Annotated in this window: 194 protein-coding genes, 5 tRNA genes, 5 pseudogenes and 3 riboswitches (1 of these 207 only partly in view); of the genes and pseudogenes, 111 read left to right on the top strand and 93 right to left on the bottom strand. The window is 68.6% G+C overall.

The window, feature by feature from the left end:
• Positions 1-101: 101 nt before the first annotated feature.
• From ACYVKL_RS33110 to ACYVKL_RS33080, 7 genes are all read right to left on the bottom strand, one after another.
• Complete coding sequence (locus ACYVKL_RS33110) at positions 102-776, bottom strand: DUF8185 domain-containing protein (RefSeq protein WP_379167236.1); 675 nt, start codon at positions 774-776, stop codon at positions 102-104.
• A 13-nt stretch (positions 777-789) separates the two neighbouring features.
• Positions 790-1245 (bottom strand): acyl-CoA thioesterase, encoded by a 456-nt coding sequence (locus ACYVKL_RS33105; protein ID WP_428847626.1) that lies wholly within the window; start codon positions 1243-1245, stop codon positions 790-792.
• 14 nt (positions 1246-1259) lie between these two features.
• Positions 1260-6176 (bottom strand): NAD-glutamate dehydrogenase, encoded by a 4917-nt coding sequence (locus ACYVKL_RS33100; RefSeq protein ID WP_379167240.1) that lies wholly within the window; start codon positions 6174-6176, stop codon positions 1260-1262.
• Between the two features lie 457 nt (positions 6177-6633).
• Positions 6634-8310, bottom strand: a complete 1677-nt coding sequence (ettA, locus tag ACYVKL_RS33095) for an energy-dependent translational throttle protein EttA (RefSeq protein ID WP_379167242.1) — start codon at positions 8308-8310, stop codon at positions 6634-6636.
• A gap of 10 nt (positions 8311-8320) precedes the next feature.
• Positions 8321-8770, bottom strand: a complete 450-nt coding sequence (locus ACYVKL_RS33090) for a single-stranded DNA-binding protein (protein ID WP_213557410.1) — start codon at positions 8768-8770, stop codon at positions 8321-8323.
• 155 nt (positions 8771-8925) lie between these two features.
• A complete protein-coding gene (locus tag ACYVKL_RS33085) occupies positions 8926-9870 on the bottom strand; it encodes a threonine/serine dehydratase (protein ID WP_379167244.1) in 945 nt (314 codons plus the stop codon).
• Between the two features lie 11 nt (positions 9871-9881).
• On the bottom strand, positions 9882-11921 hold the full coding sequence (locus ACYVKL_RS33080; protein ID WP_379167246.1) for a bifunctional copper resistance protein CopD/cytochrome c oxidase assembly protein: 2040 nt from the start codon (positions 11919-11921) through the stop codon (positions 9882-9884).
• A gap of 202 nt (positions 11922-12123) precedes the next feature.
• Here ACYVKL_RS33080 and ACYVKL_RS33075 point away from each other — a divergent pair.
• A tRNA-Arg gene (locus ACYVKL_RS33075) sits at positions 12124-12197 on the top strand.
• Positions 12198-12333: 136 nt separating this feature from the next.
• Here the strand turns inward: ACYVKL_RS33075 and ACYVKL_RS33070 are convergent.
• Positions 12334-12861 (bottom strand): hypothetical protein, encoded by a 528-nt coding sequence (locus ACYVKL_RS33070; protein ID WP_379167247.1) that lies wholly within the window; start codon positions 12859-12861, stop codon positions 12334-12336.
• Positions 12862-13124: 263 nt separating this feature from the next.
• Here ACYVKL_RS33070 and ACYVKL_RS33065 point away from each other — a divergent pair, with 263 nt between their 5' ends.
• Positions 13125-13445, top strand: a complete 321-nt coding sequence (locus ACYVKL_RS33065; RefSeq protein WP_460773760.1) for a hypothetical protein — start codon at positions 13125-13127, stop codon at positions 13443-13445.
• Between the two features lie 38 nt (positions 13446-13483).
• Here the strand turns inward: ACYVKL_RS33065 and ACYVKL_RS33060 are convergent, their stop codons facing one another.
• Genes ACYVKL_RS33060 through ACYVKL_RS33045 form a run of 4 tightly spaced genes read right to left on the bottom strand, consistent with a single transcriptional unit; the run spans position 13484 to position 18500 of the window.
• Positions 13484-14734 carry an HAD family hydrolase gene (locus ACYVKL_RS33060; protein WP_379167252.1) on the bottom strand — a complete coding sequence of 417 codons (1251 nt, stop codon included), beginning with the start codon at positions 14732-14734 and terminating at the stop codon, positions 13484-13486.
• A 37-nt stretch (positions 14735-14771) separates the two neighbouring features.
• The gene (locus ACYVKL_RS33055; RefSeq protein WP_379167254.1) at positions 14772-16289 is read right to left on the bottom strand and encodes an APC family permease; all 1518 of its coding nucleotides are present in this window, start codon (positions 16287-16289) and stop codon (positions 14772-14774) included.
• 16 nt (positions 16290-16305) lie between these two features.
• The gene (gene eutC, locus ACYVKL_RS33050; protein ID WP_379167257.1) at positions 16306-17094 is read right to left on the bottom strand and encodes an ethanolamine ammonia-lyase subunit EutC; all 789 of its coding nucleotides are present in this window, start codon (positions 17092-17094) and stop codon (positions 16306-16308) included.
• On the bottom strand, positions 17091-18500 hold the full coding sequence (locus ACYVKL_RS33045; protein WP_379167259.1) for an ethanolamine ammonia-lyase subunit EutB: 1410 nt from the start codon (positions 18498-18500) through the stop codon (positions 17091-17093). Before ACYVKL_RS33045 ends, eutC begins: the two co-directional genes overlap by 4 nt.
• Before the next feature lie 249 nt (positions 18501-18749).
• Between ACYVKL_RS33045 and ACYVKL_RS33040 the strand changes: the two genes are divergently transcribed.
• Positions 18750-20207: an APC family permease gene (locus ACYVKL_RS33040; protein WP_379167261.1), complete on the top strand. Its 1458-nt coding sequence runs from the start codon at positions 18750-18752 to the stop codon at positions 20205-20207.
• 3 nt (positions 20208-20210) lie between these two features.
• Positions 20211-20933, top strand: coding sequence for an IclR family transcriptional regulator (locus tag ACYVKL_RS33035; protein ID WP_357192878.1), 723 nt, complete (start codon positions 20211-20213; stop codon positions 20931-20933).
• Between the two features lie 12 nt (positions 20934-20945).
• Here ACYVKL_RS33035 and ACYVKL_RS33030 read toward each other — a convergent pair whose 3' ends face one another.
• Complete coding sequence (locus tag ACYVKL_RS33030) at positions 20946-21146, bottom strand: hypothetical protein (RefSeq protein ID WP_379167263.1); 201 nt, start codon at positions 21144-21146, stop codon at positions 20946-20948.
• A 220-nt stretch (positions 21147-21366) separates the two neighbouring features.
• Positions 21367-22008 (bottom strand): winged helix-turn-helix transcriptional regulator, encoded by a 642-nt coding sequence (locus tag ACYVKL_RS33025; protein ID WP_379167265.1) that lies wholly within the window; start codon positions 22006-22008, stop codon positions 21367-21369.
• Positions 22009-22120: 112 nt separating this feature from the next.
• Here ACYVKL_RS33025 and ACYVKL_RS33020 point away from each other — a divergent pair, with 112 nt between their 5' ends.
• Together ACYVKL_RS33020 and ACYVKL_RS33015 are read left to right on the top strand one after the other, a co-directional pair.
• Positions 22121-22597 carry a thioesterase family protein gene (locus ACYVKL_RS33020; RefSeq protein ID WP_379167267.1) on the top strand — a complete coding sequence of 159 codons (477 nt, stop codon included), beginning with the start codon at positions 22121-22123 and terminating at the stop codon, positions 22595-22597.
• A gap of 86 nt (positions 22598-22683) precedes the next feature.
• Positions 22684-23607 carry a D-alanyl-D-alanine carboxypeptidase family protein gene (locus ACYVKL_RS33015; RefSeq protein ID WP_379167269.1) on the top strand — a complete coding sequence of 308 codons (924 nt, stop codon included), beginning with the start codon at positions 22684-22686 and terminating at the stop codon, positions 23605-23607.
• Between the two features lie 79 nt (positions 23608-23686).
• Here ACYVKL_RS33015 and ACYVKL_RS33010 read toward each other — a convergent pair whose 3' ends face one another.
• The 3 genes from ACYVKL_RS33010 to ACYVKL_RS33000 form a co-directional block, all read right to left on the bottom strand.
• A complete protein-coding gene (locus tag ACYVKL_RS33010) occupies positions 23687-24898 on the bottom strand; it encodes a glycoside hydrolase family 43 protein (RefSeq protein WP_379167271.1) in 1212 nt (403 codons plus the stop codon).
• 104 nt (positions 24899-25002) lie between these two features.
• Complete coding sequence (locus tag ACYVKL_RS33005) at positions 25003-25272, bottom strand: hypothetical protein (protein ID WP_379167273.1); 270 nt, start codon at positions 25270-25272, stop codon at positions 25003-25005.
• Complete coding sequence (locus ACYVKL_RS33000; protein WP_379167275.1) at positions 25269-26444, bottom strand: hypothetical protein; 1176 nt, start codon at positions 26442-26444, stop codon at positions 25269-25271. Before ACYVKL_RS33000 ends, ACYVKL_RS33005 begins: the two co-directional genes overlap by 4 nt.
• A gap of 271 nt (positions 26445-26715) precedes the next feature.
• Between ACYVKL_RS33000 and ACYVKL_RS32995 the strand changes: the two genes are divergently transcribed.
• Positions 26716-27075 carry a hypothetical protein gene (locus tag ACYVKL_RS32995; RefSeq protein WP_379167277.1) on the top strand — a complete coding sequence of 120 codons (360 nt, stop codon included), beginning with the start codon at positions 26716-26718 and terminating at the stop codon, positions 27073-27075.
• A gap of 41 nt (positions 27076-27116) precedes the next feature.
• Here ACYVKL_RS32995 and ACYVKL_RS32990 read toward each other — a convergent pair whose 3' ends face one another.
• Positions 27117-27803 (bottom strand): DUF8020 domain-containing protein, encoded by a 687-nt coding sequence (locus ACYVKL_RS32990; RefSeq protein ID WP_379167278.1) that lies wholly within the window; start codon positions 27801-27803, stop codon positions 27117-27119.
• Between the two features lie 307 nt (positions 27804-28110).
• A riboswitch (M-box (ykoK) riboswitch) is annotated at positions 28111-28290 on the top strand.
• A 340-nt stretch (positions 28291-28630) separates the two neighbouring features.
• Here ACYVKL_RS32990 and ACYVKL_RS32985 point away from each other — a divergent pair.
• Positions 28631-30406, top strand: coding sequence for an NRAMP family divalent metal transporter (locus tag ACYVKL_RS32985; RefSeq protein WP_379167279.1), 1776 nt, complete (start codon positions 28631-28633; stop codon positions 30404-30406).
• Between the two features lie 79 nt (positions 30407-30485).
• Here ACYVKL_RS32985 and ACYVKL_RS32980 read toward each other — a convergent pair whose 3' ends face one another.
• The 3 genes from ACYVKL_RS32980 to ACYVKL_RS32970 form a co-directional block, all read right to left on the bottom strand.
• Positions 30486-30761, bottom strand: coding sequence for a hypothetical protein (locus ACYVKL_RS32980; protein WP_379167281.1), 276 nt, complete (start codon positions 30759-30761; stop codon positions 30486-30488).
• 226 nt (positions 30762-30987) lie between these two features.
• Positions 30988-31896 (bottom strand): LysR family transcriptional regulator, encoded by a 909-nt coding sequence (locus ACYVKL_RS32975; RefSeq protein WP_379167282.1) that lies wholly within the window; start codon positions 31894-31896, stop codon positions 30988-30990.
• Between the two features lie 126 nt (positions 31897-32022).
• Complete coding sequence (locus ACYVKL_RS32970; protein ID WP_379167284.1) at positions 32023-32685, bottom strand: inositol oxygenase family protein; 663 nt, start codon at positions 32683-32685, stop codon at positions 32023-32025.
• Positions 32686-32893: 208 nt separating this feature from the next.
• Here ACYVKL_RS32970 and ACYVKL_RS32965 point away from each other — a divergent pair, with 208 nt between their 5' ends.
• Positions 32894-33664: a glucose 1-dehydrogenase gene (locus ACYVKL_RS32965; RefSeq protein WP_379167286.1), complete on the top strand. Its 771-nt coding sequence runs from the start codon at positions 32894-32896 to the stop codon at positions 33662-33664.
• A gap of 10 nt (positions 33665-33674) precedes the next feature.
• Here the strand turns inward: ACYVKL_RS32965 and ACYVKL_RS32960 are convergent, their stop codons facing one another.
• From ACYVKL_RS32960 to ectB, 6 genes are all read right to left on the bottom strand, one after another.
• On the bottom strand, positions 33675-35327 hold the full coding sequence (locus ACYVKL_RS32960) for a bifunctional metallophosphatase/5'-nucleotidase (protein ID WP_379167287.1): 1653 nt from the start codon (positions 35325-35327) through the stop codon (positions 33675-33677).
• Positions 35328-35475: 148 nt separating this feature from the next.
• Positions 35476-36621: an LLM class flavin-dependent oxidoreductase gene (locus ACYVKL_RS32955; RefSeq protein WP_379167290.1), complete on the bottom strand. Its 1146-nt coding sequence runs from the start codon at positions 36619-36621 to the stop codon at positions 35476-35478.
• 10 nt (positions 36622-36631) lie between these two features.
• Entirely contained in the window at positions 36632-37627 is a 996-nt protein-coding gene (locus ACYVKL_RS32950) for an ABC transporter substrate-binding protein (protein WP_379167292.1), read from the bottom strand.
• On the bottom strand, positions 37624-38448 hold the full coding sequence (locus tag ACYVKL_RS32945; RefSeq protein WP_379167294.1) for an ABC transporter ATP-binding protein: 825 nt from the start codon (positions 38446-38448) through the stop codon (positions 37624-37626). The genes ACYVKL_RS32950 and ACYVKL_RS32945 overlap by 4 nt, the downstream gene beginning before the upstream one ends.
• Positions 38421-39233 (bottom strand): ABC transporter permease, encoded by an 813-nt coding sequence (locus ACYVKL_RS32940; protein ID WP_379167296.1) that lies wholly within the window; start codon positions 39231-39233, stop codon positions 38421-38423. Before ACYVKL_RS32940 ends, ACYVKL_RS32945 begins: the two co-directional genes overlap by 28 nt.
• A gap of 244 nt (positions 39234-39477) precedes the next feature.
• Positions 39478-40740: a diaminobutyrate--2-oxoglutarate transaminase gene (ectB, locus tag ACYVKL_RS32935; RefSeq protein ID WP_379167298.1), complete on the bottom strand. Its 1263-nt coding sequence runs from the start codon at positions 40738-40740 to the stop codon at positions 39478-39480.
• A gap of 193 nt (positions 40741-40933) precedes the next feature.
• Between ectB and ACYVKL_RS32930 the strand changes: the two genes are divergently transcribed.
• The 3 genes from ACYVKL_RS32930 to ACYVKL_RS32920 are packed head-to-tail and all read left to right on the top strand — an operon-like array spanning position 40934 to position 43528.
• Positions 40934-41737 carry an ABC transporter permease gene (locus tag ACYVKL_RS32930; RefSeq protein WP_379167300.1) on the top strand — a complete coding sequence of 268 codons (804 nt, stop codon included), beginning with the start codon at positions 40934-40936 and terminating at the stop codon, positions 41735-41737.
• Positions 41730-42545: an ABC transporter permease gene (locus ACYVKL_RS32925; protein ID WP_379167302.1), complete on the top strand. Its 816-nt coding sequence runs from the start codon at positions 41730-41732 to the stop codon at positions 42543-42545. The genes ACYVKL_RS32930 and ACYVKL_RS32925 overlap by 8 nt, the downstream gene beginning before the upstream one ends.
• Positions 42542-43528, top strand: coding sequence for an ABC transporter ATP-binding protein (locus tag ACYVKL_RS32920; RefSeq protein ID WP_379167304.1), 987 nt, complete (start codon positions 42542-42544; stop codon positions 43526-43528). Before ACYVKL_RS32925 ends, ACYVKL_RS32920 begins: the two co-directional genes overlap by 4 nt.
• On the opposite strand, the gene ACYVKL_RS32915 is transcribed toward ACYVKL_RS32920, so the two are convergent.
• Positions 43492-44130 (bottom strand): DUF4389 domain-containing protein, encoded by a 639-nt coding sequence (locus ACYVKL_RS32915; protein ID WP_379167306.1) that lies wholly within the window; start codon positions 44128-44130, stop codon positions 43492-43494. The two genes, ACYVKL_RS32920 and ACYVKL_RS32915, sit on opposite strands and share 37 nt — an antisense overlap.
• A 297-nt stretch (positions 44131-44427) precedes the next feature.
• Between ACYVKL_RS32915 and ACYVKL_RS32910 the strand changes: the two genes are divergently transcribed.
• Genes ACYVKL_RS32910 through ACYVKL_RS32895 form a run of 4 tightly spaced genes read left to right on the top strand, consistent with a single transcriptional unit; the run spans position 44428 to position 48857 of the window.
• A complete protein-coding gene (locus ACYVKL_RS32910) occupies positions 44428-47400 on the top strand; it encodes a sensor histidine kinase (RefSeq protein WP_460773742.1) in 2973 nt (990 codons plus the stop codon).
• Between the two features lie 11 nt (positions 47401-47411).
• Positions 47412-47840 carry a roadblock/LC7 domain-containing protein gene (locus tag ACYVKL_RS32905; protein ID WP_213557432.1) on the top strand — a complete coding sequence of 143 codons (429 nt, stop codon included), beginning with the start codon at positions 47412-47414 and terminating at the stop codon, positions 47838-47840.
• Positions 47837-48274, top strand: a complete 438-nt coding sequence (locus ACYVKL_RS32900) for a DUF742 domain-containing protein (RefSeq protein ID WP_379167311.1) — start codon at positions 47837-47839, stop codon at positions 48272-48274. The genes ACYVKL_RS32905 and ACYVKL_RS32900 overlap by 4 nt, the downstream gene beginning before the upstream one ends.
• 22 nt (positions 48275-48296) lie before the next feature.
• Positions 48297-48857 carry a GTP-binding protein gene (locus tag ACYVKL_RS32895; RefSeq protein ID WP_449876718.1) on the top strand — a complete coding sequence of 187 codons (561 nt, stop codon included), beginning with the start codon at positions 48297-48299 and terminating at the stop codon, positions 48855-48857.
• A gap of 352 nt (positions 48858-49209) precedes the next feature.
• Here ACYVKL_RS32895 and ACYVKL_RS32890 read toward each other — a convergent pair whose 3' ends face one another.
• The gene (locus tag ACYVKL_RS32890) at positions 49210-49488 is read right to left on the bottom strand and encodes a hypothetical protein (RefSeq protein ID WP_379167313.1); all 279 of its coding nucleotides are present in this window, start codon (positions 49486-49488) and stop codon (positions 49210-49212) included.
• 505 nt (positions 49489-49993) lie between these two features.
• Between ACYVKL_RS32890 and ACYVKL_RS32885 the strand changes: the two genes are divergently transcribed.
• Positions 49994-50590: a DUF4254 domain-containing protein gene (locus ACYVKL_RS32885; RefSeq protein ID WP_379167316.1), complete on the top strand. Its 597-nt coding sequence runs from the start codon at positions 49994-49996 to the stop codon at positions 50588-50590.
• A gap of 196 nt (positions 50591-50786) precedes the next feature.
• Here the strand turns inward: ACYVKL_RS32885 and ACYVKL_RS32880 are convergent.
• The 3 genes and pseudogenes from ACYVKL_RS32880 to ACYVKL_RS32870 form a co-directional block, all read right to left on the bottom strand.
• Positions 50787-51014: pseudogene (locus ACYVKL_RS32880) on the bottom strand (hypothetical protein); the annotation flags it as partial.
• Positions 51015-52163 carry a fatty acid desaturase family protein gene (locus ACYVKL_RS32875; protein ID WP_379167320.1) on the bottom strand — a complete coding sequence of 383 codons (1149 nt, stop codon included), beginning with the start codon at positions 52161-52163 and terminating at the stop codon, positions 51015-51017.
• A 12-nt stretch (positions 52164-52175) separates the two neighbouring features.
• A complete protein-coding gene (locus ACYVKL_RS32870) occupies positions 52176-53240 on the bottom strand; it encodes a ferredoxin reductase (RefSeq protein ID WP_379167321.1) in 1065 nt (354 codons plus the stop codon).
• 223 nt (positions 53241-53463) lie between these two features.
• Here ACYVKL_RS32870 and ACYVKL_RS32865 point away from each other — a divergent pair, with 223 nt between their 5' ends.
• Positions 53464-54072: a TetR family transcriptional regulator gene (locus ACYVKL_RS32865; protein WP_379167323.1), complete on the top strand. Its 609-nt coding sequence runs from the start codon at positions 53464-53466 to the stop codon at positions 54070-54072.
• 21 nt (positions 54073-54093) lie between these two features.
• Here the strand turns inward: ACYVKL_RS32865 and ACYVKL_RS32860 are convergent, their stop codons facing one another.
• Entirely contained in the window at positions 54094-55428 is a 1335-nt protein-coding gene (locus ACYVKL_RS32860; protein WP_357192816.1) for an MFS transporter, read from the bottom strand.
• Positions 55429-55492: 64 nt separating this feature from the next.
• Positions 55493-56455, bottom strand: a complete 963-nt coding sequence (locus ACYVKL_RS32855; RefSeq protein WP_379167325.1) for a helix-turn-helix transcriptional regulator — start codon at positions 56453-56455, stop codon at positions 55493-55495.
• Positions 56456-56557: 102 nt separating this feature from the next.
• Here ACYVKL_RS32855 and ACYVKL_RS32850 point away from each other — a divergent pair, with 102 nt between their 5' ends.
• The 5 genes from ACYVKL_RS32850 (at position 56558) to ACYVKL_RS32830 (ending at position 60551) form a co-directional block, all read left to right on the top strand.
• On the top strand, positions 56558-58006 hold the full coding sequence (locus tag ACYVKL_RS32850; protein WP_379167327.1) for an MFS transporter: 1449 nt from the start codon (positions 56558-56560) through the stop codon (positions 58004-58006).
• An 85-nt stretch (positions 58007-58091) separates the two neighbouring features.
• A complete protein-coding gene (locus tag ACYVKL_RS32845) occupies positions 58092-58931 on the top strand; it encodes an SH3-like domain-containing protein (protein ID WP_379167329.1) in 840 nt (279 codons plus the stop codon).
• Positions 58928-59641, top strand: a complete 714-nt coding sequence (gene scnC, locus ACYVKL_RS32840) for a thiocyanate hydrolase subunit gamma (protein ID WP_379167331.1) — start codon at positions 58928-58930, stop codon at positions 59639-59641. The genes ACYVKL_RS32845 and scnC overlap by 4 nt, the downstream gene beginning before the upstream one ends.
• Before the next feature lie 76 nt (positions 59642-59717).
• Positions 59718-59999: a thiocyanate hydrolase gene (locus ACYVKL_RS32835; RefSeq protein WP_379167931.1), complete on the top strand. Its 282-nt coding sequence runs from the start codon at positions 59718-59720 to the stop codon at positions 59997-59999.
• 114 nt (positions 60000-60113) lie between these two features.
• A complete protein-coding gene (locus ACYVKL_RS32830) occupies positions 60114-60551 on the top strand; it encodes a flavodoxin family protein (RefSeq protein ID WP_379167333.1) in 438 nt (145 codons plus the stop codon).
• Here the strand turns inward: ACYVKL_RS32830 and ACYVKL_RS32825 are convergent.
• Positions 60544-61491, bottom strand: a complete 948-nt coding sequence (locus ACYVKL_RS32825) for a hypothetical protein (protein WP_379167335.1) — start codon at positions 61489-61491, stop codon at positions 60544-60546. The two genes, ACYVKL_RS32830 and ACYVKL_RS32825, sit on opposite strands and share 8 nt — an antisense overlap.
• Before the next feature lie 171 nt (positions 61492-61662).
• On the opposite strand from ACYVKL_RS32825, the gene ACYVKL_RS32820 reads away from it, so the two are divergent.
• The 7 genes from ACYVKL_RS32820 (at position 61663) to lysA (ending at position 68339) form a co-directional block, all read left to right on the top strand.
• The gene (locus ACYVKL_RS32820; RefSeq protein ID WP_213557449.1) at positions 61663-62241 is read left to right on the top strand and encodes a PadR family transcriptional regulator; all 579 of its coding nucleotides are present in this window, start codon (positions 61663-61665) and stop codon (positions 62239-62241) included.
• Complete coding sequence (locus tag ACYVKL_RS32815; RefSeq protein WP_379167337.1) at positions 62238-64265, top strand: oxidoreductase; 2028 nt, start codon at positions 62238-62240, stop codon at positions 64263-64265. Before ACYVKL_RS32820 ends, ACYVKL_RS32815 begins: the two co-directional genes overlap by 4 nt.
• Entirely contained in the window at positions 64265-64861 is a 597-nt protein-coding gene (locus ACYVKL_RS32810) for a VOC family protein (protein ID WP_379167339.1), read from the top strand. Before ACYVKL_RS32815 ends, ACYVKL_RS32810 begins: the two co-directional genes overlap by 1 nt.
• Before the next feature lie 136 nt (positions 64862-64997).
• On the top strand, positions 64998-65429 hold the full coding sequence (locus ACYVKL_RS32805; protein WP_379167341.1) for a DUF4189 domain-containing protein: 432 nt from the start codon (positions 64998-65000) through the stop codon (positions 65427-65429).
• A 130-nt stretch (positions 65430-65559) separates the two neighbouring features.
• Positions 65560-65991 (top strand): DUF4189 domain-containing protein, encoded by a 432-nt coding sequence (locus tag ACYVKL_RS32800; RefSeq protein ID WP_379167342.1) that lies wholly within the window; start codon positions 65560-65562, stop codon positions 65989-65991.
• Positions 65992-66064: 73 nt separating this feature from the next.
• Positions 66065-66859 (top strand): mycolate reductase, encoded by a 795-nt coding sequence (gene cmrA, locus ACYVKL_RS32795; protein WP_213557453.1) that lies wholly within the window; start codon positions 66065-66067, stop codon positions 66857-66859.
• Positions 66860-66992: 133 nt separating this feature from the next.
• Positions 66993-68339 carry a diaminopimelate decarboxylase gene (gene lysA / locus ACYVKL_RS32790; RefSeq protein ID WP_379167345.1) on the top strand — a complete coding sequence of 449 codons (1347 nt, stop codon included), beginning with the start codon at positions 66993-66995 and terminating at the stop codon, positions 68337-68339.
• Positions 68340-68342: 3 nt separating this feature from the next.
• On the opposite strand, the gene ACYVKL_RS32785 is transcribed toward lysA, so the two are convergent.
• Positions 68343-70082, bottom strand: coding sequence for a helicase HerA-like domain-containing protein (locus tag ACYVKL_RS32785; RefSeq protein WP_379167347.1), 1740 nt, complete (start codon positions 70080-70082; stop codon positions 68343-68345).
• Between the two features lie 224 nt (positions 70083-70306).
• Between ACYVKL_RS32785 and orn the strand changes: the two genes are divergently transcribed.
• From orn to ACYVKL_RS32765, 4 genes and pseudogenes are all read left to right on the top strand, one after another.
• Complete coding sequence (orn, locus tag ACYVKL_RS32780; RefSeq protein WP_213557455.1) at positions 70307-70933, top strand: oligoribonuclease; 627 nt, start codon at positions 70307-70309, stop codon at positions 70931-70933.
• Positions 70934-70998: 65 nt separating this feature from the next.
• A tRNA-His gene (locus ACYVKL_RS32775) sits at positions 70999-71071 on the top strand.
• A gap of 91 nt (positions 71072-71162) precedes the next feature.
• Positions 71163-71954, top strand: coding sequence for an IclR family transcriptional regulator (locus ACYVKL_RS32770; protein WP_357192785.1), 792 nt, complete (start codon positions 71163-71165; stop codon positions 71952-71954).
• A 95-nt stretch (positions 71955-72049) separates the two neighbouring features.
• A pseudogene (locus tag ACYVKL_RS32765) lies at positions 72050-75382 on the top strand (NAD-glutamate dehydrogenase); the annotation flags it as partial.
• 19 nt (positions 75383-75401) lie between these two features.
• Here the strand turns inward: ACYVKL_RS32765 and hutC are convergent.
• Positions 75402-76157: a histidine utilization repressor gene (gene hutC / locus ACYVKL_RS32760; protein ID WP_379167933.1), complete on the bottom strand. Its 756-nt coding sequence runs from the start codon at positions 76155-76157 to the stop codon at positions 75402-75404.
• A gap of 197 nt (positions 76158-76354) precedes the next feature.
• Here hutC and hutU point away from each other — a divergent pair, with 197 nt between their 5' ends.
• From hutU to ACYVKL_RS32720, 8 genes are all read left to right on the top strand, one after another.
• On the top strand, positions 76355-78025 hold the full coding sequence (gene hutU, locus ACYVKL_RS32755; RefSeq protein ID WP_379167349.1) for a urocanate hydratase: 1671 nt from the start codon (positions 76355-76357) through the stop codon (positions 78023-78025).
• Between the two features lie 6 nt (positions 78026-78031).
• The gene (gene hutI, locus ACYVKL_RS32750; protein WP_379167351.1) at positions 78032-79219 is read left to right on the top strand and encodes an imidazolonepropionase; all 1188 of its coding nucleotides are present in this window, start codon (positions 78032-78034) and stop codon (positions 79217-79219) included.
• Positions 79216-80175 carry a formimidoylglutamase gene (hutG, locus tag ACYVKL_RS32745; protein ID WP_379167353.1) on the top strand — a complete coding sequence of 320 codons (960 nt, stop codon included), beginning with the start codon at positions 79216-79218 and terminating at the stop codon, positions 80173-80175. The genes hutI and hutG overlap by 4 nt, the downstream gene beginning before the upstream one ends.
• Before the next feature lie 117 nt (positions 80176-80292).
• Positions 80293-81720, top strand: a complete 1428-nt coding sequence (locus tag ACYVKL_RS32740; RefSeq protein WP_379167356.1) for an amino acid permease — start codon at positions 80293-80295, stop codon at positions 81718-81720.
• Between the two features lie 39 nt (positions 81721-81759).
• Positions 81760-83340 carry a histidine ammonia-lyase gene (gene hutH, locus ACYVKL_RS32735; protein WP_379167358.1) on the top strand — a complete coding sequence of 527 codons (1581 nt, stop codon included), beginning with the start codon at positions 81760-81762 and terminating at the stop codon, positions 83338-83340.
• 223 nt (positions 83341-83563) lie between these two features.
• Positions 83564-84565, top strand: a complete 1002-nt coding sequence (locus ACYVKL_RS32730) for an SGNH/GDSL hydrolase family protein (protein ID WP_379167361.1) — start codon at positions 83564-83566, stop codon at positions 84563-84565.
• Positions 84566-84623: 58 nt separating this feature from the next.
• The gene (locus ACYVKL_RS32725; protein ID WP_379167362.1) at positions 84624-86183 is read left to right on the top strand and encodes an ArnT family glycosyltransferase; all 1560 of its coding nucleotides are present in this window, start codon (positions 84624-84626) and stop codon (positions 86181-86183) included.
• Between the two features lie 46 nt (positions 86184-86229).
• Positions 86230-87234, top strand: coding sequence for an SGNH/GDSL hydrolase family protein (locus ACYVKL_RS32720; protein WP_379167364.1), 1005 nt, complete (start codon positions 86230-86232; stop codon positions 87232-87234).
• A 9-nt stretch (positions 87235-87243) separates the two neighbouring features.
• Here the strand turns inward: ACYVKL_RS32720 and ACYVKL_RS32715 are convergent, their stop codons facing one another.
• From ACYVKL_RS32715 to prpD, 3 genes are read right to left on the bottom strand one after another with little or no spacing between them, the layout of a single operon-like run.
• Positions 87244-88371, bottom strand: a complete 1128-nt coding sequence (locus ACYVKL_RS32715) for a bifunctional 2-methylcitrate synthase/citrate synthase (protein ID WP_379167366.1) — start codon at positions 88369-88371, stop codon at positions 87244-87246.
• Complete coding sequence (gene prpB / locus ACYVKL_RS32710; RefSeq protein ID WP_379167368.1) at positions 88371-89285, bottom strand: methylisocitrate lyase; 915 nt, start codon at positions 89283-89285, stop codon at positions 88371-88373. The genes ACYVKL_RS32715 and prpB overlap by 1 nt, the downstream gene beginning before the upstream one ends.
• Complete coding sequence (gene prpD, locus ACYVKL_RS32705) at positions 89282-90787, bottom strand: 2-methylcitrate dehydratase PrpD (protein ID WP_379167369.1); 1506 nt, start codon at positions 90785-90787, stop codon at positions 89282-89284. The genes prpB and prpD overlap by 4 nt, the downstream gene beginning before the upstream one ends.
• Positions 90788-90905: 118 nt before the next feature.
• Between prpD and ACYVKL_RS32700 the strand changes: the two genes are divergently transcribed.
• Positions 90906-92324, top strand: coding sequence for a short-chain fatty acyl-CoA regulator family protein (locus ACYVKL_RS32700; protein ID WP_357192761.1), 1419 nt, complete (start codon positions 90906-90908; stop codon positions 92322-92324).
• Positions 92325-92369: 45 nt separating this feature from the next.
• Here the strand turns inward: ACYVKL_RS32700 and metE are convergent, their stop codons facing one another.
• Complete coding sequence (metE, locus tag ACYVKL_RS32695; protein ID WP_379167371.1) at positions 92370-94634, bottom strand: 5-methyltetrahydropteroyltriglutamate--homocysteine S-methyltransferase; 2265 nt, start codon at positions 94632-94634, stop codon at positions 92370-92372.
• 135 nt (positions 94635-94769) lie between these two features.
• A riboswitch (cobalamin riboswitch) is annotated at positions 94770-94979 on the bottom strand.
• Between the two features lie 145 nt (positions 94980-95124).
• Positions 95125-95277, top strand: a riboswitch (cobalamin riboswitch).
• A 40-nt stretch (positions 95278-95317) separates the two neighbouring features.
• Here metE and ACYVKL_RS32690 point away from each other — a divergent pair.
• From ACYVKL_RS32690 to ACYVKL_RS32680, 3 genes are read left to right on the top strand one after another with little or no spacing between them, the layout of a single operon-like run.
• Positions 95318-95533: a CbtB domain-containing protein gene (locus tag ACYVKL_RS32690; protein ID WP_213557471.1), complete on the top strand. Its 216-nt coding sequence runs from the start codon at positions 95318-95320 to the stop codon at positions 95531-95533.
• A 22-nt stretch (positions 95534-95555) separates the two neighbouring features.
• Positions 95556-96398 carry a CbtA family protein gene (locus tag ACYVKL_RS32685; protein ID WP_379167373.1) on the top strand — a complete coding sequence of 281 codons (843 nt, stop codon included), beginning with the start codon at positions 95556-95558 and terminating at the stop codon, positions 96396-96398.
• Positions 96395-96964: a histidine phosphatase family protein gene (locus tag ACYVKL_RS32680; RefSeq protein WP_379167375.1), complete on the top strand. Its 570-nt coding sequence runs from the start codon at positions 96395-96397 to the stop codon at positions 96962-96964. The genes ACYVKL_RS32685 and ACYVKL_RS32680 overlap by 4 nt, the downstream gene beginning before the upstream one ends.
• Positions 96965-96970: 6 nt before the next feature.
• On the opposite strand, the gene ACYVKL_RS32675 is transcribed toward ACYVKL_RS32680, so the two are convergent.
• Positions 96971-97591 carry an LppP/LprE family lipoprotein gene (locus ACYVKL_RS32675; protein WP_379167377.1) on the bottom strand — a complete coding sequence of 207 codons (621 nt, stop codon included), beginning with the start codon at positions 97589-97591 and terminating at the stop codon, positions 96971-96973.
• A gap of 85 nt (positions 97592-97676) precedes the next feature.
• Here ACYVKL_RS32675 and ACYVKL_RS32670 point away from each other — a divergent pair, with 85 nt between their 5' ends.
• The 4 genes from ACYVKL_RS32670 (at position 97677) to ACYVKL_RS32655 (ending at position 104633) form a co-directional block, all read left to right on the top strand.
• On the top strand, positions 97677-98162 hold the full coding sequence (locus ACYVKL_RS32670) for an Lrp/AsnC family transcriptional regulator (RefSeq protein ID WP_213557475.1): 486 nt from the start codon (positions 97677-97679) through the stop codon (positions 98160-98162).
• A 170-nt stretch (positions 98163-98332) separates the two neighbouring features.
• The gene (locus ACYVKL_RS32665; RefSeq protein WP_379167379.1) at positions 98333-101827 is read left to right on the top strand and encodes an indolepyruvate ferredoxin oxidoreductase family protein; all 3495 of its coding nucleotides are present in this window, start codon (positions 98333-98335) and stop codon (positions 101825-101827) included.
• A gap of 192 nt (positions 101828-102019) precedes the next feature.
• The gene (locus ACYVKL_RS32660; RefSeq protein ID WP_379167935.1) at positions 102020-103090 is read left to right on the top strand and encodes a Glu/Leu/Phe/Val dehydrogenase dimerization domain-containing protein; all 1071 of its coding nucleotides are present in this window, start codon (positions 102020-102022) and stop codon (positions 103088-103090) included.
• Between the two features lie 52 nt (positions 103091-103142).
• Entirely contained in the window at positions 103143-104633 is a 1491-nt protein-coding gene (locus ACYVKL_RS32655; protein WP_379167937.1) for an amino acid permease, read from the top strand.
• 101 nt (positions 104634-104734) lie between these two features.
• Here ACYVKL_RS32655 and ACYVKL_RS32650 read toward each other — a convergent pair whose 3' ends face one another.
• The 3 genes from ACYVKL_RS32650 to ACYVKL_RS32640 all read right to left on the bottom strand — a co-directional run bounded on the left by ACYVKL_RS32650 (position 104735) and on the right by ACYVKL_RS32640 (position 107599).
• Positions 104735-105451 carry an alpha/beta fold hydrolase gene (locus tag ACYVKL_RS32650; protein WP_379167382.1) on the bottom strand — a complete coding sequence of 239 codons (717 nt, stop codon included), beginning with the start codon at positions 105449-105451 and terminating at the stop codon, positions 104735-104737.
• 72 nt (positions 105452-105523) lie between these two features.
• On the bottom strand, positions 105524-106486 hold the full coding sequence (locus ACYVKL_RS32645; protein ID WP_379167384.1) for an alpha/beta hydrolase: 963 nt from the start codon (positions 106484-106486) through the stop codon (positions 105524-105526).
• A 90-nt stretch (positions 106487-106576) separates the two neighbouring features.
• Positions 106577-107599, bottom strand: coding sequence for a GlxA family transcriptional regulator (locus ACYVKL_RS32640; protein WP_379167386.1), 1023 nt, complete (start codon positions 107597-107599; stop codon positions 106577-106579).
• A gap of 81 nt (positions 107600-107680) precedes the next feature.
• Between ACYVKL_RS32640 and ACYVKL_RS32635 the strand changes: the two genes are divergently transcribed.
• The gene (locus ACYVKL_RS32635; RefSeq protein WP_379167388.1) at positions 107681-108295 is read left to right on the top strand and encodes a TetR/AcrR family transcriptional regulator; all 615 of its coding nucleotides are present in this window, start codon (positions 107681-107683) and stop codon (positions 108293-108295) included.
• Positions 108296-108380: 85 nt separating this feature from the next.
• Here ACYVKL_RS32635 and ACYVKL_RS32630 read toward each other — a convergent pair.
• A pseudogene (locus tag ACYVKL_RS32630) lies at positions 108381-108614 on the bottom strand (indolepyruvate ferredoxin oxidoreductase subunit alpha); the annotation flags it as partial.
• A 111-nt stretch (positions 108615-108725) separates the two neighbouring features.
• Between ACYVKL_RS32630 and ACYVKL_RS32625 the strand changes: the two are divergent.
• A complete protein-coding gene (locus tag ACYVKL_RS32625; RefSeq protein WP_379167391.1) occupies positions 108726-109655 on the top strand; it encodes a LysR family transcriptional regulator in 930 nt (309 codons plus the stop codon).
• Positions 109656-109841: 186 nt separating this feature from the next.
• Here ACYVKL_RS32625 and ACYVKL_RS32620 read toward each other — a convergent pair whose 3' ends face one another.
• A complete protein-coding gene (locus ACYVKL_RS32620; protein WP_213557483.1) occupies positions 109842-110027 on the bottom strand; it encodes a YegP family protein in 186 nt (61 codons plus the stop codon).
• A 148-nt stretch (positions 110028-110175) separates the two neighbouring features.
• Between ACYVKL_RS32620 and ACYVKL_RS32615 the strand changes: the two genes are divergently transcribed.
• Positions 110176-111036, top strand: a complete 861-nt coding sequence (locus tag ACYVKL_RS32615) for a thioesterase family protein (protein ID WP_379167394.1) — start codon at positions 110176-110178, stop codon at positions 111034-111036.
• Between the two features lie 22 nt (positions 111037-111058).
• A complete protein-coding gene (locus tag ACYVKL_RS32610) occupies positions 111059-112012 on the top strand; it encodes a LysR substrate-binding domain-containing protein (RefSeq protein ID WP_379167396.1) in 954 nt (317 codons plus the stop codon).
• On the opposite strand, the gene ACYVKL_RS32605 is transcribed toward ACYVKL_RS32610, so the two are convergent.
• A complete protein-coding gene (locus ACYVKL_RS32605) occupies positions 111961-112866 on the bottom strand; it encodes a serine hydrolase (protein ID WP_379167399.1) in 906 nt (301 codons plus the stop codon). The genes ACYVKL_RS32610 and ACYVKL_RS32605 overlap by 52 nt on opposite strands.
• Positions 112867-113021: 155 nt before the next feature.
• On the opposite strand from ACYVKL_RS32605, the gene ACYVKL_RS32600 reads away from it, so the two are divergent.
• Both ACYVKL_RS32600 and bla read left to right on the top strand, forming a co-directional pair.
• Positions 113022-114800 carry a penicillin-binding transpeptidase domain-containing protein gene (locus tag ACYVKL_RS32600; RefSeq protein ID WP_379167401.1) on the top strand — a complete coding sequence of 593 codons (1779 nt, stop codon included), beginning with the start codon at positions 113022-113024 and terminating at the stop codon, positions 114798-114800.
• A gap of 37 nt (positions 114801-114837) precedes the next feature.
• Entirely contained in the window at positions 114838-115743 is a 906-nt protein-coding gene (gene bla, locus ACYVKL_RS32595) for a class A beta-lactamase (protein ID WP_460773715.1), read from the top strand.
• Positions 115744-115921: 178 nt separating this feature from the next.
• Here bla and ACYVKL_RS32590 read toward each other — a convergent pair whose 3' ends face one another.
• Positions 115922-116356, bottom strand: a complete 435-nt coding sequence (locus ACYVKL_RS32590) for a helix-turn-helix domain-containing protein (RefSeq protein WP_379167403.1) — start codon at positions 116354-116356, stop codon at positions 115922-115924.
• Positions 116357-116441: 85 nt separating this feature from the next.
• Between ACYVKL_RS32590 and ACYVKL_RS32585 the strand changes: the two genes are divergently transcribed.
• Entirely contained in the window at positions 116442-117284 is an 843-nt protein-coding gene (locus ACYVKL_RS32585) for a class I SAM-dependent methyltransferase (RefSeq protein WP_379167405.1), read from the top strand.
• Here the strand turns inward: ACYVKL_RS32585 and ACYVKL_RS32580 are convergent.
• The gene (locus ACYVKL_RS32580) at positions 117277-118005 is read right to left on the bottom strand and encodes a hypothetical protein (RefSeq protein ID WP_379167407.1); all 729 of its coding nucleotides are present in this window, start codon (positions 118003-118005) and stop codon (positions 117277-117279) included. The two genes, ACYVKL_RS32585 and ACYVKL_RS32580, sit on opposite strands and share 8 nt — an antisense overlap.
• Positions 118006-118085: 80 nt before the next feature.
• On the opposite strand from ACYVKL_RS32580, the gene ACYVKL_RS32575 reads away from it, so the two are divergent.
• Positions 118086-118733 (top strand): cyclase family protein, encoded by a 648-nt coding sequence (locus tag ACYVKL_RS32575; protein WP_379167409.1) that lies wholly within the window; start codon positions 118086-118088, stop codon positions 118731-118733.
• 115 nt (positions 118734-118848) lie between these two features.
• Positions 118849-119295 (top strand): hypothetical protein, encoded by a 447-nt coding sequence (locus ACYVKL_RS32570; RefSeq protein ID WP_357192720.1) that lies wholly within the window; start codon positions 118849-118851, stop codon positions 119293-119295.
• Positions 119296-119369: 74 nt separating this feature from the next.
• On the opposite strand, the gene ACYVKL_RS32565 is transcribed toward ACYVKL_RS32570, so the two are convergent.
• Positions 119370-120578, bottom strand: coding sequence for a L,D-transpeptidase (locus ACYVKL_RS32565; protein ID WP_379167412.1), 1209 nt, complete (start codon positions 120576-120578; stop codon positions 119370-119372).
• 217 nt (positions 120579-120795) lie between these two features.
• On the opposite strand from ACYVKL_RS32565, the gene ACYVKL_RS32560 reads away from it, so the two are divergent.
• A tRNA-Lys gene (locus tag ACYVKL_RS32560) sits at positions 120796-120868 on the top strand.
• A 46-nt stretch (positions 120869-120914) separates the two neighbouring features.
• Here the strand turns inward: ACYVKL_RS32560 and ACYVKL_RS32555 are convergent.
• Positions 120915-121208, bottom strand: a complete 294-nt coding sequence (locus tag ACYVKL_RS32555) for a hypothetical protein (protein ID WP_379167414.1) — start codon at positions 121206-121208, stop codon at positions 120915-120917.
• A 169-nt stretch (positions 121209-121377) separates the two neighbouring features.
• Between ACYVKL_RS32555 and ACYVKL_RS32550 the strand changes: the two genes are divergently transcribed.
• Complete coding sequence (locus ACYVKL_RS32550; protein ID WP_379167416.1) at positions 121378-126852, top strand: ATP-binding protein; 5475 nt, start codon at positions 121378-121380, stop codon at positions 126850-126852.
• A 66-nt stretch (positions 126853-126918) separates the two neighbouring features.
• Here the strand turns inward: ACYVKL_RS32550 and ACYVKL_RS32545 are convergent, their stop codons facing one another.
• Positions 126919-128076, bottom strand: a complete 1158-nt coding sequence (locus ACYVKL_RS32545; protein WP_379167418.1) for a YncE family protein — start codon at positions 128074-128076, stop codon at positions 126919-126921.
• Between the two features lie 60 nt (positions 128077-128136).
• On the opposite strand from ACYVKL_RS32545, the gene ACYVKL_RS32540 reads away from it, so the two are divergent.
• The 3 genes from ACYVKL_RS32540 to ACYVKL_RS32530 all read left to right on the top strand — a co-directional run bounded on the left by ACYVKL_RS32540 (position 128137) and on the right by ACYVKL_RS32530 (position 129855).
• A tRNA-Lys gene (locus ACYVKL_RS32540) sits at positions 128137-128212 on the top strand.
• Positions 128213-128467: 255 nt separating this feature from the next.
• Positions 128468-128668, top strand: coding sequence for a helix-turn-helix domain-containing protein (locus ACYVKL_RS32535; RefSeq protein ID WP_379167420.1), 201 nt, complete (start codon positions 128468-128470; stop codon positions 128666-128668).
• Positions 128665-129855 (top strand): type II toxin-antitoxin system HipA family toxin, encoded by a 1191-nt coding sequence (locus tag ACYVKL_RS32530; RefSeq protein WP_379167422.1) that lies wholly within the window; start codon positions 128665-128667, stop codon positions 129853-129855. Before ACYVKL_RS32535 ends, ACYVKL_RS32530 begins: the two co-directional genes overlap by 4 nt.
• 122 nt (positions 129856-129977) lie before the next feature.
• Here ACYVKL_RS32530 and ACYVKL_RS32525 read toward each other — a convergent pair whose 3' ends face one another.
• Positions 129978-131504 carry an FAD-dependent monooxygenase gene (locus tag ACYVKL_RS32525; RefSeq protein ID WP_379167424.1) on the bottom strand — a complete coding sequence of 509 codons (1527 nt, stop codon included), beginning with the start codon at positions 131502-131504 and terminating at the stop codon, positions 129978-129980.
• 62 nt (positions 131505-131566) lie between these two features.
• Positions 131567-132445, bottom strand: coding sequence for a LysR family transcriptional regulator (locus ACYVKL_RS32520; protein WP_379167426.1), 879 nt, complete (start codon positions 132443-132445; stop codon positions 131567-131569).
• Between the two features lie 265 nt (positions 132446-132710).
• Between ACYVKL_RS32520 and ACYVKL_RS32515 the strand changes: the two genes are divergently transcribed.
• Both ACYVKL_RS32515 and ACYVKL_RS32510 read left to right on the top strand, forming a co-directional pair.
• Complete coding sequence (locus tag ACYVKL_RS32515; RefSeq protein ID WP_379167428.1) at positions 132711-133589, top strand: LysR family transcriptional regulator; 879 nt, start codon at positions 132711-132713, stop codon at positions 133587-133589.
• Between the two features lie 200 nt (positions 133590-133789).
• Positions 133790-134440, top strand: coding sequence for an HAD family hydrolase (locus tag ACYVKL_RS32510; protein WP_379167430.1), 651 nt, complete (start codon positions 133790-133792; stop codon positions 134438-134440).
• Here ACYVKL_RS32510 and ACYVKL_RS32505 read toward each other — a convergent pair.
• Positions 134437-135684: an NsdA family TPR-like regulatory protein gene (locus tag ACYVKL_RS32505; protein ID WP_379167431.1), complete on the bottom strand. Its 1248-nt coding sequence runs from the start codon at positions 135682-135684 to the stop codon at positions 134437-134439. The two genes, ACYVKL_RS32510 and ACYVKL_RS32505, sit on opposite strands and share 4 nt — an antisense overlap.
• A gap of 207 nt (positions 135685-135891) precedes the next feature.
• Here ACYVKL_RS32505 and ACYVKL_RS32500 point away from each other — a divergent pair, with 207 nt between their 5' ends.
• The 4 genes from ACYVKL_RS32500 (at position 135892) to ACYVKL_RS32485 (ending at position 137684) form a co-directional block, all read left to right on the top strand.
• The gene (locus ACYVKL_RS32500; protein ID WP_379167432.1) at positions 135892-136140 is read left to right on the top strand and encodes a hypothetical protein; all 249 of its coding nucleotides are present in this window, start codon (positions 135892-135894) and stop codon (positions 136138-136140) included.
• Between the two features lie 69 nt (positions 136141-136209).
• On the top strand, positions 136210-136524 hold the full coding sequence (locus ACYVKL_RS32495; protein ID WP_379167434.1) for a hypothetical protein: 315 nt from the start codon (positions 136210-136212) through the stop codon (positions 136522-136524).
• A gap of 185 nt (positions 136525-136709) precedes the next feature.
• Positions 136710-136922, top strand: a complete 213-nt coding sequence (locus ACYVKL_RS32490) for a hypothetical protein (protein WP_379167435.1) — start codon at positions 136710-136712, stop codon at positions 136920-136922.
• Positions 136923-137087: 165 nt separating this feature from the next.
• Positions 137088-137684, top strand: coding sequence for a hypothetical protein (locus tag ACYVKL_RS32485; RefSeq protein WP_379167437.1), 597 nt, complete (start codon positions 137088-137090; stop codon positions 137682-137684).
• Positions 137685-137724: 40 nt separating this feature from the next.
• Here the strand turns inward: ACYVKL_RS32485 and ACYVKL_RS32480 are convergent, their stop codons facing one another.
• The gene (locus ACYVKL_RS32480; protein ID WP_460773704.1) at positions 137725-138909 is read right to left on the bottom strand and encodes a molybdopterin-binding protein; all 1185 of its coding nucleotides are present in this window, start codon (positions 138907-138909) and stop codon (positions 137725-137727) included.
• Between the two features lie 158 nt (positions 138910-139067).
• Between ACYVKL_RS32480 and ACYVKL_RS32475 the strand changes: the two genes are divergently transcribed.
• The 3 genes from ACYVKL_RS32475 (at position 139068) to ACYVKL_RS32465 (ending at position 145512) form a co-directional block, all read left to right on the top strand.
• Entirely contained in the window at positions 139068-143333 is a 4266-nt protein-coding gene (locus tag ACYVKL_RS32475) for a bifunctional nitrate reductase/sulfite reductase flavoprotein subunit alpha (RefSeq protein ID WP_379167442.1), read from the top strand.
• An 89-nt stretch (positions 143334-143422) separates the two neighbouring features.
• On the top strand, positions 143423-143827 hold the full coding sequence (locus ACYVKL_RS32470) for a pyridoxamine 5'-phosphate oxidase family protein (RefSeq protein ID WP_379167444.1): 405 nt from the start codon (positions 143423-143425) through the stop codon (positions 143825-143827).
• 458 nt (positions 143828-144285) lie between these two features.
• Complete coding sequence (locus tag ACYVKL_RS32465) at positions 144286-145512, top strand: nitric oxide synthase oxygenase (RefSeq protein ID WP_379167446.1); 1227 nt, start codon at positions 144286-144288, stop codon at positions 145510-145512.
• 6 nt (positions 145513-145518) lie between these two features.
• Here ACYVKL_RS32465 and ACYVKL_RS32460 read toward each other — a convergent pair whose 3' ends face one another.
• Together ACYVKL_RS32460 and ACYVKL_RS32455 are read right to left on the bottom strand one after the other, a co-directional pair.
• Positions 145519-146223, bottom strand: coding sequence for a flavodoxin family protein (locus ACYVKL_RS32460; protein WP_379167449.1), 705 nt, complete (start codon positions 146221-146223; stop codon positions 145519-145521).
• Positions 146224-146346: 123 nt separating this feature from the next.
• On the bottom strand, positions 146347-146994 hold the full coding sequence (locus ACYVKL_RS32455; protein WP_379167451.1) for an NUDIX hydrolase: 648 nt from the start codon (positions 146992-146994) through the stop codon (positions 146347-146349).
• A 109-nt stretch (positions 146995-147103) separates the two neighbouring features.
• Between ACYVKL_RS32455 and ACYVKL_RS32450 the strand changes: the two genes are divergently transcribed.
• The gene (locus ACYVKL_RS32450) at positions 147104-147859 is read left to right on the top strand and encodes an EI24 domain-containing protein (protein WP_379167454.1); all 756 of its coding nucleotides are present in this window, start codon (positions 147104-147106) and stop codon (positions 147857-147859) included.
• Positions 147860-148162: 303 nt separating this feature from the next.
• Here the strand turns inward: ACYVKL_RS32450 and ACYVKL_RS32445 are convergent, their stop codons facing one another.
• Entirely contained in the window at positions 148163-149386 is a 1224-nt protein-coding gene (locus tag ACYVKL_RS32445) for a fatty acid desaturase family protein (RefSeq protein ID WP_379167456.1), read from the bottom strand.
• An 82-nt stretch (positions 149387-149468) separates the two neighbouring features.
• Here ACYVKL_RS32445 and ACYVKL_RS32440 point away from each other — a divergent pair, with 82 nt between their 5' ends.
• The gene (locus tag ACYVKL_RS32440; protein ID WP_379167457.1) at positions 149469-150218 is read left to right on the top strand and encodes a TetR/AcrR family transcriptional regulator; all 750 of its coding nucleotides are present in this window, start codon (positions 149469-149471) and stop codon (positions 150216-150218) included.
• Positions 150202-150600, top strand: a complete 399-nt coding sequence (locus ACYVKL_RS32435; protein WP_379167459.1) for a DUF5994 family protein — start codon at positions 150202-150204, stop codon at positions 150598-150600. The genes ACYVKL_RS32440 and ACYVKL_RS32435 overlap by 17 nt, the downstream gene beginning before the upstream one ends.
• Positions 150601-150607: 7 nt before the next feature.
• Here the strand turns inward: ACYVKL_RS32435 and ACYVKL_RS32430 are convergent, their stop codons facing one another.
• From ACYVKL_RS32430 to ACYVKL_RS32415, 4 genes are all read right to left on the bottom strand, one after another.
• The gene (locus tag ACYVKL_RS32430; RefSeq protein ID WP_379167461.1) at positions 150608-151342 is read right to left on the bottom strand and encodes a TetR/AcrR family transcriptional regulator C-terminal domain-containing protein; all 735 of its coding nucleotides are present in this window, start codon (positions 151340-151342) and stop codon (positions 150608-150610) included.
• 153 nt (positions 151343-151495) lie between these two features.
• Positions 151496-151942, bottom strand: coding sequence for a DUF5994 family protein (locus ACYVKL_RS32425; RefSeq protein ID WP_379167463.1), 447 nt, complete (start codon positions 151940-151942; stop codon positions 151496-151498).
• A 1-nt stretch (position 151943) separates the two neighbouring features.
• The gene (locus ACYVKL_RS32420; RefSeq protein ID WP_379167465.1) at positions 151944-152366 is read right to left on the bottom strand and encodes a DUF5994 family protein; all 423 of its coding nucleotides are present in this window, start codon (positions 152364-152366) and stop codon (positions 151944-151946) included.
• Complete coding sequence (locus tag ACYVKL_RS32415; RefSeq protein ID WP_379167467.1) at positions 152363-153178, bottom strand: slipin family protein; 816 nt, start codon at positions 153176-153178, stop codon at positions 152363-152365. Before ACYVKL_RS32415 ends, ACYVKL_RS32420 begins: the two co-directional genes overlap by 4 nt.
• A 118-nt stretch (positions 153179-153296) precedes the next feature.
• Here ACYVKL_RS32415 and ACYVKL_RS32410 point away from each other — a divergent pair, with 118 nt between their 5' ends.
• A complete protein-coding gene (locus tag ACYVKL_RS32410; protein ID WP_379167470.1) occupies positions 153297-154100 on the top strand; it encodes a transglutaminase-like domain-containing protein in 804 nt (267 codons plus the stop codon).
• A gap of 40 nt (positions 154101-154140) precedes the next feature.
• On the opposite strand, the gene ACYVKL_RS32405 is transcribed toward ACYVKL_RS32410, so the two are convergent.
• The 3 genes from ACYVKL_RS32405 to ACYVKL_RS32395 all read right to left on the bottom strand — a co-directional run bounded on the left by ACYVKL_RS32405 (position 154141) and on the right by ACYVKL_RS32395 (position 155728).
• Positions 154141-154287: a DUF6307 family protein gene (locus ACYVKL_RS32405; protein ID WP_379167472.1), complete on the bottom strand. Its 147-nt coding sequence runs from the start codon at positions 154285-154287 to the stop codon at positions 154141-154143.
• Positions 154288-154436: 149 nt separating this feature from the next.
• Positions 154437-155258 carry a thioesterase family protein gene (locus ACYVKL_RS32400; RefSeq protein WP_379167474.1) on the bottom strand — a complete coding sequence of 274 codons (822 nt, stop codon included), beginning with the start codon at positions 155256-155258 and terminating at the stop codon, positions 154437-154439.
• Between the two features lie 95 nt (positions 155259-155353).
• On the bottom strand, positions 155354-155728 hold the full coding sequence (locus ACYVKL_RS32395) for a cupin domain-containing protein (RefSeq protein ID WP_379167476.1): 375 nt from the start codon (positions 155726-155728) through the stop codon (positions 155354-155356).
• Positions 155729-155807: 79 nt separating this feature from the next.
• Between ACYVKL_RS32395 and ACYVKL_RS32390 the strand changes: the two genes are divergently transcribed.
• Positions 155808-156254: a MarR family winged helix-turn-helix transcriptional regulator gene (locus ACYVKL_RS32390; RefSeq protein WP_379167478.1), complete on the top strand. Its 447-nt coding sequence runs from the start codon at positions 155808-155810 to the stop codon at positions 156252-156254.
• A gap of 130 nt (positions 156255-156384) precedes the next feature.
• Here ACYVKL_RS32390 and ACYVKL_RS32385 read toward each other — a convergent pair whose 3' ends face one another.
• Complete coding sequence (locus ACYVKL_RS32385) at positions 156385-157242, bottom strand: GNAT family N-acetyltransferase (RefSeq protein ID WP_379167480.1); 858 nt, start codon at positions 157240-157242, stop codon at positions 156385-156387.
• A gap of 514 nt (positions 157243-157756) precedes the next feature.
• On the opposite strand from ACYVKL_RS32385, the gene ACYVKL_RS32380 reads away from it, so the two are divergent.
• Positions 157757-158071 carry a hypothetical protein gene (locus ACYVKL_RS32380; RefSeq protein ID WP_213561439.1) on the top strand — a complete coding sequence of 105 codons (315 nt, stop codon included), beginning with the start codon at positions 157757-157759 and terminating at the stop codon, positions 158069-158071.
• Between the two features lie 73 nt (positions 158072-158144).
• Positions 158145-159176 (top strand): crotonase/enoyl-CoA hydratase family protein, encoded by a 1032-nt coding sequence (locus ACYVKL_RS32375; protein ID WP_379167482.1) that lies wholly within the window; start codon positions 158145-158147, stop codon positions 159174-159176.
• On the opposite strand, the gene ACYVKL_RS32370 is transcribed toward ACYVKL_RS32375, so the two are convergent.
• Positions 159173-159637, bottom strand: a complete 465-nt coding sequence (locus ACYVKL_RS32370; protein WP_379167484.1) for a MarR family winged helix-turn-helix transcriptional regulator — start codon at positions 159635-159637, stop codon at positions 159173-159175. The two genes, ACYVKL_RS32375 and ACYVKL_RS32370, sit on opposite strands and share 4 nt — an antisense overlap.
• A 318-nt stretch (positions 159638-159955) precedes the next feature.
• Between ACYVKL_RS32370 and ACYVKL_RS32365 the strand changes: the two genes are divergently transcribed.
• A complete protein-coding gene (locus tag ACYVKL_RS32365; RefSeq protein WP_213557539.1) occupies positions 159956-160261 on the top strand; it encodes an excalibur calcium-binding domain-containing protein in 306 nt (101 codons plus the stop codon).
• A 106-nt stretch (positions 160262-160367) separates the two neighbouring features.
• Here the strand turns inward: ACYVKL_RS32365 and ACYVKL_RS32360 are convergent, their stop codons facing one another.
• Positions 160368-160592 carry a DUF3618 domain-containing protein gene (locus ACYVKL_RS32360; RefSeq protein ID WP_379167487.1) on the bottom strand — a complete coding sequence of 75 codons (225 nt, stop codon included), beginning with the start codon at positions 160590-160592 and terminating at the stop codon, positions 160368-160370.
• 161 nt (positions 160593-160753) lie between these two features.
• Here ACYVKL_RS32360 and bcp point away from each other — a divergent pair, with 161 nt between their 5' ends.
• Positions 160754-161227 carry a thioredoxin-dependent thiol peroxidase gene (gene bcp / locus ACYVKL_RS32355; RefSeq protein WP_379167489.1) on the top strand — a complete coding sequence of 158 codons (474 nt, stop codon included), beginning with the start codon at positions 160754-160756 and terminating at the stop codon, positions 161225-161227.
• Positions 161228-161291: 64 nt separating this feature from the next.
• On the opposite strand, the gene ACYVKL_RS32350 is transcribed toward bcp, so the two are convergent.
• Positions 161292-162575, bottom strand: a complete 1284-nt coding sequence (locus ACYVKL_RS32350) for a DUF7159 family protein (protein WP_379167491.1) — start codon at positions 162573-162575, stop codon at positions 161292-161294.
• A 337-nt stretch (positions 162576-162912) separates the two neighbouring features.
• Between ACYVKL_RS32350 and ACYVKL_RS32345 the strand changes: the two genes are divergently transcribed.
• A complete protein-coding gene (locus tag ACYVKL_RS32345) occupies positions 162913-163551 on the top strand; it encodes a TetR/AcrR family transcriptional regulator (protein WP_246598070.1) in 639 nt (212 codons plus the stop codon).
• On the opposite strand, the gene ACYVKL_RS32340 is transcribed toward ACYVKL_RS32345, so the two are convergent.
• On the bottom strand, positions 163548-164498 hold the full coding sequence (locus ACYVKL_RS32340; protein ID WP_379167494.1) for a LysR family transcriptional regulator: 951 nt from the start codon (positions 164496-164498) through the stop codon (positions 163548-163550). The two genes, ACYVKL_RS32345 and ACYVKL_RS32340, sit on opposite strands and share 4 nt — an antisense overlap.
• Before the next feature lie 298 nt (positions 164499-164796).
• On the opposite strand from ACYVKL_RS32340, the gene ACYVKL_RS32335 reads away from it, so the two are divergent.
• The 9 genes from ACYVKL_RS32335 to egtD all read left to right on the top strand — a co-directional run bounded on the left by ACYVKL_RS32335 (position 164797) and on the right by egtD (position 178275).
• The gene (locus ACYVKL_RS32335) at positions 164797-165720 is read left to right on the top strand and encodes a zinc-binding dehydrogenase (RefSeq protein WP_379167495.1); all 924 of its coding nucleotides are present in this window, start codon (positions 164797-164799) and stop codon (positions 165718-165720) included.
• A 79-nt stretch (positions 165721-165799) separates the two neighbouring features.
• On the top strand, positions 165800-170053 hold the full coding sequence (locus ACYVKL_RS32330) for a type I polyketide synthase (protein WP_379167497.1): 4254 nt from the start codon (positions 165800-165802) through the stop codon (positions 170051-170053).
• A complete protein-coding gene (locus ACYVKL_RS32325) occupies positions 170050-171471 on the top strand; it encodes an MFS transporter (RefSeq protein ID WP_379167499.1) in 1422 nt (473 codons plus the stop codon). Before ACYVKL_RS32330 ends, ACYVKL_RS32325 begins: the two co-directional genes overlap by 4 nt.
• Positions 171472-171539: 68 nt before the next feature.
• Complete coding sequence (locus ACYVKL_RS32320) at positions 171540-172784, top strand: acyl-CoA dehydrogenase family protein (protein ID WP_357192651.1); 1245 nt, start codon at positions 171540-171542, stop codon at positions 172782-172784.
• Entirely contained in the window at positions 172784-173524 is a 741-nt protein-coding gene (locus tag ACYVKL_RS32315) for an SDR family NAD(P)-dependent oxidoreductase (RefSeq protein ID WP_379167502.1), read from the top strand. The genes ACYVKL_RS32320 and ACYVKL_RS32315 overlap by 1 nt, the downstream gene beginning before the upstream one ends.
• Complete coding sequence (locus ACYVKL_RS32310) at positions 173515-174561, top strand: ketoacyl-ACP synthase III family protein (protein WP_379167504.1); 1047 nt, start codon at positions 173515-173517, stop codon at positions 174559-174561. The genes ACYVKL_RS32315 and ACYVKL_RS32310 overlap by 10 nt, the downstream gene beginning before the upstream one ends.
• A complete protein-coding gene (gene egtA / locus ACYVKL_RS32305) occupies positions 174558-175865 on the top strand; it encodes an ergothioneine biosynthesis glutamate--cysteine ligase EgtA (RefSeq protein ID WP_379167506.1) in 1308 nt (435 codons plus the stop codon). The genes ACYVKL_RS32310 and egtA overlap by 4 nt, the downstream gene beginning before the upstream one ends.
• Positions 175866-175939: 74 nt before the next feature.
• Positions 175940-177307, top strand: coding sequence for an ergothioneine biosynthesis protein EgtB (gene egtB / locus ACYVKL_RS32300; RefSeq protein ID WP_379167508.1), 1368 nt, complete (start codon positions 175940-175942; stop codon positions 177305-177307).
• Positions 177304-178275, top strand: coding sequence for an L-histidine N(alpha)-methyltransferase (gene egtD, locus ACYVKL_RS32295; RefSeq protein WP_379167510.1), 972 nt, complete (start codon positions 177304-177306; stop codon positions 178273-178275). Before egtB ends, egtD begins: the two co-directional genes overlap by 4 nt.
• Positions 178276-178321: 46 nt before the next feature.
• Here egtD and acpS read toward each other — a convergent pair whose 3' ends face one another.
• The gene (gene acpS / locus ACYVKL_RS32290; RefSeq protein ID WP_213557544.1) at positions 178322-178744 is read right to left on the bottom strand and encodes a holo-ACP synthase AcpS; all 423 of its coding nucleotides are present in this window, start codon (positions 178742-178744) and stop codon (positions 178322-178324) included.
• 184 nt (positions 178745-178928) lie between these two features.
• Positions 178929-188261 (bottom strand): fatty acid synthase subunit beta domain-containing protein, encoded by a 9333-nt coding sequence (locus tag ACYVKL_RS32285; protein WP_379167512.1) that lies wholly within the window; start codon positions 188259-188261, stop codon positions 178929-178931.
• Between the two features lie 389 nt (positions 188262-188650).
• Between ACYVKL_RS32285 and ACYVKL_RS32280 the strand changes: the two genes are divergently transcribed.
• A tRNA-Leu gene (locus tag ACYVKL_RS32280) sits at positions 188651-188735 on the top strand.
• Between the two features lie 103 nt (positions 188736-188838).
• Here the strand turns inward: ACYVKL_RS32280 and ACYVKL_RS32275 are convergent.
• Both ACYVKL_RS32275 and ACYVKL_RS32270 read right to left on the bottom strand, forming a co-directional pair.
• Positions 188839-189912, bottom strand: a pseudogene (locus ACYVKL_RS32275) (RNA polymerase sigma factor); the annotation flags it as partial.
• A gap of 245 nt (positions 189913-190157) precedes the next feature.
• A complete protein-coding gene (locus ACYVKL_RS32270) occupies positions 190158-190790 on the bottom strand; it encodes a TetR/AcrR family transcriptional regulator (protein ID WP_379167514.1) in 633 nt (210 codons plus the stop codon).
• A 61-nt stretch (positions 190791-190851) separates the two neighbouring features.
• Between ACYVKL_RS32270 and ACYVKL_RS32265 the strand changes: the two genes are divergently transcribed.
• Together ACYVKL_RS32265 and ACYVKL_RS32260 are read left to right on the top strand one after the other, a co-directional pair.
• Positions 190852-191376 (top strand): SRPBCC family protein, encoded by a 525-nt coding sequence (locus ACYVKL_RS32265; protein ID WP_379167517.1) that lies wholly within the window; start codon positions 190852-190854, stop codon positions 191374-191376.
• A complete protein-coding gene (locus ACYVKL_RS32260; RefSeq protein ID WP_379167519.1) occupies positions 191373-191780 on the top strand; it encodes a DUF6463 family protein in 408 nt (135 codons plus the stop codon). The genes ACYVKL_RS32265 and ACYVKL_RS32260 overlap by 4 nt, the downstream gene beginning before the upstream one ends.
• Here the strand turns inward: ACYVKL_RS32260 and ACYVKL_RS32255 are convergent.
• Together ACYVKL_RS32255 and ACYVKL_RS32250 are read right to left on the bottom strand one after the other, a co-directional pair.
• Positions 191766-193691, bottom strand: a complete 1926-nt coding sequence (locus tag ACYVKL_RS32255) for a serine/threonine-protein kinase (RefSeq protein WP_379167521.1) — start codon at positions 193689-193691, stop codon at positions 191766-191768. The genes ACYVKL_RS32260 and ACYVKL_RS32255 overlap by 15 nt on opposite strands.
• A 40-nt stretch (positions 193692-193731) precedes the next feature.
• Positions 193732-194196, bottom strand: a complete 465-nt coding sequence (locus ACYVKL_RS32250; RefSeq protein ID WP_379167524.1) for a hypothetical protein — start codon at positions 194194-194196, stop codon at positions 193732-193734.
• 368 nt (positions 194197-194564) lie between these two features.
• Here ACYVKL_RS32250 and ACYVKL_RS32245 point away from each other — a divergent pair, with 368 nt between their 5' ends.
• On the top strand, positions 194565-194948 hold the full coding sequence (locus ACYVKL_RS32245) for a VOC family protein (RefSeq protein WP_379167525.1): 384 nt from the start codon (positions 194565-194567) through the stop codon (positions 194946-194948).
• Positions 194949-195138: 190 nt separating this feature from the next.
• Here the strand turns inward: ACYVKL_RS32245 and ACYVKL_RS32240 are convergent.
• Positions 195139-195744, bottom strand: a pseudogene (locus tag ACYVKL_RS32240) (spermidine synthase); the annotation flags it as partial.
• Between the two features lie 18 nt (positions 195745-195762).
• Positions 195763-196668 (bottom strand): tyrosine-protein phosphatase, encoded by a 906-nt coding sequence (locus ACYVKL_RS32235; protein WP_379167527.1) that lies wholly within the window; start codon positions 196666-196668, stop codon positions 195763-195765.
• 221 nt (positions 196669-196889) lie between these two features.
• Between ACYVKL_RS32235 and ACYVKL_RS32230 the strand changes: the two genes are divergently transcribed.
• Positions 196890-197843 carry a LysR family transcriptional regulator gene (locus ACYVKL_RS32230; RefSeq protein WP_379167529.1) on the top strand — a complete coding sequence of 318 codons (954 nt, stop codon included), beginning with the start codon at positions 196890-196892 and terminating at the stop codon, positions 197841-197843.
• 287 nt (positions 197844-198130) lie between these two features.
• Here the strand turns inward: ACYVKL_RS32230 and ACYVKL_RS32225 are convergent, their stop codons facing one another.
• Both ACYVKL_RS32225 and ACYVKL_RS32220 read right to left on the bottom strand, forming a co-directional pair.
• On the bottom strand, positions 198131-199135 hold the full coding sequence (locus ACYVKL_RS32225) for an alpha/beta hydrolase (RefSeq protein WP_379167531.1): 1005 nt from the start codon (positions 199133-199135) through the stop codon (positions 198131-198133).
• 84 nt (positions 199136-199219) lie between these two features.
• Positions 199220-199927, bottom strand: coding sequence for a hypothetical protein (locus tag ACYVKL_RS32220; protein ID WP_379167534.1), 708 nt, complete (start codon positions 199925-199927; stop codon positions 199220-199222).
• Between the two features lie 251 nt (positions 199928-200178).
• On the opposite strand from ACYVKL_RS32220, the gene ACYVKL_RS32215 reads away from it, so the two are divergent.
• A complete protein-coding gene (locus ACYVKL_RS32215; protein ID WP_379167536.1) occupies positions 200179-200904 on the top strand; it encodes a hypothetical protein in 726 nt (241 codons plus the stop codon).
• Positions 200905-200964: 60 nt separating this feature from the next.
• Here the strand turns inward: ACYVKL_RS32215 and ACYVKL_RS32210 are convergent, their stop codons facing one another.
• Positions 200965-201879, bottom strand: coding sequence for an Ig-like domain-containing protein (locus tag ACYVKL_RS32210; RefSeq protein ID WP_379167538.1), 915 nt, complete (start codon positions 201877-201879; stop codon positions 200965-200967).
• Between the two features lie 161 nt (positions 201880-202040).
• Positions 202041-202817, bottom strand: a complete 777-nt coding sequence (locus tag ACYVKL_RS32205; protein ID WP_379167540.1) for a hypothetical protein — start codon at positions 202815-202817, stop codon at positions 202041-202043.
• A 306-nt stretch (positions 202818-203123) separates the two neighbouring features.
• On the opposite strand from ACYVKL_RS32205, the gene ACYVKL_RS32200 reads away from it, so the two are divergent.
• Positions 203124-203279 carry a hypothetical protein gene (locus ACYVKL_RS32200; RefSeq protein ID WP_379167541.1) on the top strand — a complete coding sequence of 52 codons (156 nt, stop codon included), beginning with the start codon at positions 203124-203126 and terminating at the stop codon, positions 203277-203279.
• On the opposite strand, the gene ACYVKL_RS32195 is transcribed toward ACYVKL_RS32200, so the two are convergent.
• A complete protein-coding gene (locus ACYVKL_RS32195) occupies positions 203276-204817 on the bottom strand; it encodes an endoglycoceramidase I (protein ID WP_379167543.1) in 1542 nt (513 codons plus the stop codon). The two genes, ACYVKL_RS32200 and ACYVKL_RS32195, sit on opposite strands and share 4 nt — an antisense overlap.
• 294 nt (positions 204818-205111) lie before the next feature.
• Between ACYVKL_RS32195 and ACYVKL_RS32190 the strand changes: the two genes are divergently transcribed.
• Both ACYVKL_RS32190 and ACYVKL_RS32185 read left to right on the top strand, forming a co-directional pair.
• Complete coding sequence (locus ACYVKL_RS32190; protein ID WP_379167545.1) at positions 205112-206593, top strand: glycoside hydrolase family 5 protein; 1482 nt, start codon at positions 205112-205114, stop codon at positions 206591-206593.
• Positions 206594-206634: 41 nt separating this feature from the next.
• Complete coding sequence (locus ACYVKL_RS32185) at positions 206635-207567, top strand: tyrosine-protein phosphatase (RefSeq protein WP_379167547.1); 933 nt, start codon at positions 206635-206637, stop codon at positions 207565-207567.
• A gap of 28 nt (positions 207568-207595) precedes the next feature.
• Here the strand turns inward: ACYVKL_RS32185 and ACYVKL_RS32180 are convergent, their stop codons facing one another.
• Positions 207596-208138 (bottom strand): hypothetical protein, encoded by a 543-nt coding sequence (locus ACYVKL_RS32180; RefSeq protein ID WP_379167549.1) that lies wholly within the window; start codon positions 208136-208138, stop codon positions 207596-207598.
• A gap of 317 nt (positions 208139-208455) precedes the next feature.
• Here ACYVKL_RS32180 and ACYVKL_RS32175 point away from each other — a divergent pair, with 317 nt between their 5' ends.
• The 3 genes from ACYVKL_RS32175 (at position 208456) to ACYVKL_RS32165 (ending at position 210306) form a co-directional block, all read left to right on the top strand.
• Positions 208456-209406 carry a LysR family transcriptional regulator gene (locus ACYVKL_RS32175; RefSeq protein WP_379167551.1) on the top strand — a complete coding sequence of 317 codons (951 nt, stop codon included), beginning with the start codon at positions 208456-208458 and terminating at the stop codon, positions 209404-209406.
• Between the two features lie 74 nt (positions 209407-209480).
• Positions 209481-209786, top strand: coding sequence for a transposase (locus ACYVKL_RS32170; protein WP_379167553.1), 306 nt, complete (start codon positions 209481-209483; stop codon positions 209784-209786).
• 244 nt (positions 209787-210030) lie between these two features.
• On the top strand, positions 210031-210306 hold the full coding sequence (locus ACYVKL_RS32165) for a transglycosylase family protein (protein ID WP_379167941.1): 276 nt from the start codon (positions 210031-210033) through the stop codon (positions 210304-210306).
• On the opposite strand, the gene ACYVKL_RS32160 is transcribed toward ACYVKL_RS32165, so the two are convergent.
• Positions 210297-210764: a GtrA family protein gene (locus ACYVKL_RS32160; protein ID WP_379167554.1), complete on the bottom strand. Its 468-nt coding sequence runs from the start codon at positions 210762-210764 to the stop codon at positions 210297-210299. The genes ACYVKL_RS32165 and ACYVKL_RS32160 overlap by 10 nt on opposite strands.
• Before the next feature lie 171 nt (positions 210765-210935).
• On the opposite strand from ACYVKL_RS32160, the gene ACYVKL_RS32155 reads away from it, so the two are divergent.
• Together ACYVKL_RS32155 and ACYVKL_RS32150 are read left to right on the top strand one after the other, a co-directional pair.
• On the top strand, positions 210936-211886 hold the full coding sequence (locus tag ACYVKL_RS32155) for a LysR family transcriptional regulator (RefSeq protein WP_379167556.1): 951 nt from the start codon (positions 210936-210938) through the stop codon (positions 211884-211886).
• Between the two features lie 329 nt (positions 211887-212215).
• Positions 212216-214411 carry a phosphocholine-specific phospholipase C gene (locus ACYVKL_RS32150; protein WP_379167943.1) on the top strand — a complete coding sequence of 732 codons (2196 nt, stop codon included), beginning with the start codon at positions 212216-212218 and terminating at the stop codon, positions 214409-214411.
• 37 nt (positions 214412-214448) lie between these two features.
• On the opposite strand, the gene ACYVKL_RS32145 is transcribed toward ACYVKL_RS32150, so the two are convergent.
• A complete protein-coding gene (locus ACYVKL_RS32145; protein ID WP_379167558.1) occupies positions 214449-214991 on the bottom strand; it encodes an SMI1/KNR4 family protein in 543 nt (180 codons plus the stop codon).
• Between the two features lie 225 nt (positions 214992-215216).
• Between ACYVKL_RS32145 and ACYVKL_RS32140 the strand changes: the two genes are divergently transcribed.
• Both ACYVKL_RS32140 and ACYVKL_RS32135 read left to right on the top strand, forming a co-directional pair.
• Positions 215217-216695 carry a flavin-containing monooxygenase gene (locus ACYVKL_RS32140; RefSeq protein WP_379167560.1) on the top strand — a complete coding sequence of 493 codons (1479 nt, stop codon included), beginning with the start codon at positions 215217-215219 and terminating at the stop codon, positions 216693-216695.
• A 49-nt stretch (positions 216696-216744) separates the two neighbouring features.
• A complete protein-coding gene (locus ACYVKL_RS32135) occupies positions 216745-217890 on the top strand; it encodes a TfoX/Sxy family DNA transformation protein (protein WP_379167562.1) in 1146 nt (381 codons plus the stop codon).
• Here the strand turns inward: ACYVKL_RS32135 and ACYVKL_RS32130 are convergent, their stop codons facing one another.
• Together ACYVKL_RS32130 and ACYVKL_RS32125 are read right to left on the bottom strand one after the other, a co-directional pair.
• Complete coding sequence (locus ACYVKL_RS32130; RefSeq protein WP_379167565.1) at positions 217891-218538, bottom strand: response regulator; 648 nt, start codon at positions 218536-218538, stop codon at positions 217891-217893.
• Positions 218535-220796, bottom strand: a complete 2262-nt coding sequence (locus ACYVKL_RS32125; RefSeq protein ID WP_379167567.1) for a sensor histidine kinase — start codon at positions 220794-220796, stop codon at positions 218535-218537. Before ACYVKL_RS32125 ends, ACYVKL_RS32130 begins: the two co-directional genes overlap by 4 nt.
• 251 nt (positions 220797-221047) lie before the next feature.
• Here ACYVKL_RS32125 and ACYVKL_RS32120 point away from each other — a divergent pair, with 251 nt between their 5' ends.
• Together ACYVKL_RS32120 and ACYVKL_RS32115 are read left to right on the top strand one after the other, a co-directional pair.
• Positions 221048-222493, top strand: a complete 1446-nt coding sequence (locus tag ACYVKL_RS32120; protein ID WP_379167569.1) for a lipase maturation factor family protein — start codon at positions 221048-221050, stop codon at positions 222491-222493.
• A 139-nt stretch (positions 222494-222632) separates the two neighbouring features.
• The gene (locus ACYVKL_RS32115; protein WP_379167571.1) at positions 222633-223502 is read left to right on the top strand and encodes an Ig-like domain-containing protein; all 870 of its coding nucleotides are present in this window, start codon (positions 222633-222635) and stop codon (positions 223500-223502) included.
• A gap of 86 nt (positions 223503-223588) precedes the next feature.
• Here ACYVKL_RS32115 and ligD read toward each other — a convergent pair whose 3' ends face one another.
• Positions 223589-224554, bottom strand: a complete 966-nt coding sequence (gene ligD / locus ACYVKL_RS32110) for a non-homologous end-joining DNA ligase (protein WP_379167573.1) — start codon at positions 224552-224554, stop codon at positions 223589-223591.
• 123 nt (positions 224555-224677) lie between these two features.
• On the opposite strand from ligD, the gene ACYVKL_RS32105 reads away from it, so the two are divergent.
• A complete protein-coding gene (locus ACYVKL_RS32105; RefSeq protein WP_379167575.1) occupies positions 224678-226282 on the top strand; it encodes an FAD-binding protein in 1605 nt (534 codons plus the stop codon).
• 78 nt (positions 226283-226360) lie between these two features.
• On the opposite strand, the gene xdhC is transcribed toward ACYVKL_RS32105, so the two are convergent.
• Positions 226361-227302 (bottom strand): xanthine dehydrogenase accessory protein XdhC, encoded by a 942-nt coding sequence (xdhC, locus tag ACYVKL_RS32100; protein WP_379167577.1) that lies wholly within the window; start codon positions 227300-227302, stop codon positions 226361-226363.
• On the bottom strand, positions 227295-229261 hold the 3' portion of the coding sequence (gene xdhB / locus ACYVKL_RS32095; RefSeq protein ID WP_379167579.1) for a xanthine dehydrogenase molybdopterin binding subunit. Its footprint extends 415 nt past the window's final position; 1967 of the gene's 2382 nt are visible here — the last part of the coding sequence; its start codon lies off the right edge, out of view — the gene reads right to left on this strand; its stop codon occupies positions 227295-227297. The genes xdhC and xdhB overlap by 8 nt, the downstream gene beginning before the upstream one ends.

Below are 229261 nucleotides of genomic sequence, written 5' to 3'. Positions count from 1 at the left end.
CGCAATCCATCGAATTTCCGCTGGGCCCCATCAGCTTTCGCCGCACACCCCGGCGTTCATTCGCCGGGCACCGCAGCGTTCATCCGCCGGCACCGGGGCGTTCAGTGCGCCAGCAGTGGGAGGGCGGGACCGCGGCGGCGAGCCACCGACCCGTAGCGAGCGTCCAGGCGCAGCCAGGTGCGGGCGGCGCGCACCCGCACGATCTCGTCCACCGAGATGCGCCGGGAGTCGGTCTTCTCGCCGCCGTGCGGAATGAAATCCATTGCGGCCAGTGCGAACACGACCCGCATCGGCACCTCGACCTGCTCGCCACCGCCGGAGACGGTGAGCACCGTCTGATCCAGCAGCGCGGCCGGCGGGCCGTGCTTGCCACCGTGCTCCTGCGCCACTTCGGCTCCGCGTTCGGCCAATTCGACCAGCATGCGGGCCGGGACGTCCTCAACGTGCACGAACCCGGACTCCGGCGGCAATGCCCCGTGCCAGGCCGAATCCATCGCGAAGCCGAGGCCGAACCCGCTGCCCGCGCCGGGACCGTGCAGGCCCGCGAGGATGGTGTCCGCACCGATGGTCACATCGTCGATCCCGAGTTCGGCCACCACCGTGCGCACCGCCAGCGCCTCGAATCCGGTGGCGGCCCAGGCGGACACGAACCGGTCGCCGCGCCGGCGCAACCGGATGACCGCCGCCGGGTCCAGGCGCAGGGCATGGGAGAGGAAGGTGGCCAGGTTCTCGCGTTCCGCGGGATCCGGAACGTGCAGGGTCAGTTGTCCCGACAAGGTCGTCGTCGGGTCAGTCGGCCAGCCACAGCGACAGGTAGTCGCGTTCCTCGGTGGTGAGGCGGCGCAGGCGCTGGGTGTCGATGTCGAAGGCGGCCAGCTGGGTGGACGCGATCACCGCGGCCGGGGAGTCCGGGGCCGCGCCCGCGGCGCGCACCTCGTAACCGACGGTGAAGTCCACCGCGCGCAGCCGCGAGATCCACATGGACACGTCCAGCGGCGAATCCTCGTGCCGCAACTGGCCCTTGTACTGCACCCGCAGGTCGGCCAGCACGCAGCCGGCCCGCAGCTTGACGGTCGGTCGCTCGTCGAGGAACAGCCACGGGATGCGGGCCTCCTCCAACAGGGTGACCATGCGGGCGTGGTTGATGTGCTGGAAGGCGTCCATATCGGACCAGCGCACCTCCACCGTGGTGTGGAAACGGCTGGGCACAGCCTGATCCGTCACACCGGCCGCATGGCCGTTCAGCGAATCGACACTCGTCAACGCGGTACCTCCGATTGCGCTCCCACCCCACTCACCATGCTGCGCACCTGCCGCGCCGCCACCGACAGCGTGGCCAGATCGTGGGTTCCGGACTCGAACAATTCCGACAGGGCAGAGCGGGCTCGGCCCAGTCGGGACTGATTCTTCGACTCCCAGTATGCAATCTTCTCCTCGGCGGTCTCCTCCGGGTCACCGGCGGAGAGCACATCGAGGGTGAGCGAGCGCAGCGAACCGTACATGTCGTCGCGCAGCGCGAGGCGGGCCAGCGCATGCCAGCGGTCGCCGCGTTCCAGGTGGCTGACCGCCTGCAACAGCCAATCGATCTTGAGGTGATCGTTGAGCGCGTAGTACAGCGCGCCCACCTCCTCACCGCTGCGATCGGTGATGTCGGCGATGTCCAGTACATCCAGCAGCGGGAACTGGTTGAGCAGCCCGAACACCGTGATGGCCAGATCGGCGGGCACGCCCTGGTCGACGATGGCCTGCGAGTGCTCGTTGAGCGAGTCGATGTGGTGGCCGCGCAGCCAGCCCGGCACCTTGGGCGACAGCGTGCGCACACCCTGGGCGTAGCGGTGGATCTCCGCGCCCACCGCCACCGGCTGCGGGCGGTTGTTGAGCAGCCAGCGCGAGGCGCGGTCCAGGGTGCGCTTGGTCTCCAGCTCCAGCGCGTCCTTCATGGCGGTGGAGACGTCGGCGACGCGAATGGTGTTCCACACCGTGTGCAGGTCGAAGATCTGCGTTGCGGCGGTGAAGGCGCGCACCGCGTCCGAGGCCGAGGCCCCGATCTCCTCGCCCAGCCGGAAGGCGTAGGTGATGCCGCCCAGATCCACCACCTCGTTCACCAGCATGGTGCTGGTGATCTCGCGGCGCAGGCGGTGCCGCTTGATGGCCGCGCCGAAGCGGGTGCGCAGCGGTGTCGGGAAATACTGCGACACCCGCGCCGAGAAGTAGGCGCTGTCGGGCAGGTCGCTGGCCAGCAGGTCGGCCTTGAGCGAAAGCTTCACGTGCGCCATGAGATTCGACAGCTCCGGCGAGGTGAGTCCGACGCCCTCCTCGAAACGCTGCTTGAGCTCCACCTCACCTGGCAGCGCCTCGAGCTCGCGGTCCAGACCCCGGCGGTCCTCGAGATCCTCGATGAGCCGCTCGTGCACATTGAGCATGTTCGGGGCCTCGGCGCGGGACATGCCCATCAGATAGTTCTGGGACACGTTGTCCTGCAACACCAGCGCCGACACCTCGTCGGTCATCGAGGCCAGCAGCGGATTGCGCTCGGCCTGCGACAGCTCGCCCGCCGAGACCACGCCGTCGAGCAGGACCTTGATATTGACCTCGTGGTCGGAGCAGTCCACGCCCGCGGAGTTGTCGAGCGCATCGGTGTTCATCTTGCCGCCGTACCGGCAGAACTCGATCCGGCCCAGCGCGGTGACGCCCAGGTTGCCGCCCTCGCCGATGACGTTGACGCGCAAGGCGTTCGCGTTCACCCGCACCGCGTCATTGGACTTGTCGCCCACCTCGGCATTGGTCTCGGTGGCGGCCTTGATGTAGGTGCCGATGCCGCCGTTCCACAGCAGTTGCGCCGGGGACAGCAGGATGGCGCGGATCATCTCCGGCGGGGACAGCGAGGTGACCTCGGCGCCCAGGCCGAGCGCCTCGCGCACCTCCTCGCTGACCGGGATCGCCTTGACCGTGCGGTCGTAGACGCCGCCGCCCGCGCTGATCAGCGACTGGTCGTAGTCGGCCCAGGACGAGCGCGGCAATGCGAACATGCGCTCGCGTTCGGCGAACGAGGACGCCGCGTCCGGATCCGGGTCCAGGAAGATGTGGCGGTGGTCGAAGGCCGCGACCAACCGGATGTGACGCGAGAGCAGCATGCCGTTGCCGAACACGTCGCCGGACATGTCACCGATGCCGACCACGGTGAAATCCTGGGTCTGGGTGTCGATGTCCATCTCGGCGAAATGCCGCTTCACGCTCTCCCACGCACCCTTGGCGGTGATGCCCATGGCCTTGTGGTCGTAGCCCACCGAACCGCCGGAGGCGAAGGCGTCGCCGAGCCAGAAACCGTATTGCATGGCAACGTCATTGGCGATGTCGGAGAACGTCGCCGTGCCCTTGTCGGCGGCGACGACCAGGTAGGTGTCGTCGGCGTCGCGGCGCAGCACCCGAGCCGGGGGCAGCACGGCGCCGGTGGCGCGATCGACATTGTCGGTGACGTCGAGCAGGCCGGAGATGAAGGTGCGGTAGCAGGCGATGCCCTCGCCCTGCAGGGCCTGGCGATCGGCGACCGGATCGGCGGTGGCCGCCGGCGGCTGCTTGACCACGAACCCGCCCTTCGCGCCGACCGGCACGATCACCGCGTTCTTCACCGCCTGCGCCTTGACCAGGCCCAGGATCTCGGTGCGGAAGTCCTCCAGGCGGTCCGACCAGCGCAGGCCGCCGCGCGCCACCGGGCCGAAGCGCAGGTGCACGCCCTCCACCCGCGGGGAGTACACGAAGATCTCGAATTGCGGCCGGGGCTTGGGCAATTCGGTGATCTCGCGCGGTTCCACCTTGAACGACAGGTAGTCCCGCGCCTTGCCTTCGGCGTCGAGCACGTAGTAGTTGGTACGCAGGGTGGCCTTGATCAGGCCCAGGATGGCGCGCAGGATGCGGTCGGCGTCCAGGCTCACCACCTCGTCGATCCGGTGCCGGGCCGCGGCCTCCACCTCGACGGCGTGTGCGGCGTTGGCCGAGTCCGGATCGAACAGCGCGGTGAACAGGTCGACGAACATGCTCGCCGCCTCCGGGTAGGCCAGCAGCACGCGGGTGATGGCGGCCTGGCTGTACGGGAATCCCGCCTGCTGCAAGTACTTCGAGTAGGCGCGCAGGATGGCGACGGCACGCCAGTTCAGCCCGCCGCGCAGCACCAGTTCGTTGAGACCGTCGGCCTCGGCGCGGCCGTACCAGAGCGCCTCGAAGGCCTCGGTGAAGCGTTCCCGCAGCCCGCGGACCTGGGCGTCGAGCGCGTCCAGGCGACCCACGGACTCCACCAGCTCGGCGTCCATGTTCCGGTCCAGGGAGCTGCGCAGCAGCTCGGGGCGGGCCAGCAGGCCGAAGTCGTAGATCCACTGCTCGGGGCCGTGATCGCCGTCGACCTGGTGCGGCCGCTCGTCGATCACCTCGACACCGAGGCTCTGCAACAGCGGCAGCACCTGGCTCAGCGAGATGCCGCCGCCCCCGACGTAGAGGGTGAAACGCCAAGAGCCCGTGGCGGAGTCGGGCCAGCGGTACAGATGCTGATCGATGCCGCCCTCGGCCAGGCCCTGCAGGCGCAGGATGTCGGCCATGGCGCGGGTGGGGTCGAAGTCCTCCTTGTAGCTCTCCGGGAGGGATTCGGCGTAGCGCTGCGCGATGGCCGGGTCCAGCACGGCGGAGGTGGCCACCTCGTCGCGCAGATGGTCGTCCCAGGTGCGGCTGGCCTCGGCCAGCAGGTGCTGGATGCGCAGCCGGTTGGTCTCGCTGGTGTCGGCGGCGGGGGCGTCGGTCGCGGTTCCCTGATCGGGCAGGCGGACGGTGAAATACACACTGGCGAGGTCGCTTTCGGACACTCGCGCGGAGTAGTCGATGGAGACGCCGCCCAGCTCGCGCATGAGGATGTCCTGCATCTCCAGGCGCACCCGGGTGGTGTAGCGGTCGCGCGGCAGGTACACCATGCAGGCCACGAAGCGGCCGTAGCCGTCCAGGCGCATGAACAGCCGGACCTGGCGTCGCATACCGACATTCAGCACCGCGCTGGCGGTGCGGCGCAGGGCCTCGCCGTCGGAGGAGAACAGCTCGGTGCGCGGGAAGGACTGGATGACCTCGAGCATCTCCTGGCCGGAGAAGGAGTCCAGGTCGAACCCGCTGGATTCGATGATGGAGCGCACCCGGCGGTCGATGACCGGAATGTCGAGCACGTTCTCGTGCAGGGCGGTGACGGTGAAGACGCCGATGAACAGGTGCTCGCCCGTGACGGCCCCGGCTTCGTCGATCTCGGCCACGCCGACGAAGTACGGGTAGACCGCGCGGTGCACGGTGGCGGGGACCAGGCCCTGGGTCAGCATGAGCAGTGGCTGGTCACCGCTGTTGTCCGGGACCCGGAAGTCGGTGCCGACATTGGGGCGCAGCACGCCCAGGCTGGTCTCCGGGAGGATGATGGATTTGGCCTGGCCGTCGACCGTGCTGCGCTCGTAGCGGGCGTACCCGAGCACGGTGAAGTGGCCGTCGGCCAGCCAGCGCAGCAGGTGGGCGCAGTCGGTGAGGTCGGTGGCCGGGAAGCCCGATCTACCGCCCGCGGCCGCGGTGTCGAGTTCCCCGGCGACCCGCTCCTGGGCCTCGCGCATGGCCTCGGTGTCCTCGATCACGCGGCGCACGTCGGTGAGCACGTCGGGCAGCGCGGACTCGATGCGCTCGAGCTGGGCGCGGCTGGTGGCGGGGTGCAGTTGCACATGCATCCAGGACTCGCGCAGATCGGTCGCGCCATTGCCGTCGACCTCGTGCGGCACCGCGGTCTCCAGGTGACCCGTGGCGTCTCGGGTGACCTCGAAGATGGGGTGCACGACCTCGCTGACACTGACGCCGATGCGGCTCAGGAAGGCGGTGACGGATTCGACGAGCAGCGGCATGTCGTCGGTGACCATCTGGATGGCGACGCCGAGCCCGGCCTCGTCATCCGCTTGGTACACATGGACATTCGCGGTGCCGGGGGTGCGCTGGACGGCCAGATCGACGTGGCAGCGGAAGATGTGGGTGGAGGTCGCGGGTATAGCGCAGTCCGCGTCGCCGGCGTCGACGTGACGGAAATATGCCTCCTCGAGGGACACGAGGTTGCCGCCCAGGGACGCGGGCAAACTCGCAGCCCAGGCCGCGCTGGACAGTTCGGACGAGACCGTCATTTCGCCAACTCCTCGGATTCGGTTCCGTAACAAAGTGACGCCGATGCGAGAGTAGCTGGGCTCAACAGGTACCGGGTCGAATTCCTGCCAATGCCACGCCGCGTCTCATAATACCGACAAACCGGACGGTTCCATGAGTGAGGTTCTTGTCCGATATCGCCAGGTCGCCTTTGACAAACCTTGCACCAAAACAGTTTTCACGCATTACTGCGAATGCGAAACCGCTGAGTTCGCTGTTCGATAACCGTTCACCTGAGCAGCCACGACCCGCCATCCAGCGAACCATGAAGCGGCCGGCAAACACCCTCCGAGCCGGACAAAAGCAACCAACCGACCGCTCGACTACGGGTCGGATTACGTCAGCACCGTAGTAACCGGCCGATGACGGCACGGTCCGACTCCCCCACCCGGATCGGCGGGCGGGGGGCGGAACGGTCAATTCGGTTGGGGTGGTGAGCTATCCGCGGGTGAGCTTGCGGTGGGTGACCCGGTGCGGGCGGGCCGCATCCGGGCCCAGGCGCTCGACCTTGTTGGCCTCGTAGGCCTCGAAGTTGCCCTCGAACCAGAACCACGCGGCCGGGTTGTCCTCGGTGCCCTCCCACGCCAGGATGTGCGTGCAGGTGCGGTCCAGGAACCACCGGTCGTGGGAGATGACCACCGAGCAGCCGGCGAAGTTCTCCAGCGCGTTCTCGAGCGAGCTCAGGGTCTCGACGTCGAGGTCGTTGGTGGGCTCGTCGAGCAGGATCAGGTTGCCGCCCTGCTTGAGGGTCAGCGCCAGGTTCAGGCGGTTGCGCTCACCACCGGAGAGCACGCCGGCCGGCTTCTGCTGGTCCGGACCCTTGAAGCCGAACGCCGAAACGTAAGCGCGGGAAGGCATTTCCACCTGGCCGACCTGGATGTGGTCCAGCCCGTCGGAAACGACCTGCCACACCGTCTTCTTCGGGTCGATGCCGCCGCGGTTCTGGTCGACGTAGCTCAGCTTGACCGTGTCGCCGACGCGCACGTTGCCGCTGTCCGCGTTCTCCAGGCCGACGATGGTCTTGAACAGCGTCGACTTACCTACACCGTTCGGGCCGATGACGCCGACAATGCCGTTGCGCGGCAAGGTGAACGACAGGTCCTTGATGAGCTGGCGGTCGCCGAAGCCCTTGTCCAGGTTGTCGACCTCGACGACCACGCTGCCCAGGCGGGGACCCGCGGGGATCTGGATCTCCTCGAAGTCCAACTTGCGCATCTTCTCGGCCTCGGCGGCCATTTCCTCGTAGCGGCCCAGACGCGCCTTGTTCTTGGCCTGCCGCGCCTTGGCGCCGGAGCGGACCCAGGCCAGCTCCTCCTTGAGGCGCTTCTGCAGCTTCTGGTCCTTCTTGCCCTGCACCTCGAGGCGCTCGGCCTTCTTCTCCAGGTAGGTGGAGTAGTTGCCCTCGTAGGGGAAGGTGCGGCCGCGGTCGAGCTCGAGGATCCATTCCGCGACATTGTCGAGGAAGTACCGGTCGTGGGTGACGGCCAGCACGGCGCCCTGGTAGGAGGCCAGGAACTGCTCGAGCCAGAGCACGGACTCGGCGTCGAGGTGGTTGGTGGGCTCGTCGAGCAGCAGCAGGTCGGGCTTGCTCAGCAGCAGCTTGCACAGCGCGACACGACGGCGCTCACCACCGGAGAGGTTGACGACCGGCTCGTCCGGCGGCGGGCAGCGCAGCGCGTCCATGGCCTGCTCGAGCTGCGAGTCGACATCCCAGGCGTCGGCATGGTCGAGCTCCTCCTGGAGCTTGCCCATCTCCTCCATCAGCTCATCGGAGTAGTCGGTCGCCATGAGCTCGGCGATCTCGTTGAAGCGGTCCAGCTTCACCTTGATCTCGCCGAGGCCCTCCTCGACATTGCCGCGCACGGTCTTCTCTTCGTTGAGCGCCGGCTCCTGCATCAGGATGCCAACCGTCGCGCCGGGCGCGAGCCAGGCGTCACCGTTGTTCGGCTGGTCCAGTCCCGCCATGATCTTCAGCACACTGGACTTACCGGCGCCGTTCGGGCCGACGACACCGATCTTCGCGCCGGGAAGGAAGTTCAAGGTCACATTGTCGAGCACGACCTTGTCGCCATGCGCCTTTCGCACCTTGATCATCTGGTAAATGAACTCAGCCATATCGGCAAGCCTAACTGTGTGTAGTAGCGGGTTCTCCGGCAGTGTCCGCATCCACGGACGGCCGTTCCACGGGGTCGGTCCGGTCAGGTCGAGCGAAGGTTTTGCGCACCACCGGGGCGGTGCAACGCCCCAGATCGGGACCCACTGCCAGGGCCCGCATCTCGAGGTCGGTGCGCTCCGCGCCGTCTCGGGTGGTGTACTCGTTCGAGCGCAGCTGCCCGTACGCGATGACCGGGTCACCTCGTTGCAGCGACGCTTCGACTCCTTCGATGATCCCCCGTCGCCAACAGCTTACGGTGAGGTACAACGTGCCCCCGTCCACCCAGTCCCCGGCGGCCTGATCGTAGCGGCGGGCGGTACTGGCCAGCCGGAAGCTCAGCAGCTGCTCGCCGTTCTGCAGCCCGCGCACCACCGGTTGGGTGACGACCCGGCCGATCACCGCGGTATTCGCCTCGTACATCGCGCTCCCCCTTGTCGATTCGAGCCCGCCCCGCGAGCCTGTGCGTTCGATCGGCTTCCAGCTTCGCCCGATCGAGCGCCCCGGGGCAGACCCCCTATCGGCGAGTGTGGACAACTCGCGGGGTGTGGATAACTTCCGGCCCGACCCGGATCGAGCTACAGGGTCGCCAGATCCGTATTGGCCCCGCACAACACGATCACCGGCCGCTCCCCCGCCGCCGGCACGTACGCGCCGCACTGGATCGCCGCCACCGCGGTCGCCCCCGCCGGCTCCACCACGACCCGGAACTCGCGCCACAGATACTCCCGGGCCATCACGATCGCGTCATCGCTGACCAGCACCGATCGCACCGCATAGCGCTGCGCCACCTCCATGGCGATCTCGCCGATCCGGTTCGCGCCCAGGGCATCCGAGGTCACACTGGAGACGTCGACATCCACCGGGTGTCCCGCCGCCAGCGCCGCGTGCAGCGTCGGCGCGCCCACCGGCTCGACCCCGATCACGCGTCCGCGCAGCCCCAGCGACACCGCGATCCCGGCCACCAGGCCACCGCCGCCGACCGCGGCCAGCACCGGCGGTCTGCCGCGCACCTGCTCCTCGATCTCGAGCCCGACCACACCCGCCCCGGCCACGATCTCGGGCAGGTCGTAGGCGTGCAACGGCATGGCGCCGCGCTCGGCCGCGAGCTGGCGCGCGTATTTGTGGGCCTCGGCGTAAGTCGTTCCGTGCCACAGCACTTCGGCGCCGTGCGACCACATGGCCGCCACCTTGGTGTGCGAGGCCGACTCCGGAACCACCACCGTGCACGACATTCCGCGCACCGCACTGGCCAGTGCCGCCGCGATCCCGGCATTGCCGGCCGAGGCCAGCACCACCTGGGTCTGGTCACCGCGCGCCTGCAGCAGCGCGTTCAGGCAGCCGCGCACCTTGAAGGTGCCGCCGTGCTGGAGATGCTCGAGTTTCAGCGTCACCGGGACCGGGCCGTGCGGGCCCAGGATCTCGGTGTGGAAGACGGGGGTCTTGCGGGTGTGCCCGCGCAGCAACCGACGGGCCTGGCGTACGTCGGATCGGTAGAGCCGCTTGACTTTCCGGGTCGCCATGGCGACATCCCTCATTTGCGCACCTCTCCGTCTCGCCGGGCGAGCTCGGCGAACATGGCGTTGTACGCGTTGCGTTCCGCGTCGTCGTCACGTTCGGCCTTGCGGTCGAGCCGGGTCGCCAGGCGTTTGTCACTGCGCGACCACTGGATCAGCAGCGCCAGCATCACCACCACCAGCGGCACTTCACCGCTGGCCCAGGCGAGGCTACCGCCGGTGTGCTGATCGTCGAGCAGGTCCTTGTTCCAGGACAGGCCCAGACCGCGGTAGAACCAGCCGCCCATCACGGTGTTCATGCTCATCAGGGCGATACCGAAGAAGGCGTGGAAGGGCAGCGATCCGAAGACCATGCCCAGCTTGGTGAGCGGCTCCACCGGTCGCGGCTTGGGGTCGATGCCGATGACAACCCAATAGAAGAGGTAGCCGCTGAGCAGGAAGTGCACGTTCATCAGGATGTGCGCGCCGTGGGTGCCGACGTACTTGTCGAAGATGCCGCCCAGGTAGAGCGCGTAGAACCCGCCGACGAACAGCACCGAGGCGACGACCGGCTGGGTCAGGAAACGCGACACCGGATTGTGCACGGCCGCCAGGATCCATTCGCGCGCCCCCGGCGGCTGATTCCGACCGGCCGGTTGAATCGCGCGCAACGCCAGCAGCACCGGACCGCCCAGCGCGAACAGGATCGGCGCCAGCATGGACAGCATCATGTGCTGGGCCATGTGCACGCTGAACATGGCCGGCGCGTACCGGCCCACCCCGGAACTGGTGGCGATCAGCAGCGTCGTGCAGCCCGCGAGCCAGGCGATGGTCCGGCCGACCGGCCACGAGTCGCCGCGCTTGCGCAACCGCAGCACACCCCACACATACGCGGCGGCCAGCACCAGGGCGAGGGTGCCGAAGATCAGGTCGAAGCGCCAGTCGAACAGCAGTCGCGCGACGTTCGGCGGGCCGGCCAGGTTGTAGCCGATCTCGACCTCGGTCGGTGTCGGGACCTTGCGCTGATCCGGCGGCGGGGTGCGGCCCAGGCCCACGGCGAGACCGATGGTTGCCGCGAAGATCAGGGCCTCGACGCCCGCCAGGCGGATCAGCGCGCCGCGGTCCTGCGGATCCCGCTCCAGATCCGGGATCGCGCGCTTGCGCTGCAGGAAGCCCATGACGCCGAGCAGGATCAGCGCGGTGGCCTTGGCGAGCACGAGCTTGCCGTAGGTGGTGGTCAGCAACTCCGACACCGGCAGCCGGACCAGGGCGTTGATCACACCGCTGATCGCGATCACCACGAACGAGACGGTCGCCACGATCGAGAACCGCCGCACGGCCAGTGCCGTGTATTTGCCTTCCCGCAGCGCGTAGGCGAGCACCGCGAACAGCCCGCCGACCCAGAAGCAGGTCGAAAGCAGGTGCAGGATCAGGCTGTTGGTGGCCAGATCGTGGGCGCCGCCCGAGGAGGAATGCCCGGTCAGCGCCACCGGCAGCAGCGAGAGCACCGACAGCAGCAGCAGCACCGGAGTCCAGCCCCAGCGCAACGCCACCCGGCATCCGATCGCCAGCGCCAGCACCATGAACACGGTGAACCGCCACGACCCGGCCACCTCGACCTGGTCGGCGGCCCGCCACACCTGCTCCGGCCGTATCGAGTCGAGCAACGGTTGCCCGGTGGTGTCCGACAGCGTCAACGGCACCAGCAGCGCCGCCGCGCCCGCCCACACCAGGGCCGCGTTACCGGCCCGCCGCAACGCCCGATACCCCCCGACATCCAGCACCCCGGTGCCTTGCGGCGGCACGAAGAACGCCGCGAACAACAGCGACCCGACGGTCAACGCCGCCGCCAGATCCGCCACCGCCCGCACCGCCGGCAACCCGTAGGTGGTCAGCGGCCCCGGATCCGGAATCCCCAGCAAGGTCAGTGCCTGCGCCGCCGACAACGCCACGACCAGCGCCGCCACCAACGCGGCCGCCGCCCCACCCAGTGCCGTGACCGCAGCGAACGTCACCCCCGAACCCGACCGATTCGCCGAAACATCCGATCCTGCGGGCGGGTCCTGCACTGACGACATAGGCCCAGCGTAGTTCGGAGCGCCCGTCCAGACTCCCCTGGGGTTTCCGGTCCTCCGGTCTGCACAACCGCCCCGACGCGCCGAACGGTTGCTGAGCGAGAACCATTACTGATCTGGACGCTCGCTATACTTATCGCGCTGGACACCGAGATCGATTTGGGTCAAGGTGTTTGGAGCCCGCATCACCGCCGATGCCCGCACTGCCTCCGTAGCTCAGTTGGATAGAGCAAGGGCCTTCTAATCCCTAGGTCGCAGGTTCGATTCCTGCCGGGGGCGCACAAGGGTGACTGACCAGCGACAACGCTGGCAGTAACACCAATACCCGAGCTGGGAGAGGGTCAAACACCCAGCAACTCACTCGGCAAAGACCAACGGCCGGTGCCCATGGGCACCGGCCGTTGCTCATCGGGCACTACAGCGCGCCGCGCGGCTCGATGTCGACGACGATGATCTTCTCGTGTCGGTAGTCGTCCAGATTGGGTGTGTTCCAGCTCTCGCCCGCGCGGATTCGGTGGAACCTGAACGTGGCGTTGGTCTCGTTCGCGCTGATGATGCAGCGAACCGGGGCGGGTGGGTCGAGGTCGTGGACGAGTCGGCCGACCAACCGCGCCAACGCAATTCCGTGGAGTAGTAGCAGGCATTGGTCGTCCTCGCCGATGCTCGGCTGGCCATCGATGATGTCGATCTGGACTGGGACGAAGTCCTCGAGATGGAACGAACTGTCACCGCATTCCCAACCGGTGAGATCGGGAAAGGACGACGGCACATTGCCGACGTCGCCGGTGGAATCGGCCCACGTGACTACTTGACCTCGATGGACGATCCCCCGCGCCGCGCGTTCGCGAAGACCGGTGGCCAGCCCTCCCGGGGGCTCCATCGCGGAAGCCGTGAGTACGGCCATTGCCTCAACCGCCAAATCGTTCATCCGAACCGAGAACACGACGAGGATTATCGCCACAGAGCGACCAGTGACCGATCATGAAGTCCGACTGGAGGATCCGATAGATCTGTCGACGGCACCGATGTTGCTCAGGGATGGGTTCTCCGAGCCTAGGCTCGGATGAGGGTTTTCCGCCGAAGGGTGAGTAGATCTACGGGTGTGGTGGGGACTGTGCGGGGACGATGCTGGCTTGCGTGACGAAGACACTTGCCCCAGTTGCGGGCTCGCAGGCCCGCCGGCGGCAGACCCCGGGGTGGGATGGGGTGATCACCGCGGTGTGCATCGTTCTCGCCTTGCTGCTGGCGACCTTCTTGATGATGGCCACCGGGATGTTCGCGATGGCAGGCGATTCGTGTGCGCCTGGGAGCCCCTGCTTGGACGAGGTGGGGCGTGGGATCGAGGTGTCGTTGGTGGGGATGGCCGCGGTGCTGGTGATCGGGCTTTGCTGTGTGATCGGTGCCGCGGTGACCCGTACGTTGCGGTTTGGCTGGGCGCTGGCGACCCTACTGCTGCTGCTCGTCCCCTTTGCTGTCGGCTGCAATATCGCCGACCACGCCATGCAGCTCAGCTCGGTGGCGCCCTGACGCCTCTGAACCGCGCCGTCCAGAGGCTCTGGTTCGGGTCAGTAGACGGTGTCTTGCTGGTCTGGGACTACGGTTCCGTTGGGCCCGGTGAGGGGTTTGTGGTCGCCGGTGGCGGTGGTGAAACCTGTTGTGGCGCAGGGGTAGGGCTGGTCCTTGTGTTTCTTGGGGGTGATGAACATTGGGTTGATCAGCCATTTGCCGTCGGGGTTGGCGTAGGCGTGGCACATGAGTTCGGGTTTGTTGCGGTTGATTACGAGGTGGAGGGTGGTGGCGTCGGCGACGAAGACTACGTCGGTGTCGGAGTCACCGGCTGCGAGGGATGGGCGTTTGTCGGGGGGTTGTTGGTCGAAGGCGGTGGGGCCGGTGATGGCGAAGATGCGTTCGTTGATTGCGCAGCGTTTGCCTTCCATGTAGGTGATGACCTGGTCCGGTCCGAGGCCGCCGCAGCCTGCGATGTGGCCGGTGTAGGTGTCGTGGTCGGTGAGGGGGACGATGCCGATCACCTTGTCGGCGGGGACGCCTAGTTCGGGGGACCACACCTTGATTACCGGTTCTGCGGAGGCGGTGACGATTCGGACGTCGAATCCGTTGGCCTGCAAGGTTTTGACCAGGTCCTGTTGCTGGGGGTAGTAGCGGACCCAGCCGTCGACCTTGGTGGTGCCGATGGTTTGTTCGGTGCCTTCGGGGGCGGCGAGGTTTTGGGCTCGGGCCTGGGTGGCGTAGTCGGTGAGTTCGGTGGGGGTGTGTCCGGCCAGGAGTTGTACCTGCCAGGCGTAGGCCGGCTCCAGTCGGCGGTGGTCGTAGCCGTCGAAAGCCGATGTGCCGGCTTTGGTCTTGCCGTTGTCGCCGATGGCGAGGATCTCGTCGGCGCAGGCGGTATTGGTGGAGGTGGGCAGCGGGGTTCCCGGAACAGCGGTACCGCAGGCGGCGCGGAGAGCGTCACCGGCCGCCGGGGTCAGGTAGGGGCTGGTGGCCGACCAGTTGGTTGGCTGTAGCAGCTTGTCGTGGGACAGCAGCCAATAGAACGTGGCCTCACCGGCATCGTTCTTGACCAGCGTGTTGTCCCAGTCGAACAACGCCAGTGGCTTCGCGGCGGTGTTCTTGCCGCAGGTTCCGGTGGTGGCGATGAACGTCGACAAGGTCTCCTTGTTGGTGCCGTACCACGTCTGCGCGGGATCGAGCTGCTTGCAGGTGGGTGCGGCTGCGCCATCGGAGCCGGAGCCGCAGGCGGTCAGCGACAGTAGGGCGCCGGCGGCCGCGATCAACCCCACGAGGGATCGCTTCTTCATAGTTTCCTCTCCGTAATCGACTGGAGCCGAGGTGTTTTCAGCGCTCGTGCGCTTCCTCCAGCACGGTCCGGCCGAGCAGCGCGTAGCGGGCCGGGTCACGCAGCTTGAGGAAGAGCGCGTAGCCGATGCCAGTGGCGCCGACCAGGCCGACCAGCCACGGCGTGGCCTTCAACACCAGCGAGCCGGATTCCGCGCCGGCCGCGGTGCCCATGTTGACCACCAGCAGCACCACCACGCCCAGCATCGCCAGGCCGCCGGTCAGCGGGGCGACCAGGGTTTTGAACCAGTGCCGGGTCTCGGGGTGGTTGTTGCGGAAATAGACCAGGACCGCGAAGGAGCACAACGACTGCACGACCAGGATGGCCATGGTGCCCAGGATGGCGAGCAGGGTGTAGGTCCCGGTGTAGGGGTCCTTGCCGGCGATGCCGAAGCCGGCGATCAGCAGTCCGGCGATGATCGTCTGCACCAGGCCGGCGATGTGCGGGGAACCGTGCTTGGGGTGGGTGCGGCCGAGGGTCCGTTGCAGCACGGGCAGGACGCCCTCGCGGCCCAGCGCGTACAGGTAGCGGGCGGCGCAGTTGTGGAAGGCCATGCCGCAGGCCAGGGAACCGGTCATCATCAGCCACTGCATGGCGGTGACCGCCCAGTGGCCGACGTAGGTGGTGGTCGGGTGGAAGAACACGTCCATCGGGTTGGCGGAGCCGGCCAGGTCCACCGATTCGTCGATGCCGTTGCCGGACATCGCCATCCACGACACCAGCACATAGAACACGCCGACGCCGAGCACGGCGATCATGGTGGCCTTGGGGATGATCTTCTTCGGGTTCTTGGACTCCTCGCCGTACATGGCGGTCGACTCGAACCCGACCCACGACCAGAACGCGAAGAACAAACCCAACCCGGCCGACGGCCCGGTGAACGCGGCGACCGGGTTCAGCGGCGACAGCGAGAAGCCGTGCGGCCCGCCACCGTGCACGGCGACCGACACCGCCATCACCGCGAGCACGGTGATCTCGGTGAACAACAGGACCACCAACAGCTTTTCGGCCACGGCGACACCGAACCAGGTGCCGACCGCGTTGATCGCCAGCATCACGATCGCGAACACCCACCACGGAATGTGCGTATCGAATTGTGCGAGCACGGTATTGGTGCCGAAGCTCGCGAAGATGCCGATCAGCGACGGTTCGAACACCATGTAGGCGAAGGCCGCCAGCAGGCCCGACGCCAAACCGATGGTGCGGCCCAGACCGTAGGAGATGAAGCCGTAGAAGGCGCCGGTGGCGGTGATGTGCTTACTCATGGTGGTGAAACCCACCGAGAACACGGCCAGCACGACCATGGCGATCAGGAAGGCCGCGGGCGTGCCCTTGCCGGTGCCGGCGGAGATCATGAACGGCACGTTGCCGGTCATGGCGGTGATCGGGGCGGCGGTGGCGATGGCCATGAACACCACGCCGAGCAGTCCGATGGCGTTGGGCTTGAGCCGGTGGACGGCGGTCTCCGACTCGGGCGGCGGCGCGGCGGCAACGGCTGCGCGGGTTGTCTGCGTCATCGAAATACTCTCTCTACTAGCTGATTTCGTTATCGGAGGAAATGCCTGGTGGCCGACTCGGCAGGGCGGCGGCGGAGGCTCGGGCCTTGATCGAGACGCCGGAGCGACCGGCGCGGAACATCTGATCGATCAGGTCGCGCGCCACCATGGCGGCATCGGTGTAGCTCAGGCCGTGCGGTGGGCGGATATTCGAAATGCAGTTGCGCTCGGAGTCGGCCCGGCCCGGCTGCGGCGCATAAGTCAGATAGATGCCCAGGCTGTCGGTGACCGACAGGCCGGGCCGTTCCCCGATCACCACCAATACCGCTCGCGCACCGAGGGTTCGGCCGATGTGGTCGCCCAGCGCCACCCGCGCCTGTGTCGCGATCACCGGCGGCGCCAGGGAGTAGTCCGGCGCGAAGGCCCCGACCAGCGCGGCGCACAGTCCGGCGGCGTGCGCGGTGACCGCGGTGGCCGACAGTCCGTCGCACACCACCAGCGCCAGATCCGCTCCGGAGGAGCACAATTCGAGCGGTCCGGATGGAATGCGCCCCAGGTCCGGGCGGCGCAGATACCGGTCTCGGTCGCCCGCCGCGCTGGTCACGTGAACGGGGTCGCCCAGTTCCAGCTCGGCCAGCGCGGCGTGCACGGCAGCCACTTCCAGCGGCGTCCGCACCGCGTCCCGGGCCAGCGCGTGGGATGCGTTGAGCGCCAGCACTTCCGGCGTGGCGAGGGTGTCGCCCGCCCGGCGCAGCCCGATCCGGGCCAGCGTGTGTGACCGCATCCGATCCCAAGGATCGATACTGTCGACGGCCTCGTTGGTCATCGGTTCGCCGCCAGCGCACGCAAGGGGGATCCGGTCGGCCCGGCAGGCAGGACGCGCCCGCTGTCGTCGGCCAAGTCCATCCGCCGCAGCCACTCCTCGAATTCGGGTGCGGGCCGCAGTCCGCAGACCCGGCGCAGGTAGAGCGCGTCGTGGAAGGACAGGCTCTGGTAGCCGAGCATGGTGTCATCGGAGCCCGGGACGGTGATCACGAACGCCGTCCCGGCCACCGCCAGTGCGGTCGCGAGCAGATCCATGTCGTCGGCGTCGGCTTCGGCGTGGTTGGTGTAGCAAACGTCGACACCCATCGGCAGGCCGAGCAGTTTGCCGCAGAAGTTGTCTTCCAGCCCGGCCCGGGTGATCTGCTTGCCGTTGTAGAGGTATTCCGGGCCGATGAATCCGACGACGGTGTTGACCAGCAGCGGATCGAAGGCCCGCGCCACGCCGTACGCGCGGGCCTCCAGAGTCTGCTGATCGACCGGCTGCCCGCCCACGCCCCGGTGCGCGTCCGCCGACAATGCGGCGCCCTGCCCGGTCTCGAAATACATGACGTTCTGACCGACGGTGCCGCGACCCAATTCGCCTGCCGCCGCGGCGGTTTCGGCCAGCAGATCCAGGGTGATCCCGAAACCGGTGTTGGCGGCCTGCGTCCCGGCGATGGACTGGAACACCAGGTCGACCGGCACGCCTTGTTCGATCAGTTCCAGCGTCGTCGTCGCGTGGGTGAGCACGCAGGACTGCATCGGAATGTCGAAACGCACACGGATGTCGTCGAGCAGATGCAGCAGCCGCGCGATCGCGACCGGATCGTCGGAGGCGGGGTTGATGCCGACCACCGCGTCGCCACAGCCGAGCAGCAGCCCGTCGAGGATGCCCGCGGCGATGCCGCGCGGATCGTCGGTGGGGTGGTTCGGCTGCAACCGGGTCGCCAGCCGGCCCGGCGCGCCTATGGTGGTCCGGAACGCCGCCTGCGGCGAGAGCGCCCGGGCGACTGTGATCAGGTCCTGGTTGCGCATGAGCTTCGACACCGCGGCCGCCATCTCCGGAGTGAGGCCACGCGCGAGCGCCGGAATCGTGAATTCGGCTGTCCCGGAGGCAACTTCGGTGAGCAGCCAATCCCGGAACTCACCGACCGTCAGATGGGAGACCGGGCCGAACGCGGCCCGATCGTGCGTGTCGATGATGAGCCGGGTGACCTCGTCGGTCTCATAGGGCACCACCGGTTCGTTCAGGAACACCGCCAGCGGAATATCGGCGAGCACCCATTTCGCGGCCGCCCGCTCGGCATCCGATTCCGCTGCGCACCCGGCCAATTCGTCCCCGGATCGGGCCGGGCCGGCCTTCGCCAGTACCTCGATGAGGCTCCCGAACACATGCGTTCGTCCGCCGATCTGCTGACGGTAGGTCATCGCGGAAAACGTCCTCTCACGCCGGGCCCGGAAGCCGTCGAATTCCAATGGCGGCAGACGCTAATCGGGTTCTGTTACGGCAGCGCCGTTCCCGGATAACCGGTGATGAGAATTCCGGCGGAGAATTTTCTCACCGGCGGAAATATGGAAGTAACTGAACGTAACCGCCGCGCCACGAGCGCCTGGCTACTCTGAGGCTCTTTCGCGGACGAAGCTCGTCCGCGGCACCAGCAGAAAGGCTGCCCGCGTTTGACCGTACCCACGCCGACGCCACCGCTGGTGGTGCAGCGGTCGTCGATCAGCGGACTCCGGCGCCGGCGGCTCGCCTTCGCTCCGGTGTTCGCGCAATCGGTGGCGGCCATCGCGCCCGCCGGGACGGCCGCGGTCACCCCGCCCTTCGTGATCGCGGCGGTCGGCGGCGGGCCGAGTGTGCTGGCCTTCCTCGCCGCGGCACTGCTGACCTGGTGTGTGGCGCTGGTCGTGCGGCCGATGGCGCAGCGGATCGCGGTCACCGGCGGGCTGTACACCTACGCCGCGAAGAGTCTGGGCCCGACCTGCGCGATCCCGGTCGGCTGGTCGGCGATCGTCGGGTATGCCGCGGTGAGCGTGGCGGGGTTGGTCGCCGTCGGCACCTATCTCGGTCGGGTCGCGATGCTCGCCGGGCTCGATGTCCCGGTCGCGGTGACGATGCTGCTGTCGGTCGCGGCGGCCGCGGCCGCGGTGGTGCTGATGACCCGCGGTATCCGGCCGTCGGCCGTCGCCACCCTGCTCATCGAATGCGTATCGGTGGTGGCGATTCTGACGGCACTGGGCTATCTGCTCGTCGCCGAACGGCACGACGTCGATCCGGTCCAGGCCGTGTCGTGGCGCGGCGACACCGGTGATCTCGCCATGAGCGCGGTGGTGGCGATCAGCGCGTTCGTCGGATTCGAGAGCGCGACCACGCTGTCCGCCGAGTCGTTCCGCCCGTTCCGTTCGGTGCCGCGGACCGTGCTGTGGACACCGCTGGCGGCGGGCGTCATCTACCTGCTCGCTGTCGGCGCCGAAGCGGTGGCGCTGTCGGTGGATCCGACGGCGGGCAGCGGCACCCCGTTGTCCGATCTACTCCTGCACCATGATTCGCGGCTGCTGGCGGTCGCCCTGGATCTCGGTGTCGCCGCCTCGTTCTTCGCCTGCACCGTGGCCTCGATCAACGCCCTGGTGCGGGTGCTGTTCACGATGGGCCGGGAGGGCATCGCGCCGCGGCGGGCGGGCCGCGCGCATCCGCGTTTCCACACCCCGGCCGCGGCCATCGCCGCGGCCATGACCGTGGTGACCGGGTGCGCGATCGCGGTGCTGTGGGTGGGCGTGGCGCCGCAGGACGCGATCCGTTCGTTCCTCACCCTCAGCGCCTTCGGTTACCTGGGTTCCTACCTGCCGGCCTGCCTGGCCGGTCCGATTCTGCTGCGGCGCATCGGGGAACCGAGCCGGGCGCTGGCGATCCTGGGCGGCACCGCGGCGGCGCTGATCGGGCTGTTGATGGTCGCGGCGGCATTCTCGGGGCAACCGGGCAATACCGCCGTGGTGGCGGTGTACGTCGCGATCATGGTGGCGGGCATCGCCTTCGCCGGCGCACTGCGGCGGTTCGCGCCGGACCGGCTGCGCGGGATCGGAATATTCGATGAACCGCAACGCGACGACCTGTTGCTGACCTCGGTATTCCGGTAGCCCATGAATACACGCGGCACCTCGGTCACCAATACTCTCGCAATTATCGAGATCGTGGCGGAATGCGGTGTGGGAATCACCGCCAAGGAAATCGCGCAACGCCTCGGTCTCCCGCCGGCGACCGCGTACCGGCTGCTCAATTCTCTGGTCGCCGACGAATATTTGATCCGGACGGCCGATCTGCGCGGCTTCGGTCTCGGTGCGCGACTGCGCGGGCTGGCGGCCGCATTGAACACGCCGACCGTGTCTCGAGCAGCGCGCCAGTGCCTCGCCGAGTTCCGCGCGTCCACCCGGTTCGCGGTGAACCTGATCGGCTTCGGCGCGAGCACCGTGCGGGTGATCGATCAGGACCCCGACCATCCGGTCCCGGCCGAGCGGGAGCTGACCCGATGCCTGCACGCCTCCGCTGCAGGCAAGCTACTGCTGTCCGTCCACAGTGATTGGCCCGCACTGGTTCCGGCGCCGATCCGCCTCACCCCGAACACCCGGGTCACGCACGCGGCCCTCGCCGCGGACATCGCCGCCATCCGATCCACCGGCCACGCCCGCGCCGTCGACGAACTCCTACCGGGCCTGACCTGCTTCGCCTACCCGATCCGCAGTGAATCCGGCACTCCCGACGCCGCCCTCTGCCTGGCGGGCGCCACCAGCCGCCTCGACGCCATGACCACCTTCGACGAGTCCGCCCGAAGGTGCGCGGCGCAGCTGGAAACACTGCTGTTCTGATGGTCCCGGCCGCTAGGTGACCGACGCGTCGGAGTGGAACAGCAACTGCCAGTATTCGCTGCGTATCGCGTCCCACAGGTCGGCGAACTTGCCGAATCGTTCACGAGCCCAGCACAGGTCGTGACAGCTGTCGTCGTCGAAGGCCACGTACTCGGGGAGCCGCGCCGCATTCGTCACGGTGAGTGCGAGGATCTCGATACTGCTGCCGATCATTCGCCACGCCGCCTGCCCCCTGCCGACGGAGGTGTAGCGGGTTCGAGGTGTGCCGTGTGCGGGAACTGCTGACATGTATCGCAATCCGGGATGAAGTGGACGGTCCCATCGACTGTCCTCCCCGGCGCCCGCGCGATCAATCGGGGAGGCGTCCAACGCAACGTCCGGTGTGACCGCATCGGCTTGGATGTTCCTCCTGCGGAAACACCCCGAGCCCCGGTCATCGAAGGGTCGAGCCGGCAAGGGCTTCCGGTGTGAAGACGTACCGTTTGAACCAGTGTGGAATGCGGCGGCGCAGGGTGGCGTCGCCCTCCAACTGGACGCCGGGTTGGTGCTGGAGCTCGTGCCAGGACAGGTCGCCTGTCCACCATTTGGTGAGTGCGAGGGTGGGGGCGGTGAGCCAGAGGTCCACGGGGGCTCCGGTGTCGTCGCGGCACAGATTGACTCCGGTCGGCGACAGGTGCAGCCAGAAGTAGCGGTCCGTCGGCTGCCGGTCGGTGAAGGTGAGCGCCAGCACGACGGTGCGATCGGGGAGTTCGGTCATATCGATGCGGCGCTGCATATCCCAGGTCAGGGCGGCGGTGTCGAGATCGCCCTCGGACAGTGCCGCGCTGTCGGCGTCTACTGCCCAGCGGGCCAATTCCTGGAGCACCGGAGCCAGGTCGCGACCCGAGTCGGTGAGGCGGTAGTCGGCGTCGATGATCCCGGCCGCCCGCAGTGCCCGCAGCCGCGTCGACAAGGTGGCTCGGGGAATCCGCGGCAACCCTCGGCGGATGTCACTGAAGGACGCGGCGCCCATCATCAACTCCCGCACGATCAACAGGGTCCAGCGCTCGCCGAGTACATCCAACGCCCGTGCCACCGCACAGAACTGTCCATATCCGCCCACACGGGCATGCTATGCCCGAACCGGGGAAGTCCGTGGTTCAAAGATTGAACTGGACCGGCCCGGCGGCGGCGATCACCATGGCGGCATGAGCAACGTGCAAGCAACACTCGCGTTCCCGTTCCGGCCGCAATGGTCGGATATGGATCAGAACGGCCATATGCGCACCGCCGGCTACCTCTCCGCGGCGGAGAACAGCCGAATGCTGTACTTCAGCGAGTCCGGCTTCTCCGCGGGAGAGTTCGCGCGGCGCGGCTTCGGCCCGGTCATCCAGACCGACACCCTGAACTACCGCAGCGAACTGCGCCTGCTGGAACCCGCTCAATTGTCGCTGCGCCTGGCGGGCCTGTCCGGCGACGGCGCCCGCTTCATCATGCGCAATAGCTTCACCCGCGCCGACGGCGTCGTCGCCGCGACGGTCACCTCCACCGGAGGCTGGCTCGACCTCGCCGGCCGACGCCTGATCGCCGCACCCGAGGACCTGCTGACGCTGCTGCGTGCGCTCCCCCGCACCGACGACTTCGCCGAACTGACCTCACCGCTGCGCGCATCGGCGAACGGATAGCCGGCGACACACCCGCCTCTCCGGCTGACCCCGCCAGCTGGCGAAATACCGCTGATCAGAGGTAGTGGAGTGCACAATGTGTGCCCATGCAGACATTTGCCCGAGTGTTGCAAGCCTTCGTCGTCAGTGCGATGGTCGTGGGGGTCGGCCAGGGAATCGAGGCCGCGCCGGCGGGAGCCGCGCCGCAGATTCAGTTGCCTTGGCTGAGCTCTCAGCCCGATGGAGTGCAGGCCGATGGGGCCGCGTTGGCGGATGGGTTCACCGGGACCCTGCTTTGGTCCCGGGAAGCCGATACCCAGATTCCGATCGCCAGTATCGCGAAGGCGATGACCGCGTTGGTAGTGATCAACAGCGGGGATCTGGAGCGGAGCATCACGGTGCCGGCCGAAGCGGTCGCCTACTGCGTGCGCAATGACGGGAGCACGGCCGGGCTCGCCGCCGGGGAAGTACTCACGGCGCGGCAGTTGCTGTTCGCGATGATGCTGCCGTCGGGGTGCGACGCGGCCTACACACTGGCCGAGTCCTATGGGCCGGGGCAGGACGGGTTCATCGGGAGGATGAACGACACCGCGCGCCAGATCGGTATGGGGGGAACGGGTTTCGCTGATCCGAGTGGATTGCCGGTCCCTGACGACTACTCGACCTATTCGACACCGGCGGCGCTGATCCGGCTCGGGCTGGTCGCCATGGGACAGCCGGTCTTCCGCGAGGTGGCCGGGACACAGACTTATCACCTGCCGGCGGGAGCGGGCAATCGGGACCACGTCTGGAAGACGACGAACCAGTTGCTTCGCGAATACCCGGGCACCATCGGGATCAAGACCGGGTCCACCGACGCGGCGGGCGCCTGCCTGTTGTTCGAAACCGTCAGGGCCGGAATCCCGCTCATCGGTGTGGTGCTGCACAGTGCGGGCAGCGGTGCGGCCGCGAAGGCCGACGCGGAGCGGATGTTGAACTGGGCGTACGGCCCGACGCTGGCCGCGCTGCCGACCGGGTCGACCGGGTCGTAGCAGCGACCGGGCGGGGCAGGATCGATGCGGTCCTGCCCACCTCGCGGGGCGATCGGACGCCTGGGTCAGTGGATCGCGATCATCCCGGTTTGCCCGGAGCGGGACGAGCCGCCGAAGTCACCGGAGCTGCCGGAGTAGCCGGAGCGGCCGGCGTCACCGGAGCTGCCGAAGTCGCCGGAGTCGGCGCTTCGATCACGATGGGCGAGTCCGGGCCGAAGGCCATGCCGAAGCGGGGACGACCGTCCGGGCCGAAGTACATGGGCTGCACGCGAATACTGCGGCCCTCCCAGCCGGTGCCCGGTTCGAGGCGGGCGTGGTAGGTGATCCACGGGTGGCCGTCGATGGTGAGGAATCCGTTGTGCCCCGGGGCGATCGCGCCGGGGCCACCGGGCAGCATGGGTCCGCCGGATTTGGTCCAGGCCTTGGGGTCCAAGGGATTTCCGCCGCGCGCCAATTCGAGCAAGCCGATTCGGTAGGTGTCGTCGAAGCTGGCGTTGGCGGAGAAGGTGGCGAAGAGGCGGCCGTCGGGCGCGATCAGCGGCTGCGGGGCCTCGTTGATCTTCAGATCCGCGTCGTTGGGGACGGTTTCCCAGTCCGCGGTCGGGGTGGCGATGCTGACGCGGTCGCCGACCGGCGTCATCGGATCCGACATCCGGACCACGCAAATGTCCTGTACGCGTGTGTCTTCGGGGTCGTGCAGGCAGGACCAGAAGTAGTAGCCCACATTCTCGAACTGCTGGTAGGTGCCGTCGATGGCCCAGCCGCCGGGCAGATTCAGCGGCCCGAGATAGTCGTAGGGACCGGTGGGATCGTCACCGGTGGAACGCAATGCGTACATCCGATGGGACTCGTTGCTGTCGTCGGACTGCCCCGCGAAGTAGATCCACCACCGGTCACCGATGTGCACCAGTTCCGGCGCCCAGATCTTGGTGCAGGCGGGCGCGGGGCAGGCGGGGTGCTCCCACACCACCTTCGGCTCGCTCTTGCCCAACCCGCCGAGCGTGTCCGAGCTGCGGATCACGATGTTGTCGTCGTTGTAGAAGTCGCCCTGCACCAAGTGGAATCGGCCTTGGTAGTACGCCATGCTCGGGTCGGCTCCGGGCGCCAGCACCGGATTGGCGAATTCCTCGCCGGGCGGCCCGGATGCGGGCGCCTGCGCCGCACCCACCCCGACGACCGTGGACCCGATCGCCACCGTCACCGCACCCGCGACCGCCAGAACGCTGCGCCAACCCGTAAACCTCACCGCTCCGGCGGGGAGCGAACCGATCAGGGCGACGCGGCGATTCATGTGCAGTCCCATCCCTTCGCGGAGCCAGTGAATCATCAGCAACGCTACTGCCCGGAAACACCGCGATCGGCCATCGCCACTCCGCGGCCGCGACCACGGATCGCTCAGCCGGGATCACGCAGCAGGTGTTGCACCGCGCCCGCCACCACCCGATAGGCGAGCCAGGCCGGGACGATGACCAGCACGATCAGGCGCAACGCCGACACCGTGGCGGCGAAGAGCAGGTAGCCGAGGCCCATGCCGCCGGGCGAACCGAATCCGTGGCTCTCCGACACCGACGCCAGGACCGGGCGCAGGGCGAGATACAGCACGACGGGGATCAGTGGGAAGCGGATCAGCCGCCAGACGGCGCGCAGCCAGGCGGGCGGTTTCATCGCGCCAGCTCCGGCCCGGAGGTGAGGAAGGCGAGCAACAGTGCGTTGCCGATCGCCCCGCCGTTCGCGAAGCGCAGCCGGTTCCCGCTGCGCAGCGGCAGGCCGGTGAGGTCGGTGGTGCGGAAAATACGGGTGAACACGTCGCGGTGACCGAAGGCGCGGGCGGGGGCGAGCGCGAATGCGGTGGCCGACACCGAGATTCCGAGAATCACCGGACCGCTGTCGATGTCCCCGGGTCCGTCGGAGCCGCCGCCGTATTCGTGGATCGCGCCGAATCCGAGCACGCTGCGCTCCTCCCGGAACAGTCCGGTCGCCAACTGTTCGGCGAGCGCCCGGTCCGCGAAGCCGGCGAAGTAGGCCGCCAGTCCGGTGCCCGAGGCGCGCGGGGCGTCGTGCGCGTGCCCGTCGGCGCCCATGCGTTGCAGCACCAGCCCGGTACCCGGGTCGATCTGGACCGCGCGGACCTGCCGAGCCCAGTGCGCGAGGACGGCGCTGTGGTCGGCGCCGGTCGCGCGGCCGTGCACGGCGATCGCGGCGGCGACGGCGGCCACATCGGTCGGGTAGGCCTCATCGGGAAAGGTGTCGATCAGCGCGGTCGGCGAGGCGAGCAGCCGCCGCTCGTAGGAAGCGACGAGCGCGTCCTGCCGGGCGGCGAGGTCGGGCGGAAAGGCCGGATCGACCAGGCGAGCCATCCCCAGGGCGAGGGCCGGGTAGGAGAGGTAGGCGTGCCCGTTCGCGGAGTCGGGCACGGTCACGCCGTCCTCGCCGTGCCAGGCCGCGGTGAACACCGGCCGCATCTCGGGCAGCAGTGTCTTGGCGGCCGCGCGGGTCGCGACGGGGGCGTAGCGGTCGCGCCATTCGGGGTGCGCCAGCGAGATCTGCGCGAGGCCGAGCGCGGTCATCTGATGTGCGATCAGTCCCCACATGCCGGTCAGCTCGCCACTCGATCCGTTCGCGCGCTGCTGATCGTCGGCGGCTTCGAAGGCCACCGACTCCTCGGCCAGCGCGCGCACCCGTCCCGGATCCCCGCGCAACCAGGCGTCGGCGTCGCGGCCGCACCACCAACTCGGCAACAGACCCGCGATCGTCACCGCCGCCACGACACCGGCCGCCAGGGCGAGCGGACGGCGAAACCTGCGTGAGCGGCGTGACACGCCGTCCGGACTCCCCATGTCTCCGAACGTACCTGGATTCGCGTACCAGATGCTATGCGCGGCGGCGGGTTTCGAATCCTTCGAGCGTTCTCACAGTGCGCGCGAAAGCTATTCCGGTCGATCGTCCGAAATACGACGCGGTCATTTACCGGACCACCGCGCCAAGCAGGGTTGAAACACAATCCGGCGCTTTGTTCGTTAATCCGGGATATTACCCTCGCGTAGCCGGGGCGGCGGGTGCATTCTGGAGAAGAGAAAGGAATCTTCGCTGCTCGAGGGAGGTAAGGACATGGTCAGGGTGACAGCGGTCGAACAGGACGGTCAGCACTGGCATCCGCATCCCGGTGACGCTATCGAGGACCCGCGAGAAGGCGCGGCGCTGGTGATGTGCCTGCTCGGGATCGCGGCCTTCGGCATGACGATCGTGGCGGCCGCGTCGAAATTCTACGGCTGGGCGCTCATCGGCGGGATTGCCGCTGCGGTACTGATTGTTTCGGGCCTGTTGATGATCCGGTTCGAATACTTCCGCGAATTCAAACGGGAGCAGCAGGTCGGGCGGCAGGGCCACAACCCGTTGGTCCGCGCCGAGTACCGGCCGCGCCAGCTCAGCTCGTGGCAGGTCCGGAAGGGCGAAGGCATCGAGTCGTGACCGGCTGACCGGCCACGACCCGACACCGAGCTCCGCTCCCGCTACTTCGCCGGAGCCGGGGTGAACGGCTGGTTGATGGTGGTGAAGTACTGGATCGCGGCGGCGATGGCCACCGGGGCGGTCACCAGGAGCAGGCCGCCGATCGCGCCGAGCGCACCCATGGCCGCGGCGCCCGCGAGGCAGCCGACGACCGCACCGGGCAAGAAGGAGAACAGGCCGCCGATGATGCCGGTGGCCAGCGTGGCCCCGCCGCCGACGGCGATGCCACCCAGGGCGCAGCCGACGGCCGCGCCGCCGACGCCGCCGACCAGGGTCCCGATGGTCGCGCCGACGGAGATGGTGTCCTTCATACGGTTCCACGCCGCCTGCTCGCGGTCGTAGGGGGTCTTCCAGGGAGCGGTGTCCTCAAAAGGCAGCGCGACCGGCTGGTAGGCCGCGTGCTGCAGATCGAGCTGCGGCGTCAAAGTGACAGTGCGCTCCCGGATTTCGGCCGCGATCGGGAAAACGAAGTCGTCCACCCGGAATGTCAGCTCGGTTCCGGCAACTACCGTGCCATCGGCGCCCTTGATCTTGAAAACGCCATTCTCCACGTCCATCGAGCCGATATCGGTGGAAATGACCGCCGATCGGTCGGTAGCGGATGCCGAGTAGTGAACGGCACCGACGTCACCCACCTCATGGTCGGCGTTCGCTGTTCCTGCGGTAATTGCCGTGACGGCGGCCACCAATGCGGTAACCGCAGCGAATCCACTCTTGCGCACTTGATTTACCTCGATTGAGTAGGCCCGCGGAATTAAACCTCATCGCAGGATCAGTTAGTGACAAGCAAACCCTAAGTCTGTTCTCAGCTGATCGGCAATGCATATTTGCCATAAGTGACTCGTTACACATCCGTGGCTATCCCGTTGCACGCCAAGTGAATCCGCCGTTCATTCAGGTATATCCAATATGTCTCGAAGATGAACAAACGGGGTTTCAGCGAACCGACCGGGCCGGATTTGACAAGCACCCGACCCGGGCTCACCATTGCCCAAGTCAGCACCTCGCTAGGCGAGGCTCCTGTACGAACACAGGCCACTGATCCGACGACGTCGAGAGACGCCCAGGGTTAGGACAGATCACCCCGGATTAAGGGGTGATCCGAAGTGGCTTCCCCGGGCCGCGAGCCCCCGGATACGTCGTGCAGTGCCGAAGCTCTGACGAGAGGGGTGCGGGGCCTTCGCTGTTCGTGTGCGCGGCCCTGGTTCCTTCTTGCCGTGCGCGTTGCGACACCACGATCAGCGGCGTCCCCGTACGCCTCGGCGGCAAGGAGGTGAGGGACGAACCATGAGTTCCGGCGATAGTCCGTATCCGAGTACGTATTTCACGTTCTCGACGTCCCCGGCCCGCCGCATTCCGGTCACCGGCTGACCCGTTCCCGCTCGAGCTGCCCCGGCGCACCCTGCGCCGGCGTCGGCGCGCGCCGTGGTCAGGTCGATCGCTGCCCGAAATCGGCTGCCGCCGGGCGTATTCCGCATGCCCGCAGAAACTGCTGATCGAAAGCGAGGGACAGGCCATGGCCTTCTTCGCGAACGGCTCCGGCCGCCGCACCTCCACCGTCGCCGCCTCCGGCGCCACCGCCACTCCGCCCGGTGACACCGCCGGCCCGACGGGCGCCGTCATGGACAGCGCCCACGTCGGCGACATCGTCGGCGCGTTCGGCTCCATCGGCCGCCACGACACCCTCGAGGGGCGCTCGCGCCTCCAGCGTTTCCGCATGCTGCTGGCCATCATCGGCCCCGGCCTGATCGTCATGGTCGGCGACAACGACGCCGGTGGCGTGGCCACCTACGCGCAGGCCGGGCAGAACTACGGCATGGCCCTGGCCTGGACGCTGATCCTGCTGATCCCGGTGCTGTATGTGAACCAGGAGATGGTGGTCCGCCTGGGCGCGGTCGCCGGAGTCGGCCACGCGCGCTTGATCTTCGACCGCTTCGGGAAGTTCTGGGGCGCGTTCAGCGTGGGCGATCTGTTCGTGGTCAACGCGCTCACCATCGTCACCGAATTCATCGGTGTCTCCATGGCGCTCAGCTACTTCGGGCTGCCCAAGGACGTGGCCGTGCCGCTGGCCGCCGTCGGGTTGTTCGCCATGGTGGCGGGCGGGTCGTTCCAGCGCTGGGAGCGGTTCCTGTTCGGGCTGATCGCACTGAACATCGTCATGTTCCCGCTGGCATTCCTGGTGCACCCCAACCGATCCCAGGTCGTGCACGGCTTCGTGCCCTCGTTCCCGGGCGGGCTGAACTCGACGCTGCTGCTGCTCATCGTCGCCATCGTGGGCACCACCGTCGCACCCTGGCAGCTGTTCTTCCAGCAGTCCAATATCGTCGACAAGCGCATCACCCCGCGGTGGATCCGTTACGAGCGCATCGATCTGTGGGTCGGCATCGTGGTGGTGATGGCCGGGGCCGTCGCCATCATGACGGCCACCACCTTCGGGCTCGGCGGCACCGTCGCGGCCGGGAATTTCACCGATGCGGGCGCGGTGGCGCGGGCGCTGCACGACCATGCCGGGCCCACGGTGGGCGCGCTGTTCGCGCTGCTGCTGCTGGACGCGTCGCTGATCGGGGCGAACGCGGTGGGCCTGGCCACCACCTACGCGCTCGGCGACACCTTGGGCAAGCGGCATTCGCTGCACTGGAAGATCTCCGAGGCGCCGGCGTTCTACGCGGGTTACGCGGCGCTGCTGGCGCTCGCGGCGGCGGTGTCGTTCAGCCCCGATCACGTGCTGGGCCTGCTCACCCAGGGTGTACAGGCGCTGGCGGGGGTGCTGCTGCCCTCGGCGACGGTGTTCCTGGTGCTGCTCTGCAATGACAAGGCGGTGCTGGGGCCGTGGGTGAACACGGTGCGGCAGAACATCGTCGCGGGCGTGATCGTGTGGTCGCTGGTGTTGTTGTCGCTGGCGCTGACCGCGGCGACTTTCTTCCCCGGCATCACCACCGCGAACCTGGAGCTGGGTTTCGGCGGGGGTGCGCTGGTGGGCGTGCTCGGTGGCGCGGGCATGCTGATCGCCTGGCAGCGCGGCCGACGCCGGGAAACCGAGCGCACGGCAAAGGAATTCGGGAATCTGGACCCGGATCAGGTGGAGGAGCTCGAGGCGACCCGGCTGACGCGGGACGAGCGCAGGGCCATCCTGCGGGCCGACCGCGACACCTGGCGCACCCCCGCGCTGGACACCTTGGAGCGTCCGGCGTTCTCCCCGGGGCGCACCGCGGGCATGCTGGCATTGCGCGGATACCTGCTGGTGGCCGTGATCCTGGTGGGGGTCAAGGTGGCTCAGGCCATCGGCAGCTGAGCCCCGGGCCGTCGGTGGCCCGTACAGAACCCGACATCTCGGGTGGGCCGGCGCGGAACTTCCGCGTCGGCCGGGTCGGTCAGAGTTCGTCGAGCTCCGGAATCGGGGGCAGCACCGGCTCGGGCCATTCCTCCAGGGTCGCCACCTGGAGATGGATGAAGGCCGCGATGCGGTGGCGGGCCGAGGACGGGAGTCGCTCGATATCGGCCGCGCTCAGGACGTGTGCGCCGAAAGAATGGGGCTGGGGCGCTTCTGGGTCGGGCGTTTCGGGAACAACCTCTAGCTTCGCCCGCGAAGCAGTGGCCGGAATGACTGGCTCATCCGGGTCTGCGGCAGCGGCGGCGGTTCGCACCATTCCGTGACCATAACCCTTTGATAACGCACACGGGACGCGTTGGCGCACTTGTGTCTTCGCGCTGCGAATTCAGCGAAGCCATTGTAAAGGCACTTTGAATGTGCAGGCAGACATGGCCGTCCGGAAATCCGTTCGGCTCGCGCCGGAAGACTATGGTGATCGGCGTCACTCTGTCAACACATCGGACAAAACTCCCGGAAGTGACAGCGAAACCCGCTGGAATGCTTCAGATCGGGCGGCACGCAATGGCATACAAGTCACGCGCCGGACCGGTCGGCTTCTGGCCGATCGGCCACACCGCCCGCAACTGCCGTTCCAGATCCAGACCCGTCACGCCGGGCGACACCAGAATTCCCTCGGCCAGCTCGGTCGCGACGGCCAGCGAACTCAGCACCGCCGGCGCCAGGCCGTCGGCGACCGCGGTCTTGATGGCCGTCGTCGAGGACAACTCCAGCGCGACGGCCGGCTCCCACCCCGGGACCTCCGCCGTCATGGCCCGCTCGAAGGAGTTCCGGGTTCCCGACCCGGGCTCGCGATAGATGAGAGGGGTGCGCGCCAGCTCGCCCGCGCCGATCTCCGCGCGCCGCGCCCACGGATGACCGGGCGCGACCACCACGACCAGCCGATCCCGCGCCACCACATGGCTTTCCAGCTCCCCCGGCAGCCGCGGGCTCTCCACGAATCCGATTCCGGCCCGCCCGTCGAGCACCGCCCTGGCCACCTCGGCCGAATTGCCCGATTCCAGCGCGATGGAGGTGTCCGGCATCCGCGCCCGCAGACCCATCAGCCACTTGGGAAACAGGTACTCGGCCACCGTCTGGCTCGCCGCCACCCGCAATCGCGAATCGCGTTGCGTGCGCAGACTGTCGATCCCGGCGTCGAGGCGCGCGGCCGCGTCCACCACATCGCGCGCCCACTCCGCGATCAGCGCCCCCGCCGCGGTCGGCCGCGAACCGAGCGTCGTCCGCTCCAGCACCGGCACGCCGACCAGCTGCTCGAGGTAGCGGATCCGTGAACTCGCCGACGGCTGACTGATCCCGTGCGCCTTGGCCGCGCGCCCCAGACTGCCCAGCTCGATCACCGACAGCAGCAGGTCGAGGGCGGACAGATCGGGGACGCGCGGGGACAACGGCATAGATCGAGTCTATGCGCGCCCCGCGACCGGGTCCGATGACCTCGGCACCGGCGGGCAGCCGCCCGGTGGCGATGGAATCACCGCACGAGGTCCAGGTCGGCGGGCGGCCGCCAGGTGGCGACGGAATCAGCGCGCGACGGCCAGGTCAGCGGCGGCCGCCACGCGCTCGACGATCGGCCGCCAGGTTTCGAGTGCGTGCACGGTGAGGCCGACGACCTTGCCGGCGTCATCGGCGCGGCGCAGGGCGATGGCGGCGGTGAATTCGGGATCGCTCTCGAAGGCGGCGATCTCCGCGGCGGTCATGGGTCCGCCTTGAGCGACCAGCGTGCGGCGGCTGGACGCCGACAGCGCCGCGGCGTGGGCCGAATCCGTGGCTGCCAGATACCGTTTGGCCACCACGTGGAGTTCCACCAGTCGCGCGACGCGTGCACCGAGCAACCCGCGCACGGCGTCACCGCCGTGGACGCCGTGCCCCGCGTCGTCGCCGGGCACGAGCACGTGTCCGATGTCGTGGACCAGTCCGGCGACCTGGAGTTCCTCGTCGGCGGGGAAGTCGCGGCGCAGCAGCTCGGCACACTGCCGGTCGTGGTCGAGGATGTCGACCGGATCGCCGCTGCGGTCGGGCATGTCCCAGGCGTCGTGGCAGTCGGCGAGCAGGGCCATGAGTTCGGCGACGGTGGCCGGCGCGGAGACAGTTGCCACCTCGGCGACCTGGGCCGACTGGGCCGACTGGGCCGACTGGGCGACGGTAGCGGCCCGGTCGTTCGATGCGGCGGTCGCGCGGTTCACGAACGCACCCTACGGCGCGTGGGCAGCACTCGCCACCGGTCGCCGAATTGCCTGCTCGATGACATGAGCTGCACTGATCGAGATATCAATGATCTGGTACCGGGTGCGGCTCCGCGCCAATTCGGAACGCGTCGGACAATATTCAGCGAACAACTGCGTGGCCGGCGGACGGGTCACCGTGCGCCGGATCCTCTGGAAGGAGCCTCCCATGCACGACCTGTCCGGCAAGACGATTCTGATCACCGGCGCGGCCCGGGGCATCGGTGCGGAGACCGCGCGGCAGGCGGTCGCGGCCGGGGCGAATGTGGTGATCGCGGACGTGCTCGACGATGACGGCAAGGCGCTCGCGGCCGAGCTCGGCGCGCCGGCGGTCTACCAGCATCTCGACGTCACCTCCGAACTCGACTGGGTGACCGCGCTGGCCGCGGCCTGCGAAGCCTTCGGCGGCACGGTGGTCGACGGACTGGTCAACAATGCCGGGATCTCGACCGGCGAGCTGCTGGCGAACGAATCGGTCGAGCACTTCCGCAAGGTCATCGACATCAACCTGGTCGGGGTGTTCCTCGGCATGCGGACCTTCATTCCCGCGCTGAAACAGGCGGGCGGCGGCTCGATCGTCAATGTCTCCTCCGCTGCGGGTCTCATGGGCTTGGCCCTTACCGGCAGCTACGGCGCGTCCAAGTGGGCGGTGCGGGGCATGTCCAAGGTGGCCGCCATCGAGAACGGCACCGACCGGATTCGGGTGAACTCGGTGCACCCGGGCATGACCTACACGCCGATGACCGCACAGGTCGGCATTCGGCAGGGCGAGGGCGGCTATCCCAATACCCCGATGGGCCGGGTCGGCGAGGCCGGCGAGATCGCGGCCGCCATCGTGTTCCTGTTGTCGGACGCGGCCGCCTACATCACCGGCGCCGAACTGGCCGTGGACGGCGGCTGGACCGCCGGGCCCACCGTGAAATACGTGATGGGCCAATGATTCCGCGACGCTAACGCTTCTCGATCCGGCCGCCCGGCGGGGCGACGGCGCCGCGGGCCCGCAGGTACGTCTCCAGCGCGTCCAGATCGATGGGCCCGACCAGGGTTTCGCTGCTCTGGGTGAACACCGTGAAGCCGTCGCCCCCGGCAGCCAGGAAGCTGTTGGTCGAAACCCGGTAGACCGCTACGGGATTCAACGGCTCCCCCGCGACCCGGACGCTGCCGTCGATCACCTTGTGGCCCTTGGGCGCGGTCTCGGAATAGGAGTAGGAGATGCCCGCGACGGCCAGCACTGCGGGCTTGCTGGCGTTGTCCCACTGCTGTTCCAGCAGATTCAGGATCTGCTGACCGGTCAAGGACACCGCCACCACCTGATTGCCGAACGGCTGCACCGTGTAAGCCTGCTCGTAGGTGATGTTCCCGCCGCCGAGTCCCGCGCGGACGCCGCCGGGATTCATGAACGCCGCCACCGCCCGCACCGAGGACATGGCGTCGAGCATGGAGTCGGCGATGACATCGCCGAGCGGGGAGTCACCGGCGGGCGCGGGTTCGGCGGGCAACGGCGCGGCGGCGGTGCCGATCACCCGTTCGGCGCGCGGTTTCGCCTGCGCGGCATAGAAGTCCACCAGTTTCGCGGTGGCCTGGGCGGGCGTGATGTCACGGGTGACGACCCGGTTCACGGCCGAGGCGTCGACCTTGCCGTCGTGGAAGCGCAGGGTGACGTCGGTGACGAGGCGACCGAAGGAGGCGGCCTGCGTGACGACCTTGCCGTCGAGGGTGCAGTTGTAGGCCTGGTGGCTGTGCGCGGTGAGCATGACCGAGACGGCGGCATCGGTCTTGTGCGCCAAGGCTTTCACGCCCGGTGCGATGTCCTCGCAGCCGTTGTAGTCGGCCGGGCGGCCGTGGGTCTGCTGCGCGCCGCCGTCGTGCAGCAACGCCACCACGGTTTCCGCGCCCGCGGCCTTCATCGCCGGGACGTTCTTGTTGATGGCGTCGGCTTCGTCGCCGAAGCGGTAGCCGCGAATGCCTTCCGGCATGACGATGTTGGCGGTGTCGGGGGTGACCACGCCGACCACCCCGATCTTGTGCCCGCCCAGCTCCAGCATGGTCCACGGCTTCGAACCTGCCGGCAACTGCCCGTCGGCGTCGGTGACGTTGGCGGCCAGGTACGGGAACTTGGCGCCGGTGAAGGGCTCACCCGGACTGCAGCCGTCGATCGCGCAGCCGCCCTGCTGTATCCGCCGCAGTTCGGCGACACCGTGGTCGAATTCGTGATTGCCGACCGACGACGCCGCCACCCCGATCGCATTGAGGAAGTCGATGGTCGGCTCGTCGTGGAACAGCGCCGAGATCAGCGGGCTGGCCCCGATATTGTCCCCGGACGCCAATACCGCACTGTCGGGATAGGCCGCTTTCAACCGAGCCAGGTGCGCGGCCAGAAAGACCGCTCCCCCGGCGGTGTACGTGCCCACCTTGCCGTTGGAGCCGTCCGGCGGCTGCAGGTTTCCGTGCAGGTCGTTGATGCCGAACAGATGCACCTCACCCGGTTGCGCCTTGGGCAGGTCCGCTGTCGAAACCGGTTGCGCGGCCGTCGAAGTCGCGGGCGCGGCCTGGTCTGCTCCGCCGCACCCGCCACCAGCCCCAGGCTCATCGCGGCCGCGCACAGTCCCAGCACCCGTCGTCGACTGCTCATGGGTATCGACTCTGGCAGATGCCGTCGACGCTCGCACGACCGCCGGGTGAATTCCGCTGTCGAAGACCGGACCGCCGACGGCCGCCACACCCGGGGTGCGACAGCCGTCGATCAGGGGCCTAGCTGCTGGAGGCGTTCGCGAACGGAGTCACGGCGGGGACGGCTGGGCGGCGGTTCGGGTGCCGCCACAGACCCTTTCGCTCCAGGATGGGCAGGACGCCCTCGCCGAACCAGTACGCCTCCTCCAGGTGCGGGTAGCCGGAGAGGACGAAGTGGGTGATGCCGGCGTTGGAGTATTCGAGGAGACGCTCGGCGACCTCTTCGTGCGAGCCGACCAGGGCGGTGCCCGCGCCGCCGCGCACCAGGCCGACGCCCGCCCACAGGTTGGGGGCGATCTCGAGCCGGTCGGTGCTGCCGTTGTGCAGTTCGGTCATGCGGCGCTGGCCCTCGGATTCGCTGCGGGCCATGGCGTTCTGGACGCGTTCGATATCAGCGGGGTCGATGCCGGCCAGCAGCCGGTCGGCCACCGCCCACGCCTCCTCGGCGGTGTCGCGGGTGATGACGTGGATGCGCAGGCCGTAATCCAGTTTGCGGCCGTGATCGACGGCCAGCCCGCGAATCCAGTCCAGCTTGCGGCTCACCGCCAGCACCGGTTCACCCCAGGTGAGGTAGGTGTCGGCGTACTGGGCGGCGACCGGCCCGGCCGGACCCGAGGAGCCGCCGAAGAAGACCGGCGGGACCGGGTCGGGACGGTTGCTCAGCAGCGCGTTCTCGACGTGAATGTGCTCGCCCTGGAACGTGACCGGCTCGTGGGAGTTCCACAGCGACTTCACCACGTGCAGGAATTCGCCGGTGCGTGCGTACCTCGACTCCTTGTCGGCGAAGTCGCCGTAAACCGCCTGCTCGGCGCGCTCGCCGCCGGTGACCACATTGATGAGCAGCCGCCCGGCGGAGTGCCGCTGGAAGGTGCCCGCCATCTGGGCGGCCAGGGTCGGGCTCATCAGACCGGGGCGCAGGGCGACCAGGAACTTCAGCGTCTCGGTGGTTTCGACCAGCATGGCGGTGGTCAGCCAGGCGTCCTCGCACCAGGAGCCGGTGGGGGTGAGCACGGCCTCGAAGCCGTTGGTCTCGGCCGCGGCGGCGATCTGGTTGAGGTAGTGCAGGGAGGCGGGGCGGTCACCGGACATGGGGGTGCCGTGGCCGCCGACCACCAGGCCGCGGGAGTCGCCGGAGGTGGGCAGGAACCAGTGGAACGACAAGCTCATTCGGGGACTCCTAGGAGGTGAATCGGTCGTTGAAGCGGGTGTCGATGTAGTCGGCGATCCGGACCTTGCCCGGGATCAGCTTGGCGTCGGCGAAGCCGTCGGCCACTTGCTGTTCCGCGGCGATCGTCGCGTCATCGAGCGGATGGTCCTGGTAGTTGGCGCGATTCACGGCCAGCAGGGTGACGTCGTAGGGCACGCCGGTGATGCCGGAGGACTGCTTGGCCCACTCCTCGCGGTGCCCGGTGATCCAGGTGTGCGCCCGCCGCAGCCGCTCCAGCAGGTCGCGGACGGCGGCGGCATTCGCCTTGTTCTGCAACGTCTTCGAGCCGGTGACGTAGAAGCTGTCCGGCTTCACGTAGCCGGTGCCGTCGACCAGCACCCGCGCGCCTCCCACCTGGGCCTGCGCGGCGTAGGGGTCCCACACCGTCCAGGCGTCGACCCGGCCGGTGGACAGTGCGGCCAGGGCGTCGGCGGGCTGCAGGTACTGCGGTTCGATATCGCCGAAGGTCAGCCCGTTCTTGGTCAGCACCGACAGCAGGTGGTAGTGCGCCGAACTGCCCTTGGTGACGGCGATCTTCTTGCCGCGCAGGTCCTTCGGATCCTTGATGGCCGAATCCTTGGGCACCACGACGGCATTGCCGGCGGCGCCGGAATCGTAGACTCCCACGATCTTGATCTGCGACTTGGCCGCCGCGGCGAACACCGGCGGGGCGTCACCGACGCCGCCGAAGTCGACGGACCCGGAGTTGATGCCCTCCAGCAGCGGCGGACCGGCGGTGAAGGTGGACCATTCGATCTTGTACGGCAGGTTCTTGATCTCGCCCGAGACCTCCAGCAGAGCTTGCAGCGCCAGGCCCTTCTGGTCACCGACGTGCAGTGTCACCTGCGACAGATCCACCGAACCGTCCGCGTTCACGCCCTTGTTGTCGTCACCGCCCGAGGAGCACGCCGCCGCGGCGAGCGTCGCGGCGACCGCGAGGGCGGCGAACAGGCGTTTGGTCTTCATTCGGTGGTTCCTTCCGGGGTGACGCCGAGCTCGGCGAGCAGAGCGGTACGCAGAGCGAGGAATTCGGGGTGGTCGCGGCGGCGCGGACGCGGCAGGTCGATGGGCAGCTCGCGGGCGATGCGGCCGCCGTCGAGCACCACGGCACGGTCGGCCAGCAGCAGCGCCTCGTCCACGTCGTGGGTGACCAGCAGGACGCCGGGCCGGTGCCGCGCCCACAGGTCCAGCACCAGGGTGTGAATCGTGATGCGGGTCAGGGCATCGAGGGCGCTGAAGGGTTCATCGAGCAGCAGCAGGTCCGGCTCGCGGACCAGGGCGCGGGCCAGCGAGGCGCGCTGGGCCTCACCGCCGGACAGGGTCAGCGGCCAGGCCGCGCCGCGTTCGGCGAGACCGACCTCGGCCAGCGCAGCCGCGGCCGCCGCCTTGGCATCGGCGCGGCGCAACCCGAGAACAACGTTGTCGCGCACCCGTTTCCACGGGACCAGCCGCGGCTCCTGGAAGGCGACAGCGATCTCGCCGGACACGGTGAGCTCGCCCCCGGTCTCGTCGTCGAGGCCCGCCAGCGCCCGCAGCAGGGTGGATTTGCCGGAGCCGCTGCGGCCGAGCAGGGCCACGAACTCGCCGGGCCGGATGTCGAGATCCAGTCCGTGCAGGACGCGGCGGTCGCCGAAGTCCTTGACCAGCCCGCGAATTCGCGCCACCGGGGCTTCGGGAGTCCGGGTCTGCGGAGCCGCGGGGGCGTCCGCGAGCGCCGTCTCCACCAGGCCGGCCAGGGTCTCCGCGATGACCGAATCGGTCAGGATGCCAGGAAGCCGCGTCGCCATGACAGCGCTCTCCTCTCGATCGAACGAACCAGTGCGTCGGTGAGCAGCCCGAGCAGGCTGTAGACGAGCAGCCCGACCACGATCACGTCGGTGCGCAGGAACTCGCGAGCGTCGTTGATCATGAAGCCCAGGCCCGCATCGGCATTCACCTGTTCGGCCACGATCAGCGCCAGCCAGGCCACGCCCAGCGACTGACGCAGCCCGACCAGGGTCTGCGGCAGCGCGCCCGGCAGCACGATGTGCCGGATCAGCCCCGCGCGGCTCAGCCGCTGCACCCGGGCGAGTTCGGCGAGCTTGCCGTCCACGCTGCGGATGCCGGCGAAAGTATTGAGGTACAAGGGGATCGCGACACCGAAGGCGACCAGCACGATCTTGGGCAGCTCCCCGATCCCGAACCACAGGATGAACAGCGGGATCAAGCCGTAGAACGGCAGCGTCCGCAGCATCTGCATCAGCGGATCGACCAGATACTCCCCCGCCCGGCTCAGTCCGGCCACGAGCGCCAGCGCGATTCCGGCCGCCGCGCCTATCGCGAAGCCCAGCGCGGCGCGGCTCAACGACACCGAGACGGCCTTGGTCAGCGTGCCGTCCTGGATCAGGTCCACGGCTGTCCGGACGACCGTCACCGGGGAGGCGAGCAGCCGCTCGGGCAGCACCCCGGTCGCCCCGGCCAGCTGCCAGGCCACCACCACCAGCAGGGGGGCGACGAAGCGGGCCAGGACGGAAACGCTCGGCAGGCGCGGCCGGCCCACGATGGGCCTGGCCTGCACAGCAATTGAGGACACGAAGCACCCCTCGGGCGAACGGGACGGGGACCGTGGCGGCCGAGGGCCTTCGAGCGCCACCTGTCCGACTGTGCCGTTCCGAGCCCGGCCGGTCACCGGTTGGAATCCCCGTGATTCTGGGGTCCCGAGGGGATGGGAGAGCTGTGCGTCAGAGGCTGCGGATCAGGAAAGGGGTGGTGCCGGGTTCCCTCCGCAGCTGGGAACCCGGCACCGGGTCGGCACCGGTGTGGGCGGTGGCCGACGTCTAGTGGCCGTCGCGGACGATCTCCACGGCGCGGCCGAGAATGCCGAGGCCGTGGGTGATCTCGTCGTCGCTGACGGTCAAGGGCGGGAGCAGCTTCACGACCTGGTCGGTGGCGCCGGACGTCTCGACCAGCAGGCCGAGTTCGAAGGCGACCTGGCAGACCTTCTCGGCCTGCGAGGCGTCCTCGAAGACCAGGCCGTGCACCAGTCCGCGACCGCGGGTGGTGATGCCGCCGAAGGATTCGGTCAGGGTGACCAGCCGGTCGTGGATGCGCGCACCCTTGGCCAGGGTGGACTGCTGCAGGACGTCGTCGGACCAGTACTCGCGCAGCGCCACTTCGGCGGTCACGAAGGCGGCGTTGTTGCCGCGGAAGGTGCCGTTGTGTTCACCGGGCGCCCACTGGTCCAGTTCGCGGCGCATGAGTACCAGCGCCATCGGCAGGCCGTAGCCGCTGATGGACTTCGACAGGCAGACGATGTCGGGGGTGATGCCGGCGATCTCGAAGGAGAAGAACCCACCGGTGCGGCCGCAACCCATCTGCACGTCGTCGACGATGAGCAGAATGCCGCGGGCCGAGCACAGTTCGGCGAGCGCGCGCAGCCATTCGGCGCGGGCCACATTGACCCCGCCCTCACCCTGCACGGTCTCGACGATGACGGCGGCCGGCTTGTCGAGTCCCGACGAGCTGTCGTCGAGGGCGCGGCGCATCCACGAGAAGTCCTCGGGCTCATCCAGATAGCCGTCATAGGGCATCGGGGTTGCGTGCACCAGGGGGACGCCCGCGCCGGCGCGCTTGGCGGCGTTGCCGGTGACCGACAGCGCGCCCAGCGTCATGCCGTGGAAGGCGTTGGTGAAGTTCAGGACGGTGGTGCGGCCGGTGACCTTGCGGGCCAGCTTCAGTGCGGCCTCCACGGCATTGGCGCCGGTCGGGCCGGGGAACTGCACCTTGTAGTCGAGCCCGCGCGGGACGAACACCAGATCGCGCATGGTCTCGAGCAGGCGGCGCTTGGCGACGGTGGACATGTCCAGGGCATGGGTGATGCCGTCGGCCATGATGTAGTCGACCAGGGCCTTCTTGAAGACCGGATTGTTGTGACCGTAGTTGAGGGTGCCGGCGCCGGCGAAGAAGTCCAGGAACTCCTTGCCGTTCTCGTCGGTGAGCCAGGCGCCGCGGGCGGTGTCGAACACGGTCGGCCAGGAACGGCAGTAGCCACGCACATTGGACTCGAGCGCCTCGAAGACGGTCGTCTCTGCAATGGTCATCGTGATCGGTCCTAGCGTCGCAACTAAGTGAAACGCTGTTGTTTCTATCACATGGGCGGCGAAGCGAAATCATTTTCCTGTGAATCAGGCAGCCATACGCGCTGCCTATGACCACGTGACCCACGCCGCAACAGACCGGAGCAGAGCATAACTCGTTGCGCCACACCGGTGGCAGCCGTACCGTGATTCCCTTGTGCGCAGCGACGTGGGGGTCTACTGGCGGCTGGTCGGAGCAGGGTTTCGCAGACAATCGCACTACCGGCTCGCGATGGCCGCGGGCCTGGTCACCAACCTCGTGTTCGGGTTCGTCCGCGCGGCCGTGCTGATGACCGCCGTCCGCCAGAACCACGGCTTCGGCGGCTACGACCGCGGCACCATCGGGGCCTACGTCTGGTTGTCGCAAGCACTGCTCGGGGCCATCGCCTTCTGGATACTGCCCGACACCGTCGAACGGATCCGCACCGGCGACATCGCCATCGACTTCCTGCGGCCCGTCGACATCCAATTCGCGCACCTGGCCGAATACCTGGGGCGCGCGAGTTGCGCACTGGTCCCGCGCGGTTTGCCCGCCATCGCGGTCGGGGCGCTCACCTTCGGGCTCGCCTTCCCGGACACACCCGGCCCGTACCTCCTCGGCGCGCTGAGCCTGCTGCTGGCCATGATCCTGTCGTTCCTGTCCATGTTCGCGGTCAGCCTGGCCGGGTTCTGGCTCATCGAGACCCGCGGGCTGCGGTCGCTGCACATGATCTGCGGGACCTTCCTGGCCGGACTGTTCGCGCCGGTACACCTGTTCCCGGACTGGTTGCGCGCCCTCGCCTACGCCACCCCGTTCCCCTCCATGCTGCAATGGCCCGTCGATCTGATCTCCGGCCGCACCACCGGGAAGGCTGCGGTGGAACTCGTTGCCGTGCAATGCTTCTGGTTGGTGGTCCTGGTCGGTATCGGGCAGCTGCTGCTGTGGGCGGGGCGGCGCAAACTGGAGGTGCAGGGTGGGTGAGACGCACTCGTCTCGAATCGCTCCCTACCGCGCCGTCCTGGCATCGCGGATGCGCGCGCAACGCGCCTACCCACTGTCCTTCGCCACCGATGTGCTGAGCGCCTTCCTGATCGGGCTGATGGAATTCGCCGAAATGTGGGTCATCTTCCACAATGTGCGGCAGCTGGGCGGGCTCGACCTGAACGCCATGCTGCTGCTGTTCGGCATGAGCAATACCTGTTTCGCCATCGCCGACATGATCGTCGGGCATGCCGACACCCTGCCCACCTTTATCCGGATGGGCACCCTCGACGCCTTCTACCTGCGGCCACAACCACTGCTGCTGCAACTCATGACCAGCGATATCCAATTGCGGCGGGTGGCGCGCATCGCGGTGGCCGCCACCGTGCTGGCATTCGGCCTGGCGCGCAACGACATCGACTGGTCGGCGGCGCACCTGGCACTGTTCGTGATCACCCTGATGTCCGGAATCGCCGTCTTCGCCGGGCTTTTCGTGTGCGCGGCCGGAGTGCAGTTCTTCCTCATCGACGGCGCGGAGCTGACGAATTCGTTCACCTACGGCGGCTCCTACGCGTCCATGCAACCCACCTCGGTGTTCCCCACACCGATGAAACTGGTCTTCGGATTTCTCATTCCGGTCGCCTTCACCTCCTATCTGCCCGCCATCGCACTGCTCGGACTGCCCGGCCCCGCCCTGCTGCCGGGTTGGCTGGCCTGGGCGGCCCCGGTGGCGGCGGCCTGGGTGTGGGCGGCGGCCTTGTTCCTGTGGCGACTGGGCACCAGGCACTATCAAGGAGGCGGCGGGTGAACGGGCCCATCATCGATATCGAAGGCCTGACAAGGACTTTCACGGTGAGCAAGAAGGAGGGCCGCAGGCGCCGCCGGGAAGTGCTGACCGCGGTGGACGACATGAGCTTTCGCGTCGAACCCGGCGCGGCGGTCGGGTATATCGGCGCCAACGGCGCGGGCAAGTCCACCACCATCAAGATGATCACCGGGATTCTGGTGCCCTCCGCGGGACGGTTGCGGACCTGTGGCCTGGACCCGGTGCGCCGGCGCCGCGAGCTGGCCGGGCGGATCGGCGTGGTGTTCGGGCAGCGCTCACAGCTGTGGTGGGATCTGCCACTGCGCGAATCGTTCTCGATCCTGGCGGCCATCCACCGGATCGGTCCGGCGGCCGCCCGCACCCGCACCGCCGAGCTCATCGCGCAACTGGAGATGGAAGGCACCCTCGACACCCCGGTGCGGCAGCTGTCGCTGGGGCAGCGCATGCGCGCGGAAGTCGCGGCGGCGCTGCTGCATTCGCCGGAACTGGTCATTCTGGACGAGCCGACCATCGGCCTGGATGTGTTGTCCAAGCAGCGATTACGCGAGTTCCTGCGGCACGAGCGCGCCCAGCGCGGCACCACCCTGCTGCTCACCACCCACGACATGGGCGATATCGAGCGGCTCTGCGAGCGGGTGCTGGTGGTGGACCACGGGCGGCTGGTCTACGACGGCTCGCTGACCGGGCTCGGCGCGACCGTCGGCGCGCAACGCGTGCTCACCGTCGATCTCGCCGAACCCACCGCCGACCTGGCCGACCTGCCCGGCGCGAAACTCCTCGACAGCGCGGGCGCGGGCATGCGGCAGCGGCTGGCCTTCGACACCGAGACCACCACCGCCGCACAGTTGCTCGCGGCCGTGTCGGCGCGCGCGGAGGTGCGCGACCTGTCCATCGAGGAACCCGATATCGAGGACGTGGTGCGGCGGCTCTACGAGGCCGCGGCGTCGGGCTCCCTCGCGCCCTGATCGAGGCGGAACGGCGGGTATTCGTCGGTCATCAGCGAGACGTAGGCGCGCACGCGCAACGACCAGCGGTTGATGCCCATGAGGAAATCGAACAGGCCCGCCGGGTAGGCGCCGGTGAACAGCAGTCCGATCAGGGCGACCAGCACCAGGGTCGCCATCGGCGCCAGGGTGTTCCGGCCGCCGTAGAGCAGGGCCCCGACGATCAGATACTGCGGAATAGCGAGCAGCCACCATTTGATCAAGACCAGGCCGCGGTTGAACTGTGCGGGATAGTCGACTTCCAGGTCAGCGGGATATTCCGGGTCGGGTTCCAGACTGAACGGCGGGTAGCGATCGGTTCCCAATTGGGACAGCGCATAGAAACGGACGCGCCAGCTCCAGCGCATCACCCCGACATTGAAATCGAAGAGCGCTCGCGGATACGCGCCGGTAACCAGAATGGTGACGAAGGCGACGATGGTGACCGCGACATAGGCGATGCTCAGAAAGAGCAGGACAATATAGTGTGGAATAGCAAGTATCCACTTGACTATCCACAGCCAGCGGGATACTCCGGGATCCAGATCCCCACGGACGCGAACCGGATAAACAGGACCAGGCATGGCCGTCACTCCTCTCGGGCGGCGGCGCCCACCCTGGCGACCACCGCGCGAACAGCGGTGAGCCGTTGTTCACCCCATTGTTTCCCCTGCGACGCGAAGATCACATCTGCTTCTCACACATTGTGACCAGATTTGTAATAGCGCGCACGGCGGCGAGTTCCGCACGCCACACAGGCACCGTTCGAATTGCGGACCACCGTCGGGTGTGCGACGTTGCTGACTATTCTCCAAGTGCTCGGCCCGGGTCGGCACGGCAGCTGATAATCGGGAGACTGAGTGAAGGCAGGTTCGGCGAAAGTGTTGCCACCGGGTAACGTAAAACTCACGCCACCACTGGAATTGATCCGTCCGCGCACCATCGCGGCGCGACTACGCCGCATTCTGATCTTCTCCATCGCGCTGGTACTGGCCCTGCTGGCCGTCATCATCACCCACCAGGTCAGCAGTTTCCGCGATACCGGCGAGACCGCGCGGGCGGTGCGGCTGGCCCTGGCCGTGCAGGACCTGGTGCACGAGATCCAGCGCGAACGCGGCCTCACCAACGGCCTGCTCGGCGGCGACGCCACCGCGCGCCCCGCCATCGGCAACCAGCGCCTGGCCACCGATACCGCACTGGCCGAACTGAATCAGACCCTCGGCGAGCAGCCCCAAGGGGCTGACCAGGTCCGATCCGGGCTGAGCCAGTTCTCCGGCGTCACCGCCAATCGCGCCGACGTGGACGCCGGGCGCATCGACCGCGCCACGTCGTTCACCTTCTACACCAACGCCATCGCCGCCCTGAACCAGGCGCGGCCCGGCCTCGACCACGCACCGGACGCGCAACTGTGGCGGGGCCTGCAATCACTGCACGACCTCGGCGACGTCAAGGAGTTCACCGCGCAGGAACGCGGCTTCCTCGAAGGCGTCTTCGCCGCAGGGGAATTCGCGCCCGGCGAGTACGTGAAGTTCCTCGACATCCGCGCCGCCAAGCAGGCCGCCGTCACCGGCTTCGAACGCGACGCCACCCCGGGACAGCGCTCGAAGCTGTACGGCGCCATGCAATCCGATGAGTCGGTCCGGGCCGGCGCGGCCGAGGCCGTCGCCATCGCCTCCACCCGCGGGCCCCTCACCGAAACGGTGAACCCGGCCGACTGGTGGCGCGAGATGAGCGCGGTCATCGACGGCGAACGCGTGGTACAGCGCGACCTCGGCAGCGAGATCACCGGCCGCGCCGCCGATCTGCGCCGCGACGCCACCCTGGTGCTCGCGCTCTACCTGCTGGCGGCGGCGCTCGCCATCGCCGCCCAGGTGTGGCTGGTGGTGGCCAGCGTGCGCGCCATCGTGCGCCCGCTGGCCGAACTCGCCGAGGAGGCAGACATCGTGGCCGGGCGGCGGCTGCCGCAGCTCATCGCGGCCTGGCAGAACTCCGACGACGCCGATCCCGAACCGCCCGAACCGGTCCGGGCCGACGAGAGCGCCGGCGCCGAGATCGCCTCGGTGGCCTCTGCCCTGGACCGGGTGCAGACCACCGCCTACGAGCTGGCCTCCGCGCAGGCCCGGCTGCGCCGCAACTCCACCGAATCCATGGCCAACCTGGCCCGGCGCAATCAGAACCTGGTGCGCCGCCAGCTCGGGCTGATCAGCGAATTCGAGCGTGAGGAACTCGACCCCAACGCGCTGTCGAACCTCTTCGAGCTGGACCACCTGGCCACCCGCATGCGCCGCAACGCCGAGAGCCTGCTGGTGCTGGTCGGCGAATCCAGCCCCCGGCGCTGGTCGAAACCCATTCCGCTGACCGACGTCATCCGGGCCGGTCTGTCCGAGGTCGACGACTACCGGCGCGTGGTGCTGCGCCGGGTCGACGACACCGCCATCGCGGGCGCGCACGTCAGCGAGGTCGCGCACATGCTGGCCGAACTCATCGAGAACGGGCTGTCCTTCTCCCCGCCCGACCTGGAGGTGGAGATCTACGGCCGCCGACTGGGCGCCCGCTACATGATCGCCGTCGTCGACCACGGCGTCGGCATGCCGCCCGACCAGCTCGCCATCGCCAACGCCCGGCTGCGCGGCGAGGCCGACTTCCTGGTCGCGCCCACCCGCTTCCTCGGCCACTACGTGGTCGGCCGGCTGGCCCAGCGCCTCGGCATCGAGGTCGAGCTGACCGTCTCGCCCACCAGCGGCGTCGTGGCCCGCATGCTGCTCCCCGCCGAACTCCTCGGCGACCCCCGCACCGAGCGTCCCGCCACACCCGAAGACGCGAAACACGCCGCGGGCGCTCAACTCCCGACCGTCGTCGACACCATGCCCGAGCCGAAGCCGGGGCGGCACAGCTCCACCCACGCCACCGATCCCGACTTCGACACCGGCGTCGCCTTCGCCGCACTCACCGAATTCATCGGCGACATCGGCGGCGACTCCACCGAACTACCGGTCGTGAGCGAGCCCGCCCACAACGCCGACGGCTACTCGGGACCCAACGGCACGACCGCTGACGGCAGCCCCACCATTCCCGGCGGACCGTCCATATCGCTCGGTACAACCGGATTCGGCGGCACGACGATCCCCGGCAGCCCCACCCCACCCGGCAGCACGACGATCGCCGGCGGCTCGGCTGCTGCGGGCGGACCGGCCGAACCCGGCGGCTCGGTTGGCTCGCGTTCCAATGGCGCACTGGCGCGCCCCAGCACGATCAAGCTGGTGCCGCTCGAGCCGCAGGCGCCGAAGGCCGCCGCGCCGGAACCCACTGCCCCGCCCGAATATCCGACCGCGCCCGAATTGCCATCTGCGCCCGGATCACCCGACGTGCCCGGATCGCGCGCACCCCGATCAGCCGCGCTTCCCACGGCTGCCACAGCGGCTTCAGCACCTGGTACGCCCGCTGCGCCGACGGCGGCCGAGCGCTTGTTCAACGGACCGGTCACGGGCTCCTATGCGGCGCTGCGGGGTGGCGCACCCGCCGCCGGTCCGGTGAACGCGGGCGGCGAAACCACCGGCGCGAAGGCGGCTGGGGTGGAGCAGGTTTCGGCGGGCTCACCGGTCGCGGGGGCGGACGTTTCGGGAGCCGTCCCGGAGGTGCAACGTACGCGAAACGGTCTCGTCAAGCGCACCAGGAAGACTCGCGGGCACACGGGCGCCACTCCGGGTGGTGCCCAGCCGGCGGCGGGGCGGCCGAATCCGACGCCGGTAGCGGACCGTTCACCCGACGAGATACGCAGCATTCTGGCCGGATTCCGATCCGGGCATCAGCGCGGGCAGGGTGGCGAACCGCCCCGACCCGGATCGCGAGCATAGGAGGACACCGGGTGACCACCCACTACACCGATACCGATCCGCACACCTTCAACTGGCTGCTGGCCGACTTCGTCCGCACCACCGACGGCGTGCGCGACGCCGTGGCCGTGTCCTCCGACGGACTGCTGATGGCGATGTCGCAGGGTCTGGACCGCAATGGCGCCGACCGGCTGGCCGCCATCGTCTCCGGGCTCACCAGCCTGGGCCGCAGTGCCTCGCGCAGTTACGATTTCGACGGCCTGCGGCTGGTCATGATCGAGATGGGCCGCGGGTTCCTGCTGGTCTCGGCCATGGCCAACGGCAGTTGCATCGGCGTCATCGCCGACCACAACGCCGATGTCGGGCTGGTCGGGTATCAGATGGCGGTGCTCGCCGATCGGGCCGGCGCGCTACTCACCCCGGCGCTGATCACCGAATTGCGGGAGTCGTTGAGCCGATGAACGATTCGCCCCGGTTACCGGACGAGCGCATGATCGCGCTGACCCGCCCCAGTGGCTGGGCCGGTGCCGCAGCGCCTGGAAAAGACTCTCGCACAAAGGGACTCATCGACCCCGACGAGCCGGTGGTCCGTCCCTTCATGATCACCTCCGGTCGCACCACACCCGTGGTCGACGGACTGCGCATCGAGGCCCTGGTGCGCGCCACCCCGGCGTCGCTGTCCGCGCCGCTGCGCTTCGAGCTCGAACGGGTGGTCCGGCTGTGCCAGCGCCCGCACTCCATCGCCGAAATCGGTGCGGCCCTGCGGGTGCCGATCGGGGTGGCGCGGGTGCTGGTCAGCGATCTGGTGTCGGCCGGGCACGTGTCGGTCGGGCGTACCGACGAACTCTCCACCGCTGCTCTGGAAAGGATCCGGGACCTTGTTCGGAACCTCTGAACAATCCGCCGATACACTGCCGCTGGCCTCCTCGGTGAAAATCGTGACCAGCGGCGGGTTCGGGGTCGGCAAGACCACCTTCATCGGGGCCATCTCCGAGATCGAGCCGCTGGCCACCGAGGCCGCCATGACCGAGGTGTCGGTGGGGCTCGACGATCCGGGCCTGGCCACCGGCAAGACCACCACCACGGTGGCCCTGGACTTCGGCCGCATCACCCTCGATCCGAGCCTGGTGCTGTACCTGTTCGGCACGCCGGGCCAGGAACGCTTCGAATTCCTCTGGGACGATCTGCTCGACGGCGCACTCGGCGGGGTCATCCTGGTCGATACCAGCCGGGTCGAGGACTGCTATCCGGTGCTGGACTTCTTCGAGCAGCGCGGGACGCCGTTCGTGGTGGCCGTCAACCGATTCGAGTCCGGCTCCCGGTTCGACCTCGGCGAGGTCCGTGAGGCGCTGGACCTGGCGCCCGCGATTCACCTGATGGATTGCGATGCCCGCGATCGGGAGTCGGTGAAACTCGTGCTGGTGGCGCTGCTGGAGCAGATTCTGCAGGCCCGCCGCGCGCCGGCGCTGGCCGGTTGAGCGGCCGACTGCACAAAAATCGCCCCGGATGCGTACGCACCCGGGGCGATTGCCCGAAAACCCTTCGCGCTAATGCGAATTAACGGCCGAACGAACCCGTCCACAGCGTGTTGAGAAGACCGCCGAGGGCAGCGCTACCGGTGTCCAGCACGCCGTTGAGAGCAGCGGAACCAGTGTTGATGATAACCGGGATCATTTTTCGACCTCTCTGTTGAGTCTGCCGTCGTCCGGGATTTCCGAGCGGCGACCGGACCCACACTGCACAGCGAGACTTAGGCGAACCTTGCCCGTCGCTGAGAAGTAACTGAGACGGGGTGTGTCGCCCGACACAGTGGAGAGGACCGTCCAGTTCCTACTGTGGCGGGGTGGCGCCTCCCGAGTACAGACTGATCTCGCCGTCCTCCCCCAGGAACGCGTTGACCAGCATCGTTCCACTGGAACGCAATTCGTCGGACTCGGGAGCTCTGGTCGTGATGGAGATCTGCGGTACCGCGGACCAGTTCACTACAAACCGATCAGGCGGTCCGTTGTCGTCGGACAGATGCGCGAGACGGAACACCGACACCGTTCGGCGAACGATCAGATTCCGGACAACTTCGGCAATTCGCTCGGGGTCTTCCAGCGCGAACATGAAACCGAACCGTAGCTCCGGAGAAGACGCATAGGCGGGCACAAATACCGAGGCTAACCGACTACGGCGCGTCGCGCCCTCGGCGCGCCGCAGAGATAGCTATCCATAAGCCTCGGTAACCGTAGCCGGGCAAGGAAAGCCTCACCCCGGCGGCGGAGGACCCCCAAGCCGTCTCACACACCGCCCGCGCAGGTGTCGATCAGCCTTCAACCGCAGCGGCCATGTGACCGTCTTGTAATGCTGTATAACGATTTTCAGGCAGCTTCGCCGATCACGCGCCGGATGGTTGCGCCCCTCCGACTATCGCGCTTTCCTGAATATGTCCCGCATTATCGGACAGTCTTCTCATCGCATCGTCGCGGATTTCCCGGTTACTTCACCGTGTCGCTGGTGGTGGGCTGTTGCGTTCCGGGTGCGGGGCTGCGCCGGAGCCGAGGGGAGCCCCTCCCCGAATCCCCCTCGGCCCTGGCGTATCCACACGCATGCGCGGCCGAGGGCGGGAAATATGGTAATCGACTACAGCGGAGCGGGTTTCGGCGCCGAACTACCCTCGCCGGACACCCTGCTGCGCGCCTTCCGAGAACCCGTGAACACCGACCGGCGCGATCGAGACGTCCTGGAATCGGCCCACGAGCTGGTGCGGTGCCACGAACACCGGCATCACGCCCTGGAAACGGCCCACGCCGCCGACGCCACCCCCGACGATGTCGCCGACAGCACCCACCACATCGACCGGATCGACGAACGCCGCACCGAACTGGTGGCCCGCATCGACGAATGGGTCGCGGTCAACATCCCGCACCGCACCGGAGCCTCCCTGCACACCGAGACCCTCGGCGCCGTCATCGACCGGATGGCCGCGAAATGGGTTGCCGCACAACAGGCCCTGGGCAACACCGGCCCGGCGAATCCCCCTCCGAAAGCCGTCGACGGGCGAGCCCGGCGCCGCGCCAAGGCGCATCGCGTGAGCGAGGACCGGCCGCACCGCGGCGTGGACACCGAGGCCCATCTGCAGTGGTACCGGCTCGCCGAGCTCGCCGACGGCTATCGGGATCTGATCACGGAGGTCGCCCAGCACCGCCGGCGCCTCCCCACCTGGTAGATACAACTCTCGAAACTCTCAGGGGCTTCGCCCCCGAGCCCCCTCGAGATTGCGGGGGCCAGGCCCCCGACCCCCGCTAGCGGGGGTCGATCACCTCGGCGTCGATGACATCGGACTGCGTCACGCGCTCGCTGTGAACCGGCTTCGCAGCCGAATCCTCCTGTGCGAGTGTCGGTTCCGGAGCCTCGTCGACGTCGTCGTCGAGGTCGTCGGACAGGTCGGCGGCGCGTTGGGCGGCGGCGTCCTGCTCGGCGGCGGCCGCGGCTTCGCGCATCTCGATGGCATCGGTGATCCAGTCACCGATCTCCCGGGTCACCTCGGCGACCGTGCCGGTGATGATCGATGCGATATTGCCGACGTGCCGTGCTCCCGACGACGTCAATTCCTGGATCAGATCCTTGTTGCTCTCGAATTTAGAAATCATTCACACGCCCACTTCACTCGCCTGCCCCCGGCGCATCACGATAACACCGGCCTGCCCTGAATTCTTGACCAGGAACGGCGGCAGCGCCAGCTTGAACAGCTTCCCCCACACCGAGCCGATCTGCTTGGCGAAGCCGCCGGTGTTGTACGGCAAACCGTGCTTTTCGCACAGCGCCCGCACCTCGGGAGCCATTTCCGGGTAACGGTTGGCGGGCAGGTCCGGGAACAGGTGGTGCTCGATCTGATGCGACAGATTGCCCGACATCACATGGAACAGCTTGCTGCCCTGGATATTGGCCGAGCCCAGCATCTGGCGCACGTACCACTCGCCCTGGGTCTCCTCGGCGCACTCCTCCTTGGTGAACGTCTGTACGCCGGAGGGGAAGTGCCCGCAGAAGATGATCGAGAAGGTCCACAGGTTGCGCACGATATTGGCGGTGAAGTTGGCCGCCAGCGTGGACAGGAACAGCGGTCCGGTCAGCGCCGGGAACACCACGTAGTCCTTGAGGACCTGCCGGCCCGCCTTGCGGCTCTGCCCCGCGAGCAGGGCCTTCACATCCGCCCACGACTTCTTGCCGCGCACGATGTTCTCGACCTCCAGGTCGTGGCCCATCACGCCCCACTCGAACGCCACCATCAGCATGAAGGCGTAGAGCGGGTTGCCCAGCCGCAGCGGATTCCACGGCTGCGCCTCGTCCACGCGCAGGATGCCGTAACCGATGTCGCGGTCCATGTCAAGGATGTTGGTGTAGGTGTGGTGCATGTAGTTGTGCGAGTGCCGCCACTGGTCACTCGGGCAGACCGTATCCCATTCGAAGACACGGGAATTCAGGGTCGGCTCACGCATCCAGTCCCACTGGCCGTGCATGACGTTGTGGCCGATCTCCATATTGTCGAGGATCTTCGACACGCTCAGCGCGGCCACGCCCGCCAGCCAGAACGGGGGCAGGAAGCCCAGGTAGAGCAGGCCGCGGCCGGCGATCTCCAGGCCGCGCTGGGCCTTGATCACCTTGTAGATGTACTCGCGGTCGCGGTCACCCAGGTCGGCGGTGACGCGGGCGCGCAGCGCGTCGAGCTCGCGGCCGATCTCCTCGACCTGCTCGACGCTGAGGACCAGCGGGCCTTCGGGGGTTTCGGTAAGAATCGCCATGATGTCTCCCGTTCAAAGAGCGATGTCGACGTCCCCGACGGGGGCGCTGATGCAGATCTGGATTTGCTGATCGGGGTCGCTGTCGAGCTCCCCGGTGCGCAGATTGCGGGTGCAGCCGCTGCGCTTGACGGCCGTGCAGGAGAAGCAGATGCCCATGCGGCAGCCGTACTCCGGGCTCAGGCCGGCGGCTTCGGCCTGCTCGAGCAGGCTCTCGCCGGTGTTCTCGGCGACCACGCCGCTGCCGGAGAAGGTCACCTTGCCCTCGGCGTCGGCGGGGTCCACCACGGCGGTGGCGAGGGTGAACTCCTCGCTGTGCAGCCGCGGGCCGAGCTGTTCGGCCTCGTAGACGGTGCGGACCGCGGCCATCAGGCCGGGCGGGCCGCACAGGTAGGTCTGCGCGCCGGCGAACCAGGGCGCGAGGGCCTCCAGCTCGTCGTAGCCGAAACCGGCGTCGCGCTGGGTCTCCGGGTAGCGGAATTCGACCCGCACGTTGCTGTGCTGCATGGCGATCGCCTCGAGCTCCTCGCGGTGCGCGACGAATTCCGGCGAACGGTTGTAATGCAGGAACAGGATGCGGCCGCGGTAACTCTCGTTGGCGAGGGTGCGCAGCATGGACAGCACCGGGGTGATGCCGCTGCCGCCGCTGATCAGCACCACCGACTCGGGCCGCGACGCGGGCAGGTGGAACACGCCGGCGGCGGGCTCCAGGTCCACCACCATGCCGGGAATGGCGTTGTCGTGCAGGTGATTCGACACCAGCCCCTGCGGGTGCGCCTTGATCGTGAGTTCGATGTGCCGGTCGCGACGCCCCTCGGCGTTGACCGGCGAATAGCAGCGGGTGTGGCGGACGCCGTCGATCACGACGCCGATCTGCACGTACTGCCCCGCCACGTGCCCGGACCACTGCCGGGCGGGCTTCAGGGTGAGGGTGACCGAGCCGACCGCGCTGCGCCGCACGTGGGTGATCTCCGCGCGCATCGAGCGCCGGGTCAAGGTCGGGCGCACCAGCTCGAGGTAGCGATCCAGCGGGTGCGGGGTGGTCATTGTCTTCTGCACCAGGTCGAGTAGTCCGACCATGTGAGCCTCCTGTCGCGTCGCCGGGCACAGCGACGCCTCTCCACGTTCGATGCGGCTGCCGAGCCGGCGCCGAGGTCCACGCTGACTTCGACGCCATTTCGGTGCACATCTGTACACTGAGATAGTGTGCCCGGTGAAGCCACTCCAGTTCAACCGGCAGTTCGTGTGACCCACACGACATCTCTCGAATGGAACGAATGTGAACGCATGTATGCTCATCGAGATGAGCGAGCAGGCAGCTACCCGAGTCGAGCGCAAAGAACGCACCCGCGCGGCGCTGCTCGACGGCACCCTCGCCCTGGCCGCCGACCGCGGCTTCGCCGCCCTGTCACTGCGTGAGATCGCCCGCTCGGCCGGCATCGTGCCCACCGCGTTCTACCGGCACTTCACCTCCCTCGACGAACTCGGCACCACACTGGTCGAGGAAGGCGTGCGGCAACTGCGCCTGGCACTGCGCGAAATGCGGCGCACCCCCAACCCGACCCTCGCCCAGACCGTGCGCTTCGTGTTCGAACAGGTCGACGAGAAACGCGACCTGTGGGGCTTCCTGATTCGCGAACGCCACGGCGGCTCGGCGCCGCTACGCGGGGCCATCTCGGTCGAAATGCAGCTCATCGAACGGGAACTGGTGGTCGACCTGTCCCGGGTGCGCGCCCTCGACGCGTGGACACCCGACGATCTGGAACTGGCCGCGGACCTCATCGTGTCCACCGTCGCCGACCGGATCGCCGACTACCTGATGGCCGAGCCCCGCGAGAGCGCGCGCACCGTGGAACGGGCCGTGCTGCAGGTGCGGCTGATCGCGCTCGGCATGGGCGTCTGGCGACCCTGAGATCAGCCCGTTACGCCGAGTTCACCTGTCGCTCAGGTCATCTCCGCGTACCGGCAGCAACAGCATCAGACCGACCACCAGCACCAGCAGCAGACCCACGATGCCGGCGCGCTCGGCGTCGAACGCCCACACGAAGAAGCCGAAAAGGGTTGGGGCGAGGAAAGACACGGCACGGCCGGTGGTCGCGTAGAGCCCGAACATCTGGCCCTCGCGACCCGGCGGCGACACGCGCGCCAGAAACGACCGCGCGGAAGCCTGTGCGGGACCGACGAATACGGTCAGCAGCAGGCCGAAGATCCAGAACATCAACGGCCCCGACAACACCAGCAGGAACGACCCGCACACGATCATCCCGAGCAGCGAGGCGACGATCACCGCCTTCGGCCCGGTCCGGTCGTCGAACCGGCCGCCGACCAGCGCGCCGAGCGCCGCAACCACATTCGCTGCGATACCGAACAACAGCACATCCGCGTCGGCGATGCCGTACACCTTCACCGCCAGAATCGCGCCGAAGGTGAACACACCCGCCAGCCCGTCCCGGAAGACCGCGCTGGCCAGCAGGAAACCCACCGTGCGCCGATCGGTGCGCCACAACTCCCGCACATCCCGGAACAGCACCCGATACGAGCTCAGGAACGCCCGGCCACGCACCGCCGCACCGGGATCCGCGTCGGTGCGCGGCACCTCCGGCACGAACAGGAACAACGGCACCGCGAACCCCGCGAACCACACCGCCGCCAGCACCGCGACCAGCCGGATGTTCAACCCGTCCTCGATCGGCACCCCGAGCAGGCCGCGATTGTCGCCCTTGCCCGCGATGAATCCGACATAGCTGATCAGCAGCAGGATGATTCCGCCGAAATAGCCCATGGACCAGCCGAATCCGGAGACCCGCCCCACATTCGCGGGGGTGGACACCTGCCGCAGCATCGCGAAGTACGGGACATGCGACAGCTCGAAGCTTGCCGAACCGATGGCCAGCAACAGCAGTCCTACCCACAGGTAGTGGTAGTCGTCCTTCACGAAGAACATCGCCGCCATCAGCAGCACGGTCACCGTGGTCAGAATCCCCAGGGCGAGTTTGCGTCTCGCCGTGGCGTCGAACCACTGACCCGCCACCGGCGCGGTCAACGCCACCACCAGTCCCGCCGCCCCCAGCGCCCACCCCAGCCAGGCGCTCGCCGAGATTCCGCCCGGCAGCTCCTTGCCCACCTTGTCGGTCAGATACACCGAGAAGACGAAGGTCAGAATCACCGCGTTGAACGAGGCCCCCGCCCAATCCCAGAACCCCCACGCCAGCACCGTCCCCCGCCCGGTCGCCTGCCCCACGGTGACTTCTCCCGAGCGCTCGGTCATGCAGCGCAGACTAAGCGACCGAACACGACTCGCGTGCGACATCCGCGCACGCCGCGAGCCGCGGTCAGGCCGGAGTCCGGCCGTGCACCCGCTCGATGTGCTCGTCCCACGGGCGGCGGCGCTCCGCCTCGGTCATGGCGAGCAAGGTGCGCAACGTGTCCCAGGCCGCGGGCGTGGACGGCGTCCAGACCTGCATCCACGCGCCCGCGATCGACGGCAGCGACATGCTGGTCATGTACATCTCGAGGGTGCCGACCGCGAGATTACGGACCACCCGGGTGCGGCCGACCGGGAGCGCGACATCGTTGCGCGCCCACAGTTCCGCGAAATGCGGACTGTCCGCGACCATGCCGTCGATGAACTGCGTCCACTCCGGATCACCCAGATTGCGGGCGTACGCGGCCCGCAGGTAGCCGACCATGCGGGCCAGATGATCGGGTTCGGAATTCACCGGGTACGGCGTGCAGCACTCGTCGGCCAGGAAGACCTTGCGCAGCACGTTGCGATGGCCGGTCACGAACAGCGGATACAACGCTTCATAGGCGGCATTGTGCGCGAGCACATCGTATTTGGAGCTGAACAGCGTCGCCGGCAGCGGATGCAGATGATCGAGAATCGTCTGCACCTCCTCGGGCACCGGCTCCTCGACCACCAACGCCGGCGCCGTCGGCACATCAGCCAGCCGATACAAATGCGCGTGCTCCGCCCCATCGAGGCACAACGCCCGCGCAATCGCATCCAGCACCTGCACACTGCAATTGATGTCACGCCCCTGCTCGAGCCACGTGTACCAGGTGATCCCCACCCCAGCCAGCTGCGCCACTTCTTCCCGCCGCAACCCTGGCGTCCGCCGCCGCGCCCCCACCGGCAGCCCCACATCCTCCGGCCGGATCCGCGCCCGCCGCGACTTCAAAAACGTCGACAACTCCCCCCGCCGCACCTTGCGCACCGACCGCGAATCACCGTTGCGCCCACCCGCTCCGGCGGTCCGCTCAACCAGAACGTTGTACCCCGCTGCTGACACCATCACTCCATCGTGGCGGTAATCGTTACCGGTATCCAGGTGGTGCCAGTACCCGTATAAGCGGACTCCTGTCAGCCGAGGCGGCCGGCGCGCACGCTGAATCCCATGTCACAGAGCCTTACTCATGCCTCACCCGCGGTATCGGCCTCGCCTGCCGCACCGACTCCGGCTACCCCGCCCGGCGGCGTTCGGCGGCCACTCGCGGTGCTTGCCGTCATCCTGCTCGGCCAGTTCATGGCGGTGTTGGATGCCTCCATCGTCAATGTCGCTATTCCCTCGATGCGGACCTCCCTGCACGCCAGCGGTTCCGGGCTGCAGCTCATTGTTTCCGGCTACGTCATTGCCTACGCGGTGTTGCTTGTTACCGGGGCGCGGCTGGGTGATCGGTTCGGGCAGCGGGCCATGTTCATCGCGGGGCTCACACTGTTCACCCTTGCGTCCCTCACCTGCGGGCTGGCGTGGAACCCGGCCTCGCTCATCGTCTTCCGCTTCCTCCAGGGCATCGGGGCCGCGGCGATGGTGCCGCAGGTGATGACACTGATCCAGGTCACCGCTACCGGGAACACTCGGGCCCGGGCACTGTCGGCCTACGCCGCCGTCATTTCCGGCGGGATGGTCGCGGGCCAGATTCTCGGCGGGCTCATCGTGAGCGGGGATATCGCCGGGACCGGGTGGCGCGGAGTGTTTCTGGTGAACGTGCCGATCGGTGTCGCGCTGCTCGCCGTCGCGCCGCGCATCCTGCCCGCGCCCGCCCCGCGTGCCGCGCGGCGGCTCGACCTGCCCGGGCTGGCGGTGCTCACGGCTTCGGTGCTGGCGCTGTCGGTGCCGCTGGTTCTCGGCCACGAACAGCATTGGCCCTTGTGGACCCGAATCGTCTTGGGCGCGTCCGCTTTCGGATTCGCGGCGTTCGCTCTGGTGGAGCGCTGGGTGCACCGGCGCGGCGGTGAGCCGCTCTTCGCCGATCGAGTGGTCCGCGCTCCCGGACTGCTCCTCGCCGCCGCGACCCTGTTCCTGATCATGTGCACCTTCGGTGGCTGGGTCTTCATCCTCACCATCCACCTGCAATCCACCCTGGGCTACAGCCCCGTCCACGCCGGTCTGCTGTTCGTGCCCAACGGCGTCACCTTCGGCCTGGTGAGCCTGAACTGGACCCGCATCCCCGACCGTTTTCACCGGGCGATGATTCCCGGCGGCCTACTGCTCGCTGCCGCGAGCACCATCGCTATGGGGTTGTCGCTGCGCGACGGCCACTCGATCGATCCGCTCGACCTGGTCATTCTCGCCATCATGGGCATCGGGTACGGCCTGGCCTTCAGCCCCCTGATGAACCGCGCCACCGGCAAGATCCCCGTCGCCCTGGCGGCCGACGCCAGCGGCATTCTGGTCACTTGTGTCCAACTCGGCGTGGTCATCGGCGTCGCCAGTTTCGGCACCCTCTTCCTCACCCTGGCCACCGATCACCTCGCGGCCGCCCACGCCCTGGGCACCACCGCCGTCGCGGCCGGAGCCACTCTCGCCGCGGCCGGAATTCTCGCCATAAAGGCTGCTCGCTGACGGTGTACAACGCTTTACCCCCGCTGCGGTCCGGCATAGATTTGTTTGACCTTGGTTTGCTCTCCGCGCGACGAAGGGAACCCTCATGAGCACGGCAGCAGAACGGGCAGCCCAGCTGGATCTGGTGGCCAGACTGAAGTCCTCATATCCCGAGATTCCGGATGCGCCGACTCCTGATCTCATGGACCACGATCGCGTCACCGCCTACCTGAAGACCGTTCATGACGTGGGCGGTGAGCCGGACGCCCCGATGAAGTACGAGAACAAGCAGTACGAGGTGTGGGAGCACAACACGTACGTGATGTGCGAGGTGCTCGCGTGGCGTGGCATCTGGGTGTCGGAGGAGCGACGCCGGATGGGCAATGTCGACCTGGGGCGCGCGATCTATTTGGGAATTCCGTACTACGCCCGCTGGCTGCTGGCCGTCGCGCGCGTCCTGGTCGAGAAGCACCACATCGCACTCGGCGAGCTGAGCGAGCGGATGGTCGAGGTGCAGCAGCGCTACGCGGGCGGGCTGGCGGGCAAGGCGATCGAGGCGTACCCCAGGTTCGAAGGCGACGGTGCGCAGGTCCGACGCAACCACCATCACCTCGCGGCGGTCGGTAAAGGCGACCCGCAGGTCTTCGCCGGTCAGGCCGGAAAGCCGCGGTACAGTGTCGGCGATCGGGTCAGGGTGCGCGAACTGCCCGCCCTGTTCTACACCCGCACACCGGAATACGTGCGCGGCGCCACCGGCGAAATCGCCTCGGTCGCTTACGAGAGTCCCGCGGCCGAGGACGAGACCTGGGACCGCCCCGATGCGAAACCGGAATGGTTCTACGTCGTCAGGTTCAATCTCTCCGAGTTGTGGCACGGCTATACCGGCACCACGAGCGACACCCTGCAAACCGAGCTCCCCGAGCGCTGGCTGGAAGGGACCGAATGACCGATCACGACCATGACCACGATCACGACCACATGCGCACGGTCGCGCCCATGGTCGACGAGATCACCGACTTCGAAGTGCTGGAGATCGCGCTCCGCGAACTGTGCATAGAGAAAGGCATATTCAGCGCCGACGAGCACCGCAGATTCACCGAGTTCGCCGAACAGATCGGGCCCGCCCCGGCCGCGCACCTGGTCGCCCGGGCGTGGCTCGACCCCGACTTCAAGTCGCTCGCCCTCGCCGAACCGATGACCGCCAGCCGCGAAGTCGGCGTGGACTGGCTGGAACCCACCGGCTTCGGCACACCCAGCGACTTCACCGCGTTCGAGATCCTCGAGGACACCCCGACCCTGCACAACGTGATCGTCTGCGCACTGTGCTCGTGCTACCCGCGGCCGATCCTGGGCAACTCCCCCGAGTGGTATCGCACGCCCAACTACCGCCGGCGCATGGTCCGGTGGCCACGACAGGTGCTGTCGGAGTTCGGACTCGAACTGCCCGAGGGCGTCGCGGTCCGGGTGCAGGACTCCAACCAGAAGCACCGATTCATGGTGATGCCCATGCGCCCGGAGGGAACCAACGGCTGGGACGAGGACCGGCTCGCCGAAATCATCACGCGCGACTGCCTGATCGGTGTCGCACTGCCCAAGCCGGGCCGCACGGCCAACATCATCACCGACACCCGTCCCGCCGTCCATCCTGTCGACTGAGGGAGCGCGCACCGTGAGCACCGAGGACATCGCGGCACTGCAGAGCATCGTGGAGCGCAACCAGGTCTGGCCCCGCATGGCCGCCAAATACGGCGTCAGCAATCCGGTGCCGCCCTGGAAGACGAGCCTGGACGGCATGTGCGACGCCCTGGACCACGCCGTCTGCGAAGCGAACATCCCCGACTTCAAAGACCGGCGGGACGAGGAGGATTCGCTGACCGCGACCGTGTACGCCGACCTGCCCTACCCCGAGAACCAGCTCGTCGCCCTGGCGCACTCGCTGGTGACCCGCGGCGTCATTGACGAGACCGAACTCCGTGAACGACTCTCCGCCGTCCGCGCCCGGCTGGAAGCCTGATTCAGGGCTCTGCCATCGGAGTGATCGCGAACACACTCCGCCGCTGTCACGCTTCGCACCCCGAGCGGTGTCTATGAGAATGTCCGGATCCGCTGGGGAGCGAGGAGTGGTGCGATGAAGGTTCTGATCGTGTGTGTCTCTGTGTCACACGGGAATACACGGAAGGTCGCCGAGGCCATGGGGGCGGTGCTCGGGGCGCGCGTGGTGGAGCCAGAGGAGGTGACCGCCGCAGAACTCGGCGAGTACGACCTGGTGGGGTTCGGGTCGGGAATCTTCTCGATGGCGTTTCATCCGCGGCTGCGCGAGTTCGTGCGAGCGCTGCCGGAAGGGCGACGCGGGCGCGCTTTCCTGTTCGCCACCAGTGGATTTCCGGTACTGATGGGGCCCATGACCCGGCTGCTCGGCCAGCGAGGGTTCGAGGTCGTGGACACCTTCTCGGTGCGGGCGCTGGACACCGTCGCACCGTTGAAACTGGTCGGAGGGATCAACAAGGGGCGGCCCGACGCCGGTGATCTGGACGCGGCGCGGGCCTTCGCGGCGACGCTCAACTGACCGTGAAAGAGAAGGTGGGGACGGCGTTCTTGCCCTTGGTGGCGTCGTAGCTCAGCGTGTAATTGCCGGTGGCCGGGGCGGGCACCACGAACACGGCTTGGAGATCGGACTTGTCGATGGTCTGATTGCGACCGAGCAGTTCGTCGATGAAGCCGCGGAGTTGGTCGTCCACCACGGTCTGACCGCCCGGCGCCTTGATGGTGAAGTACTCGGAGAAGACGTTCAGACCGCCGTCGCCGATGCCGGAACCGCCGACGAGTTTGAATTTCAAGGCCAGTTCCATCTTCCCGGCCTCGTTCTTGGTGTAGCTGGGAGTCAGTGTGGCGCTGGTGATTTCGACCGTGGTCTGATCCTGGGTGAGCTTGCCGGTGACGTCGAGGGTGCGCGGCGCGATGCTCTCGACCTTGGCGTCGGCCTTCAGCGGGAACTTGGTCTGGTTCTCCGCCGCGCTGCCGTAGAGGATGGTGATGGTGTCGAGCAGGTGCTCGGGGGTGTCGTACGACTTCACCGACGCGGTGATATCGCCTGTGGCGGAACCCTTTCCGGGGACCTCGGGGCTGTTCCACCCGGCGCCGCCATCGATCGCGCCGCCGATCTGGACGGCGGGCACGACGGCGAGCGTCTTGTTGGCGGTGGTGGTGTTCTTGTAGGTGATGTCGACCCGGATCTTCGCGCCGCCAAATCCGTCGGCGGTGACGGTGGCCTGGTCGATGGTGATCTCGAAGCCCTCGTACCAACCGGTCTTGCCGATAGCGCGCAGGAACGCCCGGGTGTCGACGCCTCCGGGCTTGGTGCCACCCGGCTGCCCGGCGCCCTGCGGGGCGACGCTGACCGAGGTCGTCGGCACCGGAGTTCCGGTCTTGTCGTTGCAGGCGGTCATCAATACCGCGGATGTCGCGATGAGAACTGCCGCCCCCACCGTCGCGAATGTCGAACGCATATCGGCTCCCCTGAGTTCATCCCTGACCGAGTATCTCCCCCGGGCTGGTGGTTCGCTCTGAAATCCGCCCCGTGACCGGCGGCGTTAACCGACGCGCCGACACCCGCGCGGCACGCCGCCGCTCTATGCACTGAATTGCATAGTACGTGTCGTAGCAGTTACCCTGGCGGCATGGCCCTCGAACACGCGCTGCTGGTATCGCTGACCGAACGCGCCAGTTCCGGCTACGACCTGGCCCAGCGCTTCGACAAATCCATCGGATTCTTCTGGCACGCCACCCACCAGCAGATCTATCGCGTCCTCAAGCGCATGGACGAGCAGGGCTGGGTGGACGCCGAGACCGTGCCCCAGGACGGGCGCCCGGACAAGAAGGTCTACACCGTCTCCGACGCCGGCCGCGCCGAACTGGTCCGCTGGATCGCCGAAACCGCCGACCTCGAGCCACTGCGCAGCGACCTCGGCGTCAAACTGCGCGCCGCCTCCCTCGGCGACCCCGAGGTGATCATCGCCGAAGTGCAGCGCCACCGCGACCAGCACGCCCACCGCCTCGACCTGTACCGCGCCTTCGAAAAGAAGGACTACCCCGCGCCGGATGCCCTCACCGGCCCGAAACTGCACCAGTACCTCGTCCTGCGCGGCGGCATCCGCGTCGAGGAGGGGTTCATCGACTGGTGCGACGAAGTACTCGACGCCCTGAAACGCGACACAGCCCGGTCGCAGGCGTCCGACCCGAAAGGCACCCGCCGATGAGCGCGTACCCCCACCTGTTCGAACCCCTGGACCTGGGATTCACCACCCTGCGCAACCGGGTGGTCATGGGTTCCATGCACACCGGCCTCGAGGATCGGGCCTGGCACACCAACCGGCTGGCCGCCTACTTCGCCGAACGCGCCAAAGGCGGTGTCGGCCTGATCATCACCGGCGGCTACGCCCCCAACCGCACCGGCTGGCTGCTGCCCTTCGGCGCGAAACTGACCAACAAGACCGAGGCGTACCGGCACCGCGCCATCACCAAGGCGGTGCACGCCGAGGGCGGCAAGATCGCGCTGCAGATCCTGCACGCCGGCCGCTACTCCTACATGCCGACCAGCGTGTCGGCCTCGGCCATCAAGGCCCCCATCAACCCGTTCAAGCCGCGCGCGCTCTCCGCCAAGGGCGTCGAGAACACCATCGACGACTACGCGCGCACCGCCGCCCTGGCCAAGTTCGCCGGCTACGACGGCGTCGAGATCATGGGTGGTGAAGGCTATTTCATCAACCAGTTCCTGGCCGAGCGCACCAACAAGCGCAAGGACAAGTGGGGCGGCTCGCCGGAGAACCGCCGCCGCATCGCGGGCGAGATCGTGCGCCGGGTGCGCAAGGCGGTCGGGCCGGACTTCATCATCGTGTTCCGGCTCTCCATGGCCGACTTCGTGGAGAAGGGCCAGACCTGGGACGAGATCGCCGCGGTCGCCAAGGATGTGGAGGCCGCCGGGGCCACCATCATCAACACCGACATCGGCTGGCACGAGGCCCGGGTGCCCACCATCGTCACCTCGGTGCCGCGCGCGGCGTTCGTCGAGTGGACCGCGAAAGTCAAAGACCTCGTGGACATTCCGGTGTGCGCGTCCAACCGCATCAATATGCCCGAGACCGCCGAGGAGATCCTCACCCGCGGCGACTCCGACCTGATCTCGCTGGCCCGCCCGCTGCTCGCCGACCCCGACTGGGCCCGCAAGGCGCAGGACGCGCGCACCGACGAGATCAACACCTGTATCGCCTGCAACCAGGCCTGCCTCGACCACGCCTTCCAGGCCAAAACCGTGTCCTGCCTGCTGAATCCGCGCGCCGGACACGAGACCGAACTGAAGCTGCTGCCCACCCGCCGCACCCGGAAGTTCGCGGTCGTCGGCGCGGGCCCGGCCGGACTCTCGGCCGCGGTCAGCCTGGCCCAGCGCGGGCACCACGTGGACCTGTTCGAATCCGACGACAAGGTCGGCGGCCAGTTCGACATCGCCCGCCGCATCCCCGGCAAGGAAGAGTTCAACGAGACCATCCGCTACTTCACGCGGCAGCTCGAAATCACCGGCGTGCGTGTGCATCTGCAGACCCGCGCCACCGCCGAGCAGCTCATCGCGGGCGGCTACGACGAGGTCGTCCTGGCCACCGGCGTGAAACCGCGCATCCCCAACATCCCCGGCATCGACCACCCGAAGGTGCTCACCTACGCCGAACTGGTGCGCGACGGCAAGCCGGTCGGCAAGAAGGTGGCGGTCATCGGCGCCGGCGGCATCGGCTTCGACGTCAGCGAATTCCTCACCGTCGAAGGACATCCCAGCCTCAAGCTCGACGAGTGGAAGGAAGAGTGGGGCGTCTCCGACGACCCGAACGTCCCCGGCTTCGTCACCACCCCCCAGCCCTCCCCCGCCGCCCGCGAAGTGGTGCTGCTGCAGCGCAAGTCGTCCGCCTTCGGCAAGGACCTGGGCAAGACCTCCGGCTGGGTGCACCGCGCCGCGGTCAAGGCCAAGGGCGTCGAGCAGCTCGGCGGCGTCAACTACGAGCGCATCGACGACCGCGGCCTGCACATCAGCTTCGGCGAGAAGCGGCAGCGCCCGCAGATCGTCGAATGCGACAACGTGATCCTGTGCGCCGGCCAGGAATCCGTGCGCGACCTGCACGAGCCGCTGCAGACCGCGGGCGTGAAGGTGCACCTCATCGGCGGCGCCGACCTGGCCGCCGAACTCGACGCCAAACGCGCCATCGACCAGGGCACGCGCCTGGCGGCGGGCCTGTAATGCCGAACCTCACCCGCCTGGGACTGCCCGGAGACGAGCAGTCCTGGGCGGCACTGGGTTTCACCGTCACCGACGGCCGCTTCCGGGTCGGCCAGGTCGAGTGCGTCCTGGGCGAAGCCGCCTGGGGCTTCGACGAAACCCACGCCGCCCCCGACACACTGGGTGTCCCCTACCTGGAATCGACCGGCTCCCAGCCCGCTTCCGCCGCAACCCACCCCAACGGCGTGACCACCATCGACCACGTCGTCTACTGGGCCCCCGAATTGGACGACGCCGTCACCAACCTGAACGCCGTCCTCGGCATCGAGCCCCGCCGCCGCTTCTTCCCCCGCGGCCCGGAAGGCCCCGAGATGGCCTTCTACCGCGTCGGCGAACCCTTCATCGAAGCGGTGACCTCCGGCCGGCCGGCCGCGCTGGTCGGCGTCGCCTTCATGACCCCGGACCTGGACGCCGCCGTCACCGCCATCCGTGCCGCGGGCGGCCCCGTCGGCGACCCCAAACCGGCCGTCCAGGGCGGGCGGATCGCGGGAGTCTGGCGCGGCCACGTGCGGTGGGGCGTCGCGTTCATGGAACCCAAACCCAAACCACGGGCGTAGGTCCCGGCCGCCGCAGCGCTTCCATCCGAAAACGGAATGACCTATCCGGCAACCGATTCGGATGGTTCGCGCTGTCGCACCCCTCTGTCATGATCGCGTAGCACGTGATTCGATCGATCCGGGGGAGAAATTCTCTATGTCCTTTACTCGTAAGGCCGCACTCGGTGTGGTGGCCTGCACCGCCGGCGCCCTGTTCACCGGCACCATGGGCACCGCCCACGCGGATGGCGACCTCTACGGCGCGTTCGCCATCGCCAACCTCGACGACTCCACCCACATCTCGGCCCGCTGGAACTACCCGGACCAGGCCTCGGCCGACGCCGACGCGCTGTCCGCATGCGGTTACTCCAACTGCTTCATCAAGCTGCGCTGGTCCAACGGCTGCGCGGCCTACGCGCGCCGCGACGACAACCTGTTCTGGGCCATCGGCGCCACCCGCGCCGAGGCCGAGCGCAATGCCCTCGCCGCCGCCGGTCCGGATCCGAACCCGCTCCTGGTGGGCCTGGGCAGCGCGGAGCCGAGCACCGCCACCGTCCGCCACTCGGCCTGCACCGCCAACGCCGGCTGATCCGAGAGACGAACCCGGTCGACAACCAAATGACCGATCTGGTAACCGATCCAGATGGTGAAGGTTGTCACCGGGTCCTGTCATGATCGCGGAACACCTGCTTCAACGATCGTGGGAGAGAACTTCTCTGATGCGTTTTTCCAAGATGGCCACCGCCGGTGTGGTCACCACCGCTGCCGCCGCGCTGCTCTCGGGCGGCATGGGAACGGCCGATGCCGCTCCCAACTACTATGGCGCGCTGGCCGTGTCGTTCGACTCGGCGGGCGAGCTGTACGTCAGCTCCGCGACCAACTTCCCCAGCCAGGACGAGGCCGACGCCGCGGCCCTGGCCAACTGCGACCTCAAGCCCTGTGAGGTCCAGGTGCGCTACGTCAACGGCTGCGTGGCCATCGCCCAGCGCGGCCAGGACTACTGGTACGGCACCGGCGCCACCGAGGCGGACGCCGTCGCCAAGGCCATGGCCGCCACCGGCCCGGACCCGAACCCGCTGATGGTCGGCCTGGGCAGCTCACAGCCCAGCACCGCACGGGTGCACGGGGCGGACTGCTCCACCGGCAGCTAGCCGGATCCCGGGCCGGGGGGCGCACCCCGGCCCGGCCGCCCGCTTCGGGCGATCATCGGTAGGCTCACCGACTGTGAGCCTGCCTGCACCCACCGCCGACAACCGTGCCGTCGTCACCGGATCCTCGTCCGGGATCGGCGTCGCCCTCGCCGAAGAGCTTGCCTCGCGCGGCTACTCGCTGATCCTCGTCGCCCGGCGCGGCGATCTGCTGGCCGAACTGGCACAGCGGCTGACCGAGCGGTACGGCATCACCGCCGAGGTGCGCGCGGTGGACCTCTCCGACCGCGAGCAGCGGGCCCCACTGGCCAAGGAACTGGCCGCGCGGGACATCGCGATCCTGTGCAACAACGCCGGTGTCGCCACCTTCGGCGCGCTCGCGAAGCTGGACCTCGACTACGAGCGCGACATCATGGAATTGAACGCCGTCGCCGTGCACGACCTGAGCCTGGCCGTGCTGCCGGGCATGCTGGAGCGCCGCGCGGGCGGCATCCTGATCACCGGGTCCGCGGCCGGCAACATGCCGATTCCGCACAACACCACCTACTCGGCCAGCAAGGCGTTCACCAACACCTTCTCCGAGTCGCTGCGCGGCGAGCTCAAGGGCACCGGCGTGCACGTCACCCTGCTGGCGCCCGGCCCGGTCCGCACCGACAACCCGGACCAGGACGAGATGGGCAACAAGATCCCGGAGTTCATCTGGGTCACCGCCGCCCACACCGCCAAGATCACCATCGACGCCCTCGCCCGCAACAAGATGCGCGTGGTGCCGGGCCTGATCAGCAAGGGCATGAGCATCGCCGGCCAGTTCGGGCCGCGCTCGATCACCTCGCTCGTCGCGGGCGCCGCCTACAAGAAGCTCGGCGGCTGATCAGTAAAGCGTCAAGATCGAGTAGTCCCTCGTAAAGGGGACGTTTCCGGACGTTTCCGGCTCCCCGGATCGGGCGTAGTCCTGGTGAAGGCCCCGCATGAGAGAAAGCGGGGAGCTCTCACCAGGAGACGTCTTGACGCTGCTCGAGATCTTCCCGTCGCTGCGTGACGGGGGCATCGTCCCCCGCCTCGACCCGGCGATCTGGCCGCGCGAAACCCACTACGACGCCGATGGGCGCATCACCGTCGGCGGCGTCGCACTGGCCGATATCGCCGACCAGTACGGCACCCCCACCTACGTGCTCGACGAGGGCGAGGTGCGCGACCGCTGCCAGGCCTACCGCACCCGCTTCCCCGACGCCGAGATCATCTACGCGGGCAAGGCGCTGCTGACCCGGGCCGTGGCCGAATGGATCACCGAGGAAGGCCTCTCGCTGGACGTGTGCTCGGCCGGGGAACTGGCCGTGGCCCTGTCCGGCTGGGCCGACCCCGGGCGAATCGTGCTGCACGGCAACGGGAAACCGTTCGCCGAATTGGAGACGGCGGTCAACTGCGGAGTCGGGCGCATCGTGATCGACTCCCTCACCGAGATCACCCTGCTCTCCGCGCTGGCCGAACGCCCGCAACGAGTCCTGTTGCGCGTCACCCCCGATATCGACATCGACGGGCATCCGGCCGTCCGCACCGGAGTCACCGACCAGAAGTTCGGGTTCCCGATCGGCAGCCCGGCCATCCGGGACGCGGTGGATCGCATTGTGCGGCAACCGAATCTGACCCTCACGGGGCTGCACTGCCACATCGGCTCCCAGATCTACAACACCTTCCCCTACGGCGAAGCGGTGCGGCGGATGATCGGCGAAATGGCCCGCATCCGCGACGAATTCGGCCTCACCCTGACCGAACTGGATCTGGGCGGCGGGCACGCGGTCGCCTACCGCGGCGGCGACGCCGAAATGAACCTGGCCGAACTGGCCGACATCATCGAGGACGCCCTGGACGCGGCATGCGCCCGGCACGGATTCCCGCGGCCGGGCATCGCCCTCGAACCCGGCCGCGCCATCGTCGCGCGCGCCGGCGTCACCCTCTACCGGGTGCTGTCGATCAAGCACGTCGAGCGCGGCCACACCTATGTGACCGTGGACGGCGGCATGAGCGACAACCCCCGCGTCGCCCTCTACGGCGCCCGCTACGACGCCGTGGTCGCCAACCGGCACCCCACCGGCCCGCAGATGACCGCCACCATCGCCGGCCGGCACTGCGAAGCCGGCGACATCCTGGCCCGCGACGTCCGGCTGCCCGCCGACCTGCGACCGGGCGAAGTACTGGCCATGCCGTGCACCGGCGCCTACCACCACAGCCTGGCCTCGTCCTACAACGGCATCGGCCGCCCGCCGATCGTCGCGGTCCGCGACGGCCGCAGCCGGGAACTGGTGCGCCGCGAGACCATCGACGATCTGCTCCGCCGCGATATCGGGCGCTGAACGCTACCGCTTGCGGGTGCCGAAGATGCTGCGGCTGATCTCGCGCCCGGCCACGGTGGCCGCCGACCGGAGGAAGTTCTTGAAGGCCGGGTTGTTGACGATCTTCTCGGCCATCGAATCCTCTTCCGGGGCAGGCTTCGCCGAGCGGGTGCTCTTGGCCGCGGCCTCCTGGTCGGCCTGCTCGGCGGCGGCCTGGATCTTGGCGGTCAGGATCTCGTAGGCCGACTCCGCGTCGATGGTCTGGCCGTATTTGCTGTACAGCGTGGATTGCTGAGCGCGGGAACGGATTCCATCGTCACCGATGGTGTCCATCAGCGAGCGCGGCGGCTGCATGCGCGACCAGGCCACCGGGGTCGGCGCGCCCTTCTCCGACAGCACCGTCACCACGGCCTCACCGATACCGAGCGAGGTGAGCGCCTTCTCCAGATCGTAGGTCGCGGTCTTGGGGTAGGTCCGCACCGTCTTCGACAGCGCCGCCTGATCTTCCGGGGTGAACGCGCGCAAGGCGTGCTGGATGCGCGCACCCAGCTGGGAGAGCACTGAATTCGGGATGTCGGTGGGCAGCTGAGTGCAGAAGAACACGCCGACACCCTTGGAGCGGATCAGCTTCACGGTCTGCTCCACCTGGTTCAGGAACGCCTTGGACGCGCCGTTGAACAGCAGGTGCGCCTCGTCGAAGATGAACACCAGCTTCGGCTTGTCCACATCGCCGACCTCGGGCAGCGTCTGGAACAGGTCGGCCAGCACCCACATCAGGAAGGTCGAGAACATCTGCGGCCGCGCGGCCTGCGCGCCCAGCTCGAACAGGGTGATCACGCCCTGCCCGCCCGCGGTGCGCATCAGGTCGGCCGGCTCCAGCTCGGGTTCGCCGAAGAAGGTGTCGCCGCCGTCGGCCTCCAGATTCACCAGCGCGCGCAGGATCACGCCCGCGGTCTGCGCGGACACGCCGCCGATGCCCTTCAGATCCTCCTTGCCCTCCGGGCTGGTGAGGTACTGGATGACCGCGCGCAGATCCTTCAGATCCAGCAGCGCCAGGCCCTGCTGATCCGACCAGTGGAAGATCAGGCCCAGGGTCGACTCCTGGGTCTCGTTGAGCCCCAGCGCCTTACTGAGCAGAATCGGGCCGAACGAGGTGATGGTCGCGCGAATCGGCACCCCGATGCCGCCGGTGCCGAGCGAGACGAACTCACACGGAAACCCCTGCGGCTTCCAGTCCGGATCACCGGTCTCCTGGGCGCGGGTCAGCAGCTTCTCATTGGACTGACCCGGCTGCGACAGCCCCGACAGGTCGCCCTTGATGTCGGCGACCACCACCGGCACGCCCGCCGCCGACAACTGCTCGGCGATGCCCTGCACGGTCTTGGTCTTACCCGTACCGGTCGCGCCCGCCACCAGCCCGTGCCGGTTCATCGTCTTCATCGGAATCCGCACCCGCGCATCCGGATGCACGGCGCCGCCGACGATCACGGTGCCCAACTCCAGCGCGAGCCCCTCCATGGCGTAGCCGGCCGCGATCTCCAGGGCGGCGGCCTCGTCCTTGTCGGCCGGAGCGGCAGAAGCTTTCGATTTGCCCGAATCCGCTTCCGCGGCACCGGCATCGGCCGGAGCAGCCTGCTCGGCCGCCTCCTGCGCCGCGGCCTCCTGCTCGGCCGCCTCCGCCGCAGCGGCCGCTTCGGCCGCGATCCGCGCCGCCTCCTCCGCCGCCTTCCGTGCCGCCGCTGCCTTCTCCTGCGGGGTGGTCATCGCGCTTCCTCCGTCTGCTGTGCCAACTGCGACTGCGTCCGAACAAAACTGCCCAACCCACACGCCGACCGCTCGCTGCGCGTGAGATTCGACCGCAACCATACTGCTCATTCGCACGTCCGAGCGGCCTCGACGCGATTTGCCTTCAGTTAACTCACGGGTCGAGCCGACGCCGTGGAGCCGGGCAACCCGGTCCCGCTCGGCCGAAGGGTTAGTGTTTGGCGGTGACCGACAAGTACGTGGTGTGGATGGACTGCGAGATGACCGGGCTACGGCTCGACAGCGACAAGCTGATCGAGGTGGCGGCGCTCGTCACGGACAGTGACCTCAATATTCTCGGCGAGGGCGTGGACATCGTGATCCACGCCGACGACGCCGCATTGGCCGCGATGCCGCCGGTGGTGACCGAGATGCACGCCAAGTCCGGGCTCACCGAAGAGGTGCGGCGCTCGGTGGTCACCCTCGAGGAAGCCGAACAGCAGGTCCTCGACTACATCAAGCAGTACGTGCCGACCCCGCGCACGGTGCCGCTGGCGGGCAACTCGATCGCCACCGATCGCGGGTTCATCGCGCGCGACATGCCGACGCTCGACGCGCACCTGCACTACCGGATGATCGACGTCAGCTCGATCAAGGAACTCGCCCGGCGCTGGTACCCGCGGATCTACTTCGGCCAGCCGGAGAAGGGCCTCGCGCACCGCGCGCTCGCCGACATCCAGGAATCCATCCGCGAACTCCAGTACTACCGGCGCACCGCGTTCGTCCCCGCGCCCGGCCCGTCGACCGCCGAGATCGCCGCCGTCGCCGCCGAATTGGCGACCCCCGCGGAACCGCCCGTAAACCCCGCCTGAACAGCCGATTAGGTACTCGCCGCGAGAACACGTTAATATCTACCGCGCCGGAAGTTACGGCGATGGTGGCTGTAGTTCAGCTGGTAGAGCACCAGGTTGTGATCCTGGGGGTCGCGGGTTCAAGTCCCGTCAGCCACCCTTTCACGGCGTGCGAGCCGCTCCTCACGGAGCAGTTCGCACGCCGTTTCTCTTTTCCGCCCGGTTCGCGACCACTGGCAGAATCCGGAGCATGGCGCAATCCTCGACGACGTCTCCGGCCGTCGGCCGGGCGCTCGACATTCTGGTCCGGCTGGCCCACGCCCCCGGCCCGGTGCGGGCGGCGGCGCTGGCCCGCGATCTGGGACTGCCGCGCTCGTCGGTCTACCACATGCTGTCGGTGCTGGTGGACCGCGGATTCGTGGTGTACGTGCCCGGTGAACAGGCCTACGGGCTGGGCGTCACCGCCTTCGAGATCGGTTCGGCCTATCTGCGCCACGAACCGCTGGAACGGCTGGCGCAGCCGATTCTGCACCAGCTGGCCCGGCAACTCGGGCAGGCGGTGCATCTGGGAATCCTGCACGGCAACGAGACGGTCTATCTGCTCAAGGAACGACCGAGTTCGGGGCCGGCCGCGGAGGTCTCGCTGATCACCGATATCGGGGTGCGGCTGCCGTCGCACCTGACCGCGAACGGGCGCGCGATCCTCGCCGCACTGCCGGACGCCCAGGTGAAAGCCTTGTACGCCAAGCGCTCCGACTTCATCACCCGCACCGGGCGCGGGCCGCGAACGTTGACCGAGTTGCGCCGGGATCTGGAGGAGGCGCGCGCCCGCGGCTGGGCCGAGGAGGTGGAGCTGGTGACCGCGGGGCTGCGGTCGGTGGGCGCAGCGGTGTTCGATCACAACAGCCGGCCGGTGGCGGCGCTCAGCACCACGTGGCGCAAGCTGTCCTACCCCGAACCGGATGTGGTGGGGAAGGCGCTGCAATGGGGCGCCGATCGCCTGACCTCACGAATCTCCGGGCAGGCGCCCGTCTCACCCTGACCTCACACCACCCTTGTGAGTCCCCTCACAGAGGTTGTATGTTGTTGTATAGACAACCGCCTGACCGGGGAGATTTTCCGACAATGACACAGGACTGGGACGACGACCTCCACGCCCGAACCGCAGACCGCGCGCTGGTGAACGCGTACGCCCAATCCCTGCCCGAGTGGTACAAACACGACTTCGACCCCGGCCGGGCCGCCACCGACATCGCCCGCATCGAAGCGCTGCGCCCCGGATCGTTCGACGTCGCCCTGCACGCACCCACCGGCAGCGCGCGCGGGCAAGCCCGCCTCACGCTCTACATCAGCGGAACGGCCGTCTCCCTCAGCCGCATCCTGCCGGTGATCCAATCCCTCGGCGTGGAAGTCCTGGACGAACGGACCTACCCGCTCCAGGATTCGGCCGGAAACCAGTGCTGGATCTACGACTTCGGCCTGGCCTTCGACCACGCACCGGCACCGGACGCCGGCACGCACACCCGGTTCACCGACGCTTTCGCCGCCGCCTGGCGCGGCGACACCGAGGCCGACACCTTCAACCGCCTGGTGCTGGGCGCCGGATTGGCCTGGCGGCCGGTATCGATGCTGCGGGCCTACGCGAAGTACCTGCGCCAGAGCGGGTTCCCCTACAGCCCGGAACGGATCGCGGAAGTCCTTGCCGCCCACCCCGACTCCGCGCACCTGCTGGCCGAACTGTTCCACGCGCGCTTCTCGCCGGGCGAACCCGCCGCGAGCGGCGAGGCGGAGTTGACCGGCCGTCTGAACGACAGCATCGGGCGCGTCGTCGGGCTGGAAGCGGACCGCATCCTGCGCGCCCTCACCACCCTCATCCGAAACACCCTGCGCACCAACTACTTCGTGCGCGGCGGCCACACGACCGTGCTGTCGTTCAAACTGGACCCGCAGCGCATCGACGAACTCCCCCACCCCAGACCGCGATTCGAGATCTTCGTCTACTCCCCCCGGGTCGAGGGCGTGCACCTGCGCTTCGGCGCGGTGGCGCGCGGCGGCCTGCGCTGGTCGGACCGCAAGGAGGACCTGCGCACCGAGGTGCTCGGCCTGGTCAAGGCACAGGCGGTGAAGAACGCGGTCATCGTGCCGGTCGGCGCGAAGGGCGGATTCATCGTCAAACAGCCGCCGCGCCCCCGCGGCGACGACCAGGCCGACCGCGCCGCGCACCTGGCCGAGGGCATCGCCTGCTACCGGCAGTTCATCGCGGGCCTGCTCGACGTCACCGACAACATCGACGCCGCCACGGGGGCCGCGATCCCGGCCCGCGACGTCGTCCGCCACGACGGCGACGACACCTATCTGGTGGTGGCCGCGGACAAGGGCACCGCGACCTTCTCCGACATCGCCAACACGGTCGCGGCCGACTACGGCTTCTGGCTCGGCGACGCGTTCGCCTCGGGCGGATCGGTCGGCTACGACCACAAGGCGATGGGCATCACCGCCCGCGGCGCCTGGGAGAGCGTCGAACGCCACTTCCACGAACTGGGCCGCGACACCCGCAGCGCCGACTTCACGGTGGCCGGAATCGGGGATATGAGCGGCGACGTCTTCGGCAACGGCATGCTGCTCAGCGAGCACATCCGGCTGGTCGCCGCGTTCGACCACCGGCACATCTTCCTCGACCCGAACCCGCGGGCCGCGGCCTCGCACGCCGAGCGCGAACGCCTGTTCCGCCTGCCGCGCTCGTCCTGGGCGGACTACGATCCGACCCTCATCAGCGCCGGCGGCGGCGTCTGGCCGCGCACGGCGAAATCGGTGCCGCTCACCCCCGAAGCCCGCGCCGCACTGGGACTTCCGGACTCGGTCACCGCGGCGGCCCCGGACGAGGTGATCCGCGCGATTCTGCGCGCACCCGTCGACCTGCTGTGGAACGGCGGGGTCGGCACCTACGTCAAGGCCTCGTCCGAATCGGCCACCGAGGTCGGTGACAAGGCCAACGACGGCGTCCGGGTGAACGCCGCCGACGTGCGCGCCACGGTGGTCGGTGAGGGCGGCAACCTCGGATTCACCGCGCTCGGCCGCATCGAATACGCCCGCCGCGGCGGCCGGATCAACACCGACGCACTGGACAACTCGGCCGGAGTCGACTGCTCCGACCACGAGGTGAACATCAAGATCCTGCTCGACGCCATGATGTCGGCTGGACGGCTCACCCGCGCCGAACGCGACGGGCTGCTGGCCGACATGACCGCCGAGGTCGGTCGAATGGTGCTGCGGGACAACCGTTCCCAGAATCGCGTCCTCGGCGTGAGCCGCGCCGGCGCGGCCGACCGGATCGGCGTGCACGCCCGCATGATCGCGCACCTGGAATCCCGGCGGGGACTGGTTCGGTCCCTGGAGGCGTTGCCCGACGAGAACGAGCTCGCCCGGCACACCGCGAGCGGGTGCGGACTGACCTCCCCGGAACTGGCGACCCTGCTGGCGCACGCCAAACTCGCGGTCAAGGACGAACTCCTGGCCGGCGACCTGCCCGACGACCCCGCGCTGCGCGATCCCCTGCTCGCCTACTTCCCGGCGACACTGCGAGAACGGTTCGGCGACAACGTCTCCGAGCACCCGCTGCACCGCGAGATCGTCGCCACCCAGCTCGCCAACGACGTCATCGACCACGGCGGCATCAGCTTCGTGTTCCGGCTGGCCGAGAACTCCGCGGCCACCGGGCCGGACGTGGTCCGCGCCTACCTCGTCGCCACCCGCCTGTTCGGGCTGCATCGCCTCTGGGACGACATCGCCGCCGCGGACCTGCCCGCGACCGTGGCCGACGGGCTCGTCCGCACCACGCAACGGTTCCTCGACCGAGCGGTCCGGTGGCTGCTGGCCAACCGCCCGCAGCCCCTCGACATCGTCACCGAGACAGGCCGATTCGCCCCGCGGCTGGCAGCGCACGCCCACCTGGTCCCGGAATGGCTGCGCGACCGCGAAGCGGCGGATCTGCGCGACCGGATCGCCGACTCGATCGACGCCGGGGTATCGCACGAGCTGGCCGCCCGGGTGCACCTGCTGCTCGACCAGTTCGGCCTGCTCGACATCATCGAGGTCGCCGATGCCGGAAGCCACGACGTCGCCGACGTCGCCGGGCTGTACTACGCGCTGAGCCAGCATCTGGGCACAGTGCGTCTGCTGCAATCGGTTTCACGGCTGTCCACCGAGGACCGCTGGGGCTCGATGGCTCGCCTGGCTCTGCGCGACGACCTGTACGGATCGCTGCGGCTACTGTGCCTGGCGCTGCTGGCGGACCGCCCGGACCCGGCCGAGCCGCCCGCCGACACCATCGCGCGCTGGGCGACCCGCAATGCCACCCGGATCCACCGGACCAGCACCACCCTCACCGAAATCCTCGACGGCCCCACGGCCGACGTGGCGGCCATGTCGGTGGCGGTGCGTCAGATCCGCGGTCTGGCCCACACCGCGTAACCGCTCCCGCAGCAACAATTCACGACGACTGCGCGTCGAAGGTTCCCGCGAGCCGGTAGCGGGAACCGGGGTGCAGCAAACGCACGGAACTGACCAGCCGGTCCTGCGACCACGTCCGGCGGCGAATCAGCAGACACGGCTCCGACCCGGTGAGACCGAGCAGGACGCTCTCGTCCGGGGTCGGCAGCACCGCCTCCACCACGTGCTCGCCCCGACCCAGCGGCGCCACCGAGACCAGGTAGGTGTTGGGCGTCGTGGTCGTGAAGTCCTGCTGCAGATAGTGCGGCGCGACAGCCGGATTCACGAAGCGGTCCTCCAGTTGGATGGGCAGCCCGTCCTCGAAATGCACCAGCTTCGAATGGAAGACGGGGCTGCCCTCGGCGACGCCGAGATCCTGCGCGATCACCGAATCCGCCGCGCGCTCCTCCAGCGACACCACCTCGGCCCGATGCCGGTGGCCGCGCTCCCCGATCTCGTCGGCGATATTGCGCACCTCGACCAGCGCCGAACTGACCTTCCGTTCGGCCACGAATGTGCCGACCCCGGTCGTCCGGACCACCAGACCGTCGGCGCTCAGCTCCCGCAGCGCGCGATTGATCGTCATGCGCGACAGTCCCAGCGCGCCGACCAGCTGATTCTCCGACGGCAGCAGCTCGCCCTCGCGCCACCGCCCCGCCACGATCTGCTCCGCGATCATGTCCTTGACGCGCTGATACGCCGGGGCCGACCCGCTGCCGCGAGCCCGATACAGCGACGCGATATCCACCTCGTCCATCGCCACATTCGTCACCTGTTCCACATCCTGCCCATCGGTGGACACCAGCACATTCGAGACCGAGTGTATCGGCGCACTTCCCGGGCCCGGCGCCGGTCAGGTGTCTCGGATCCGAGAATCTCTCACGCCGACGCTGTTCCAGGCCTCGAATACGCGGTGTTATGGGCATCACGATCAGCCCATCCACAGGAGTCCCGATGACCACCACCCCCACGTCCGGCCCCCGCCCGGTCCGTGCGCCGCGCGGCACCGAACTGAACTGCCTCGGCTGGCAGCAGGAGGGCGCCCTGCGCATGCTGATGAACAACCTCGACCCCGAGGTCGCCGAGCGCCCCGACGATCTGGTCGTCTACGGCGGCACCGGCCGCGCCGCCCGCAGCTGGGCGGCCTACGACGCCATCGTGCGCACGCTGACCACCCTGAAAGACGATGAGACGCTGCTGGTTCAGTCCGGCAAGCCGGTCGGCGTGATGCGCACCAGCGAATGGGCGCCGCGGGTCCTGCTGGCCAACTCCAACCTGGTCGGCGACTGGGCCAACTGGGAGCAGTTCCGCAAGCTCGAGGCCGAGGGCCTGATGATGTACGGCCAGATGACCGCGGGCTCGTGGATCTACATCGGCAGCCAGGGCATCCTGCAGGGCACCTACGAGACCTTCGGCGCGGTGGCGCGCAAGCGTTTCGGCGGCACCCTGGCCGGCACCATCACCCTGACCGCCGGCGTCGGCGGCATGGGCGGCGCGCAGCCGCTCGCGGTGACCATGAACGACGGCGTCGCGATCTGCGTCGACGTCGACGTCACCCGCATCGATCGCCGCATCGCGCACGGCTACCTCGACACCAAGGCCGAAACCCTCGAAGCCGCACTGGAACTCGCGGTCCAGAAGCGCGACGCCCGGGAACCGCTGTCCATCGGCGTGGTCGGCAATGCCGCGGAGATCTTCCCGCGGCTGCTCGCCATGGGCGCGCCGATCGACATCGTGACCGACCAGACCTCCGCGCACGACCCGCTGTCCTACCTGCCGATCGGCGTCGAGGTGGCCGACTGGCACCGCCGCGCCGCCGAGGATCCGGCCTGGTTCACCACCGAGGCCCGCAAGTCCATGGCCGCCCACGTCGAAGCCATGGTCGGCTTCCAGGACGCCGGCGCCGAGGTCTTCGACTACGGCAACTCCATCCGCGACGAGGCCCGCCAGGGCGGCTACGACCGCGCCTTCGAGTTCCCGGGCTTCGTGCCCGCCTACATCCGGCCGCTGTTCGAGGAGGGCCTGGGCCCGTTCCGCTGGGCCGCGCTGTCCGGCGACCCGAAGGACATCGAAGCCACCGACCGCGCCATCCTCGAACTGTTCCCGGAGAACGAGCACCTGAAGCGCTGGATCACCATGGCCGGGGAGAAGGTCCACTTCGAGGGCCTGCCCGCCCGCATCTGCTGGCTCGGCTACGGCGAACGCCACCGCGCGGGACTGAAGTTCAACGAGATGGTCGCCTCCGGGGAACTGTCCGCGCCGCTGGCCATCGGCCGTGACCACCTGGACTCCGGTTCGGTCGCCTCCCCCTACCGCGAGACCGAGGCCATGGCCGACGGCTCCGACGCCATCGCCGACTGGCCGCTGCTCAATGCCCTGGTCAACACCGCGTCCGGGGCATCATGGGTGTCGATCCACCACGGCGGCGGCGTCGGCATGGGCCGTTCCATCCACGCCGGTCAGGTGTGCATCGCCGACGGCACCGAACTGGCCGCCCGCAAGCTCGAGCGAGTGCTGTCCAACGATCCCGCCATGGGCGTGATCCGCCACGTCGACGCCGGCTACCAGCACGCGGCCGATGTCGCCGCCACCCGCGGCGTTCGAATCCCGATGCAGGAGAACTGAACCCTCATGCACAACGAATCCGGGCAGTGGACGGTCGTCGACAATATCGGCGCCCTGGTGACCAATGATCCCGAGGTCGGCGCCGGCAAGCTCGGCGTGATCCGGGATGCGGCGGTGGTGTTGGGCGACGGCCTGATCCAGTGGGTCGGCCCGCGTTCCCGTCTGCCCGAGGGCAGCGCCGGGACCCGGGTGGACCTCGAAGGCCGCGCCGCCCTGCCCGGATTCGTCGACAGTCACGCGCATCTGGTGTTCGGCGGTGAGCGGTCCGAGGAGTTCGCGGCCCGCATGACCGGCGCGCCCTACAGCGCGGGCGGCATCCGGACCACCATCGCCGCCACCCGGGCGGCCACCGACGCGGCGCTGAGCGCCAATGTCACCCGTCTGGTCACCGAGGCGCTGCGGACCGGAACCACCACGATCGAAACGAAGTCGGGCTACGGACAGACGGTTGCCGACGAGTTGCGGAGTCTCGAGATCGCCTCCCGGCACACCTCGGAGACGACCCTGCTGGCAGCACACGTCACGCCACCGGAATTCGCCGGGCGCACCGACGATTACGTGCGGCTGGTCATCGACGAGATGATTCCCGCGTGCGCCCCGCACGCGAGCTGGATCGACGTCTTCTGCGAGGAGGGCGCTTTCGACGAGGACCAGTCGCGGGCCGTGCTCGAGGCCGGTATCGCGGCCGGGCTCACGCCCCGCGTGCACGGCAACCAGCTCAGCTACGGCGCCGGAGTGCGGCTGGCGGCCGAGCTGGGCGCGGCCTCGGTCGATCACGTCACCTACACCACCGACGCGGACGTCGAGGCGCTGGCGGCGAGCACCACCGTCGCCACCCTGCTGCCCGGGGCCGACTTCTCCACGCGCAACAAGTATCCCGACGCACGGGCCCTGCTCGACGCCGGTGTGACCGTCGCGCTGGCCGCGGACTGCAATCCGGGCACCTGCTACACCACGAGCATTCCGTTCTGCATCGCACTTGCCGTGCGCGAAATGCACATGAGCCCGGACGAAGCCGTGTGGGCGGCGACCGCCGGTGGCGCTGCGGCCTTGCGGCGCAACGACATCGGGCAGATCCGGGTGGGTGCGCGCGCCGATCTGATCGCCCTGGACGCCCCCTCGCACCTGTACCTGGCCTACCGGCCGGGAGTGGCGCTGGTGCGCGAGATCTGGAAGGACGGGCACCGGCTGTGACCGCTGTCGATCATCCCCCCGCCCCCTGGTCCGGTCGCGACGACGGCCCGGGCCCGGCACATCTGCGCTGGCACAGCGCGATCTCCCCGTTCACCCCCGAAACCTCGCCCGGGGCAAGCGTTCTGGTCGGATTCCGCAGCGATGAGGGGGTCCGCCGTAACAAGGGGCGGACCGGAGCTGCGGCCGGACCGGCCGCCCTGCGGCAGGCACTGTCGTCCATGGCGCTCCCCCGCCCGGCAAGCGTCATGGACGCCGGTGACATCGCGGTCGAGGACGGGGATCTCGAATCCGGGCAGCGACGACTGGGCGCGGTGGTGACCGAATTACTGGACAACGGGCACTTCGTGACGGTGCTCGGCGGCGGGCACGAGGTGGCCTACGCCAGCTATCTCGGCATCGCCTCCGGAGCCGCGGTGACGGCCGGGGCCCGGCTGGGCGTGCTCAATCTCGATGCCCATTTCGATCTGCGCGCCGACCCGACGCCCAGTTCGGGGACACCGTTCCGGCAGATGGCCGAGGCCGAGGCGGCCGCCGGGCGGGCGCTGAACTACGCCGTGCTCGGCATCTCGCAGCCGAGCAATACCGCGGCGCTGTTCGAGACCGCCGCGGCGCTGGGCGTGCGCTATCGGCTGGACGAGGACTGCGCCACCAGGCAGCTGGCCGGGGTGCGGGGTTTCGTCGAGGAGTTCCTGGCCGCCGTCGACGTCGTGTATATGACCATTGACCTGGATGTACTCCCCGCATCGGTCGCGCCGGGCGTCAGCGCCCCCGCCGCGTACGGCGTGCCGCTCGAGGTGCTCGAGCGGGTGTGCGACCTGGTGGCGGGCAGCGGGAAGCTGGCGCTGCTGGATGTGGCGGAGTTGAATCCGGAGCTCGATATCGACAACCGGACCGCGCGTACCGCCGCCCGCCTGATTCACCGGATCGTGACTCGGCACGACGGCCGACTAAATTAGTTGCCGTTGTGTAACTACACACTCTTGACACAGTTGTATAGACAGCCCTATACATATGTGAACGCACTCACAATCCCTGTCGGGCTGCGTTATGAACAACACCAGGGAGTCCGATCCGTGAAAGACATCTCCTCGACCCTGACCCGGGGTCTCACCGCCCGCCACATCCGATTCATCGCACTCGGATCGGCCATCGGCACCGGCCTCTTCTACGGATCGGCCGAGGCGATCAGGAAGGCCGGACCCTCGGTCCTGCTGGCCTACCTGATCGGCGGCGCGATCATCTTCATCGTGCTGCGGGCACTGGGCGAGATGGCGGTCCGCAACCCGGTCTCCGGATCGTTCGGTGAGTACGCCAGCCGGCACATCGGTCCGCTGGCCGGGTTCATGACCGGCTGGACCTACGTCTTCGAGATGGTCATCGTGCTGCTGGCCGATACCACGGCCTTCGGTGTCTACATGGGGTTCTGGTTCCCGGACGTCCCCCGGTGGATCTGGGTGCTGGCGATCGTCTTCTTCATCGGCGCGATCAACCTGCTCAACGTCAAGGTGTTCGGTGAGCTCGAGTTCTGGTTCAGCCTGATCAAGGTGGTCGCGATCATCGCCATGATCGCGGGCGGAACCGCCGTGCTGATCTGGGGATTCGGCATCCACGACACCAGCACCGGCCTGTCCAACCTGAACTCCGGCGGCGGCTTCTTCGCCAACGGGATCGGCGGCTTCCTCGGCTGCTTCGCCATCGTCATGTTCGCCTTCGGCGGTTCGGAGATCATCGGCGTCACCGCGGGTGAGGCGGAGGATCCCGAGAAGACGATTCCCCGGGCGATCAACACCGTCCCCGTCCGGATCATCCTGTTCTACGTCCTGACCCTGACCGTGATCATGGCCGTCACGCCGTGGAACCAGATCGGCGACGAGGGCAGCCCGTTCGTGCAGATCTTCAACAGCCTGGGCCTGGGGTCGGCCGCGGCCGTGCTGAACGTCGTGGTGATCACCGCCGCCCTGTCGGCCATCAACAGCAATATCTTCGGCGCGGGCCGGATGATGTACGGCATGGCCCTGCGCGGGCAGGCGCCGGCCGTGATGACGCGGGTCTCGCGCAACGGCGTCCCGTGGATGACCGTCGTGATCATGGTGTCGGCCCTGCTGGTCGGCGTCGCGCTGAACTACCTGATCCCGGACCGGGTCTTCGTGGTGATCGCCTCCATCGCCACCTTCGCCACCGTCTTCGTCTGGCTGATGATCCTGGTGTCGCACTTCCGCTCCCGGAAGCAGATGAGCCCGGCGGAGGCGGCCGAGCTGAAGTTCCCGGTGCCGCTGTGGCCCTACCTGCCGATCTTCGCGATCGCGGGCCTGGGCTTCGTGATCGTGCTGCTCGCCTTCGACGCCGACACCCGGGTGGCGCTCGTCGTCGGGGCCGTGTGGCTGGCCCTGCTGACCGCCGCCTATCGACTGTGGGTCCGGCCGTCGACCGACGACGCACCCGCCGCCTCGGCGGACCAGACGCCGGGGGTCGACCCCGCACTGGCCGCAGACCTTCTTTGACCACTGACCGCTAGTAACCGCAGATTGGACGACACAGAGATGAGCTCGAACACCCTCCTATCCGAAGACCACACCCTGGCAGCAGGCGAGGTCGAAGTCGGCGTCGGCGCCCTCGCCCCCGAGGAAGTGGTCCGGGTCGCCCGCGGCAATGCCACGGTGCGGCTGTCGGAGGACGCGCTCACCGTGATCGCGGCGAGCCGCACCCGGATCGAGGCGCTGGCCGCCGACCCGAAGCCGGTCTACGGCGTCTCGACCGGTTTCGGCGCGCTCGCCACCCGCCACATCCCGCTGGAACTGCGAACCCAGTTGCAGCGCAGCCTGGTTCGCTCGCACGCGGCGGGTTCCGGGGCGGAGGTCGAGCGTGAGGTGATTCGCGCCCTGATGCTGCTGCGGCTGTCCACCCTGGCGACCGGCCGGACCGGCGTGCGGGTGGAGGTCGCCCAGGCCTACGCGTCGATGCTGTCGGCCGGCATCACGCCGGTCGTGCACGAGTACGGCAGCCTCGGCTGTTCCGGCGACCTGGCCCCGCTGTCGCACGTGGCGCTCGCGGTGATGGGTGAGGGCATGGTCCGCGACGCCGCGGGCACCCTGATGCCCGCCGCCGAGGCGCTGGCCGCGGCCGGTCTCGAGCCGATGGTCTTCGCCGAGAAGGAAGGCCTGGCGCTGATCAACGGCACCGACGGCATGCTCGGCATGCTGGTGCTGGCCTGCCACGACCTGCGCCGACTGTTGCGCCTGGCGGATGTGACGGCATCGATGAGCGTCGAGGGCCTGCTCGGCACCGACAAGGTGTTCGCCGCCGACCTGCAGGCCCTGCGCCCGCAGCCGGGTCAGGCCCTGGCCGCCTCGAATATGGTTCGGCTGCTGCAGGGTTCGGGCATCGTGGCCAGCCACGCGACCCCCGACTGCACGGTGGTGCAGGACGCCTACTCGCTGCGCTGCGCCCCGCAGGTCGCCGGCGGCGCGCGGGACACCCTCGCGCACGCGGAGCGGATCGCGTCGTACGAGCTGGCCAGCGCCGTGGACAATCCGGTGGTCACCCTCGACGGCCGGGTGGAGTCCAATGGCAACTTCCACGGCGCGCCGGTGGCCTACGTGCTCGACTTCCTGGCCATCGTGGTCGCCGACGTGGCGAGCATCAGCGAACGCCGCACCGACCGCTTCCTGGATCGGGCCCGCAACCACGGCCTGCCGCCGTTCCTGGCCGATGATCCCGGCGTGGACAGCGGCCACATGATCGCGCAGTACACGCAGGCCGCGATCGTCTCCGAGCTGAAGCGGCTGGCCGCGCCCGCGAGCGTGGATTCGATCCCGTCCTCGGCCATGCAGGAGGACCACGTGTCGATGGGCTGGTCGGCGGCCCGCAAGCTGCGCCGCGCCATCGACGGCCTGACGCGCGTGCTGGCCATCGAGGCCCTCACCGCGGCCCGCGCCCTGGATCTGCGGGCGCCGCTGGAACCGTCTCCGGCGACCGGTGCCGTGCGGGACCGGATTCGCGAGTCGGTTCAGGGTCCGGGTCCGGACCGCTACCTGGCTCCGGAGATCGAGGCGGTCGTGCGGTTGGCGGCCTCGGGTGAGTTGCTGGCCGGGGCCGAAGCCGTGGTCGGCCCGCTGTCCTGAGCCGGCGTCCGCACCGGCGACTTGTCGGCCCAGGCCAGAGGTTATTCTCTGGCCTGGGCCGAATTGCGTTCCGGAAGCATTTTTCCCACCGTTTCGGTCACCGATCGCTTCCTTGCCAATAAAGTGAAGCAGCGTTATTTTCCATTAACTGTCAGATGCTGCGGGCCCGAGTCATGGCCGAAGCCCGAATCGGCCTGGCTGTGGCTCGACGAGGATTTTGCATTTGACCAGCACCTGGACCACCGGCCGGGCAGCCCTGCTGCTCCGGCTCGCCGCCGTCGTCGGCGTGCTCACCACGGCGGCCGCCGCCGGCGCGGCCGACGCCGAACCCGCTCCCGCGGCGGGCCGCAGACTCGTCGTGCTGGGCGACTCGTACACCGCCAACCCACCGTGCGATGTGGTCCGGGTGAAGTGCGAAGACTCCGGCGCCACCGGACTGCGAGCCTGCCTGCACAGCCCGACCTCGTGGCCGGTTCAACTGAGCACGCTGATGGGCGTCGACGCCGCCGATGTCGAGAACAACTCGTGCTCGAGCGCGTCGATCGACACCGGTCCGGTCACCTCGACCGGGCAGGAGGTGCCGGGTCGCGGCGGTTTCACCCTGGCGCAGGAGGCGCTCGAAGCCGCCAAGGACGGGGCGTTCGGACCGCGCACCCAGGTGGTGGCGATCCAGCTGGGCTTCAATGACGCGTGGCCCCGGGACAATACGGTCACCGCCGACGTGAGCCGGGTGGTCAGCTGCGTGATCGACCTGGTGCAGGGCTGCGACACCGACGCGGTGGCCGAGGGCCGCTGGCCGGACCTCGAGTCGATCACCGGAACGTCCTACGCCGACCGCATTCGCAAGGTCGTCGACTACGTGAAGTACTACGCGCCGAACGCGAAGATCCAGCTGGTCGGCTATCCCGAGGTCGCTCCGGCGGGCGCGACCGACTGGTGCGTCGACCTGCTGGGCGCCGGCCGTTGGGTGCAGCCTCGGGCCCGGGCCATGGTCGAGTACTGGGAGCGGCTGCAGACCGCGCAGCGCGACGCCGCCGGAATCCTCGGGATCGACTTCGTCGACGTGAAGCCCGCGACCGCGGGGCACGGCCTGTGTGCCGCCGATCCGTGGTTCAACGTCTTCCTGGATCTGCGGAACGACGTGGCGGGCTTGCCCTTCCACCCGTCACCGAAGGGTGACGCCGCCGTGGCCGCCACCGTGTACAGCCACGTCGCGCCGCGCTGACAAGGCCCCACCCGCGTCCGCGGTCGAGTACCGCCGCGGCGCATCCCCCGGAGAAGCAATGACGCTCACTATCACCCCCGAAGCCGAATCGACCACCGCGCCACCGCCCTTCGCGTGGCGGGGCGTCCTGCTGGTCTCCGGCCTGATCACGCTGGTCTGGTCGGTCTCGGCGTTCCGGTTCCAATTGGCCGGGGACGAGCTGTATTACCTGGCCTGCGGGCGGCGGCTCGCGGTCAGTTACGTCGACAACGGTCCGCTGATCCCGCTGATCGCGCGGCTGTCCGATGTGATCGCGCCCGGATCGGTGATCGCGTTGCGGATACCCGGGTTGCTGTTCCTGATCGCGGTGTCGGTACTCACGGCCGCGGTCGCCTTCGAATGCGGTGCGCGGCCGCGGTTCCAGATTCTGGCGGCCGCGGCGTATGCCGCCTCGCCGTTCATCTTCGCCTACACCGTGCTCGACAGCGTCGCGATCGATGTGGCGTTCCAGGCGTTGATCATCTGGCTGCTGGTCCGCTGGGTGCGCACCCGTCGTGATCGGCTGCTGGTCGCCGCGGGGGTGGCCGCCGCGATCGATGTGCAGGACAAGTGGCTGGTGCTGATGCTCGGCGCCTGCGTCGGTTTCGCCATGCTGGTGGCGGGTCCGCGGGAGATCCTGCGTCGCCCCGCCCTGTGGCTGGGCCTGCTGATCATGGGCGCGGCCATGACCCCGGCGCTGTTGTGGCAGGCCTCCCATGATTGGCCGCAGCTGGCGACGAACGCGGCGATCGCCCACGAGACCGCGCAGAGCGACGGCGGCCAGTGGGGCACCATCGTGGCGATCATGGTCGTCACCGGATTCCTCGGCGGCGGCCTGGGTGTGCTCGGCATCTACGGTCTGGCCCGGGAGCCGAAGCTGCGGCCGTACCGGTTCGTGCTGATCGCGGCGGCGGCGATGATCGTGCTGGTGGTGGCGAGCCACGGCCGGTCCTATTACGTCGCCGGGATCGTGCCCGCGCTCTTCGGTGCGGGCGCGGCGCTGCTGTCCGGGCTCTTCGACACGGCGAGCCCGCGCTCGGTTGCCGTATTGCGGCGGCTGTTCACGGTTCTCACCGTGCTGACCGCGCTGCTGGCCGCCGCCTTGGCGACGTTCCCGTATCCGAAGAGCTGGATCGACGTTCCGAATACCAGCAAGCTGGGCTTCCTGCAGCACTACGGCAATGACGACTGGGAGGATCTGGCCGACGCCGTCAACATCGTGGCGACGAGCCTGCCGCCCGAGGAGCAGGCGCGCACCGCGGTCGTCGCCGAGGCCTACAACGAGGCGGGCGCGCTCGACCACTATCGGAAGTTCAAGGCGATCCCGCCGGTGTACAGCCCCAATCGTGGCTTCGCCGAATGGGGTCCGCCGCCGGACTCGGCCACCACCATCCTGTGGGTCGGCTACAACGACAGTCCCGAGCAGCGGGCCTTCCTGGCCAACTTCGCGCAGGCCACGCCCACGCTGAAGCTCGACAACGAGCTGGGCATCGCCGGTCAGAATCACCATGTGACCGTGTGGATCTGCCGCGAGCCCAAGGTCCCGTTGTCGGTGGCATGGCCCAAACTGACCTACATGATCGTTCCACCGGCGTCATGAGCAACACTGTCGGTGCCGCACTACGTTTCCGCCGGGGAGTTTTTGCATGATGAGTTTCAGCACCAGGGCCGCCGCGCTCCCGTTCCGGCTGGCCGCGGCCGTCGCCGTGCTCGCGGCGGCCGGCTCGGCCGGTGTCGCCGGGGCCGACCCGGCACCGGCCGCGGCGGAGGGCCGCACGCTGGTGGTGATGGGTGATTCGTTCGCCGCGAACCCGTCCTGCGACGGCGTCCTGGTGAAGTGCGACGGCAACAAGGACGCCGACTCGCACGAATGCCTGCACCGCGACACCTCGTGGCCGGTGCAGCTGAGCGCGTTGATGAACGTCCCCGCCTCGGACTTCGAGAACGCCACCTGCACCAATGCCTCGATCGACAGCGGCCCGGTCACCTCCACCGGTAAGGAGGTGCCCGGCCGCGACGGCTATACCCTGGCGCAGCTGGCGCTCAAGGCGTCGAAGAACGGCGCGTTCGGTCCCCGCACCCAGGTGGTGGCGATCCAGTTGGGCGCCAATGACGAATGGCCGCACGACTCGGCCACCGCCGCCGACGCCCCGGCCCAGTTGCGCTGCGCGTTCAACATGAGCGAGGGCTGCAATCCCGACGCGGTGGAGCAGGGTCGCTGGCCCGATCTGAACTCGGTCACCGGCCCGGCCTACGCCGACCGCATCCGCAAGGTCGTGGAGTACGTGAAGTACTACGCCCCCAATGCGAAGATCCAGCTGGTCGGCTATCCCGAACTGGCTCCGGCGGATTCGAACGTCTGGTGCCTCGACGTGATGGGCGTGTTCCGCTACGTCCAGCCGCGGGCCGGCGCCATCAACCAGTTCTGGAACCGGCTCAACGACGCCGAACGCGATGCTGCGCATCTGCTCTCGATCGACTACGTCGACGCCCGAGTCCCGACCGCCGGCCACGGCCTGTGCTCGCCGGACCCGTGGCTGCTGGCCGCGCTCGACCCGAAGGTCAATCTGGTCGGTCTGCCCTTCCACCCGACGCCGCGCGGCGACACCGCGGTGGCCGCCGAGGTCTACAGCCACCTCGCGACCCGGTAGCGGTTTCGGTCATCCCGCCACGACGGATCGTGGCGGGACGCCGACGTATTCGCTCAGCGGCCGGATCAGCGCGTTGGATTCGCTCTGCTCGATGATGTGGGCGGTCCAGCCGGTGATCCGGCTCATCACGAAGATCGGGGTGAACGCCTCGATATCGAAGCCGAGCAGGTAGTAGGCGGGGCCGGTCGGGAAGTCGAGGTTGGGTTCGATCCCGGTGGCCTCGTGCATGGTGCGTTCGAGGACGTCGTACATCCGCACCCAGCGGCCGCCGTCGGTCGCGGCGGCGATGTCCAGCAAGGCCTTCCGCATGGTCGGCACCCGGGAGTCGCCGTTCTTGTAGACCCGGTGGCCGAAGCCCATCACCTTCTCCTTGCCGGACAGCTTGTTCCGGAGCCAGGCCGCGGCCAGGGCCGGGTCGCCGATCTCGATCATGTCGTGCATGACCGCCTCGTTCGCCCCGCCGTGCAGCGGGCCCTTGAGCGCGCCGATGGCCGCGGTGACCGCGCTGTAGATGTCGGACCGGGTGGAGGTGACCACGCGGGCGGCGAAGGTGGAGGCGTTGAAACTGTGCTCCGCGTAGAGGATCAGCGAGACCTCGAACGCTCGCACCAGCTCCGGCGCGGGCACTGTGCCGAAGCACATGTTCAGGAAGTTCTCGGCGAAGCCCAGATGCGAGTGCGGCGCAATGGGATCCAGACCGTGCCGTCGGCGGTGGTCGGCGGCCACGATGGTCGGCAGTACCGCCATCATGCGTAAGGCCTTGGTGCGGTTGGCCTTCGGTGAATTGTCGTCCTCGGCTGGATCTTCGGCGCCCAGGTAGCTGATCGCGGTGCGCACCACGTCCATCGGGTGGCAGTTCTCGGGCAGTTTGGCCACCAGCGACAGGAGTGACCGATCCACGCGCCGCGCGGCTCGCTCCCGTTGCAGGAATTGCGCGAGCTGAGCGTCGCCGGGCAGTTCGCCGTGCCACAGCAGGTAGGCGACCTGCTCGAAGCTGCAGTGCGCGGCCAGATCCTGGACCGCGTAGCCGCGGTAGGTCAGCGAGTTGGTTTCCGGCACCACCTTCGAGATAGCGGTGGTGTCGACGACGACGCCGGCGAGACCCTTGTAAATGGTCCGGATCGCGGTCTCCGTCATCACTGATTCCTTCCCAGAGTGAAATTGAAGATGTCGGAATCGAATTCGTTGTAGCGCTCGTATTCGAGGAGCTCGTAGAGCCGGCTGCGGTGCTGCATACGGTCCAGCAGCCCGGCCTGGGTGCCGGTGGCCGCGATCTCCCGCAGCCCGGTTTCGGCGGCGAACATGGCCAGCCGCAGCGTGGTCACCGGGTAGATGACCGCGTTGTAGCCGATGGACTCCAGCGTCGCCGCCGGGATCAGCTCGGACTTGCCGAACTCGGTCATGTTGGCCAGCAAGGGAATCGAGACGGCGTCCCGGAACTTCTCGAACTCGGCCGGGGTGTGCAGCGCCTCGGTGAAGATCAGGTCCGCACCGGCCTCCGCGTATGCCCGTGCCCGGTCGATCGCGGCGTCGATGCCCTCGATCCCGGCGGCGTCGGTGCGCGCGCAGATCACGAAGTTCGGGTCGCGCCGCGCGGATACGGCTGCGCGCAACCGGCGCACCATCTCATCGGCCGGAACCACCGCCTTGCCGTCGAGGTGGCCGCAGCGCTTCGGATTCACCTGATCCTCGAGGTGCAGACCGGCGATGCCGGCGTCCTCCATGACGGTGACGGTGCGGGCGGCGCTCATGGGCTCCCCGAATCCGGTGTCGGCGTCGATGAGCACCGGCAGATCGGTGACCCGTGCGATCTGCTGCCCGCGGCCCGCCACCTCGGTCAGGGTGGTCAGGCCGATATCGGGCAGGCCCAGATCGGCGGAGAGCACCGCGCCGGAGACGTACACGCCTTCGAACCCGATCTCTTGGATCAGCTTGGCCACCAAGGGATTGAACGCACCGGGGAACCGCTGGATCGTGCCGGAGGTCAGGCCCGCCTTGAAGGCGGCACGCTTGTCGGTGGCGGGGGTGGCGGCGGCGAGCAGGCCGGTCATCGGAACAGTCCCTTCGGCGACCGGGGCGCGCGGGCGAGCACATCCGGCGAGACGGTGAAGGTGAGCTCCGACAGCTCGTTCGGGGACAGCTCGCCCGCACGCTGAACCACCTCCAGGAAGCGGTCCTGCTCGCCGGGCTCGATGACACCCTCGGCGAGCGTGCGGAACTTGGCGATGTACTGGTCCCGCGCGAAGGGCCGCGCGCCCAGCGGGTGGGCGTCGGCCACGGCGAGCTCGTCGACGATGACTTCGCCACTGCGCAGGGTGATTTCGGCGCGCGTGCCGAACGCCTTCTCGTTCGGGTCGGTGGAGTGGTAGCGGCGCGTCCATTCCGGATCCTCGGCGGTGGAGATCTTGTTCCACAGCGCGATGGTGTCGGGGCGCTGCGCACGGTCGGGGGCGTAGGAGCGCTCGTGATGCCAGACGCCGTCCTGCAGCGCGACCGCGAAGATGTACATGATCGAGTGATCCAGGGTTTCGCGAGAAGCGTTGGGGTCGAACTTCTGTGGGTCGTTGGACCCGGTGCCGATCACGTAGTGGGTGTGGTGGCTGGTGTGCAGCACGATCGTGGCGATCTGGTCCAGGTCGCCGATCCGCTCGCGCAGGCGGCAGGCCAGGTCGATGGGGGCCTGGCTCTGGTATTCGGCCGAGTGTTCCTTGGTGTAGGTGTCGAGGATGCCGCGTTTGGGTTCGCCGGGGCCGGGCAGCGGCACCGAGTACTCCGCGTCGGGGCCGCCCAGCAGCCAGGCGATCACGCCGTCCTCGCCCTCCCAGATCGGGGACGGCGCGCCCTCGCCGCGCATGGCGCGATCCACCGCTTCGACGGCCATCTTCCCGGCGAAGGCGGGGGCGTAGGCCTTCCAGCTGGAGATCTCGCCCTTGCGGGACTGGCGGGTGGCGGTCGTGGTGTGCAGGGCCTGGCCGATGGCCTGGTAGATGGTTTCGGTGTCGAGTCCGAGCAGCGTGCCGATGCCGGCGGCGGCCGACGGGCCGAGGTGCGCGACGTGGTCGATCTTGTGCTCGTGCAGGCAGATCGCGCGGACCAGGTTCACCTGGATCTCGTAACCCGTTGCCAGACCGCGGATCAGGTCGCGGCCGCTGCGGCCGGTGTGCTGGGCGACGGCGAGGACGGGCGGAATGTTGTCGCCCGGGTGGGAGTACTCCGCGGCCAGGAAGGTGTCGTGGAAGTCCAGTTCCCGTACGGCGACGCCGTTGGCCCAGGCCGCCCATTCCGGCGAGTAGGAGCCGCTCGCGCCGAAGACGGTGGCGCCCGGCCGGTAGGGGTGGGCCAGGGCCTGGGCGCGGGCGTTGGCGACCGGTCGCCGGGTGATCGAGGCGGCCGCGACCGCGGCGTTGTCGATGAGCCGGTTGACGATCATCTGCTCGACGTCGGGGTCGACGTCCACGGGGTCGGCCGCGACGTCGGCAATCCGCCACGCGAGGTGTTCCGTGCGGGGAAAGCGCTCGGCGGAGCGATGGGTGCGGACGAGATGGTTCTTCATATTTCGCACGCTACACAGCGGTTCGGCGCCGGGAAATGCCTTGCAAAAGCCTATTTTTGCGGAATCGAAGCCGGGATTCAGCGAAAGTTGTGAAAGCTGAAATTGCTAGGCTGACCGCATGCAGAAGATGTACGCGGGCGCGCGCCTGCGCGCCTTGCGGGAGCGGCGCGGGCTGTCTCAGTCCGCGCTGGCCAAGACGCTGGAACTCTCGGTGAGCTACATCAATCAGCTCGAGCACGACCAGCGCCCGCTGACCGTGCCGGTGCTGCTGCGCTTGAACGCGCGCTTCGACCTGGACATGGGTTTCTTCGCCGCCGACACCGACGCCCGGCTCATCGCCGACCTGCAGGACGTGTTCGCCGAGGACCCGGAGGGCGGCGACATCACCACCGCCGAGATCGACGATCTGGTGGCCCGGGTGCCCGCGGCGGCGCGCGTGCTGGTCGGCCTGCATCGCCGGTTGCGCGGCACCACCGAGCAGATGGAACGCGTCTCCGCCGGAATCGACGGCGCCCCGGGCGAATCCGCGGTCGCCATGCCCTACGAGGATGTCCGCGACTACTTCTACGACCGGCGCAACCACATCCCCGAACTGGACACCGCGGCCGAGCAGCTCTTCGACCGGAACGGCCTGAGCCTGGGCGGGCTCGACCTGCAGCTGACCCGCCTGCTGCGCGAACAGCACGGCATCGCGGTCCTCATCCGCACCGACGATCCCAGCCATCCGGGCCCGAAACGGGTTTTCGACGCCGACAGCCGGGTGCTGACCCTGGCGCGCCGGCTCACCGCGGGTCAGCGGGCGTTCCAATTGGCCACGCAGCTGGCCTTTCTCACCCAGGCGGAGGTGATCGCCGACCTGATCGACGCGACCGACGCCATGCCCGAGAATTCACGCGGCTTGCTGCGCATCGGGCTGGCCAATTACTTCGCCGGCGCGCTGATCCTGCCCTACACCCGATTCTGGGACGCGGCCGAATCGCTGCGTTACGACATCGAATTGCTGGCCGCCACCTTCGAGGTCGGGTTCGAGACGGTCTGCCACCGCCTGTCCACGTTGCAGCGTCCGGGCAAGCGCGGGGTGCCGTTCTTCTTCGTGCGCACCGATCGCGCCGGGAACATCTCGAAACGCCAGTCCGCCACCGCGTTCCACTTCTCCCGGGTCGGGGGCAGCTGCCCGCTGTGGGTGGTGCACGACGCGTTCTCCACACCGGGCAGCATCCGCACCCAGATCGCCCGGATGCCCGACGGCCGCAACTATCTGTGGCTGGCGCGCACCACCGACGAGAAGACGCCCGGATACCTGTCCCCCACCCGGGATTTCGCCATCGGACTGGGCTGCGACCTGACCTACGCGGACAAGCTGGTCTACTCGCACGGCCTGCCCGTCGACGACCCGCGCACGGCGGTGCCGATCGGCGCGGGCTGCAAGGTGTGCGAGCGCACCGACTGCGCCCAGCGCGCCTTCCCGCAGCTGGGCCGCCCGATCCGGGTGGACGACAACAGTTCCCTGACCATCCCGTACGCGCCGATCACGTAGCCGGATGCCGGGGTGCTCCGCGCGGCGGAACGCCCCGGCGTTCGGTCAGCGCAGCGCCCGTGCGGCGGCCACCAGGTTGCGCAGCGACTCGGTCACCTCGGCGGCGCCGCGGGTCTTGAGCCCGCAGTCCGGGTTGACCCAGAGCCGTTCGGCCGGAACCGCTTTCAGTGCCAGCGCGAGCGAGGTCCCGATCTCCTCGGTGCTGGGCACCCGCGGCGAGTGGATGTCGTACACGCCCGGTCCCACGCCCAGGTCGAAGCCCGCCGCGTTGAGGTCGTCGAGTACCTCCATGTGCGAGCGGGCCGCCTCGATCGAGGTGACGTCGGCGTCCAATCCCGCGATGGCGCCGATGATCTCACCGAACTCCGAATAGCACAGGTGGGTGTGGATCTGGGTGGTGTCGGCGACGCCTGAGGTGGCCAGCCGGAACGCCGCCACCGCCCACTCCAGGTACCCGGGCTGATCGGCGCGGCGCAGCGGCAGCAGTTCCCGCAGCGCCGGCTCGTCCACCTGGATGATGGCGATCCCGGCGGCTTCCAGGTCGACCGTCTCGTCCCGGATGGCCAGCGCGATCTGGCGCGCGGTGTCGGCGAGCGGCTGGTCGTCACGCACGTACGACCACGCCAGGATGGTGACCGGCCCGGTGAGCATGCCCTTGACCGGCTTGCCGGTCAGCGACTGCGCGTAGGTGATCCAGTCGACGGTCATGGCCGCCGGGCGGGTCACGTCGCCGAACAGGATCGGCGGGCGGACGCAGCGGGTGCCGTAGGACTGCACCCACCCGTTCGCGGTGGCGGCGAATCCGTCCAGCTGCTCGGCGAAGTACTGCACCATGTCGTTGCGCTCGGGCTCGCCGTGCACCAGCACATCCAGGCCGATCTCCTCTTGCAGCGCAATGACTTCGGCGATCTCGGCGCGCATGCGGGTGTCGTACTCGGCCCGATCGATCTCGGCGCGGCGCAAGGCGGCGCGCGCCACCCGGATGCGGCCGGTCTGCGGGTAGGAGCCGATGGTCGTGGTCGGCAGCGGCGGCAGGTGCAGACGTTCCTGCTGCAACCGCCGCCGCTCGTCCGCGGGCGCCCGGCGTCCGTCGGCGGCATCGAGCCCGGCCAGCCGGGCCCGGACCGTCGGATCGCACAGCCGGGCGTCGGACCGCCTGTCCAGCACGGCCGTTCGCGCGATCTCCAGCTGCTCGGCGGCCGCGTCCTGCCCCTCATGCAGGACGGTGGCCAGCAGCCGGATCTCGGCGATCTTCTCGGCTCCGAACGCCAGCCAGGACCGCAGGCGCGGCTCCAGGTCGGGCTCGGCGGCGAGGCTGTAGGGCACATGCAGCAGCGAGCAGGAACTCGACACCGCCACGGGCGCGCCGCCGGCGGCGAGAGCGGCCAGCCCGGTCAGCGCCCGATCGGGATCGGTGCGCCACACGTTGTAGCCGTCGACGACGCCCGCGACCAGGAGCGTTCCGGAAAGCTCCTGCGCCGCGGCCACATCGGCGCCACCGTCCGCGACCAGGTCGACGGCGATGCCCTCGACCCCGGTGGCCGCCAGCACCGGCAGCACCGGACCCAACCGGCCGAAGTAGCCGGCCACCAGCAGATCCGGTCGCCCCGACCCGGAGGCCAGCCGCTGATACGTCGAATGCACCAGCGCCAGTTCGGTTTCCGTCAGATCTGCGACCAGTGCCGGCTCGTCGATCTGCACCCAGCGCGCGCCCGCCGCGGCCAGCAGGCCCAGCAGCCGCTCGTACAGCGGCAGCAGATCCGGCAGGCGATCGAGCAGCTCACTGCCGTCCACCGACTTGGCCAGTTTCAGGAAGGTGATCGGGCCGATGATCACCGGTCGGGCCGGAATACCCAGTGCCAGAGCTTCTTCCAGTTCCGCCAGCGGCTTGCCCGGATGCAGGGAGAACTCCGTCGCGGCCGACAGCTCGGGCACCAGATAGTGGTAGTTGGTGTCGAACCACTTGGTCATCTCGAGCGGCGCGACCTCGGCGGTGCCGCGCGCGGCCGCGAAGTAGCGGTCCAGCTCGTCGGCGATGCCGTGCACCCGCTCGGGCAGCGCGCCCAGCAACACGGCGGTGTCGAGCACCTGGTCGTAGTAGGAGAAGGTGCCCACCGGAATCGAATCCAGTCCGGCGGCACGCACCGCGGTGAGTTGCGCGGCGCGCAGGCCCCCGGAGAGGCCGTGCAGTGCGGCGGCGTCGATCCGCCCCGCCCAGTACGCCTCGACGGCGCGTTTCAGTTCCCGGTTCGGGCCGATGCGGGGCAGGCCCAGCACCGTGGCGGTGAAGGTGTTCTCAGGGTTCGGCATTGATGAACTCCGTGGTCAGCAGTCGATGACCGCCGCCCATTACGAGCGCACGCTGACGGAGCCCATGGGGCAGCTACCGTGCCCGGATCCGATCGGCGTAGCGCCCAATCCACGAGGCGACGACCGCCGGATACGGCGTATCCGGCACGACGGGCAGGTCTTCGGACTCATGGGCATCGACCCGAAATTCGGGTCGGCCCCGGTACGTGACCGAGGCCGGACCTACCGGCCGTCGCTTCCCAGGCCTGCGCCCAGTGCTGATGACAGCGTTCGTTCCCATTCACCGCTGCGGGACAGTCCCGGATTCTCACCGGGTTCCCTCTCACCCGGCCGGCGCGTGAACGCGGGGCGGGCTTCGACGCCGTCGAATGGGTCAGGGGCTCCTCGACTCCACCTCCGGCGAACCAGTTGCGTTGGCGAATATAGCCCAATGACACCGTGCTGACGGCGCACGCGCCGTCGTCCCAACAGGTGGGCGACCCGGAGCATGCGGATTGACCAGCGGCGATGCGCTTTCGTATGGTTGATCGACGATGCCATGAGGAATCCGGTGCAATGCCGGAACGGTCGCGCCACTGTGAGCAGCCGGTCTCGGTGAGAGACAGGATGCGAGTCAGACCCTCACATCGTCGGTTCGATCGGCAACGGGGACGCGAAATCCCCCAGACTCAAAGGAGTCCTTCGTGGCTACCTCTTTCGCTCCTCGCTCCGGTCTCGGCAGCGGCGCGCTCGCGATCCCGACCACGGCCCTGTGGCTGGTCGGCACCACGCTGCTGGCGCTGCTGGCCCTGTACTTCATCGGCATCGATCAGGGTGCGGTGTCGGTCTTCGGCAGCGACATGCACGTGCACGAGTTCGTGCACGACGGCCGGCATTTCCTCGGTTTCCCCTGCCACTAGCACCGGGAATCGAGTAACCACAATGGAAAAGCGAATCATCGGCCGAGGTGTCCTGCTGGGCGCCCTCGGCGGATCGCTGGCGTTCGTCTTCGCCCGGATCCTGTCCGAGCCGATCATCGATCGAGCCATCGCCTACGAAGAGGGCCGTGACGACGCGCAGATGGCGCTCGACAAGGCCGCCGGCAAGCCGATGGACATGGACCACGGGGTCGAGCTCTTCACCCGCGCGCAGCAGCAGAACGTGGGCTTCGGCTTCGGCATGATCGTGTTCGGTGCCGCCCTGGGCGCGCTGTTCGCGGTGGTCTACTTCCTGGCGCTGCGCAGGGCGGGCAAGATCTCGCCGCGGAATCTGGCACTGCTGGCGTCGGGCGGCATGTTCCTGGTGCTGGACCTGGTCCCGTTCCTGAAGTATCCGGCCAATCCGCCGTCGATCGGGCACCACGAGACCACCGGGCCCCGCACCGCCCTGTATCTGGGCATGATCGCGATCGGCGTGGTCGCGCTGTGCGCCGCGATCTGGCTGGGCCGCAAACTCACGGCGCGCCTGGATGTCTGGACCGCCGGCGTGGCGGCCTCGGCCGGCTTCGTGCTGGTGATGGGTGTCGTGATGGCGGTGCTGCCGTCGCTCGGACAGCTCTCGGCCAACAAGGAATACGGCGACTTCGCCACCGAAACGCCGCAGCCGCTGAAGGATCCGTCCGGCACGATCGTCTTCCCGGGGTTCCCGGCCGACGACCTGTACTACTTCCGGCTGTACTCGATCGCCGCCCAGCTCATCGTGTGGGTGGTCATCGGTGTCGGCTTCGCCTGGCTCGCGCCGCGCCTGCTCGGCGACCGCGCGACCGAGACCGCGCAGGCGGCATGAGCGCGGTCACCCGCCTCACCCTGGTGACGCACGCGATCACCGATGCCGTGCAGGGCGCCCGTTTTCCGGCCGACGAACCGCTGAACCCGCTCGGGTCGCGGTCGGTCGAGAAGGCGGGCGGCCTGCCCGGCCCCGCGCCCGAGACGGTGCTGCACGCACCGGAGGTCCGGGCCGAACAGACCTGCCGCGCGCTGGGTTTCACCGGCGCGCCGGAATTGGCGTTGCGCGACCTGGACCACGGCGGTTGGGCCGGGAAGTCCATGGACGAGCTCGCGCCCGAGCAGCTCATGGGCTGGCTCACCGACCCGGCCTACCGCGACCACGGCGGTGAATCGATCACCGATCTACTCGACCGGGTCGGCGACTGGCTGCACGCACTGGCGGGCAGCGGCGACCGGATCGTGGCGGTGACGCATCCCGCGATCGTGCGGGCCGCGGTCCTGCGCACCCTGAACGCTCCCCCGGAGTCGTTCTGGCGCATCGACATTCCGCCACTGAGCGCCACCACCCTGCATCACCGCGGCCCGGCGTGGACGTTGCGCGCGACCGCGCACGAACTGGCCTGAACCGCCTCAGGCGTGCGGCGGGAACTGGCCGTTCGCCGTGACCTTGGTGCCATCGAGGGTGAAGGTGACGACGCTGGGACCGCCCTGCGGGCAGCACATCGGGTCGCTTCCGTTGAGCCAGCGGTAGGTCAGCGACAGCGAGTTCCGCGTCTTGCCGGTGACCTGCGTGTACATGTACGGGTCGGCGGTCGCCGTACCCAGGTAGGTGCCGCCGGTGAAGAACAGCACGTGCGTGTACGGGTGATTGGTGTTGGAGTTCACCGTCATCCACGACAGCACGCCGTCGCAGCCCGAGGCGAGCGCCACGTCCCCGGCCTCACCGGCCTGCCACCCACCCACCGGCGGCGGGTTCAGCTTGGCGATGGCGGCGTGGGCCAGCTCGGAGTTGATGTCGAAGCACAGCCCGTGTCCGCTCCCCGCGGGCGCGCCGCCCTGCTGTTGCGGCGCGGCGCCGGGACTCGTCGTCGCCGGACTCCCGGCGTTCGACGTGGCCGGGCTCCCCACGCTGGTCGCCACCGGGCTCGCGGTGGTCGGTGCCGGACCCGTCGATGTCCCCGGATTGCACCCGGTGGTCACCGCCATGACGGCGGCGGCCATCGCGAGCAGAGCCGCTGACCTGGTCTTCATGATGTCTCCCCGCGCACGTGTCACGCCCTCATCATCGGGCACGTGAGCAGCGGTGTTATCGAGAACCGCTGTGCGAGAATGCGGCATGAGCATCAAGATCGACGGTCTCGACTCCGCGCTGCTCAGGGAGTTGGCGGCCGATCCGCGGGTGCCGATTCTGGAATTGGCGCAGCGGCTGGGGATCGCCCGGAACACCGTCCAAGCCCGGATGAAACGGCTGGAGGCGGCCGGGGTGGTGCGCGGGTATCCGCCGGACGTGGATCTCGAGGTCATCGGGTTCGCGGTGCACGCCTTCCTGGGCATCGAACTGGACCAGAACAAGATGAACGACATCGTCGAGGCGTTGCGGGCGTTCCCGAACGTGCTCGAGGTACACGCCACCACCGGACGCGGGGATCTGCTGGTGCGGGTGGCCGCGCGGTCGCAGCCGGATCTGCTCGGCGTCATCCAGCGTGTGCACGCCATCGCGGGGGTCAAGCACACCGAGACCATGCTCGCCCTGGCGACGCCGATCGAATACCGGTCGCTGCCGCTCGTCGAACAGCTGACCAGCCATCCGGGCGCCGACTGACCAGAATGCTGCGCACATCAGAGTGCTCCAGATCACTTTTGAGCAGTCTGATCAACTTTTCGCACGACTGTTGACACAGATCACACATCACGGCAGATTTCGCAGCACCGATCGCTTGGTCCCTTCGTTGCAGCTCACAATCTGGGCTGTAGAGAGTGTGGTGACTGTTCATGACCGACGTTGCCTGCGCGCCTGCACCACAGGCCGAACCGGCTACGCCCTACGACCTCGCCGACCGTTACCGGTCGGGTGCGGGTCCGGTCCTCCTCACCGGCGTACAGGCCATCGCCCGGCTGCTGGTGGAACAGCATGTGCGCGATATGCGCGCCGGCCACCGGGTCGCGACCTTCGTGTCCGGGTATCAGGGCAGCCCGCTGGGCGGGGTCGACAAGATGCTGCTGGGCATGCCGACCGTGCTGACCGAACACGACATCGCCTTCGTGCCGGGCTTCAACGAGGAGCTCGCCGCCACCGCGGTGTGGGGCAGCCAAGCCGATCTCCCGGCGGGCACGCCGACCCACGACGGCGTGGTGGGCGTCTGGTACGGCAAGGGGCCGGGCGTGGACCGCGCCACCGACGCCATCCGGCACGCGAACATGTACGGGGTGAATCCGCGCGGCGGCGTCCTGCTGCTGGTTGGTGACGACCCGGCCTCGAAGTCCTCGACGGTGCCCGCGGTGAGCGAGCGGTCGCTGGCCGCCATGGGCGTGCCGGTGCTGTTCCCGCGCAATGCCCGCGAGATCATCACCATGGGCATGCAGGGGGTGGCGCTGTCGCGGGCCTCGGGCTGCATCGTGGCCATGAAGATCGTCGCCGATGTCGCGGACGGCGCCTGGACGGTGGACGGCTCGGTCGCGAACCTGCCCATCGCGGTGCCCGAAGTGCAGTGGGACGGTAAGACTTTCGCCTACCGGCAGCGGCCGATGGCGGCGCCGGCCGACAGCGTGCTCGCCGAGGCCGATCTGTACGGGCCGCGCTGGGCCACGGTGCGCGCCTTCGGGGCCGCGAACGACCTCGACGTCATCGAGGTGGATCCGGCGCACGCGCGGATCGGGATCGCGGCCACCGGCACCACCTTCGACGCGGTCCGCCAGGCGCTGCACGACCTCGGCGTCGACGAGGCGGCGCTGCAGCGCGCGGGCATCCGCCTGCTGCGCATCGGCATGCCGTATCCGGTAGGCGCGCAGCGGGTCACGGAATTCGCGCGCGGCTTGGAGCAGATCATCGTGGTCGAGGACAAGACCGCGTTCATCGAGACCCAGATCCGTGAAATCCTTTACGGCGCCGCCGATGCCCCGCGCATCATCGGCAAGCTGGATGGAAACGGACTGCCGCTCATGCCCTTCGACGGCGAGCTCACGGCGGGCCGCCTGCTCGCCCCGCTGCGCCGGGTGCTGCGCGCGCACGTCGAGCTGAAAAAGGCTCCGCCCCCGGCGCTTTCGCTGGAAGTGTTGTCGGCCAAGCGCACCCCCTACTTCTGCAGCGGCTGCCCGCACAACCGGTCCACCGCCATCCCCGAGGGCTCCATCGGCGGTGGCGGCATCGGCTGCCACACCCTGGTCACCCTGTCCGGGCGCAGCGACAGCGCGGTCACCGGCCTGACCCAGATGGGCGGCGAGGGCAGTCAGTGGATCGGGCAGGCGCCGTTCACCGATGTGCCGCACCTGTTCCAGAACATCGGCGACGGCACCTTCTTCCACTCCGGGCAGCTGGCCGTGCAGGCGTGCGTGGCGGCGGGGGTGAACATCACCTACAAGCTGCTCTACAACGAGGTCGTCGCCATGACCGGCGCACAGGACGTCGAGGGCGGGCTGACGGTCGCGAAGCTGACCCACAAGCTGACCATGGAGGGCGTCGAGCGGATCATCATCTGCGCCGACGATCCCCAGCGGCACAACAAGAAAGCCCTCGCCAAGGGCACACTGCTGTGGCATCGGGACCGGCTCGACGAGGCGCAGAAGACACTGCGTGAGGTCAAGGGCGTCACGGTGCTGATCTACGACCAGCACTGCGCGGCCGACGCGCGGCGGCAACGCAAGCGCGGCACGCTGCCGGTGCGCAATACCCGGGTGGTGATCAACGAGGCGGTGTGCGAGGGCTGCGGCGACTGCGGCACCAAGTCGAACTGCCTGTCGGTACAGCCGGTGGAGACCGAGTTCGGACGCAAGACGCGCATCGACCAGACCTCCTGCAACACCGATTACAGCTGCCTCGACGGCGACTGCCCGTCGTTCGTCACGGTGGAAGTACGCCCGGACGCCAAGGGGCGCAAGGGTTCCAAGCGGGTGCGCGGGATGCGCCGCAAGCCCGCCGAGCCGCCGATGGCGGCCGATCCGGGCCTGAGTGCTCCGCTGGGCACGCAGAACGTGCTCATCGCGGGCATCGGCGGCACCGGCATCGTGACCGTCAACCAGGTGCTGGCCACGGCCGCGCTGCGGGCCGGGTACGCGGTCGAGAGCCTCGACCAGATCGGGCTGAGTCAGAAGGCCGGGCCGGTGCTGTCCCACTTGCGCTTCGCCACCGGCGAATTGGAGCCGTCGAACCGGCTCACCCCGGGCAGCGCGGACTGCATCATGGCCATCGACCTGCTGACCGCGGCCGACCCCAAGAACCTCCAGTACGGCAACCCGGACGGGACCATCGTGGTCGCCTCGACCAGCAAGACGCCGACCGGCGACATGGTCTACGACAAGTCGGTCGCCTACCCCGAGACCGGGCCGCTGCTGGATCGGCTGGCGGCGGTGTCGGACGCGCAGTTCGCCTTCGATGCGCTGGCCGCCGCCCAGCACCTGTTCGGCACCACCGCCGCCGCCAACTTCCTGATGGTCGGCGCGGCCTTCCAGACCGGCGGCCTGCGGCTGCCCGCCGCGGCGATCGAGGAGGCGATCGGCATCAACGGTGTCGCGGTGTCGGCCAATATCGCGGCCTTCCGCTGGGGCCGGGTGGCCATCGCCGACCCGGCGGCGTTCGCGGCGGCCACCGATTCCGGTGCGGTACAGCGGGCTCCGCGGGTCGCGCCCGCCGAGCTGCTGGCCGGAACCGGTTTCGACGGCGAGGTCCGCCGGCTGGTGGAGCTACGCGCGGCGGAACTGATCGACTATCAGAACGCCAAGGTCGCCCGCCGCTACATCGATACCGTCCAGGCCGCCTGGACCGCCGAGCGCGCGGTCACCGAGCGCACCGAGTTCACCGAGGCCGTGGCGCGCGGGCTGTTCAAGTTCACCGCCTACAAGGACGAGTACGAGGTCGCCCGCCTGCTGGTCGATCCCGGTTTCCTCGACGAGGTCAAAGCGCAGGTGCCCGGCGGCGAGAACCTCACCTACAAGCTGCATCCGCCGGTGCTGCGCGCCCTCGGCCGCAAGAAGAAGATCGGGCTCGCACCGAAATCCCATGTGGCGCTGAAGCTGCTCGCCAAAGGCAAGGCGCTGCGCGGCACCAAGCTCGACCCCTTCGGCTACGCCCACGTCCGGAAGGTGGAGCGGGAGTTGCTGTCCCACTACACCGGGATGGTCGCCCGGCTCGCGGCGAACCTGAGCCCGGACACCTACGTCGCCGCCACCGAGGCAGCGGGTCTGCCCGACCTGGTCCGCGGCTACGAGGACGTGAAGCTCGGCAATGTCGAGCTCTACCGTGCCCGTTTGCGCGAACTCGGCCTCGACGGCTGACACCGGTTGCGGGCCTCGGCCCGCACACCTCATCCAATCCATACCGAATCGCCGGACGGCGGCAGCAGCGTCACGCCGCCGTGCCGCGATGACCCGTGCCCGCGCGCGGGCACGCCCCCGGCCGCCCACCCCGCGGCCAACCACCCCGCCGCCACGAGCGGCGTCCCACGAAAGGAATCGATTGTGACCGCAATGCACACCGAAGCAGGGGTTTTCGGCCGCTCGCACGAACTGAGCGCCCGGCGACACGAGCAGGTGGTGTTCTGCGAGGACGACCGGAGCGGACTCAAGGCGATCATCGCGATCCACTCGACCACGCTGGGTCCCGCGCTCGGCGGCACCCGCATGTACCCGTACGCCTCGGAGGCGGCCGCGCTGGACGACGTGCTGCGCCTGTCGTGGGGAATGACCTACAAGGCCGCGGCCTCCGGGGTGGATCTGGGCGGCGGCAAGGCCGTCATCATCGGCGATCCGGCCAAGGACAAGAGCGAGGAACTGTTCGCGGCCTACGCGCGGTTCGTCGAATCCCTGGGTGGGCGCTACATCACCGCCGGTGACGTGGGGACCAATACCGACGATCTGGATGCCATCGGCCGCTACACCAGTCACGTGACCGGTCGCAGCACCGCGGCGGGCGGCTCCGGCGACAGCGCCGGGCTCACCGCGCTGGGCGTGTTCAACGCCATGCGCGCCGGCGCCGAATCCGTGTGGGGCGCACCGACCCTGGCGGGCCGCACGGTCGGCGTCGAAGGCGTCGGCAAGGTCGGGCGCGAACTCATCGGGCTGCTGCTGGCCGACGGCGCGGAGGTGTGCGCGACCGACGTGAACACGGCCGCGCTGGAACGTATTTCGGCGGATCACCCGTCGGTTCGACTGTTGAGCAATGTTTCCGCCGCTCCGGTCGACGTCTACGCCCCCTGCGCCCTCGGCGGCACGCTCACCGTGTCGAGCGCCGAGGCCCTGGAGGCGAAACTCGTCTGCGGCGCCGCCAACAACCAGTTGGCCACGCCCGCAGTGGAATACACCCTGAACGAGCGCGGCATCACCTGGGTCCCGGATTTCGTGGCCAATGCCGGCGGGCTGGTTCAGGTGGCCGGAGAGCTGCGGCACGCGGCGCCGGCCGAGGTCGAAGACGCAGTGAGGGGCATCTTCGACCGTTGCCGCGACATCATCGCGGAATCCAGGGCCGAGGGCATCGGCACCGGTGCGGCGGCGAACAGGTTCGCGGAGCGGCGTCTCGACGCCATCCCGCGAGTTCGCTGAACGCGGCACCGAATTTTCGGAAGGGAGACGACAAGTGGCGTTCGTGAGCGGAATGTTCCGCACCAAATCGGTCGAGCAATCGATCCGGGACACCGATGAGCCGGATTCGAAGCTGCGCAAGGATCTGACCGCGCGGGATCTGACCATCTTCGGTGTCGCGGTGGTCATCGGGGCGGGCATCTTCACGCTCACCGCCCGGACCGCGGGCCAGGTGGCGGGGCCGTCGGTCTCGCTGGCCTTCGTGTTCGCGGCGGTCGCGTGCGGGCTGACGGCGTTGTGCTACGCCGAGTTCGCCTCGACCGTGCCGGTGGCGGGCAGCGCGTACACGTTCGCGTACGCCACTTTCGGCGAGGTCATCGCCTGGATCATCGGGTGGGATCTGATCCTGGAGTTCGCGCTCGCGGTATCGGTGGTCGCCAAGGGGTGGTCGCAGTATCTCGGTGAGGTGCTGGGCGGGGTGGTGAGCCCCGTCGCGCACCTCGGATCGGTCAGGTTCGATTGGGGCGCGGTGCTGATCATCGCCGTGGTCGGGCTGCTGCTGGCCACCGGCACCAAGCTGTCCTCCCGGGTCTCGGCGGTCGCGGTGGCCATCAAGCTGGCCGTGATCGCGCTGGTGCTGGTGGTCGGCGCGACCTACTTCAAGGCGTCCAACCTCAGCCCCTACATTCCCCCGGCGCAGCCGTCGGAGCGGGCGGGCGGCGTGCACCAGTCCCTGTTCTCCTTCCTGACCGGTTCCGGCGGAACGAGTTTCGGCTGGTACGGCCTGCTGGCCGCGGCCTCGCTGGTGTTCTTCGCCTTCGTCGGCTTCGACGTGGTCGCCACCACCGCCGAGGAGACCCGCAACCCGCAGCGCGACGTCCCGCGCGGCATCTTCGCCTCCCTGGCCATCGTGACCGTGCTGTACGTAGCGGTCTCGCTGATCCTGACCGGCATGGTCCCCTACACCGAGCTGGCGAGCGGAAATGCGACCTTGGCAACGGCTTTCGCCATCCACGGCGCCACCTGGGTCAAGAACATCATCTCCATCGGCGCCCTGGCGGGCCTGTCCACGGTCGTCATGGTCATGTTCCTGGGTCAGACCCGAGTCCTGTTCGCCATGGCCCGCGACGGCCTGCTCCCCCGCGGCCTGGCCCACACCGGCAAACACGGCACCCCGGTCCGCCTGACGGTCATCGTCGGCGTCGTCTGCGCCCTGCTCGCCGGCTTCGTGGACTTCGGCACCCTCGAGGAAATGGTCAACATCGGCACCCTGGTCGCCTTCGTCCTGGTCTCCCTGGGCGTCCCCATCCTCCGCCGCACCCGCCCCGACCTGAAACGCGGCTTCCGAGTCCCCCTGGTCCCCCTCATCCCCATCCTGGCCGCCCTGGCCTGCCTGTGGCTGATGCTGAACCTGTCCATCGAAACCTGGATCCGCTTCGTCATCTGGATGGCCATCGGCATCATCATCTACTTCGCCTACAGCCGTTCCCATTCCGTACTCGGCAAGCGGAAAGCGCCCGCCGCGGAATCGATCCCGGCACGCGAACCGGATCCGGTCCCGTAACCCCGCCCCTGCCCCCGGTTCGGTGCAGAACTGGGCTCTCCCGAGGACGACCTGCCCCTGTCCAGGAGCAGGTCGTCCTCGAATCGGATCGCCCCGAGCGATCAGTTCGACTGCCGCACCGCACGCAGAATCAGCTCGGCGACCGCGCCGGGCTGGGACACGGTGACCGCGTGTGAGGCGGCGATCTCGACCGATTCGGCCTGCGCGCGCTCGGCCATGAACCGCTGGGCTTCCAACGGAATATTCTTGTCGTCGGCAGTGAGCAGTGCGAATGCCGGAATGCTCGTCCACGCGGCCGCCGCGGCCGGTTCCTGGAGCGCGGCCAGGGCGACCGGCCGTTGCGTCACCGCCATGGCCGCGGCGGTGGCGGCGGGCACGTCGGCGGCGAACTGCTGCGGGAATTCGTCCTGCCGGATGTACAACTCGGTGCCGTCGGCGCCATCGGCCAGCGGGTAGGACGCCGGGCGGGTCGTCGGGCCGAGGGTCGAGCCCGGGAACTTGTCGGTCAGCGCCAGCGCGCTCTCACCGACCTGCGGAATGAACGCCGCCAGATAGACGAGCGCGGTGACCTGGGACTTTCCTTGCGCTGCCACGCTGATGACGCTGCCTCCGTAGGAATGCCCGGCCAGCACCACCGGCCCGTCGATGCTATCGACGACCGAGGCGACATAGGCGGCGTCGGAGGTGAGACCGCGCAGCGGGTTGGCCGCCGCGAGCACGGAAACTCCCTCGGCGGCAAGGATTTCGATGACACCGTTCCAGCTGGAGGAATCAGCGAAAGCGCCGTGAACCAGAACGACTGTGGGGATGGTGGTCATGGGGATGACTCCTGGATCGAGATCGAATAGGACGGCTGTGCCGGGCGCGGATCGGCTCGCCCGGCAGTGCGGTCAGGAATGCAGCGCCGCGCGCAGTGTCGCGACCGCCTGCGTCACGGCGGCTTTCGCGGCATGCGTGTCGTGCAGCGCGTTCACCATCACGAAGTCGTGAATGATCCCGCCGTAGCGCACCTGGGTGACCGGCACGCCCGCGTCGCGCAGCTTCCCGGCGAACGCCTCGCCCTCGTCCCGCAGCACATCGGCTTCGGCGGTGATGACCAGCGCCGGCGGCAGTCCGGCCAGCTGCTCGGTGGTGGCGCGCAACGGCGAAACAGTAATGCGCGCACGGTCTTCGGCGCTGGTGGTGTACTGGTCCCAGAACCACCGCATGCCCTCACGGGTGAGGAAGTAGCCCTCGGCGAATCGCTCGTAGGATCCGGTGTCGAAGTTGGCGTCGGTGACCGGATAGAACAACACCTGCTGGGCGAAGGAGACATCGCCGCGCTCCTTGGCCATCAGCGTCAGCGCGATCGCCATGTTGCCACCGACCGAATCGCCGGCAACCGCCATCCGGGAAGCATCCAGGCCCTTGCTCGCGCCATCGGTGGTGACCCACTGCGCGATTCGATACGACTGCTCATTGGCAACGGGGTACCGAACATCCGGCGAGCGATCGTATTCCGGGAATACGACGGCTGCGCGCACTCCGACGGCGAGATCACGAACGAGCCGGTCGTGAGTGTGCGCGTCGCCGAACACCCAGCCCGCGCCGTGCGTGTAGACGATGACCGGCAGCGGCTCGGCCGCGCCCCGCGGCTTCACGATGCGAGCCCGCACCGACCCGGTCGGGCCACCCTCGACCGCGATCCACTCCTCGTCGATCTCCGGCTTGAAGATCGGCGAATCCTGCACCGAGTCAACCGCTTTACGGCCTTCCTCGGGCGGCAGCTGGTACAGGAACGGCGGCTGCGAGGTGGCGTCGACGAACTCCTGCGCGGCCGGTTCGAGCGAAATGCGGTGCGGATTTCCAGACAAAGTTGTAGCCCTCTCTACGGTGATGGAAGGGATATTTCTATCCGGAATCTCTGCGCGGCGCCCCTCGGTGCGGGCCGTGAAATCCCCGATTCAGGACACGGCCGCGATGGCGGGCTCCGGCAGCGCCGGCCATTTCGCCGAGCCCGTGGTGCGGAAGCGCTGCTGGTATTTGCGCGGCGAAATACCCAGGCGAGCAATGAAAGCCCGGCGCAGCGCCTCACTGTTACCGAATCCCGCCGCCATGGCCGCCTCGGTCACCGAGCACCCGGCGTGCAGCATGTCCCGCGCGACGCCGAAGCGGATGAACGCCACATATTCGGCCGGTGAGCGTTCCAGCTCGGACCGGAACAGCCGGGTCAGGTGCCGCACGCTCACTCGGGCGTGCGCCGCGAGGGTCTGCACCGTATGCGGGAAGGCCGGATTCGCGCAGATCAGATCGACGACCGTGCGCACCAGCGGACTGCGCGGCACCGGGCCGGTCAGGGAAGCCGAGAACTGCGACTGCCCACCCGCCCGCTGCATGTAGACCACCAGCAGTTGCGCCGCCCGCCGCGCCACGTCCGCGCCGTGATCCTCCTCGACCAGCGCGAGGGCCAGATCCACGCCCGCCGCCACCCCTGCCGAACTGTAGAGATTGCCGTCCCTTACGAAGATCGCGTCCGGCTCCACCTCGACGGCCGGGAACTTCCGGGCCAGATCCGGTGCGTACTTCCAGTGTGTGGTCACCCGCCGCCCGTCGAGCAGTCCGAGTTCCGCCAACACCGCTGTCCCACTACAGATCGACACCAGCCGCCGGGTGTGCGCGGACAGATGCCGAGCCGCGGCCAGCACCTCGGGCGTCACGAACACCGAGGCCGGCAGTTCACTCCCGGGAATCACCACGGTGTCGAATCTCCCGGCCTCGGCCGCCGCACCGCCCACCGCCACCCGCGCGCCGATCGAGGTCTGCACATCCCGCCCGTCGGCCGAGAGCAATACCACCTCGTACCCGTCCACCGCTTGATTGGCTTCCACGAAGACCTCGGCGGGACCGGCGAAGTCGAGCATCTTCACACCATCGAACACGAGGATCCCCACCCGACGACGGGCGGATTCGGAAGATATTGATGACATGTCCACCAGTATTCTGGAGACACGCCTCCAGAACAAGCGGAGTGCTCGAGATCGCAGATTGATATTGATACGGTGAGTCCCATGGGTAGACCGCGACAGTTCGACGAGCAGACACTGCTCGAAGCCGCGATCGAGCTCTTCTGGGCGCAAGGCTTCGACACCACTTCGGTCGAGGATGTCTCCCGCGTAACCGGCATCGGCAACGGCAGCATCTACGGCGCCTACGGCAACAAACGCGGCCTGTTCCTGGCCGCTTTCGAACGCTACTGCGACCGGCGCGCCCGCTTCGTCCGCACCGCAATCGAATCCGCCCCCGAGTCGGCGCGCGCAGCCGTCCGCACCCTCTGCCATGCCGTCATCGACGACTGCGCCGCCCACCCCGACCGCCGCGGCTGCCTCATGATCAATAGCGTCGCGAACCTGGGCAGCCGTATTCCGGAAGTCGCGACCATCGGCGCGCGCACCACCGCCACCATGGAAGAGGCTGTCGCCGAACGCCTCCGCCGCGCCATGATCGCCACCGGCCCGGCCGACGAAGAACTCCTCTCGGCCCTGAGCGCGAACGTCATCATGACCGCCCAGGGCCTCATCCAGCTGAGCCGCATGGGCGTCGCCTCCGCCCGCCTTCGCGAAATCGCCGATGTTTCAACCGAGATCCTCCCATCCGCCTGGGCAGGCGATCCGGATCTGCGCTAGTCCTTGCCGGCGGGCTCCGTACTTGCCCCGCCGCGGAATCGATCCCGGCACGCGAACCGGTTCCGGTCGGCTAGATCTGCGCGCCTTCGCTGAAGAACCGTGAGTTCACGAGGACGAACTGCTCCTGGCCCAGGGGCAGGTCGTCCTCGTAGTGGATCGCCTCGACCGGGCAGACCGGTTCGCAGGCGGCGCAGTCGGTGCATTCGTCGGGGTTGATGTAGGCCATGCGGTCGCCGACCACGATGCAGTCGACGGGGCACTCCTCGATGCAGGCTTTGTCCAGGACATCCACGCAGTCGGCGCCGATCACGAAAGTCACGGTGGGCTCCTCGATCAATCTGGGTCCGCGCGATGCGGACAGTCATGATCCTGCGGGTGTTTCGCGTGCTCAGGTAGCACCCGAATGCCGATCACGCCATAAGCTGTCCTTATGATGCTGCCGCCCGGGACACCGGACCTGGACGGGCTCGCGCTGCTCGCGTCGGTCGCGGAACTGGGCAGTCTCGGTGCGGCGGCGCGGCGGCACGGTATCAGTCAGCCCGCCGCGAGTATGCGGATCACCGCTCTGGAACGGCGGCTCGGTCTGCGGCTGCTCGATCGTGGGCGCACCGGGTCGGTGCTGACCGACGCCGGGCAGGCGGTGGTCGAGTTGGGGCGGCCGGTGCTCACGGCGGCGCTGGCGCTGACCGACGGGATCGCCGGGCTGCATCGCGCGCAGCGGCCGGGACTGCGGATCGTCGCCTCGACAACCATTGCCGACCATCGCATTCCGCACTGGCTGACCGCGTTGCGGAAGGTCCATCCGGAGGTGGCGGTGGTGCTGGATGTGGCCAATTCGCGGCAGGTGGCCACCGCGGTCCGCGATCGCGAAGCCGAGCTCGGGTTCGTCGAAGGACCGCACCCGCCACCGGGATTGGGCAGCCGGGTGCTCACCGCCGACGAGCTGGTGGTGGTCGTCGCGCCGGGGCACCCGTGGGCGTCGCGGCGGCGGCCGCTGACGGCGCGCGAACTCGCCGATACCCCGCTGCTGTGGCGGGAACGGGGATCCGGCACCCGCGACACGGTGTGGGAGACCCTGGAGATTCACGGCACCCCGGCCCCGCCCGCCGCCGAACTCGGTTCCGCCGCAGCAATTCTCGCGACCGCCCGCAGCGGCGCGGCACCCGCGGTCGTCAGCCGGCTGATCGTCGCGCACGAACTGCGCGCGGGCACCCTGCGGGCCGTCACGCTCGCCGAGTCGACACCGCTGACCAGGAAGTTCCGGGCCATCTGGCACCGGCGCACACCGCCCACCGGCCCGGCGGCCGAGCTGGTCGAACTGGCTGCCCGAATCGAAGCTGCACGCACGCAACGACACTGAGCCCCAGTCCGCGGCGGCCCGAGGTTCCGAGGGCCGTTCCGGGCAGTGCTGCGGCCTGGGTGCGCGGGAGAGCCGGTTATCAACCACGGGGCGGCCCGGACACGATGCGGCCGGAAGGTGAAGCTGCACCGGACAAGTGAGGCCCCGCCGCGGCAACGTCCGCGGCGGGGCCTGGCTCGTGCGGAACTACTTGTCGGTGAGATCGGCGACCGCTGCGCCGGCGGCATTGGTCTGAACCGAGGCGATGCCCTTCTTCGCCGCGTCCTTGCTCGCGTACGCCTGGCTCTGCGCGATAACCTCGCCGTTGCCGGCCTTGAGCCGCCACCGGAACTTGTCGGCCGCATCAGCGAACAGCTCGAACTTGCCTGACATGACTACCTCGTTCCACGCCTGGAAAGTGCATCTGACATTCATCAGGGTAGGGGCAGGAAACCCGAACGGTCGGAATGGACATGCGGGGGTTTGTCGTACACCGTCTAGTAGGCCGGACGTGGGCTGATACGTTGACGGAGTGACCCGGATGCAGGATGTGACAGCGGCAGACCAGGCGGCCTCGGAGGACGAGGCCGGGACCAGGGCGTACTACGTCGAGCTGGAACCGACGCGCGACGGGTACGAGCGATACTCGGCCACCGCCTCGACCATCAGCGTCTGGGCGGCAACCATGCAGCACGGCGCGCCGCCCTCGGCATTGCTCGCCCGCGCGGTGGAACGGTGCGCACCCCGTGAGGGGGCTCGGATCGCGCGACTGACCATGGAGATCCTCGGCCCGGTTCCCGTGGGCGAGATCGAGGTTCGGGCCTGGATCGAGCGGCCGGGCAAGCGAATCGAACTGGTCGCGGCGGAACTGGTCGCGCCGCAACCGGACGGCAGCGCCCGCGTGGTCGCCAAGGCCGCGGCCTGGCGGATCGCCACCTCCGACACCTCCCAGGTCGTGCACACCGCCGACGCCCCGCTGCCGCCGGTGCCGGAGACGGGCGAGGTCGGCTGGGGCCTGCCCGAGGGCTGGGATATCGGCTACGTGAAGTCGGTGGACCTGCGCGGGGTGGACAGCGACGACATCACCCGGCGGGTGTGGGTCCGGCCCCGCGTCGAGGTGGTCGAGGGCGAGCCGATCTCGCCCCTGGTGCGGGTGTTCTCGGTCGCCGATGTGGCCAATGGCGTTGGCGCGCGGCTGGATCCGACGCACTGGACGTTCCTCAACACCGACCTGACCATCGACCTGTTCCGGCTGCCGGTCGGCGAGTGGATCGGGCTGGCCGTCGAGACCTCCATCGGACCCGACGGGATCGGGCTGTGCTCGACCGTGCTGCACGACGCACAGGGCCCGATCGGGCGCTGCCTGCAGATCCTGGAGGTGCGCGCCCGGGCCCAGCGATAAGGAAACCTATATCGTTGACCCGGTGGACCCGCTGCGTCAGCTGCGCTACTTCATCGCCGTCGCCGAGGAATTGCACTTCGGCCGGGCGGCCGAGCGGCTGCGGATCGCCCAGCCCGCGCTGAGCCAGCGCATCCGCAAGCTGGAGAGCGAGCTCGGCGCCCGGCTGCTCGACCGCGACAGCCGCCGCGTGGAGCTCACCGAGGCCGGCCAGATCCTGCTGGTCGAGGCGCGCGACCTGATCGCGCGCTGGGAACGGGCGAAATCGCTGGTGGACAAGGCGCACCGCGGCGAGGTCGACGCGCTGCGGATCGGGGTGCCGCCCGAGCTGGCGGGCCGGGTGCTGGCCGCCATGCTCACCGCGTTCGAGAACCGCCAGGTGCGGGTGGACCTGCAGGAGCTGACCACCGCCGAGCAGGTCCGGCTGCTGACCGAACGGGAACTCGACGCGGGCCTGCTGCAATATCCGGTGGAGGTGACCGGCCTCGAATCCGGCCCGGTGGTGGAGACCCCGCTGGGCGTGGTGCTGCCCCGCGATTCCCCACTGGCCCAACGGACTTCACTGACCCTGGCCGACCTGAGCGGGCACGGCCTGGTGATCTTCCCGCGCGCCGCCGCCCCCGGCCTCTACGACGCCACCCTGCGTACCTGCTGGGAGCACGGCTTCCACCCGGCCTCGGTGCAGCACGCCGTCAATCCCGAATTCGTGCTCGGCATGGTGTTGTCCGGGCGCGGCGTCGCCTTCGACACCGGCCTGGTGGCGCAGAAGGAGCCGCGCGTGGTGTGGCGGCCCCTGCCCGCGGGCACGCTGAGCTGGCGGCTCGCCCTCACCTGGCCGGCGGCGGCACCGCATCCGCTGGTGCGGGAATTCGCCGACCTCGTCGTATCGGTGGTGCGGGGCGACAGCACGGCCGTCCCGGCACCGATTCAGGACCGTCCGCAGCGCCGACCGTGGGATGTGGTCGCGGGCAGGCAGTGATCGATGCGTTCGATCGCGACCGACGCCGCCGTGCCGATGGCCCGGTCCACCACGGGCTGCCGCCCGGCCAGTGAGTGCGAGACCGTGAAAACCGCGACGGCGTACCGGCTTCCGTCCGGATAGCCCACCACGCCGATCTCATTGCGGATGCCGGGCAGCGTCCCGGTCTTGGACCAGATGTCGACGCCGGGCGGGAACGCCGACGGCAGCCGATGCCCGTACACCTGCTGCCGCATCAGATCCCGCACGAACGCGCACGCCTCGGGCGGCCCCGCCTGGTCCCGGCCGATGAGCAGCAGTAGCCGGGTCATATCCCGCGCGGTCCCGGCCGTGGTGCGCAGCGGATCCACCGCGCGGCTGCCGAACACCTCCTCGGCACTGGATTCCGGGTAGCGCCGGGCGAATTCGAGCAAGTCACGCGCACCGATGTCCTCGGCCATGCTGTAGAGGATGTCGCGGATCGAACCCAGCACACGGGTGTCGGCGAGCCCGAGCTCCCGCACCAGGGAACGCACATTGTCGACGCCGACCCGGTCGAAGAGCAGGTCGGCGGCGGTGTTGTCGCTGACCGTGAGCGCGAAATAGGCGGCGTCGCGCAGGCTGTACTCGACGTCGTCATGGCAGCCGGCCGAACCCACCCCGCCCAGCCGGTCCGCCGCCGTGGCCCGCACCCGGTCGGCGGGATCCAGTTGCCCGGCCGCCACCTGCCGCGCGAACTCCAGCACCAGCGGCACTTTCACCACCGAGGACAGCACCACCGGTTCGTCGGCGGCCCAGCCGAATTCCGCGTCGCAGTCGAAGCAGCGGGCGTGCACGCGGCCCTCGACGCCGGCGTTCCGGAAGATGTCGTCCACTCCCCCAGCATTCCCGGTGCCCCGGATGCGGCCGCCGAGCACCCGGCGAACCGGCACACACAGGGCCGCACGCTGGAACGATATCGATTCGCTTATCAATACTCATCCGTGTCGGTCTTGGACAGCCGCGGGTGATCCGTGTTGGGGTGGGTGGCATGGCAGGTTTCAGCAGCTCGACCCGCACCGGTGTCTGCGTCGCCGCCGTGCTGGTGGCGACGACGGCGTGCTCCGGATCCGATTCCACCTCCGGGCTGTCCAAGGCGGTGGACGCCTTCGCCGACGCCCTCACCCGCGACGACGTCCCGGCCGCCGCCCAGGCCACCAGCGACCCCGCCCAGGCCTCGAACGTGCTGGGTCCGCTCTACGACAACCTCGGCAAGCAGGCGCATTTCGCGGCGGGCAACGTCGAGAAGACCGACGACGGCGGCACCTTCACCCTCACCGCCACCTGGAAGCTGGGCCAGGACGGCAAGAACGAGTGGACCTACACCACCGCGGGCCGCGCCGAACGCGCCGGCGGCGACTGGAAGATCCATTGGGACCCCGCCACCGTCGCACCCGGCCTGAACCTCGGCCCGCTGTCCTACAGCGTCGTGTACCCCGATCCCGCCAAGGTGCTCGACAGCGCCGGCGGCGCATTGCTCACCCAGCAGATGGTGACGCTGGTGAACCTCGCGCCCGGCGCGGACACCGCGGCCGTCGCGGCGGCGCTGCTGCCGGTCGCGCCCGATGTCACCGCCGCGAGCCTGCAAGCGGATCTGGCCGCGGCGCACGGCAAGCCGATCACCGCGGTCACCTTGCGCGAATCCGATTACGCCACAGTCCAGTCCGCGCTCACCAACCTGGCGAATGTGACGACCGCGCAGCAGACCCGGCTGCTGGCCGTCGACAAGGCGCTGGCGTCGCCGACCTTCTCGGGGCTGTCCGATCTCTGGCAGCAGCAGGCCGACGCCGCCGCCGGGTGGGCGGTGCGCGCCCAGGGCAGTGACGGCACGCAGCGGGTCGGCGGCCCGGATCCGCGGCCGGTCACCGACATTCACACCGGCCTCGATGTCGGGCTGCAACGGGCGGCCGAGGCGGCGCTGGACCCGATCACCACCCCCGCCGCCATCGTCGCGCTCCGGCCGTCGACCGGAGACGTGCTGGCCATGGCGCAGAACGCGCCCGCCGACGCGCAGGGACCGATCGGACTGACCGGGTTGTATCCGCCGGGGTCCACGTTCAAGACCGTCACCGTGTCGGCCGCTCTCCAGGCCGGCGAGGTCACCCCCGACTCGACCGTCGCCTGCCCCGGCAAGGAGAACATCGAGGGCCGGGAGATCCCCAACGACAACAACTTCGACCTCGGCCAGGTGCCGCTGCACACCGCCTTCGCCAAGTCCTGCAACACCACGATGGGCCGGCTGGCCGTGCAGCTCGCGCCGGACGGGCTGACCAAGGCGGCCGAGCAGCTCGGGCTCGGCATCGACTACGTGACACCCGGCCTGACCACCGTCACCGGCAAGGTGCCGACCGCGGACACGCCCGCCCTGCGGGTGGAGGAGGGCATCGGGCAGGGCAAGGTGACCGCGTCACCGTTCGGCATGGCGCTGCTGGCCGCGGCGCTCGCGCAGGGTTCGGTCAAGCCGCCGACCCTGGTCCAGGGGCAGCCCGGCAAGCCCGACCGGCAGCCCCCGGCGCTGCCGCCCGGCATCGCCGATCAGGTGAAATCCATGATGCGCGAGACGATCACCGGCGGCACCGCCACCGCGCTGCGCGACATCCCCGGCCTGCTCGGCAAGACCGGCACCGCCGAATACATCGACGACAAGCACGCGCACGGCTGGTTCGTCGGCATCGACGGCGACCTCGCCTTCGCCGTGTTCGTCAGCGACGCGGGCAGTTCCGACCCGGCCGTCCAGGCCGCGGGCCGCATGGTGCGCGCACAGCGCTGACCTCCCGCAACACCCATATCAGATCGAAAGGCTTGTTTTGCCGACCCTGAAAACTCTCGCTCTGGCATCGCTACTCGCGCTCACACCGTTGCTCGGCGCTTGCGGAACCGACTCGAAAAACGAAGCCGCACACAGTGGCTCGACAACAACCCCGGCAACCACCGATGCCCTGCGGAATCTCGAACAACAGCACGGCGCGCGAGCGGGCGTCTTCGTGATCGACACCGGCACCGGCCGGACCGTCGGCTATCGGCAGGACGAACGCTTCACCTTCAACTCCACCTTCAAGGGCCTCGCCTGCGGGGCGCTGCTGCGCGCCCACCCGCTGCAGACCGGATTCTTCGACCAGGTCATCCATTTCACCGCCGACAAGCTGGTGTCCGCCTCACCGGTGACCAGCACCCGGGTGGACACCGGAATGACCGTGACCGAACTCTGCGACGCCGCGATCACCCGCAGCGACAACACCGCCGGCAACCAGATCCTCGAACTGCTCGGCGGACCACAAGCTTTGAACGACTTCCTGCGCGGTCTCGGCGATCAGACCACCCACATGGATCGCTGGGAGCCGGACATCAACACGAATATCCCGGGCGACGACCGCGACACCAGCACCCCCGCCGCACTCGCCGAGGACTATCGGCGGCTGGTCCTCGGCGACGTCCTCGCCCAACCCGAACGCACTCAACTGACCGCGTGGCTGCTCGCCAACACCACCGGCGACGCCCGCATCCGCGCCGGCCTCCCGGCGGACTGGAAGACCGGCGACAAAACCGGCTCCGGCGACTACGGCACCGCCAACGACGTCGCCGTCACCTGGCCCGCGGGCGGCGCCGCGCCCCTGGTGATCGTGGTGCTGACAGCCAAGCCGGATAAGGCTGCCGAATACGACAATCCACTGGTCGCCGCCCTGACAACCGAGGCCGTGCGCGCAGTTCGCTAGGCCCGCCTCGCCCGCATCCCAGGTGGTGCTGCGGGAGGGACCAGCAGCGGTACGGCGACGCGTATCGAATCGAGTCGCGGAGTGGGCCTGCGGCCGAGATCGGACGGCCAGGTGCGCCGCGCCCGGACTGCCCGGGCGCGGCTCGGCGTTCCGCTGTGCCGCAGCGGTTTTCACGGAGTCAGCGCGTGGTTTTCGGAGCGAGCGCGTCCATGGCGGCCATCCGTCCTTCGATGACCTCGCGCAGGATGCGCCGGAAGCTCGGGCATTCCGCGTGGCTCGGGGCGGGGCAGGCGGCGGCGTGGCGCAGGCTGTCGCGGACGGCGGTCAATTGTGTGATGGTGCGGTCCAATTCGTCGGCCTTGCCGGTGAGCAGGGCGCGGTCGACTCGGAGTTCGCCGGGCGGGCCGAAGACGAGGACGATGTCGTCGAGGGAGAAGCCGGCGGTGCGGCCGACGGCTATGAGGGCCAGGTGCTCGAGGACCGAACTGTCGAATTGGCGGCGCAGGCCGCGGCGGCCGGTGGAGGCGATGAGTCCGCGCTCCTCGTAGTAGCGCAGGGTGGAGGCGGGGACGCCGGAGCGGCGCACAACTTCGGCGATATCCAGACTGGTCATGCGGATACCTCGGGGCTTGACCTCAAGTCGACTTGAATTGGAACAGTGTAGCTAGACGCCCGTCCCACCGACAAAGGACAGCGACATGACGACACCGCTCGACAAGGACCAGGCCGAACGCTGGAACGGCGCCTCCGGCAATGCCTGGGTCGATTTCCAGGAACTCATCGCCGAAGTGCTGCGCCCGCTGCAGGACCTGCTCGTCGAGACCGCGCGCTCCGACGACGCGCACCGGGTACTGGACGTCGGATGCGGCACCGGCGGAACCACTCTCGCCGTGGCGCGCGAGCTGGGCGCGCGGTGCAACGGCGTGGACGTCGCCGAGCCGATGATCACCGCGGCCCGCGCCGCTGCCGAACGCGACGGCCTGCCCGTGGAGTTCCTGCACGCCGACGCCCAGACCCACGCCTTCGAACCCGGCGGTTTCGACCTCGTGATGTCCCGGTTCGGGGTGATGTTCTTCGCCGACCCGGTGGCCGCGTTCGCCAATCTGCGCCACGCCACCCGGCCCGGCGGGCGGCTCGCCTGCGTGGTGTGGCGCGATGCCGCCGAGAATCCGTTCTTCATCGCGGCGGAGCAGGCGGCCGCACCGCTGCTGCCCGGCCTCGGACCCCGAATCCCGGACGCTCCGGGGCAATTCGGGTTCGCGAACCGCGAGCGGGTGGCCGGGATCCTGATGGACAGCGGCTGGACCGATATCGACATCACCCCGGTCGATGCCGACTGCGTGATGCCCGAACCGGCGCTCACCGGCTACGTCTCTCGCCTGGGACCGGTCGGATTGGCGCTGCTCGAGGTGGACGAGGCCACCCGCGCCGCGGTCGTCGACGTGGTGCGGGCCGCCTTCGAGCCGTTCGTGCACGGTGACCAGGCGCGCTTCACCGCCGCCTGCTGGCTGCTGCGCGCCACCGCCCCCGAACTCAGCTGATCTCGCTGATCAACCACTGATCGCGGGGTGTGCGCCGCCGTTCGCGGCGACTGCCGACGCGGGCGCGCATGCTGTAATGCAGCGGCGTGGACTCGGCGGTCAGCTGGTGCCAACCGCTGCCCGAGCGGATATCGAACACGCCGATGTAGCCGCCGGGCAGCAGTTCGAACGGCTCGGTGATGTGGCCGCCGAAGTCGAACTGGGTACTGCCCTTCTTGCGGAAGCTCTCGAACCAGGACGGAAACACGAAGTCCGACACCAGGACTCCGTCGATCTGATAGCCGTACCGGTCGGCCTCGCAGGCGTCGGCGACCTCGTAGGCGTAGAGCCGGTTGAGCGTGGCGCCGGTGTACACGTAGGCGGCGAGGTTGATGTCCGGGTCGCCGAGCATCTCCAGCAGTTCGTGGCTGGCGGTGACGGTCCAGGTGTACCCGAACTTGATGTCGCTGTGCGCGAACACCTTTCCCTGCGGCAGGCCGTCCGGCGTGAGGTCGTGGTAGCCCAGCGCGGTGGCCTGATCCGAGTCGTCGAGGATCACCAGCCACCACGCGCCCGCGGGCGGAGTATCGTGGCTCGCCACGAAGGTCAGGTCGGCGTCACTCCCCCAGGCCGGCGCCCAATCTCGATGCACCTGCGTCTGCAGCGCCGGCACGACGGCCGACACCTGCGCGTCGGTCAGGACGGTGCTGCGGTTCCACACGGCAATATGTATGGCAGACATGGCGATTCTCGAATCCTCGTCGGCGATTGTTTCGACCCCACCGGCATCATCCCGTGAAATCCGCAGACAGGCAGGCGAATATGCGCATCCTCGATCTCTCGGTGCCGATCCGGTCCGGCATGCCGGTCTATCCCGGTGATCCCGAGGTCACGGTGCGGCCCGCGCTGACCCTTGCCGCCGACGGCGTCAATGTGCTGCACCTGGACCTGGGGTCGCAGACCGGCACACACGTGGACGCGCCGCGGCACATCGACGACACACTGCCCGCGCTGGACGAGCTGCCGCTGGACCGGTTCATCGGACCGGGCGTGGTCATCGACGCGCGGGCGGCCGGGGCGGGCGCGGCGATCGGGCGCGAGTTCTTCGAGGGGCGGGTGGCGGCAGGGCAGGTCGTGCTCATCGTCACCGGCTGGTCGGAACACTGGGGCACGCCCGCGTACCTGAACCATCCGCATCTGACGGTTGCCGCCGCCGAGTATCTGGTCGCGGCCGGGGTCCGCACGGTCGGTATCGACGCGCTCAGTGTCGACCCGACCCCGGCCGAGGAGATTCCGGTGCATCGGATCCTGTGCGGGGCGCACGCGGTGATCGCCGAGAACCTGACCGGGCTGGCGGCGGTGCTGGACGCACAGACGGCCGGTCAGCGGGTGGAAGTGTCACTGTTCCCGCTGCATCTGCCGGGCGCGGACGGAGCTCCGGTGCGGGCGGTGGCCCGCACCGGAGTGTGAGAGAAACGTCAGTGTGTAGCATTTTGCGGCACAGGTCACCCGATCTTCGTAGACTGCTCCAGACAATCTGGGGAGTCGGGGCCCCCGACCACGCTCGATCCGAAGGAATTGGCACGTGAATCGTTACGCCGTAACCACTTTGCTAGCCGTTGCGGCACTGCTGCCCGCTGCGCCCGCCGCGATGGCGGAGATCGCCCTCATCGACACCACGACGACGACTCCGGTGACCACCACCCCGGGCACCACGACGCCGGGCGCGACCACCCCGGGCACCACCACCCCCGGCACCACCACGCCGGACTCGAACACCTGCACCGCCACCGCGGGCGCCGCCACCGCGACCACGCCCGGGACCTGCCCCACCAGCAAGGACCCCGCGCCGAAGAGCCCGATCGAGGCCCTGGTCACCGGTTCCTCCGGCTTCAAGCTGGGCGGCGCGGTCGGTTCGTCGAACACCAACTCCGCCGAACCCGGCACCTGCACCGTGATGGGCACCGCGTCCGCGCTCTCCGGCCTCGCCGCCCTGGGTTGCGGCCCCAACGGACCGGGCACCATCGGCTGACCCGAGCCGCTGTCGAGCATGGTCGAAGGGGCATCAGCGAATCGCTGATGCCCCTTCTGCTGTCTTCCGGACGATCAGCTCCGGTCGGCGTTGCCGGCCTTCCACTGCTCCCACGGGATGTTCCAGTCGCCCAGCCCGTCCACGCCGGACAGCGTGCCGCCGACGGTGTTCCGGACGATGGTGATGTCACCGCGCTTGACGTTGTCGTACACCCATTTGGCGTCGGCCGGACTCAGATTGAGGCAGCCGTGGCTGGTGTTGGAGGAGCCCTGCGCGCCCACCGACCACGGGGCCGAGTGGAAGAAGATGCCGGAGTACGAGATGCGCGTCGCCCAGTCGATCGGGGTCTTGTAGCCGTTGGGCGAGTTCACCGGGACGCCGTAGGTGGAGGAGTCCATGATGATGCGGTCGAACTTGTCGCCGACGATGTAGACGCCGTTGTCGGTGGGGGTGGAGTCCTTGCCCATCGAGGTCGGCATGGTCTTGATGACCTGGCCGTTGCGTTCCACCGTGACGATCTTGGTGTTGTCGTCGGCGGTGAAGACGGTGGCGTCGCCGACGGTGAAGCCGGAGTGGATGTCGCTGTCGCCGACCAGGCCGCCGCCGAGATCCTTGCCGTAGGAGTTCACCGCGATGTCGACGCGGGTGCCCGGGGCCCAGAAGTTCTGCGGCCGCCACCGCACCTCACGGTTGTTGACCCAGTAGAACGCGCCCTCCACCGCCGGCGTGGTGGTGATCTTGATGGCGTCCTGCGCGGCCTTGCGGTCGGGAATGTTCTCGTCGAACTGGACGGCCACCGGCTGACCGATACCGACCACTTCGTTCTCGGCGGGCAGCAGGTACGGGTGGGTGCGGTTGTTGGGCGAGATGGTGGTGAAACTCATAGTCGAGCTGGTCGCCCCGCCCAGGCCGATGGCCTCCACACTCAATTTGTAGGTGCGCCCGAATGCCAACTGCTCGGCCAACTTCCACGAACGGCCGTCCACGGCGAGTTCCCCGGGCACCGGCTTGCCGTCCGGATTGCTGAGCACGACCGCCGTGAGCTTGCCGTCCTCCACCTTCAGGTTCAGCTCACTGGGCGCCACGCCCTTGTCGCCGTCCTTCACCGGGGAGATCAGCTTCGGCTTCATCAGCTCGCCGATCGGATTGGAATCGATTGGCACCGAAGCGGATTGACTCTTGCCACCGGAGGAGCACCCCACCACGGCCAGCGCCAGCACGGTCACCACCACCCCGATGCCCGCCGGCTTCCCCCACCGACGTCCGCTTTGCCTGTCACCCATCGCATCCCCACTTCACGTCTCGGCGCGCAGCGGCCACCGTCCCAAGCCTTCCCCCACAACATCCGTGATCACCCCCGCCGTGTTAACAACCCTCGACATCTCCGGAAACAACCAGCTCAGCGACGCGATTTCACTTTCCGCCACCACTCCTGTTAATGTTCTTTCCGCACCGCAGAGAGCCGAAGCGAAAGACCGAGGCCCCCGGCGGGGTAAACATGCGCCATTAGCTCAATTGGCAGAGCAGCTGACTCTTAATCAGCGGGTTCGGGGTTCGAGTCCCTGATGGCGCACAACAGAACGCCCTGGCAGTCCAACTGCCAGGGCGTTTTTCGTTTTTCAGGTGGCGGATCCGCCGACGCCGGTGAGGGTTTCCGCGGCGTGGCGGGCGATGCTGCAGGCTTGGCGCGATTGGGCTTCCGGGTGGGCGGTGTGCTGATCCAGTGCCGCGCGAATGCGTTCGAAGGAGGCGGCGGCTTCGGCGACCGCGTGCCGCAGGGCCGTGATGTGCGCGATGAGATCCACCGCCTCGGGGGTGGTGAGGGTCACGTTAGGGTGCTCGTCCCCGGCGAAGATGGCCTCTGCGGCCGATTCGGCCCAGCGCGACTGCAGTACGTCGAGGATGTCGGACACTCGGATCGCCTCCCACAAGTCACGGCCTCGGATGACGCTGTCACCACGATACGTACGAGTAACCCCCTACCGGGGTGGTATCGAACGCAGCAGGGATGCACACTACCGGTGACCGGCAGTCGCAATGCCGCCCGACCGGGCCTCGCGCAACTTATTAAGGAGCTGACGGGTGTTCAGCCGTATCGCCATTGTGAACCGCGGTGAGGCCGCGGTCCGCCTGATTCATGCCGTCCGGGATCTCGCCGCCGAGACCGGACAACAGATCCAGACCATCGCGCTCCACACCGACGTGGACCGCAACGCCACGTTCGTGCGCGAAGCGGATATCGCCTACGACCTCGGTCCCGCGTCGGCGCGCCCCTACCTCGACCTGAAGGCGCTCGAGCAGGCCCTGGTCGCGACCAAGGCCGACTCCGCGTGGGTCGGTTGGGGATTCGTCGCCGAGGATCCGGCCTTCGCCGAACTGTGTGAGCACATCGGGGTGACCTTCATCGGTCCCAGCCCCGAGGCCATGCGCAAGCTCGGTGACAAGATCGGCGCGAAGCTGATCGCCGAAGAGGTCGGCGTGCCCGTCGCGCCGTGGAGCCGCGGCGGTGTCGACACCGTCGAGGCCGCGCTCGACGCCGCCGAGGACATCGGCTACCCCCTCATGCTGAAGGCCACCGCCGGTGGTGGCGGCCGCGGCATCCGCATGGTCTCCAACGCCGACGAACTGGTCGACGCCTACGAGCGCACCCGGCAGGAAGCCGCGCGCGCCTTCGGTTCCGGCGTCGTGTTCCTGGAGCGTCTGGTCACCGGCGCCCGCCACGTCGAGGTCCAGGTGATCGCCGACGGTCAGGGCACCGCGTGGGCGCTGGGTGTGCGCGACTGCTCGGTGCAGCGACGCAACCAGAAGGTCATCGAGGAGTCGGCGTCGCCGGTGCTGCGCCCCGATCAGGCCGCCGAGCTGAAGGCTTCCGCCGAGCGGCTGGCGATCGCGGTCGGCTACCGCGGCGCGGCCACCGTCGAATTCCTGTACCACCCGGGCGATGAGCTGTTCGCCTTCCTCGAGGTCAACACCCGCCTGCAGGTCGAGCACCCGATCACCGAGTCCACCACCGGTTTCGACCTGGTGCGCGCGCAGCTGATGGTCGCCTCGGGCCACAAGCTCGAGGGTGAGCCCCCGGCCGAGCGCGGCCACGCCATCGAGGCCCGGCTCAACGCCGAGGACCCGGACCGCGACTTCGCGCCCGCCCCGGGCCGCATCGCGCGCCTGGATCTGCCGGCCGGACCCGGCATTCGCGTGGACACCGGTGTCAGCGAGGGCGACACCATCCCCGCCGACTTCGACTCCATGATCGCCAAGATCATCGCCTACGGCCGCGACCGCGACGAGGCTCTCGGCCGGCTGCGCCGGGCCATGGGCCAGACCCGCGTGGTCATCGAAGGCGGTTCGACCAACAAGAGTTTCGTGCTCGACCTGCTCGACCAGCCCGAGGTGATCGACGGCAGCGCCGACACCGGCTGGATCGACCGCGTCCGCGCCGAGGGCCGGCTGGTGTCGCACCGCCACTCCGCGATCGCGGTGGCCGTCGCGGCCATCGACGCCTACGAGGAGGAAGAGCAGGCCGAGCGCAAGCGCCTGCTGTCCACCGCGGCCGGCGGCCGTCCCCAGGTGCAGCACGAGAGCGGCCGCCCGCACGACCTGAAGCTGCGCGGCGTCGGCTACCGGGTGCGGGTCGCCCGCATCGGTGCGCACCGGTTCCGCATCGGCATCGAGGCGGGCGGCGAAATGCGGGCCGCCGACGTCGATCTGGAGCGTTTCGACCGGCACACCGGGCAGATCGTGGTGAACGGCAGCCGATTCCGGGTCGTCACCGGCACGCACGGACCGGTCACGCTGGTCGATGTCGAGGGTGTCACGCACCGGATCAGCCGCGACGAGGGCGGCGTCGTCCGCTCCCCCGCGCCCGCGCTGGTGGTCGCCACCCCGCTGGCCGTCGGCGACGAGGTCGAGGCCGGCGCACCGGTGCTCGTGCTGGAGAGCATGAAGATGGAAACGGTGCTGCGCGCGCCGTTCCGGGCGCGGCTGAAGGAAAGCGCGGTCGCGGTCGGCTCGCAGGTCGAGACCGGCGCACCGCTGCTGCGGCTCGAACCGCTGACCGACGGAGACGAGGCCGAGGACACCGCCTCGACCGGAGCGGTCGAGCTGGATCTGCCCGGCGCGCCCGCACCCGTGCTGCCGCACGAGGGCCTCAACCGCAGCCTGCAGGATCTGCGCGGCCTGCTGCTCGGCTTCGACGTCGATCCGCACGACGAGCAGCGGGTGCTCGACGACTACCTGGCCGTGCGCCGGGCCGCCGTCGCCGACAACCGTCGGCCGCTGGCCGAGGAAGTCGAACTCGTGCAGGTGTTCGCCGATCTCGCCGAGCTCAGCACCAACGTGTCCTGGGAGGACGGCGCGCAGGGCCACGTGCACAGCGCCCGCGAGTTCTTCCACACCTACATGCAGAGCCTCGACGTCGAGCGCGCCGGGCTGCCGGAGTCGTACCGGGCCGACCTGTCGAAGGCGTTCGCGCACTACGGGGTCACCGATCTGGACCGCTCCCCCGATCTGGAGGCCGCGGTCTTCCGGATCTTCCTGGCCTCCCAGCGGCCCGCCGACACCATCACCGTCGTCACCGCGCTGCTGCGCGAGTGGCTGAGCGAGCCGGTGCCGGACCGCGCGCTGCGTGAGCCGGCCGGTCTGGCGCTGGAGCGCCTGGTGACCGCGACCCAGATCCGTTTCCCGGGCCTCGCCGACCTGGCACGCGGTGTCGCGTACGCCTGGTACGGTCACCCGCTGCTGCGCCGCAACCGTGCCCGCGTGTACACCACCGTGCGCAAGCACCTGAGTTTCCTTGACGCCCAGCCCGATACCACTGAGCGCGCCGACCGGATCGCCGACATGGTGCGGGCCACCGAACCGCTGGTGCGGCTGCTCGGGCAGCGGCTGGTGCGCGGCAGCGCGGACAACACCGTCATGCTGGAGGTGCTGACCCGCCGCTACTACGGCAACAAGGACCTCACCAACGTGCGGACCGAGGAGTCGAACGGGCACCGCTTCGTCATCGCCGAACGCCGGGGCGTGAACCTGGTGTCGGCCGCGGTGAGCTTCGACGCGCTCAACGCCGTGCTGCGGGGTCTGGCCGAGGTGGGCCGCAATACCGCCTCCGTCGAAGCCGACATCTACCTCAGCTGGGAGAAGCAGCCCGAGGACTTCGAGGCGATGGCGGTGGCGTTGCAGGAAGCGCTTGCCGCGCAACCGCTTCCGGATCAGGTGCACCGGGTCACCTGCACGGTGGCGGGCAGCGGCGGTGCGGTCATGCACCACCACTTCACCTTCCGGCCCGCGACCACCGGGATGACCGAGGAGCGGTTGATCCGCGGTCTGCACCCGTACATCGCTCAGCGCATGCAGATGCGCCGGCTGCGCAAGTTCGACCTCACCCGCCTGCCGTCCTCGGACGACGAAGAGGTGTACCTGTTCCGGGCGGTGGCCAAGGAGAATCCGGCCGACGAACGGCTCATCGCGTTCGCGCAGGTGCGCGACCTGGCCGCGCTGCGTGAGCACGACGGCCGGCTGCTGGTGCTGCCGACCGCGGAGTCCACGATCGCGACCTGCATCGACTCCATCCGCCGCGCGCAGGCGCAGCGGCCGTCGAACAAGCGGTTCAACACCAACCGCATCGTCATGTACATCTGGCCGCCGGTCGATGTCACCCGCACCGAACTCGAGACCGTGATCGGCGGGCACGTCCACCCGATGACCGCGGGCGCCGGGCTCGAGGAGATTCTGCTGATCGCGCGCCAGCGTGACCCGCAGACCGGGGAGCTGACCAAGGTCGCGGTGCGGATCTCGTTCGACGCGACCGGCGGCATGTCGGTGAGCGTCGCCGAGCGGACCGACGAGGCGGTCGAGCCGCTCGACGAGTACCGGCAGAAGGTGCTGCGCGCCAGCAGCCGCAACACCGTCTACCCGTACGAATTGACCGGTCTGCTCGGTGATTTCACCGAATACGACCTCAACGACAAGCACATGCTGGTGCCGGTCGGCCGGCCCAAGGGCTACAACAAGGCCGCGCTGGTCGCCGGTGTGGTCACCACCGTGACCGCCCAGTACCCGGACGGTGTCACCCGTGTGGCGCTGCTCGGTGATCCGACGAAGTCGCTGGGCGCGCTGTCGGAGCCGGAATGCCGCCGGGTGATCGCGGCGCTGGATCTGGCCGAGCAGATGCGGGTGCCGCTGGAGTGGTACGCGTTGTCCTCGGGCGCGCGTATCTCGATGCAGTCCGGCACCGAGAACATGGACTGGGTGGCGGCCGCGCTCAAGCGGATCGTCGAGTTCACCCAGGCCGGCGGCGAGATCAATATCGTGGTCAACGGCATCAATGTCGGTGCGCAGCCGTACTGGAACGCCGAGGCGACCATGCTCATGCACACCAAGGGCGTGCTGATCATGACGCCGGAATCGGCCATGGTGCTGACCGGCAAGCAGGCGCTGGACTTCTCCGGCGCGGTCTCCGCGGAGGACAACTTCGGTATCGGCGGCTACGACCGGGTGATGGGCCCGAACGGCCAGGCCCAGTACTGGGCGCCGAATCTGCTTGCCGCGCGGGACATCCTGATGTCGCACTACGACTACACCTATGTGGCGCCCGGCGAGTCGGGACCGCGGCGGGTGACGACCGGCGACCCGGTCGACCGTGACGTCTCCGATTTCCCGCACGTCCTCGAGGGCAGCGATTTCGCCACGGTCGGCGAGATCTTCTCCGCCGCCCACAACCCGGATCGCAAGAAGCCGTTCGACATTCGCACGGTGATGCGGGCGCTGGCCGACCAGGACCACCCGGTGCTGGAACGCTGGGCGGGCATGGCGGACGCCGACACCGCGGTGGTGCAGGACGCGCGGCTGGGCGGAATCCCGGTGTGCCTGCTGGGTATCGAGTCGAAGAACGTGTCCCGGCGTGGCTTCCCCGCCACCGATGGACCCGACACCTACACCGCGGGAACGCTTTTCCCGCAGTCGTCGAAGAAGGCGGCCCGGGCGATCAACACGGCCAGCGGCAACCGTCCGCTGGTGGTGCTGGCGAACCTGTCCGGTTTCGACGGTTCCCCGGAGTCGATGCGCAAGCTGCAGCTCGAGTACGGCGCCGAAATCGGCCGCGCCATCGTCAATTTCGAGGGCCCGATCGTGTTCTGCGTGATCTCGCGCTACCACGGTGGCGCGTTCGTGGTGTTCTCGAAGGCCCTCAACCCGAACATGACGGTGCTGGCGCTGGAGGGCTCCTTCGCCTCCGTGCTCGGCGGCGCCCCCGCCGCCGCGGTCGTGTTCGCGGGTGAGGTCAACGCGCGCACCGCGGCCGACCCCCGGGTCCGCGACTTCGAGTCCCGCGCCGTCAGCGCCTCCGGCACCGACCGCGCCACGCTGACCGCGGAACGCGACGAACTGCGCTCCTCGGTCCGCGTCGAGAAGCTGGGCGAGGTCGCCGCCGAATTCGACCGCGTCCACAACATCGAACGCGCCGTCCAGGTCGGCTCGGTGGACGCGATCATCCGCGCCGCCGAACTCCGCCCCCGGATCATCGAGGCCATCGAGACGGGCCTCGACGGCACCCGCCGCTGACCCACCCACAACGACGAACGCCCCGGCAGTCCAGCTGCCGGGGCGTTCTCGTGTCCGGAGGCGACGCTAGGCCGGTGCCAGGATTTCGATGGTGTGGGAGCTCTCGCCGTGGGTCACATAGATCTCGTGGGTGGTGGCGTCCACCGCGATCCCGCCAGTCCAATGGCCGTCGGAGTACGGGTGCGCGGTTCGGCGTGAGGCGGTGAGCTGGTGTGTCCGGGTGTCGATCATCGTGATGCTGTCGAATGCCCCGGAGGTCAGGAAAACGGTATGCAGGGCGGGATCGAGCGCGACCGCGAACGAAGATTCGCGATTCAGCGAAGTACGGCTGACCGCATGGGTGGCGGTGTCGACCAGCGTGACCGAATTGCCACGGAATTCCGTGAGATAGGCCGCGTGCGAGTCGGAATCGATGACCACGGCTTCCGGCTCGCCGGCGGCCGCGATCGTGGCGCTCACGACGAATGGATCGGGGTCGATGACCGACGCGCCGGCGGCGGTCGCGACCCACACCTGATGGCTGAGTGGATCGACAGCCAGCGCCGCGGGCTTCGCACCGACCGCGACGGTCGCCACGACCGCCCTGCTGCCGGTGTCGATCGCCGCGATCTTCTGGTCGAATTGGCCGGCCACATAGACGCGGTGCCGGTCGGAATCGATTGCGACGGCTGTGGGGTCGACAACGTCCTCGATCGCGATGCGGGCGACCACCGAATTGGTGCTGGGGTCGATGACCGCCAGTGCGCCGCTCCCCCCGATACCGAGTACGTACACGAGGTGCGTAGCGGGATCGATGACGATCGGCTGCGGCTCACGCACGACCAGCCCGTCCACGGCAATCGTGGCGGTGACCGTGCGATTGCGGGTGTCGAGGACGGATACGCTGACCGGATAGGGCGCCGTGGCGGAGTCTTGGTTCACGACGTACGCGTGATGCAGCGCCGGATCCACGGCGACGCCCCGCGGTCCTCGACCGACCTCCACCGTCCCATAGCTGCGGTACGGCCCGACCCCGAGATCATCGAAGTCCCGATTGGTCGCGGGATCTTCCGTAGTGGTGACATGCGTGACCGGCGAGGAGCTCACCGACGAGGCCGATCCGCACCCGGTGACCGCCACCATGACGGCGGCCACCAGGCCGATCCCCCCGAAAAGCCTTGATGTGAAGCACATTCGCCCGAACCTAACAGACCTCGGGTGGCCCTGGAGGCGCGGAGTACGCATCGATCCCACCACGGCGTTTGGCATTTCAGCCCTTGCCTCTGCTAACGTCATCCGCCGTACGCGCCATTAGCTCAATTGGCAGAGCAGCTGACTCTTAATCAGCGGGTTCGGGGTTCAAGTCCCTGATGGCGCACCACAATGTGGCCCTTGACCAGGCATCCTGGTCAAGGGCCACATTCGTTTACCTGTCTCGCACCGTCACGCTCCGCCGAACCGGCTTCCATGCCGGTCCTCTATCGGCGATATCCTGCCGGATTTACCCTCCACCGCACCGAGCGTGAGTGATGCGCGCAAAATCGGCAGTACTCTGCTGATTTTGGCGTTGATTCAGGTAGCCTGATTGAATCCGCAGGGTATCGGCAGAATATTGCCGCTTTATGGAGGTGATTCGATGACGGCGGTATCGAGCATCGGGGATGCCATTCACACGGCACGCCGCCGTCATCGGCTGACGCAGGAGCAGTTGGCGGAGCTGGCGGGCACCTCCACTCGCACGGTGCGCGAGATCGAGCACGGCAGCGGCTCGACCAGTATCGCCACTGTCGCCGCCGTGGCCGACGTGGTCGGACTCACCCTGGGGGTCCTCGGTTGAAGGATCTCGAGGAGCTTCGGCGGGTTGCCCGAGCGGATGTGTACAAGGCCGGTCGGCGCGCCGCTGTGCTGGAGCGGACAGCGGAGGGCGGGACCGAATTTCGCTACGAGAAGGACTATCTCGCCAACCACGGTACGCCTGTAGCGACGACGCTCCCGCTCGACCCGGATCCGGTGCGCGGCAATGCCGGTGCGGTGCCGCCCTTCTTCGAAGGTCTTCTGCCCGAGGGGCATCGGCTCACGGTGTTGCAGCGTGCGGTCAAAACCAGCATCAACGATGAATTGAGCCTGCTGCTGGCGGTGGGGCGTGATGCGCCCGGGGATGTGCAGATCATCCCTGCTGATCAGGCGCTCACCGACGTTCCGGCATTGGTTGAGGGAGACTCGCCCGCAGAACTCGAATTCGCGCGATTCGTGGATGAAATCGATCCGCATGCGCTGCCGGGAGTGCAGCGAAAAGCCAGTGCGTCGATGATCAGTGTGCCGTTCCCGGCTCGGTACGGTCGGTTCATTCTCAAGTTCTCACAACCGGAGTACCCCCATCTGGGGGAGAACGAAGCGGTGCATCTGAAAGCGGCGAGGTTGATGAAAATCCCTGTAGCCGAGGCGGATCTGGTAACCGACCGCATTGGCGACACCGGTCTGCTGGTGCGGCGGTTCGATCGGGTGCACGAGGGCCGATCGTGGCGACGCTTGGCATTCGAGGATGCGACACAGGTGCTGGGCCTACCTCCGGCGTCGAAGTATCAGCCCGATGCGGCCACCGTGGTCAACGCACTCGCGCGGATTGCCGAGGCTCCGACAGTGGCCCGTCGAAACCTCTACTTGCAGTTCCTCTTTGCCTGGCTCACCGGAAACGGTGACCTACACGCGAAGAACGTCGGTGTGGTCGAGGAGCCCGCCGGGAGATGGGGTATCGCACCGATATTCGACATCCCGTGCACTCTGGTCTACGGAGATGACTCGATGGCGCTGCCGATCGCCGGCCGGACCCGAAAGTTGCGCTCCCGCGACTGGGCTGCGTTCGCCGCAGAGGTCGGACTCACCGAGCGCGCCGCCGTTTCGGCGCGCACTGTCGCACTGCGAGCGGCCGCAGCGGTCGATTATGCCGCCCTGCCGTTCTCAGGATCGCCCATGCGCCATACGGAGCGCGAACTGCGTTGGCGACGTGCCGAACTCGGCCACTGAGCGCTGAATCGAGCGATTGCCGAGTGCCACCACGGCAAGGCCACGCGCTGCCGTTCGAGTCCCTGATGGCGCACCACAATGAAGCCCCTGACCAGGCAATCCGGTCAGGGGCTTCATTCGTTCTAGTCGGCGGCCGCGCCGAACCAGGTCGACAGGGCGGCGCGGAGGGCGGGGGCGGCGGTGTCGGTGGGCTCGTCGAAGTCCGCTGCCCAGGCGATGTAGGCGTCGGGGCGGATCAGGAGGGCATCCGCCGGGGGGTTGTCGGTTTTGGCGGTGATGATGTCTACGCGGTTGCGCCAGCCTTCGGCGATCTCGCGGAGGTCCTCGCGGCCCGACAGGTCCAGGAGGACGGGGTGGGGGGTGTGCATGAGGTCGGCTACGCCGGTGACGTCGCCTTCGATGTGCAGGGTGAGGTCGGGGGCGAAGGTGCCGGTCAGGGGGTGGGTGCCGGGCATGGGGTAGTGGATGTCGGTGCCGCCGACCAGGGCTCCCATGCGGCGGGCGGCGGGTTCGTCGGAGAGTAGTTCGGCGAAGACTGTTCGCAGGGCGTCGGCAGCCGGGTCGCCGCCGCGGCGGAGTGCTACCTGGGCGCGGGTTTGGAGGCGGGCTCGGGCGCCCGCCGCGTGGCGTTCGGTGTGGTAGGTGTCGAGCAGGCCTTCGGGGGCCCAACCCTGTACTGCCGCAGCCAGTTTCCAGGCGAGGTTGACGGTGTCGGTGAGGCCGCAGTTGAGGGCGGTGCCGGTGGCGGGGAACAGGTGGGCGGCGTCACCGGCCAGGAAGACGCGGCCGGCGCGGTAGTGCTCGGCCTGGCGGTCCTGGAAGACGTAGCGGGACAGGCGGGTCGGGTCGCCCAGGGGGAGGTCGTGGCCGAGGACGCGGCGGATGCTGTCGCGGAGTTCGGGGAGGGTCAGGGGGTCGTCGGGGTCGTAGTCGGCGGGCTCGTCCTCGGTGGCCTGCAGGTACATGATCCCGTCGAGCGCGGCGACCGCGAACATGCCGTGCTCGGTGCGGGTGAAACCGGAACGGACCATGGCTGTTCCGGGAATCTCGAGGTCGCCGTTGGCGAGCACCGTCACCTCATCGGGGACGGTTACCTGGGCGAGGCGGTTGACCTCGGAGAAGGTGGTGCCGGGGAAGTCGATGCCGGCCATGGAGCGGATCGGGCTGCGGCCGCCGTCGCAGCCCACCAGGTAGCGGGCGGTCACCCGGTACTCGCCGTCCGGGCCGCGCACGTGCGCGGTGACCGTCGCGTCGTCCTGGCTCACGCCGATCACTTCGTGTCCGCGCAGGATCTCCGCGCCGAGCTCATCGGCGCTCTCGGCGAGCACGCGTTCGATGGCGTGCTGGGCGATGGCCAGCGCCCGCATCGGGGGCTCCGACATGGTGGTGAGGTCCACATGCACACCGCCGAAAGGGAACCGGGGCGGCGGGTAACCGCCGTCGGCATCCTTCTCCATGCGCTCCAGCAGTCCGCGATAGCGCAGCACGTCCAGGATCCGGCCGCCCAGGCCGCTGGCCTTCGGGGTCTCCCGAGGTTGCGGGTGCCGCTCCAATACCAGGGCCCGCACGCCGGTCAGACGTAGTTCACCGGCCAGCATCAGGCCGGTCGGGCCCGCTCCCACGATGATGACGTCGGTTTCCACACCCATTGTCGCTCTTTCTGTTTCGATCGTGCTGCCGGCCGGGGCCAGGCAGGATTGGGCACGCCAGCTCATGAGCTCTCTTCCACGGCCGCGCGCACCGCGCGGATCAGTTCGCCTATCAAGGGTTGTGACGCGCGCGCGGTCCAGGCTACGGCTGCCTCGATGGGCGGTGCGTCGGAGATCGGGACCACGCTGTTGTCGGCGTCGGAGAAGCGGCGGCCCAGGGATTTCGGCGCGAGCCACACCCCGTGCCGACGTGCGGTGGTCGGGCCCTCCGCCGTGTCGAGCACGACGGGTTCGGGCCGTCCGGCCTCGGGTCGCAGCGCGGCGGCCCAGTATTGCGCCGCCGGGGCGGACAGGAAGATGGCCGGGAGCACCAGGGTCTCGCCGGCCAGATCGGCCAGCACGACCTGTTCCCGCCCGGCGAAACGGTGATCGCGGGCGAGGACCGCCACCCACGAGTCCTGGCCGATCACGCTGTAACGCAGGTGTTTTCCACCGACAGGCAGCCAGATCAACGCCACGTCGGCGCCGCCGGACTCCAGTTCGCGCAGGCTCTCCGGCATGGACCGGACACTGACCAGCACCACCCGCAGGCCCGGGTCGGCGGCTTCGAGCTCTTGGGCGATCCGGATCAGGAAGTCCGCGGACGAGCGTGGCGAGCACGTCACCCGCAGCCGGTCGATCGACTGTCCCGCACCGATATTCATGCGCGCGGACAACTCCAGCAGCCCGGCCACCATGGTCGTCACCCCGTCCGCGAAGATTTCCCCCGCCGCTGTGAGACTCACCCCTCGCGAGTCTCGCACCAGCAGTGGCACTTCCAGCGCCTGCTCGAGTTGGTCGAGCTGCGCGGCCACGGTCCGCCGCGTCGTTTGCAGCCGGGCCGCCGCGTGCGTGATGTCGCCCTCCTCTGCGACCGCACGAAACGACTCCAGCTGACGCATGTTCAACTCCGGCAGCGCCGACCGCGGACGGCGATCCGGACTCCGAGGCACCGGTTCGTCGACGGAATCTGGTGCCGGAGAACCGACAACGGACGTCATACAACAACTCCTGAAGGGGGATCGCGACCTGCGCGGTCGCCGAGGGAACTCGCTGGTCACACCGACTCGCGAGGTTCACGTACTAGAGTGATCGCCCGGCAACAGCCGAACAACGACAGAAACAGCAATGCCGCATTAACCGCGGAGTTAACGAGACAGGGATTCCGTGGAACTGCGCGAGATCGAGATCTTCTTGACGCTGGCCGAAGAACTGCACTTCGGCCGGACCGCCGAACGACTCAACGTCACCCCGGCCCGCATCACACAGGCGATCAAGAAGCAGGAGCGGCAGATCGGCGCACTGCTGTTCGAACGCACCAACCGCTCGGTGCGCCTGACCGCGGTCGGCGAGCAGCTACGCGACGACCTGCGCCCACTGTTCGACGGACTGGAACGCAGTGTGCGCCGCGCCAAACAGGCCGCCCGCGGGCAAACCGCCGTGCTGAAACTCGCCCTGCTGCCGTTCAATATCCCCGAGTTCCACCGCTATTGGAACGAATTCCGGACCCGGCACCCGCAATGGGAACTGCAGGTCCATCGACTCCCCTACACCGACGTGTTCGGTTCACTGCGCAGCGGCGAGTACGACGTGATCGCCGTCTGGGGCCCGTACCCCGACGACATCACCGCCGGCCCGACCCTGTTCAGCGACAACCGCGTAATGGCCGTCAGCGCCGATCACGAACTGGCCGGCCGCGGCACCGTCTCCATCGAGGACTACCCCGACTACCTGCACTCCATGCCGCCGGGCAACCCGCGCGAGTGGGAGGAAACCTACCTGCCGTTCGCCACACCGAGCGGCCGCCCGATCGACCGCCTACGCCCGGTGACCAACGTCGACGACCTGATCGAATGGGTCCTCAACGGCGACATCATCCACCCCTTCCCCTCCCACGTCACCGAGTACTGGAACATGTCGCACGTCCGCTTCATCCCCATCCCAGACGTCCCGCCCCTCACCTACCGCCTCTGCTGGCGCACCGACGCGGAAACCGAACCCATCCGCGCCCTCGCTCAGGTCCTCACCGACCTGCGCGGACACTAGCCAGCGGTGGGCCTGGGCCGGTGGCAACGCCGTCGAGGACTCAGCGGGCTCGGCGTCGAATCCCGATGGTGCATCACCGGAAGCGCACTCGGCCAGCACAAATGCTGTCACCGGCGAGGCTTTCCTGTTCGTCGGCCCGGATATTCGGACAAGCACCGACGGCTCTGAGCTCCACGTCGCGTCCGGGTAGCGTGTGGCCAATGATCGAGGCTGTCGTGTTCGATGTCGGGGAAACGCTGGTGGACGAGACGCGTGAATACGGGACGTGGGCTGATTGGCTCGGCGTGCCGCGGCACACCTTCGTCTCCGTCTTCGGCGCGACGATTGCGCAGGGCAAGGACTATCGCGAGGCGTTCCAGGTCTTTCGCCCCGGATTCAACCTCGCCGAGGAGCGGGAGGCGCGGGCTCGAGCCGGGCATCCGGAGACCTACGGCGAAGAAGACCTCTATCCCGATGTCCGGCCGGCGCTGGCGAAGCTGCGGGATGTGGGTGTGTGGGTCGGGATCGTCGGCAATCAGACCGTCCGATCGGGGCGGATCCTCCGAAGCCTCGACCTGCCTACCGATTTCATCGCTACCTCGGACGACTGGGGCGTCGAGAAGCCCTCGGTCGCGTTCTTCGAGAAGGTGGTCGAGGTCGCGCCCTGCGAGGCCGGCCAGATCGTCTACGTCGGCGACCGCATCGAGAACGACATCGCCCCCGCGAAGGCGGTGGGCATGAGAACCGCATACATCCAGCGGGGACCATGGGGCTGGATCCAGCGAGACATGCCAGAGGTCGCAGAACTATCCGATTGGAAGATCCACGACCTCAATGAGCTGGCGAAAATCGCTGCCGCAGAAAACGGTTAGGTGGCCAGCGACCTGATCATGGTGTGCCAGTTGTAGAGCTGGCCATCCAGGTCACGTACCACGGGGAGCGAGTCCCATTCCCGGAGGGTCTGCCTGACCGTTCGCACCCGATCCATCGCGGTCGCGTACCAATGCTCCCCAAGCAATTCCAACGCTTTCCCGAGGTGCTCGCACGCCTTCTCCGGATTCCGGTCGAGCACCTCCGCCGCCGCGAGATCCGCATGCAGCACCGCCCTCTGTTTGATCGCGTCGACGGACAACTCCGTCAGCGCTCGCTCGAGCGTCTCACGCGCGGCAGCACCATGGCCGGCCGCGATCTGGGTGTTGCCCTTGAACCCGGCGAGCCGCGCCGTCGAGAACCAGTCCAGCCATACCGGACTCGGAGCATCATCCGGGTCGTATTCGGCGTACACGAGCGCAGCGTGATCGAGCAGTTCGAGGGCCCTGCTCACCTCGCCGATCCGAGTTTCGACCTCGGCCTCGACGGCATCGAGCCACGCGGTCATCTCCGCGCCGGCTTGCCCGCGCTCTGCGAAAATGCGTGCCCCACGAAGGCTTTCGCGAGCAGCCTCGAGTCGCTGGGGTTGCGTGCCATTCTGTTCGGCGTCGTTCGCGAACGCAGGAGCGAATGCCATGTGCGCCAACGTCGCCGCCCCCAACAGCGAATCATCGGCGCGTCCCGCAGCTCGCAACGCGAGCCCGAAACTCGCCACCGCGAGTTGAGGCTGCTGTAGATCGAAGAACTCCAGGCGTCCGGCCAGCAGACTGGTTTCGGCAACCGCACGCGCCATCAGCTTCTGGCCGGCACCAGGAACCTGCTCCAACAGATCCCAGCCCAGAGCAGCGTGGGTGGCTACCAATTGCTGCAAGCGGTCGGCTGGCACCGACCAGTACATCCGGCGGTACGCGGCCGCCGCGGACATGAAGTCCGATGCCACCGACTGAGGCAACGTCCCGGGCACAGCACCGGCGTGGCGAGATGCCCACGTCTCGCCGCTCCCGATCGCCTGCGGCCGAGCCGATTCGGAAGTGGACCGGCGCGATGAGCTGAACCCTAGCTCCGTGATCGGCCGATTGAACAAAGCCTGCAGAGCCTGCGCGTGGTCCGCCTGCGGCCATGGCGGTGAGTCCGATTCCCATCGCCCGATGGTCTTCTTGGTCACTGCGATGCGCAGGCCGATACTTCGAGCGGTCTCGTTGAGCGCCTTCGCCAAATCTTCCTGCGATCGGTAGCCAAGACTCAAGCGCGCCAGTCGAAGTGGGGGCGGCGGAGACGTCATACCCACCACCCTACGCTCGATCCAGAACTCTTTGTCCCCAAAGAGACAAATAATGTCCCGGCAATGTCCCTCCAAATGGAGCCTTTGGAGACACAAATCGGTGGCATGGTGTATCTAGCTCTCGAGTCCGAGAGAAGTTGCCACACATCGAAGCTCGGGAGGGAACCTTCCGTGAACAAGACAGAAGCCAGAGTGATGCGCGCCCTGGCGCCAGGCGAGCAGCGCACCATCGACCAGATCGCCTGCGACGCACGTATTTCCACTCGCAGTGCCCAGAACGGTGTCAGATCACTTGCCGCGAAAGGCTTCGCCGTCGGCAGCAAGGGCCTGCAGCGCAATGCATGGATGCCGACATCCGCCGGAGCGGGATTCGTGACCGGCGGCCGCGGCCGCGCACTGCTCGACATTCCGGAGGGGTGACTTGCTGCTGCCATCCGCCGTGATCGTCTCCAGCACTGCACATTTCGCTATCACAAGCTAGGCGATGCCATGTCTATCGAGGATGTTCTTGCGTTACTGGACGAAGGCGTTCCCGCCGGGTGGGTTTGTTTCCAGGACGGGTCCTGGGCCCCGGTCGGGTTAGACGGGCGGGTCGGGCCGCCGATCACGCCGATCGAGCTGCTCGCAGCAGCGCACCAGGACTTGGCCGCCCTCCAGGCAGCCGGCCTCATCGCCGAGGTCGTCGATGTCGAGCCCCTTGCGGCAATCGACCTCGTCTACGACGACGCGAAAGGAAGTCGAGCCAATCGGCCCCGGCAATTCACGCTTGGAAATCCTGACCACAGCCATGACGGCTGTTTGTGACCTTCCGTGCCATTCGCTCGAGTGTTGCTGAAACCGATTCCATTGTGGGGCAATATGGTCGGAGCGACTCTTGGTCGGGGAGCCACACCATCCGGGGCGGAGATGAGGTCGCTGAGCATTCGGACAACGGAGAGCAAAAGGTAATGCGTAGTTTTGTGCGGGCTGGTACCGCCTTCGGGATCGCGATGACAGCGTTGGTTCTCGGCGCCGGTGCGGCCAACGCGGGTGAGACTGGGACGATCATCGGCAGTAAGGCGTGCGAGGAGGTAGCGAAGATGTACCGCGACATGGGGTACACCGCGCGCTGCTACCACATCCACGGTGACCGGTACTACGTGAATTTCGAGAAGCCGCGCCCTGGTGCGCTCCCCTCCACGGGAAGCGCTGGGTCCAGCTAGGTAGCAACCCCACGCAAACGCGAGCTAGAGCGGCCCGGCATTGCCGGGCCGCTTCGTGGGTACCGCATACCTCGAATCTTCGTAGTTCTCTGCGATCAGCGCTCACGATTCATCGGTGAGAGGATGAACGCCCGGCGTGTCCGGGAACTCGGGGAGTGAGACGACGTGACAAGCGAGCAATACCAGCCCTATCCGAATCCGCAGCATTACGAACCGTTCGGGGCCGGGCAGTCATACCCTGTTGAGCCGACGTCGGGTGGAGCGACGCCGCCGCGCACGGTGACCTATGCCTTCTATCTCATGCTGTCGGGTGCTGCTCTCAGCGGCATCGATCTGCTGTATGGCCTCACCGAGTTGTCCTACGTGCGCGCGACGGCAATGGCGAAACATTCCGGCAAGGGCACGCTCAGCGACAGCCAGATCGACACGATTGTCACTGTCTCCTTCGTAGTCGGTTGCGTGGTCACCTTGATCTCGGTCGGGCTGTGGATCTGGATGGCATTCGCGAATCGCGCCGGCAGGAACTGGGCCCGCATCACCGCGACCGTCTTCTTCGGCATGTACACCGTCGACACGCTGGCCACGGTGACCGTGGGTGACGGTACCGCGATATCGACCGCGATCACCGTCCTCACCTGGCTGGTCGGCCTCGCGGTCGTAATCCTGTTGTGGATCAAGCAATCCGGCACCCACTTCCAACCAGCCCCGGAATACACACCGTATTCCGCTGACACGTACTCGGCTGGCCCGCAAGACTTCTGACGTGTAGCCGAGCGCTCACACCGATCACGCGCACAGCGAGTCACCGGGGTAGCGGCAGCAATTCGACGAGGGCGCCGCGGCCGGTTCCGGCGGGGAGCAGGGCCAGGGATTGGGCCTGGAGTAGGGCGGCCAGGTGGGCGGTGCCGGAGGTTGCGGTGGCGCGCCAGACGCCGCCCTCGACCTGGCGGACGGGGACGATGCGGGTGCGGGCGTCGTCGGGGGCGGCGGCGTCGGCGATTCGGCCCCAGGACGAGGCCGAGTCGGTGCGGCAGGTGAGGGCGCGGACGAGGGAGCGGCCGGTGACGAGGGTGGCGGCTACGGCTGCGAGGGGATTTCCGGCGAGGGCCAGCAGGATTCGGCCGTCAGGGAGGCGGGCCACCAGTTGGGAGCCGCCGGGGCGCATGCGGACGCCGTCGATGAGGATGTGGGCGCCGATCTCCTCGAGCACGCTGCGCAGGTGGTCGGCGCCGCCGTGGCCGGTGGCGCCGACGGTGACCGCGAGGTCGGCGTCGGTGTCGAGTTCGAACCAGGTGCGCAGCAGGGCGCGGTCGTCGGGGAGCCGGGTCAGCCGGCGCACTCCGATATCGCAGTGGCCCAGGTAATGCGGGAGGACCGCGCCGAGCGCGTCGCGGACCTGACCGGGGGCGAGTTCTCCGGTCGCGCGGATCTCGTCGCCGGTGAGCAGGACGTCGGCGCGTAAGGGGCCTCGAATCATGGCGATGGGGGTTTCAGCGCTCTGCGCCACCGAGATCACGCTCGCGTCCACGCGCATGCCCGCGGCGGCGAGTTCGTCACCGTCGGACCAGGACTCACCGCGCACCCGCGTGTCATTGCGCCGAGGAGCCCCCGGCAGGACGGCGATGGTGGCTTGCCCGCCGAAGCGTTCGCCGTACACATGCTCCGAACGGATCACCGCCGTGGTGCCGGGCGGGGTCAGCGCACCGGTCGCGATCCGGACCGCCTCACCGTCGGCGAGAGCGATCCTGGATCGCCTTCCCGCGGTACAGGTTCCGATGAGCATCCGCCATCGGGGTCCGGGGCCGCTGACGGCGAACCCGTCCATGGCCGCGGTGTCGGCGACCGGCAAAGCGGCTGTCGCCCACAGCGGTCCGGCCAGAGTCGCGCCCACGGCTTCGGCCAGCGCGGCGTATCGCTCGCGGATCGGGGACAGTTCCGAACCGAGCACGACGTCGAGCTCCGCCACGGCCACATCGACTCTGCTCACCCGCATCCGCGACCGACTGTGCGAACCCGAATACGCACAGACAGCTCGACCGGACCGAGAGGTGAACGTAACTTCGAACGTGACCGACCGTTAACAGCCGGTTTCTAGCGTGGGGCTGGAGAACCGACGGTCAGCGCGATACGCAGGGGAGGAACACGGTGGCGGCAGCCGATTCCAGCGCCGAAACGGGTACGAAGCGGACAGTGTGCTCGTACTGCGGGGTGGGGTGCGGGATCACTCTCGAGCTCGACACCGGCCCGGACGGACACGCGATCCGGAAAGCCATCGGAGACAAGGCACATCCGGCCAACCGTGGCCGGTTGTGCACCAAAGGCGGAAGCCACGCCGACATGATGGCCGCCGACGGGCGGCTGAGCGCCGCCATGGTCCGCGCCGACCGCGGTGCCGCACCGGAACCGGTGGCCGTGGATACCGCCCTCACCGACACCGCGCGACGGCTGCGCGCGCTCATCGACGAGCACGGCCCCGACGCCGTCTCCTTCTACGTGTCCGGGCAGATGGCCCTGGAAGCCCAATACCTGGCCAACAAGCTCGCCAAGGGCTTCATCGGCACCAATCAGATCGAATCCAACTCGCGGTTGTGCATGGCCAGCGCGGGCAGCGGCTACAAGCTGTCCCTCGGCGCGGACGGCCCTCCGGGCTCCTACGACGACTTCGACCACGCGGACCTGTTCTTCGTGATCGGTGCGAACATGGCCGACTGCCACCCGATCCTGTTCCTGCGCATGATGGATCGGGTCAAAGCCGGCGCGAAGCTGATCGTGGTGGACCCGCGCCGCAATGCCACCGGCGACAAAGCCGATCTGTTCATGTCGATCAGACCCGGCACCGATCTGGCACTGCTGAACGGTCTGCTGCACCTGCTCATCGAAAACGGGTACACGGACCCGGATTTCATCGCCGAGTTCACCGAGGGCTGGGAAGGGATGGCCGAATTCGCGGCCGACTATCCGCCCGAAACGGTCGCCGAGATCACCGGCATCCCGGCCGACGACATCCGGCGCGCCGCCGAGCTGATCGGCACCGCGGAACAGTGGATGAGCTGCTGGACCATGGGCCTCAACCAGTCCACCCACGGCACCTGGAACACCAACGCCCTGGTCAACCTGCACTTGGCCACCGGGGCCATCTGCCGAACCGGCAGCGGCCCCTTCTCCCTGACCGGGCAACCCAACGCCATGGGCGGGCGCGAAATGGGTTACATGGGACCGGGATTGCCCGGGCAGCGGTCGGTGCTCGTCGACGCCGACCGCGAGTTCATCGAACAGCTGTGGGAACTGCCCGCCGGTACGCTGCGCACCGAGGTGGGCACCGGCACCATCGACATGTTCACCAAGATGGCCGCCGGTGAGATCAAAGCGTGCTGGATCATCTGCACCAATCCCGTTGCCACCGTGGCCAATCGGAAGACCGTGCTCGAAGGGCTGGAAGCCGCCGAGCTGGTGATCACCCAGGACGTGTTCGCCGAGACCGAGACCAACGCTTACGCCGACGTCATCCTGCCCGCCACACTGTGGGTGGAAGGCGAAGGCGTGATGATCAACTCCGAGCGCAACCTCACGCTGATCCAGAAGTCGATACCCGCACCGGGAGAAGCGATTCCGGACTGGCAGATCATCGCCCGCATCGCCTGCGCCATGGGCTACGCGCACGCCTTCACCTACTCGAGCGCCGAGGAGATCTTCGAAGAGATCAAACGGACCTGGAATCCGAAGACCGGACACGACCTGCGCGGGGCCACCTATGAACGGCTGCGCACAGAACCGTTGCAATGGCCGATCGCACCGGATGGCCCCGCACGCAACCCGATTCGCTACCACAACGACGGCATCAGCCGGCACCAACGCACCCGCGAGGACGGCTCCACCCCGCGGCTGTGGTTCCCCACCGCCTCCGGCCGCGCCGTGTTCTTCCCGCGCCCGCATCTGCCCGCCGCCGAGTTGCCCGACGACGACTATCCGTTCGTGCTCAACACCGGCCGGGTGCAGCATCAGTGGCACACGCTGACCAAAACCGGCAAGGTCGCCAAGCTCAACAAGCTCAACCCCGGACCGTTCATCGAGATCCATCCCGATGACGCGGCGAAAGTTACTGTTGCCGAAGGTGATTGGCTCGAAGTGGCATCCCGCCGTGGCCGTGCCGTCCTGCCCGCGGTGGTCAGCGACCGGGTTCGGATCGGAACCACGTTCGCACCGTTCCACTGGAACGATCTATTCGGCGAGTACCTGACCGTCAACGCGATTACCAACGACGCCGTGGACCCGATTTCCTTCCAGCCCGAATTCAAGGTCTGTGCGGTCACGCTGACCAAGGTCGCCGCGCCCATCCGGCCCGAACCGGTCATCGAACCGACCTCGACGCCGGAACCTGTCACCACCACCGCAGCTACGGCCGCCGCGCGAGCGGGTGATCGGGTGATGTCGGCCGCCGCTGCGCTCGGCCTCGCCGATATCGGCGCGCCCGCCCTCACAGACCTCGAGTCCGCGTACCTCGCCGGCTTCCTCTCGGGTGTGCAACGCACCGGCGACGAGGACATCGTGCCCGCCGTGCCCGCAGTGAATCCCTTGCGCCCCAATGTCACCGCGTGGGTCGACGGCATGATGGCAGGTCTCTTCACGCCGCATGCCCGCGCGATCCCTGCCGCTCAGGTCACGGCGACCGCGCCGACCGCACTGCTGACCGCCGAGCCTCCGGCCGCGGAAACATCCACCCCCGCACGCCCGCTGATGATCCTGTGGGCCTCGCAGACCGGCAATGCCGAGGATTTCGCCACCGGAACCCTCGCCAAGACACTCACCGAGCAGAGCATGACGCCGGCCGTGCACGCCATGGATTCGCTCTCGGCGGCCGATCTTCCGCAGGGCGCCGACCTCCTTGTCGTGAGCAGCACCTTCGGCGACGGCGACGCCCCCGACAATGGCGCCGGATTCTTCGCGACCCTCGCCGGCCTCACCGAATCCGCCCTCACCGGAACACGATTCGCGGTCCTGGCCTTCGGCGACTCGAACTACGACGCGTTCTGCGGACATGGCAAACGCCTCGACGCCCGCCTGGCCGAACTCGGGGCCGAACGGCTCATCCCCCGCGCTGATTGCGAACCCGACTTCGACGACACCGCCGCCGCATGGCTCGAACAGCTCCTGCCCACCCTCGCGGTCCCCACCGAATCCGCCACGGCACCGGATACATCCGCTTCCACCGCACCGACGCCGGCTACTGACACTCCGTCTGGTCCGGCGGCGTCGGCCGCGCAGCCGCACACCACCTCGACGGCTACGGCCACGCGTGTCGAGACCGACAAGCCGCTGGGTCAACTGGTGGGCAATCGGCTGCTGAGCCTGCCCGGCGCGCAGAAGGAGGTCCGGCAGTTCAGTTTCGACCTGACCGGCACCGGCCTGAGCTACGACGTCGGTGACGCGCTCGGCGTGCGCCCGTTCAACGATCTGGGTCTGGTGTGGGAATTCCTGGCCACCACCGGACTCGATCCGGCCGCCGTCGTCGACGTGCCCAAGGTCGGGTCCTTGCCCTTGTCCATCGCCCTGGAAGAACACCTCGACCTGACGACGGTCACCCCCGAACTGCTGAAGCAGCTGGCCGAATCCACCGCCGATCCCTACCTCAAAACCCTGATGCGCCAGGACAACAAGGGCGAATTGGCGAAGTGGCTGTGGGGCCGCCAACCGGTCGACATCGCCGCCGAGCATCCGGTGCTCGCCGACCCGCAGCGCTGGGTCGACATGCTCAAACGCATTCAACCGCGGCTGTATTCGATCTCGTCGAGCCCGCTGTCGAACCCGATGATGGTGCGCACCACCGTCTCCGTCATCCGCTACCCGGGTCCGACGGGACGGCCCCGCGGCGGACTCTGCTCGACCTATCTCGCCGACTCCGAACAGAACCAGTCCCTCGCGCTGCACGTGCAGCGCTCACCCCACTTCCAGCCGCCCGACGACCCGAACGTCGCCGCGATCATGATCGGCCCCGGCACCGGCGTCGCCCCCTTCGTCGGATTCCTCGAACACCGGCAGGCCCGCGGCGACCAAGCGCCCAACTGGCTGTTCTTCGGCGAACAACACCGCGCCACCGACTTCTACTACAGCGAGGAACTCGAACAACTCCAGCAGCAAGGCATCCTCACCCGCCTCGATCTGGCGTTCTCCCGCGACCAGCGCACCAAGATCTACGTCCAGGACCGGATGCGCGAACACGGCGCACAGCTGTGGAAGTGGATCGATTCCGGCGCCCACTTCTACGTCTGCGGCGACGCCTCCCGCATGGCCAAGGACGTCGACCTGGCGCTGCGCGAGATCATCGCCCACCACGGCGACATGGACACCGACGACGCCGACGCCTACGTCAAGAAGCTCTCGGCGGACAAGCGCTATGTCCGCGACGTCTACTGAATCCACATCTGCGGAAGTACGGGGCGGTTGGTCCCGCATTCGCGGCGCAATCCTCCCATTTGGTCCGAACCTTCGTTTACGCTGAAAGGATGAGCGAGCCGGACTTCCCGCCCGAGCTGGCCGACATCGTCGCCGGCCTCGAACTCGCCTTCCTGGTCAGCATCGGCGACCTGGGCCCGCACACCACACCCCAGCATCCGGTATTGCGCGACGGCCGATTCCAGATCTCCACCCCCGGCCCCGCGACCTGCCGCAATATCGCCGCACGCCCGGCCGTCACCCTGCTCTGGCCACCGACCCGGCCCGACGGCCACGTCCTCATCATCGACGGCCACGCGGCGCTCCGCGGCAACGCTTTGGAAGTCATCCCCACCCACGCCGTCTTCCACCACGTCGGCGCCCCCGAAGCGATGACCCGGCGCTGCGCCGACTGCCGCCGCTTCACCCTCGCACCGCCATACGTGTTGACCGGAGCAGACAACCAGAATCCGTGATCGAGCCCTCAACATCGCGTCGGACACGACCATTATCCGAAATTCTCGTTCGGACGCTGCATAAGTCGATACCCGAGGGCAATTGGAGAAATGGCGGCCGGCGAACACTCCGATGTCCCGCCTCGCCGGCGCGCAGATACTCTTCCACACCGGCGTTGCAGAATGGTTGTCCTGCTGCCGGCAATCTCATCGGCAGCGAATCACACTGCGTAAGAGGGTAATCCGATCATCGCGAGCCTGCCGCGCAGGCGTACCGCGATGCGGCGATGCCGAGGCGCTCACTGAACGCGACCGCATTCCGGACCGTCCGGCGCGTCGGACCCTGCGAGTTCCGGACAGCTGACCTGATTTCGGGGCAAACTCCGGGCGACGCATGGGATATTGGTCGGCGGGAAAGTAATTCGGGGGGACCTGCCGATATCGAGCGAATATGCATCGACCACGAAGGCGACAACTTCATGACGACCTTTACCAGGGGTACCGAGGCACGAACGGGCGTGTCCGAGCGAGAACGCCAATGCGAGGACTTCTTCGCGCTGCCCGAGCTGGCGCACCTCTCACCCACGCGATCCACCGACGCCCGTAGAGAGCTCCGGCGCGACGGCACCTACCGGCACACCCCCGAGGAACTGGACATCGGGACGAAACTCGCATGGCGGAACCATGACCGCTGCGTCGGCCGCAAGCATTGGCGCACACTGAAAGTGCTCGACGCCCGCGCGGCGACCTCGGCCGCCGATATCGCCCACGCGTGCTGGGAGCACCTGCACTACGCCACCAACGGCGGAGCGGTTCGATCCGCCATCACCATCGCGCCGCCCGCGGATGCCCAGGGCCGCGCCTTCCGGATCATCAACCCGCAGCTCATCTGCTACGCCGGCTACCGCGTGCCCGGCGGCGTTCTGGGTGACCCGGCGAATGTCGAGACGACCACGCTGGCCATGGATCTCGGCTGGCGCGGGGCAGGCGGCCCCTTCGATGTCCTGCCGCTGTTGATCCATTCGCCCGACGACGTCGTGCACTTGTTCCCCGTACCGCCGGAGCTGGTGCTCGAAGTCCCGATCACCCATCCGGAACTCTCCTGGTTCGCCGACCTCGGCCTGCGCTGGCGCGCGGTGCCCGCGGTGTCGAACATGGACCTGGAGATCGGCGGAATCACCTACCCGTGCGCGCCGTTCAACGGCTGGTACGTCTCCTCCGAGATCGGCCGCGACCTCGGCGACAGCGACCGCTACGACACCCTGCCCGAGATCGCCGTCCACATGGGACTGGACCGTTCGAGCGATCGAACCCTGTGGCGCGACCGCGCCCTGATCGAACTCAGCCACGCGATCCTGCACAGCTACCGGCGCGCTCGCGTCCACCTGGTCGACCATCACACCGTGGCACGCCAATTCATCGACCATGTCGACCGCGAGAACGCCGCGGGCCGCACCTGCCCCGCCGACTGGACCTGGATCAATCCGCCACTGTCGGCCAGCCTCACCCCCACCTTCCACCGCTACTTCGACCCACCCGACCCGGCGATCCGCCCGGCGTTCGTCCGCCGCGCACCGCTCACAATCTCCGCGCCGGCACCGACGACCGCGCACGCGATCGAGTCGGGCGAGAACGCGGCGTCACCCCCGACACCCGAGCACAGACGGCCATGGTGGACCTCGATATTCGAATCCCTGCGCAGTTGACGACCGTCAGCGGTAATCCGGATTCTCGAAATCGAAGCGGCAACCGGCATCCCACTCCGAACGCTGATTGCCGTGGGCTGGGATGCCGCCCGCGTCCTTCAGCAGGCGGGCCAGGTGGATCAGGTTCCAGGTCATGAAAGTGGTGTTGCGGTTGGTGAAATCGTTGTCGGGGCCGCCCGAACCGGGGTCCAGGTAGGAGGGGCCGGGACCGGCTTCGCCGATCCAACCGGCATCCGCCTGCGGCGGGATGGTGTAGCCCAGGTGCTGCAGGCTGTAGAGGATGTTCATGGCGCAGTGCTTGACCCCGTCCTCGTTACCGGTGATCAGGCAGCCGCCGACCCGGCCGTAATAGGCGTACTGGCCGCTCTCGTTCAGGATCGAGGAGTTGCCGTAGAGGCGCTCGATGACGCGCTTCATCACAGAACTGTTGTCGCCCAGCCAGATCGGTCCGGCCAGCACCAGGATGTGGGCGTCCATCACCTGCTGCTGCAGTACGGGCCACGCGTCGGTGGCCCAGCCGTGTTCGGTCATGTCGGGCCAGACGCCGGTGGCGATGTCGTGGTCGACGGCCCGGATATGGGACACGTGCACGCCGTTCTTCTCCATGATGCGCGCGCTCACATCGATGAGGCCTTGCGTGTTGCTGGGATCCGGCGACCGCTTCAACGTGCAATTGATGAACAGGGCCCGCAGGTCGGAGTAATCGGACATGACGCCAGCCACCTCTCCTCGACAGGACCGGAGCGCTCCGGGTCATTCGACCTTAGAACCGCCGGACCCCGGCCGACCCCGGTTACGAGGTGACGAAACGCTGACGACCGGCCCCGCCGCGGTTCACTCCCAAGCGAAGCGGGGCTGATCCAGGTGGTCGACGCGGGTGGGGCGGCGGTGCAGGGCCACCTCGCGGAACTGGTGGAGGATCGCGGCGGTCGGGGCATGCAGGTGGCCGCCCAGCATGGGCAGCTGAATGGTGGGGCGGTCGGAACCGAGGGCGGGGGCGAAGCGCGGGGGGACGTCGAGCTCCGACAGTGGAATCCAGTGCACCAACGCCACTTCGGCGGGGTTCGGGGTGAGGGGCGGCGGGTCGCCGACCCAGGCGACCACGGGGGTCATCACGTAGCCGGAACGGGTCGGGTAGTCGTCGAGCAGGCCGAGGACCGCCGATCGAGGCAGCTCGATGCCCAGTTCCTCGTGCAGTTCGCGCAAGGCCGCCGCTTTCGCGTCCTCACCCGGATCCAGTCTGCCGCCGGGCAAGGCGAGCTGGCCGGCGTGGGCCCGCAGCCCCGGCGACCGCTCGGTCAGCCAAATACCCTGCTTCCCATCGTGATCGACGATCGCGATCAACACCGCGGCGGGCTTGCGGTCGCCGAGCTCGGCGGATCGACGGGGGAACGCGGCCAGCGACTCGGCCAGCGCGTCCCGAAGCCGGTTCGCGGGCACGTCGCTCCAGCGATATCCGCTGCTGTCCTGTTCGACCGGCATCTGCCGAACCTAGATCGATTCGCGGCCGAGCGTCAACCAACGGCCCCCGCGCGCCGCCCGCGTCCTCTCCCCCGGCCGGGTTCCGACGTCTCGCCAGTATCGTTCCAGCATGCGTGATTTCGGAGTGGGGTTCACCCACTTTCTGCAGGGGCAACGATGGGTGGCCCGGCATCGGCGGGAGTTCGGGCTGGGAATCGTGCCGGCGCTGATCACGCTGGTGCTGTACGTGGCCGCCCTGATCGCGGTGATCACGTGGGGCGGGGATCTCTCGGATACGTTGACGCCGTTCGCGGATCACTGGCCCAGTCCGTGGGCGGGGTTGTTTCGCGGGGCGCTGATCATCGCACTGGTGGCGCTCGCCGTACTGGTGGCCGTGCTCACCTTCACCGCCGTGACGCTGCTGCTCGGGTCGCCGTTCTATGACGTGATCTCCGAACGGGTGGATCGATCGGTATCGCCGGACGGGAACGCGCCCGAGTCGGGGCTGGCCTGGTGGCGGGAGCTGTGGATATCGCTGCGCGACAGTGTCCGAATCCTGGTGCGGGCCATGCTGTGGGCGGTGCTGTTGTTCGTGCTGGGGTTCGTGCCCGTCATCGGGCAGACGGTGATTCCGGTGCTCGCGGTGTTCGTCACCGGGTTCTTCCTCACCCAAGAACTGACCTCGGTGGCGTTGCAGCGGCGCGGGGTGCATCTGAACCAGCAGATGGGCATGCTGCGCTCCCGCAAGGCGATCGCCTGGGGATTCGGTGCGCCACTGGCCGCGGCGTTCCTGATTCCGTTCGTGGCGGTGCTCCTGATGCCGGGCGCTGTCGCCGGGGCCACGCTGCTCACACGAGAACTGTTGTCGGAGCCGACTCGGCCCTGAGCCCCGATCACATTGCCCATGGTCCTGTGACCATCACGAGGATGACCTGCGCGGTGCGCGACAGGCAGACAGGGCGCGTCGGCACGCAGCCGACGACGGCCCGGAGCAAAGAGTTTTGGACGACGCGGAGGAACTCAACTCGGCCCCCAGCTATAGATCCAGGAACATCCCCGCGTCGCAGGAACAAGCTAACAGCGCCGACGACCGGGCGCCACATAATTTGTCCGATCCCACACCGGCGACCCTCGGACGTGGGTAGTGCACGGAGCGGCGATCTCACGTGCGCGCGGAACGGTCCCGTCGTCACCCCGCGCGACGGCGGGACCGTTCCGCGAGTGCGGTGCGCAGCCCGCGGCGGCCCGCGGCCGCATCGATGACCCGGGAATATGCGACAGCACGCGGCGGGCCGAATCTGATTTCCGACGCCGTCTCGGGGGCGTCGTCGGAGGTGGCGGTCAGCATGCCGTCGGGCAGGGCCAGCTTGTTGATCGTGCGCAGAGTGAGCAGGTACTGCCGGAGCAGCGGGCCGGTGGTGTAGGGCAGGTCGTACTTGTCGCAGAGTGCGCGGACCCGCTCGGCGATCTCGGGGTAGCGGTTACTGGGCAGGTCGGGGAACAGGTGGTGTTCGATCTGGTGTGACAGGTGCCCGCTGAGAAAGGCCAGCACGGGGCCCGCGTCGAAGTTCGCGGTGCCCAGCATCTGCCGCAGATACCATTCCGGCCTGGTCTCGTGCTCGATCGCGGCGGGAGTGAATTTCTCCGCGCCGTCGGGGAAGTGGCCGCAGAAGATCACCAGATAGGCCCACAGGTTCCGGAGTGTGTTGGCGGCGGCGTTCGCGGCGAGAGTCCGGCGCCAGCGGCGGCCGCTCAACACCGGGAAGAGCACGTAGTCCTTGCCGGCCTGGCGTTCGATCTTGCGGATCAAAGCCCTGGTGTGCGCGGACTTCTCGGCCGCGGTGGCCGCGCGCTCACGTTCGGAATACAGGCCGTGCAGGGCGATCCCCCATTCGAAAGTCGCTGCCAGCAGCAGGTTTTGCAGGGGCTGCACCAGCAACCGAGCGCGCCACGGCTGATCACGCGTCACCCGCATGACGCCGAAGCCGATGTCGTCGTCGATGCCCAGGACATTGGTGAACACGTGATGGCGGTAGTTGTGCGAGTACCGCCATTGCGCGGAGACACCGGCCATGTCCCATTCCCAAGTGCTGGAATGGATTTCCGGATCGTTCATCCAATCCCACTGGCCGTGGCAGACATTGTGGCCGATCTCCATGTTCTCGATGCTCTTCGCCGTCGCCAGCGCCACCGATCCCAGCGCCACACCCAGATTCGTCCGGCTGCCGGCGATGACCAGACGCGCGGTGAGGTCGAGGACCCGCTGAAACACGATGGTCCGGCGAATATAGGCCGCGTCCCGGGAACCCAGGCGCTGGTCGATGTCGAGGCGAATCGCGTCGAGCTCCAGCCCGAGCGCCTCGACATCCTCGGGGCTCAGGTGCGCGTAGACCGCAACCTGCGTGATCGCCATATTCCCAGATTAGGGCACAACTACGAGGGGTGTCTACAGCGTAGACTGACGTTGTAGACAGGCCTTGCCGGACGGAGGAATGATGAACGAAATTCGCGCCGGACCCGCCGCGCGCCACCCGCCGAACCACCCCCGGACCGCTCCTCTGACCCGGGCCGCGATGCTGACCGCCGCACTCGAGATCATCGACCGGGACAGCGTCGACCAGCTCTCGATGCGCCGCCTCGGGCAGGCGCTCGGCCGCGACCCGATGGTCCTCTACCGGCATGCCGCGAACAAGGCCGCACTGCTGGAGGGAGTCGCCGAGCTCGTGCTCGCGCAGCTCACCGTCGATCCCGCCGATACCGACTGGCGCCACCAATTACGGGAAGTCGCACGCGAGTACCGCAAAGTCGCCGTGGCGCACCCGAATACGGTGCCACTGCTGGTCACCCTGCCCCTGGCCACCCCGCTGGCGCTGCGCCCCCTCGGCACCCTGCGACCGCTGGAACACATTCTCGACCTACTGACCCGAGCCGACTTCAGCGGCGCCGACGCGCTCCACATCTATCGCGCGTTGTTCGGCTTCCTGCACGGCCACATCCTCAACGAACTCCAGGAACTGGTCGAACACCCCGAGGAGACCGACGACGTGCTGCGCCTGGGCCTGCATCATCTCCCGATCGGCGAGTTCCCCCTACTGCGCGGTCTCGCCACGGATCTGGCCGCCTACGACGGCGCGACCGAACTGGAGCGCGGCCTCGACATCCTGCTCAGCGGCCTCACCACCACCATGACAACGGCCGCGGCACGGCCGGGAAAGAGAAGCGACGATCATGACGCCACGACCTGACACCATCCCCGCGAGCACTCACCGGCTTCGGCTCGCGCTCGACGCCGCCGCCACCGCACCCGTCAATGGATTCTGGTGGCCGCACAGTCGGGGCCTCACCGCGGAACTTCCGGAGGCGCTCGCGATGCTGACCCGCCAGCTGGGGCCGATCCACCGGGTGATCTACCACCTCGACGAATGGGACGCCGCGCCGAGAAACCTCGAAGTCGGCGGACGGCAGGTCCGGCTCGACGGCTACCGGCACATGCCCGCCCGCATCGTCGAAGTCCACGGCGCCGAGATCGGCGCGCGGGTGACCCTGCGTCTCATCACCCCGGTCGACGACGCCGACCTGATCGACGCGCAACAACGGTGGGAGTCCGAGGGCGGGGCGGCCGCCTAGCCGCGGATCAACGTGCGGGATCGGGCAGCGTCGCGGTGAGACCGGTCAGCAGAATGTCCAGGCCGCGTTCGAGTTCCGCGGCGCCGTCGTAGGCGGCCAGGACCGGCGCGAGTTTCCGCACCAGCGGAAACTCGTCGATCGGCAGCCGATACAACCCGAGCCGCAGCACCTCGTCGGTTTCCTCGGGCCGCTCCACGATCTCCTGCAACTCGTTGAGCACATGCCCGTAGAGGAACCCGAACAGCGCGCGGTAGACGTGCAACGCGGCCGCACCGGAAAACCCTGCCCGGGTGAGCAATTCGAGGACGTCCTCCAGCGGGCGCACCACGGCGGGCGGGCGCAGCCCCAGCGGGGTGGCCAGGGGCCGGGTCACCAGCAGCGGCACCACCCGTGGATGAGCGAGCGCCAGCCGCCGGAAATCCCGTGCGACCGAACGCAATTGACCGATCCAATCGGCGTCGGTGACATCGATCGACAACTGCTCGAACACGAGCTCGGCGACGCCGTCGAGCACCGCGGCCTTGTTCTCCACATGCCGGTAGATGACCATCGGATCGCGCCCCACGGCTTCGGCCAGCCGCCGCATCGACAAGCCGTCGACGCCCTCGCGGTCGATCAGCTCGAGCGCCGCGGCCAGCACCACGGCCCTGGTCACCGGGCCCTCACCGCGCGCGCCGACGCCGGGGTCGGACCGCCGGTTGACGGCTCGGCCGCGCCCGCGACCGGCAGGGCGTTCGACCATGCGGGAGATCCTCCGTTCCCATCGGACCTTCCGATGACTTCGATCGTAGACATACGCCGTTGACATCGGAGCGCGACTCGCGACTACCCCCGAGCGCTCGGGGTCGGCCCGCGGACTTCCGCGCAGCTGCGGTCCAGATAACCGGCGACGACGCTACCGATGCTGGGCTGGATGAAGCTGCGCCGCCTGCCGCATCTGCTCGTCGGCCCGGTGGACCGGGGTGTCGAACGGGATGACGAGCAGGGTCAACCTGCCGCCGTCGGTTCCCATCAGTCGCATGACGGCGGGTGGCTGACCGAGACCGGGACCGAGCAGCTCGATGCCGTCGTCGCCGTCGATGCCGCGCTGGGCCAGACTCTTCGCGTTCCAGTCGAATCCGATGCGGGCTATCGGTCCCATCCGCGGAGTGACGGCGCTGATCAAGTCGTGCAGTTCGGCCGTGAGGTTGGCCGTCCAGGGCCACCACGCGCCGTCGACTTCGCCGGTTCCGACGCCGCGTTCGTGCAACAGCAACCGCGGCGTCCGGGTCGGAGCCGGGAAGGGCTGGGTGCGATCGGAGATCGGACCGGCGAACACGCGTCCCGCACTGAACTGGGGCATGTCAGACCCCCGAGCTCAGCAGGGCCGCGCGAGCGAGATTGCGGTCGGTGGCCGAGGTGATGACGCGCAACACGATCATGCCGCCGCCGCTGCCGAACACGTAGAGCGTGTTGCCGAGTTCGAATCGGTGGGCATCGAGCTCCACCACGCGATTCCCGACCATGAGCCGACCAGGGGTCCGCGACCAGCTGATGCGGTCGTAGACCACGCGCCGAGCCGGACCCACCCGGCTCGCCAGCGCGACCAGCAGACCCGGCAACTCCTGGACGAGGTCACTGGATCGGGGCCACCACGTGCCGTCGATGTAGCCGTCGCCATCCCCCCGCGGCTTCAGCTGCACGCGAGGCGCGCGACCGGGTGGACCCTGACCTGCGGGGGAATGGCCGTGGCCGAACCTCCGCAGGACTCCTTCGAAGATGATCATGAGTAGACACCTGCTTCCGGGATAGGGGCGGCATGCAATGCCGCGGAGGCGTTTTCGCGCGCCAGGAACGCGCTGATCTCACCGATCGCGCTCATCAACGGGGCCGGGAAGACCACGGTCGTGTTCTTGTCGACGCCCAGTTCGATCAAGGTCTGCAGATTGCGCAATTGCAGCGCGAGCGGGTGCGCCATCATGGTGTCCGAGGCGTCGCCGAGCGCGGCGGCGGCCAGCGATTCACCTTCGGCCGCAATGATTTTCGCCCGCTTCTCACGCTCGGCCTCGGCCTGGCGAGCCATCGCCCGTTGCATGCTCAATGGCAGTTGGATGTCCTTGAGCTCGACCAGCGTGACTTCGACACCCCACTCCAGGGTGGTGACATCGAGGATCCGGCGAATGTCGATATTGATGGTGTCGGTCTCGGCCAGTGCCTGATCCAGCGTGTGCCGGCCGACCACCTTGCGCAGCGTGGTCTGGGCGATCTGATCGATCGCCGAATACACGTTCTCGATGGCGACGACCGATTTCTCGGCATCGACGACCCGGAAGTAGGCGACCGCGGAGATATCGACGCTGACATTGTCGCGCGTGATGATGCCCTGCGACTGGATCGGCATGGTGACGATGCGCATCGACACCCGGCGCAGGCGGTCGATGAGCGGGACGATGAAGTTCAGTCCCGGTTGACGGACCGCGACCACACGTCCGAGCCGGAACAGCACGCCCCGCTCGTACTGCGTCACGATCCGGATCGACAGCGCCGCCACGATCAGGACGACAACGAGCACGATAATCAGAACACCGAGCGCATTCACGGCTCCTCCTCACGATTGTGAGAGCCATACCCCCAGCGTAGGCCGCTTCTACACTGGGTGTCTACAACGTAGTATTACGGAGTTGACACTTACCGCCGCTCCATCGGAAGGCTTCCCCATGAAGCGCGAGGTCTCCACCGCTCTCGACATCACCGTGCAGGCCGACTCCGTGCTCGAATTCCAGGTCGCGGTCGCCCATCAGTCCGGCGTCGACCTCATCGAGTCGACCGAATTCATCCTCGACGGCCGGCCCCTGTGGCCACGGGAGATCACGGGACCGCACGGCACCCGCATCCACGTGGTGAATTGCCCCGAGGGCCGGCTCGAAGCCCGCTATCGCGCCACCGCGCTGGGATCCGCGACACCCGAACCCGCCTCCGGCTACGACCTCGCCATGTACCTGCGGCCCAGCCGATTCGCCGAATCCGACAAGCTCCTCGGTTTCGCCGCAACCGAATTCGGCTGCGGCATCGACGATCCCACTGTGCCCGAACGAATCTCAGCCTGGGTCAGGCGGCGGATCTGTTATCTACCCGGCAGCAGCGACCCGGTCGACGGCGCTGTGGAGACCCTGCTCTCCGGGGCGGGCGTATGCCGGGACTTCACCCACCTCGTCGTCGCCCTGCTCCGGGCGGTCGGCGTACCCGCGCGGGTGGCCGCCGTCTACGCCCCCGGCTGCACGCCGATGGATTTCCACTCCGTCGCGGAGGCCTACGTGTCCGGGCGGTGGCTGGCCTTCGACCCGACCTGCCTCGCCCCACGCTCGAGCCTGCTCCGAATCGCCACCGGCCGTGACGCTTCCGACATCGCCTTCCTGGCCAATCACGGCGGCGACATCACCCTGACCGGCATGACCGTGAACGCCACCGTCGAGGGCACGCTGCCGATCGACGACCTCCGGCAGCCGACCGCGATCCGCTGATCTCGAACCCGCGCTATCCCGGCCGGCGCCGAAGTTCCGGTCAGCGAATTCGCTCGGGAATGGAGTCCAGCGCCCGCAGCACCCGTACCGCGAGTGCGGTCGCGGCCGCGTCATCGAGTTCCGCGCATTCGCGCACGACATCGCGCACCCGGTTCACTCGTCGCTCATAGGGGGTTTCGATCGTCATTTCCTACTCCTCGGCCCGCAGGCTCGTTCACACCTCAAGTAGACGCTCGACGCAGCCCGGTGTCAACAGTGTAGACCTACGATGCATACATCGGGCGCGCAGGCGCTGCTGCGAGCAGGCGGCTCAGCGCCGATGCGGCCGGCAAAGAGTCAGTTCGCGGAGACCGGGAGGTTCTCGCGTTCGGCGAAGGCGGCCATGTCGACCTGGCGACGGGCGTTCGACAATGCGGTGATGGTGGACAGGCCCAGGGCACCGGCGCGGTCGTAGAGGGTTGCGGTGGAGACGGCGATGCCGTTCGCGGAGACATGATCGCGGGCCTGCAAGCCCAGCTCCGGGCCTTCGGGCAGGCGGGAGAGGTTCAGGGTGACGTCGGTGTTGATGTAGCCGACACCCGCGGTGCCCCAGTTGCAGACCAGGTTGGTGGTGTCGGCGACGAAGGCCGCGCGTTCGAACGGGGTGATGGGCGTGCCCTCGATGAGGGTCGGGACGTTGTTCCAGGCGGCCTTGCGGTGCGCGTTGACGCCGGAGGCGAAATCGTGGGTCCAGTCGGACTCGCCCGACTTGAACAGCGGCGGAGCGCCTTCGGGGCGGTCGAGGCGGGTGTCGGGGATCGGCAGGTCGTGGGTGGGCTGCCAGATCTCCCCGGGCGGCTCGGCGGAGGCGATCAGGAACTGGACGGTGGCGCGGGCGCGGACCCGGTTGTGCTGGACGATCGAGGCGTCGGCCACTCGAATGCGGTTGCCGTCGCGGACGATCGAGCTGCGCAGTTCGATCGGCTCGTTCAGGATCGGGCTGAACATGTCGACGGTGAAGCGGGCGGGCACGAACTGCGGCCCGGGACTGTGGGTTTCGAGTTCGTGGGCCAGCAGCCCGCACACCGCGGTGCCCGCCAGCTGCTCGGAAGACCAGGCGCTGACCGCCATGCGGGTCGCCGTATAGCGACCGTCCTCATGGGTGAAGAACGCGGTCATGATGCCTCCCCGGCCTGGTGATGATCTTCCAAATTAGAACACGTGTCAGAAACGTGAGGGAAGGTACACGTCCCGATCACCGGACAGGGTGGCGATCAGTTCACCCAGGGCGGGTTCACCACGGTGCCGTCGAGCAGTTCTCCGGTGAAGCCGACCGGGGCGCTGACCAGCACCTCAGCGGGCCGATCGGCCGGATTGGTCAGGCAGATGACCGATTTCGCGGGAGCGACCGCCGCATCGCCGGCGGCCAGGTGCGCCGACTCCCCCTCGATGGTGATCGTGATCGAACCGGCGAGCACCACGAACGCCTCCTCGCGGTGGACGCGATGCTCGACACCCAGCACGCCGGGGCCGATCTCGAGCCGCCAGACGCACAGCTCGCTGCTGCCGGTGCCGGGGCGGATCAAAGGGGTGAAACGGGAACCGTGCATCTCGTGGGGCTGAATATCGGCGGCGTGGACGACAGGCATTGCACTCTCCTTTTAGTCAAGCAGATTGACTACATAGTCAAGCTTGTTGACTGTTCTGTCAAGTGTCAAGATTCCAGACATGCCCGGACACGCACAGGACCTGCCGCTGCTACTGCTCGCGGCCGCCGCCGAGGTGACCGACGCCGTCCACAACGGGTGCGTCGAAGCCGGGTTCACCGACATCCGGCCCACCCACGGCTTCGCCTTCGTGCGCATGGCGCCCCACGGCGCGACGGCCGGGGAGATCGCCGAACACCTGGGCGTGACCAAACAAGCCGCCAGCCAACTGGTCGACGAACTCGTCAAAAAGGGCTACGCACAGCGCAATCCGCACCCGACGGACGCACGCGCCAAACTCGTCACCCTGACCGAACGCGGCTGGGCCTGCACCCGCGCCGCCGACGCCGCCCTGGCCCGATTCACCGAGCAGTGGGCGGCCAGACTCGGGACACCGGCGACGGTGCAGCTGCGCAACGCCCTCGCCCACGTCGTCACGCCGGGCCGCGTGCGCCCGTCGGGCTGGTGACGAACGCTCCTACCGCACAGACGATTTCAAAACAGGCCGAGCCGGCTGGATCCAGATCGCCGGGCCGAATCGACCGTGACCCGGGCAGTGAGAGGCGAGTCAACCGTGATCCACGCTGCCGGGGGTCTGATCACCCGAGTTCGAGGGTGGTCACGCCGAATACCCGCTCGCGGTGATAGTCACGCACCGGTCCGGTGTACATGCGCGCGGTCTCGAAGCTCGGCGCCAGACCGGCCTCCTCCATCAGGCGCACCGCGGGCTCGTTGTCGAGCGGAACATCCACCGCCAGCGGCATGCCGGCCGCGTGGGCGGCCAGCGCCGCCAGCAGCTGCCGCGCGTCGGCGGGCGTGTCGGCGAACAGCGGGCCGACGCGCAGCGAATCCCGGGCCGGGCGCAGCACGGCGTAGCCGGTGAGGGAGCCGTCGACGATCCGTGCGAAGGTTCGATGCCCCGGTTCGGTGAGCCAGGCGTGCAGGAATTCGGGGCGATCCGCCGGATAGCACGCGGAGTCGTAAGGCAGCAGTTCGGCGGTGTCGGCCGGCGCGAGCGCGGTGACCGCGTCGTCCGGCAGCGGCAGCCGCGGCACGCCGATGAATCGCGCACTGCGATAGGCGAGTTCGAATCCGCTGCGCCGATAGTTGTCCTGCTGGCCGGGCACCCCGTCGAGCCCGATCACCCGGCCGCCCGCATGCTTCAACCCGGCTTCCCACGTGGCCAGCCCGAACCCGCGCCCCCGCAGATCCGGCCGGACCAGATAGAAGCCCAGAAATGCGTACTCCGCGCCGTAATTGACTACCGACACCGCGGTGGCGGGCTCCCCGTTCACGCGCCCGAGCAGGAACCCGTCGGGATCCTGCGCGAAGTACGCGGTGGTATCCCGCTGCCCGGGGTTCCACCCCTCGGCGGCAGCCCACCCCACCACGGTCGCCCACTCCCCCGGTGTCGCCCGGGAAATGACCAGATCATCGATGCGCGCGGTCTCCGGCATGCGACCACGGTAGCCGCAAAAGCGCTGCTACTCGGCAGAATTCGCGGACCTCGCACGGAGCGACGGCAGCGCGGCCGTCCCCGCCGGCAGCGACGCCTCGCCCGGCCACAGGGGGAATCCAGCCCCGCGACAACGGCAGGCCCACCACCTGCGACATGGCACTCCCACCCGGCCACGGCAGCAGCCAGGTCCCCGACGACACCAGCACCCGCCCCGGTCACAACGGCGACGCGGGGTGGGGGGCGGCAGTTCTCCCACCCTCGCAGCTATGGCACCCTCTGCCCAGCAGAGGACAGCAGCACATCCGGCTGTCGCGGCACTCGGGCGTCCCCCTTGTCCGCGAACTGCCGATACAACCGCGGCTTGGTGATCTGGGCTTCCCGGGCGATGTCATCCATGCTCGGCCGCGCTGCAGCAACGCCCTGAGCGGCCGGTGGGTGCGGGTCGGCGGTCCGGTAGGGTCGATCGGGACATGGCCCGCGACCTGCGAGGTTGCGCGGAGTTCGAGGAAGATATGGCCGACTACGCACATTCCGATCACGCCAGCCGCAGCCGGGAGGAGAAGGCGCGGCGACTGGCCGCGTATGTGTGGGCGCACGGGATCAGCGGGGCCGAACTGCTGGAGTTGCCGGTGGCGCAGCGGCGCAAGCTGGCGCGGGCGGCGGAGACGAATCCGCCCAGCACCGAGGAGACCTGGCAGGTGGTGGCCCGGCTGCTCGACGAGAAGGACGCGTGGGCGGCCCGCAATCCGGGCCATCCCGCGGCGGTGCGGGAGCGGCTGGACGAAAAGATCTTGTGGGTGAAACCGCCGGTCAAGCCGTGGGAGTAGCGGGACGCACCGACGCGCGGCGGTAGGGCGTGGACTCTTGACACCAAGAAATGAACCAGGGTTCACTGCTTGAGTGTCCCCCGACCATGAGAACCACTCCGGCACCCGCCCGGCCGCCTGGCGCGACGACCTGACCGGCGGTGACGACTCGCTGTTCGCGGGCCGCCCCGAACCGGTGAACGAATACACCGCCCGCACCCTCACCTACGAGGTGACCGGGCGCATCGCGCGCATCACCTTCAACCGTCCCGAGCGCGGCAATGCCATCACCGCCGACACCCCGACCGAACTGGCCGCGGCCGTCGAGCGCGCCGACCTGGATCCGCGGGTGCACGTCATCGTGGTGAGCGGGCGCGGCAAGGGCTTCTGCGGCGGCTACGACCTGTCGATCTTCGCCGAGAACGGCCTCGCGCCGGCCGAGGGCGAACAGCCCACCGCGGGCACCGTCCTCGACCCGGTCGCCCAGGCCCGCAATCACAATCCCTGGGCCACTTGGGATCCCATGGTCGACTACGCCATGATGTCGCGGTTCAACCGCGGATTCTCCAGCCTGCTGCACGCCAACAAGCCGACCGTCGCCAAGGTGCACGGCTTCGCCATCGCCGGCGGCACCGATATCGCGCTGTTCGCCGACCAGATCATCTGCGCCGACGACGCTCGCTTCGGCTACCCGCCCACCCGCACCTGGGGCATTCCGGCGGCGGGCATGTGGGCGCACCGCGTCGGCGACCAGCGCGCCAAGCGGCTGCTGTTCACCGGCGACAGCCTCAGCGGCAAGCAGGCGCTGGAATGGGGCCTGGCCATCGAGGCCCCGCCCGCCGACGAACTGGACGCGCGCACCGAGGAACTGCTGGAACGCATTTCGCTGGTGCCGATCAACCAGCTGGTGATGGCCAAGCTGGCGCTCAACAGCGCGCTACTGAATCAGGGCGTGGCGAATTCCGGCATGATCAGCACCGTGTTCGACGGGATCTCCCGGCACACCCGCGAGGGCTACGCCTTCCAATTGCGCTCGGCTACCACCGGATTCCGCGAGGCGGTGCGCGAACGCGACGAACCGTTCGGCGATCGGAAGCGCGCGCAATTCGAGCGGCCCGCGGACTAGCCGGTCTCCTCGAGGTCGGTGCGCTCGACTTCGGCGACCACCCGGTCGGCCAGCGAGCGCACCGCTTTGGCCTCCTCCGCGGTCATCTCGTCGATGAACAGCCGCCGCACCAGCTCCACATGGTTGGGCGCGGCGGCCGCGAGGGCGGCGCGGCCGGCGTCGGTGAGGCGGATCTCGCGGCCGCGCGCGTCGTCGGCGGCCTGGCAACGGTCGACCAGGCCGCGGGTCGCCATCCGGGACAGGTGCTTGGAGAGCCGGCTCTTGTCCCAGCAGATCTCCGCGCCGAGTTCCTTGGCGCGCAGCTGCCCGTCCGCCGCGGAAAGCGCGACCAGCACCTCGTAGTCGGAGAAGGAGAGCCCGTCGCGGGTCAGTCCGGCGGCGATCGCCGAGTCGAGGCGTTGCCGCATGCGGATGAAGGACTGCCAGGTCGTCTGTTCCTCATCGGTCAGCCAGCGCGTCATGACATCCATGGTATCGATAAATAGTTGACATGGACACCATGACAATCCTCAGGAACTTCACGGTGAATCCGTGCCACCCCCGCCATGCAACCTTCGGTACAGTACTGACCGTTCGATTTGCGTAGTTCTGGCGGAAATCGTCAATGCCCGAGCGCATTTCAGTCAGGACGAATGAGACACATAGTGGCAGAAGGGGTTCCGGCATTCGGGGTAAATCCCCTAATTCACCTCTGTGCATAGCTCATCCGGTTGACAATGCAACGTTGCGCCAGAACACTCGGGCCAGCTAACCCTAACCGCGCCGACATTGAGGAATACATGAACGTTCGCCGGCTACTCGTCACCGCCAGCGTCGCGGGTCTGACGACCATCGCAGCCCAGACCGCCATTGCCCAAGCCGATGTGATCACCGGGTCCTCGGGGACCGGTTCCTCCGCCATCGACACCGGCTCGGCCGCCACCGGCTCCGCGGGTCTGACCCAGACCGGTTCGGCCGGCGGCCCCGTGTACCAGAACTGCGACCAGGCCCGCGCCGCCGGTGCCGCCCCGCTGTTCCGCGGCCAGCCCGGATACAGCCCGCACCTGGACCCCGACGGCACCGGCATGGCCTGCCCCACCGTCTGAGAAGACCAACTCTCGGGACTCTCGGGGGTAAACCCCTGAAACCCCGAAAAGCTGCGTGGCCCGGTCCATTCGGACCGGGCCACGCGGCTGTTGTCGTTGTTCGCAGCTAGCGGCGGAAGATCTTCACCACGACCAGGGTCGCGATCAGGACGCCCGCGCCGATCAGGCTGTACTTGATCTTGGGCTCGTTCACCTTGGCCACCAGAGACTGCTTCGCGTTGTCCGCCAGCCGCTGGGGGTCGGCGCGTACCGCCAGCTCGTCGAGGGTGCTCGCGAGCCGGTTGCGTGCGGCCTCGATCTCCCGCTCGATCGCCTCGGTATCTCTCGCCACGTCACACTCCTGTCTGAAAGCCGCGCGGAATCCGCGGCGCTGTCGTCTCGGGGCCGCTCGCGCGACGCTGCTCTCCATTCGAGAAGCACAGGCGCATGCGAGCCGACCTGCCGAGAGTGTATCGCCAACACCGGCTCGAGCCCGTCGACTAGCGTGGCGGCATGACCGAGAATCACCGACTCAGTCCCGGCGACCCCGCCCCCGACTTCACCCTGCCCGATGCCGACGGCAAGGACATCTCCCTGTCCGACTACCGCGGCCGCAAGGTGATCGTCTACTTCTACCCGGCCGCCAGCACCCCGGGCTGCACCAAGCAGGCCTGCGATTTCCGCGACAATCTGGCCGAATTGGACGGCGCGGGCATCGCGGTCGTCGGCATCTCCCCCGACAAGCCGGCCAAGCTGGCCAAGTTCCGCGACACCGAGCAGCTGACCTTCCCGCTGCTGTCGGATCCGGAGAAGGAGACGCTGTCCGCGTACGGCGCCTTCGGCGAGAAGATGATGTACGGCAAGAAGGTCACCGGCGTCATCCGCTCCACCTTCCTGATCGACGAGAACGGGAAGATCGAAGTCGCGCAATACAACGTGAGGGCCACCGGGCACGTCGCGAAGTTGCGTCGCGACCTGTCGGTCTGAGCCGGCACAGGATCGAACCCCCGGCCCGCACGCGGACCGGGGGTTCGTCATGTTCAGCGGTGGGCTAGACCTTCGGCATCAGCTGCGCGGCCCACTGAAGCATCATGCGCCAGTGGTTGTCCCACCAGGAGGAGAACGCGTCGGTGCCTACCGGCGGCGGCGCGAGCTCGCCCGGAAACAACCCGGATTCACCGGGCGAACCGGCCGCGTGGGTCGGAGCCGGGATGATCGACTCCGGGCTCGAGACGCCCTCCGGTTCGGGCTTGGCCTTGATCAGCGGCCGCGCCCTCCCGCCGGACCGGATGGAACCCCAGTTGAGGGTGGCCGGATCGATGGTCACCACGTCGCTGGGCTGCAATTCGATCCCGCCCTGCCCCGGGTCCGGCGTGACCGCTTCGGTCGGCATGACCTGGTCGCCGGGCAGTCCGTCGACGCCGGTGCCCGCGGATCCGGAGTCGACGCCGGGCACTGCTACTTCGCTCGGGTGCTCGGCGCCGTTGCGCGCGTCCGCGGAGACGCGGGAATCGGTGAGGATCGGCTCGGGCACCTTCTTGGAATCACTGCCCGAGGCGTAGACGCCGCCCGCCACCAGGCCGCCCGCCAGCACGCTGGCCGCGGCGAACAGTGCCGCCGAGCCGCGGGCGCGGCGAATGCGCTCGGCCACCTCCCCCGCGAACTCGACCTCCGGCAGGGCCGTCAGGGCCGCGCCCAGCGCCGGGGCGATCGGCGCCACCTGGCACGGGATGACCGGTGCGCCGAAGCCGGACTCCAGCGCCGCCACCACCGCGGGTTCGGTTGCGGCGGAACCGATCAGCACCACCGCGTCCGGTTTCACCCCGGCCGCGTCGAACTGATCCCAGGCGGCGGTGACCGCGGAACGCATGGCGTCCTCGGTGGCCGCGCCGCCGTTCAGCGTCACCGCGGCGAGCACCCGGGCGCGGTCGGGCGAGATGAGCGAGAACGCCTGGCAGCCTGGCACCACCTCGCAGATGGCGAGGTCCTCGAATTCGTCCACCCAGGTCATGGCGCGCGCCACGGACAGGTGCGCGGCCTTGGCGGACACCAGCGAGGCATCGTGCCAGGGGCCGGCGGCCAGCTTGGTGACGATGGCGCGGCGCTCGGTGGCGTCCCGGTAGGCGACGGCGGCGCCGATGATCTCCCGGTCCGCGCCGATCTGGTCGGCGATGTCCTCCAGCGCCGACTCCACCGCGATCGCCAGGTCGGCCTTCGATTCACCGGCGATCGGCGAGGTGCGTTCCAGCACCACGCGCTCGGCCAGCTTGTCTCCAGTATCGGCGAGGGCTACGGCGCGTACCGTGCCGCGCTCGGTGGCGACGCCGATGGTCACCGCGGAACGAACAGAGGTAGAAGCAACCACAATCAGCCTTCCAACGTCGACGAACTGGCGATGATCACAAGGTCGAGAGAGGAGAAGCGGGGGCGAGCCGGGTTCGAAAGGGGCCGGACCCCTTTCAGCGGAGATCCGCAGCTGGGAGGCAGCTGCGATGGGTCTTCGGAGCCGATGGCGGCGTGGATGGGTCGGATTCGGTGACACACGAACTACCGCAGCGTGTCATGCGCGTGTCGTAACCCGTAGGCTGTTCACCGTGGAAGCACGCACGGGAACCAGGTCGGCACGACGACCGGACCCTGCGTTGGAGCTGCAGGACGACCCACAGGAGCTGATGCCCCGTCGCCGCCCGACGCAGGAACGATCGAAGCGCAAGTTCGACGCCCTGTTGCAGGCCTCCCGCGAATTGCTGGTCGAGGTCGGCTTCGAATCGTTCACCTGTGAAGAGGTCGCGGCCCGCGCGGAAGTGCCGATCGGCACGCTGTACCAGTTCTTCGCCAACAAGTACGTCATCGTCTGCGAGCTGAATCGTCAAGATCTGGTGGCGGTTTCGCAGGAGCTGGCCGACTTCCACGGCGAGATCCCGTCCATGGACTGGCTGCGGCACATGACCCAGCTCGTCGATCACCTGGCGGATCTGTGGATGACCGACCCGTCGCGGCGCGAGGTGTGGCTGGCCATGCAGTCCACGCCGTCCACCCGCGCGACCGGCGCGATCCACGAAAAGGAGTTCGCGGAAGCGGTTTCGCAGATGCTGCGCCCGCTGATGCCCCGCACCCCGCGCGGCCGCCGCTCCATGATGGCGCAGGTGCTGGTGCACGTCGTGTACTCGATGCTGAACTTCTCGGTGCAGGACGGCCTCGCCCACGAGGACGCCGTCGCCGAACTCAAGCGCCTGATGGTGGCGTATCTGCTGATCGCGGAAAAGGAATCGCGCAGCGGCGGCCAGCGCACCACCTTCGATCCGGACTAGCCGGCGACGGCTCGAATCACCGGCGGTTCAGGCGTTTCCGATTCGGCGGGACCGAATACGGCCCCGGGACCGGATGATCGGGAGATGTCCACCAGCCGCCCCACGATCGGCGACACTTCGCGAACGACCAGCGACGTGCGCACCACCACGTCCGGATCGGTGAGCCGCCGGAAGGCCACGCGCCGGGTCGGCAACGCGGTGGCCGCCTCCTCGTAGAGCACCGTCCAGGTCGGTTGCCCGGATCCCAGCAGTGCCAGCGTGTTCTGCACGGTGGTGAAGGCCCCGCCCAGTTCCGGGGTGAAGCCCGCCGACCCGCACGCCCGGAGCACGGTGTCCACGAAGGTCCGGCTGGACTCGCGTTTGGACAGCCGCAACGGCATCGACGCCAGTCGCTGGAACGACAAGGTCGGCTCCCCGGCCAGCGGATGCTGCGCGGGCAGGGCGGCGACCAGCCGGTCGTCCCACAGCGGGATGACCCGCAGGCCCGACACCGGCCGCAGCATGCGCACGAATGCGGCGTCGAGCTGCCCGGACGCGACCTTGGCCAGGCGCTCGGAGGCGGGCAGGCTCTCCAGCTGGATGGGTGTGGTCGGTTCTTGGTCGTGCAGGACCGCCAGGATGTGTTCGAGGCGGGTGGTCATGCCTTCCGCCGTGCCGATGCGGAACTGGGCGTGCGCGTTCTCGCGACGCGCGAGTTCACCGGCGAGCGCGGCGAATTGATCGGCGGTGCTCAGCACCAACCGGGCCTGCCGCAGCAGTTGTTGCCCGGAATCGGTCAGGCCGACCCCGGCGGCGGTGCGGTCGAACAGCAGCACCCCGAACTCGTTCTCGAGCGCCTTGATGCGCTGGCTGACGGCCGGCTGCACGATATGCAGTCGCCGTGCCGCCCGGCCGAAGTGCAATTCCTCCGCAACCGCGACGAAGCTGACCAGATGCCTCAGTTCCATGCGCTCCCCCATGTCGTCGCAACTGGATCCAGTCCAGACGATACCACCGGGAGTTGACCGGAGCTCGCTATGCGGAGAAGAAACAAACCTATCGGTCCAAATAAATAGAATGCCTACTGGCACACCCTGCCGAATTTGCCAACAAGACAATTATTCCCGGCCCGAAAGTGCCTTGCGTCACACCGGCGCGAGCCGATCAATTCTCGTGATCACCCGATTAAAACCCACTCCTTCTCGCCACTCCGAATCAATGCCAGCATTCGAAGAGAACAATGAAACCGCGAGGAGAGGGATTCGAATGCGCGCAGTAATCAACAATCCACAGGGCGATTCGCCGGTCGCCTTCGAGGAGGTCGCGGAACCGGCGCCGGCGCCGCACGAGGCGCTCGTCGCCGTCCGGGCGTTCTCACTGAACCGGGGCGAACTGGCGCTGCTCGGCATCCGCCCGGAAGGCTGGCGGCCCGGCCAGGACGTGGCCGGCGTGGTGCTCGAGAGCGCCGCCGACGGTTCCGGCCCGCGGCCCGGCACCCGGGTGGTGGGCATGGTCGAGCAGGGCGGCTGGGCCGAGCGGGCGGCCCTGTCGACCTCCCGGCTCGCCGAACTGCCCGACGACCTGTCGATGGAACAGGCCGCGGCGCTGCCCATGGCCGGGCTCACCGCGCTGCGCACCCTGCGCATCGGGGGTGCCCTGCTGGGCCGGAAGGTGCTGATCACCGGCGCGAACGGGGGCGTGGGCCGATTCCAGGTGCAGCTCGCCGCACTGTCGGGCGCGACCGTCACCGCGGTCACCACCCAGGCCGCGCAGGTGGCCGCGGAACTGACCGCGCTGGGCGCGACCGCGGTGGTTGCGGACGTGGACAGCGCGACCGGCCCGTTCGACCTGGTCCTGGAATCGGTCGGCGGCAGCGCCCTGACCGGCGCGCTGGCCCAGCTGGCCCCGGGCGGCACCGTGGTCGTACTGGGCAGCAGTTCGGGTGAGAAGACCCCGATCGACGTCTACAACTTCATCGGCCACGAGGGCGCCCGCCTGCAGAACTACATCTCCTACGCCGCCACCGATCCCGACGACGCCGACCTGGCCATCCTGGTCTCGCTCGCCGCGGCCGGACGGCTGGTCTCGACGCCGGGTCAGGTGTCGGGCTGGGGTGAGCTGGGCAAGGTCGTACAGCAGATGCGGCAGCGGGAGCTGCCCGGCGGCAAGGTCGTGCTGGCGGTCGATTGACGCGGTGACCGGGCTGGGCGTCACCGGCGTCGCCCAGCCCGGTGTATTTGTTCCTCGAGTGCCTGGGAGGGGCGCTAACGTGAATACTCTCGAAAATTCAGACAACGCCGGCATCGGATCCACCGGGGTGGACGAGCGCGCGGTCGCGATTATCGGAATGGCGTGTCATGTACCGGGCGCGCATGGGATAGACGAATTCTGGCAACTGCTGCTCGATGGCATCGATGCTATTACCGAAATACCGATCACCAGATTTCCGGTCGACCATTTCTATCAGCCCGGCGGACCGCAGGCTGGGAAGATCGTCACCCGATCGGGTGGTTTTCTCGACAATATCGACGGTTTCGACGCGGACTTCTTCGGCATCTCCCCGCGCGAGGCCGAGGCAATGGATCCACAGCAGCGACTGTTGCTGGAATGTGCCTGGGAGGCGATCGAGGACGCCGGACAGACCCGCGACGAGCTCGCCGGCAGCCGCACCGGCGTCTTCGTCGGCACGGACGGCTCGAACTACTGGGAGCTGCAGAACCGCGGCAAGCCCAGCATCTACGGCATCATGGGCGGCGGCGCCCGCTCGGCCATCGCCGGCCGGCTCTCGTTCGCCTTCGACCTCAACGGTCCCGCGCTGGCGATCGACTCGGCCTGCGCCTCATCGCTGTCGGCCCTGAACGTGGCCTGTCAGAGCCTGCGCAGCGGCGAGTCCGAGATGGCCATCGCGGCGGGCGCGCACCTGGTGCTGAGCCCGTGGGAGAGCGTGGCTTTCTCCTCGGCCGGCATGCTCGCCCCCGACGGCCGGTGCAAATTCGGTGACCGCGACGCCGACGGTTTCGTGCGCAGCGAAGGCGTGGCGGCCGTGGTGCTCAAGCCGCTGCGGGCGGCGCTGGCCGACGGGGATCCGATTCACGCCGTGATCCGCGGCATCGGTTCCAGCAATGACGGCATGGGCAGCGGCTTGTTCATGGCCCCGGCGGTGTCCGGGCAGGTCGCCATGCTGCGCAACGCCTACGCGGACGCCGGAATCGATCCGGGCACGGTGTCTTTCGTCGAGGCGCACGGCACCGGCACCCAGGCGGGCGACCCGGTCGAACTCGAGGCGTTGAGCACGGTGCTGGGCCCGGGCCGCGAGCGGCGGCTGCTGGTCGGTTCGCACAAGACCAATATCGGGCACAGCGAGGCCGCGGCCGGACTGATCGGTTTGATCAAAGCGGTGCTGTGCCTGCGGCATCGGACCGTGCCGGGCAACCTGCACCTGCGCAATCCGAACCCGGCCATTCCCTGGGAGGAACTGCCGGTGACGCTGCCCGCCATGGCCACCCCTTTGGACGACGAAGGGTCCCTGGTCGGCGGCGTGAGCGGTTTCGGGGTGTCGGGCACCAATGTGCACGTGGTGCTGACCGAGGCGACCCCGGCGATGACGACCCGCCGACGGCACACCGACGCGAGCCTGGCCGAGAGCGGCGAGTCGCAATTGCTGGCGCTCTCGGCGCAATCCCACGAGGCCCTCCGGGATCTCGTGCGCTTCCACCTCACCTACCTGGGTCAACGTGGGGCCGGGCGGCGCGAGGACATTCGCGATATCGCCTATACCGCCGCGGCCCGGCGCACCCATCACGATCACCGGCTGGCGGTGGTGGGCGCGACCCACGACGAACTCGTCGAGCAGTTGCGGGCCGTGCTGCACGGCGACACCGAGTTCACCGCGCACGATCGCCCGCGGGTGGCCTTCGTCTTCCCGGGGCAGGGGTCGCAGTGGCCGGGCATGTGCCGTGAGCTGCTGGAGGTCTCGCCTGCCTTCCGGCACGCGCTGGTGCGCTGCGACGAGGCGATTCGCGCGGAGGCGGGATGGTCGGTGCTGGAACGGATCCGGGACGGCGCCGAACTCGACGGCATCGACGTGGTGCAGCCGACGCTGTGGGCGGTGGAGATCGCGCTGGCCGAGACCTGGCGGGCGTGGGGTGTGGAGCCGGATCTGGTGATCGGGCACAGCATGGGTGAGGCCGCCGCGGCCTACGTCGCCGGCGCGCTGAGCCTGGCCGACTCGGCCGCCGTCATCTGCCGCCGCAGCGCGCTGATGCGCCGGCTGTCCGGCGAGGGGGCGATGGCGGTCGTCGGGCTGTCCCTCGACGAGGCCCGCGCGCTGATCGAACCAGTGCGGGCGCAGGTGTCGGTGGCGGTGAACAACAGCCCCGATACCACTGTGTTGTCCGGTGATCCGGGCGTGCTGGCGGAGCTGAAGGCCGCTTTGGATGCCCGGGAGGTGTTCTGCCAGATGGTGAAGGTGGACGTGGCCTCGCACAGCGTGCAGATGGACCCGATCCTCGACGAGCTCATCGAGGCGCTCGCGGGCATCGAGCCACGCGCCGGGTCGGTGCCGGTGCATTCGACGGTGCGGGGCGCGCCCGTCGCCGGAACGGACCTGGATGCCGCGTACTGGGCCCGCAACCTGCGGGAGCCGGTGCAATTCAGCACCGTGGTGCGCGCGGCGGCCGCCGACCGGCCGACGGTGTTCGTGGAGCTGAGCCCGCATCCCCTGCTGGTGCAGGCGATCCGGGAGAACCTCACCGAGATCGACGTGGACGGTGTGGCGGTCGGGTCGCTGCGCCGCGGTCAGCCCGAACGGGCCGCCATGCTGGCCGGACTGGCCGAGCTCTACGAACGCGATGCGCCGATTCGGTTGCGGTCCTTGTATTCCGGTGGACGCTGCGTTCCATTGCCGCACTATCCCTGGCAGCGGGAGCGGTTCTGGCTCCCGGCTCCGGACCCGTTGACCACCATGGGCGCCCTGTCGCGTGAGTTCACCCTCGATCCTCGCGTCACCCCGTATTTGCTGGAGCATGTGGTGAACGGCGTCCCGCTGGTTCCGGGCACCGTATTCCTGGACCGGGTACGGGAATTCGGGCGGGAGGCGATCGGTCTGCCGGTGGCGTTGACGGATGTCGAATTCGTCGCGGCGCTGCTGCTGGTTCCCCACGAATCCCGATCACTGCGTATCGAATTGACGCCGGTCGAACTCGGGGTCTGGCGATTCACCGTGGGCGGTGCGGAGATTCCGGGTGGCCCGTTGGTGGAGCACTGCCGGGGCACCGTTCGCACGGGCTCCATTCCGCCGCGGACGCGCGGACCGCTGGCCGAGTTGCGCGAGCGGCTCGACGTCCACTGGACCGGGGACCGGTTCTACGACTGGGCGTTACAAGGCGGCACCGCTTGGGGCCCGGGCTTCCGGGCGGTGAGCGACCTGTGGCTGGGTTCGGGCGAGGTCCTGGCCCGCGTCGCCCTGCCGGCCGTGCTGGCCGCCGATCCCGAAGCCGTGCAGGCACATCCGGCCCTGCTGGAGGCGTGTGCCGCGCCGGTACTGGCCCTCTTCGAGGAGCCGGTGTGGATGATCGCCGATCAGCTGGAGCTGGCGCGGGTCGCCGACCAGCCGGTTCATCAGGGCTGGGCGCATGTCCGGATCGCCTCCTCCCCCGGGTCTTCCACCAGCCCCCAAGTAATCGCCGACATCACCGTCTTCGATGATCAGGAGTACATCGTGGCCGAACTCTCCGGTCTGCGCATTCACCCGTCCGCGCCCCGCACCGCCGAATCCCCGTCCCTGCCGGCCATTTCCACACTGACCGCGGTTCCGGAAGAGGCAACGCCGGCACTGTCGGCGCCGTCGGCTCCGATCGGTCTCCCCGCCGGCGGCGGCCTGACGGTGGAGCTGCGGGGCGAGCTGCGCATCCGCGACGCCGCCGATCAGACGGTGCTGGAACTGTCCGGCAGCCTGGCCTTCCGGCCCGGCGGCCTGCAGCCCGTCGCGGGAAGCTCCGCCGCGGTGCCTAATTCGGCCATTCCGGTCGCGACACCCACTGCCCCGGTCGCCACCGTTGCCCCGGTGGTCCCCGCGGTCCCGCGCCCACCGATCGCGCCCGCCGCGGTCACGGTCCCGATCACGCCACCGGTCAACGGTCACTCCCCGGTGACCGGCCCGGCCCACCGGAGCCTCGTGGAGCCCGCGAACGGCCGTCGGGTGCAGGAGGTTTCGAACGGCCACACGGTGACCGCGACCGCCGCGGCCCCACCGCGGCGGGGCGCCGACGCGGAGGCCGTACTGGAGACTCTGATCGCCCAGATCGCCGCGGTCACCCGCCGACCGGCGGCCAAGATCGACGCCCGCCGGACCGCGACCGAGATCGGCATGGATTCGCTGATGTCGCTGGAGGTGAAGTCGAAGATCCAGGCGGAGTTCGGTGTGACCGTCCCGGCCAAGCTACTGCTGGAGGCGGATTCGCTGCGGGCCGCCGCCGAGCGCATCGCCGCGCTGGCCGCGCCGAACGGCTCGGACGCGCCGTGACGACGACTGTCGCGCCGACCCGTGCCGGCCGGACCGGGCTGGTCATGCTGGTGCTGGTCGGCGCCCAGTTCATGATCTCGATGGACGCCACCATCGTGAACGTGGCGCTGCCGTCCATCCGGGATCAACTGGGCTTCAGCGATGTTGCCCTCAGTTGGGTGGTCAACGGGTACGCGCTGCCGTTCGGCGGCCTGCTGCTGCTCGGCGCGCGACTCGGTGACCGGCTCGGCGCGCAGCGGGTATTCCGCTGGGGGACGGTGGTCTTCGCGGTCTCGTCACTGTGGTGCGGGCTCGCGACCGGCCCGATCGATCTGGTGGCGGCCCGAGCGGTGCAGGGCGTCGGCGCGGCGCTCATGTCTCCGGTGGCGATGACGCTGCTGGTGGCCCGGTTCGACGGTCCCGCCCGGCATCGGGCGCTGGGCTGGTGGGGCGCCATGTCGGGCCTGGCGGGCGGCCTCGGAATGCTGTTGGGCGGCGCGCTGACCACGGTGTCCTGGCGCTGGAACTTCCTGATCAATGTGCCGATCGGCATCGCGATCCTGCTGCTGTCGCGGTACACCGGCGACCGCCGGCTGCCCGCGGTGGGCCGCCCGGATGTGCTCGGCGCGCTGCTCAGCACCACCGGTCTGCTGCTGGTGGCGTACGCGGTGATCAGCACCGAGCGGCTGGGCTGGACGGACTGGTCCACTTCGGGCCTGCTCGGGGTGGCGCTGCTGCTGCTGGCGGGGTTCACGGTGTGGGAGGCGCGGGTTCGCGATCCGCTGGTGCCCTTGCGCATCTTCGGATTTCGCAGTGTGTCGGCGGGCAACACGGTGATCGCGCTGGTGGGCGCGATCGGGCAGATCACCTATTTCACGGTGACCCTGTACCTGCAGCAGGTGCTGGATTACTCCCCGCTGCGATCGGGCGCGGTGTTCCTGCCGATCAGTGTCACGCTGTTCGTGGTGTCGACCGCGGTGCCGCGGCTGATCGCCAGGTTTGGGCTGGCCGCGGCGTTGGGTGGCGGCCTGGCGGTCGCGGCGGCCGGGTTGATCTGGTTGGCCGCTCATCCGCCGCAGGGTTCCTATCTCCGGGATGTGCTGGCCCCCACGGTGATCTGGGCGGCGGGGTGGGGCATCGCGCAGGCGGCCTCGTTCGTGGCGGGTGCGCAGGGGGTGGAGGCGGAGCTGGCGGGGGTCGCCTCCGGTCTGATCGCGACCACCTATCGCCTGGGGGGTGCGATCGGGTTGGCATCCATGATCACGCTCGCCGCCGCTCGCACCGAGCACCTCAGGCCGACGACGTCCGCGGCACACGCCCTGGCCGGTGGCATCACCGCCGCCTGGTGGGCCGGTGCCGGGTGCGCGCTGGTGGCCACCGCGGTGACCCTGCTGCTGCGCCGCCCGGCCCCGATCCCGGCGGATGCGGCCGCTCGCTGATCCGTACCGATCTTCCCGACGATTCTTTCGACATTTCTTCCTGATCGACCGAGAAAGACTGATAGACAATGGAATTCACACTCTCCGACGAAATGATCACCTGGCGCGCGAAGGCCCGGAACTTCGCCGACACCGTCGTGCGCCCGGTCGCCGCGGACCTCGACGCCCAGCCCGACCCCGAACTGGCTTGGTCCTGGGATCTAGTGGAGGCCGCCGACGCCCACGGTCTGCGCCAGGCCCCGCTGCCGCTCGAATTCGGTGGCGCGGCCACCGATTACGTCACCAATTGCCTGATCCTCGAGGAGATCGCGGCCGCGGATCTGGGCACCGCGGTGGTGCTGGCCCAGCACTGGAAGTTCGCGCAGATGCTCAACGAGCTGGGCACGCCGTCGCAGCGGGAGCGCTTCCTGGCGCGCAATGCCGCCAATCCGCGCGGCTTGTTCGCGGCCTCGTTCACCGAGCCGAGCGCCGGCTCGGACAACCTGCTGCCGTACACGGGCCGGGGTGCGGGCATGCAGACCTTCGCGGAGAAGGTCGACGGCGGCTACCGCATCAATGGCATGAAGCACTACATCTCCAATGCCAATCGCGCCGACACCGTCCTGTGCTTCGCCCGGACCGACCGCGAGGGCCCGCTCACCGAGGCCGTGACCGCGTTCATCGTGCCCGCCGACGCCGAGGGTTTCCGGATCGGCCGGGTGCACGACAAGAACGGCGAGCGGATCGCCAACAACGCGGAGATCTTCTACGAGAACGTCTTCGTGTCCGATGCGGACGTGCTCGGTGAGACCGGTGTGGCACTGCGCAGCGTCGGACGGCTGCTGCGGCACAGCAACGCCTATGCCGCGTCGTGCGCCCTGGGTGTGGGCCGCGAGTGCTTCGACCGCACGCTGCGCTGGTGCCGGGAACGGGTGCAGGGCGGGGTGCCGATCATCGAGCATCAGGCGGTCGGCTCCTACCTGGCCGACATGTACCTCAACATCGACGTCAGCCGCACCTATATCTGGCGCGCGGCCTGGCAGGCCCGCACCGCGGAGACATTCGACCCGGCGCTGGCGGTCGCACCGAAACTCATCACCTCCGAGCGCATTTTCGACTCCGCGCGCCGGGCCATGGAGCTGTGGGGCGGGCACGGGGTGATGAAGGAGAACGGCATCGAGAAGTTGCTGCGCGACGCCTCCATCTGGCTGCACTCCGACGGCACCAACATCATTCTGCGCGAGCGCATGGCGAATCTGCTGCGCAATGGTGATCCGGACGCGGTGATCTGGGATTCGGTCCCCGACCACGCGCAGATGGTCGGGATCATCTGATGCGGCTGCGTGGGAAGGTCGTGATCGTCACCGGCGGGACCCGCGGACTCGGCCGGTCCATCGCCGAATCCGCGCTCGCCGAGGGCGCGAAGGTGGTGTGCGCGGCCCGGTCGGCCGGCGAGCTGGAGCTGATCCGCGAATTCGGCGGTGACCGCGTGCATTTCGAGGCCACCGACGTGCGCGACCCGGCCGCGGTGGAGGACCTGATGGCCGCCGCGGTGCGGCATTTCGGGCGGCTGGACGTGCTGGTGTGCAACGCGGGCATGAGCAATGACGGCATGGTCGCCGCCATCGATCCGGCGCGGTGGGCCGAGGTGATCGAGACCAACCTGATCGGCACCTTCTACTGTGTGCGCGCCGCTGTCCCGTACCTGCGCGGCAGCGGCGGCGGCCGGATCATCGCCATCTCCTCCGCCCTGTCCACCCGGGTGTCGCCGGGGGCGAGCGCGTATTGCGCGTCCAAGGCGGGCATCGAGATGCTGGTGCGCTCCGCCGCGGCCGAGCTGGCAGCCGACGGCATCACGGTGAACGCCGTCGCCCCGGGATTCGTCGACACCGGTTTGGGGGCACGCCTTTCGGAGAACGACCTGGTCTGGGAGCAGGTGTCCGGGCGACTGCTGGCGGGGCGCAGCGGGACCGGGGACGAGGTGGGCAGGTCGGTGGTGTTCCTCGCCAGCGACGACGCGTCGTATGTGAATTCACACATTCTGGAAGTCAACGGGGGTCTGCTGTGGAGCTGAGCGAACCGCTCGCGGTGGTCACGGCCACGCATTGGATACCCGAATACCGGCAGAAGCCAGCGGATCTGGAGCCGTCGCGCCGGCCCGCCGATCCCGGGTACACGGCCCTGGCGGTGTCGGAGTCGTGCTCCGGCCCGGAGCTGGCGGTGCTGGCCGGCCGGGTAGCGCTCACGGCGGCGGGCTGGGACGGCGCGGACGTCGGTCTGCTGTTGTACGCGTGGAGTCACTATCAGGGACACGACTTCTGGTCCCCGGCGCATTTCGTGGCCGCCGGGGTCGGCGCGAACAGCGCACTGCCCCTGGGCATTCAGCAGATGTGCAATGGCGGCGCGGCGGCCGTGCAAGCCGCCGCGACCTTCCTGCGCGGCGATCCGCGTTGCCGCCGGGCACTGGTCGGCACCGGTGATCGCTTCGCCGAACCCGGATTCCACCGGTGGACCGGCGATTACGGCGTGGCGTACGGCGACGCGGGGACCGCCGTCCTGCTGTCCACCGAACCGGACGCCCGGCCGCGGCTGTGGTTGCACGCCATCGCCACCGTCGCGGCCCCGCAGCTGGAGGCCATGACCCGCGGCGATGATCCGGCCGCCCCCGCCCCGCGCTGGCTGCGCGGCGCGGTGGACGTGCGCACCACGAAAAAGGCCTTCCTGCGCACCCTGCCGCGCAATCGGTACGCGGAGATCGAGCGCGCGAAGCTCACCGAGGTGATCACGACGGCGCTGGCCGACGCCGGGCTCACCGGCGACGACCCCCGCCTGGCCCGCGTCATCCTGCCGCGCTTCCACGCGGACGCCCTGGACTCCGGATATCGGCCGCTGGTGGCAGAGCTGACCCCGGCCGACACGGTGGACTTCGGCCGGGACACCGGACATCTGGGCGCGGGTGACCTGGCCGCCGGACTGGCGGACCTGCTCGACCAGCACCTGCTGGCGCCGGGGGAATACGCGCTCGTGTTGAGCGCGGGAGTCGGGTTCAGCTGGTCCTGCGCGGTGGTCTCCCGGCCGGTACCGACGGAGCGAGGCGGAGACTCGACATGATCAACCGCACCCTGGGCCCCGCGTCGATCGCACGGCCCGAAGCAGGCGAAAGCTGTGGGGCGGAGTCTCTTCCGTCGCGGTCGAACGCGGAGGCCTACATCGCCGACCGCTGCTTCGCCCGCAGAACCCCCCGGTTGATCGGGGCCGAACTGGAGTGGCTCACCGCCGATCTCGGTCGACGCGCCGCCGGCGGGCGAGCCCCCGCACGGCCGGATCCGATGGCGCTGGCGGCAGCGCTGGGCCCCTACGCGCCGCGCTCGATCGCTCCGGACTCGCCCGAATGGCCCCTGCCGGGCGGCAGCCGCGTCACCATCGAACCCGGTGGGCAGATCGAATTGTCCAGCGCGCCTTACCCGGACAGCGGCACCCTGGTCGAGCACCTGGGCCGCGACACCCGATTTCTGGATCAGCTGCTCGAGCCGCATGCCATCGGGCGGCTGCCCGGCGCCACCGACCCGGACCGGCGGCCGCGCCGGGTGCTGTGCGCGCCGCGTTATCGCACCATGGAGCGCGTCTTCGACGGCATCGGGCCGTTCGGCCGGCTGATGATGTGCAATACGGCGGCGACGCAGATCAGCGTGGACGCCGGGGCCGACCGGCACGAGGTGGCGACGCGGTGGAACGCGCTGTACGCGATGGGCCCGGCGCTGGTCGCGGCCTTCGCGTGTTCGCCCGCGCTGAGCACGGCTCCGGCCGGAAGCTGGGCGTCCCAGCGCATGCGCGCTTGGTTGCGCTTGGATCCGGCTCGTACCCATCCGCCGGTGCGGGACTGGCCGGACCCGATCACCGGGTACGCCCGCTGGGCGCTCGACGTCCCCCTGCTGTGTGTGCGGCGGCCGGGCGCCGAGGCCGACTGGACCGCGCCGCCCGGCGCGAGCTTCGCCGATTGGCTGCGCGGTGATCTGGACGACGAGCTCGGGCGCCGGCCCGGCACCACCGATCTCGACTATCACCTGACCACGCTGTTTCCCCCGGTGCGCCCGGCCGGGCACCTCGAGATCCGCTATCTCGATGCGCAGCCGGGCGAGGAGTGGCGGGTCCCGATGCTGGCGGTCGAGGCGCTGATGTCGAGTCCTCGGGTCACCGCGGCGGCGACGGCCCGCGCGGGATCCACCGCGGAGCGCTGGACCGCGGCGGCGCGCCACGGTCTCGACGATCCCGAATTGCGCGCGGCCGCGGTGGATCTGCTGGCACTGGCCGAGGCGCACGCGCGGACTCCGGCAGCGGCGGCCGAACTCTCCGACGCCGCCCGCCGCTGCCGGGCCGCCCGCCCGCCGGCACTCGGCATCGCCGCCTCGGCGTGAGTGCCGCGCGTCGTCGCAGAGCCCCGGCTGACCGCGACGCGGACGAGTACCACCGGGACTGGAAGGAGTGTCTGATGAGTGTTGACGTGGATGTCGCCGGACCGCCCGGAACAGACCGTTCTGAATCCGAACGACTGCGGGAACGGATCGCCGGCGTACTCGAGCGGGCGCGCGAGCGGACGGCCGCGCTCACCACCGCGGTCCCCGAATCCGACCTGGTGGCGCAGCATTCGCCGCTGATGAGCCCGCTGGTCTGGGACCTCGCGCACATCGGCAATCAGGAGGAGCTGTGGCTGGTCCGTGATGCCGGCGGGCACGAGCCGGTGCGGCCGGACCTCGACCATCTGTACAACGCGTTCCGGCACGCGCGCGCCGACCGGCCGGCGCTGCCGCTCCTCGACCCCGCCCGAGCCCACGCGTATGTCGCCACAGTGCGGCGCAAGACCTGGGATGTGCTGGCGGAACACCCTTTACGTGGAACCCGGCTCGCCGAGCACGGCTTCGTGTTCGGGATGGTCGCACAGCACGAGCAGCAGCACGACGAGACCATGCTCGCCACCCATCAGCTGCGCGTCGGCGCACCCGCGCTCAGCGCCCCGCCGGCGCCGGCCGCGCGGGTACCGGTCTCCGGGGAGATCACCATTCCCGCCGGGGAATTCACCATGGGCACCTCGACCGATCCGTGGGCGCTGGACAACGAACGGCCCGCGCACCGGGTCCACCTGCCCGCGTTCGCGATCGACGCCGCACCGGTCACCAACGCGCAGTACGAGCGGTTCATCGCCGACGGCGGGTACGAGCGGCCGGAGCTGTGGTCCGCGCGCGGCTGGGCGCACCGCACCGAGGCGGGGCTGAGCGCGCCACAGTTCTGGGAGTGCCACGGAAGTACCTGGTGGCGATGGGCATTCGGTCTTCGCGCGCCCATCGACCCACAGCAGCCGGTGATGCACGTGTGCTGGTTCGAGGCGCAGGCGTACGCGACCTGGGCGGGCAAGCGGTTACCGACCGAGCCCGAATGGGAGAAGGCCGCCTGCTTCGACGCGGTCACCGGGGGCTCGCGCCGCTACCCGTGGGGCGAGTCGGAGCCCACCGCCGCCACGGCCAATCTGGGCCAGCGGCACCTGGAACCGGCCGGGGTCGGCGCGTACCCGGCCGGCGCCACCCCGACCGGCATCCACCAGCTGATCGGTGACGTCTGGGAATGGACCGCTTCCGATTTCACCCCGTACCCCGGTTTTCACGCCTTCCCCTACCGGGAGTACTCGCAGGTGTTCTTCGGTGGCGACTACAAGGTGCTGCGCGGCGGATCGTTCGGCACCGACGAGGTCGCCTGCCGCGCCACCTTCCGCAACTGGGATCACCCCATCCGCCGCCAGATCTTCGCGGGGTTCCGTTTGGCCCGCGACCTGTCTCCCCACGAACTCGAAAGGGCCGATTCATGACCACGCCACGCCTGGACGTCCACCTGACCGATGCCGACCTCACCGACGCCCTGCGCGCCGACGTCCGGCGCGGACTGACCGCCGAGCCGAAATGGCTGCCGCCCAAATGGTTCTACGACGCCTGCGGCAGCGAACTGTTCGAAGCCATCACCGAGCTGCCCGAGTACTTTCCCACCCGGACCGAGTGGGCGCTGCTGGAGCAGGCCGCCGACGAGATCGCGCGCCTGGCCCGAGCCCAGGTCCTGGTGGAGCTCGGTGCGGGTTCGGCGGCCAAGACCCGGCTGCTGCTGACCGCGCTCACCGGCGAGGGACTGTTGAAATCCTATGTACCCCAGGATGTCTCGTCCTCGGCACTGCTCGATTCCGCGCGCCAGATCGCGGGTGAGTTCCCGCACCTGGCGGTGCACGGGGTGGTCAGCGACTTCACCGACACCCTGCACAACCTGCCGAGCGGCGGCCGCCGCCTGGTCGCGTTCCTCGGCGGGACGCTGGGCAATCTGCTGCCCGCCGAACGCGCCGAGTTCCTGCGCGACCTGCGCGACCTGCTCGATCCCGGCGAACACCTGCTGCTCGGCGTGGGCCTGGTGGTCGCGCCGGACATCCTGGTCCCGGCCTACGACGACGCCGCCGGGGTCACCGCCGAGTTCAACCGGAACATGCTGCGGGTCCTGAACTATCGACTGGGCGCGGATTTCGATCCGGCCGAGTTCGCCCATGTCGCGCTGTGGGATCCGGCCAACGAGTGGATCGAGATGCGCCTGCAGGCCCTCCGCGACACCGTCATCACCATTCGCGACCTCGACCTGACCGTCCGATTCGACCGCGACGAACAGCTCCGGACCGAGATCTCGGCCAAGTTCCGGCTGCCGGGTCTGCGGCGCGAATTGTCCGCCGCGGGCTTCGATACCGCCCGGACCTGGATGGATCCGGACTCGCGATACGCCCTGTTCCTGGCCGAACGGCACTGACGCCCGGCCGCTGCCGCCCGGTTCGCGAATTTGCTCGCGGCGGGCGTCAGTCGCGGATCAGATCGGCGAGTTCGCCCGGGTCCTCGAGTACCACCATCGCGGCGGCGGTGTCGCCGTCGTGGGTGAGCGACAGGTGAACTCGCACCCGGGGCAGGAATTCCGCTGCCAGACCGTGCAATTTGATGCTGGGCCGGCCCCAGGCGTCGTTGACGACCTCGATCAGCGGATACGGGTTGTCGCCGATCTGCGGGCTGCGGGCGAAGCGGGACGACGCCCACGCCTTGATCACCGCCTCCTTGGCGGCCCAGCGGGTGGCGAAGCTGCGGGCCGGATCGGTGCCTTTGCTTTGGCAATAGCGCCGTTCCCCAGCGGTGAAACTCTCCCGGAGCATGGTGGTTCCGGTGCGTTCCATTTGCTCGGCGAACTCGGAGATGGTGACCAAGTCCAGACCGATACCCAGGATCGTCACAGTGCGGGACTCCTAGATTCCTCGTTGATGCAATTGAATTGGCTGCGAACATACCAGCGCACCTACGGCACCGTAGGGTCCGCGGGTTTCTGCCGGATCACCGACATGGAACGGCGGGCCCGTGTCCTGCGCTCGCGCGGAGCACAGGACACGAACCCGCCGTGTCAGACCTGCCGTGAGCTACCTACCGGCAGGCCGGTCCCTTCGGTACCGCCACATAGACGGCGTCCGAGCCCAGGCGTGCCTGCTGCGACAGCAGCATGTCGGCCTCGAGCTGACGCGACTGCTTGGCGGGGGTGCCGTCGCCGCCGAGGCGACGGTCGGCGGGCCGCTCGTACATCGGAGCGCCGCCGCACATGGCCTCGGCGAACCGCTGCCGGCCCGCCAGCTGCCGCTCCTGCGCCTTGCGCTGGTACGACTCTCGCGCCTCGGCGTCCGCGATGGCCTCCACGAAGGCCTGCGGGTGCACGATGGCGACCAGGCCGGACACATGCCCGAAGCCGAGCGAGGTGACCAGACCGGCCTTGAGCGGGAAGCGATCGCCCACGGTCAGCGCCTCGCGCAGCCACACCAGGTGCGGGTACTGGGCCATCTTCTCGTCCACGCAGTCGAGGCTGCGGTTGGGCGGGATGACGCCCTGCTCGAGCACCTGGCACAAGCCGATCATCTGGAACGCCGCCGCGCCGCCCTTCGCGTGACCGGTGAGGGTCTTCTGCGAAACCACGAACAGCGGAGCGCCTTCCGAGCGACCGATCGCCGCGGCCAGGCGCTCGTGCAGCTCGGACTCGTTGGGATCGTTCGCGGCGGTGGAGGTGTCGTGCTTGGAGACGACCGCGATCTCGTCCGGGCTGACGCCGAGCTTGGCGAGCTCCTTGGCCAGCTTGGACTCCGGCCCGCCACGACCCGCGCCCAGGGCGCCCAGGCCCGGAGCCGGGATCGAGGTGTGCACGCCGTCGGCGAAGGACTGCGCGAACGCGACCACACCGAGCACCGGCAGACCCATCTCGAGCGCCACCGAGCCGCGGGCCAGCAACACCGTTCCGCCACCCTGCGATTCGACGAAGCCGCCGCGGCGGCGGTCGTTGGCGCGGGAGAAGTAGCGGTCGCTGATGCCCTTGGCGGACATGGCCGCCGAGTCCGCGGTGGCGGACATGTTGCCGAAGCCCACGATGCCCTCGATGCCGAGGTCGTCGTAGCCGCCGGCCACCACCAGGTCGGCCTTGCCCAGCTTGATCTTGTCCACGCCCTCCTCGACGGAGACCGCCGCGGTCGCGCAGGCCGCGACCGGGTGGATCATGCCGCCGTAGGAGCCGACGTAGCTCTGCACCACGTGCGCCAGCGCGACGTTGGGCAGCGCCTCCTGCAGGATGTCGTTGGCGTGCGGCTCACCGAGCAGGTTGTCGATGTAGAGCGAGCGCATCGACGACATGCCGCCCATACCGGTGCCCTGGGTGTTGGCCACCATCGCCGGGTGCACCCAGCTCATCAGTTCGGCGGGGCTGAAGCCGGAGCTCAGGAACGCGTCCACGGTGCAGACGATGTTCCACAGCGCCACCCGGTCGACCGAGCTCACCATGTCGGCGGAGATGCCCCACTTGGTGGGGTCCCAGCCGGTGGGGATCTGGCCGCCGACGGTGCGGGTCAGCTTGGCCTTGCGGGGCACGCGAATCTCGGTGCCCGCCTTGCGAGTCACCTGCCAGTCGCCGGTACCGGCCACCGGGGTGACGACGGTCTGCTCCGGGTTGGCGGCGAAGAAGGCGCGCGCCTCGGCTTCGCTGTTGACCACGAAGGACAGGTCCTTGTCCAGGAACACCGAGGTGAGCAGCGGCGCCGCGTTCTCGATCATGGCCCCGTCGTCGCCGTAGCGGCGCACGCCGCAGCGCTCCACCACGGTGTCGTGGTAGCGGTCGGCCAGCTCGGATTCCTCGACGTAGTCACCGGATTCGGTGTCGTACCAGCCCGGCTTGGGGTCGTTCTCCCACGTCACCAAACCGGTAGTCCACGCCAGCTCCAGCACGCCCGCGGCGGAGAGCTGGTCGGAGACCTCCATCTCGAAACGGGTGCGCGCGGAACCGTAGGGGCCGAGCTCGCCGGCGCCAACGATGACGACCATGTCGTCGAGATCGGCGGTGACCGAACCCCATTCGGGGGTGGGCAGCTTGGAGCTCAGGGTCGGCGGGGCCGGCAGGGCCGAAATGGTCACGCCGTCAGCGTCTTCCGACTCCGCTGCCGCGGCCTCGGCCTGCTCGCGCGCCTCCTTGGCGAGGGCGGGCAGGTCCAGCTTGGCCCCGGCCAGACCACCGGTGAGGTCGATCTGCTGCGGTCCGGCCGCGGTCACCACACGGGCCCGCGAGGTGCACCACTTGAGCAGCTCGTCGGCCATCTGCAGCGTGGACCAGGTGTGCACGCCGGCCTTCTCGACGGCCTCGACCAGCGGGTCGTTGCCGCCCATCAGACCGGTGCCGCGCACCCAGCCGATCAGCGCGTGCACCAGGGTGACCCGCTCCGACCAGGACGTCTCCGCGCGCCACTTGGCGACGATGGCGTCCAGGGCGGCCTTGGACTCGCCGTAGGCGCCGTCCCCGCCGAACATGCCGCGGTTGGGCGAACCCGGCAGCACCACATGCAGTTTCGCGTCCACGTCGTGGTCGGCGCCGATCGCGGACAGGCCGCCGATCAGCCGCTCGACCGACCACAGCAGCACCCGCATCTCCATTTCGGCGCGGGCGCCGGCGTCGGAGAGGTCACCGGCCACCCGGGGCGCGGCGAAGGGCAGCAGCAGGGTGGGGGTCATCGCCTCCTTGACGAGGATCTTCGCGCCACCGGCATTGTCGACCTGCTCGTTGCCGACCCAGTCGATCAGCGCGTCGATGTCGCTGTAGGAGGCCATGTTCGCCGGCACCACCCACAGCGCGGCGCCCTTGCGGGCGTTGTCGCGGTAGAGCTGCTTGTAGAAGCTCAGGCGGTCGTCGTCCAGCTTGGAGGTGGTGACCACGACGGTCGCGCCACCCGCGAGCAGCCGACCGGTGGCCGCCGCCGCGATGGAACCCTTGCTGGCGCCGGTGATCACGGCGATGTCGGAGGACCAGACGCCCGGCTCGTCGGAGCCGATCGCGGCCTCGGCGATGGCGCCGTAGACGCCCGCCAGCACCGAGCGGGCTTCCTTCATGGCACGGTTGCGCCACCAGGTGGCCTGCGCCGCAACGGCTTCACCGGCGCCGTAGTAGCCGTCCACCGCGGGCTCGGCAGGCAGCGAGCCGTCGTTGCCGAACCACAGGCGGGCGAGATCCTCACGGGCCGAGGCCCACCGGTCGTCGATGAGCACGGCCTTCTTGGCGTCGAAGGCGGGCGCGACCAGGCGCGGCCAGTCCGAACCCAGTTCGGCCGAGACCAGATCCACCAGGGTGTCGGTGGTGACCTCCGGCGCGGACGCCTGCTCGGCGTGGCCGAGGGACTCCAGGATCACCCGGGCGGCCTGCGCCAGCACGCCGTCGCGGCCGGTGATCTGCTCGGTGAACTCGCCCAGCGCGGCCGCGTCGACGGTGGCGCCGCCGGCGCCACCACCCGCGGACGGCATGGAGACCGCGACTCCGCGGCGCGCGGCCACGGACTGCACGGCGGCGTCGATGGCGGCGTCCACGGACGCGGCGTCGGACAGCCCGCCCGAGACCAGGCCACCCAGGTCGCCACCGCGCACCGACTGGCCCTCACGGGTGCCGAGGGAAACCTCGGCGGTGACGTGGCTGGCCCAGCCGTCGCCCAGACCCCAGGTCTTCTTGACGCGATCGGCGATGGCCGCCGGACGCTTGCCTGAGGGGCCGAACACCTTGCGCAGGTGGTCGCCGACGGAATCGGAAAGCACCGAACCGAACGGCTTGTAGGTGCGGGCCAGACGGTCGACGGTGTTGGACAGCGCGCCCATATCGGCGTCGGCCGCGCCGTCGATGGCGCCGAGCGAGAGCTCCGCGCCGAGGTCGACGAGCAGCTGGTTGCGACGCGAGGACACGCCGTCGCACAGGCCCTCGATGGTGTCGACCGGTCCGATCTGGTCCATGCGCAGCTTGGTCCAGAGCGCGATCAGCACGCGGGTGGCGTCGGCCGCGGAGAACGCGATGTCGTCCGGGGTCGGGCCGCCGGTCGGCACGGCCACGGGGGCCGGGGCGGCAGCGGCGGCGGGCGCCGGTGCGGCGGAAGCGGTCTCGGCCGGGGTCTCCTCCGGCTCCTCCACCGGCGCGGGGTCGGTGTCGGTCGAGTAGACGACGCCGCGCTCGCGCTCGATGTTGACGACCTCGACCACGGCGTTGCCGAACTGCGGCAGCTTCAGCGTGTTGGAGGCCAGGTTCGCGACGGTCGGCGTTGCGGCCAAACCGATCTCGACGAACCGCTCCACACCCACGCCACCGTGCTCGACATCGGTGAACAGCAGGTCCTGGGTCTCGATCCAGCGCACCGGGCTGGCGAACTGCCAGGCCAGCAGCTCGACCAGGACCACGCGGCACAGCTCGACCGTGTTGGCGGTCCACTCGTCCCAGTTGGCCAGCACCTCGGCCAGCGGCTCGGACGGCACCAGATCCGCGATCTCCTGGACGAATTCGCGCTCCAGGTTGAACGGCTTGGGCACCAGGTTCGGAATGTAGCGGCCGATCAGCAGTTCCGGCTGCAGGTCCGCGGGCAGCAGATCCAGCAGCTTGGTGCGGAACTCCGGCACGCCGGCGCGCAGCACGGTGGAGTGGAACGGCACGTCGATGCCCGGGATGAGCACGAACGCGCGCTTGCCACCGGTCTCGGCCCGCAGCCGCTCGATCTCGTCCTCGAGCGCCTCCATGCCCTTCACCGTGCCCGCGATGGCGTACTGCGCGCCCCGCAGGTTCAGGTTCACGACCTCGAGGAACTCTCCGGCCTGCTCGCCGAGGCCCTTGACCCAGCCGATGACCTCGTCGTCGGCGATGCCGATCTGCGAGGGACGGATGGCGGCCATGCGGTAGTCGCTGCGGCCCTGGGCATCCCGGGGCACCAGCTCGTGCATGGCCGAACCACGCTGGAACACGACCTCCAGCACCGCGTTCAGCGGCAGCACGCCCGCCGCGGCGGCGAGGGCGTTGTACTCACCGACGGAGTGGCCGGCCAGCATCGCGCCCTCGATGAAGGCGCCCGCCTCGCGCAGCTCCGCGACCTGGGCCACGCCGAGGGTGGCCATGGCCACCTGGGTGAACTGGGTCAGGTGCAGCACACCCTGCGGGTGGCGGTATTCGACGCCGCGCGCCTTGAGGTAGGTCGGGTTGTCGCGCACCACAGCCAGAATCGAGAAGCCCAGGGCCTCGCGGGTGTGCTTGTCGGCGCGGTCCCAGATCTCCTTGGCGGCCTTGGATCGGGTGCGTGCGTCCAGGCCCATCCCCTTGGCCTGAATGCCCTGTCCCGGGAAGGCGTAGACCGTCTTCGGCGGCGCGATGCGGCCGGTGGCGGTCATCACCAGGTTGCCGTCGATGCGGCAGGAGACCTCGACGATCTCCGAACCGTGGTCCACCGCAACGCGTTCCACGCGCACGTCGATCTGCGCGCCGAGCCGGACCATGCCCAGGAAGCGGGTGGTCCAGGCGGTGATGGTGCGCGGCGGCACCTTGTCGCCCAGGTCGATGGCCGAGACCGCGTGCTGGGCGGCGGCCGAGAGCCACATGCCGTGCACGATCGGGCTGCCCAGACCGGCCAGCTTCGCGGCGTTCTCGGAGGTGTGGATCGGGTTGAAATCACCCGACACCTGCGCGAAGGCGCCCATGGCGCGCGGGGCGACCAGGGCCACGTCGCGGCGGCGGCGACGCGGGGTGTCGGTGGCGTCGTCCGACAGCGAGCCGGCGGCGCGCGGCGGGTCGGACAGTTCGGCCTGACCGGTGCGGCCGCGAATGGCGAAGCGCTCCACCAGCTTCGCGACGGCCGGGGTCTCCAGGCCGTGGTCGCGCATGACGCCGACGGTGACCTTGACCTCGACGACGCGACCCAGGTCGGTGTCGAGCACCTCGGCCGACTCGGCGCGGACCGCGAGCACCGCGTGGGTGTCGGGCAGCGCACCCAGCAGCTCGATCTGGTGATCGAGGTGCACCAGGTCCAGCATGCCCTCGATGACGCTCTGCGCGTCCGCGGTGCGGGTGGCGCCCAGGACCGCGAAAACGGCGGGCCAGCAAGCGCCCACGAGCACGTCGGGGGCGGTGCGGCCGAGGGTGGACAGGTGGTCGGGCAGACCCGAGCCGGTGACACCGGCGTGGTCGGCGATCAGATCCGGGCTCCAGGCCAGGTTGACGTGCGCGACCTGCACGCCGTCGACGGTCTTGACCTCGGGCAGCGACTGGCCCGCGGCGACCGCGAGCAGCGCCGACATGGCGGCCTCGGCGTCGTCCTCGGTGATGACCGGCGCGCCACCGTTGTACACCGAGACCGGGATGGTCATGCGGATACGGACGGCGTCCTTGCCCAGCAGCGGGACGGCCAATTCCACGTAGGCGGAATCGTTGTCGGGGCCGTCGGTGGCGGACAGGGTGGCGCCGGTGCGCGGGTGCTTGGCGCCCTTGCCGTTCATGATCCACTCGTCCACGTCGCCGAGGCGGTGGACCGGGTTGACGGTGGTGCGGCCGGCCCACTGCACATCCGGTGCGGCCAGCACGATGTCGAGCAGCCCGCCCGCGACCTCGGTGCGGCGGCGGCCGTCCACGGCGGCCGGGACGACGCCCGCGCGCACCAGGGCGAACGCGGTGTCCTGCTCGAAGCGGTCGAGGAGTTCACCGACCGGCTCGTCCACGCGGGTGATGCCCGCGACGGCGACGGTGCCGGGGATGACGCAGACCTGGTCGGCGGTGTAGCGCGGATCGTGGGCCTGCCACAGCGAATCCGAACGCCACCAGCGGCGCACGTCCTGGTCGACGACCGGGACGAAGTTGACCGGCTTGCCGGGGATCTTGCACAGCGACACGAAGAACGGCACATCGGCCGGGTGCAGCACGGTGTCGGCGGCGGCCGGGTATTCGGCCTTCAGGGTGCAGATGGCCTGCACCGGGGTCTCGAAGGCGGAGTCGTCGGCGAACAGGGTGGCGATCTCGCCGCGGTCGGCCGGGTTGAGACGGGATTCGGTGCGGCGCACCATCTCCGCGAACCGGTCGCGCCAGGTGACGTCCAGCCACACCGAGCGGGTGGCGTCGGCGATGGCGTCGGCGAAGTCGCCGCCGCAGTCGAAGTCCTTGCGGCGGTCCAGGCCGACCGCGAGCTCGACGTAGCGTTCCAGCCACTCCAGGTAGGTCATGGTGGCGACGTCGCCGAAGTACGGCTTGGCGGTGCCGTCGAGCGCCTCGATGATCTCGGCGCGGCGCGCGGCGACGGCGTCGGCGTCACCGGCGACCTCGTCGAGCAGGCGGCCGGTGCGCGAGGCGGCGTTGTCGATCTCGTGGATGTCCGCGCCCAATTGGCTACGGCCGGAAGCCATGCCGCCGACCGCGGTGCCCGCGCCGACCCAGTCGGGGGTGCCGGGGGTGTCGACGAGCAGCTGCTTGACCTCGGGGGCGGTGGTGGCCTCGAGCGTCGCCATGGCGGCGGTGCCGACCAGGACGCCGTCGAGCGGCATGGCCGGGTAGCCGTGCACCTGTGCCCAAGCGCCGGTGAGGTATTCGGTGGCGCGCTCGGGGGTGCCGATGCCGCCGCCGACGCAGACGATCACGTTGTCGCGGCCACGCAGCTCGGCGTAGGTCTCGAGCAGCAGGTCGTCGAGGTCTTCCCAGGAGTGGTGACCGCCGGCCTTGCCGCCCTCGATGTGCATGATGACCGGGTAGCCGGGGACCGCGTCGGCGATGCGCAGCACGGCGCGGATCTGCGCGACGGTGCCGGGCTTGAACGCCACGTGGGTGATGCCGACCTCGGACAGTTCCTCGATCAGGCCCACGGCCTCTTCGAGTTCCGGGATGCCGGCGGTGACGATGACGCCGTCCAGGGGCGCGCCCGCGGTGCGGGCCTTCTGCACGATGCGCTTGCCGCCCAGCTGCAGCTTCCACAGGTACGGGTCCAGGAACAGCGAGTTGAACTGCACCGCGCGACCGGGCTGCAGCAGCGTCTTGAGCTCCTCGACGCGGTCGGCGAAGATCTGCTCGGTGACCTGACCGCCACCGGCCAGCTCGGCCCAGTGGCCGGCATTGGCCGCGGCCGCAACGATTTTCGCGTCGACCGTGGTGGGGGTCATGCCCGCCAGCAGGATCGGCGAACGGCCGGTGAGGCGGGTGAAGGAGGTCTCCACCACGACGCGGCCGTTGGGCAGGCGGATCGGCTTGGGCGCGAATTCGGTCCAGGCGGAGGCGACCTCGGGGGCCGCGCCGGGGGTGAACAGGCTGCGCTGGCCCGGGCGGGTGGAGGCGGCGAGCACGCCGACGCCGGTGCCCTTGAGCGAGCCGGCGGTCAGGCGGGTCAACAGGTCGCCGGGACCGAGGTCCAGGATCCACTCCGCGCCCTTGGCGACGGTGTCGTCGACGATGGCGACCCAGTCGATCGGGTCGACCAGGACTTCCTGAGTGAGGGTGGCGGCCAGGTCGGCGTCCAGGCCGCACTGCTGGGCCCAGCCCTTGACCAGGTCGACGGTCTCGGCGAGCGCCGGGTGGTGGAAGGCCACCTCGACCGGGATGTCCTCGAAGACGGGGGCGAAGACCGCGCCGCCACGCTTCTTGGCGTCGCGTTCGGCGGCCTGCTCGGCATTGATCTCGGCGGCGCGCTGGCGGACCCGGTCCAGCTGGGCGACCGGGCCGCTGAGCACGGCGCGGCGGCGGCCGTTGCGGATGGACAGCACGGCGGCCTTCTCCAGCGGGACACCGGCCATGGCCTCGACGACAACGGCTTTCAGGGCTTCGGGGTCGACATTGGAGACGGCGACCATCGGGGACTTCTCGCCGATCGGCAGCAGGCCGCGGCGGCGGGCGACCAGTCCGGCTGCGGCGCCGATCAACTGGGCGATGGCCAGCAGTTCGGCGTCACGCTGTCCGTGGGCCTCGGCGGCGGTGGCGGCCAGGCGGCCCTGCGAGTGGCCGATGACGGCGGCGGGCGCCTGCGCGACGATGTCGAGGCCCTGCAGGCGCAGCGCGCGCAGCGCGGCGATCTGGGTCAGGAACACACCCGGCATGGAGACGGCGGCGGAGCGCAACACCTGCGCTGACGGCGCTCCCGAGACCTCCCCCTGCTCCGGGTCGGCAATCTCTTCTTCCAGCATCCACGCGACGGGGTCGAAGCCGACCGGCCGGACCACGAGCAGCTGCGCCGCAATCGGTTCCAGCGCCGCGGCGGCCTCGTTGACCAGCACGGTCAGCTCGGGCTCGAGCGCGGAGTCGCGCCCGATCTCCTCGAGCTCGGTGAGCCACTGCGCGCCCTGGCCGCCGAAGGCGAGCGCGTACGGCGCGCCCCCCAGCAACCGGTCCAGCAGTGACGACCTGATCCCGCTCTCCCGTGACTTCCCCGCCGCCCTGGACTTCGATCCGGTCCCGGTGCTCTCGTTGATCGTCAAGACGTTCGACTTCCTTCTCCTGGCGGCCCGTCTCCACAGGACTGGACCGCGCTCACGGTGCGCAGGTATCCCTCCGGCCCGCAGGCCCTGGTAGACGCCGAGGATCGCACAAAATCATGAGGATCTCCTCATGTTTGGCCACTCACCAGGCGTTTACCGCCGAGTATTTATGTACGGACGTACCAGAATAATCCGAAACATGACTCTCCCTCATGTTTGAAGCCCCTGGTGAGCCCGGTTACGTCGGTGTAGGAAATATGAGGCTCCCTCACCTTGCCGTTTATCAAATCGTTATAACCGCAGGTGAGGTTACCGACCAGTACGAAACACGTGCCCAGTACTTCGCGATCCCTCCCGGACCCGGTAAAGTTTGGACGGTCGTACCGTTAGCGCGAGTGGCGAAATTGGCATACGCGCCAGATTTAGGTTCTGGTGTCCTAGGACGTGCGGGTTCAAGTCCCGCCTCGCGCACCATCGACAACGGGGCGGGCCGCCTACCTGCGGCCCGCCCCGAACTCGTCTCTGCGGGAGCCCGTTTCAGATCACCCGCAACATTCCAGCGATCCCGACGAAGCGGTCAGTCGAGGTAGCCCTGCAAGGCCTGTGCGCGCGAGGGGTGACGCAGCTTGGACATGGTCTTCGCCTCGATCTGGCGGATTCGCTCGCGGGTGACGCCGTAGACCTTGCCGATGTCGTCGAGGGTGCGGGGCTGGCCGTCGCCCAGGCCGTAGCGCAGGCGCATCACGCCGGCTTCGCGCGGGTTGAGGGTGTCGAGGACCACGTCCAATTGGCGCTGCAGCAGCATGAACGACACCGCGTTGATCGCGACGACGGCCTCGGTGTCCTCGATGAAATCGCCGAGCTGGCTGTCGCCCTCGTCGCCGATGGTCTGATCCAGGGAGATCGGTTCGCGCGCGTACTGCCGGATCTCGATGACCTTCGCGGGGGTCAGGTCCAGGTGCTCGGCGAGCTCTTCGGGGGTGGCCTCACGGCCGAACTCCTGCAGCAGTTCCCGCTGCACGCGGCCGAGCTTGTTGACGATCTCCACCATGTGCACCGGGAGGCGGATGGTGCGGGACTGGTCGGCCATGGCGCGGCTGATCGCCTGCCGGATCCACCAGGTGGCGTAGGTCGAGAACTTGAATCCCTTGCGGTAGTCGAACTTTTCGACCGCGCGCACCAGGCCCAGGTTGCCTTCCTGGATCAGGTCGAGGAAGCCCATTCCGCGCCCGGTGTAGCGCTTGGCGATCGACACCACCAGGCGCAGATTCGCCTCGAGCAGATGGTTCTTGGCCCGGGCGCCGTCCTGGATCACCCAGGTCAGGTCGCGGCGCCGGGCGGCGGTGACGCCGGCCTCCGATTCGAGTTCGATCCGTAGCTTCTCGACCGCGTACAGGCCGACCTCGATCCGGATCGCCAGATCCACCTCTTCTTCGGCCGACAGCAGCGGAACCCGGCCGATCTGCTTCAGGTACGCGCGCGTCGAGTCCCCGCTGGCCGTGAGCTCGGCTTCCTTGCGGGCCTTGCGCAGGGCCGGGGACTCTTCGTCGTCCCAGTCGGAACCGTCTCCAGCGTCGCCCGGCTGCGCCGGGTCGGCGGTCTCGTCGAACGCTGAATCGTCTTCCGGCACAGCCGGTTCGACGCTTGCCGGGTCCAGTTCGACCTCCGATGGAGGCTGGTCGGTCGTTTCGTCGGCGGAACTTGCCACATTCGCCCTCTCGCGGGGATCAGGGCGGCACCACGATGTCAGATCCGCAGAGAGGCCTTGGATGCCCTCGGCTATCACCGAAGCCACTGGCCAGTGTACCGGGCAGTAGCTGGTTTCAGATTATGACCGTTCCTGATTCCTGCAGCGGAATTTCCCGCCGTCGTCGATCGCAGGCGCGTGCGGGTCGCTCAGCGATGCCCGGCGTCGTCATCCGGTTCCGGAAGGTGTTGCGCGGGCGGGGTTCCGGCCATTGCGTCGCGGACGATCCGATCGACGGCTTCGGCGGTGTGGGCCAGGTCGGCGTTCGCGGCGCGGGCGCAGCGGCGCACCGCCGCGTACGGCAGGTCGATGATCAGCAGCGCGAGGCGTTCGCGGTCGGAGCGGTCGCGATAGCCCAGGCGATCGGCCAGCTCGCCCACGGCGTCGTCGAGCCCGCGCTGACGGGTCGCGGCCGCCTCGTGGGATTCGGCGCTCCACTGCGCGGATCCGAGGGACTCGGGGCCCGCGAGCAGGACCGCAGCGTCCGTCGGGTGGCGCAGCGACCAGTCGGTGACATGGTGGGCGGCCTGGATGACGGCCTGCTGCGGGGGGTCGATGCGCAGGGCCGCGAGGAACCCGCTCTGGAATCGATCGAGGGTGCGCAGCCACAGCGCGGCCAGCAGCGCGGATCTGTCGGGGAAACGGTAGTAGACCGAGCCGCTCGGTGCACCCGCGGCCGCAGCCACCGCGCTCATGGTGACCGCGGCCGCACCCTCGGTGGCCGCGAGGTCCGCTGCCGCGTCGAGCAGTGAGTCCGTGGTGTGCGCAGGCTTTCTTGACACGATCTAGAGAGTAGCCTCTAATTGGAATTAGAGAGTATTCGCTAAATGAAAGGTCCAGCTCATGGTGCGAAATGTGCACAGTCGGGTGATCGCGGCCGATGCCCGAGCAGTCGGGAGGCTGCTCGACACGCTGGCGACCGATGAGGATCGGCTGTGGCCGGTGCGCCGATGGCCCGCAATGCTTTTCGATCGGCCGCTGGGGGTCGGCGCGTCCGGCGGACACGGACCCATCCGCTACACCTGCGTGAAATACGTTCCGGGACAGGAAGTGGTGTTCCGCTTCCGTCGTCCACTCGGCTTCGACGGGACACACCGATACGTCGTCGACCAGGTCGATGCCACGCATACCCGCCTGACCCACGAGCTGGTCATGCGGACGCACGGCGTGGACCGGTTCACTTGGCCGCTGGTGTGGCGATGGCTGCACGACGCCTGCCTGGAGGACTCCTTGGATCACGCCGAGAACACGCTGGTTCCGGGCACGCCGCCGCGCAATCACCACAGCGGATATGTCCGCTTCCTGCGAAGTCGGGTGCACCGCACCGAGATCCAGGACCAGGCGATCCTCGCGGGAGAACCCGAATGATCAAGTGGGCCGGTTGGTTGATCACGCTGTTCGGGGCGGCGCACACGCTGCTCGCCCTGACTCTGGAGAAGGCCGCGCAGTACGCCGGAACCTGGTTCAGCGGCGGACTGTGGGGCGAGGACCTCACCGCCATGAGTCCGGCGGGCAGCGCGTGGTGGCTCAGCCTCTTCAGCTTCGGGCCGCCGCTCGTCCTGGTCGGCTTGCTGGTGCTGTGGCTGGAGCGCCGAGGCATCACCCCGCCCGTCTTCCTCGGCTGGGCCCTGGGTGCGTGGACCCTGGTCGGCGCCGTCGTCCTGGTGACCACGCCCTGGCCGATCCTGCTGCTCGCCGTCATCCTGCTGCTGGCGGGGACAGCGGCACGAACGACCACGGATGCCGGCTCGGAATCGCTATCTCGCCGGTAGCGCTTCGACGCTTTCGCTGGGCCGGACGACATCGAATGCCGCGACGACCCGTTCGAGGGCTTGCAGATCCTTCTCGATGACGCCGTACAGCAGATAGGCGAGCACGAAGCCGACGATCCCGCCGACGCACAGGCTGCGGACGGCCCAGACCACCGATTCGATGGCCACTCCCGGCAGGAAGGTGATGCCGGTGACGCCGATCAGCGGTACCGCGGCCGCCACCGCGAGGTACATGCCGGTGCGGGCGGCGAGCCGGCGGAGGTGGCCGATGTCGGCGGGATCGGAATGGCCGTGCATCAGGAAGACGGGATACACGCACCGCACCACGTACCAGGTGAGCGCGAAGTACGGATAGGCCACCGAGATCGCGCCGCACACCACCAGCGACAGCAGGAAATGCGCGTAGGTGTCGTGCGGCACGCCGCCGGCGATCAGGTTCAGCATCACCGGGAAGATCACCCCGCAGGCCAGCCAGTTCGCGAACGCGATTCGCACCACCCGATCGCCGAGCCGCAGCGCGTCGCCGCGGGCCCGGACCAGGGTCTCGGCGCGGTAGTCCCAGCCGACCCGCAGGCCGATGGGTACCAGGACGACGCGCCGCGCGGCGTAGAGAATCAGCGAGGTGCCCAGCAGGATTGCGAGCGGATACAGCACGGCGGCAACGTAGTTGAAGGACCGCTGGGCCTCGGGCGTGAGCTTACTGACGATCAGGGTCCGGTTGTAGTAGTAGTTGTAGCCGACCGCCACCAGAGTCGGTATGCCGATCGCTATCGCGATGATCGGCAGCGGCCACAGCGGCCCGGTCGGCCGGTGGCTGTGCGGCGGCGCGTCGACCAGGTCCCGGGCGCGCGGGTCGAGGCACAGCTCGAATTGCTGGGCCAGCTCCGCACCGTTGGCCCACCGGCCGTCGCGCCGTGGCGACAGGCACGTCAGCAGCACTCGGCGCAGCGAGGCCGGGCAGTCCGCCGGGAGGTCGTCCAGAAATTCCGGCGCGATCGGGCGGCGGCGCAGTTCGAGCAGCCGGTCGACGGCGGTTCGCGATTCGGCCGACTCGACCCGGGGAAACGGTCGCCGCCCGGTCAGCAGCTCCCACAGCATGACGCCGAGGGCGTAAATGTCACTGCGCGTGTCCAAGTCGCCGACCGCGCCGGGTAGCGCCGGGTGGCTCGCCTCGAGGTGTTCGGGAGACATGTAGGCCAGGGACCCGCCGAAGTACGACACCGGACTGCTCCCGGCGACGTGGTCGCTGAAGCTGATGTTGAAGTCGGCCAGTTTGGGCACGCCGTCGGCGGAGAGCAGCACGTTCGCCGGTTTGATGTCGCGGTGCAGCACACCGCGGCTCTCGGCGTAGTCCAGTGCCTCGGCCAGCCGCCGGCCCAGCCATGCCACCGTCTCCGGCCACGACAGGGCGGCGATCTCGTCGCGGATGCGGGCGCTCGAGGTGCGGATCTCGCCCTTCTCCTCCAGCGCCGCGTCGACCGAGTCCAGCAGCAGCCGTCCGTCCCGCTGCTCGGGCGCGGTCTCGCGGACCCGTTTCAGCACGGCCGCCAGTGTTCCTCCCGGCAGGTACTGCATGTACAGGAACTTCACCCCCCGGTCCGGCAGCACCCGCTGGTCATAGACCCGGACGATGTATTCGTGTTCGAGCCGGGCCAGGGTCTGGGGTTCGGTGCCGTGGTCGGCGGAGACCTTCACCGCCACCAGGCGCTGCATCGAGAGTTGCCGCGCCAGAAACACTCTCGCGAACGCGCCGTGGCCCAGTTCCAGCAGCAGATCGAAATCGTCGATCCGGTCCCCGGGCTCGAGGTCCGCGCCGAGTCCCGGCGCGCCCGACGGCTCGCCGAGGGTGCTCGCGGCCCGCTCGGCCAGCGGATCGAAGGCCGCCGTCCCGTCCGGCGCCGGCTCGGTCATCGCCGGTCACTCCGAGGCATGATCAATGCTAGCGCCGTGATCAGGCCGGGAGGCGGTCCGGACCCTCGAGGATCGAGAGGCGGACCGCGGCCAAGACCATGGCGCGGTACGGCAATCGCAGTTCGCCCGGTTGGGGCTCGTTCGCCCAGTGCCAGCCCGGGGGTTGGTCGGAGGTGGGCAACATGATGCGGCTGCCGGACTCGGGGACGGTCACGGAATGACCCCGGAGAAAGATCTGCAGTCGTTGGGGCACAGGGTGATTCGGGAGCGGCGGGGCCACCAGGAAGGTCCAGCGGCGGTCGCGCGGGTCGGCGATCACGGGGGTGGCCGGTAGCCAGGACAGGCGGTGGAGCACCTGCCGGCCGAGCGGCTCGGGCAGCGTCAGCGCACCGACCGCGACGCCCACGGTGAGTAGCGGGCGGTCGGCGTACAGCTCGACCGGTAGTCCGTAGCGGGCGCGCAGCACGTGGGCCGATTCGTGAGGGGAACAGCACGATTCGAACATCGGGACCTCCGGATGCGCGGTGAAGGGTGCACCCGGTGCCGAGGGTGTCCGCGGTCCGTGGCCGACGCGATGGCATGAACGGAGGGCTCGCGTCGAGAGCGGACACCGGGCGAAGGGAGGCTCGACGACCGGCACCGGGTGCGAACAAGAGTCTCGTCACCGCCGGTGCCGCGGCGGTGACGCCGCGATGGCATTTCGATGACCGCCTGTAAAGCTGTGTCCCCCAACGTCGAACAGTTGCCGGTGAGGTAGCTCACCATCCGCGCGCCCTCGGATGTGACCCGCACCACCCCCTGTCACCTTTCAGCGATGCGGTCGGTCAACAGAGTGAACCCACGAAATCCACACGAAAGAGAATGGGGAAGACGATGACTCTGCAGGTGACCACCATCATGCTGGCCGTCGAGGACATGGATCGGTCCAAGAAGTTCTACGAGGGCCTGGGCGCGAAGCTGGGGCAGGATTTCCCGAACTTCGCGTCGTTCGAGCTGGGCGGCGGTTCCGCGATGGGGATCTACCCGATCGACTGGGCCGCCAAGGACGCGGGCGTCTCGGCCGAGGGTGAGGGCTTCCGGGGCGTGTCGTTCCATTTCATCGTCGACAGCCAGGAGGAGGTCGACGAGGTGATCGCCAAGGTTGTCGCCGGCGGCGGTTCCGTGGTGCGGGAGGCCGAAGGCGCCGGATGGGGTGGGTACTTCGGGTACATCGCCGACCCGGACGGGCACCTGTGGAAGATCGCCACCGCCGCCTGACGGGTCAGACCCCAGGGTCGTCGGGGACTTCGACCGAGATGCGGACGGGCGGAAACGCCTGCTCCGCTTGGCGATAGAGGGCGTCGAGCGGCAGCGGGACCCGGCTGACGGCCAGCACCTGGTTGCCGGTGTAGCCCGCGAAGACATCGCCGTCGAGCAGCACCCGGTAGGAGAACGCCGCGCGGATGTCGTCCAGATGGTGGCGGGTGCCGACGAGGTTCAGCAGGTAGACGCCGCCGGGGCGCAGGACTCGGGCCACCTCGGCGGTGAAGCCGGCGCCGGTGATGCCCGCCGCGATCCGCAGCCCCTCGAAGGCGTCCGCCATCACCAGGTCCGCGGAATCCGCCGGCAGCGTGGTGATTTCGGTCAGCGCGTCGGCGATCCGCAATTCGACGCCGGGCAGGGAGCGCAGGCCGAGGCGTTCGTCGACGAATTCGGCGAGGGCCTCGTCGGCCTCGATCACCAGGTGCCGCGATCCCGGGCGCACGGCCGAGAGGTAGCGCGGGAAGGTGCAGCCGCCCCCGCCGACGTGCACCACATCCAGTGGCGCGTCGGCGGGTTCGAGGGAGTCGACCACGTAGCCCGCGTAGCGCAGGTATTCGAGTTCGAGATACGTCGGGTCGTCCAGGTCCACGTAGGACTGGGCGATGCCGTTCACGGTCAGTAACCAGCCACCGGGGCGTTCCGCGTCGGGCCGCAACTCGGCTCTTCCGAAGCGCACCGCGCGCGCCCCGGGTACCGGCTGGCTGGGCGGTCGCACACCGTCTCCGCTGGGCGCTCCCAGCCAGTTACTCATCGGTCAATGATCGCAGTACTACTGAATTAGCTTGTGCTTGAGCTGCTCGATGGTCTTGCCCTGCAGACCCAGCCCATCCTTCAGGTACTTGTCGACCGAACCGTAAGTGGCTGTGATCTGGTCGATTCCGGCCTGCAGGTAGCTGGCGTCGACGCCCAGCAGCGGCTGGTAGACGGCGGCTGCGGCAGCGCCCTTGGCCGCGGTGATCTGGGCGAGGGTGGCGGCGATGGACTTGGCCGAGTAGTCGTTGGTGGCCAGGTAGTCGCTCATGATGGTGTTCTGGTCGACGCCGGCGATGCTCAGCAGCAGGTAGCTGGTCCAGCCGGTGCGGTCCTTGCCCGCGGTGCAATGGAACACGGCGGGACCCTGCTGGTCGGCGAGCTGGGTCAGCAGGCTCGCGAAGCCTGCGCGCTCGTGCTCGCCGGTGACGAACTGACGGTTGAGGGCGCGCATGCCCTCGCGGGCGGCTTCGGGGCTGGTGAGGTTGCCCAGGGAGCTGGAGAGGTCGCCGCTCAGGATCGAGATGTTGACGTAGGCGGCGCCGGCCGGGACGCGGTCCGGCTTGGCGGCGATCTCGCCGCCGGTGCGCAGGTCGAAGACGGTGCTCAGATGCAGACCGTCGAGGACGGCCAGGTCGGCGTCGTTGGGGGTCAACGCGTTCGAGCGATAGAACACGCCCTTGTTGACGTGGTGGCTGCCCTGCGCGTCATAGCCCGCGCCGGTGCCGGCGACGTCCCGGAAGTTGTCGACACTGGCGAGGCGGGGCGCGTCGGCGACCTGATCCTTGCTGGGCTTGGCGACGGCGGCGGGCAGCGCCGACAGCGACCCGCCCGCCAGGTTTCCGAGCAGCGGGGAGGCGAGCAGCCCACCGCTGAGCGCGACAACGACGGCGGTACGACGCCACGAAACTGACAACTGACTCACTCCTAATCGCGTGTTGATCGCCGAAAGATCTACGCGGGCCGAATGAACCGGTGGAAACCAAACAGAGAACAGTCCAAGGGGTCTCATTCAGCGGGACTCTCCCTGGCCGAGTGTGGCCGGACGCTCCTCGCCATGCATTGCTGCTACAAATTTGCCAGCGTTCCTGGGAGAGTCTCCCAAAGAGCCCATTCTGGACACTTGACCGGCTTAGACTCCCCCGCATGGAGGTTCATACCCGGCAGTTGCAGTACTTCGTCGCGGTCGCGGAGGAGTTGAGCTTCACCCGCGCCGCGCAGCGGCTGCACGTGTCCCAGCAGGGCCTGAGCACCCAGATCAAACAGCTGGAACACGACATGGACGTCACCCTCTTCTCGCGGACCACCCGGCAGGTGGAGCTGACCGCGGCCGGGACGGCGTTCCTGCGGCACGTCCGAGATGCGTTCAGCAGCTTGAATTCCGGCCTCGAGGAAGCCAGAGCGGTCCACCGCGGCGAACACGACCGCCTGGTCCTGGGCTGCCTCGAGGGTGCCGCGCTGACCCTGACCGAGCCGATCCTGACTGCCTTCCGGGCCCGCTTCCCCGCGGTCGCCCTCGATCTGCAGCACTTCACCTACGAGACCCCCTCGGCGGGCCTGACGAGCGGGCAGGTAGACGTCGCCATCGTCCGGCGCCCGTTCCAGGACGACGGGCTGCGCTTCGAGACCCTGTTCCGCCAGCCGTTGCTGGCGATGCTGCCCGCGACCCATCCCCTGGCGGACCGCGCCGAGGTCACGGCGGCGCAGCTGCTGGACGAGCCGATCCTGTCCTCCGCTGCCACCGATCCGGTCTGGAATGGCTTCTGGCAGTTGGACTCCCATCGCAACGGCCGCCCGGCCCCGATCGCCTCCCGTGCGAAGACGCTGCTGGAGGAGCTGCACCAGGTGGCCACCGGGGCAGCCATCGCGATGACGGTGCCCTGCGCGGGGTGGATCAAGTTCCCGGGTGTCCGCCTGGTCCCGGTGGCCGACACAGCCCCTAACGAAGTCGCCGTCTGCTGGCGTCCCGAGACCACCAATCCCCTGGTGCGATCCTTCATCGAGATCGCCCGCCGGGTCCGCGACGCGAATCCCGATCTGCTCGCCCGCCTCCAGGCCCCGCGCTGCCGTGACCGTCACGCCGCTCCGCTGCCGGCCTGAACCAACAACTTTCGCTTGTCGATAATCCACAACAATTGATTTCAGTTCTTTTCCACTCTCGCATAACGTTTCTCAGCGTGAGCCGCAAGGTTCATTCTGAAAACCCCTGAAGGAGAAGAACAATGGGATCCGTGGCCAACTTCCTCGTCGACGCGCTCATCGCGGAACTGACCAAGAAGCTCTTCAGCGGTTCCGCCGGCAAGTAACCGGTCGGACACACAGAGAAGGCCCGGAACCTTGCGGTTCCGGGCCTCTTTCGTAGCTGGGTATTCGGTTTCAGGAGGGCGCTATTCAGCGCCGAGTGCGGAGGCCAGCAGCGGCCATGAATTGTGGAGGTCGCGCTCCCAATAGGCCCAGGTGTGGGTACCGGCGGGCCGGAAGTCGACCTGGGCCGGAATGTTCAGGGCCGCAAGCCGATCGGCCAGCTGGTGGGTGCAGGAGTTGGTGGCGGCCTCGATCAGGCCGCCCAGCACCATCTGGTCCGCCTTGGTGATGACCTGGTCGGGTGTTGGCTGCGCGCCGAGGGACTCGGCCGGGCCGGGCAGGCCGGTGCCGCTGGCCAGATAGATCGCCTTGCCGCGCAGGCTGTCCGCGTTGAGCAGGGCGTCGTGGGCGCGCCAGGCCGGGTCGTCGTCGGGTCCCCACATGTTCTTGGGGTCGGCGTCACCGCGCGCGAGCACCAGCCGGATGTAGGCGCGGCCGGCGGGATCGGAGGTGGAGGCGCACCCGCTGTACGCGGCGACCGCCGAGTACACGTCCGGCGCGCCGGAAATCAGGTCCAGCGCCGAGGTGGCCGACATGGACACGCCCGCAATCGCATTCACGCGCGAAGTACGCAGGGCCGCGTCGATGATGGGCGGTAGTTCCCGGGTCAGAAAGGTCTCCCACCGGTGGCGCCCCAGTTTCGGATCGTCGTGCTGCCAGTCGGTGTAATAGGAGAATTCACCGCCGACCGGAGTCACCACGTTCACGTTCTTGTCCCAGAAGAACGCGACGATGTCTGTGCGGCTGTACCAATTGGTGATATCGGTTCCGCCGCTGGCGCCATTGAGCAGATACAGCGTCGGCGCGTTCGGCTGCGCGGCGGCCATCACCTGGAGCGGGATAACCCGTTGCATGGCAGCCGAATACACGTAGAACATTTGTTGCCGCTGTCCCGCGCGATCGATGTGGTCCAGATGCGAGGAGACATCGGCCCGCGAGACCTGGAACGCGCCCGGGGCGACGGTGATCAGAGCCGCGGCGGCGGCGCACGAAAGGATGAGCGACGAAACGGTCCGCCAGGGCGACACCACTGACTCCTCGGAAACGATGAAAGGTCCTGGGCCGCGGCCGCCGCGCGCGTACCGCGGCCCAGGGGATTTCGAGCCGGTGACTCAGCTGCCCATCAGGCGCTTGATCACGTTGGCGATGGTGTCGGTCACCGAACCGGTGGAGCTGAGCTGGTTCTGCGAAGAGCCGAGGCCGCCCTGGTCGAGGCTGCCCAGCAGGGCCTCACCGGGATTCGCGCCGCGACCGGTGAAGCAGACGCCCATGTTGGGCTGGTCGGAACCGGAGCCGACGGTGCCGCCGACGCTCATGCCGCCGCTGAGGACCGTCTGTCCGTCACTGACCGAGTTGGGCACCTTGTAGGTGAACTCGGCGGTCACCGGATAACCGGAGTTCACGAACCAGCCGGTGCTGGTCACCATCCAGCCGCCGGCGTCGGGCTCCGGCGTCACTTCGGCGGCCTGCTCGCCCTGCGCGGCGTGATACGCGGTCACCACGGTCTTGACCGGCTTGCCGAATCCCGGCGGCGCGAAGTCGGTGATCCGGTTGACGTACGGATTGCCGATGCTCGTGGTGCCGACCACGAGCTTGTAGGTGACCAGCGTGCCGGGCGCGGCGCTGGCGACGTCGATCGACTTGTCGTAGGTGTGGGTGATCCAGAAGCTCGAGATGCCCGGGTTGTAGTCCACGTGCTGGGTCCGTACGCAGGACGGCGAGTCCGCGGCGGCGGGCGCGGTGCCGAGCGCGATGCCCGCCCCCGACATCACCAATGCGGCTGCCGCGACTCCGGCAGCCAATTTCGGGGTGTTACGCATGATTCCTTCCAGCAGTTCCGGCGGTGGCGGAACTGATAGCTAGTGAGCCGGTGGGGAATTCGAGCTTTCGCTCACGTCGGGAAACGCTAGAGCACAACGGAAGAGAACTTAAATCCAAATTTCGATGACATTGACAACCCCACCTTGTCAATCACCACCCTGAGGCGTGCAGTGAACTACAAGTACCGCTTGTAGACGCACCGTGAATTGTGATTTCTCTCGCGGCGTGCGGGGTTTTAGCATTTTCCGGCGTGAGCGAAATGGCTCACGAACAAACTGAAGTTCGAGATGACACAAGGGAATTCGCCATGGGACGACGAGCTGTGAAACATGCTGCCGCGGGTGCCGCCGCCGTAATCGGGGCCGGGGCGTTGTCCCTGTTCGGAGCCGGCCCGGCCGGCGCCACACCCGCCACCCTGACCTGGAACGACGGCCAGACCCAATTCACCCGCACCATCAGCAATGGCACGCCTGCCGTGGGCGACACCATCACCGTCACAACGGCGATGTACCGCACCAAGACCCCGGATGTCACGTACCTTACGTTCAAGGACTACCACCCCTCGTGCCTCACCTATGTCGTCAATTCGGCCAAGCTGACCGACGCTGCCGGCACCCACCCGATCGAGCCCTGGCTCGAGGTCAAGCCCGATTTCATCGCGGCAGATTTCATATCCGAAGGTCTGAATGTCGTCAGCAAGGCCGGCGCCACCGGTGCACAAGCACCCGTCTTCAGCGCCCAATACAAGGTCGGTGACTGCGCCGCCGGTACCAGTCTGACCACCGGGATCGCGTATTCCCAGGCAGGAGCGGGCGGCGCCTGGGATGGAGACTCCAAGGTCGGCCCGTCGATCACGGTCGGCGGAACGCCCGGCGGCGGCACGGGTGGCGGCACCGGCAGTTCCGGCAGCAGCAACCTGCCCGCGCCGCTCAACACCCTGATGTCGCTGCTCGGCGGTACCGGCTCCAGCAAGTAGCACCATCCAGAACGAGAAGGGCCCGGAACCATCAGGTTCCGGGCCCTTTCGGGATCCGACCTACTTGCTGGAGCCGAATCCACCGAGCAGTGAGCCCAGGCTGCCAAGGCTGCCGAGGCCACTGGCGCTGCCGGTACCGCCCGTGCCACCGGTCCCGCCGTCGGCGGCGACGGTCACGGACAGAGTCTGGGTGGCGGAGCCGGCACCCGTGTACTGCGCGGTAATCGTGTGTGCGCCGGCGGCAGCCGGAGTCCACTGGACCGCAGCGGTGCCGTCACTGCCGACCGGTGCGCTGCCGATGGCGGTGTCGCCGTCCTTGAAGGTCACGGTGCCACCGGCAGTGGCCGGGGCGACCGTGGCGGTCAGGGTGCTGGCCTTGCCGGCGGTGGCACCGCTGACCGGAGCGAGCGCGAGCGTGGTGGTGATCGGCTTGGCGACCCGGATCGCCGGACCCTTCGCCTGGAAGTCGAGGTGGCCGAGGCTCGACAGGTATTCCACGCCCGAGGCGAGGTCGGTGTCGAGGGCGCAGTCCGCGCCGACGGTGTACTGGGCGGTGAAGGTCGGCGAATCCACGGCGCCGGGATGGTTTTTCGCGATCACCTGGTAGCCGGTGGCGGTGAAGTCGCCGGCGATGTAGGTCGGGTGAACGTCGAGGTAGGGCTCGACGGCGTGATTACCGCTGCCGTCGGTCACCTTGGCCGTGCCCGAGACATAGCTGAGGCACGCCGGGTGAAAGTCCTTCAGCCAGAAGAACTTCTCATCGGTGGTGTCGGTGCGCTCGAACTTCGTGCTGACCGTGATGGTGTCGCCGATCGCCGGAGTCGCGTTGCTGACCGTGCGGGTGTAGTGCGATGCCTGGTTGTCCCAGGTAATCGTGGCCGGGGCGGCCACGGCGGCAGCGGAATTGAACAGCGCCAGCGCGCCGACCGCGAGGGACGCGGCGGTGCCCGCGGCGATGCGGGTGGGGTGGGTCATGGTGACTTCCTTTGCGACTGAATGCGTTCGGCGGCACCGCCGGCCGTTCCGGCCCTTCGAACCGGTGGCCGGCGGTGCCGGTGGCCCCTGCTACGGCGGGGCCGGGTACGAGCCCGGGGAGAAGGTGGCTCGTACGTCTTTTCGGGGTGGCCGGACTCGGCCTAGGAGCCGGCGGAACCGGTCAGCATCCGCAGCCAGGGAAGCTGCGCGGAGCCCGACCCGAGGCTGCCGGAGCCGGAGCTGCCGCCCGGCGTGCCACCGGGGTTGCCACCCGGGTTGCCGCCGGGGTTGCCACCGGGGTTGCCCGCCGACACGGTGGTCGTGGTCAGGGTCGGCGCGGGGCTCGGGTAGCACTTCACGGGCACGTCCACCGCGCCGATGAAGGTGCCGGAGTCCACCGAGGCGGTGAAGGTGAGACCCGGATCGTCGTAGCTGGTGCCCCCGATGGTGCTGGTGAGGGTCCCGGCAGCGGACGCGGTGACGTTGACGGTCACCGCGGGCAGGGTGAAGGTCACGCCCGACGCCGTCGCGGCGGGAGCGTCGAGGGTGATCTTGCCCGCCGACTGACCGACGGTCGCCGTGATCGTGCCACCCGACACCGAGGACGACACATAGGTCGAATTGGCGGGCACCGGCATGATCAGCTTGATGCCGCGAAGGCTGCGCAGGGGGTGCCCGGAGACGCTCGCCGGCACCTGCATGGCCGCGGGTGTGAGCGTGATCGCCACGGCGTCACCGGTCTTCGCGGTGCTCGGCGCGGTTCCCGTCACGCCGAGGGCCATGGTGAAGGTCTGCGCGCCGCCGATCGGCGGCGTGGCCTGGCATTGGAAGTTGATGGTGGGCGGGAGTGTTTCCGCCTGGGCGGGGCCCGCCGCGAGGCCGAGTGGCAGCAGCGCCAGGGGCGCGAGGGCGGCCACGGTGGCGAGAGTGGATTTCATCGGTGTACTCCTCGGACTCGCGAATGCGAAAGGCCATGCGCCTCTGCATTCCGTACCTGAATGCAGCGAAAACGCTAGAGCACCTGGGGATTCAAGAGAAATCAGAATTTGAGGATCACCCACAAGACCGGACTGTCAATCGGATCGACGATTGACAATTCCACGTTGACAATCCTCAACAAGAATCGATTTACCGAATTTCAGACCGCGCAGTATTGTTCGAGTTCGACCTCGCCGCCGACAAGATTCGATACCGGGAGCGGGCAGATGAGTACACCGAGCGGAATTCTCCATCTCCATGTAGAGATGGGTCCACTGATACTGGATTACCGGGGCCACGCCGAGCAGATCGGAGAGGTAGCCACCGAACTGACCGCCGCCGGCGCGGCGACGGTCAGCATCGACGAGATGGTGAACTCCGAAATGCCCTGTCTGCCTTGCTCGCGACTGTGGGCGGGCTAGGAGCCCGAACCGGAGGACGAGCCCGAGCCGCCGGAACCGCTGGCCGAGCCCGATGCGGAGCCGGACGCCGCGCCGGTGCCGACCGGGCCGTCGGGCACGCTCGCACCCTTCGAGCCGGGACGGTTGATGTAGACCGACACCGGGGTGGAGGCGTTGGCTTCCACGGTCACCACCCGCGCGCCGGGGGCGGAGGTCACGGTGCCGCCGTCGACTCGAACCTGATATCCGTTGGGGTAGTGCAGATCCGAGACATAGATCTCGGTCGGCTTACCCGTGGCGCGGGGCGTGTAGCGGTAGGCGAAGTCGCCGCTCGCGGAGTCGAAGATCATCCGGCCGGGGGTGCCGGAGGTGGCCTGCGGATAGGTGCGGACCAGCTGGCCGCCGATGTCGCCGACGAACGGATCCCCGCCGCGGTACTGCCAGTACTGCCACCCGATGAACCGATCGTCGGCATTGATCAGGGTATTGCTCAGCACCGTCACGTCGCCGTCACCGAATTCCGTGACCAGCGCCGGGATTCCGGTGCGATGGGTGAAGGCGTCGATATTGCCCCAGGTCTTGCCCTGCTGCAGCGGGCACAGGCCGCGCAGGAAGGTGGGCAGGCCGCTGTAGATGGCCATCTGGCTGGGGATGCAGTAGTCGTGCGGGGCGAAGGCGATGCCGGGGGCGCTGATGGGCGGGTTCTTGCCCATGTTGCTGGGCATGGTCTCGTTCCAGGTGACATTGGGTTCCCACAGCACCATCAAGCCGCCGTTGCGGGCGCGGACCGCGTCGGTCAGCTTTTGCATCGCCGCCTGATATTTGGCGTCGAATCCCGTGCAGCCGTTGGGAAAACAGGACAGGAACGCGCTGCCCGGCCACGGCTCGTTGAGCAGTTCGAGCCCGAGTGCGCCCGGATGGCCGTTCATCTTCTCCGCCAGCGCGGCGAGGGACTGGCCCAGATAGTCGAGTGCGCCGTAGGTGTTGTTCCAGACCTCGTCCCAGCCCGCGTTCATGGTGGGCATCAGGTAGTTCAAGGGGAATCCGGGGTTGGGTTCACCCGCGGCCGGGCGGGCATGGATCGCCCATTCCGGGAACCCGTTGCCGCCCCACGGCTTGGACAACCCGTCCTGATGATTGTCGAGCACGGTGTGAATTCCGTACTGCGCCAACATATCCACGGTGGTCGCGACCCGATCCAGGTACGCGGTGTCGACCACGCCCTTGGTCGGCATGAGCCCGTCGAAGTTGACGCCCAGCCGCACGGTGTTGAATCCGTGCCGGGACAGCATCTCCGCGTCCTGGGCCGTGATCGTGGTTCCGGGCGCGAAGTAGGGCGGTTCCTTGTTGACGCTGTTGACGCCGTGCAGCAGCACGACCCGCCCGAATTCGTCGACGAAGCGGGACCCGTCGACATGCAACGGCACGAGCGTGTCCGGCGTGGCCGTGGCGGCCGGCGCCGAGGTGGCCAGGACGCATCCGACCACCGCCGCGAGTACGGCCACGGATCGGGCCACCCACCCGGTGCGGCGGGTGCGGTCGGCGACTGTCGTTTTCATGGTCTCCTACTTGTCCGATCCGGGTCGCCACGGGGTGGAAGGGTTCCTGGCCGTGGCGAACCGCGCCGCGCCGCGGCCGGCGAAGAATGAGAGCATTTCGCTCACGCCGGAACGCTAAAGCAGCGGGCCGCGGAACTGAAACCCTAATTTGCGGCGCATTGACAAGTTGCCCTTGTCAATCGGCGGGGAACTACTGTTTCCACTCGACACCGCTGTGCCATTAGGTTTTTCGTGCGGACTTCCGGCGGTGTCAGGAAGAGATCTTCGCTGTCTGCACCTACGGAGAGGTTGGATATGCTTTCGAGAGGCCGAATCCTGGCCCCGGTCGCCGCGTCCGTACTAGCGTTCAGCGGGCTCGCGGCGCAGCAGGCGCCCGAGGCGACCGCGGAACCCGGCGGCTGGACTCTGCCTCAGCTCACCGTCTCCAACGGGGTCATCACCGATGTCACCGGGCGCACCGTGCTGCTGCGCGGCGCGAATGTCAACCAGCTGAACGACTACGCACAGAACGATCCGGCGCTGCCGACCGTCGCCCCGCTGGACGCCACCGACTTCGCCCAGCTGGCGGCGCTCGGCTTCAATGTGGTGCGGCTCAACCTGGCCTGGTCCGCGCTCGAGCCCACGCCGGGCACGTTCGACCGGAACTATGTGGCACGCATCCACACCGCCGTCGACGACGCCAAGGCCAACGGCATCTACACCGTGCTGGACATGCACCAGGACGCCTGGGGCAAGGCGGTCGGCACACCCAAGGGGCAGGGCTGCCCGATCTTCATGAAGCCCGGCGTCGGCTGGGACGGCGCACCGGCCTGGGCGACGCTGACCGACGGCTGGACCACCTGCAACTTCGGCGGCGTGCGCGAGACCGCGCCCGCCGTGGCCCGCTCGTTCCAGAACTTCTACGAGGACAAGCAGGGCATTCAGGGCCATCTGGTCGACACCTGGGCGAAGCTGGCGGCCGAGTTCAAGGACGAGCCCGCCATCGCCGGTTACGACCTGCTCAATGAGCCGAATCCCGGTCTGCGCGACCCGTTTTCGGCGGCGGATCAGCTCGGCAAGTACTACCAGCGGGTGATCGCCGCCATCCGGCAGGCCGAGCACGGCAGCCTGCCGCACCTGGCGATCTTCGAGCCCAGCGCGCTCTGGTCGGCCCTGGGCATCGACGCCACGCCGCCCGCGAAGTACATCACCGATCCGCTGGCGGTGTTCTCGCCGCACCTGTACAGCGAGTCGATCAATATCGTGAACGCCTTCCCGACCATCGAGGTGGGCTTCAATTTCGCGCTCGACGCCGCCGCCAAGTACAAAGTGCCGGTGTGGACCGGCGAATGGGGTTGGTTCGGGGATCCGAATTCCGATGCGGCGAAGGTGGATCGGTTCGAGGACCAGCTCAACGCGCACCGCATGGGCGGCGCGTGGTGGTCGTGGAAGCAGGCGTGCGGTGACCCGCATGTCGTGAACGGCGGCGGCACCAACAAGCCCACCGGCAATATCAACCCCTTCACCTGCCCTTCGGGCGCACCGCTGGGCCAGCCCGCCGGGTACACCCGCCCACTGTCCCGCTCCTATCCGCGCGCGGCACCGGGCACCTTGACCGAGGTGAGCGCCACCGGATTCACCGGCACCGGCGCGGGCCGCGTCGAAGCCTGGTACCCCGGGACCCAGCGCCCGAATGTTCAGTCCACCAACGTCTCCGACCTCACCTTCACCCAGGTGCCGGGCGGCTGGCAGCTGACCGGGAACACCGTCGGCTCGTATTCGATCAAGCAGTCCTGACGGACGTATTCCGTTCTCCCCCTCGGTAAGACAGGTCATCCATGCCCTCACACAAGACTCCCCGGATCGACGCCGCGGCCGTCGCGCTCGCCGGAATGATCGCCCTCGGCGCGGCGCTCGGCGCCGCCCCGGCGACCGCGCAGCCCGCCGATATCGCCTCCGGGTCCGGTTCCGGCTCAGGAAGTTTCGGCTCCTCGGGTTCGTCCTCCGGGTCGGCCGCGCCGAACGATCCGGTGTCGACCCTGCCCGCGCCCGCCACGACCACCATCCGGCTCGACGGCGCGTCCAACTTCCGCGATATCGGCGGCTACAAGACCTCCGACGGGCACACGGTCCGCACCGGGGTCGCCTTCCGTTCCAACCGCATCTCCGGGCTCACCGACGCCGATCTGGCCAAGCTGGTCGCGGCCGGGGTGACCCTGGACGTGGACCTGCGCAACGGTTCCGAGCGCAGCAGTGCGCCCGATCGGGTGCCGGCGAGCGCGCAGTACAAAGTAGCCGACGTGGTCAGCTTCGACAGCGGCATCTCGTTCCACGAGTTCCCGGTGGTCACCCTGGGACGCGCGGTGGTCGACGGCTTCGTCAACGGCAGCTCCGACATCAAGCAGTCGATCAGCTATCCGTTCATGGTGAACTTCCACGGCTCCGACGTCGCCTTCGGCACGCTGCTGCGGTCCATCGCCGGAAACACCAGTGGCGCAACGCTGTACCACTGCACCTCCGGCAAGGACCGCACCGGCTGGTCGACCGCGGTGCTGCTCACCCTGCTGGGTGTGCCGCGCGATGTGGTCAATGCCGACTACCTGGCCAGCAATAGCGAGCTGGGCGACCCGAAGGCGGTCGAATTATCCTGGCTGGAAGCGGCTTTCAACGAGATGGACCGGCTCTACGGCAGCTTCGACAAGTACGTGCGGGAAGGACTCGGCCTGGATCAGGCCACCATCGACGCGCTGCGCGCGAAGCTGCTGGCCTGATCCGCCCGGCCGCCGCTGCCCGTGCCGTTCAGCGCAGGCAGCGGCGGTCGGCGATCTCCTCGTCCAAGGCATAGGCGATGGTCGCCGCCTCGTGCTCGGCCCAGACACCGAAGTCGGGGTACCGGAGGTCGATGCCGCCCATGCAGTCCCAGCAGGCGCTCACGCCGCCCACCGGGTGGGTCGGAACCATCATCACGATGAACCGCTGCGACAGACCGGCTTTCCCGACGAGGACGCGGCGGTACCCGTCGGGCACATCGGACGCGGCCGAGGCCTGGGTGGCGAAATACTCGTTGGCGAACGTCGAATCCCGGCGCCACTTCTCGCCCGCGGCGAGATCACCGCAGCCGAACAGCTGAATCCTGCCGAACCGGGGCCAGCCGTCGCACACTCGCAGGAACTCCCGGAAGGCGGCGTCGAAGCACACGCCGAGCCGCTGTTCGGCCGCCTCCACCGCGGCCTCGGCGGCAGGCGGATTGGGAGGTAAGGAAAGCCCAGGCTCACCGAATCGTTCGGCGGCCCCGTATTGCTGCGCGTACAACGAGCCCACGAGGGCTTTCCAATTCGTCATCGCTTCCTGTCGCCGGGGGACGAGATCGATCGAGAGAAAGATGCCGATACCGCTGGCCGTCCCCGGCTCCTCGCTACGGTTGCCAGCGGCACCGGCATTGCCTCGGGATTGCGCGAGGCGGGTACGAGCCCGAGGTGGGAAGCGGGGGCTCGCACGTTTTCTATTCCGACCAGTTGACGGCCTCGACGAACGCTAATACATACGGAAGTCGAAGAGAAATCACTGTTCAGGGACTGTTCACAACCTGAATTTGTCAATCGGAGCCCTATTCGGCCAAAAGTTCTGCGCGGAACGTTCCTGCCCCTAGACTTCGCGCCATGGAAGTTCACACCCGGCAGTTGCAATACTTCATCGCAGTTGCGGAGGAACTGAGTTTCACCCGCGCGGCGCAACGATTGCATGTGTCGCAACAGGGCTTGAGCACGCAGATCAAGCAGCTCGAGCACGCGATGGACGTGGTGTTGTTCTCCCGTACCACCCGCAATGTCGAATTGACCGCCGCCGGAACGGTATTCCTGCAGGACATCCGGGGCGCGCTGACCTGCCTGGACGCCGCGGTCGAACGGGCGCGGTCGGTACATCGCGGCGTGCAGGACCGGCTGGTGCTGGGCGCGCTCGAGGGGGCCGCGTTGACGCTGACCGAGCCGATCCTGGACACCTTCCGGCAGCGGCATCCGGGCATCACCGTCGAATTGCGCCACTTCACCTACGAGGACCCGTCGGCCGGCCTGACCAGCGGATCGGTGGACGTGGCCTTCGCCCGCCGGCCGTTCGTCGATGACGGCGTCCAGTTCGAGACCTTGTTCGCCGAACCGCTCATGGTGATGCTGCCGACGAACCATCGCCTGGCCGATCGCACCCAGGTCTTCGTGCACGACCTGCTCGACGAGCCGCTACTCGGGGCCTCCACCACCGATCCGGTGTGGAATGCGTTCTGGGAGTTGAACGCCTACCGGGGCGGCACCCCGGCCCCGGTCGTGTCGCGCTCGAATTCGCTGCTCGAGGAGCTGCACAAGGTCGCCACCGGCGTCGGCGTCGTCCTCACCGTGGCCTGCGCCCGATGGATTCCCTTCCCCGGTGTGCGACTGCTGCCGATCGCCGACGTCCCGCCCAACGAAGTGGCGGTCGGCTGGCGCTGCGCGCAGGAATCGCCGCTGGTCCGCTCCTTCGTCGAGGTCGCCCGGTCCACCCGCGACACCCACCCGGAGCTGGTCACGCTACTACAGAAACCCGACTTCGCCGATTGCACGGTGCCGCCGCACCTCTGACTCACAACTCAGGCCTGTCAATGCCGGGGAAATTGCGAATTCTCAACGGACCCATTGTGTCCTAGCGTTTTCCCGTGGCCCCTCCGAAGAAATACTCGAATGCCCTGCGAGCGCAGGCGATCCAGCGGTACCGGCAATCGGATCCCAAGCCGACTTTCCGAAGCTTGGCAGCCGAGCTCGGCGTACATCACGAAGCGCTACGGCTGTGGATCCGCCATGCGGAACGTACCGAAAGCCCCACCTGTGACGCTCCTTTCGACGCGATGTCCAAGGAGAACAGGAGACTCCGGAAGCGGGTCGCCGAACTCGAGCGAGTAATCGCGATTATGCGCGGCACCGGCTCGCTGATGACTGCGGATTACAGCCGAGCGCGGTATTGAAGGATGAATCCCGAAGACCACGAAGGCATTTCGATCGACGAAGCCCGGGCCCGAGCCAGACCTGTCCGACTTTCTCCCTGAACACCCGTCCCGGAACCGCAATACATCCTGTTGTCGATAGCAAATCTTCAGTTACTATCGATCGATTGCCTTCCCGTGAGTTCGGCTACCAGGGCGGAGATACGTCGTGATCGGACAGCAGGAGTATCGAAGACCCACTCGCACGCTTGTTCTCACCCCCGGAATAACCGCCCTGACCTGGGCATTATCCGCCACCGCCCACGCCGGTCCGCGGCACAACTGGGATGCCGTAGCCAGGTGCGAGGCGAGCGGTGACTGGACCGCCGACACCGGCAACGGCTACTACGGCGGACTGCAATTCAGCCGCAGCACATGGCTGGCATACGGAGGCAGGGGGAATCCGGCCACCGCGAGCCGCGAGGAGCAGATCCGCGTCGCGGAGCGGATCCTCGCCCGCCAGGGGCCGGGAGCATGGCCGACCTGCGGCTCCTACCTTTGAGCCCGGAACACCAGCAGGCGCATCGACGCGTACATGAACAGGCCCTCCCCGAGGCTGCCCAGCAGGCGGGCGAGCCGATAGTCGAGGCCGAGGGCGGCGATGCCGCTGGTCACGCCGAGAATGAAGATCAGGTAGTTGAGGGCCACCACCACGACATAGCGCGCGAGCTGAGGGCCGACCGCGCCGTGCGACTCGAAGTTGAGCGTCCGGTTCAGCACGTAGCTCGTCCCGAAGGCCGTGCAGTAGGCCACCGTCACCGCGACCGGCAGTGCCACGCCCGCCACCCCGTGCAGGGCGGTGAGCACCACGAGATCCAGGGCGAAGGTGAACCCGCTCACCACCAGATAGCCCGCGAAGGTCGGCGCCACCACCCGCGACAGGCCGAGCGGCAGCGCCGCGACCAGCGTGTCGCACATCAGGTGAAACCACCGGACCGCACGGCCCGTATCGGTACGCATCGGGCCACGGTGTCATCGCCACATGACCGCCGCATGAGCACCGCCCCAATTCCGTGCCTCGCACCGAAAAATGTTAGCCCGCAATGGCTGCCGACTGAATCCCTGATATCGAGCCTATTGACAAGAACAATCTGTGAATGTGAAGCGGTGGTTTGTGGTTAGGATCGGGCCATGGAGGTGCACACACGCCAACTGCGTTACTTCATCACGATCGCCGAAGAGTTGAGTTTCACTCGAGCGGCGCGCCGGCTCGGCATTTCGCAGCAGTGTTTGAGCATGCAGATCAAACAGCTGGAGCGCACGCTGGATCTGGTGCTGTTCGCGCGGACGACACGCAGAATCGAACTGACCGTGGCCGGTTCGGCATTCCTGGCCGATATCGAGCGCGCGCTCGACAGCGTGGACGCCGCGGTCGAAAGGGCCCGCGGCATTCAGCGCGGGGAATGCGACCGCCTGGTCCTCGGCACGCTCGAAGGTGCGGCGCTGACACTCACCGACCCGATTCTCGCCGCCTTCCAGCAGCGCCATCCGCGAGTCACGGTGCAGCAGCGCCAGTTCAGTTACGACGACCCGAGCGCCGGGCTGCGCGATGACGCGGTGGACGTGGCGTTCGTCCGACGCCCCTTCGACCGCACCGGAATCCGCTGCGAGACGCTGTTCAGCGAGCCGCTGATGGTCATGCTCCCCGAAAACCACCGGCTCGCCGATCGCACCGAGGTGTCGGTCCGGGAGCTGGTCGACGAGCCGATCATCGGCGCGGCCGCCGCGGACCCGGAGTGGAATGCCTTCTGGGAGTTGGACGCCTATCGCGGCGGCCGCCGCGCACCGATCGTCCACCGCACCGCATCGGCGCTGGAGAGCCAGTACAAGGTGCCGCTGGGCCTGGGCATCGTGGTCACCGTGGCGGCTGCGCGCTGGCTGCCGTTCCCGGGGATTCGGCTGGTGCCGATCGCCGACGCCGCGCCGAACGAGGTCGCGGTCGGTTGGCGCGATACCCGCGAGAGCGCGCTGGTGCGTTCGTTCGTCGATCTGGCCACGCAGATCAGGGACACCCGACCGGACCTGGTCCAGCCTTTGCAGGAGCCGGAATTCGCCGACCGTACGATGCTGCTGCAGCTGTAATCGGCGGCCGCGGACAATAGCGGTTTCCGCGGTAGAACAGAAATCAGAATTTCTTTCCGATTCGCAAGCAGGTGTTGTCAATCGGCGCGCGAATTAATGTCCACCGCACACCAATCACCAACGATGCGAATCGGCAAATCAGGCGGTAGCGTCTGGCGCGCCGCTGTGCCGTGCGCGACACCTCGGTGGGGTGTGGATCGAAAATGTGTGAACGACAAGCTGAATGGAGTTGCCTGATGGGTCGTGGGTTCGGAACCGCGAATCGGCGGACGATGCTGGGCGGAATGCTCGCGGCCGGCGCGGCGGGAGTGGCCGGACTCCCCGAAGGCATGGCCGAGGCGCTGGCGGAACCGGGCCGCTCCGGTTCCCTCGATCAGGTCCAGCATGTGGTGATCCTGATGCAGGAGAACCGCTCGTTCGATCACTACTTCGGAACCATGAGCGGCGTACGGGGCTTCGGCGACAAACGCGCCGTGCGACTACCCGCGGGCGGCTACAACCCGGTCCTGCAGGCCACCATGGACATGGCGCTCGCCGGCGGGCTGGGCACCGATCTGGGCAGCGGATCGGCGGGCACCGGCAGTGCCAGCGGATCTGCCAGTGGCAGCGGCAGCGGATCGGGCAGCGGGTCCGGGGGCGGCGGCGAGCGGGACGCCTTCCATCAGCCGGATGCGTTCAGCAGCACCGGATTCCTGCTGCCCTGGCACGTGGACACCACCCGCGTCGACGGTCAGGACCTGGGCGATCTGGCGCACGATTGGAACACCACCCACATGGCGTGGGCCGACGGGGCCTACCACTCGTGGATCGCGTCCAAGTCCAAGATGACCATGGGCTACTTCACCGAGACCGACATCCCGTTCCACCGCGCGCTCGCGGCCGCGTTCACCATCTGCGACCACTACTTCTGTTCCATCCAGGGACCCACCACCCCGAACCGGCTGTACCACTGGACCGGCACCATCGACCCGGCCGGGCGCGCGGGCGGCCCCGCCGTCTCCAATCCCCCGGACTACCGCCCCGTCTACAACTGGACGACCTACCCGGAACGTCTTCAGCAGGCCGGGATTTCGTGGCAGGTGTACGCCGACTCGCACAACGGCGGGCCGTTCCTCGCCGACTTCGGCGACAACCCGCTGTGGCTGTTCCAGAACTACCACAATGCCGCGAAGTCCTCCGATCCCGCCGTCCGTCAGCTGGCCGACCGTGCCAATGTGACAACCGGCGGCATGACGCCCCCGCCGTCCGGAGTCGACGGCTCCAATGTCGATTACGTTCTGCAGCAATTCATTTCCGATTGCGCCGCGGGCACCCTGCCGCAGGTGTCGTGGGTGGTCGCCCCGGCCGGCTACTCCGAGCACCCCGCCTACCGCCCCGCCGACGGCGCCGCCTACATCCAGCGCGTCCTGACGGCGCTGTGGAACAACCCGAAACTGTGGGAATCGACTGTCCTGCTGGTCAATTACGACGAGAACGACGGCTTCTTCGACCACGTGGTGCCCCCGACCGCCCCGCCCGGCACCCTCGACGAGATGCTGCCGTCACTGGCGAGCGTCGGCGGCGACCTGAATTCGGGCTCGGCCACCCTCGGCCTGGGCTCCGGTTCGGGCTCGGGCAGCATCGCCAACCTGATCACCGGTTCGGCCTCGGCGTTGAGCGGCAACTCCCCGATCGGCCTCGGCCCCCGCGTCCCGATGATGGTGATCTCGCCGTGGAGCCGCGGCGGGTACGTGAATTCCCAAGTCTTCGACCACACGTCGGTGCTGCGTTTCCTGGAGGCCTGGACCGGCGTCGCCGAACCCAACATCTCGCCGTGGCGCCGGTCCGTCTGCGGTGACCTCACCAGCTGCTTCGACTTCTCCCGCCGCGACACCAGCATCCCGACGCTCCCCGACGCCAATGCCGAGCGCGCCCGGGCCGCGGGCCAGAAGAACCTCCCCAAGCCGCTCCCGCCCAACCCCGCCGGCCAGCAGATGCCCACCCAGGAACCCGGCCGCGCCAAGGCCCGTCCCCTCCCCTACCAGCCCGTCGCCTGGACCGAGATCTCCGGCGCCACCGCCACCATCCACTACGGCAACCAGGGCTCGGTCCCCATGCCCTTCCAAACCTTCGCCTACCACGTCAATTCGATCCGCCAGACGGTGGTTCCTCCCGGCGTGACCGCCGAGGAACGCTTCCAGATCAGCGGCTCCTACGACTTCGCCGTGCACGCCCCCAACGGCTTCCTCGCCGAAGCCGCGGGCACCGCCGACACCGCCGCCCTCACCGCCACCGCGGCCATCGGCGGCTCCGCGAGCACCCCCACTTTCGTTGTCACCGTCCGCAATTCCGGCTCCTCCGCGGTCACCGTCGAGGTGTCCGGCGGCTCCCGCGCCACCGTGGACGCCGGCGCCACCCACGATTTCACCGCCCCCCTCGACGACGGCTGGTACGACCTCACCCTCGCCGTCTCCGGAAACACCAACTGGCGCAGGCACTTCGCCGGCCACCTGGAGAACGGAAGCGCGAGCAGCACCGCCCAATAGCCCGAAAAGCGCCGGATACGGATCCGGCGGTCCGGCGTCAGTGCACCAGACGGCGGTCCGCGATCTCCTCGTGCAGCGCGAAGGAGATCGCGGCCGCCTCTTCCTCGGCCCAGATGTCGAAGCCGGGATAGCAGAGGTCGGTGCCGGACATGCAGTCCCAGCAGGCGTTCGCGCCGCGCGGCGGCCGGGTCGGGAACAGCATCGTGATGAAGCGCTGCGGCGCGGCGGTTTTCCCGACCAGGACCCGCCGGTACCCCTTGGGCACGATGAGCGAGCCGGAGGCCGCGGTCGCGAAGTAGACCTCGGCGAACGCCGAGCCCCGGCGCCAGGTCTCGCCGATGCCCAGTTCACGGGCTCCGAACAGATGGACCGTCCCGAATCGCGACCAGCCGTCGCAGACCCGCAGGAAGTCGCGGTACACCGCGTCGAAGGACACCCCCAGCCGCCGCTCGGCCGCCGCGATGTCGTGCTCGCTGGCGGGCGAATTGGGGGCGGCCGATAACTCCGGTTCGTCGAGCCGGTCCGCGACCTCACGCTGCAGGGTGGCCAGCTGGCCTACCAGGTCGTTCCAATTCGTCATTGTTCTCCTCCGCCGGCGGATCGCTCAGGAACAAGAAGGTGTCTTGGGAACCGGAGCGTGAATAGACGATGGATATTTCCCATTCCGGCCGTGGTGAACGCTCTGGACACGGTAGAGCATCCGACGCCTCCCTCGTCGTATCTGCGCGGGCCGATTGACATACCTGGAGGTTCCAAATACCGTCAGTATTTGAAATCTGTTCGGGTAACCAACAAGGAGGTTGGGATGGGCACGTTGCGGCAGCCTCGGATCGTGATCATCGGGGCAGGCGTGTCCGGAATCGCCAGCGCGATCACCTTGCAGCGCAACGGTTTCCACGACTTCGTGATCCTGGAGAAGGGATCCGACGTGGGCGGGGTGTGGCATTGGAACCGCTACCCGGGACTGACCTGCGACGTGCCCTCGCAGCTGTACCAGTTCGGGTTCGCACCGAAGCCGGACTGGTCGCACATCTTCGCGCCCGGGCCGGAGATCCAGGGCTACCTCGCCGACGTGGCCGAACAGCACGGACTGCGGTCGCACCTGCGGGTGAACGCCGAGGTGGTCGCGGCCACCTTCACCGGGTCGCAATGGCAGCTCGAGACCGGCGACGGGAACAGCTACACCGCCGACTTCGTCATCGCCGCGACCGGCGTACTGCACCACCCCGCGGTGCCCGAGATCCCGGGCCTGTCGGAATTCACCGGCGACATCGTGCACACCGCGCGCTGGGACGACGGCCTCGAGACGGCCGGGAAGAAGATCGCGGTCCTCGGCACGGGATCGACCGGCGTCCAGGTGGTCTCGGCGCTGCAACCGCAAGCCGAGCGCATCACGCACTTCGTGCGCAGCCCGCAATGGGTGATCTGGGCGCCGATGTGGCTGCCGCAGCCCGCCTTCGTCGGCGCGGTGCTGAATCGGCTGCCCAAGGTCAATCGCGCGCTGTACCAGGCGGGCATGACCGGGGCCCGGCTGTTCACCGACGTGGTCACCCGGCCGAGCTGGCGGCGGCGCGCCGTGCAGGAGTACGCGAGGCTGAGCCTGCGCACCCAGGTCCTCGAACCCGGCCTGCGCGAACAGCTCACGCCCGATTACGAGCCGCTGTGCAAGCGCCAGGTGCTCTCGGGCACCTACTACCGGGCCCTGCGCGCCCGTAATGCCGAGCTGGTCACCACGGCCATCGAGGCGGTGACGCCGACCGGCATCCGCACCGCCGACGGCCGCCACCACGAGGTCGACACGATCGTGCTGGCCACCGGCTTCCGCGCCCACGACTACATGCGCCCGATGAATCTGGTGGGCCGCGACGGCATCTCGATCGACGACGCCTGGGCCAAGGGCCCGCGCGCGTACCGGATGACCGCGATTCCCGGTTTCCCCAACCTGTTCACCGTCCTGGGCCCGCACTCCCCCACCGGCTCGATCCCGCTGCACCATGCCGCCGAGGTGACCGCGCGCTACATCACGCGCTGGATCCAGCGGTGGAGCGCGGGCGAATTCGACACGGTCGAGGTCACCGAGGAGGCGACGGACCGCTTCGAATCCGAGGTCGCGGCGGCCATGGGTCCGACGGTCTGGAACACCGGCTGCAACTCCTGGTATTTCACCGAGGGCGGCAGCATCGACCTGCTGCCCTTCGATCGCGCCACGATGGAATCCATGCTCGCGGAACCGGACCCCGGCGACTTCGATTTCCGATCATGCGCGAGCGGCACCGCCCACTAGCCCGAAAACCGGTTGATCCGGATCCGGCGGTGTGGCGTCATGGAAGGCGATGAAGCAGCAGCGCACGGCTACCGCCAGATCCGTCACCGATGGACTCAAACTGCACCGGCATGTGGTGCGGGCGGCGGGGCGTGTCCATACGGTGATCACGTTGCGGCCCGGGACCGATGTCCGGTTCAGCACCAATCGGTTCCATGACACGTGGCACGTGCTGTCGGACGATCATGGGGCTCGGCTGCTGGCACGGCTGTTGTGGGGGTTGTCGTATCAGGCTCGGCCCGGGACGGTCGTGCTCATCGACCGGGCGTTCCTGACCCCGACACCGTTCGAGGCCGAGTCGCCGGACCCCATCGTGCTGGTTCCCGGCTGGTGCACGCCGTTCGACGAACGCGTTGCCGGAGAGTTGAAGCGGCGGTTGCCGTTGGCGAAGCCGGAGGGGACCGTGCGGTGGCACACCTTCGGTCTGGACCGGACCGTCGAACCCGGGGCGCTGGACGAGTGGTGGGGCCGCTATCGGCGACGGGAACACAACGGACGGGTCGGCCACAGTCACGGCTTCGTCGTGCTCACTCCGTCCGGTCCCGACGAATCCCGCGCCTGGGCACTACAGGCGATGAGACTGAACACGCAGGGCGCGTTCGGCACCGACTACACCTACCTCGGCCCTTTCGATCGAACGTATGAGGGCGAGATTCAGGTCTTCCGCGGATTCCGCTCGATGGTGAGCGTGGCCGGCCGCGCCCGGACTCGTGTGCTGTCCCGCCCCGACGCACCGGACGAACCCGAGGCGCTGCGGCCGGCTATCTGGAACGAAGCCGAAATCATCAGGGGCGACGCTCATCTGAGGATCCGCGAGTGGAACGACAGCGGCTACCGGCTCGGCCGCGCCGCCGCCGTCATGCTGACCCATGCGGGCGTGGCCGATCTGGACGATCTCGCGGCGATCGGATCCGTCGAGGCCTATCGACGGATGCGCGCCGCCGGGGTGAAAGGCCTCGACCTCGAAATGCTGTGGGCGATGGAGGGTGCGTTGACCTACCGCGACCGTCGCAATGTCACAGCGGAGCGCCGCGGCGCCCTGCTCGCCGAACTCGGCACGGAAACCGCGCCCGAACCGGCCAGACCCCGGCGCCGCCGCTACCGGGCCCCCATCAACCCCGCCCCGCACCGCAGCGGCCGCGGCAGGACGCCGTAGTCAGAGTTCATCGGTCGTGATCAGGCCATCACGGATGGCGCGGGCGACCAACGCCGCTTTCGTCGGAGCGGAGCGGCCCACGGCGGCGTACTTGGCGCGGATGCGTTCCAGGTGGGTGTTGACCGTGCCCGGGGTGATGTAGAGCTGTTGGGCCACCAGGGCTTTGGATTCGGTTTGGAACCAGGCGAGCAGGACTTCGCGCTCGCGTTGGGACAGGCGGGGGCGGTCGTCGCCGTCGGCGCTCATGGCTCGCGCCATGGTGGGGCTCAGGTAGGGGCGGACCTCGGCGGCGGCGTGCAAGGCGGCGATGAGGTGTTCGCGGCCTTCGGTTTTCGACAGGTAGGTGACCGCGCCCAGGTCGAGGCAGTCCCGGACCAGGCGGGGTTCGGTGAACTGGGAGTAGACGACCACGCGGTGGCCGCGGGCGCAGATGGTGCCCAGGGCGGTCAGATCCGGTGCGCGCTGGTCGAATTGGAGGTCCAGCACGATGGCGTCGAGGTCGCCGCGGTCGGGGCCGGTGGCGGCGAGGAAGTCGGCGGGATCGGGGTGGTCGGCGGTCACCTCGAGCCGGGGCTGGGCGGCGGCGCACCAGCCGCGGACGCCGTCCCGGATGAGCGGATGGTCGTCGACTATGGCGATGCGGATCATCGGGCGTTCTCCATCTCGAAGCGATGATGCATTCTCGCCCAGAGCAATTCACCCGCGGTGACGACTTCGGTGTGCACGATCGCGTCCGGCGGCGCGGACAGGTGGTCCAGCGTATCGGCGGGGCAGTCGCCGAGCGCGCTGACCGTGCAGCCGGACGCGTCGGTGGTCACGACCACGCGGGCCCGGGAACGGCTGGCATCCAGCATGATCCGGGTCGCGGCGACCAGGTGCCCGCGCACCGCGTCCGGGAGGTCGCGGCCGTGCGCCGGAATCGCGCCGGCGTCGGCTTCGACGGTGACCGCGACCCCGCGCCGCTCCGCGGCGTCGATACCCGCGCGCAGGTCGGCCAGCAGCGGATCGCCGATGCCGTCCTGCTGGGTGAACAGCCGGCGCAGCCGGGCGTATTCGGTGCGGGCCGCCGTCTGCACGGCCGGATCGCCGGGATCGAGGGTGCCGTCGGCCAATCCGCGCAGCAGCGGCGTGAATTCGGTCAGCAGTTCCCGGTACCGGCGCAGGCATTCCTGTTCGGTCATGTGCCCGACCGCGTCGGCGGTGCGATGCCGCAGCCGTTCCCGGTGCAGGGCGGCCGCGTCCCGCGCCACCCGGTCCAGCGTCGCGGCGAACCGGGCGGTGAAGAACTGCAGGAAGAAGATCGCCGCCGTGTGCAGGCCGAGCACCCGCAGATTGTCCGCGCTCGGCGCGCGGATCAACACCAGTACGCACACCAGAATCCACCAGGCGCTCAGCGCCGACAGCGACAGGCGCGGCGGCAGCCGGAAACCGAGCGCCACCACCGCCCACCCGGACGCGCCGATGGACCAGTTCGCCCCGGCCAGTACGGCATCCGCGGGCAGCAGCGCGATCAACGTCAGCGAGGCCCCGATCGCGAGACCCATGAGCGCGAGCGTGACGGACTGCCGCCGCCGCGGGATCAGCGCCGCCAGCGCGCATCCCACGTTCACCGCGACCAGCAGCGCGTCGACCGCCGCCGTCGGGGTGGCCGCCGCGTCGGTGAGCGTCGACTGCAACAGGGTGTCGGCGACGGCGACGCCGACCATGCCGTACCCGAAACTGCGCCCCAGCCGGTCGATTCCGGCGGCCGCGGCCGGGGCGTCGAACGAGTGATCCTCGGCGGCGACGGGTTCGGCGATCGGCCAGCTCAGCCGCACCCGCGTGCCACCGCCCGGGCTACTGGTGACCTCGGCGTCGCCGCCCACCGCCCGCATCCGCTCGATGATCGAGTGCCGGATGCCGTACCGGTCCGTGCCGGGCGTGCCGTCGAAACCGACGCCGTCATCGGTGATCACCACTGTCCCCGGCCCGGCGTCGACCACGACGGTCGCGGCGCGGGCGTGCCGATCGACATTGGTCAGCGCCTCCCGCGCGGCGGCCGTCACCGTCCAGGCGAGGGTGCCGCGCAGCGGCAGCGGGCCGGGCGTCCGCAGCGTGAGCGGGGTCGAACTGTCGGTGCCCAACTCCCGCAACAGTTCCGACAGGTCGGCTCGGGCCTGGTCGCCGGGCAGCGGAATACCCGAGTCGAGGACGGCCAGGTCACGGGCGGCCTGCCGGGCGATGCGGTCCCGATCCCCGGCCGCGCCCTGCCCGACCATCAGCAGGGTGGCGGCGGCGGTGTCGTGCATGACGGCCCACTGCTCATGCTCGTAGCGGCGGCGCGCGGCCGCGACCTCGCTCGCGATCCGGGCGTCGGCGGCGGCGGTCACGGTCTGGTCGTGCACGCCGGCCGCGCCCAGCACGACCCGGCGGACGCCGACCGCCAGCAGCCACTCCACCAGCAGGTAGGCGACGGACAGGTCCGCCAGGAAGTTCCAGGGCGTGAGTCCCGGCGTCGCGCGATTGGCGTAGTAGAGCAGCAGCAGGACCAATGCGGTCACCGCCGCCGACACCCGCACCCGCTCCGCGATTCCGACCGAGATCACCGTTGCCGCCACGACTTTCACATCGATGAGGTCTCCGGTCCCGATCCCGGCAGCGGCCACACTGGTCGTCACCGAGAGATAGATGGCCACCACCGCGACGTCGGCCGCGGTCCACCCGGGCCCCAGCCGGCGCCCCCACAGCCGGCCCACGGACCACACCGCCAGCAGCACGGTGACCGCGCGCCCCGCGCCCGGTTCGGCCGCCCCGCCGATCAGATGCACCACCGTGAGCAGCAGGCAGGCGGCGTGCCGGAATCGGATGGCCAGCCACGTCGCCTCCTGCGCGACCGCGGCGTGTGTCGGGTCGGCTTCGCGCAGCACCCGGTCACGGTACCGAACCGGATTCGACCCAGCCTCCCATCCCCGCCCCCACCTCTGGTGTCCGTCGAACACCCGACAGACAGACCCGTCCGACTACGGAATCCTCGACAGTGCGGCAGGGTCCGCGGGTCCGGCCCGCGCCTCTGCCGCGCTGCGGCCGTTGGCGGGCGGGGAGTCAACGGCCGCGTAGTCTTCGAAGTAGGAGCAGGTAGACGAGTTGGGGTGACACTGCCCGGCGCAGGAGGCGCGGGATGACGTGGTTCATCGCACCGGAATACTGGTTCGCGCGGCAGGTCCTGGTGCGCGGGGTGGCCGTCGTCTATCTGATCGCGTTCGTCTCGGCCGCCCGGCAGTTCCGGGCGCTGATCGGCGAGCACGGGATGCTGCCGGTGCCGCGCTGGGTGGCGCGGCGGCCGTTCCGGGTGTCCCCCAGCATCTTCCACTTCCACTACTCCGACCGCTTCTTCGCCGCCGTCGCGTGGGGCGGCGCGGCGGTGTCGGCCGCGCTGGCGGGCGGGGCCGGGGAGCTGCTGCCGTTGTGGGCCGTCATGGGGATCTGGCTGGCGGTGTGGGTGCTCTACTTGTCGATCGTCAACGTGGGCCAGGTCTGGTATTCGTTCGGCTGGGAGTCGCTGCTGCTGGAGGCCGGATTCCTGGTGATCTTCCTGGGCAATGACCGGGTCGCCCCGCCGGTGCTGGTGTTGTGGCTGGCCCGCTGGCTGGTGTTCCGGGTGGAATTCGGCGCCGGACTGATCAAGCTCCGCGGCGACCACTGCTGGCGCGACCTGACCTGCCTGTACTTCCATCACGAGACCCAGCCGATGCCGGGACCGCTGAGCTGGTTCTTCCACCGCCTGCCGAAACCCTTACACCGCGTCGAAGTGGCCGCCAATCACGTGGTGCAGTTGGTGGTTCCGTTCGGTCTTTTCCTGCCCCAGCCGGTGGCGGCCATCGCCGCCACGATCATCATCGTCACCCAGCTGTGGCTGGTGCTGTCCGGCAACTTCGCGTGGCTGAACTGGCTGGTCATCATCCTGGCCTGGTCGGCGATACCGAGCTCGGCTGCCGCACACGTATTTCCGGTCCCGTCGACACCCGATATGGCGACTTCGCCGCTCTGGTTCACGATCCTGGTGGTCGCTTTCACGGGTGCCACCCTGGCGCTCAGCTACCTGCCGGTCCGCAACATGCTGTCGAGCCATCAGCGGATGAACGAGTCCTACAACCCCTTCCACCTCGTCAATGCCTTCGGCGCCTTCGGTGTAGTGGATCGGATCCGCTACGAGGTGGTGATCGAGGGCACCGACGAATCCGTCCTCACCGACCACACCCACTGGCGCGAATACGAATTCAAGGGCCAGCCCGGCGACCCGCACCGGCTGCCGCGCCAATTTGCCCCTTACCACCTGCGCCTGGACTGGCTGCTCTGGTTCGCGGCGCATTCGCCTTCCTACGCCCGTCCCTGGTTCGAGGCGTTCCTGCAGCGGCTGCTCCGCAACGACCCCGCGACCGTGCGCCTGTTGCGCCGCAACCCTTTCCCCGAGAGTCCGCCCCGTTTCGTGCGCGCGCTGCTCTACGAGTACCGGTTCACGACCGTGCGGGAGTTGATCGACACCCGGGCGTGGTGGGTCCGCAGCGTGGTGGGTGTCTACACGCGGCCGGTTTTCGCGGGCCGTTCAAGACTGGTCGGTCGGTAATTGGGTTTGCTGATCTGACCTGCATTCATTTCGGAATCCCGTCCGGCGGGCGTTCCAGCGTGATCTAATCGCGCCAACTCGGGTGCGTCAGCGCCTCGATGACGATGTCGAGGGACACCCGATCACGTGGGAGAAACGCATGGTGGACAGTAGTATGCGGCGGGCGGCCGGCACGGTTGCCGCGTTCGCGGTGGCGGCCGGTTTCGCGGTCGCGGCGATGCCCGGCATGGCTTCGGCCGCACCGGGTTCGATCACCTGGAACGACGGGAACAGCAAGTTCACCCGGACGGTGTCGAACACCAATCCGAAGGTCGGCGACGTCGTGACCGTGACGACGATGTTCGAGCGCACCGGCATCCCGGTCGAATACATCTACGCGGTCAAGGACTACCACCCCGCCTGCCTGACCCCGGTCGCGGGCTCCGCGAAGATGGGCGGCGACCAGGTCTCGATCGACTCCACCACGTCCCCGGACTGGGTGCGCGCGTCGTTCGGCATCACCAAGTACCCGGTGTACCCGAACATCAACCCGAAGTCCCAGACCTTCGAGGTGCAGTACACCGTGGGCGTCAACTGCGCCCGCGACACCCCGCTGACCACCTCCATGGACTACAGCGGCTCCCTCGGCGACGGCAACTACGCCAACAAGGGCCCGAGCATCACGGTCTCCAGTGATGCCCTGTCCACCACGGTCCTCACCAACGTGAGCGGCGCCAAGATCGGCACCCCCGTCACCCTGGAGGCGACCGTGACCCCGGCCGCCGCGGGCGGCACCATCCAGTTCAAGGCCGGCGACCAGGTCCTCGGCGACATCCCGGTCAACGCGAACGGCAAGGCCACCATCGTGTGGACCCCGGGCGCCGCGGGCTCGTACACCATCGGCGCCGCCTTCTCCGGCCGCACCGGCGTGGCCGCCTCCGCCACCACCCAGGTGGTCACCGTGGCCGACAACCCGACCCCCACCCCCACCCCGACCCCCAAGCCGAGCACCGGCTCCTTCGGGTTCTGATCGCCCCAGCGGGCACGTTCTGACCGGCAGCGGCCGGGGGCACTCTCAGCCCCCGGCCGCTGTTGTCGTACACGGGGTTTCGAGCGCTAGTCGCCGGTTTCCGTGTCGAGGTCCACGTCGATCTTGTCGCGGTCGGCCCATTCCAGGAGGGGCTCGAGGTCGAAGACTGCTTCGTCGATGCCCGCGTGCAGGTCGCCGAGGTCGGCGTAGCGGGTGGGGACGGTCTTCATGGTGAAGTCACCGGGGTGGATTTCGGGGATTTCGTTCCAGCGCACCGGGGTCGAGACCGTTGCTTCGGGGACACCACGGACGGAGTAGGCCGCGGCGATGGTGTGGTCTCGGGCGTTCTGGTTGTAGTCGACGAAGAGTTGGGCCGGGTCGCGGTCCTTGCGCCACCAGGCGGTGGTGACGTCGGCGGGGGCTCGGCGCTCCACCTCGCGGGCGAAGGCCAGGGCCGCGCGGCGGACGTCCTGGAAGCCGTGGTTCGGTGCGATCCGTACGTAGACGTGTAATCCCTTGCCGCCGGACGTCTTCGGCCAGCCCACCGCGCCCAGGTCGGCGAGCACCTCCTGAACGACGCCGGCTACCCGCTGCACGCGCGACCACGGACAGTCGGGCATGGGGTCGAGGTCGATGCGCCATTCGTCGGGCAGTTCGGTGTCGAAACGACGCGAGTTCCAGGGATGGAACTCGACGGTCGACATCTGGACCGCCCAGATCACGTCGGCCAGTTTGTCCACGCAGAGTTCGTCGGCGGTGCGGCCGTAGCGGGGGAAGTAGAGCTGGACGGTCGGGATCCAGTCGGGAGCGCCTGCGGGAAGGCGCTTCTGGTGGACTTTGCCGCCGGGCAGGCCCTTGGGGAAGCGGTGCAGCATGCAGGGGCGGTCACGGAGGGCGTTGACGATGCCGTCGCCGACGCTCAGGTAGTACCGGACCAGATCGAGCTTGGTCGCCCCGGTGTCGGGGAAGTAGACCCGATCCGGGTTGGATACGCGCACCGTGTGTTCGCCGACCGGCACCTCGATCGCCGGGGCGGCTGACTTACTGGCCACCGGTCCGACGGTAACCGGCAATTCCGGCAACCGCGACCGGCTCGCCGCAGCCCACCCACCGAACTAGAACAAGTTATAGTTCACGGCGCTGGGTAATTCGTCGCTCGGAAGGTGGTCGCAACGGTGCGGACCTGGGACTCTTCAGCAGATGTGGTGGTCGTCGGATACGGCGGCGCGGGTGTCGCGGCGGCATTGGCCGCGCGGGAGTCCGGGGCGGAGGTGCTCGCGCTGGACCGATACCTGGGCGGCGGGGCGACCGCGCTGTCGGGCGGCATCGTCTACGCGGGCGGCGGCACCTGGGTGCAGCGGGCCGCCGGGGTGGACGACGACGTCGAGAACATGCTCGCCTACCTGCGCGCCGAGGTCGGCGACACGGTGAGCGAACAGACGCTGCGGAAGTTCTGCGAGGAATCGCCCGCGCTCATCGATTGGCTGACCGGACACGGGGTTCCGTTCGAGGCGTCGCTGTGCCCGTTCAAGACCTCCTACCCCACCGACGACTACTACCTGTACTACTCGGGCAGCGAAAACTCCGGCGGCTTCCGGGATCTGGCGACGCCGCGGCAGCGCGGGCATCGCGCGCACGGTCGCGGAGTGTCGGGCAAGAAGCTGTTCGGGCCGCTCGCCGACTCGGCCGCAAAGCATGGCGTCGAGGTCCGAACCGGTACCAGGGCAACACGTCTCGTGGTCGAGGACGGCCGGGTCGTCGGCATCGAAGCCACCACGATCGCCGGTGCGCCCGCGACCGTGCGGCGGCGCTTCGCGGCGCTGGCCAAGATCTCGGCGAAACCCGGTGTGTACCACCAGGGTCTGCGCCGGGCCGTGCAGGCGCTGCTGGCGCGGATCGAGCGCCGCCACGGCGTGCCGGTGCGGATCGAGGCCCGCAAGGGCGTCATCCTCACCACCGGCGGCTTCATCGCCAATGGCGAGATGGTCGCCCGGTACGCCCCCGACTACCCGTGGGCGCAGGGCCTGCCGCTGGGTACCGCGGGCGACGACGGCAGCGGCATCACCATGGCGCAGGCCGAAGGCGCCGCCACCGACCGCATGGACGTGCTGTCGACCTGGCGTTTCATCGCCCCGCCCAGCGCCTTCTTCGGTTCCATCGCCGTGGATGCCAACGGGCAGCGGATGATCGACGAATCCCGCTACGGCGCGGCCCTGGGCGCGGCCATCGCGACCAGTCCCGGCAACAAGGCGTGGCTGCTGACCGACGACCGGCTGCTGACCGAGGCGCGCCGCCAGCTCGGTGAGCAGTCGGTGTGGTTCCAGCGCATGCAGGCCGAGCGGCTGCTGCGGGTCGGCAGCGTGACCGGCCGCACCGTGGAGCAGGTCGCCACCCGCGCGGGCATCGAACCGACGGCGCTGCGCAAGACGGTGGACGCCCACAATCGCGCCATCGAGCAGGAGCTGCCCGACCCGATGGGCAAGCCCGACGACATCCGCCGCCCGCTGCAGACGGGACCCTTTACGCTGCTGGACATCTCGTTCAAGGCGCGCCTCACCTACCCCATGCCGATGCTGACCCTGGGCGGCCTGGTGGTGGACGAGGAGACCGGTGCCGTCCGCACCGAGTCCGGCTCAACGATCCCCGGCCTGTTCGCTGCGGGCCGGGCGGCCGTGGGCGTCTGCTCGAACTCGTACGTGAGCGGCCTGTCCCTGGCCGACTGCGTCTTCTCGGGCCGCCGCGCCGGCACCCACAGCGTGGAACTCGCCGCCACGCACTGATTCCGTGGCCGCCGGAGTCTGCCGACGGCCACCAGCGGGGGCACTGAGCCCCTCCCCCCTGGGGTTCGCGATTGCAGGTCAATTGGCGGCTGGGCGAATCGGTGATGCTGCGCGGCCGGACCCGGCCGACCCGCCTGGCCCGGCCGCGGGTGCCCGACCGCGTCCCGGAGATCCGCGCCCGCCGGTGACCGACCGGCCGCCGGTGGACGAGTCGGTTTCGAAGGCGCGCAACAGGTCCGCCGCCACGCTGACCGCGATGACCGCGGGCTCCTTACCGGTGATGTCCGCCAGCCCGATCGGAGTCTTGATGCGCGCCAACGCTTCCGGCGCGTGCCCGCCTTCGGTGGTGAGCCGCTTGGTGAAACGCGCCCACTTGGCCGGGGAACCGATCAGCCCGATGGTGCCGAGGTCCGCGGCGCGCAGCGCGGCGTCGCAGAGCGCGGCGTCCTCCGCGTGATCGTGGGTCATGATCAGGACGTGGGTGCCCGGCGGCAGCCGGTCGAGGATCTGCTCGGGCAGCAGCGGGACGTGATGGGTGTGGATCACGGCGACTGCGTCGTCGAGGGGCGCGAGCCGCTCGGCGGTCAGCATCTCCGGTCGGGTATCGATCAGATGCAGGTCCAGATCGTGGCGGGCGAGGATGCGCGCCAGCTCCAAACCCACATGGCCGACACCGAATACCGCGACGGCCGGCGGCACCGCCAGCGGTTCGAGCAGCACGGTCACCGTGCCGCCACAGCATTGCACGCCGTGCTGATTGACGACCTTGTCATTGAGGGCGAACTCCATCAGTTCGGGTTCGGTGGCCCGGCGCGCGATCCACTCGCGGGCCCGTTCGACGGCGACGGCCTCCACATTGCCGCCGCCGATCGATCCCCACGTCCGCGACTGCCCCACCACCATTTTCGCGCCCGCCCGGCGCGGCGCGTGGCCGCGCACGGTCGCCACCGTGACCAGGACACCGGGCTCCCGGCGTTCGCGCAGTCGCGCGACCGCGGTCACCCAGGTCAGATCAGGCACCGGCGGGCACGCTTTCCCCGGCGGCGAACTCGTCCGCCGCGTCCCCGGCTCGACGGGCCGCGTCCAGCGCCCAGTACACCGCTTCCGGTGTCGCGGGCGCGCCGAGATCCACGCTCACGCCGACCGGCCCGAAGGCCGCGGCCGCCTGCCGCAGCGCCTCGCGCACCGAGAACGCCAGCATCAGCGGCGGCTCCCCCACCGCCTTGGAGCCGTAGACCGCGCCGTCCTCGTGCGCGTGCGACAGCAGGCTGACATTGAAGACCTCGGGCATCTCCGAGAAGCTGGGCAGCTTGTAGGTGCTGGCGGCCTGGGTCAGCAGCCGCCCGCGCCCGGGCCCGTCGCCGGTGTCCCAGCGGATGTCCTCGAGCGTCAGCCAGCCCGCGCCCTGCACGAATCCGCCTTCGATCTGGCCGATGTCGATGAGCGGGGACAGGCTGTCGCCGACGTCGTGGACGATGTCGACGCGGCGGACGCGGTAGGCGCCGGTGAAGCCGTCCACCTCCACCTCGGTGGCCGCGGACCCGTACGCGAAGTACTTGAACGGTGAGCCGTGCATGGTCTTGGCGTCCCAGTGCAGTCCTTCGGTGCGGTAGAAACCGGCCGCCGACAACTGGACTCGCTGCAGGTACGCCGTGCGCACCAGGTCGTCCCAGGCGACCTCCGCGTCGCCGGGCCCGAGGGCGCGGGCGACACCGTCGGCGATGCGGATATCGGAGGCGTCGACCCCCAGCCGGGTCGCCGCCACCCGCGCCAGCCGTTCGCGCAGCTGCTCGCACGCGTTCTTCACGGCCGCGCCGTTGAGGTCGGCCCCGGAACTGGCGGCGGTCGCGGAGGTGTTGGGCACCTTGTCCGTTCGGGTGGGCGCCAGCCGCACCTTGTGCAGCGGGATGCCCAGCGTGGTAGCCGCCACCTGCAGCATCTTGGTGTGCAGTCCCTGCCCCATCTCGGTGCCGCCGTGGTTGATGAGCACCGAGCCGTCCTTGTAGATCAGCACCAACGCCCCGGCTTGGTTGAAGGCCGTCATGTTGAAAGAGATGCCGAACTTGACGCCGGTGACCGCCAGTCCGCGTTTGACGTGCCGATGCTCGGCATTGAACGCGGCGATCTCCCGTGTGCGCCTGGCGATCTCACCGTTCGCCACGACCTGATCCCAGGTATCGGTGATGCGCTCGGGGTGCCGTACCGGCTGCCCGTAGGGCGTGGACTGCCCGGCCCGGTAGAAGTTGCGGCGGCGCAACTCCATCGGATCCAGCCCGAGCAGCGGCGCGCACCGCCCGAGCAGGTCCTCCATCACCAGCATGCCCTGCGGCCCGCCGAAGCCGCGGAAGGCCGTGTTGGACGGCTTGTTGGTCTTGGCGATGCGACCTCTGAAGCGCGCGTTGGGAATCCAGTACAGGTTGTCGACGTGGCACAGCGCGCGGGCCAGCACCGGTTCGGAGAGGTCCAGGCTCCAGCCGCCGTCCGAGGTCAGGGTGGCGTCGAGGGCCAGCACCCGCCCGTCGGCATCGAATCCGACCCGCCACCGCGCGTGGAAGCCGTGCCGTTTGCCGGACATGGTCAGATCCTGAGTCCGGTTGAGCCGCAGTCGAACCGGTCGCCCGGTGAGGGTCGCGCCGAGCGCCGCGATGGCCGCGAAGCCGTGCGGCTGCATCTCCTTGCCGCCGAAACCGCCTCCCATGCGCAGGCATTGCACGGTGACCTCGTGATTGTGCAGCCCGAGCACGTGGGCCACGATCTCCTGCGTCTCGGACGGATGCTGGGTGCTCGATTGCACGAACACCTGCCCGCCCTCGTCGACATGCGCCAGGGCCGCGTGGGTTTCGAGATAGAAGTGTTCCTGGTCGGCGAACTGGATCTCGCCGGTGAAGACGTGGGCGGCGGCCGCGAAGCCGGATTCCAGGTCACCGCACCGCACTTCGGGCCGCGCGCCCTGGAAGCTCTCCGCCGCGATCGCCTCCT

It is taken from the genome of Nocardia tengchongensis (genome assembly GCF_054781395.1).
This window is presented reverse-complemented; position numbering and strand designations above follow the sequence as displayed.

Excerpts from the sequence above, each read along its gene's own strand:
- ACYVKL_RS32175 (WP_379167551.1), top strand. The coding sequence starts at position 208,456 with ATGGAAGTTCACACCCGGCAGTTGCAATACTTCATCGCAGTTGCGGAG.
- ACYVKL_RS32565 (WP_379167412.1), bottom strand. The coding sequence starts at position 120,578 with ATGGGTGACAGGCAAAGCGGACGTCGGTGGGGGAAGCCGGCGGGCATC.
- ACYVKL_RS32835 (WP_379167931.1), top strand. The coding sequence starts at position 59,718 with ATGGCCGCCAAATACGGCGTCAGCAATCCGGTGCCGCCCTGGAAGACG.
- ACYVKL_RS32670 (WP_213557475.1), top strand. The coding sequence starts at position 97,677 with ATGAGCATCAAGATCGACGGTCTCGACTCCGCGCTGCTCAGGGAGTTG.
- ACYVKL_RS32655 (WP_379167937.1), top strand. The coding sequence starts at position 103,143 with ATGTTCCGCACCAAATCGGTCGAGCAATCGATCCGGGACACCGATGAG.
- ACYVKL_RS32615 (WP_379167394.1), top strand. The coding sequence starts at position 110,176 with ATGCAGGATGTGACAGCGGCAGACCAGGCGGCCTCGGAGGACGAGGCC.
- ACYVKL_RS32965 (WP_379167286.1), top strand. The coding sequence starts at position 32,894 with ATGCACGACCTGTCCGGCAAGACGATTCTGATCACCGGCGCGGCCCGG.
- ACYVKL_RS32590 (WP_379167403.1), bottom strand. The coding sequence starts at position 116,356 with ATGACCAGTCTGGATATCGCCGAAGTTGTGCGCCGCTCCGGCGTCCCC.
- ACYVKL_RS32995 (WP_379167277.1), top strand. The coding sequence starts at position 26,716 with ATGGTCAGGGTGACAGCGGTCGAACAGGACGGTCAGCACTGGCATCCG.
- ACYVKL_RS32860 (WP_357192816.1), bottom strand. The coding sequence starts at position 55,428 with ATGACCGAGCGCTCGGGAGAAGTCACCGTGGGGCAGGCGACCGGGCGG.
- ACYVKL_RS32520 (WP_379167426.1), bottom strand. The coding sequence starts at position 132,445 with ATGCGTCAGCTGGAGTCGTTTCGTGCGGTCGCAGAGGAGGGCGACATC.
- ACYVKL_RS32365 (WP_213557539.1), top strand. The coding sequence starts at position 159,956 with ATGAACGTTCGCCGGCTACTCGTCACCGCCAGCGTCGCGGGTCTGACG.
- hutU (WP_379167349.1), top strand. The coding sequence starts at position 76,355 with ATGACCACCACCCCCACGTCCGGCCCCCGCCCGGTCCGTGCGCCGCGC.
- ACYVKL_RS32160 (WP_379167554.1), bottom strand. The coding sequence starts at position 210,764 with ATGCGTACCGATACGGGCCGTGCGGTCCGGTGGTTTCACCTGATGTGC.
- ACYVKL_RS32625 (WP_379167391.1), top strand. The coding sequence starts at position 108,726 with ATGATGCTGCCGCCCGGGACACCGGACCTGGACGGGCTCGCGCTGCTC.
- ACYVKL_RS32660 (WP_379167935.1), top strand. The coding sequence starts at position 102,020 with ATGCACACCGAAGCAGGGGTTTTCGGCCGCTCGCACGAACTGAGCGCC.
- ACYVKL_RS32210 (WP_379167538.1), bottom strand. The coding sequence starts at position 201,879 with ATGACCCACCCCACCCGCATCGCCGCGGGCACCGCCGCGTCCCTCGCG.
- ACYVKL_RS32820 (WP_213557449.1), top strand. The coding sequence starts at position 61,663 with ATGGCCCTCGAACACGCGCTGCTGGTATCGCTGACCGAACGCGCCAGT.
- ACYVKL_RS32850 (WP_379167327.1), top strand. The coding sequence starts at position 56,558 with ATGTCACAGAGCCTTACTCATGCCTCACCCGCGGTATCGGCCTCGCCT.
- bcp (WP_379167489.1), top strand. The coding sequence starts at position 160,754 with ATGACCGAGAATCACCGACTCAGTCCCGGCGACCCCGCCCCCGACTTC.
- ACYVKL_RS32580 (WP_379167407.1), bottom strand. The coding sequence starts at position 118,005 with ATGTCTGCCATACATATTGCCGTGTGGAACCGCAGCACCGTCCTGACC.
- ACYVKL_RS32915 (WP_379167306.1), bottom strand. The coding sequence starts at position 44,130 with ATGCCTGGTCCTGTTTATCCGGTTCGCGTCCGTGGGGATCTGGATCCC.
- ACYVKL_RS32950 (WP_379167292.1), bottom strand. The coding sequence starts at position 37,627 with ATGAAGACCAAACGCCTGTTCGCCGCCCTCGCGGTCGCCGCGACGCTC.
- ACYVKL_RS32600 (WP_379167401.1), top strand. The coding sequence starts at position 113,022 with ATGGCAGGTTTCAGCAGCTCGACCCGCACCGGTGTCTGCGTCGCCGCC.
- egtB (WP_379167508.1), top strand. The coding sequence starts at position 175,940 with ATGAGTGTTGACGTGGATGTCGCCGGACCGCCCGGAACAGACCGTTCT.
- ACYVKL_RS33085 (WP_379167244.1), bottom strand. The coding sequence starts at position 9,870 with ATGGCGACCCGGAAAGTCAAGCGGCTCTACCGATCCGACGTACGCCAG.
- ACYVKL_RS32890 (WP_379167313.1), bottom strand. The coding sequence starts at position 49,488 with ATGTTCGCGCTGGAAGACCCCGAGCGAATTGCCGAAGTTGTCCGGAAT.
- metE (WP_379167371.1), bottom strand. The coding sequence starts at position 94,634 with ATGCCGAACCCTGAGAACACCTTCACCGCCACGGTGCTGGGCCTGCCC.
- hutH (WP_379167358.1), top strand. The coding sequence starts at position 81,760 with ATGAGCTCGAACACCCTCCTATCCGAAGACCACACCCTGGCAGCAGGC.
- ACYVKL_RS32465 (WP_379167446.1), top strand. The coding sequence starts at position 144,286 with ATGACGACCTTTACCAGGGGTACCGAGGCACGAACGGGCGTGTCCGAG.
- ACYVKL_RS32230 (WP_379167529.1), top strand. The coding sequence starts at position 196,890 with ATGGAGGTTCATACCCGGCAGTTGCAGTACTTCGTCGCGGTCGCGGAG.
- prpD (WP_379167369.1), bottom strand. The coding sequence starts at position 90,787 with ATGAAGAACCATCTCGTCCGCACCCATCGCTCCGCCGAGCGCTTTCCC.
- ACYVKL_RS32865 (WP_379167323.1), top strand. The coding sequence starts at position 53,464 with ATGAGCGAGCAGGCAGCTACCCGAGTCGAGCGCAAAGAACGCACCCGC.
- ACYVKL_RS32640 (WP_379167386.1), bottom strand. The coding sequence starts at position 107,599 with ATGTCATCAATATCTTCCGAATCCGCCCGTCGTCGGGTGGGGATCCTC.
- ACYVKL_RS32525 (WP_379167424.1), bottom strand. The coding sequence starts at position 131,504 with ATGGGTGTGGAAACCGACGTCATCATCGTGGGAGCGGGCCCGACCGGC.
- ACYVKL_RS32405 (WP_379167472.1), bottom strand. The coding sequence starts at position 154,287 with ATGACGATCGAAACCCCCTATGAGCGACGAGTGAACCGGGTGCGCGAT.
- ACYVKL_RS32455 (WP_379167451.1), bottom strand. The coding sequence starts at position 146,994 with ATGCCGGTCGAACAGGACAGCAGCGGATATCGCTGGAGCGACGTGCCC.
- ACYVKL_RS32665 (WP_379167379.1), top strand. The coding sequence starts at position 98,333 with ATGACCGACGTTGCCTGCGCGCCTGCACCACAGGCCGAACCGGCTACG.
- ACYVKL_RS32620 (WP_213557483.1), bottom strand. The coding sequence starts at position 110,027 with ATGTCAGGCAAGTTCGAGCTGTTCGCTGATGCGGCCGACAAGTTCCGG.
- ACYVKL_RS32205 (WP_379167540.1), bottom strand. The coding sequence starts at position 202,817 with ATGAAATCCACTCTCGCCACCGTGGCCGCCCTCGCGCCCCTGGCGCTG.
- ACYVKL_RS32250 (WP_379167524.1), bottom strand. The coding sequence starts at position 194,196 with ATGTTCGAATCGTGCTGTTCCCCTCACGAATCGGCCCACGTGCTGCGC.
- ACYVKL_RS32785 (WP_379167347.1), bottom strand. The coding sequence starts at position 70,082 with ATGACCACCCCGCAGGAGAAGGCAGCGGCGGCACGGAAGGCGGCGGAG.
- ACYVKL_RS32700 (WP_357192761.1), top strand. The coding sequence starts at position 90,906 with ATGCAGAAGATGTACGCGGGCGCGCGCCTGCGCGCCTTGCGGGAGCGG.
- ACYVKL_RS32685 (WP_379167373.1), top strand. The coding sequence starts at position 95,556 with ATGGAAAAGCGAATCATCGGCCGAGGTGTCCTGCTGGGCGCCCTCGGC.
- ACYVKL_RS32460 (WP_379167449.1), bottom strand. The coding sequence starts at position 146,223 with ATGTCCGATTACTCCGACCTGCGGGCCCTGTTCATCAATTGCACGTTG.
- ACYVKL_RS33060 (WP_379167252.1), bottom strand. The coding sequence starts at position 14,734 with ATGAAGAAGCGATCCCTCGTGGGGTTGATCGCGGCCGCCGGCGCCCTA.
- ACYVKL_RS32770 (WP_357192785.1), top strand. The coding sequence starts at position 71,163 with ATGGCGCAATCCTCGACGACGTCTCCGGCCGTCGGCCGGGCGCTCGAC.
- ACYVKL_RS32410 (WP_379167470.1), top strand. The coding sequence starts at position 153,297 with ATGAAGCGCGAGGTCTCCACCGCTCTCGACATCACCGTGCAGGCCGAC.
- ACYVKL_RS32320 (WP_357192651.1), top strand. The coding sequence starts at position 171,540 with ATGGAATTCACACTCTCCGACGAAATGATCACCTGGCGCGCGAAGGCC.
- ACYVKL_RS32315 (WP_379167502.1), top strand. The coding sequence starts at position 172,784 with ATGCGGCTGCGTGGGAAGGTCGTGATCGTCACCGGCGGGACCCGCGGA.
- ACYVKL_RS33000 (WP_379167275.1), bottom strand. The coding sequence starts at position 26,444 with ATGGGGAGTCCGGACGGCGTGTCACGCCGCTCACGCAGGTTTCGCCGT.
- ACYVKL_RS32380 (WP_213561439.1), top strand. The coding sequence starts at position 157,757 with ATGGCCGACTACGCACATTCCGATCACGCCAGCCGCAGCCGGGAGGAG.
- ACYVKL_RS32265 (WP_379167517.1), top strand. The coding sequence starts at position 190,852 with ATGGTGCGAAATGTGCACAGTCGGGTGATCGCGGCCGATGCCCGAGCA.
- ACYVKL_RS32650 (WP_379167382.1), bottom strand. The coding sequence starts at position 105,451 with ATGACCACCATCCCCACAGTCGTTCTGGTTCACGGCGCTTTCGCTGAT.
- ACYVKL_RS32510 (WP_379167430.1), top strand. The coding sequence starts at position 133,790 with ATGATCGAGGCTGTCGTGTTCGATGTCGGGGAAACGCTGGTGGACGAG.
- ACYVKL_RS32385 (WP_379167480.1), bottom strand. The coding sequence starts at position 157,242 with ATGCCGGAGACCGCGCGCATCGATGATCTGGTCATTTCCCGGGCGACA.
- ACYVKL_RS32195 (WP_379167543.1), bottom strand. The coding sequence starts at position 204,817 with ATGAAAACGACAGTCGCCGACCGCACCCGCCGCACCGGGTGGGTGGCC.
- ACYVKL_RS32135 (WP_379167562.1), top strand. The coding sequence starts at position 216,745 with ATGAAGCAGCAGCGCACGGCTACCGCCAGATCCGTCACCGATGGACTC.
- ACYVKL_RS32420 (WP_379167465.1), bottom strand. The coding sequence starts at position 152,366 with ATGATCATCTTCGAAGGAGTCCTGCGGAGGTTCGGCCACGGCCATTCC.
- ACYVKL_RS32870 (WP_379167321.1), bottom strand. The coding sequence starts at position 53,240 with ATGGTCGGACTACTCGACCTGGTGCAGAAGACAATGACCACCCCGCAC.
- hutC (WP_379167933.1), bottom strand. The coding sequence starts at position 76,157 with ATGGACGAGGTGGATATCGCGTCGCTGTATCGGGCTCGCGGCAGCGGG.
- ACYVKL_RS33100 (WP_379167240.1), bottom strand. The coding sequence starts at position 6,176 with ATGACGGTCTCGTCCGAACTGTCCAGCGCGGCCTGGGCTGCGAGTTTG.
- ACYVKL_RS32575 (WP_379167409.1), top strand. The coding sequence starts at position 118,086 with ATGCGCATCCTCGATCTCTCGGTGCCGATCCGGTCCGGCATGCCGGTC.
- ACYVKL_RS32955 (WP_379167290.1), bottom strand. The coding sequence starts at position 36,621 with ATGAGCTTGTCGTTCCACTGGTTCCTGCCCACCTCCGGCGACTCCCGC.
- ACYVKL_RS32260 (WP_379167519.1), top strand. The coding sequence starts at position 191,373 with ATGATCAAGTGGGCCGGTTGGTTGATCACGCTGTTCGGGGCGGCGCAC.
- scnC (WP_379167331.1), top strand. The coding sequence starts at position 58,928 with ATGACCGATCACGACCATGACCACGATCACGACCACATGCGCACGGTC.
- ACYVKL_RS32340 (WP_379167494.1), bottom strand. The coding sequence starts at position 164,498 with ATGGAACTGAGGCATCTGGTCAGCTTCGTCGCGGTTGCGGAGGAATTG.
- hutI (WP_379167351.1), top strand. The coding sequence starts at position 78,032 with ATGCACAACGAATCCGGGCAGTGGACGGTCGTCGACAATATCGGCGCC.
- ACYVKL_RS33045 (WP_379167259.1), bottom strand. The coding sequence starts at position 18,500 with ATGACCTACCGTCAGCAGATCGGCGGACGAACGCATGTGTTCGGGAGC.
- ACYVKL_RS32190 (WP_379167545.1), top strand. The coding sequence starts at position 205,112 with ATGCTTTCGAGAGGCCGAATCCTGGCCCCGGTCGCCGCGTCCGTACTA.
- ACYVKL_RS32435 (WP_379167459.1), top strand. The coding sequence starts at position 150,202 with ATGACGCCACGACCTGACACCATCCCCGCGAGCACTCACCGGCTTCGG.
- ACYVKL_RS32255 (WP_379167521.1), bottom strand. The coding sequence starts at position 193,691 with ATGACCGAGCCGGCGCCGGACGGGACGGCGGCCTTCGATCCGCTGGCC.
- ACYVKL_RS32425 (WP_379167463.1), bottom strand. The coding sequence starts at position 151,942 with ATGCCCCAGTTCAGTGCGGGACGCGTGTTCGCCGGTCCGATCTCCGAT.
- ectB (WP_379167298.1), bottom strand. The coding sequence starts at position 40,740 with ATGACCATTGCAGAGACGACCGTCTTCGAGGCGCTCGAGTCCAATGTG.
- ACYVKL_RS32545 (WP_379167418.1), bottom strand. The coding sequence starts at position 128,076 with ATGCGTACTCCGCGCCTCCAGGGCCACCCGAGGTCTGTTAGGTTCGGG.
- ACYVKL_RS32980 (WP_379167281.1), bottom strand. The coding sequence starts at position 30,761 with ATGGTGCGAACCGCCGCCGCTGCCGCAGACCCGGATGAGCCAGTCATT.
- ACYVKL_RS33030 (WP_379167263.1), bottom strand. The coding sequence starts at position 21,146 with ATGATCGGCAGCAGTATCGAGATCCTCGCACTCACCGTGACGAATGCG.
- ACYVKL_RS32725 (WP_379167362.1), top strand. The coding sequence starts at position 84,624 with ATGACGCTCACTATCACCCCCGAAGCCGAATCGACCACCGCGCCACCG.
- ACYVKL_RS32145 (WP_379167558.1), bottom strand. The coding sequence starts at position 214,991 with ATGACGAATTGGAACGACCTGGTAGGCCAGCTGGCCACCCTGCAGCGT.
- ACYVKL_RS32430 (WP_379167461.1), bottom strand. The coding sequence starts at position 151,342 with ATGGTCGAACGCCCTGCCGGTCGCGGGCGCGGCCGAGCCGTCAACCGG.
- ACYVKL_RS32680 (WP_379167375.1), top strand. The coding sequence starts at position 96,395 with ATGAGCGCGGTCACCCGCCTCACCCTGGTGACGCACGCGATCACCGAT.
- ACYVKL_RS32800 (WP_379167342.1), top strand. The coding sequence starts at position 65,560 with ATGCGTTTTTCCAAGATGGCCACCGCCGGTGTGGTCACCACCGCTGCC.
- prpB (WP_379167368.1), bottom strand. The coding sequence starts at position 89,285 with ATGACCGGCCTGCTCGCCGCCGCCACCCCCGCCACCGACAAGCGTGCC.
- ACYVKL_RS32900 (WP_379167311.1), top strand. The coding sequence starts at position 47,837 with ATGAACGATTCGCCCCGGTTACCGGACGAGCGCATGATCGCGCTGACC.
- eutC (WP_379167257.1), bottom strand. The coding sequence starts at position 17,094 with ATGACCAACGAGGCCGTCGACAGTATCGATCCTTGGGATCGGATGCGG.
- ACYVKL_RS32845 (WP_379167329.1), top strand. The coding sequence starts at position 58,092 with ATGAGCACGGCAGCAGAACGGGCAGCCCAGCTGGATCTGGTGGCCAGA.
- ACYVKL_RS32635 (WP_379167388.1), top strand. The coding sequence starts at position 107,681 with ATGGGTAGACCGCGACAGTTCGACGAGCAGACACTGCTCGAAGCCGCG.
- ACYVKL_RS32440 (WP_379167457.1), top strand. The coding sequence starts at position 149,469 with ATGAACGAAATTCGCGCCGGACCCGCCGCGCGCCACCCGCCGAACCAC.
- ACYVKL_RS32150 (WP_379167943.1), top strand. The coding sequence starts at position 212,216 with ATGGCCGAGGCGCTGGCGGAACCGGGCCGCTCCGGTTCCCTCGATCAG.
- egtA (WP_379167506.1), top strand. The coding sequence starts at position 174,558 with ATGATCAACCGCACCCTGGGCCCCGCGTCGATCGCACGGCCCGAAGCA.
- ACYVKL_RS32450 (WP_379167454.1), top strand. The coding sequence starts at position 147,104 with ATGCGTGATTTCGGAGTGGGGTTCACCCACTTTCTGCAGGGGCAACGA.
- ACYVKL_RS32130 (WP_379167565.1), bottom strand. The coding sequence starts at position 218,538 with ATGATCCGCATCGCCATAGTCGACGACCATCCGCTCATCCGGGACGGC.
- ACYVKL_RS32400 (WP_379167474.1), bottom strand. The coding sequence starts at position 155,258 with ATGACCGCGTTCTTCACCCATGAGGACGGTCGCTATACGGCGACCCGC.
- ACYVKL_RS32855 (WP_379167325.1), bottom strand. The coding sequence starts at position 56,455 with ATGGTGTCAGCAGCGGGGTACAACGTTCTGGTTGAGCGGACCGCCGGA.
- ACYVKL_RS33005 (WP_379167273.1), bottom strand. The coding sequence starts at position 25,272 with ATGAAACCGCCCGCCTGGCTGCGCGCCGTCTGGCGGCTGATCCGCTTC.
- ACYVKL_RS32885 (WP_379167316.1), top strand. The coding sequence starts at position 49,994 with ATGGTAATCGACTACAGCGGAGCGGGTTTCGGCGCCGAACTACCCTCG.
- ACYVKL_RS32115 (WP_379167571.1), top strand. The coding sequence starts at position 222,633 with ATGGTGGACAGTAGTATGCGGCGGGCGGCCGGCACGGTTGCCGCGTTC.
- ACYVKL_RS32180 (WP_379167549.1), bottom strand. The coding sequence starts at position 208,138 with ATGACGAATTGGAAAGCCCTCGTGGGCTCGTTGTACGCGCAGCAATAC.
- ACYVKL_RS32945 (WP_379167294.1), bottom strand. The coding sequence starts at position 38,448 with ATGGCGACGCGGCTTCCTGGCATCCTGACCGATTCGGTCATCGCGGAG.
- ACYVKL_RS32495 (WP_379167434.1), top strand. The coding sequence starts at position 136,210 with ATGTCTATCGAGGATGTTCTTGCGTTACTGGACGAAGGCGTTCCCGCC.
- ACYVKL_RS32830 (WP_379167333.1), top strand. The coding sequence starts at position 60,114 with ATGAAGGTTCTGATCGTGTGTGTCTCTGTGTCACACGGGAATACACGG.
- ACYVKL_RS32490 (WP_379167435.1), top strand. The coding sequence starts at position 136,710 with ATGACAGCGTTGGTTCTCGGCGCCGGTGCGGCCAACGCGGGTGAGACT.
- ACYVKL_RS32815 (WP_379167337.1), top strand. The coding sequence starts at position 62,238 with ATGAGCGCGTACCCCCACCTGTTCGAACCCCTGGACCTGGGATTCACC.
- ACYVKL_RS33035 (WP_357192878.1), top strand. The coding sequence starts at position 20,211 with ATGAATACACGCGGCACCTCGGTCACCAATACTCTCGCAATTATCGAG.
- ACYVKL_RS32140 (WP_379167560.1), top strand. The coding sequence starts at position 215,217 with ATGGGCACGTTGCGGCAGCCTCGGATCGTGATCATCGGGGCAGGCGTG.
- ACYVKL_RS32220 (WP_379167534.1), bottom strand. The coding sequence starts at position 199,927 with ATGCGTAACACCCCGAAATTGGCTGCCGGAGTCGCGGCAGCCGCATTG.
- ACYVKL_RS32470 (WP_379167444.1), top strand. The coding sequence starts at position 143,423 with ATGAGCGAGCCGGACTTCCCGCCCGAGCTGGCCGACATCGTCGCCGGC.
- ACYVKL_RS32155 (WP_379167556.1), top strand. The coding sequence starts at position 210,936 with ATGGAGGTGCACACACGCCAACTGCGTTACTTCATCACGATCGCCGAA.
- ACYVKL_RS32720 (WP_379167364.1), top strand. The coding sequence starts at position 86,230 with ATGATGAGTTTCAGCACCAGGGCCGCCGCGCTCCCGTTCCGGCTGGCC.
- ACYVKL_RS33015 (WP_379167269.1), top strand. The coding sequence starts at position 22,684 with ATGCAGACATTTGCCCGAGTGTTGCAAGCCTTCGTCGTCAGTGCGATG.
- ACYVKL_RS32675 (WP_379167377.1), bottom strand. The coding sequence starts at position 97,591 with ATGAAGACCAGGTCAGCGGCTCTGCTCGCGATGGCCGCCGCCGTCATG.
- egtD (WP_379167510.1), top strand. The coding sequence starts at position 177,304 with ATGACCACGCCACGCCTGGACGTCCACCTGACCGATGCCGACCTCACC.
- ACYVKL_RS33090 (WP_213557410.1), bottom strand. The coding sequence starts at position 8,770 with ATGTACGAGGCGAATACCGCGGTGATCGGCCGGGTCGTCACCCAACCG.
- ACYVKL_RS32805 (WP_379167341.1), top strand. The coding sequence starts at position 64,998 with ATGTCCTTTACTCGTAAGGCCGCACTCGGTGTGGTGGCCTGCACCGCC.
- ACYVKL_RS33080 (WP_379167246.1), bottom strand. The coding sequence starts at position 11,921 with ATGTCGTCAGTGCAGGACCCGCCCGCAGGATCGGATGTTTCGGCGAAT.
- ACYVKL_RS32185 (WP_379167547.1), top strand. The coding sequence starts at position 206,635 with ATGCCCTCACACAAGACTCCCCGGATCGACGCCGCGGCCGTCGCGCTC.
- ACYVKL_RS32985 (WP_379167279.1), top strand. The coding sequence starts at position 28,631 with ATGGCCTTCTTCGCGAACGGCTCCGGCCGCCGCACCTCCACCGTCGCC.
- ACYVKL_RS32810 (WP_379167339.1), top strand. The coding sequence starts at position 64,265 with ATGCCGAACCTCACCCGCCTGGGACTGCCCGGAGACGAGCAGTCCTGG.
- ACYVKL_RS32200 (WP_379167541.1), top strand. The coding sequence starts at position 203,124 with ATGGGTCCACTGATACTGGATTACCGGGGCCACGCCGAGCAGATCGGA.
- ACYVKL_RS32120 (WP_379167569.1), top strand. The coding sequence starts at position 221,048 with ATGACGTGGTTCATCGCACCGGAATACTGGTTCGCGCGGCAGGTCCTG.
- ACYVKL_RS32245 (WP_379167525.1), top strand. The coding sequence starts at position 194,565 with ATGACTCTGCAGGTGACCACCATCATGCTGGCCGTCGAGGACATGGAT.
- ettA (WP_379167242.1), bottom strand. The coding sequence starts at position 8,310 with ATGGCTGAGTTCATTTACCAGATGATCAAGGTGCGAAAGGCGCATGGC.
- ACYVKL_RS32445 (WP_379167456.1), bottom strand. The coding sequence starts at position 149,386 with ATGGCGATCACGCAGGTTGCGGTCTACGCGCACCTGAGCCCCGAGGAT.
- ACYVKL_RS33055 (WP_379167254.1), bottom strand. The coding sequence starts at position 16,289 with ATGACGCAGACAACCCGCGCAGCCGTTGCCGCCGCGCCGCCGCCCGAG.
- ACYVKL_RS32585 (WP_379167405.1), top strand. The coding sequence starts at position 116,442 with ATGACGACACCGCTCGACAAGGACCAGGCCGAACGCTGGAACGGCGCC.
- ACYVKL_RS33010 (WP_379167271.1), bottom strand. The coding sequence starts at position 24,898 with ATGAATCGCCGCGTCGCCCTGATCGGTTCGCTCCCCGCCGGAGCGGTG.
- ACYVKL_RS32335 (WP_379167495.1), top strand. The coding sequence starts at position 164,797 with ATGCGCGCAGTAATCAACAATCCACAGGGCGATTCGCCGGTCGCCTTC.
- ACYVKL_RS32395 (WP_379167476.1), bottom strand. The coding sequence starts at position 155,728 with ATGCCTGTCGTCCACGCCGCCGATATTCAGCCCCACGAGATGCACGGT.
- ACYVKL_RS32370 (WP_379167484.1), bottom strand. The coding sequence starts at position 159,637 with ATGACGCGCTGGCTGACCGATGAGGAACAGACGACCTGGCAGTCCTTC.
- ACYVKL_RS32345 (WP_246598070.1), top strand. The coding sequence starts at position 162,913 with ATGCCCCGTCGCCGCCCGACGCAGGAACGATCGAAGCGCAAGTTCGAC.
- ACYVKL_RS32535 (WP_379167420.1), top strand. The coding sequence starts at position 128,468 with ATGACGGCGGTATCGAGCATCGGGGATGCCATTCACACGGCACGCCGC.
- ACYVKL_RS32875 (WP_379167320.1), bottom strand. The coding sequence starts at position 52,163 with ATGGCGATTCTTACCGAAACCCCCGAAGGCCCGCTGGTCCTCAGCGTC.
- ACYVKL_RS33020 (WP_379167267.1), top strand. The coding sequence starts at position 22,121 with ATGAGCAACGTGCAAGCAACACTCGCGTTCCCGTTCCGGCCGCAATGG.
- ACYVKL_RS32975 (WP_379167282.1), bottom strand. The coding sequence starts at position 31,896 with ATGCCGTTGTCCCCGCGCGTCCCCGATCTGTCCGCCCTCGACCTGCTG.
- ACYVKL_RS32390 (WP_379167478.1), top strand. The coding sequence starts at position 155,808 with ATGCCCGGACACGCACAGGACCTGCCGCTGCTACTGCTCGCGGCCGCC.
- ACYVKL_RS32825 (WP_379167335.1), bottom strand. The coding sequence starts at position 61,491 with ATGCGTTCGACATTCGCGACGGTGGGGGCGGCAGTTCTCATCGCGACA.
- ACYVKL_RS32715 (WP_379167366.1), bottom strand. The coding sequence starts at position 88,371 with ATGACGGAGACCGCGATCCGGACCATTTACAAGGGTCTCGCCGGCGTC.